Here is a 228427-nt window from a genome sequence, read left to right as displayed (position 1 = left end):
GCCGCGCAAATGCTTTGCCGCGATGATGTCCGGCCTCGATCTTCACTACGATCTTGGCGACGGCCATCCGCTGCTTGGACGCCGCATGCCCGATCTCGATCTGGTCACGGCCGACGGCCCGATGCAGGTCTTCGCGCTGCTGCACCGGGCGCGGCCGGTTCTGCTGAATTTCGGCGAGCCCGGCGGCATCGCCATCGCGGGATGGACCGACCGGGTTCAGCTGGTCGATGCCGAGTATCGCGGCGCATGGGAGCTTCCCGCGCACGGCAGGGTTTCGGCCCCGATCGCGGTGCTGGTGCGGCCCGATGGCTACGTGGCGTGGGTTGGCGAGCGAACGCAGGCCGGCCTAACCGAGGCGCTGACCAAATGGTTCGGCGCGTCCGCTGGTACGTAATGAGCGTAGCCCGGATGGAGCGCAGCGTAATCCGGGATCGGTCGATCCGCACAGAGAGTGGTCCCGGATTGCGCTGCGCTTCATCCGGGCTACGGATTTGCCGCCCCCTACCCCGCCGGCTGGAACGAATCCGCGCGCGCCATCGCCCAGGCGTCGCGGAAGCGGCGGTCCTGGGTGCCTTCGAGCAGCTCGCCGGGGCGCAGCGTCGGATAGAGCTCGGCGAAGGAAGAGACCTCGGTGGTCGAACTCCGCTGCGAGAAGTGGATCGGGCGCAGCTCCTTGGTGTGCTCGAGGCCGGCGGCGGCGAGCAGCTCGGTCAGCGCGTGCAGGGTCGAGTGGTGGTAGTTGTACACGCGGTCGATCTTGTCGGGCACATAGAGCGCGCGGTTGCGGATCGGGTCCTGCGAGGTGACGCCGGTCGGGCAGCGATCGGTGTGGCAGCTCAGGGACTGGATGCAGCCGAGCGCGAACATGAAGCCGCGCGCCGAATTGCACCAGTCGGCCCCGATCGCCATCGCGCGCGCCATGTCGAAGGCGGTCGCGATCTTGCCGGAGGCACCGATCTTGATGCGATCGCGCGCGCCGATGCCGACCAGCGCGTTGTGGACGAAATTGACGCCCTCGCGCATCGGCATGCCGAGATGGTCCATGAACTCGAGCGGCGCGGCGCCGGTGCCGCCTTCATTGCCGTCGACCACGATGAAGTCGGGATAGAGCCCGCTCTCGTGCATCGCCTTGCAGATCGCCAGGAATTCCCAGGGATGGCCGATGCACATCTTGAAGCCGGCCGGCTTGCCGCCGGACAGCTGGCGCATCCGGGCGACGAATTCCATCATCTGCAGCGGCGTCGAGAACGCCTTATGATAGGCCGGCGAGATGCAGTCCTCGCCCATCGGTACGCCCCGGATCTTGGAAATCTCCTCGGAAACCTTCGCCGCCGGCAGCACGCCGCCATGGCCGGGCTTGGCACCCTGGCTGATCTTGAGCTCGACCATCTTGATCTGGTCGTCACCCGCGACGCTTGCGAAGAGATCCGGATTGAAGGTGCCGTCGCGGTTGCGGCAGCCGAAATAGCCGGAGCCGATCTCCCAGATGATGTCGCCGCCCATCTCGCGGTGATAGGGGCTGACGCCGCCCTCACCGGTGTCGTGGGCGAAGCCGCCCTTCTTGGCGCCGGCATTGAGCGCCCGCACCGCGTTCGGGCTGAGCGCGCCAAAGCTCATCGCCGAGATATTGAAGACCGAGGCCGAATACGGCTTGGTGCAGTCGGGGCCGCCGATGGTGATGCGGAATTTCTGGTCGGCCCTCGGCTTCGGCGCCACCGAGTGGTGCATCCACTCATAGCCCTCGCGATAGACGTCCTCCTGGGTGCCGAACGGCCGCTTGTCGAGCACCATCTTGGCGCGCTGGTAAACCACCGCGCGGGTGTCGCGGGAGAACGGCATGCCGTCCTTCTCGCTCTCGAAGAAATATTGCCGCATCTCCGGGCGGATTTCCTCGAGCAGGAAGCGGACATGCGCCGAGATCGGGTAGTTGCGCAGCACCGCGTGGTTCTTCTGGGTGAGGTCGCGAATGCCGAGCAATGTCAGCGCGCCGAAGATGACCAGCGGGATCAGGACGATCCTGAAGACCTTGTGATCGAAAATTCCAACCAGCAGCAGGAGCGCGGTGACGACGGCGCAGATGGTCAGCACGATGAAGCGCGGCGAGAACGGAAGCAGCACTGTATCCATGAAATTCCTCCGGTCTGCCCAAATGACCTGTCGGCCGCGAGCCTAATCCAACTCGCGGAACAAGTGCACTACGGTTATACGGCCGAGCAGTCACAGATGTGACAACCGCCCGAATGGGCGGGTGCGGATACCGGTCAAACTAAAACGAAATCGACTTTTGCACTGCAACGAAGGGGAGCGCATGCGATAACCTGCCGTCGCAGGGCGCGCTGCCAAAATATCGAAAACAACCCCATGCAAAGGAGCCGGCGACGCCTGCGCTCGACCAGGCACCTTGACACGTCGGGCAAATCAGCGGCATTATTCTATTATCCCGAAATCGTGATGTGAATCTGCGGGCTCCTCCAACCCGTCATCCCTGCCTGGTGCGCAATTGCGCACGGGAGCAGGGACCCATACGCCGCGGCGGACCTTCATCGATCACGCCGATCGAGACACCTTCATCGCCAAATTCGTCCACGACTATAATCGAACCAGGCTCAAATGCCTCCGCTACCAGGCCCCAATGCGGGCCCTCGCCAATCATACGGGACCAAACACTTTCGCAGGGACGACGATGGGGATGGTTCTCGATTCGAGGCGTCGCACCACGCGGTGTCATCACCCGCGCATGTGAGTGCGCTCGCAGAGGAGATGAGGAGAGAGCACCGTTCGCCTAATGCTCGTGCGGCTGCAATTCGTGCGGGATGTGGCCCGGCTTCAGACCGTCGCCGTCGAGCCAGGCGTTGGTGGTGTCGAGCGCCCGCGTGATATGATCCGAGGTCCGGGAGAAATCGTAGGGCGAGCCGACCAGCGGGCAGAGCGGCGGCACCACGAAGTACTCGACATCGGGCCCGATGTTCTCAAGCTCGTTGACGAGCTGCCGCGCGATCAGGAGCGTCAGCGCGTGCAGGGCATTGGCGAGCGCGCCGACCGGCGGCGCCTGGTTGGCGCAGGCATGCCCGGTCGGCAGCACGATCAGGCGTTTGGCACCGTGCCTGACCGCAACGCGGACCGGCGTGTTGCTGGAGATCGCGCCATCGGCCAGGAAACGATCGCGGTAGTGCACCGGCGTGAACGCGCCCGGGATCGCGGTCGACGCGACGATCGCCTCCGCTGTCGAACCTTCCGACAGCACCACGCTGTCGCCGCTGATGATGTCTGTGGTGACGATGTGGATCGGGATCCGCGCGTCCTCGAGATTGCGGAACGGGATGTTATCGTCGATCAGCTTGCGGACGCCGTCATGCGGGATCAGGAAGTCACGCCGCCACAGGAAGCTCACCAGCGTCCGCCAGGTCACCGGAAACACGTCCTGACGGCTGAGGCCGCGCCAGATCTCGGCCAACCGCGCGACGCCCGAGACCGTCGGGTCGCCGGCGTAGAACGCGCCGTTCAGTGCGCCGACGCTGGAGCCGACCACCATGTCGGCAACCACGCCATGCGCGGCCAGCGCCTGCAGCATACCGACCTGGATCGCGCCAAAGCTGCCGCCGCCGGCAAACACAAAGGCGGTTTTCGGTGCATCCGGATCGGTGATGGACAAGGTTCTGCTCCCAAATCGCCGCGTTCGCGCAAAGGCCGCGCGGCGTTGGGGGCGTTATAGCAGCGTGGCAATGGTGCGCACTACAAACACCATCGTCGTCCTGGCCTAGTCTAGTGAGCAATTGCGCACGGGGCCGGGGCCCATAACCACAAATGCAAAAGGCTGAAGCCCGGTGGGGCCTCAGCCTTCGTCCAATCAGCAACGGTGGTTATGGGTCCCGGGTCGCGCTTCGCTTGCCCGGGACGACACCGGTTAGCGCTCGACGAACGCCTTCTCGATCACGAAGTGACCGGGAGTGTTGCCGCTGCCTTCCTTGAAGCCGCGCGTCTCGAACAGCTGCTTCAGCTCTTCCAGCATCGCCGGGCTGCCGCACATCATGATGCGATCGGTCTCGATGTCGAGCGGGCCCTGATGCAGGTCACTGAACAGCTGGTTGGAGGTGATCAGATCAGTGATGCGGCCGCGGTTGCGGAACGGCTCGCGCGTCACGGTCGGGTAGTACGAGAGCTTCTCGGACAGCAGCGGCCCGAACAGCTCGTCGTCGCGCAGCTTGGCGACCAGCTCCTCGCCATAGGCGAGCTCCGAGACCTGACGGCAGCCATGCACCAGCAGGATCTGATCGTAGCGATCATAGACCTCGGGGTCCTTGATCAGGCTGGCGAACGGGGCGAGGCCGGTGCCGGTCGACAGCAGCATCAGCCGCTTGCCGGGAATCAGGTTGTCGGTGATCAGCGTGCCGGTCGCCTTGCGGCCGACCAGAATGGTGTCGCCCTCGCGGATCTTCTGCAGCTTGGAGGTGAGCGGGCCGTCCTGCACCTTGATCGAGAAGAACTCGAGCTCTTCCTCGTGATTGGCGCTCGCCATCGAATAGGCGCGCAGCAGCGGCCTGCCGTCGACCTCAAGGCCGATCATGGCAAACTGCCCGTTCTGGAAGCGGAAACCGGAATCGCGGGTCGCCCGGAAGCTGAAAAGCGTATCGGTCCAGTGCTGAACGGAAAGAACTTTCTCTCGATAGAACGCGCTCATGGGTTTTCGTTTTCTCGACTGACCAGAATTAGAATGGTTTGATTTCTAGACGGCTCGCGACGGCGCGGAAGTGGCCGAAATCACTGAAGATCTCGCGTGTCCATTGCGCCAATGCAGGAGATAGTCAAGATCAACTGGCGTGCAATTGCGATCTCAGAATGGCAGTCGTTCGATTTCGCGCAGAGGTTCAACGAAGTCATCGTTAACACGTGGCGCTGTACGTAATTTACTTGCTGAGATCGGCATCGATCTGGCAATTAATTGCTACAAAAACCGCGGTGAAGGGAAAATGATCTCGTGGTCCTGATCAGCCAGCGAATCTTCCTGGAAACCATCAAAAAATATTGTTTGGCGCACGCGATTGCCGTCGAGGTGCGGTCCGGCGGCTGGCTGGTCACCATGACCAAGGGCAACGCGCGGCGGCTCGCGATCGGCTACGACGTCGGGCTGAACAGCGCGGTCGCGCATCAGGTCGCCAACGACAAATCGGCCTGCGCGGACGTGCTGGCATCGGCCGGCGTCCCCGTCATTCCGCATACGCTGTTTTTGGGCGCGAAGCTCAGCAAGCACATCCCGGGATCGGACTCGCTGGACGCGATGCAGCGTCTGCTCGAGCAGCATCCGCAGGGGCTCGTCATCAAACCCAATGAGGGGACCTCCGGCGAGCTCGTGTTCCGCGTGACGACGCGGGCGCAATTGGAGACCGCGGTCGCGCGCGTCCTTGCCGCACATCCAAGTCTCGCCATCTCGCCCTATGTCGAGATCGTGGACGAGGTGCGCGTCGTGCTGCTCGATGCGCGCGCGCTGACCGTCTACGGTAAGGCGCGCCCGTCGGTGACTGGCGACGGCATCCAGTCGCTGCGCGCGCTGGCGCAGGCGAGCGCGACGGCCGAGCAACTCAAGACCATCACCGAGGATTTCGATGCCGCCGCGCTCGACGCCGTTCCGCCCGCCGGCGAACGGCTTCTGCTGAACTGGCGGCACAACCTCGATGCCGGCGCGGAGCCCGTGCTGCTCGCCGATGACGCAATGCGCGAGGCCTGCGTCGCGCTCGCGGTCAAGGCCGCGCAAGCCGTCGGCATCCGCTTCGCCTCGATCGACGTCGTGCGCACGGACGGCGCGTGGAAAATCCTCGAGGTGAACACCGGGGTGAAGATGGAAGCGCTGGGGCGCCGGCATCCGGCGTTGGTCGAGGCGGCGTATTCGGCGGCGCTGGACGAAGTGTTCGCGTAGCATTTCCCTGCCCGACGACGCGGGCTCGCCGGCGCGATCCTGCACTGTGTGCGCCCGATCAGTCTTGCGGGTGCTCCTTTTCATAGGCGGCGACGATCAATTCCGATTGCTCGATCTGTGCCGTGAGACGATCGATCTCGGCTTGCGTCTCTGGAAACACGTCAGCCCCCGCCGTATTTCCGGATTGCAATTCCGCGATCAGTTCCCGGTTCTTCGCAATCTGCTCCCGGTGCCAATCGATTTCGGGATCGTCTTGCATGGGCCACCCGTCGGCGAGATCTACGACGCCAGCTCTCGCAGCAGCATGGGTGGATAAACCGGCTTCTCGAAAAACTTGACGCCCTCAGGCAGCGCGCTGTCCGGGGGCCGGCCCGAGATGACCATAACGCGCACGCCCGGGTCGCAATCGACGGCCAAGCGTGCAAGCTCGACGCCATCCATTTTGCCCATGAGCTTGATATCGGTAACCACCAGCGACGGATGACGCATCTTGATGGCCAGCGCTGCCGTCTCGGCGTCTTCGCACTGGATGACGTCGAAATGGCCTTCTTCCAACAACAGCGCAATCATGTCGCGCTGGATCGTGTCGTCTTCGACCACAATTGCTATTTGACGAATTGGTCTCGCGTAAGCCATGGCGACCTCCGAACGATCAACCAGAGTTAATGATCGAGGACGCTGATGGTTCTGGTTCCCGCTTCATGAGGGACTGTTCCGGCAGACCTTGCAGGTTCCGTGCGGAACAACTTTGCAGGTTTCAGCGTCATCGATGGGCGACAAGCCGGACGAGCCGAATGGTTCGGGCCTGAGCAAGGGAATTCTTGCGAGATAGTGCCAGGAGGCAGAGCTCATGAAGAACGTTGTGCAGTCGGATCAGGATCCTTGCGAATCCCACGGGACTAACGTGACGGCCGGCGCGACAGGCTATGCGTCCTCTCGACGATTGATCGAGGATCAGGCGCTTAAACGACCCGCGCTCGCCAAGCGGCCCAGGATGCAGCACGAGACGACCGATCCGCTCCGCGCTCGCCTGCCGCACGACGTCATTTCCGAAATGGAAGCAGAGCTGAAGCAACAGGTCGATCGAATCGTCGCCGAACGACATTAGCCGGTGAAGCGACGAGTTCGCAGACCGCAACAGCCGAATCTTGCCTGCCGATGATGCTCCAGAGATCGCGGCGCGTGGACACTCGAAGGAAGATCCCGCCGGATCGACGGAGCTTTGATGGGAGCGATTCTTGGGCGCGCGGTTTTCCAGGTCATGGTTGTTCTGGCGGCGGTCGGCATCGTTGCCCTCGCATGCATGGCGGTTCGCGGCGGCTGACGCGGGGGCGGCGGTACAGCCGGCACCGAAGTTCTGACCGTCATTTTGATCGATTCAGCGCCTTGCTCATCCTGCGCAAGGGAGTACGCTTCCGTGCATTGATTGATCCGGAAACAGATTATGCGCAAACTTCTTTTGAGCTTCGTCGCACTCGCGGCGTTCGCCGCCGCCTTCAATCCTCCGGCCGCCAACGCGGTGTTTTGGCGCGGCGTCACGGCGCCGACGAATATCGACATCCACGGCTACCCGATCATCAAGGAGCCGCCTCCGAGCACATGCCAGTTGATCCATGTGAACGGATACTGGGTCCGGCAGTGCCTGGATTTGTCGCGGCGTTATTGGCGGTGAACGGCGCGCACCGGGCTTTCCGACCTCTCCCGCAAGGGGAGAGGCCTAAATTCGCGGCTAGTTCGACCCGCCCGGCGAATCGTCGAGCGCCTTGAAGGCCTCTTCGAGCTGCGGTGACAGCGCGACGTTCAGCTTCTCGCCGGTCGGCAGCCGGGCGACGAACCATTTGTTGTAGAGCGGGACGATGTCGCGGTTCGAGGCCAGCCTGCGGAACGCGCGCTCGACCACGTCCTTCATCTGCGGCTCGCCCTTGCGGTACATGATGCCGTAGGGATCGTAGGACAGGTAGTCGCCGGTGACGCGGAATTTGTCCTGCGACTTGTGCCGCGCGATCAGGCCGTGGAGCAGGATGTCGTCGGTCGCGAACGCATCCGCCTTGCCGTCCACCAGCATCTGGTAGGACTGCTCGTGGTCGGGGGCGGTGACGATGTTGAGGCCGAGCTTTTGCTTGGCGTCGACATTGTGCATCGCCTGCTCGTTGGTGGTGCCCTTGGTCACCACCACCGTCTTGCCCTTCAGGTCGGCGACCTGGGTGACGCCGGAGGCCTTCGGCACCATCAGCTTGGTGCCGGCCACGAACATCAGCGGCGAGAATGCGACCTGCTTGCCGCGCTCGGCATTCGCCGTGGTCGATCCGCATTCAAGGTCGATCTTCTTGTCGACGACCGCCGGAATGCGGTCGTCGGAGGTGACCTTGACGTAGTCGACCTTGAGATTGGCGTCGTCGACCTCGGTCCCGATCTCCTCGACGATCGCATCGCACAGCTCGAGGCTGTAGCCGATCGGCCGGTTGGAGTGATCGAGGAACGAGAACGGCGGCGAGCTTTCGCGATAGCCGATCCGCACCGTGTGCGTGGCCTTGATGTTGGCGAGCGTGGGGCTGAGCCCCTCGACCGCCGGCTGTGCGGACGCCGGTGCGGCGAGCAGGCTTGCCGCCAGCAGACAAGCTGACAGCAGGCGTGTCGACAGGAGAGGCGCCTCAGCCCGTATCGGCCTCCAGCGGGCGCGGTGCATGCATGCCTCCCGTCAATGGCCGGCCATCACGGCGCCGGGCACCGCATCCTGCGGCACCGCGTCGTCGGGCCCGAGCTCGTGCTCGGGCTTCAACTCACCCTCCCACTTCGCGACCACGGCGGTCGCCAGCGAGTTGCCGATCACGTTGGTGGCGCTGCGGCCCATGTCGAGGAAGGTGTCGATGCCCATGATCATCAGCAGGCCCGCCTCGGGGATGTTGAACTGCGCCAGCGTCGAGGCGATCACCACCAGCGACGCGCGCGGCACGCCGGCGACGCCCTTGGAGGTGATCATCAGCGTCGCCAGCATCGCGAGCTGCGTGCCGAGCGACATCTCGATATGGTAGGTCTGCGCGATGAAGATGCTCGCGAAGGTGCAGTACATCATCGTGCCGTCGAGGTTGAAGGAATAGCCGAGCGGCAGCACGAAGGCCGAGATGCGCGAGGAGGCGCCGAACCTGTTCAGCCCCTCCAGCGTCTTCGGATAGGCCGCCTCCGATGAGGCGGTCGAGAACGCGATCATCAGCGGCTCGCGGATCAGCCGCAAAAGATGGCTGTAGCGCGGCCCGATCACGATGAACCCGACGACGACCAGGATGCCCCACAGGATCAGGAGCGAGAGATAGAATCCGCCCATGAAGACGATGAGCTTCCAAAGCACGCCGAGGCCGTTCTTCGAGACGGTCGCCATGATCGCGGCCCATACCGCGAGCGGCGCGAACAGCATCACATAGCCGGTGACCTTGAGCATGATGTGCGCGAGGTCGTCGATCAGGCTCATGATCGGCTTGGCCCGTTCAGGCATCGCACCGAGCGCGACCGCGAAGAACACCGCGAAAACGACGATCTGCAGAATCTCGTTCTGCGCCATCGCGTCCGCGATCGAGGTCGGGATCAGATGGGTGAGGAATTTTTCGATCGAGAACGCCGACACCGGCAGTCCGGTCGACTGCGCCTTGTCGGGCAGCGTGCCGGGGAAGTTGGCGCCGGGCTGCAGCAGGTTGACCATCACGAGGCCGAGCAGCAGCGAGACGAAGGAGGCGGAGACGAACCAGCCCATGGTCTTGGCAAAGATGCGGCCGAGCTTGGCGCCGCTTCCCATATGGGCGATGCCGCCGACGAGGGTTGCGAAAACCAGCGGCGCGATGATCATCTTGATCAGACGCAGGAACAGCATCGCGATCAGGTTGACGTCTGCTGCGATCTCGGCACGGCTGTCAGGAAAGTAGTTGAAGACAATCGTCCCCATCGCGATGCCAAGGACCATCGCAATCAGGATATACTGCGTAAACCTGCTGGACATTCTCTTACCCCCGTCAGTTCCCGGCGGAGGGCAAGTGTGGCAGATTTACGCAGCTACGCAACACGCTTCGCGTCCAGCGGGACTTTGCCGAAACGTTCCCGTTGTGGAATGCCAGCGCGCGGACTAGCGTTCATGCAGCGCACAATCTGTGCAAGGCGCTGCGCGCGTCGCGGTCAATTTGCATGCGAAACGACCAACGCCAAGGGAAGGCAAAGCGAAGGCAAAGGGGGAGACACCGCCAATGAACGACACCGTCAATCGCCAGATCCTGCTTGTCGAAAAGCCGACCGGCAAGCTTGGCCCCGAGCATTTTCGTCTGACCACGGGGACGATCCCCACGCCGAAGGACGGCGAGGCGCTGGTGCGGACGCGCTACATCTCGCTCGATGCCGCCAACCGCGCCTGGATGCACGGCGCCACTTACCGCGCTGCGGTGGAAGCCAACACCGTGATGGCCGGCGGCAGCATCGCCGAGGTGATCTCGTCGAAGGATTCTAGCCTGAAGCCCGGCGACATCGTGTTCGGCGACACCGGCTGGCAGGATTATGCCGCCGTGCCCGCCAAGCACCTGGCAAAGATGCCGAAGCTCGAGCCGATGACGCATCTGCTCAGCGTCTACGGCGTTGCCGGCCTGACCGCCTATTTCGGCCTGCTCCACGTCGGCAAGCCCAGGGAAGGCGAGACCGTGGTGGTGTCGGCGGCCGCGGGCTCGGTCGGCTCGATCGTCGGCCAGATCGCTGGGATCAAGGGCTGCCGCGTCGTCGGCATCGCCGGCGGCAAGGACAAGTGCCATTGGCTGACCAGCGAGCTCGGCTTCGACGCCGCGGTCGACTACAAGGACGGCGCGACCTACAAGGCGCTGCGCGCGGCGGCGCCCAAGGGCATCGACGTCTATTTCGACAATGTCGGCGGCGACATTCTGGAAGCCTGCCTGGCGCAGATGAACAATCGCGGCCGCATCGCCTGCTGCGGCGCGATCTCGCAATATGACGGCGTCCCCTCCGCGCACGGCCCGCGCGGCGTGCCCGGCCTGATCGTGGTGAAGCGGCTGATCATGCAGGGCTTCATCGTGATGGACTACATGGACCAGCGCGACGCCGCACTCGCCGACCTGCAGTCCTGGGTCGCCTCGGGCAAGCTCAAGGTGCAGGAGGACGTGATCGACGGCCTCGAGAACACGCCGCAGGCGCTGATCGGGCTCTTGGCCGGCGAAAATCGCGGCAAGCGCATGGTGAAGGTGTAGGCGGGGAACATCTCCGAACCCGTCATCCCCGCGCAAAGGCTTCGCCTTTGTCGCTGGAGGAGCGCGTAGCGCGTCTCGAAGGATGCACGGCCCGGCTGGTGGCCGTCGCCCCTTCGAGACGGCCGCTTCGCGGCCTCCTCAGGGTGACGGGGATGCAGCGCAATCTCTCCCCTCGTCGTCCCGGCGAAAGCCAGGACCCATAACCACAGGGTTGAGTCGTTAGAAAGCTGTGACCCCAGCGTCGTGCAACAATGACCTTCGGTGGCTATGGGTCCCGGCTCCCGTGCGCAATTGCGCACTAGGCCGGGACGACATCGAGTATGTTGCGTCATCGAGAGTCATCCATTCACGGCCTCTCAGGGGCACGGTGATAGGTTTGAATGCGCAGACCTAATGCGCCGTGCCCGACGCCTGTGGAGCGGCTTGCGGCGCCGTCTTGCCTTTCTTCGCCTTGCGCCAGTTCTCAAAACTCTGCACCACGACGAAGAACGCCGGCACGAACAGCACGGCGAGGCAGGTCGAGGCGATCATGCCGGAGAACACGGTGATGCCGATCGACTTGCGGGCGTTTGCGCCGGCGCCGGTCGCGATCACCAGCGGCAGCACGCCGAGGATGAAGGCGAACGACGTCATCAGGATCGGCCGGAATCTCGCGCGTGCCGCGTCGATCGCCGCATCCAGCACCGACCGTCCGTCGCGCAGATGACGTTCCAGCGCGACCTCGACGATCAGGATCGCGTTCTTGGCCGACAGCGCGATCAGCAAGATGGTGCCGATCTGGGTGTAGAGGTTGTTCTCGATATTCAGGCTCAGCAGCACCAGCGTCGGGCCGAGCAGCGACAGCGGTACGGCCAGGATCACCGAGATCGGCGCGTACCAGCTCTCATATTGCCCGGCGAGCACGAGATAGACCAGCAGCAGCGCCAGCGCGAACACGTAGTAGATCTGACTGCCGACCTCCTTCTCCTGGTACGACATCGCCGTCCACTCGAAGCCCGACCCGGGCGGCAGCGTCTTGGCCGCGATCTCCTCCATCAGCGCCATCGACTGGCCGGACGAGTAACCCTGCGCCGGCAGCCCGATGATGGAGGCGGACGGATAGAGGTTGTAGAGGCTGATCAGCGACGGTCCGATCGAGGGCGTGATCTTGGCGACCGTGCCGAGCGGGATCATGTCGCCGTTGCTGTTGCGCACCATCATGTTCTCGATGTCGCGCAGGCTCAGGCGGTACTGTGCCTCGGCCTGGGTATAGACCTGGAAGGTGCGGCCGAACTTGGTGAACTGGTTGACGTAGCTGGCGCCGAGATAGGACGACAGCGCCGCGAAGATCTGGTCGGGGGTGACGTGCAGGGTCTGCGTCTTGATGCGATCGACGTCGACGTCGAACTGCGGCACCATCGAGCGGAACGACGACTGGACCCGCTGCAGCGCGCTCTGGGTCTGTGCATTGGCCACGATCGCCCCCGTGACCGCCTGCAGCTTGCCGTAGTCGGCATTGCCGTCGCGCAGCTCGACCTGCATGGCAAAGCCGGCGGCGTTGCCGATGCCCTGGATCGGCGGCGGCGGGATCACCAGGATGCGCGCCTCCGGGATCACCGCGAGCTTGTCGTTGAGCCCGTAGACCAGCGAGCGCAGATCCTCGCCCGGCCCCCGCGCACTCCAGTCCTTCAGGATCAGATAGGCGACGCCGGCATTGGCGAGGCTCGAGGAATTGTCGAGCGCCGAGATGCCGGCGATCGAGACCACCTGGTCGACGCCCGGGGTCTTGCCGGCGATCCTGGTGACCTCGTCGAGCACGTGCTGGGTGCGGTCGAGGGCCGCGCCGTCGGGCAATTGCACCGCGGCGAGCAGATAGCCCTGGTCCTCGATCGGAATGAATCCGGTCGGCACCCGCGACAGGCCGTAGCCGGCAAGCCCGATGATGACAAGCGCAACAGCGACCGAGGTCTTGGCATGCCCGGCGATGCCGCTGACCAGCCGAGTGTAGCCGCGCTCGAGCCGATCATAGACCGCGTTGAAGCCGCGATAGAAGAAATTGCGCTGCTCGGGCGGCGCGGGGGGACGCAGCCATAGCGCGCATTGTGTCGGCTTCAGCGTCGCGGCGTTGACGGCGCTGAGCAGCGCGGTGGCGGCGATCACGAGCGCGAATTGCGCGTACATTCGCCCGGTCAGCCCGGGCAGGAACGCCGCCGGCAAAAACACCGAGATCAAGACCAGCGTGATGCCGACGATCGGCGCGAACAATTCGTCCATCGCCTTGATCGCGGCGTCGTGGCCCGACATGCCGCGCTCGATATTGTGCGCCGCGCCCTCGACCACGACGATGGCGTCGTCGACCACGATGCCGATCGCCAGCACGATCGCAAACAGCGTCGACAGGTTGATGGTGAAGCCGAGCGCCGCCATGGCCGCGAACGCGCCGATGATCGTGACCGGCACGGTGGTTGCCGGCACCAGCATCGCCCGCCAGTCCTGCAGGAAGACCAGGATCACGACCAGCACCAGCAGGCCGGCCTCGAACAGGGTCTTGTAGACCTCCTCGATCGAGGCGTTGACGAATTTGGTGGTGTCGAACGGCGTGTCGTATTTGATGTCCTGCGGGAACTGCCTGGCGAGCTCCGCCATCTTCTTCTCGACGGCCTTCTCGACCTGCAAGGCATTGGCGCCCGGCGACTGGAACACGCCGATGCCGGTCGCGGGCTTCTGGTTCAGCGAGAAGATCTGGCTGTAGGTCTGCGCGCCGAGCTCGACCCAGCCGACGTCGCGGACCCGGGTCACGTCGCCGACATTGCCTGTCTTGACGATGATGTCCTCGAACTGGCTCTTGTCGTCGAGCCGGCCGTTGACGTTCAGCGTGTACTGGAACGCCTGGCCCGCCGGCGTCGGCGGCGCGCCGACCTGGCCGGCGGTGACCTGCTGGCTCTGCTGCTGGATCGCCTGGATGACGTCCTGCGGCACCAGCCCGCGCACCTGCAGCTTGTTCGGATCGAGCCAGACCCGCATCGAATATTGCCCGGCGCCGAACACCGTGACGTTGCCGACGCCCGGAAGGCGCGACAGCTCGTCCCGGATGTTGATGGTGGCGTAGTTCGACAGGAACAGGCTGTCATAGGTCTTGTTCGGCGAGGTCAGCGTCACGAACAGCAGGATCGAGGTCGACCGCTTCTGGACCGTGACGCCCTGGTTCTGCACCGAGGTCGGCAGCTGCGACAACGCGCTGGAGACACGGTTCTGCACCAGCACCTGCGCGAAATTGAGGTCGGTGCCGATCTTGAAGGTCACCGTCAGCGTATAGGTGCCGTCGGCGCCGCTGTAGGACTGCATGTACAGCATGTCCTCGACGCCGTTGACCTGCTGCTCGATCGGCAGCGCCACGGTGTCGACCACCGTCTTGGCCGAGGCGCCGGGATAGCGCGTCGTCACCTGTACCGTCGGCGGCACCACGTCGGGATATTGCGCGACCGCGAGATTGTACAGCGCCACGCCGCCAATCAGGATCATCAGGATCGCGATGACGTTGGAAAGGACCGGGCGCTCGATGAAGAATTTCGAGATCATGGCGCGTGCGTCCTATTTGGCGGCTGTCGGCGCCGCGTCGGCCTTCTGCACCTGCGGATCGACCTTCTGCCCGGGGATCGCGCGCAGCAATCCGGCGGTCACGATGCGGTCATCCGGCTTCAGGCCACTCTCGATGACGCGCAGCCCCTCATCGAGCGGGCCGGTCGTCACCTTGCGCTGCTCGACCACATTCTCGGCATTGACGACCAGCACGTAGCGGCCGGCCTGGTCGCTGCCGATCGCGACGTCGGGCACCAGCAGCGCGTTGTCCTGCTTGTCGAACGGCACGCGAACGCGGACATAGAAGCCGGGCAGCAAGGTCCGGTCCGGATTTGCGAACACGCCGCGGACCGCGAGCGTGCCGGTCGACTGGTTGAGGGTCGGCGAGATGTAGTCAAGCTTGCCCTTGTGAGGAAAGCCGGTCTCGGTCTGCAGGCCGACCTCGACCGGCAACTGCCTGAGCTCGTTGACCGTCAGACCACGACGGCGCGCTTCATCCCGCACGCGCTGCACGTCCTGTTCGTTGACGTTGAAATTCACATAGATCGGATCGAGCTGCACGATGGTGGCAAGCTGCGTCGGCGACGTCACGCCGACCAGTTCGCCGACCGAGACCAGGTGATTGCTGACGATGCCGTCGAACGGCGCGGCCACGTTGGTGTAGCCGTAGTTGACCGCCGCGATCCTGGTGTTGACCTGGGCCTGCTGCAGGCTGGCCTGGGCGTTGTCCCGGGTGGAGGTCGAGGTATCAAGGGTCGCCTGCGAGACCGCCTGCCGCTGCACCAGATCGGTCTGCCGCTTGAAGTCGAGCTCGGCCTGCTTCAGCGTCGCCTGCGCGCCGACCTCTGCGGCCTGCGCCTGTTCCAGCTTCAGCTTGTAGGTCTCCGGCTCGATCGTGAACAGCGTGGTCCCCGCCTTCACGAAGGAGCCGTCCTGATAGTTGATCGCCTGCAGGAAGCCCTGCACGCGCGCGACCAGATCGACGGTCTGGATCGGCGCGGTGTTTCCGGTGGCGTCCAGATAACGTGTGATGGCGCGCTGCACCGGCGGCGCAACCTCGACCTTGGGCGGCGGCGGCGCAACAAAACTGTTTTGCTCGCAGGCACTTAAACTGACGAAGGCCGATACGACGAACGCGATGCGCGCAAGCGGTGCATTTCGCAGCCGCACAAAACTGCTCCGACCGAAATGTGCTGACGCGCGCGCATGCCTCATTTCCGAGCCTCGATTCAAATGACTAAATTTAAAGATCTCGTGACGGGCAAAAAATCCGCCTGCTTCATCCATAGCAACAATCCGCTTGCAGCGGAACTCGAAAGCGAAAATGATGCCGCTCGCCGAGGTTGCTACAACAAGACTTTTTCAGAACTCAGTTCAGTTGAGCCGGAGACATCCGGCGCGACCAGAGGATTAATTCAGATGATCAATGCGTTGACACGAGCAACGAAGCTGTCCGCATGTCTTGCGCTTGCAGCATCCATGAGCACCGCACCGGCCTTGTCGCAGGCGCCGACCCAGGCGCAGCGCGACGCCATCAAGTCGCAATGCCGCAACGACTACATCGCCCACTGCTCCAGCGTACCGCCGGGCGGCGAAGCCTCGCTGCAATGCCTGCAGAAGAACATGGCAAGCCTCGGCGCGGGCTGCGCCAGCGCGGTGAAGGCCGTCGAAGCGCCGGCCGCCGCACCGAAGGCAGACTCCGCGCCCGCGGCGGCCAAGACCGAAGCTGCTCCCGCGGCAGCGGCCAAGCCCGCCACCGAAGCCGCCGCACCGAAGGCGGCCGGGACGCCGTCCAACACGCAGATCTCCGCGATCCGCAGCGCATGCCGCTCCGATTATCCCAAGGTTTGCGCGGGCGTGCCGACCGGCGGCGCGGCGGCGCTGCAGTGTCTCGAAAAGAACAAGGGCAAGCTTTCGCCGGCCTGCGAGAAGGCCGTCGCCGCCGCTGGTGGCGGCGCCGCCGCGCCGGCCGCCGGCGCTGCAGCGACGACAGCACCAGCCGCGGCGCCGGCCGTGATCGCGTTGCGGCCGCTGCGACCGCGCGAAGAGCTGTTCGTGCTGCGCTCGGCCTGCGGCGCCGACGTCCGCTCGATCTGTGGCGGCGTCCAGCCGGGCGGCGGGCGGATCGTGCAGTGCCTTGCGACCAATGCCGGCTCGCTGTCGCCGGCGTGCCGCGATGTGTTGGCGCCGTTCGCAGCGCGGTAATCCTGTTGTCACGCTAGAAACCGGAGAAGGGAGCAAACAATGCTGCGTATCGTCCTGACCGCCGCGCTGCTTTGCGGCGCAACCGCTGTCTACGCGCAGGAACTGACCACCGCGCAACGCGACGCCTGCATGGGCGACTACGAGAAGTTCTGCAAAAGCGTGACGCCCGGCGGCGGCCGCATCATCGCCTGTCTCGCCAAGCAGAGCGACAAGCTGGCGCCCGCCTGCAAGAAGGTGCTGGCGGAAGCGGAAAAGAAATAGCCGCGCGGGCGGTGAGACGACATGTGCCCGGCGATTTGCCGGGCACGGAACCGCAGCACCTTGTTGCCACCTGCAGGCCAACCATGCCTCACCCGGGAGAGGGAATTTTCATGCGTTCAATATTGCTGATCGCCGCGGCCCTGCTGTCCTTTGCCGCGACCATGACCTTCGAGTCCTTCGGCGCCAATGCGGTCGTTTGCGCGCGCGGCGTCTACCGCGCCGGCTGCGCCGGTCCCAACGGTGCGGTCGTCGCCCGCAAACCCGTCGCCGCCGGCTGCCGCTGGGTATGGGTCGACGGGGTCAAGGCCCGCCGCTGCTACTGAACCCTTCGGCCCCACGCGGCTAGTCGCTGCACGCATTTTCCCTCTGGCGTTCCCGCCGGAGGGCGATTAGTCTGGAGCCAAATTGTAAGTACACTGTCAATCTGGGAGGCAGACGTTGCGGATCGCCGTGATCGGCGGAGGGCCCGGCGGGCTCTATTTCGCCTATCTGTGGAAGAAGCGTCATCCCGACGCCGAGATCGACCTGTTCGAGCAGAACGCGGCCGGCGCCACCTGGGGCTTCGGCGTGGTGTTCTCCGAACAGGCGCTGGACTTCCTGCGCGCCGACGACCCTGAGACGGTCGACGCCATCGCCCCGCTTATGGAGAGCTGGAAGAACATCACCCTCAATCTGCGCGGCAAGAGCGTCGAGATCGACGGCGTCGGGTTCTCCTCGATCGGCCGGCTGGCGCTGCTGACGATCCTGCAGGAGCGGGTCCGCAGCACGGGCGTCACGCCACGCTTCGACACCGTGGTGCAATCGGTCGACCAGCTCAGGGGTTACGACCTGATCGTTGCCGCCGACGGGCTGAACTCGATGGTTCGCCGCGGCTATGAGTCCGCCTTCGGCGCCTCGGTCTCGCATTCCACCAACAAATTCGCCTGGTACGGCACCACCAAGACCTTCGCGACGCTGTCGCAGACCTTCGTGGCGACCGAGCGCGGCAGCTTCAACGCCCATCACTATCGCTATGCGAAGGACATGAGCACCTTCCTGGTCGAATGCGACGCGGCGACCTGGGCGGCCTACGGCTTCGCCGACAAGAGCATCGAAGAGTCGCAGGCGATCTGCGAAGATATATTCGCCGCGGCGCTGGACGGCCACCGGCTGATCTCGAACAAATCGGTGTGGCGCAATTTCCCGTGGATCTGGAACGAGCGCTGGTCGCACGGCAACATGGTGCTGATCGGCGATGCGCTGCATTCGGCGCATTTCTCGATCGGCTCGGGCACGCGGCTCGCGATCGAGGATGCGATTGCGCTGACCAAGGCGCTGGAGACCGAGAGCGGCATTGGCGCCGCGCTTGCCCGCTACGAGAGCGAGCGCAAGCCAATCGTGAAGAAGCTCGTCACCGCGGCGCGGACCAGCGCCGACTGGTACGAGCACTTCCCCGCGCACATGACGCTCGACCTGATGGATTTCGCCTACAGCTACATCACCCGTTCCGGCCGGATCGACGACGCGCGGCTGCGCGCGATGTCGCCCGCCTTCATGGCCCGCTACGCAGCCGCAAAGGGACAATCATGACCGGGATCGCCGACCAGGTTCCGCTGGACAATCCCGGTGCGCGCGAGATCGGCTTTACGATCCCCGAGCGCTACAATGCGAGCTGCATCCTGTTCGACAATCTCGGCAACGGGAATGCCGAGCGCCTGGCGCTGACCGGCCCGGCCGGCACGCGGACCTATCGCGAGCTCTGCGCTGAGGCCGCACGCTGGGGCCACGCCTTCCGGTCGCTTGGACTGCAGCGCGGCGACCGCATCCTGCTGTTTCTCGACGACACCCCGGCCTATCCCGCGGCATTCTTCGGCGCGGTGCGTGCCGGCTTCGTGCCACTCTTGATCAACACGCTGACGACGCCCGAGCTGCTGCAATTCTACCTGTCCGACGCCGGCGCGCAGGTCGCCGTCACCGATGCGGAATTCTGTGCGCGCTTCAACGCGGAAGCCTGCAAGGACACGCCGCTGCGTACGCTGGTGGTGGTCAACGGCGCCGCCGGTGATCACGCGGCTGCCGAAACGCGCGAGGCCGCTGATTGGCTGCAAGCGTTTCCGACCGAGCTCGACGCGGCCGACACGCACCGCAACGAGATGGCATTCTGGATGTATTCGTCGGGCTCGACCGGCCGTCCCAAGGGCATCGTGCATCTGCAGCACGACATGGCCTATAGCGAGCGCGCCTTTGCCCGCAATGTGCTGAAGCTTTCGCCCGGCGACATCTGCTTCTCGGTGCCGAAGATCTTCTTCGCCTACGGTTTCGGCAACTCGATCACGTTTCCATTCTCCGTCGGCGCCGCGACGCTGCTGCTGCCGGGCCAGCCGAAACCGGCCGCGATCTTCGCGGCGATCGGGCAATATCGCCCGACCGTGTTCTTCGGCCTGCCGACGCTCTACATCTCCCTGACCAAGGCTGAAGGTGCCGACACCGCCGATTTCTCCTCGCTGCGGATGGCGGTCTCGGCCGCCGAAGTGCTGTCAGCCGACGTCTTCAACGGCTGGAAGCGGCTCACCGGGCTCGAGATCATCGAAGGCCTCGGCTCGACCGAAGTGCTGCACGTCTATCTCAGCAACCGCGCGGAACAAAAGAAGCTCGGCGCCGCCGGCCTGCGCGTGCCCGGCTACGAGATCATGCTGCGCGACAGCGATGACCGCGAGGTCGGCGACAATGAGGAAGGCATCCTGTGGGTGCGCGGCGATTCCGCGACCCCGCTGTACTGGAACCGGCCGGACAAGACCGCCGAGACCGTGCGCGAGGACGGCTGGATCTACACCGGCGACCGCTTCATGCGCGACAGCGACGGCTTCCACTTCTTCCGCGGCCGCGCCGACGATCTGATCAAGATCTCCGGCCAGTGGGTCTATCCGCTGGAGGTCGAGCTCTGCCTCGCCGATCACCCCGACGTCCGCGAATGCGCCGTCTACGCCGCCGAATTGCCGGACCGGCGCATGACGCTGCGCGCCGTGGTTGTCATGAACAAGGCCGGCTTCGACACAGCCGAAGCGACGCGGCGGCTGCAGGACTACGTCAAGACAAGGCTGTTGCCGTACAAATATCCGCGCGAGGTCAAATTCATCGACGAGCTGCCGAAGACCGGCACCGGCAAGATCGACCGGCAGGCGGTGATGCGGATGTAGGGCGTTGGTTGATGGACGCGGCCACCGCAAATTCAATGTCGTCCCGGCGAAAGCAGGGACCCATAACCACAAATGCTTGTGGCGCAAAGGCTGGGGCCCCAGCCTGCCATCACAACAGCCTTCGGTGGTTATGGGTCCCGGATCGCGCTTCGCTTGTCCGGGACGACGAGCATTAGCTGCCCCGCCATCCCGCCACACATTCGATGTCGTCCCGGCGAAGGCCGGGACCCATAACCACAAATATTTGCGGCGCAAAGGCTGGGGCCCCAGCCTGCCATCACAACAGCCTTCGGTGGTTATGGGTTCCGAATCGCGCTTCGCTTGTCCGGGACGACGAGTAATTAGCTGCCCAGCCCCGTCCCGCCATACAGCCAGGCGATGTCATCGCACCACTCGACCTGCGACTTCGCGCTCATGATCGCGTTGCGGATGCGGGCGTGCTCGCCTGCGGGATGGTAGACGTGTTCGCCGATCGCGCGTGACATCAGTTGCACGCGCGCGGTGCGCGGGAAGCGTTGCGCGCTGTAGACCTCCAGCGCCGCTGTCTGGTCATCGTGACTGGCCAGCATGTGCGACAGGCAGACCGCGTCCTCCATCGCCTGGCAGGCGCCCTGCGCGAAATATTGCAGCATCGGATGCGCGGCGTCGCCGAGCAGCACCACGCGGCCGTCGATCCACTGCTCGTTCGGATCGCGGTCGCACAACACCCAGAGCTTCCAGTTGGTGCCGTGGCGGATGATGTTCTGCGCCCGCTCATGGACGTGGGTAAAACCCTTCATCACCTCGGCCTCGGACACCGGCTTGCCTGCAACCGGCTCCGGCGCATTGTTGTGATAGGTGACGACGAGGTTGAACACCTTCCAGCCCGACAGCGGATAATGCACGATGTGGCATTTCGGGCCGGCCCACAGCGTCGCCGCATTCCAGCGCAAATCCTCCGGCATCTGCTCGGTCGGGATCACCGAGCGATAGGTGGTGTGGCCGGAGACGCGCGGCGGGCCGTCCGACGTCACCTGCTTGCGGATGTTCGACCACAAGCCATCGGCGCCGATCAGAAGCCGGCCGGTGATCCGCTCGCCATCGGCGAGCTTTGCCGTCACCGACGAACCATCCTGCTCGTAGCCTGCCACCTCGCTGGACACGCGCAGTTCGATCAGCTCGTGATTCTGGCACGCGCGCAGGAATACGCCATGCAGATCGCCGCGATGTACCACGGCATAGGGATTGCCAAACCGCGCGCGAAAGGCGTCGCCGAGATCGATATGGGTGATCTCGTCGGCGGTCAGCGCATCCATCAGCCGGAGCTGATCGATATAGACGGCCATGTTGCGCGCGGCCTCGCCGACACCGAGATAGTCGAAGGCGTGGAACGCGTTCGGGCCGAGTTGGATGCCGGCGCCGATCTCGCCGAGCGCGGCGGCCTTCTCCAGCAGGATCGAGCGGATGCCTTTTTGCGCGAGGCCCAGCGCCACGGCAAGGCCGCCAATGCCGCCACCCGCGATCAGGACAGGTCTCGTCTCCGCCATCAGCCCGACCTCCCGAGATGTTCGAGCGCGTCCTCGGCGCGCAGCGGCACCCGCGACGCTTCGTTGTTGAGGTCGACGAGCTGGGTCAACAGCGCCAGCAGCGTCTTGCGGTCGGCCGGCTTCAGCGGCTGCAGCATCCGCGCCTGCGCCTTGTCGACCGAGGGCATGATGTCGCTCAACACAGCCGCGCCGGCCTTGGTAAGATAGAGCAGCTTGACGCGCTTGTCCTCGGGCGCCGGCTTGCGCACGATGAACTCCTTGGCCTGCAGCCGTTCGATCACGTTGCCGAGCGTGGAACGGTCGAACGCGATCACCGCCGAGAGCCTCGTGGCGTCGATACCGGGATGGGTCGAGATCGTGACCAGCGCGGCGTATTGCACCGGCGTCAGGTCGAACGCCCTGCACTCCTCGATGAACAGCGCGACCGCGATCTGCTGCATCCGCCGGAACAGGTAGCCGGGCGCGGTATAGACCGCGTCCATGGTGACAGGCGCTGGTTTGTTATTCGGCATCGGGCTGCTTGTCCGGAGCGGCGTCGGCAAACGCCTTGATTTGCTTTGCCGCGGCCTCGGCCTTGAGCAGGCGCGGATAGGCCGAGACGTCGACACCGAAGCGCCGCGCATTGGCGAGCTGCGGCACCAGGCAGAGATCGGCCAGTGTCGGCGCATCGCCAAAGCAGAACGGGCCGGACTCCGCCGCGATCAGGGTCTCGCAGGCCGACAGTCCCTCGCGATTGGCCCAGGCCGCCCATTCCGTCACCTGCTCCTCGGGCAGGCCGAGCTGACGCAGCCGCGCCAGCACCTTCAAATTTTGCACCGGATGCGTATCGCAGGCGATCGCCTGCGCAAACGCCCGCACCTTGGCGCGCCGCAGCGGATCTTTCGGCAAGAGCGGCGGGTTGGGATTGGTCTCGTCGAGCCATTCGATGATCGCGAGCGACTGGGTGAGGATCGCGCCGGCGTCGCTCTCCAGCGTCGGTACCAGCCCCTGCGGATTGATCGCGAGATAGGCCGGCGCGCACTGCTCGCCCTTGCGCAGATGATGCGGCAGATGCTCTGAGGTGAGCCCCTTCAGGTTGAGGGCGATCCGGACCCGGTAGGACGCGCTGCTCCGGAAATAGCCATGCAGCTTCATCGGAACCTCCCTTGCATTATTCTGGTTTGGCGCGCTTTCTTTGCGCGAACCGGTATCCACTTCGCTCGAAAACGCTATGGCTTGCTTCATTGACGCTAGCCATATTGTCAGTATACTGTCAATTAAATTGCACCGACAAGAATGATGGGAGGCTTGCCATGGAAGCCGTGCAGAAGACCCCGGAGCGCGACGCATTCTACAAGAAGATCGACGGCCAGAACCTCTCGGCGCTGTGGAACGTGATGAACGATCTGATCACGCCGGAGCCGAAAAGCGCCTGCCGTCCGCACTTGTGGAAGTTCGACCAGATCCGCGACTACATGAACGAGGCCGGCAAGCTGATCACGGCCAAGGAAGCCGAGCGCCGCGTGCTGGTGCTGGAAAATCCCGGCCTGCGCGGCCAGTCCAAGATCACGACCTCGCTGTTCGCCGGCGTGCAGATGGTGGTGCCGGGCGACATCGCCCCCGCCCATCGCCATGCCCAATCGGCGCTGCGCTTCGTGCTCGAGGGCAAGGGCGCGTTCACCGCCGTCGACGGCGAGCGCACCGCGATGTCGCCGGGCGACTTCGTCATCACGCCGTCGATGACCTGGCACGATCATTCCAACGAAACCAATGAGCCGATGTTCTGGCTCGACGGGCTCGACATCCCGATGGTGCAGTTCTTCGACTGCTCGTTTGCCGAAGGCGCCAAGGAAGATCAGCAGTCGATCTCCAAGCCGGCCGGCGCCAGCTTCGCGCGCTACGGCCACAATCTGCTGCCGATCGACCAGAAGCGAACCTCGAAGACCTCGCCGATCTTCAACTATCCCTATGAATACACCCGCGAGGCGCTGGAGAAGGCCAAGGTCAGCGACGAGTGGGACGCCTGCCACGGGCTGAAGCTGAAATTCTCCAACCCCGAGACCGGCGATTTCGCGATGCCGACCATCGGCACCTTCATCCAGCTGCTGCCAAAGGGTTTCAAGACCGCGCGCTATCGCGCAACCGATGCGACCGTGTTCGCCGCGATCGAGGGCAAAGGCCGCACAAGGGTCGGTGACCAGACCTTCGAGTGGGGACCGCGCGATTTGTTCGTGGTACCGAGCTGGCACTGGGTCACCCACGAGGCCGATGCCGACTCCGTGCTGTTCTCGTTCTCCGACCGCCCGGTGCAGCAGAAGCTCGACCTGTTCCGCGAGGACAGGGGGAACGCGTAACGATCGTCTGCGCAAGGCACGCAGCGCCCACCTCACGTCGTCCCGGCGAAAGCCGGGACCCATAACCACCAATCTTGATTGGTTGAACGCGTTGGAGCCCCAGCCTTTTTCTAACAACCACGCCCTGTGGTTATGGGTCCCGGCCTTCGCCGGGACGACACTTTGTGTGTGGCGGCAGCGCCCCCCTTACCGCCAGTGCAGCAACCGCGTCTCCAGCAAATTGATCAGCTTCCCCACCGCAAGCCCGAACAGCGACAGGATCACGACGCCGGCGAGCAGCTGATCGGTCTGCATCAGATTGCCGGCCTGCAGGACGAAAGCGCCGATGCCGTATTGCGCGCCGATCATCTCGGCGCTGACGACGAGCAGCAGTGCCACCGACGCGGTGATGCGGAAGCCGGCGAGGATCGAGGGCAGCGCGCCCGGCCAGATCACGCGGCGGACAATGGCGTGGAACGGCACGTTGAAGCTTTGCGCCATCCGGATCAGATTGCGCGGCACCGCATCGACGCCGCTATAGACCGAGATCGCGGTCGAGAAGAACACGCCAAGCGCAATGGTCGCGATCTTCGGCTCCTCGCCGATCCCAAGCCATAGAATGAGCAACGGCAGCAGCGCGATCTTCGGAATCGGAAACAGCGCCGAGATGAAGGTGATGCCGACGCCGCGCGCCATCGTCGACAGCCCGATCGCGAAGCCGACCACGACGCCGGCGGCCGTGCCGATGATCCAGCCGGTACCGATCCGCATGATCGACCACGACAAGTGCTGCCACAGCGCACCCGACATCGCGAGCTTATAGATCGCGAACGCGATCGCCGACGGCGCCGGCAGGAACAGCGGATTGACCCAGCCTGCGCTGCCGGCGAGTTGCCAGACCGCGATCACGAGCGCGAGCGCGATCCAGCCGGCATGGCGGCTGCCGCCAGACGTGAAGCCGGCGCCGCGAAACGCGACCGGGCGCGTCGCCTCCGCCGACTGGTCTTTCGCTTCCTGCGGCGCGCGGTCAAGCATGCTGGACCTCGCGCTCGGCATCGATCGCCTCCTTCCGGATCAACGACCACAGCTCACCCTGTAGCGCGGCCATCGGCCCGCGCGCATCCGTCGTGCCGCGCTCGGCGCGCGTCATCGGGATGGTCACGATTTCCCGGATCCGGCCAGGGCGGCGCGACAGCACCACGACGCGGTCGGCGAGCCGCACCGCTTCCTCGAGATTATGCGTGACATAGACCGCGCCCATCGCGCCGTCGGCGAGCAGGCGCACGAAATCCTCCATCAGGAGCTCGCGGGTCTGCGAATCCAGCGCCGACAGCGGCTCGTCCATCAGCAGGATCGCGGGGCGAACCGCGAGTGCCCGCGCAATGCCGACGCGCTGGCGCATGCCGCCGGACAGTTGCTTCGGATAGGCGCTGCGGAAATCCGACAGCCCGGTGCGGCGCAGCGCATCGTCGATCACGGCGCTGCGCTCGCCGGCGCTCAAACCCGTATGCAACAACGGAAACGCGACGTTGTCCTCGACCGTGCTCCACGGCAGCAGCGCAAAATCCTGGAACACGAAGGTCAGCGGATTGAGGCTATCAGCCGGCGCCGCGCCGCGCAGCTCGGCGGCACCTTTGCTCGGCCGCAGCAGGCCGCCGAGGATCGACAGCAGCGTGCTCTTGCCGCAGCCGGACGGACCGACGATCGCAACAATCTCGCCCGCGCGGACCGTGAAGGAGACATCGTCGAGAACGTCGAGCGCGCCGAAGCGATGGCTGATATGGTCGGCGATCAGGTCCATCTACCGGCTCACTCTTTGACCCGTCATCCTGAGGAGCGCGCACTTGCGCGCGTCTCGAAGGATGGACGGCCGGTCACTATCGGGGCCGTCGATCCTTCGAGACGCCGCTTCGCGGCTCCTCAGGATGACGGGGATAGAGTGGTGTCTGCGGTCTAACATCAATCCGCCTTCACGTAATCCTTGGCGATGATCGCATTGGCATCGAAACCCTTGTCCACGAAACCCTGCCCCTGCAGCCATTTGATCTGGTTGTCGAGGTTCTTCACGTCGAGCTTGCCGTCGGGATCGATATAAGCGCAATTGCCGACCACCTGCGCGACCGGCAGGTTGGTGTATTTGGCGATGATCTCGAGCAGCGGCCTGGTCTTGTCGTTGATCGGCGCCACGCCGTCCTTGATCGCAGTCAGGATCACGTCGTGATATTCGTGGTCGGCACGGGTGAGCGCGGTGAGCAGCCTGGTCACCAGCGGTGCGTTGGTCAGCGCCTTCGGCGACGCGAAGATCGCCCCCAGCTGCCACGGCGTCTCGTCGCCGACCCAGCCGAGCAATTTCGCGCCGTTGGAATCCATCAGCGTCCGCGCGGTCGAGACCGGCAGCAGCGCGGCGTCGACGGTTTCGCCCTTCAGCGCCGCGGCCGCGTTCGACAGCGACTGCAGCGGCACTACCTTCACGTCGGACAGCTTGAAGCCGTATTTGTCGGCGAGCAGGCCGAGCGAATAATGGAAGCTGGAGCCGACCTGGGTCACCGCGACGCGCTTGCCCGCCAGATCCTTCGGCGTCTTGAGGCCGGCGGCATAGGCGTTGTTGCTGGCGAAATAGCCAATCAGGGGATAGCCGGCCTTCTCGCGGCTCATGCCGCCGATCACCTTCAGCGTGCCCTTGCCGGCGAGATTGTAGAGCCCCGCGGTGACGGCGGTGACGCCGAAATCGACATCGCCCGACGCGGTCGCGACCGCGATCGGCTGCGCCGCGTCGAAGAACTTGAGCTCGACGTCGAGTCCGGCGTCGCGGAGATAGCCCTTGTCCTGCGCGATGAACACCGGCGCCGAGGACGACAGCCGCAAGACGCCGATCTTCGCCTTCAGGAGATCGTCGGCCCGCGCGATGCCGCTCGCGGCCCACACCAGCATGCCCGCGACTGCGAGCCGCGCCCAACCCTTCATTCCGTCCTCCGCCTGGAGCCGCTTCCGTCCCGATTAAATCGGAACGGGGCTCCAGATTCCTGTTTTGACGCGTTTTCTTCACGCGAACCGGTATCCACTTCGCTTGAAAACGCTCTAGATTCCTTCGGGCACGGCCTGATCGCGGCCGATGAACGCGCCCTGTGTGCCGAGCTGTTGTTGCAACTTTTCGACGGAAATGTCGCGCGGAATCGTATTGCCCGACAGCGCGAGCGCGGCTGCGGTTCCCGCCGCCTCGCCCATCACAAAGCAGGCACCGGAGACGCGCGCCGCCGATTGCCCCTCATGGGTCATCGAGGCGCAGCGGCCGGCGACCAGGAGATTGTCGACGCCCTCCGGTACCAGCATGCGGTACGGCAACTCGTTATAGCCGCGGCTCTCCGGGATCGGCGGAAACTCGAAGATCACATCACCCGGCACATGGGATTCCTTCGGCCAACCATTGACGCCGATCGAATCCTCGAACGAGGCGCAGCCCAGCACGTCCTCGCCTGACAGCATGTAGCCGCCGATCACGCGCCGCGTCTCGCGGATGCCGAGCTGCGGCGGCAGATCGACGATGTAGGAATTCTCGAAGCCGGGCACCGTGCGCAGGAACCTGAACGCTTCGACCGCCTGGCGGCGGCCCTCGATCTCGCCGCGCGTCATGTCGTCAGGATCGATACCGGAAATGGCGCCGCCGTCGCTTCGCGTCACCTGGGTGAAATTCACCCGCCATTCGATCTGCGATTTCTGCGGCCGCACGATCGCCGACTTGCGCGGGAATGTGTGGGTGCCGGCGGCCTCGGCCTCAGCCATCAGCGCCGGGATGGTGCGCCAGGCATCGCCGGCCTTCGCTGGATCGATGCCGTTGAGGCGGAACATCATCGAGGGGTAGAGCATGCCGCCGGCATTATCGCCGACTTCATGGGGCGCACCGGCCCACACCGCGAGATCGCCGTCACCGGAGCAATCGATGAAGATGCTGGCGCGCACGGCCTGACGGCCGGCCTTGGTTTCCACCATCAGCGCACGGATATGCGAACCATCCATGACGACGCCGGCGCCGAGCGCGTGGAACAGAATGTCGACCTTGTGATGTGCGAGCAGATCGTCGGCCGCGATCTTGTAGGCCGCGGTGTCGTAGGCCTGCGCAAGGATCTTGCCGAGGATCAGATGTGGCGCGTTCAGCCCGCCGAGCCGGTCAATCCGCGCCAGGAGGTCGGAGGCGATGCCCTGCACCACGCGGTGCATCTCGCCGAAGATGTTGGCGTGCAGTCCGCAGAAGTTGGTCACGCCGGCCGCGGTGCCCATGCCGCCGAGAAATCCGTAACGCTCGATCAGGAGCGTCCGCCGTCCGGCACATGCCGCGCCGACCGCTGCCGCGATGCCGGCCGGTCCGCCGCCAAGCACCACCACGTCATATTCGCCATAGACCGGGACCTGCCGCGCAGGTTCTTCGATCGTGCTCGCTCGCATCATTTCCGCCCTGAACAAAGTTGATTGGGCCAACTATGAATTGATGCAGATTGCAGTACAATCCACCAAATTATGTAATCAGCTTTCGCGAATCGAGAAAGACGAGCAAGGCAGGTGGATACGCTGGTCAATCTCGAAGCCTTCCTTGCCACCGCCGATGCCGGCGGCTTTTCCGCCGCGGCGCGCAAGCTCAACGTCGCGACATCCGTCGTCGCCAAACGCGTCACCCAACTCGAGGAGCGGATCGGCACCGCGCTGTTCCACCGCTCGACCCGCCAGTTGCGGCTGACCGAGTCCGGGCAGCAATATGTGCACCGCGCCCGTGGCGTGGTTGCCGATGTCGGCGATCTCTTGTCGCGGATGGGCGAGAAGCAGCGCGACCTCTCCGATCATCTGCGCGTCAAGGCGCCGACTTCGCTGACGGTGGCGCGGCTCGCCGATGCCTTCACGATCTTCCAGAAACAGAACGGAAGCGTGAAGCTCGAGATCGTGATGATCGATCGTCCGGTCGATCCGGTAACCGAAGGTTTCGACCTCGCGATCGGCGCCTTCCCGCATTCCTTCGGCGGCGTGGTCGACGAGCCCTTGTGCCGGCTGCCGCGCCTCGTGTGCGCCTCACCGGCCTATCTGAAGAAGCACGGCATACCGAAGCATCCGCGCGACCTGGTCGATCATCGCTGCCTCAGCTTCCTGCCGACCGGACCGGAATGGCCGTTCGAGGGACCGCGCGGCCGCATCAATATCCAGGTCCGCCCGATTCTCTCTTCGAACGAAGGCCGCGTGCTGACGCAAAGCGCGATCGCCGGCAACGGCATTGCGCTGCTCTCGCATTATCTGGTCGCGGACGCGCTGCGCGACGGCGCGTTGCAGCCGGTACTCACCGACTTTCCTATTCCGGAATTGTGGGTCAAGGCCGCCGTTCCCGAGCGCCGCATCGATGCCGCCGCGGTGCAGGCGCTGCTGAAGACATTGAAGAAATCGCTGTCGCAGCCGCTGTGATGCGACGCCGGCGTTGCCGTTGGCATGCCGACCTGAGACAAGGACGCGAAAGGATCGCCCGCTTGAAACTCCTGATCTCAATGTCGTTTGGTCTCATCATCGTCGCTGGGCCCGCGGCCGCGATCGAGACCTGCCGCTTCATTGAGGCCAAGGCGGAGCGCGAGGCCTGCTACCATCGGCAAGAGCAGGAACTTGCGGCGAAGCGCAAGCCCGAGCCGCCGGTGACGCGGTCGAGCGAATCGAAGACGTTAGATCAGCTGCAGCAGATGCGCCGCGACGACGAAGAGGTCTATCGCAGCATGCGCGGCATCTGCCGCGGCTGCTGAGCTTACGCGCCGCCGCCCCACCGGCCCGCGCGCTTCTCGGCGAAGGATGCAAGCCCCTCGGCAGCTTCCGCGGTCTGCCGCTTGGCTGAATGCAGCTGGACGAGGCGCTTGTAGGCCGCATCGTCCACCGCCATGCCGCCGAACGAGCTTTCCATCGCGAGCTTCTTGGTCTCGGCCATCGCATCCGGGGCATTGCCGAGCAGCTGCTCGACGACCTTGGCGCCGGCGCTGTCGAGACCGGCCAGTGGCACCACCTCATGGACGAGGCCGATGCGGCGGGCATCCTCGGCGCCGAACCGTTCGCCGGTCAGCGCATAGCGGCGCACCTGGCGGACGCCGATCGCGTCGCAGAGCTGCGGAATGATGATCGCCGCGGTCAGGCCCCAGCGCACCTCGGTGATCGAGAACAGCGCATTGTCGGCCGCGATCACGATATCGCAGGCCGAGATCACGCCGGTGCCGCCGCCGAAGCAGCCGCCCTGCACCAGCGCGACGGTCGGGACCGGCAGCGTGTTGAGACGCTGCACCGCCTCGAAGGTGGCGCGCGACGCCGCCTCGTTCTCCTCGAACGATTTCGGCCGCACGCCGTTGATCCATTTCAGGTCGGCGCCGGCCTGGAAATGCTTGCCGTTGCCCTTCAGTACGACGACGCGCACCGGCCTGGTCGAGAGATCGTCGATCGCGGCCAGCACGCCTGCAATCAGCGCGCCGTCATAGGCATTGTTGACCTCGGGACGATTCAGCGTGACGGTCGCGACACCCCGCGCATCGAGGCTCCACAGGACTGGGCTGGCCGACATGACGTTGCTCCCTCGTTCGGCATTGCTGTTATCTTGTACTGGCCTTGCACTATGGCGAGAGCGGATGCCTTGATCCATCACTTTCGAGCGCGCGCGACCGCGCCACGCGCATGACGGGTTGCGCGATGCCCCGCGCTTGTGGAAACTGACCGGGCACGTTGCGGAGAATTGTTCCACTCATGCGTATTTGCATTTTCGGCGCGGGCGCCGTCGGCAGCCACTTCGCGATCCGGCTCGCACGTGCCGGCCATGATGTGGCCTGCGTGATGCGCGGGCCACATCTCGACGCGGTCAGGACCAACGGACTGACGCTGAAGGTCGGCGACACCAGCATCACCGCGAAGGTGAAGGCCTCAGCCGATCCTGCCGATTTGGGACCGCAAGACATCGTCATCAGCACACTGAAGGCGACCGGCATCGGCGCGCTCGCAGCCGGGCTCCCGCCGCTGCTTCAGCGCGACACATCAATCGTGTTCGCGCAGAACGGCATTCCCTGGTGGTACGATCTCGGCCTCCCGCCACAGCATCCCGCGATCCCCGATCTCGGCTTCCTCGATCCCGGCGGGCATTTGCGCAGCGCCGTCCCGAAGCAGCGGATCATTGGCGGCGTGATCTTTTCCTCCAACGAGGTGGTCGCGCCGGGTGTCGTCGCGAACCTGTCGCCGGACCGCAACCGCCTCTTGATCGGTGAATGCGACGATCGCCAGAGCGAGCGCATCGCCCGCCTGCGCGCGGCGCTCAACGACGCCGCGATCGAATCGCCCGAGGTCAAGCAGATCCGCGAGACGATCTGGTCGAAGCTGTTGACCAACATGTCGATGTCGGTGCTCTGCCTGTTGACCGGGCTGACTGCGCGCGGCGTCCGCGACGATCCTGACATGCAGGACGTGATCCCGCGCCTGCTCGACGAGGCCAATGCGGTGGCGACACACTATATTCCCGAGGTCAAGCGTGTCACCCGCTCAGGGCCGGCGCCGGACCACAAGCCGTCGATCCTGCAGGACTACGAACTCGGGCGCGCCATGGAGATCGATGTGCTGGTGCGCGCACCGGCGGCATTCGCCCGCGCGGCCGCCATTTCGACCCCGATGCTCGACCTGATGGCCGCGCTCGCGATCCAGAAGGCGCGTGACAAGGGCCTGTATCAGGGCTGACAATCCGACCCACCACGATAACAAGCAGGGACATCGAACCATGCAAGTCAAGGACAAGGTCTGCGTCGTCACCGGCGGCGCGAGCGGGATCGGCGAGTCGGTGGCGCGGGCCTATGCGGACGCCGGTGCACGCGGCGTCGTGGTCGCCGATCTCAAGACCTCGCGCGACAGGCTCGCGAGCGTCGCCGGCGATATCGACGGCCTCGCCGTCACCGCCGATGTCGGGCTCGAGGAGGACATCAAGGCGCTGATCGCCGCGGCCGAGGACAAATATGGTCCGGTCGACGTGTTCTTCTCCAATGCCGGGCTCTCGCGCAAGGGACAAGAGACCGCGTCCGATGCCGACTGGGACGTGAGTTGGCGCGTGCATGTGATGAGCCACGTGTACGCGGCGCGCGCGCTGGTGCCCGGCATGCTCGCGCGCGGCTCCGGCTATCTCATCAACACCGCATCCGCCGCGGGGCTATTAGCCTCGCTGAACTCGATGCCTTACGGCGTGACCAAGAATGCCGCGGTCGCGCTCGCCGAGCATCTCGCCATCCAGTATGGCGATCGCGGCATCCGCGTCTCCGTGCTCTGTCCGCAATCGGTGCAGACGGGCATGACGACGCCGGGTCCGAGTGCCGCGCGCGTCGACGGCGTGCTGCAGCCGGGCGAGGTTGCGCGCATGGTGATCGAGGCGATGGCGAAAGAACGTTTCCTGATTCTGTCGCATCCGCAGGTGCACGAATACATGCAGCGCAAGGCCACCAATCGCGAGCGCTGGCTGTCCGGCATGCGCCGCCTGCGCGACCGGATCTATCGCGGGGTGGCGTCATAAAAACTTCATCCGTCATTGCGAGGAGCGACAGCGACGAAGCAATCCATTCTCGGCATGCGACGCCATGGATTGCTTCGCTTCGCTCGCAATGACGAAGCTTAGTCTTCTGGAGCCGGCGCGAATCCTTCGAGCAAACCCGTGTATCTCTTCGCCCCAGGTGAGGCATAGGCACCGCGGCGCGACGTCGTCAGCTTGAGGCCGGCAAGCGCTTCCGCCTGCTTCACCGCGGCGGCCACGCCGTCGACCACGGGCACGCCGAATTTCACCGACAGCTCATGGGCAAGATCAGCCATGCCGGCGCAGCCGAGCACGATGGCGTCCGCGCCCTTGTCCAGCGCGCGGGCGATCTCGGCCTCCAGCTTCGGCCTCGCGCCCGAGCCCGGCTTCTCGAGATCGAGCACCGCGACATCGCAGGCAGTAACCACCGCGCGGTCGGCAAAGCCGTAGCGGCGGACCAGTTCCTCCAGCGGGACGATCGAGCGCGGCAGCGTGGTGACGATGCCGATGCGCTTGGCGATCTGCCCGGCGGTGACCAGCGCCGCCTCGCAGATGCCGACCACCGGATAGCGGGCCGCCGACCGCGCGGCATCGAGCCCGGTATCGTCGAAGCAGGCGATGATGCCGGCGTCGGCATCGGGCGTCTTCAGCAACGCCTCAATCAGCCCGGGAACGGCGAAGGCCTCGTCATAGAAGCCTTCGATCGAGGCCGGTCCCATCGCAGACGTGACGGCGACGATCTCGGTGCCCGGTGAGGCCACCGCCCGCGCGGCGGTCGCGATGGTTGCGGTCATCGACGCGGTGGTGTTGGGATTGACGATCAGGATCTTTGTCATGGGTGGAGAATAACATCCCTTTCGCGGCCAAGCGTAGCCCGGATGAGCCAACGGGTCGCGCGAACGCGCGCCCGATGACAGGCTCCGCGATATCCGGGACCGATCTCGCCCGCGGCATGCAGACCCCGGATGTCGCTTGGCTCATCCGGGCTACACACCTATGCATGCTCCGCCACCCAGCCCGCGAAGGCATCGAGCACCTCGGCCATCACCTCGTGGTCGTTGCGGCCGGAGCGCTTGAGGACATGGAAGGAGTGGTCGGCCTCCTGCACCAGATGCAGCGTCGCGCGATGACCCAGCCCCTTCACCACGGGCTCGAGCAGGTCGAGCTCGGCCAGCGCGTCGCGGGTGCCCTGCAGGAACAGCATCGGGACCTTGACCTCGGCGAGATGCCTGGCCCGCTCGCTCGATGGCTTGCCGGCGGGATGCAGCGGAAAGCCGAGAAACAGCAGCCCGCGCACGCCGGCGAGCGGCGCCTTGGCCTGTGCCTGCGAGGTCATGCGTCCGCCGAACGACTTGCCGCCGGCGAACAGCGGCAGTTCGCCGCAATGACGCGCAGCTTCCGCCACGGCGGCACGCACCGTTGCCTGCGCGACGGCGGGCGGATCGGGCCGCTTGCTGCCCTTCTCCATGTAGGGAAACTGATAGCGCAATGTCGCGATGCCGCGCTCCGCCAGGCCCTCCGCAATCGCGACCATCGAGGGATGCGTCATGCCGGCGCCGGCGCCATGGGCAAACACATAGGCGCTACGGGCCTGCGCCGGCCGCAGCAGCAGCGCGGACACCGTGCTGTCGTCCGAGACCGTGATCGTGAGCGGCTGCACGCCTGACGTGTTCAAGATGACATCTCGAAGAATTGTTGCGCCGTTGTTTCTAGCCGCAGGCCTCGATGCGCGCAAATGCCGCCGCGGAGGGAACGCCGCAAGTGAACTGGCTCACAGCCAATCAACATTTCCGTTGTTAGACCAAGCGCCGCGACTGTAGGATGGCGCACACCGCATCACACGCTTAACGCGAACTCGTTTTTCGGCGAATTTTAACATCTCATCCATATCACGCGCGGATACCGCGAATTGGGGGAACGGGGCATGCCTCGCAAGACGATATTCGTCATCGGACTGTTGATTGTCGCCGGCGTGCTCTATTTCAAGGACGATATCGAGACGGTGGCGAGCGGCTTCCGCGTCAAGGTCGTCGACTACCAGCCGCCGGCAAAGACGGTGTGGCTGGATCAGAATGTCAGCGCGGAGCGGCTGCGCTGGTTCTATCACGCCGACCAGGGCACACGGACCTTCGGCATTCCCCATGAATGGTTCATGGCGCTGGAGCAGCCGACGGTCTGGCCGCTGTTCACCGCGGCGCCGCGACTCAGCGAGACCAATTATCTCGGCCGCTTCGGCTTTATTCCCGACACGGTGATTCCGGGCAAACCCGATGCGCTGCCGATCGGCTTTTCGCAGGGCGGCCCGATGGCCGATGCCAACGGCGCGCCGTGGCGCAATCCGCACAGCAAGGCGGATATGACCGGCGTCGGCCTGACCTGCGCCGCCTGCCACACCGGCAGCTTCAGCTATCGCGGCACCGAGATCGTGATCGACGGTGGGCCGGCCAACACCAATCTGTTCGAATTCCAGAAGAGCGTCGGCGTCTCACTGCTGCTGACGCGGTTCTGGCCGGGGCGCTTCTCGCGCTTTGCCGACGAGATCCTCGGCAAGGATGCCAGCCTCGACGAACGCATGGCGCTGCGCGGCCAGCTCGACCTCGTGCTGAAGCAATACGCCAACATCAATTCGCTGGAGAACAAGGTCGCCGCCAACAGCGTCGAGGAAGGCTATGCGCGGCTCGACGCGCTGAACCGGATCGGCAACCAAGTGTTCTCGATCGACCTGAACAACCCGAACAACTACGCCTCGCATTCGGCGCCGGTGCATTTCCCGCGAATCTGGAACGCACCGTGGTTCAGCTGGGTGCAATATGACGGCTCGATCATGCAGCCGATGGTACGCAACGCCGGCGAGGCGCTCGGCGTCAGCGCCGAGCTCAACCTGCTCGACGAGTCCAAGGGGCTTTACAAATCGAGCGCGCGGATCGACGTGCTGCACGAGATGGAGCGGATGATCGCCGGCGAGCCGCCCAGCGAGGACAAGGGTTTTGGCGGACTTGCTTCGCCGAAATGGCCGGAGAACATCCTGCCGCCAATCAACATGGACCTCGCGAAGAAGGGCGGCGAGCTCTACAAGACGCATTGCCAGGGCTGTCACGGCCCGGCGATCGACAGCAAGGCGCTGCCCGCGAGCGAAGCCTTTGCGCTGTTCAAGGACAAGAGGCGCTGGACCAGGAACGAGGCCGGCCAGCCGCTGCTCGATGTCGAGATGATTCCGATCAGCCATATCGGTACCGACAGCGCGCAAGCCGAGGGCCTCGCGCACCGCACCGTCGAGACGCCGGCCAATCTGAACATCAAGGACAGCAGTTTCGGTCCTGCGCTCGGCGATCTCGTCGAGAAGACCGTCGACTATTGGTACGACCAGAACAAGACCCCGCCGGAAGATCGCAAGCGCATCAACGGCTACCGGCCGAACGAGATCCAGGCGCCGCTCGCCTACAAGGTCCGGCCGCTCAACGGCATCTGGGCGACCCCGCCGTATCTGCACAACGGCTCGGTCCCGACCATCTACGCACTGCTGTCGCCGGTGAAGGACCGTCCCGCGACCTTCTATCTCGGCGGCCGGGAGTATGATCCCAAGGATCTCGGCTACGTCTGGAAGGACAAGATCAGGAACGCCTTCATGCTCGACACCACCAAGCGCGGCAACGGCAATTCCGGACACGAATTCTCCAACGAGAAGCGCACCGGCGTGATCGGGCCGGAGCTGAAGGAAGACGAGCGCCGCGCCCTGATCGAGTTCATCAAGACGCTGTAGGCCCCCGAAGGGACTGCGCCCCCTCTCCCGCTTGCGGGGGAATCGCATATAGAAAAATCTGTCGGGCAGCGTCCTCGCGGCCATCCTTCGAGACGCCGCTGCGCGGCTCCTCAGGATGACGGGTCTTGTTTTGCGGCACTCATGGTGAGGAGCGCCGCTTGCGGCGCGTCTCGAACCACGAGGCCGGAGTTACCTCCGTAGCCGCTGAAGGTCATATGCGATTGCCCTACCCGCAAGCGGGAGAGGGAGCCGACTGCCGATGCAGCGGCTGTCCTTCAACTCCTCGGCACCGGCTGCCGGCGCGCCGGGCGGGTCATGGCCTCGAGCTCGAGGAGCTGGTTGAGCTGCGCTTCGGTCAGCAGTTTTTCCTCCAGCACGATGTCGGCGACCGAGCGGTTCTCCTTGAGCGCACGGCGCGCCACGCGCGATGAGGCCTCGTAGCCGAGCGACGGCGCCAGCGCCGTGATCAGACCGATCGAGCCCTGCACCAGGCTGCGGCAACGCTCGCGATCGGCCTCGATGCCGTCGACACAGCGCTTGGTCAGCGTATCGACCGCCGCCGTCAGCATGCGCAGCGAACTCAAGACGCAATAGCCGATGGTCGGCTCGAACGCGTTGAGTTGCAACTGGCCGCCTTCGGCGCACATCGTGACCGTGAGGTCGTGCCCGATCACCAGGAAAGCCACCTGGTTGACCACTTCGGGAATGACAGGATTGACCTTGCCGGGCATGATCGACGAGCCGGCCTGCACGGCGGGCAGGCGGATTTCGCCGATGCCGGTGCGCGGCCCCGACGACAGCAGCCGCAGGTCGTTGCAGATCTTGGACAGCTTGACCGCAACGCGCTTGAGCACGCCGGAGAACAGGACGAAGGCGCCGAGATCGGACGTCGCCTCGATCAGGTTGGAGGCAAGCACCATCGGCTGGCCGGACAGCCGCGACAATTCCTCGACCGCGAGCGCCGCATAGCGCGGATCGGCATTGATGCCGGTGCCGATCGCGGTGGCGCCGAGATTGACCTCGCGGAACAGCGCGGAAATCTCGTTCAGGCGCGCGACATCCTCCTTCACGGTCACGTGGAAGGCATCGAATTCCTGGCCGAGCGTCATCGGCACCGCATCCTGAAGCTGGGTGCGCCCCATCTTCAACACGTCGGCGAACTCCACCGCCTTGCCTTTGAGCGAGTAGGCGAGATCGTCCAGCGCGCGCACCAGCGGCTGGGTGGCGAAAATCACCGCGAGCCGCAGCGCGGTCGGATAGGCGTCGTTGGTCGACTGCGCCATGTTGACGTCGTCGTTCGGATGCAGCGCGTGATAGTCACCCGGCTTGCGCCCCATCAGCCGCAGCGCGACGTTGGCGATCACCTCATTGGCGTTCATGTTGGTCGACGTGCCGGCGCCGCCCTGGATCGCGTCGACGACGAAGGATTCGGCATAGACCTTGTCGGTCGCAATCTGGGTGCAGGCCGCTTCGATCGCATCCGCCTTCCCCGGTGCGAGATAGCCGAGCCGCTTGTTGGCGCGCGCGGCAGCCTGCTTCACCAGCGCCAGCGCGCGGACGAATTCCGGGAAGTGCCCGACCGGCACGCCGGTGATCGGAAAGTTCATCACCGCGCGCTTGGTGTGAATGCCCCACAGCGCATTGGCCGGGACGTCGTCCTCGCCGAGCAGATCGTGCTCGGTGCGGGACTGCGCCTGCTCGATCGGCACGGTGCGGACGGTCGCGACCGCGAGCTGGCTGGGGCCGCTGCCGCTCTCGCCGGAGGGGGACGCGGCAGCTGCAGCGTTGGCGGTCTCAACCTTCGATTCGGCCATGGTACCTCCGTTACCTCACGCGGATCGTGTCGTCAGCGACGCCATGATGCGCCCGGCGGGCGTCGAAAGCCAATGCCTATCGGCAGAGTCTTGCACACCGGTGAGCGGCAAGACGCGGAAAACCGGCATTGGCGCGCGCCGAACCGTGAGATTAAGGACTTTGCCTTATCCGTCATGATAACAACAACTTATAGCTCGATATCGCGGCTCGCTTCGCGACCGATGCGGCTGCTTTCTCCGCCCCGTCGTCGCGTGCTAGACGAGCATCGACTGGCGCAAGGGCGCCGCCGACACTGAACGAACCAAGGACCAAAGCCGTGTCCAACAATAACGAAGCGATCACCATCAAATTCCGCTGCCCCGCGGAGCTCGAGGGCAAGATTCCGCCGCCGATGCCTGCGTCGTTGGGGCTTCCCGGATGGCTCAAGGCGATGCCGACGCAGGCCTTCAATACGATGAGCAATCGCGAAGAGGATACCGTCAAGCGCTGCCCGCCATTCGTCGATGCGATGACATCGGGTTTCCTTTTGCCGCTGATCTGCGATCTCAAGGTCGAGAATGGCGCGATCACCTGGGACAACGACCTTCCCGCCGGCGGCGCGCTCGAATTCCCGCGCTCGCCGGTCGGCTTCCACGACGAAAGCCAGGTAGTCGGCTCGCCGCTGTTCGAGCCCGACCGCTTCGTCATCAAGTTCGTCAATCTGTGGACCATCGAGGCGCCGCCCGGCTACTCGCTGTTCTTCACGCATCCGGTCAACCGGTTCGACCTGCCGTTCACCACGCTGACCGGCATGGTCGATTGCGATCTGTTTCACGACAGCTGGGTTCATTTCCCGGCACGCTGGCACGACACCAGTTTCAACGGCGTATTGCCCAAGGGCACGCCGGTTGCGCAGTGCTTCCCGGTGAAGCGCGAAAACTGGGTCGCGCAGACCGCCGCGATGACGCCGGATGAAACATCGCGCGCCCAGGAACTGACCAACAGGATGGCCCGCGAGTCCGGACTCTATCGGCGGCAGTTTCGGACGTAGAGCGGGCGCGCGAAGCTCCGCTGCGGCCTCCTCCGTCATTGCGAACTACCCGATGGGAGGCTCGGCATCCACCGCCGTCGTCCTGGCGAAAGCCAGGACCCTTAGCCACCGTCTTCGGTGATGAGCGGGATCGCGGCCCGGTAGCGCTCAACAATTGAGATTTGGGTAATGGGTCCTGGCTTTCGCCAGGACGACACCGACTATGGGGCGCGATCCTGAGCCAGTTCGGTGTCTTCACCCGGATGCGGGCGATCCAGCATTCCAGAGGCGCTTGTGCTTGAGCGCAGAGGCCGCGGCTTATCCCCGCCGCTCTAGATTCTAGTTTTGACGCGTTAGCGCGAGCCGGTGTCCGCTTCGCTCGAAAACGCCCTAGCTCAGAAATTCCGCAAAGGCGCTGCGACGGAAGAAGAAGCGGCCGTGCGATGACATGATCAGCGCGGCGGTCGTGCGGCCGATCATTTGCGGCCGGCCGCGCAACGCGAGACGCAGATTGGCCTCGCCGGCCGCGCGGTCGCCCATTTCCAGAAGACTGGCGGAGAAGCTGAGACGCGTCAGCGGGTCGTCGGGGCGCTGCGCCACCACCTGGCGGTAGAGATCCGCCGCGGCAGCATATTCGCCATCGAGCAGCAGCACACGCGCGAGCGCGGCCAGAACATCGGGATGTCCCGGCGCCGCATTGCGCAGCTTCTCCAGAATCTCGCGCGCCCGGCCACGCTCATTGCGCTGGGGCAGCAGCTGCGCCAGCAGCAGCTGAAACTCGAGGCTCTCCGGCGCGAGAACGAGCGCGCTCTCGATGACGGCAACCGCCTCGTCGATGCGACCGGCCGAGTGCAATTGCCCTGCCAGCGCCTGGAATGCGGGCAGGTACGGCGGCCGCCGCGCGGTGGTTCGCCGCAGCACATCGATCGCCTCGCTGCCGCGACCAGCGCCGCCGAGCGCTGCGCCAAGCAGGGTCTCGAGGCCGGGATCCTCGACGCGGCGTACGGCTCGCTCGAGCGGTGCGATCGCTTCCTCGTTGCGGTTCTGGATCATCAGCGCCCGTGCCAGGATCGAGGCCGCGCCGACATCGGTCCGGTTTGCCTTCAAGACCTCCGCCGCCAGCCGCTCGGCTTCGACGACCTGTCCCATCTGCAATGCGACCACGGCGCGTTGCAGTACCGGGGATGGGCTGGGCCCGCGATTGGAAAAAGGCGGCGGTTTCGGCATGCGGTCCGTCGTGAGATGGTTCTTGTCAGCCGTTATCACTGCCGCCGACGGAGCGTCCAGCGAAAGTCGCATCCGGACACCGAGATACCGTCCGGTTCCAGCCTCCACCGACCGATTTCATGCATCCCTGCGGCTGTCAGGCCACAGGGGATCCACCCTCTCCCTGCAATTTTTCGACTGCTTAACCTATTCAATCTAGCTTGGGTTGCCATAACAGGGCCCGGCCTGATGCTCGCAACAACGCTCGAAACAATTCAGTCGACGGACTCGAAGCGCGCCAACTACACACGCGGAATCCTCGTGATGCTGGTCGCCGCCCTCCTGTTCAAGGTTGTGTGGTTCTCCCAGCTGGGGCTGGGGCACGGCCGCGAACTGGTCGACTTCGCCGCCTTCTACATCACCGCAAAGCTGGTGTGGCTCGGCGACCTCGACCAGGCCTATCAATTCGCGAAGCTCGCCATCATCGAGAAGCAGGCGTCGGGCGGGCACGACGGCTTCATGCCATGGACCTATCCGCCGCAATTCAACCTGCTGCTGGCTCCGTTCGCGCTGGTCCCGTTCGGGATGGCCTATCTGTTGTTCATGGCCTCGACGCTGGCTCTTTATCTCGCGGTGCTGCGGCGTCTTGCCGGAAACCGGTTCGTGCTTGTGCTGATCGTTTTCTTTCCGACGATCGGGGTCACGCTGGCATGCGGTCAGAACAGCTTCCTTACCGCCGCACTGATCGGGCTGGTGTGCCTGTACTTCGAAGAGCGGCCGATGCTCGCGGGCGTGGCCCTTGGTCTCATGATCATCAAGCCGCATTTCGCCGTTGCTTTCGCACTCTACGCCATCCTGCGGCGCTCGTGGATCGTCGTGATGACGGCGGGCGCCGTCGTGCTGATCAGCTCGGCGATCTGCACGGTGCTGTTCGGCATGCAGATCTGGACCGTGATGCTGCAGAGCGTGCACGATTCATCGGTATTCCTGCGGGAAGCCTATTATCCGCTGTACCGAATGGTCTCGACCTATGCCGCGCTGCGAACCACGGGGTTCTCCGCGTCGGCAGCGTTTATCGGCCAGGGCATCGTCGCCGTCCTTGCGCTCGGCATCGTGCTGGTCGCGGTCTACCGCAAGATGCCGGTGCGCGAGAGTCTCGGCCTGACCGCGATCGTATCGGTCTGCATCAGCCCCTATGCGTATGATTATGACTTCCTGATCTTCAGTGTCGGAATGGCGCTGCTGTTGCCGGCGCTTCAGGCCAAGGCCCGCGAGTGGGAACGTGCGATCATCTATGCCGCGCCGATACCGATCGGAGCCTTCGGCTACATGCACACGGTCCATAACAACACGCCGCGCACGGACGTCCATTGGGTCGACGTGCTTTCGATCGGAGGCTTCGGGATCGCCGCGCTGATCACGCTGATCGTCGCAATCCTGCTGCTGCGCGAGTCAAGCAGGGGCTCTCCCGTTCCGGCGCAGGGGCCTCTTGCGAGGATTTGAGCACCCGGCGCGACACGCCCCGCGATCACGCAACACTCACGGCGCCACCATTTCGAGACGATCGCGCGCCGGCAGGGTCGACGCGAAGGCCTTCAGCGCGCCGGCGACGAGTTCTGGCTCCGCGGCCGGCGTGACGTAGAAGCTTACGTCACCCCGCGCGCCGGTCACCGGAATCGTGTGCAGGATCGCGACCTTCCTCCAGCTCGCCGGCACGCCCTGCGCAAACCAGCTGTCGTAGATCATGGCGACGCCGACATGATACTCGTCGGCGAGCGCGGCCATCTCGGCCGGGCCGTAGCGGCCGGCCCGCTTCGCCTTGCGCACGCGCTCCGAACCGAGCCCCCACAGATCCAGGACGAAGTTCGCATTTCCCCAGGCGACGAGTCCAAGATCGTTCACGGCAACCGGCCGCCGGTATAGCTGCTGGGCGAAGCGGCCCAACTGATAATGCTGCTCGTAGACGCCGCGCGAGGCAAACGGCGTCTCCAGGGCGGCGCTGACATAGCCCACGCTGGCAAAACCGGCCAGCCCGACGCTGGCGAGCGTCGCGGCGGTCCATTGCGGGACGCTCAAGACCGCTCGCGCGCGTGCAACCGCGTAGAGCAGCGCCAGCACCGCAAGCGCAACGATGTAAACCTCATACCGGTGGAACCAGCCATATTGGCCAAAGCCGAGATGCGCAGCGATCGCGGCGAGCACCGTCGCACAGACGATCAGGGCGCCGCGGTCGGAGCGGAGCAGCGCCATCACGGCGGCGAGCGCAAGACCGAGCAGCATCAGCCTGAAGCCGGCGGGATCAGCGAAGCTGTCGCCGAGATTGCGGAGGATGGAGGCGATGACGCCGGTCCCTTCATAGCCGGATTCGGCGATGCGCGATTTGAGCAATACCGAACTCGGCAAAAGCGGGAGACCGAGCGAGGCCATTCGCGCGAAATACGCGGCGAACGCGCAGAGCGTGACGGCAGCGGCCGCGGCGGCAAAACGGCGCTGGCCGAGCAGGGCAAACCCCATCATCGCCGCGATGGCGAACGCGATTCCCTCGAAGCGAATCAGCGGCAGCAGCACCAGCGCCGCGAAATGCATGGCGGTCGGCGACCGTCCGCGCGCGGCTTCGGTCAGGCCGCCGAAAGTCGCGACCGTGGCCCAAACGTGAAGACTGTGCTCCATGCCGGTCATCGGCAGGGCGATCGCGCTTGACGAAAAAATGGCGAGCAACGCGACGAAAAGCAGCAGCGGCTTCTCCCGGCCGGGGTCGAGCAGTTCAGCCGATTCAAGGATGCGCAGGAAAGCCACGACGGTCGCTGCCGCTGCCGCGGCATTGATCAGGAGCGGACCGAATGCGCCAAGACGCAGCGTCTCCGTCACGGCCAGCAGATAGGGCCAGATGATCGACGAGCTTGGCGACGAGACCTCGGACGCATTGACGCCGTAGCCGCCGGACCGGATGTGATCGGCGACGGCGAGGTGGATGTAGGGATCGTCGAGGGTGAAGATCAGCCTGCCGTCGCAGAGCATGACGCTGAAGATCAGCGTCGCCGCGAACAGCGCGAGCCACAGCGATGCCGTCACGAGCGGGACGCTCGGCCGGATCGCGCTGGATCGCGGGAACGACGCGTGGTTGGCGGCGACGCCGGGCATCAGATACGCATCCGTTTGAAGATCGTCTCCGGCAGCGCGCAGATGATCGCCATCACCAGCCGGAAGCGGCGCGCCACATAGATCACGTCACGCGGCCTCGTCACATCGGCCCGGAAGATATCCTCCGCGACCCGATCCGGCTGCACCGTCAGGGGAGCCGGCAGCTTCATATGCGCCGTCATCCTGGTCCGCACGAATCCCGGCTTGACGGTGACGACACGGACCTTACCCGCAAGCGCCAGACGATTGCGCAAGCCGGACAGGAATTGCGAGAAGCCGGCCTTGGCCGCGCCGTAATAATAGTTCGAGGCCCGCCCGCGATCGCCGGCGACCGAGCTCACGCCGACGATGGTTCCCGAGCCGCGCGTCGCGAAGGCTTGCGCGAACAGTTCGAGCAGCAGGCTGGGCGCCTCGAAATTGGTGCGCATGATCTTCGTCGCAAGCTCGGGATCGGTCTCGGCACGCTGCTGATCGCCGAGCTCCCCGACAACGCATACGACGGTGTCGGGAAGTGGGGAAAGACCGGCGACGAAGCCGGCAAGCTGCCCGGTCTGCAGCACGTCGAGCGCGACAACCGAGATTTCGGTACCGCTTCGCGTCTTGATGTCGTCCGCATTGCGCTGTGCCGCGGCGATATCGCGGGCGGCGAGCATCACGCGCCATCCGTCCCTCGCATAGCGCAGCGCGGTCGCGTGCCCGATGTCCGAACTGCCGCCAATCACCAGAATTGATTTTGTGCCGGTCATCAAATTCCAAGCCGTGCTGAAAGATGGGACACGAGGCGACTGTTCGCCCCGATCTGCTGGCGGATGTCGCGCAAGGCCGCAAGGCCGGGATATCCGGATTCGAATGTCGCGCGGGACTGCCGCGCATCCTTGGCGAGATAGAGCCGGCCGCCGGCATCGACCACCAGCGCGTCGAGCTGGTCAAGAAACCCGAACAGCGCGTCGGTGACCGGAAAGTCCATCGTCAGCGTGTAGCCGCGGAGCGGAAACGACATCGGCCCGCTGCCTTCGCCGAGCTGCTTGAGCACCGCGAGAAACGACGCATCGCCGCGCCGCGACACACGATCGAGAATTTCGGCGAGAACGCGGCGCGCGCGGCTAGCCGGGATCACGCATTGATATTGCACGAAGCCGCGCCAGCCGTAGATCCTGTTCCAGTCGGCGATCGCATCGAGCGGAAAGAAATACGGGTCCCAATGGACCAGCCGTGGCTTGCCCGGATGCGCGGCGCCGCGGCGGAAGTACAGCTCGTTGAACACCCGCATCGATGCGCGATTGAGCAGCCATCCCGGAAACAGCTCCGGGACCGCGAGCCGCGACGCGCGAAGCCTGGGAAACGTCTCGAGGCCGGGCCCAAGCATATCCTTGTCGCGCCGCGTGGCGTGCTCGGCCAGATAGACCAGCGACCGGCCGAGCGCCGCGCCGCGCGCAAGGCAGTCGATCCAGGCCACCGAATAGGTGGTCGATGCGCTGCTTTCCAGCTGATCGATCGCCGCGTCGAGATTGCCGGCGACGCGGGTGTCCTGACGTAGCCAGGCGGTCTCGATCGGCAGCAGCCGCAGCGTCGCGTCGAGGATCATGCCCGTCAGGCCCATGCCTCCCAACGTCGCCGCGAACAGCGCGGCGTTTTCCGATCGCGAGCAGGTGACGATCTCGCCGCCAGGCAGCGCAATGCGGAACGAATCGACGACGGTGCCGAAGCCGCCATCGCGATGATGGTTCTTGCCGTGAACGTCGGCCGCGATCGCGCCCCCGACCGTCACGAATTTCGTGCCGGGCACGACTTTGAGGAAGAAGCCGCCGCGGCTCGAAAACGGCAAGGATGTCGGCGATGGTTACGCCGGCTTCGACCGTCAATCGCGCGGTTGCGGCATCGAAGCTCCGCATCCGGTTCAGGCCGCGCGACGAAATCGTGGATTGCGTTCCGATCGCGGCATCGCCATAGGCCCGCCCGGCCCCGCGCGCGACGACGCCGGACCGCGCAAGCAGGTGGTCCCGCGCGCCTGCGGGCGTCTGCGGCGCCAGCAGTTCGGACGACGCCCTGGGATAGTTGCCCCAGCCGGACAGGCCAATGCCGCCCGGACTGGAGGTCGACATCACAGCTCCTGGTAACGCAGCCGCCGGCATCGCTAGATGGCGGCGAGCATGATGGCGCCGATCGCGCCGAGCGCGACCCAGCTGACGCGATCCCTCAGCGCAAAGATGACCGGATCGTCGTCGATCAATCCGCGCTGCGCGAACAACATCACGCGGCCGATCCAGTACATCAAGATCGGACAACCGACCCAGAGCAGTTGCGGATGGCTGTAAAGCGCGCGCACCGTATCGGACGAGATGTAGAGCGTGAAGATCACGACGGCGTTGAAGCCTGACGCGGCGGCGAGGATCGCGATCATCGATTTGTCTTCGACCTGGTAGCCGCGCGCCGCCAGCACGGCGCCGTCCGGCTGGCCGGCGAGCTCGATATAGCGCTTCACCAGCGCCAGCGACATGAAGATGAACAGCGAGAACGCGAGCAGCCATTCCGACATCGGCACGCTGATCGCGACGGCGCCGCCGATCACGCGGACGGTGTAAAGCGTGGCGAGCACGACGACGTCGACGGTCGCGATGCGCTTGAGCCAGAACGAATAGGAGGTGGTCAGCGCGAAATAGCCGAGCAGGACGCCGCCGAACTCGATCGATATCGACATTGCGATCGCGAATGCGGCGACCAGCGCCAGGGCCATCGCGCCGACGGCCCGCGATGCCGGGATGGCGCCGCTTGCGATCGGGCGGTTGCGCTTGGTCGGATGCGCGCGGTCGGCCTCGACGTCGAGAAGGTCGTTCAGGATGTAGGCGCCCGACGCGCAGAGCGAGAATGCGATCACCGCAAGCAGCGACGTCGCCGCCGATCCCAATGCGAATTTGTGTGCGGTCAGCAGCGGCACCAGCACGAGGGCGTTCTTGGCGTATTGATGCACCCTGAACAGCTTCAGCCAGCTGCGCATACTGACGCGCATACTGACCCGCGCGGGCGCGGACGGCTCGGATCGAGCGGAGCGCGCGAGGCGCGATGCGGAATCGGGCAACGCGACCGCCGCGCTGCCGATATAGTCAAAGCCCTGCCGAAGCACGGGCGGCAGCTCTTCGCGCTGCGCCGGCGGCAATCGACGTTCCGGCGCGGCAGCCCAGGCGGTGAAGACGCCAAGATGCTCGGCGACCGCGCTGACGAACGGCTCGGGATGGGTTTCCGAGCAAAGGTAGACCGGGCGGCCTTCGCCCAGCACCTGCAGCAGGAACCTCACCGCGTCGGGGTCAAATTGCGCCCGGGATGGATCGAACCCCGATCGAGCTACACCATGAGTCGATCGCGCTTGCGCTCCAAGGGAAGCGGTGATCGCCGCGGCGAAAGCGCGAAGGCGGCGGATCAGATCGGATGCGATATCGGCCGGGACGGAGCTTCCCCGCACCATGACCTCGTCGACATCGACGACGAGCGGCCGGCCCTTCGAACGCAGCGGATCGCGAAGGGCATCGCCGCCCCCCTGCTCAACCCGTTCTGGAACGCTAGCTCGCATACGTGCGGTCTTCCGGTGCCCCCTCCCCATTGTCCCGGGCTTTCCCTAATTTGGGGTGAACTTGATCTCGGGTGAACTTGGGGGGAGCGAACGCCGGGCAGATGGCGCCGAAATGCGTGGTGAAAAGCCTCACCGACAGCGCGCGGCGAGCGAAAAATGGCGATCCCGGGAAGACTCGAACTTCCGACCTACGGTTTAGGAAACCGTCGCTCTATCCGGCTGAGCTACGGGACCGCACGGCCCGCAGCGAAAGCATGCGGGCGTCGCCATCCCATAGCAGAGCTGCCGGGTGATCGCCAGCCCGCGCCACATCGGGCGCGCGCGAAGTTGCATGGCGTTTGGCGCGTCGCGCGTTACGCCACCTGGCGTGCCGGATTCGAGGCGGCATCCGCGCTGGCCTGACGCGCCGGGAGAAACTCGATGGCTTCATCCTTCAGCGAGCCGAAGCGCAGCGTCATGATATCGAGAGCATAATTCTGGTAGAGCCGCCACGGCCGGCGCGAGCCCTGCTTGGGGAACCTGGCGGCGGCGCGCTGGATATAGCCCGATGAGAAATCCACCCAGGGCAGTTCGGCGACATCAGGGTCGTTCCGCCGCGGCGTGACCTGCGCGTAGCCGTTCGCCTTCATGTGGTTGAGCATGCGGCAAACATATTCGCAGGTCAGGTCGCATTTCAGCGTCCAGGACGCATTGGTGTAGCCGAAGGCGGCGGCGAGGTTCGGCACGCCCGAGTACATCAGCCCCTTGTAGTTCATGGTCTTCGACAGATCGACGCGCGCGCCGTCGACATTGATCTCGAGTCCGCCGAGCACCTGCAGATCGAGGCCGGTCGCGGTCACCACGATGTCGGCGTCGAGCACATTGCCGCTCTTGAGCTTGATGCCCCCACGCGTGAAGGTCTCGATCTGATCGGTGACGACGGACGATCTGCCGTTGCGCAGCGATTCGAAGAGATCGCCGTTCGGCACCAGACAAAGCCGCTGGTCCCACGGATTGTAGCGCGGCGTGAAATGGGTGGCGACGTCGTAGTCCGGACCGAGTGCATGCCGCACGCCGCCGAGGATCAGCTTCTTGACGCGCTCCGGATCGCGCTTGCAGAGCCGGTAGAAATACATACCGAACAGCACGTTCTTCCAGCGCGTGAGGCCGTAGGCGAGTTTCGCGGGCAGCCGCGCGCGCAGCCAGTTGGCGACTTTGTCCTCGTCGGGCCGCGCCACGACATAGGTCGGCGAGCGCTGCAGCATCGTGACATGGGCGGCGGTCTTGGCCATTTCCGGCACCAGCGTCACCGCGGTCGCGCCGCTGCCGATCACCACCACCTTCTTGGCGGCATAGTCGATGTCGTCGATCCATTTCTGCGGATGGACGACACGGCCGGCGAAATCGGCGATGCCGGGGAAGTCGGGCGTGTAGCCGTGTTCATATTTGTAGTAGCCGCTGCACATGAACAGGAAGCTGCAGGTGAAGCGCTCGATCGTCTTCTCCGGCCCGCGCTCGACCTCGACCGTCCATTGCGAGTCCGCCGACGACCAGTCGGCGCGCACGACGCGATGGTTGAAGCGGATGTTCTTGTCGATGCCGTAGGCGCGCGCGGTCTCGCGCACATAGTTCAGGATCGACGGGCCATCCGCGATCGCCTTCGGCTCGGTCCACGGCCGGAACGAATAGCCAAGCGTGTACATGTCGGAGTCGGAGCGGATGCCGGGATAGCGGAACAGGTCCCAGGTGCCGCCAATGCAGTCGCGGCCTTCAAGAATGGCGTAGCTGCGGTCAGGGCAGTTGGCCTGCAAATGATAGCCGGCGCCGATGCCCGACAGTCCCGCGCCCACGATCAACACGTCGAAATGAACGGACACGCCTTGACCCTCCCGTGGCAGTATTGACAATACATATTGTCAGATAACTTGACATCTGACAATGCCTCGTGTCAATACACTTTCATGGCAAGCAGCCGGAAAGCCCGCCTCTATGGCGGTATGGACGCCGAGGAACGCCGCGCCGAGCGGCGGCTCAAGCTGATCGACGCGGCGATCGAGGTCTATGGCGAGGTCGGCTATCGCGGCGCCACCGTGAAGGCGATCTGCGAGGCGGCCGAGCTGACCGAGCGCTATTTCTACGAGTCCTTTACGAACAGCGAGGCTCTGCTGATCGCCGCTTACGGCCATGTCGTCGGCCACCTGCACGAGGAAATGACCGCGGCCGCTGCAGCCGCAGGCGACGATGCCGAGATGAGGCTGCACGCGGCGCTGACGCTCTATTTCACGCGGCTGAAGCAGCACCCGAAGCCCGCCCGGGTCTTTCTGCTGGAAATTTCAGGCATCAGTCCGGCGGTCGATGCCGTCAAGCTCGACGCCTTGCGCGTCTTCAGCGACATCCTGGTGCCGCCGGCGCTCGACCCGAAGCGCAGCGGCAAGGGCGCGGCCGCCTCGCTGCTCTCGGTCGGCATGGTGGGCGCCGTCATCTCGATCGCGCTGCGCTGGGTGTCGAAGCAATATCCGCAGGCCGTGGAAGAGGTCGTCGCGATCGCCGCCAGCTTCTGCCGCGTGGCGCTGACCGAGGCCGGCCACCGTGAGGATGGTCACTTATCGTAGCGGCCGGATCGCACCGGCCAGCGGGACCCGCCGATTTTCGATCATGTTTCGCCAGCGCTTGCGGACCCGGCCCCTAGCCTGTCGCTGATTTAACTTGCATATCGGGCCCCTGGGTTTTCTTATGCCCGGTACCGGGCGCAACGAGGTGCAGCCTGTTTCGCCTGACAAAACAACGCTGTTTGCATCGGCGGAGCTGAATTTTGGTCGATCTGCACAGGCTTGACGATGTGACCGCGCGCCTCGGCGATGTGGTTCTCGATCCCTCGACCTGGCCGTCCTTCATGGACGAGGTCTGCGCCGCCGTCGGCGCGACCGGCGCTGCGATGCTTCAGAGCGATATCCGCACTGAAGACATTCCGCGCACGGACTCGATCACCGAGTATTTCACCAAGACCTACTTCCCGCACAATCTTCACCTCACCGACATCCGCGCGGCCCGCGGCGTGCCGCTGATGCATGCCGGCGTCGATGTCATCACCGATGCGGATCTGTTCGAATCCGAAACCGAGATGCTGCGCGATCCGCTCTACGCCACGCTCGGCGAGTTCGGACTGAAATGGTTCGCGGCGATCGGCTTCCACTCCGGCCCGGCGTTATGGGCACTGACGATCCAGCGTTCGCCCAGGGAAGGCTTGTTCGACGCCGACGAGATCAAGGCGCTGCAAAGGGTGTCGGCGCCGCTCACGGAAGCCGCGACGCTCTCCGCCGTCGTCGGCCGCTCCGCACTCTCGGGCATCACCGGCGCGCTCGATCTGATCCAGGTCGCTGCGATTGCCGTCGGCCGCTTCGGCACCATCATCGGCATGAACAGCCAGGCGGAACGCTGCCTCGGCTACGACCTTGCGATCCGCAACAATCGCCTCACCCTGCTCGACCGACAGGCCAATGCCGATCTGACCAGGCTGATCGATCAGTTGGCCCACAGTTCGGACCTGCACCCATTGCCGTCGTCGCCGATCGTGGTGCGCAGGATCGACAAGCGGCCGATCGTGATCCAGATCCAACCGGTGCCTCCGGCGGCGCGCTCGCCGTTCCTCGGGGCGCGCGCGATCCTGTTGATCCGCGATCTCGAAGGCAGCGCCGCGTTCGATCAGGCGCTGCTGGCGGCGACGTTCGAGCTGACGCCGGCGCAGGCACGCCTCGCCGCGCGGCTTGCGCGCGGCGATTCGGTCGAAGCGGCCGCTCAGGCGGCCGGCGTTGCCCTTGCCACCGCGCGCAATCAGCTCAAGACGATCTTCCAGAAGACCGGCACCCACCGGCAGGCGGAACTGGTTGCGTTGCTGCACAGGGTGAAGTGAACGATTAAAGGCGAATTGTTCTGATCTCCGGCCCGTTCCGACGAGATTCTTCAATTATTCCAATCGCGAAGGCTGTGTTCCATCAGCCGCGGCAACATTCCACAGGTCAGGAAAATCGTCGGGTTCCCGGGTGACAAGTGTCACTAAAATGGCGACAATCTGCTCACTCTGTGTCGTTCGGGTTTGGTCTCAATGTCCGTGATGCCGTCACGATCATCGACGTTGGCTGTTGCCGCTTTCGCCGTCGCTTGCGTGCTGGCGCCGATGAGCGCGCACGCGCAATGGTGGCGCGGCGGCCCGAAAGACTTCGAGGACTGCGCCGACCTCGCCGAGAAGGCGAAGACCAGGGAAGACAAAACCGCGCAACTCGCCGATTGCAACGCCAAGTTCGCCGGCCGTCGCAAGCCTGGCGGTGGCTACACCTATTACGACTTCATGCAGGACCGCAGCTTCGACATCGCGGGTCCCAATCCGACGCCGGACGAGCAGAAGAAGATCGACCAGGAATATACCGGCTATCTCGAGCAACAGCGCCGCTCGCGTATCGTCGCGGCGTTCAATGCGAAGCAGCTCGAGCGGCAGGAGACACAGCCGGTGCGGCCGCCGCAGATCCAGCAGGCGTCATTGCACAATGAACCGGCGCGCAGTGAGATTGCGAAAGTCCCCGTCCCCGCCGCAAGGCCGGTCAAGCCGCGGGTCGCGGCCGTCCCTATTCCCGAACCGCGGCCGCGGGCAAGCAACTGCATGAAGGGTACGTTCTCCTGCGAATGGCCGCGGCTTTCCGAGGGATTGGACGGCCTGAAGAAGCTGTTCACGCCGACACCGCCGCCACCGACCAAGGTTGCGAAGCGAAACTGACGGTTCGCTTGGTCATTCCGGGGCTCGCGCAAGCGAGAACCCGGAATCTCTCTGCCATTTCCGTCGAGATTCCGGGTTCGTCGCTTCGCTCCGCCCCGGAATGACACCGCAGGCTCAATCGGTAATCACCATCGCCCAAAACCTGCGGTACGGCGACTTCGGATTGTCGACGAAGGCGACGCCGACGCGCTTGGCGCCCGGCATCAGCAGGTTCTCGCGATGGCCCGGCGAATTCTCCCACTGCTTCAGCATCTCGGCGAAGGCGATGAAGCCGGCGCCGATATTCTCGGCGGCGCGCTGCTTCTTGAGCGGCGCGATGCGCGTGAAGAAGCTGCCGCCCGCGGAGTGGCTGACCGATCCGGTCGCCGACATCGCCTGGGCCTGCTTCAGCGCCATCGCGTTCAGCTTCGCGTCGAGCTTCACCGCGGGCATGCGGTTGGCGCGCCGGTAGGCACTGATCGAGCCGGCATAGTCGGCGGCACCTGAGGCCGTGGTGAAGCCAAACACGAAGGTGAGCGCGAGGAACAGCAGCTTCATCTGAAGTCGTCTCTGTAATGGATCAGTGCGCGCGGGTGCGCTTGTGGTGTCGGGGCGCGACCGATTTGTGCGCAGGCGTGGCCGCTCGGCTGGCTGCCGCAGCCGCCGCGCGCTGCTCCTGCAAGCGCGCATCATAGCCAGGCGACGGTGTCACGGTCGGCGGCGCCGCACGGACCGGGCCGGCCGCGAGCGCAACAAGCGTGAACAGCATGATGCTGGACCATTTCATGATGTCATCTCCTCTGTTGTTCGATCGACGTGGCGGACGATCATCGGCGTTCATGGTCACTGCCATCGCGGATCTGTTCGGGCGTTAGCCCCGGCGAGCCCTTGCCGTCCGCCTCCGCCTTCCGGATCAGCGCGATGACGCGGCGCGACAATGGCGCCTCGAGCCCGCGGCGATCCGCGATCGCGGTAATCACGCCCTGCAAATAGTCGATCTCGGTGCGGCGGCCGCGCTGCAGATCCTCCCACATCGAGGAGCGCGCCTCGGGATCGATCTTCATGGTGCGGCCGAGCAGCATGTCGAACAGCGCATCGGGCAGCCGCAGCAAAGGCGGCATCCAGTTCGACGGCAGCGGCGTCGGCGACACCGGCGCAATGCCTTCGGCGCGCACCGCGGCCAGGCCCTCGGCCATCTGATCGGCAAGCAGTCGTCGCCAGCCGCGCTGCGCGAGCTGTTGCCGCAGCGGAATATTGGACAGCGCATTGAGCGCATTGTTGAGATTGACGACCAGTTTGCCCCACTGCACGCCGTCGATATTGCCAGTGGACTTGATCGCAAGACCCGGCACCGACAGCCGCGCCGCGGTGCCTGCGTCATCCTGCGCGATGACGATGTCGCCGGAGGTCGAGCGATGGAAGCGGCCGTCGCCGAGCGCGACCACGTTGAACGGCACCATGCCGCCGAGCACCCTGCGGCCCGGCAGAAGGTCGCGCAGCAGCGGCACATTGCCGACGCCATTCTGCAGGCTGATCACCGCGGCATCGCCAGGCGCGTGGCGCGCGATCGCATCGGCCATCGCAGCGGTATCGGCGCTCTTCACCGTCACCAGCACGGTCTGAACGTCGGACAAGATCGACGGATCGTCGGACACAATGAGCCGGTCCGCGGATACCGTCCGCTCGGAGCCGTCAAAGCTGCTGACCCGCAAGCCGTTGCCTGCGATCTCCTGGATCAGCCGCGGCCGCGCCAGCAGCACGACACGGCGCCCCGCAGCCGCGAGCGTGCCGCCGACGAAGCAGCCGATGCTTCCCGCGCCCGCAATGCCAATCGGCCGGTCCTGGTTCATCTGGCCAAACGTCCATTCATCATTGGCTCGATAGCAGACCTTGGGTTGCCTGCCTATTTCGACGCACCGCGGTCCGGGTGGCCCGCCTTGTAACCGTCATGGGCGGAAGCTATGTTTCCCGCTCGGGGCACGGTTGCGGCAGGAGACGATCATGGGTTTACTCGACGTACTCAATGGCATGCAGAACGGCCCGCGCGGTCCGAGCGCGCCAAGCACCTCATCCGACAGTTCGAGCGGCGGCGGAATGTCGCCGATGACGATGGCTATCCTCGCGCTGCTCGCCTGGAAGGCGGTCAAGCATTTCTCCGGCGGCCAGGCGGACGCGAGCGCCCCTGAGCCGAAGCCGGCGCAGGCGCCGCCGCTTCCTCCCGGCAACGTCACCGCAGGCCTGCCTGGCGGCGCCGGCAGCGGCGGGCTCGGCGATCTGCTGAAGGGCGGCCTTGGTGGCCTGCTCGCCGGCGGCGCAGCCGGCACCGTGCTCAGCGGCGGCCTCGGCGATCTGCTCAACCAGCTGCAGCAGAAGGGCCATGGCGACGCGGCCAATTCCTGGGTCAGCAACGGTCCCAACAAGCAGATCGCGCCCGGCGATCTCGCCAACGCGCTCGGCGCCGACCAGATCAACTCGCTGGCATCGCAGAGTGGCCTCTCGCGCGACGAACTGCTGCAGGGCCTCAGCCAATATCTGCCCGACGCGATCAATCACCTGACGCCGGACGGCCGGCTGCCAAGCGGCGACGAGTTGCACCGCAGGCTCTGACGGTAGCGTTGATTCCATCTGAGGAGGACGACAGTCATGGGCGGCATCATCTGGGTCATCATCGTCGGCTTTGTCGCGGGGATCATCGCGCGATTCCTGTCGCCGGGACCGAACAATCCAAGCGGCTTTATTCTCACCACCGTGCTCGGCATCGCCGGCGCGTTTCTTGCGACTTTCATCGGCCAGGCGATCGGCCATTACGGTCCCGAACAAGGTGCCGGCTTCATCACCGCCACGATCGGCGCTCTGGTGGTGCTGTTCATCTGGAATCGGCTGGTCGCGGCGCGCGTGATCCCGGATATCGGAAACAGGTGACGCCGTAGGCGTCATCCCGGAGCGATGCGAAGCATCGAATCCGGGATCTCGAGATTCCGGGTTCGATGCTAACGCATCGCCCCGGAATGACGGAACAACGACAGGTTCAAAATCAAAATGCCCGGGCCAGGCCCGGGCATTTTTCATTTGTGCAACGGCGCTCCGTCACTGAATCAGATGCATGCCGGCGTCCATGCGGACGAACTCACCGGTCATGTTGCTCGACGCCGGGCTCGCCAGGAAGCAGACCAGGTTGGCAATGTCTTCGGCCGTCGAGGCGACCTTCAGCGGCACGCGCGCCACCACGGCATCGCGCACCTGCTTGGCGCCGGCCTCGCCGCGGCCCTTGGTGAACCAGGGCGTATCTATATAGCCCGGACACACCGTGTTGACGCGGATCAACGGTGCCAACGCGCGCGCCAGCGACTGCGTCATGGTGTTGAGCGCGCCCTTGCTCGCGGCATAGGCGACCGACGAACCACCGCCGGAAATGCCTGCAACCGAGGAGACGTTGACCACAGCCGACGGACGGCTAGATGCCTTCGCGCCGGCTTCGAGCAGCGCGCGCGCGGCACGAACCATCTGGAACGGGCCGATGGTGTTGACGGCGTAGATGCGCTGGAAATCTTCCGCGGTCAGGCCGTCGAGATCGTGATGCGGCACGTGCTTGGTGGTGCCCGCATTGTTGACGAGCACGTCGAGGCGGCCCCAGCCCTGCGCGGCGGCTGCGATCTTCTTGCAGTCCTCATCGCGCGAGACGTCGCCCTGCACCACCAGCACCTCGGCGCCCTGCTTGCGGCAGACTTCCGCGGTCGCCTCGGCTTCCGCCTTGCTGTTGGAATAATTGATGATGAGGCGCGCGCCCTGCGTGGCGAGGATTTGCGCGGTGGCGGCGCCGAGTCCCGATGCCGATCCCGTCACGATCGCGCACAAACCATCCTTGGACATCTGCATTTTCCTTGTTGTTGTGAGCCAGATGAACTCCGGCGGCGGCACACCATATCGCGTGGAACGACATCTGCAAGCCGCGCCCAAAATCCTCACGTGTACGCGTTCAGGCCCTTTTGCAGGCTGGCCCACTGCGCTTCGTCATGGCCGCAGATGATCTTGACGCCGGACGCCTCGAGCCTGGCGATCTCGTCGAGCGACTTCAGGAACTGGCCGACGTCAAGGCTGTTCCTCGGCGAGGTCCGCTGGTCGAGATTGGCGCGCACACTGAGCGCGTCGGAGGCGAGCAGGAATTCGCCGCTGTTGTCGAGCTTGACCAGCGCGCCGGTCGTTCCCTTCGAGTGTCCGGGCAGCGGGACCAGCGTCAGCTTGCCGTCGCCGAACACATCCATCTGCTTGTCGAAGATCTCCATCTTCAGCGGATGATCCCAATCCGCCTTGATGTATCCGCGATCGAACGCGTTATCGGCATTCGCGGCCTCGATCTCGAGCGCGTGGACGAAGATCGTCGCCTTCTTGAAGAAGGCGTTGCAGCCGCAATGGTCGGTGTGCAGGTGGGAGCAGATCACCACGTCGATGTCATCAGCGCCAAGGCCAACGGCCTTCAGGCTCGTCAGCACATGATCATCCGCCGGCATGATCGGGCGCATGTATTTGGCGAGCGTGCCGAGCCGCCCTTCAGGATCGGTCGCGACATCGGGATGGCATCCGGTGTCGAACAGCACATTGCCCTGCGCATGCCGCAACAGCACGCAGGCGACCGGAAGCTCAATCATCTCGCCGCGCGCCGCATCGGGCAGATAGGTCCGCTTCGACATCTGGAGACGGCCGCCCGACAACATATGCATCTTCATCTCGTTACCTCCGCTTTTGGCTTCAAACTACATATGAGTTTTATGGAAACTCATAATGGATTTGACAGCATATTATTCGTCCTTATAGCTTCCGCGCAACGTCGCGATCGCATGACAAATGCGCTCAACGAAGCACCCGGGCTCCTTCGGATCGGCATCGTTGGCATCGATCAGCGGCCGTCGAAGGGAAGTTTCGCCACGATGTACACCGTGTTCAGCACGTTCGCTGCGACATCCGATGCGGCAGCGTTCAAACCCTTTCTCTGCATTCCCGCGCGTGCCGACCGCGCATACTTTCCCGACGGCGTCGAACTGTCCTATGGCGGCATCGCGCGGCAGGTCTGCGCGTTGCGCGATCAGTACCGTGCAGCAGGCTTCGGCCACGGCCACCGCGCCTGCCTGCTGCTGGAGAATCGCCCCGATTTCATCGTGCACTGGCTGGCGCTCAACGGCATCGGCGTTTCGATCGTTCCGATCAACCCGGCCTATCGCGCAGCGGAAATCGAATACCTGATCGCGCATGCCGAACCCGACCTGATCGTCACGCTGGCCGATCAGAAGGAATTGCAGAAGGCGCTGACCGGCGACGTTCCGCTGCTCACCGTCTCCGGTGACGATCTCGGCGCCAGCGTCGAGACAGTCCCGCACGCCCAGCGACCGCCACCGCGCGCCGACGAGCCGGGAAGCGAGACCGAGGCTGCGCTGCTGTACACGTCAGGCACGACGGCGCGTCCGAAGGGATGCATCCTGACCAATGAATACGTGGTCTCGACCGGCCGCTGGTACGTCAGCCACGGCGGCGAGGCGACGTATCATGCCGGAATGGAGCGCCTCTACAGCCCGCTGCCGCTGTTCCACATGGCCGGCCTGACGCTGACCCCGATCGCGATGATCTTGACCGGCGGCTGCCTGATCCTGCCGGAACGCTTCAACGCAAAGTTTGCCTGGCACGACATCGTCGCATGCCGCGCCAGCGTGCTGCATTATCTCGGCGTGATCGTCGCGGCCCTGCTGGCGCAGCCGGAGACGCCGGACGAGAAGGCCCATGCGCTGCGCTTCTCGATGGGCGTCGGCGCCAATCCCGAGCAGCGCGCGCGAGCCCGCGAGCGCTTCGGCATCCCCTTCGTCGAAGGCTGGGGCATGACGGAGACCGGGCGCAGTCCGTTCAACACGGTCGAGCCGCGCCATCTCGAGACCAACACCATCGGCCGCAGCGTACCGGGGCTCGAAATGACGATCCTCGATGCCGACGGCAATACGCTGCCGGCTGGCGCAGTCGGTGAACTCTGCGTGCGCCATTCGGAAGCGACGCCGCGGCGCGGCTTGTTCTCCGGCTATCTGAAGGACCCCGAGGCCACCGAGCAGGCCTGGCGCGGCGGCTGGTTTCACACCGGCGACAGCGCCTGGCAGCACGAGGACGGCGCCTTCGTGTTCGTCGACCGGCTGAAGCATCTGGTCCGGCGCGCCGGCGAGAACATCTCGGCGGCGGAGGTCGAGGCCGTGCTGACGACGTCGCCTCAGGTCAAGCAGGCCGCAGTCATCGCCGCGCGCGATCCGATCCGCGACGAGGAAGTTGCGGCCTTCATCGTGAGCAACGACGGCGCCGATGCTTCACGCGAGCTCGCGCAGGACATCTTCCGCTTCTGCCGCGAACGCCTGGCGGCGTTCAAGCTGCCGGCGTGGATCGCTTTCGTCGCCGAGTTGCCGCTGACCTCGACCAACAAGATCCAGAAGCACGTGCTGCTCGGCGCGGACAGGGATCCGCAGTCGCATCCGGGCATGATCGACCTGCGGCAAGACAAGACCAACGCCATAAGGCAATCGAACTAGAGGAAACCAGGGACAATGACATCGAGATACGGATGGATCGCCGCGAGCGCTGCAATCCTCTCAGTCGCCTTCGCCGCCGCGCCATCCCACGCGCAGATTTCCGACGACGCGGTGAAGATCGGCGTGCTGACCGATCAGGCCGGCCTCTACGCCGACGCCGCCGGCCCCGGAGCGGTCGAAGCGGTCCGGATGGCGATCGCGGATTTCGGCGGCAAGGTGCTGGGCAAGCCGATCGCGATGGTCGATGCCGACCATCAGAACAAGGCAGACATCGGCGCCGGCATCGCGCGGCGCTGGTATGAGCAGGAGAATGTCGACGTCATCGTCGATTTCGCCAATTCCGCCGTCGCCTTCGCCGTGCTCGAGCTCACCAAGCAGAAGAACAAGGCGATGCTGGTGTCGTCGGCCGGCTCCTCCGATCTGACCGGAAAGGGCTGCTCGGCGAATTCGGTGCAGTGGACCTACAACACCTATGCGCTCGCCAACAGCACGGTGCGGGCGCTGGCCAAGGAAGGCGCGAAGAGCTGGTACTTCGTCACGGTCGACTACGCCTTCGGCCACGCCCTGCGCAACGACGCGGCCAGGACCGTGGAGAAGGTCGGCGGCAGCATCGCCGGCGAGGTGCGGCATCCGCTCAACAGCATGGATTTCTCGTCCTATCTGCTGCAGGCCCAGAGCTCGAAGGCTGAGGTGATCGCCTTTGCCAACACCGGCGGCGACCTCGCCAACTCGATCCGGCAGGCGCAGGAATTCGGGATGGCGCATACGCAGAAGCTCGCGGCCTTCCTGATGCAGACCAGCGACATCCACGCGATCGGCTTGCAGGCCGCCCAGGGGCTGCAGCTCGCGACCGCCTTTTATTGGGATCTCGACGACAAGACCCGCGACTTTGCCGCGCGCTTCATGGCCAGGACCAAGAAGCGGCCGACCATGGTGCAGGCCGGCCTCTACTCCGCGGTGATGAACTATCTCAAGGCGGTCGAGAAGTCCGGCACCGACGACGGCCCCAAGGTGATCGCGCAGATGAAGGACATGCCGATCGACGATTTCTTTGCCCGCAACGCATTCCTGCGCGAGGACGGCCAGCTCATTCACGACATGTATCTCGTGCAGGTGAAATCGCCGGCCGAATCGAAGGGCGCCTGGGATTACGAGAAGCTGGTTCAGGTGATTCCGGGCAAGGAGGCGTTTGCGACGCCGGAGGAGAGCGCCTGTCCGCTGCTGAAGAAATGACTGCGCGCACGAATCCACGCACCACAGGCAAGAAACCACAGGCAAGGCTGGACATCCCATGACTGAGCTGCCGCTGCTGTTCACCCCGCTGCAACTGCGCGACCTCGAACTGAAAAACCGGATCATGGTCTCGCCGATGGCGACCTATTCGGCGCAGGAGGGGCGCGCCACCGATTGGCACACCGCGCATATCGGCAAGCTCGCCGCCGGCGGCGCCGGCCTCGTGTTCGTCGAGCAGAGCTCGGTGAACACCCAGGGGCGCATCACCCATGGATGCCTCGGCATCTGGGACGATGCGCACATCGCGGACCACGCCGCCCTCGCCGCGCTGATCCACAGCTTCAACGCCAAGGCCGCGATCCAGATCGCACATGGCGGCCGGAAAGGCTCCTCGCAGCGGCCGTGGGAAGGCGGCAACCCGCTCGGCGAAGCTGACATCAAGGCACGCGGCGAAGGCCCATGGCAGATCGCGGCCTCGAGCGGCATTCCCTTCGATGACGGCTGGCCGGCACCGCAGATGATGACTTCAGAGCAGATCGATGCCCTGGTGGACGACTATCGCCAGGCATTTCGTCGCGCCAGGGCGGCCGGCTATGACGTCATCGAGCTGCACTGCGCGCACGGCTATCTGATGCACTCGTTCCTGTCGCCGCTGGCGAACAACCGCAACGACGAGTATGGCGGGTCGCGCGAGAACCGCATGCGCCTGCCGCTGCGGATCGCGGCGATCATGCGCGAGGAGTGGCCCAGCCATCTGCCGGCCTTCGTCCGCATCTCGTCGGTCGACGGCGTCGACATCGGCTGGTCGATCGAGGACTCGATCGCGTTTGCGGCGGAGCTGAAGGCGATCGGGATCGACATGGTGGACTGCTCGTCGGGCGGCATGAAGCTACCGCGCGGCAATTCGCTGGTGTCGCGCACCCCGGGCTTCCAGGTGCCGTTCGCCGAGCGCATCCAGAAGGAAGTCGGCATGCCGACGGTGGCGGTCGGGCTGATCCGCGAACCGGACTACGCCGAAGCCATTTTGCGGGACGGCAAGGCGACGCTTATTGCGCTCGGCCGCGAACTGCTGTGGAATCCGAACTGGCCCGCGCAGACGGCGCTTGCGCTCGGATGCGATCCGGAGTGGACGAGTTGGCCGGAGCAATATGGCTGGTGGCTGAAGCGGCGGGTGGCGCAGCAGGGACGATAGCGATGCCGGTGGCGAAGAAGGATGTAGCGAAGGCCGGCGCGGCTGCCGGCGCGCGGTCTTTCGACGGCCCCGATTTCCCCGGCGACACCTCGCGCGACCTGCCGAAGATGGACAATGCAGTCAAGTCGGCGCGGCGCGTGTTCGACGTGCTCGAATTCTTCGAGGAGCACCAGCGCGCCGCCTCCGCGATCGAAGTCGCGGCCGCGCTCAAGTTCCCGCAATCCAGCACCTCGGCGTTGATGCGGACGATGACGGCGTTCGGCTATCTCCACTATGACACCAGCCGCCGCACCTATATCCCGACGCCGCGGATCTCGATGCTGGGGCACTGGCTGAGCCCGGCGTTGTTCACGAAGGGACGCCTGGTCAATCTGATGGAAGAGCTCTCCGCGCGGACCGGAGAGACCATCATGCTCGCGGTGCGCAACGGGCTCAGCGCGCAGTATGTCCATATCATTCAGGCCAAGCTGCCGATGCGGCTGTATGTCAAGGCCGGAACGCTGCGGCCGCTGGCGCGATCCGCGTCGGGTTACGCGCTGCTGTCGGCCTATCCGGACAAGGAGGTGCGCCGCCTGGTGCGCCTGATCAACGCCAACGAGAGCCGGCCCGATCGTCAGGTCGACATCAAGGCGCTGCTGCTTGAGCTGAAGAAGGTCCGCGCCAAGGGGCACGCTTTCTCGCTCGGCCTGGTCACGCCGGGCGCGGGCGCCGTCGCCATGAACCTGCCGCCGATTGCGGAATCGAACGAACCGCTGGTGCTGTGCGTGGCCGGATTGAACGACGCACTGGTCACCCAGGAGACCGAGTTCGCCGACCTGATGCGGAAGGCAATCGAGTTTCATCTGGCGGACTGAACTTATGTCGGCGGCCGGTTTGCGCGTGTGCGTGGCATACAAACGGGGACAATCGAAAGTTCACTATGCGGAATTCATGCGCCAAGTCCGGCTTCATGCCATCCGCGCAAGTGGCCCTGCGGGCAGCGCTTGTCACGGCTATGGCTTTTCCGCATCATTGAGCGCAAGACAACATCGCGAGCAGGGCATGGCCGAACAGCCAGCCCGAGCCAATCAACACGAGGAACGCTGTGGCGGAGAGTGAAAACATCGTCGCCGAGACCGCGGAAAAGATTTTCGCCGATCTCGCGGATGCCCAAACCATCAATCACGACAAGCAGGGCGCATGGAAGGCGCCGCTGTGGCAGGCGCTGACCGAAGCCGGCCTGCCGCTGTCCTGGGTGCCCGACGATCTCGGCGGTTCCGGCGCCAGCCTCGCCGAAGGATTCAGCGTCCTCAACGTCGCTGGGCGGCATGCGATCGCTGTTCCGCTGGCCGAAACAATGCTGGCCGGCTGGCTGCTGACGCAAGCCAGGATCGCCTCTCCCGAAGGCGAGATGACCGTGCTGCCGGCAAGCCCGAAGGACCGCGTGACGCTCAACGCCGACGGCTCGCTCTCCGGCCGCGCCCGCGGCGTGCCGTTCGCCAAGGACGCAAAACATTTCGCGGTGCTGGCTGAAGGCAATGGCGGCGTGTCGATCGCGCTGATCGATGCAGCGAAGTGCCGGATCGAATCCGGCATCGGGCTCGGCGGCGATCATAACGACATTGTCACGCTCGATAAGGTGCAGCCGGTCACGACCAGGCCGGCGCCGAAGGGTTTTGACCAGTCCACGCTGATGCTGATGGGCGGCGTGGTGCGCAGCCTGCAGATCGCCGGCGCGCTGGAAGCGATGCTCGACATTTCCGTGCGCTATTCCAATGAGCGCATCGCCTTCGAGAAGAAAATCTCGAAATTCCAGGCGGTGCAGCACAACCTCGCCCGGCTCGCCGGCGAAAACGCCGCGGCACTCGCTGCCGCAACCTCCGCGGCGGACACGATCGTGAATGCCAAGTCGCTGGACACTGATGCGGTGTTCCTGGAGGCCGCAGCGGCCAAGGTCCGCTGCTCGGAAGCGGCGGAGAAGGGCAGCGGCATCGCGCATCAGGTGCATGGCGCGATCGGCTTCACCATCGAGCACATCCTGCACCGCTATTCGCTGCGGGCGCTGGCCTGGCGCGACGATTTCGGCTCGGAGAGCTACTGGGCGGTCGAGCTCGGCAAGCTCGTCGCGAATCGTGGCGCCGATGAATTGTGGCCGCTGGTGGCTTCGCGCTGAGATCAGGCAGAAAGATCAGGACTGGACATCATGACTGCAGCCCTTCGTTTCGATCCGATCCGCCTGCCGGAAAAATGCGAGCAGCTCCGCAAGGAGGTGCGCGCCTTCCTCGCCGAGGAAATCGCCGCCGGCACCTTCGATCCCCACGCGCCGAACCGCGAGGACAATGACGCGCCGGAATTCTCCCGTCGCGTCGGCGCCAAGGGCTGGCTCGGCATGACCTGGCCGAAGAAATATGGCGGCCAGGAGCGCTCGTTCCTCGAGCGCTACGTGGTCACCGAGGAGATGCGGGTGGCGAACGCGCCGACCCGGCGCTTCTTCGTCGCCGACCGCCAGAGCGGGCCGGTGCTGCTGAAATACGCGCCCGAGCACATCAAGATGGACATCCTGCCGCGCATCTGCCGCGGCGAGGTCTGTTTCGCCATCGGCATGAGCGAGCCGAACTCCGGCTCTGACCTGTTCGCGGCGAAGACCCGCGCCACCAAGACCGACGGCGGCTATCTGATCAACGGCACCAAGATCTGGACCTCGTCGGCGCACATCGCCGACTACATGATCGCGATCTTCCGTACCTCGCCGCCGACCAAGGAAAACCGCCGCCACGGCCTGACCCAGTTCCTCGTCAAGATGAAGCAGCCGGGCATCCAGGTGAATCCGATCGGCCAGATCACCGGCCAGTTCGAGTTCAACGAGGTCGTGTTCACCGACTACTTCGTGCCCGACGATCACGTGCTGGGCGAGGTCGATGGCGCCTGGAAGCAGGCGACGTCGGAGCTCGCCTATGAGCGAAGTGGTCCCGAGCGCTTCCTCGAGACCTATTACGTGCTCACCGAGCTCGTGCGCGCGGTCGGCAAGAACCCGGACACCCGCAGCGCCGAGGGCATCGGACGCCTGGTGGCGCAGGTGCACACAATGCGCCGCATGTCGGTGTCGGTCGCCGGCATGCTGCAGGCCGGCAAGGAGCCGGTGGTGGAGGCCTCGATCGTCAAGGACATCGGCACGGTGTGGGAGCAGCAGCTGCCGCATCGCGTCCGCGATCTCGCCGCCTTCGTCGAGGAGACCGCGACCAACCGCGAGACGCTGGAAAAGCAGCTCGATTTCGCCATCAAGACCGCGCCCAAGCTGACGATCCAGGGCGGCACCACCGAAGTGCTGCGCGGCATCATCGCCCGCGGACTTGGCCTGCGCTAGCCGCGCGGGCTCGCCTGCGCTAATTCAACGAGGACAGATCATGACCAAGTACACTGATATCGGCGTCGAAACCCACGGCCATGTCGGCCTGATCGAAATCCGGAAACCCCCGCTGAACTTCTTCGACGTCGCGCTAATCAACCAGATCGCCGACGCGCTGGAGGAGTTCGACAACAATATCGAGATCCGCGCCTCGGTGCTGGCGGCGCAAGGCAAGGCGTTCTGCGCCGGTGCCAATTTCGGCGATCCGGCCCGCCAGGAGCAGGAGGAGCGCGCCAAGAGCGATCCGGCTTCCAACCTGCCGATCAACCATCTCTACGTTCAGGCGGTGCGCATCTTCCGCAACAAGAAGCCGATCGTCGCGGCGATCCATGGCGCCGCGATCGGCGGCGGCCTCGGCCTTGCCGTCTCCGCCGACTTCCGCGTCGCCTGCCCCGAGGCACGCTTTTCGGCCAACTTCACCAAGCTCGGCTTCCATCCGGGCTTCGGCCTGACCGCAACGCTGCCGGAACTGATCGGCAAGAACAATGCCGAGCTGATGTTCTACACCAGCCGCCGCGTCACCGGCGAAGAGGCCTATCGCTGGGGCCTCGCCAATGTGCTGGTGCCGCAGGATCAGGTGCGGGCGGAAGCGATGAAGCTCGCGCAGGAGATCGCCGAATGCTCGCCGCTCGGCCTGGTCTCGACCCGCGCCACCATGCGCGCCGGCCTCGCCGACCGCGTGCTCGCCGCAACCAACCATGAGCTCGCCGAGCAGACCAAGCTGCGCGCGACCGAAGACTTCAAGGAAGGCGTCAAGGCCACCGCCGAGCGTCGCGTCGCCAACTTCAAGGGGCGGTAGCCGCAAGCGCCGCTCTCTCCACGGGTCGTCCCGGCCTAGTGCGCAATTGCGCACGGGAGCCGGGACCCATACGCCGCGGCCCGCGGAAGGGGCACAAGCGCCGTCGGCTTCTCTTACAACTCACTTCGGTGGTTATGGGTCCCGGCGCAGGCCCATAGGCGCTAAGATAGTTTGATCATAGTCTGATAGTGGCGCTTATGTCTGGGTGGCTCGCGTAGATGTCGCCGGAGAGCGTGACTGGCTCTGCAGAGTAGAGCGATTGCGGGCTGTGGAATGATCGCTTGCCGTAGCGAAGCGACGAGCTGGCGCAGCAGACGCCACGTCACTGGGTGGGTCAGGCGGCGTCGGCCAAGCGGGGAGAGTCTTCGAGTTCGTCGACGAGCGGCTCGAGCAATAGAATGATCAGCAGATGAGCGAGGATATGGGGTCTGGCGGACCGCTCGTCGGTTCCGGGAGGTCCCTTCAGGCCAATCAGGCTTTTCAGCCGCTTGAAGCCGAGCTCAATGCGCCATCGCAGCCGATAGAGGGCGAGGATATCTGCAGTCGTGAAGTCCTCTGGCCTGAGTGAGGTCACCAGGATCACCCAATCTGCGGCGTCAAGTGTTTGCCTGGAGAGCTGATGACCTCCCTTTTGTGCAGTCCGGCGCGCCTTGCGTCGCGCAGCCGCAGCAGCTTGCGCCGGCTTCTTCGCGGCAACCAGACGCACTGCGAGCGGCGGCGCACCTGACTTGCGCTTTATCCAAATCGGCCGATCGATCAGGCCACGCGCCGAGGCGTTGCGCAGTTCGGCAGTGAGGTCAACAAGATTACCTTCGGCATCGAGCCAGCGCGCGCTCTTCCAGCCGGCCCGGATCACGAAGTCCGCATCGGCATCGACGAGATGCGCCATGCGCTCCGGTTGCAGATAGGCGCGATCGGCAAGACGGATCTCACCGGCAACCGCCGGTATCCGATCCAGCGTCTCGCCCGCTCGCTGATCGGTCAGTTCGAAGTGACCAAAGCGCTCCTGCGGAAGATCGAACGCGCTATGGATACGCCACACTGCGTTCTTGTTCCTGCCGCTCGTCCCAGCCTTGGGGACCGTCGTGGCGTCAACAATACGGATCAGACGACCGCGGCTCGCCTTCGGCGCCGCGGCGGCAAGCGCCTGCTCGACCAAGATTGCCAGCCAATCTCCGCACTGACGTAAGCGATACAACAGAGCCACGTTGGAGATATCGACAAGCCCAACCGACGTGGCCCATGCCGCCGTCAACCGCAGCCCTTTCTCACCAAGGCAATAAGCCAAGATCAGGCGCAGCAAGTCGACCGCATTGCTGATCTCCCGCGGACGGACAAACGCCTTCGTCTTGCGCGCGCTAATGTTCAGAGCCTCGGCTCCGCCAAGTCGGGCGACAACGCGCGCCCAATCTTTGTTCACAAGCGATTCGTGTGCCATTCCATCTTGGAATCACAAGCGAATCCAAGGCGCAAATCCTATTTTAGCGCCTTTGGGCGAACGCCGGGACGACACCGGGGAGATATCTAGCTAACCCCTCGGCACCACCAGCGCATCGACGATCGTCACGCCCTGCCCCTCCGGGTGCACCAGCACCGGATTGACCTCGATCTCGGCTATCTCGTTCGCATGCTGCGCCGCCAGCACTGAAATCTGCGAGATCAAACGCGCCAGTGCCGTGACATCGGCCTTCGGCGCGCCGCGGAAGCCGCGCAGCAGCGGCGCGGCCTTCAGCGTCTCCAGCATCGTGCTCGCTTCAGCCGGGCTCACCGGCGCGGGGCGATAGACCACGTCCTTGAACAGTTCGGTGGTGATGCCGCCGAGCCCCACCATCACCATCGGCCCGAAGGTCGCGTCCGTCATGGTGCCGACGATGATCTCGACGCCCTTCCTGGCCATCGGCCCGACCAGCACGCCCTGGATTTCAGCGCCCGGCCGCTGCTTCTGCACCGTCTCCAGCATGTCGCGATAGGCCGTGAATGCCGCGCCCTTGGCGGCGATGTTGACGCGGACGCCGCCAACCTCGCTCTTATGCGCGATCGCGGGCGACTGGATCTTCATGACCAGTGGAAATCCGGCGCGCTCGATCGCAGCGTCGAGCCCGTCGCGGTCGGTCACCAGCACCTCATCCGGCAGCGCAATGCCGGCCGCGCGCAGCAGCGATTTGCTGTCATATTCCGACAACGTCTTCGACGTGAGATGCATGGAGAGATCGTGCGCCGGCGACGCTGATGCCGAGATCTCCGGCGCGGGCTTGAAGCCGGCATAGTCCGCCAGCCGCCGCATTGCGACGCCGACATGGGTCAGTCCCGAGAGCACCACCACGCCCGACTTCGCCAGCTCCTGCCGCGCGAATTGCGACGGCAGCGTGTAGGAATAGAACACCACCGGCTTGTTCTGCGCCGCGATCACCGGCTTCAGCTCGGCTTCCTTGAACGGCATCCGCGTCTCGCTCGACAGCGACAGCACCACCAGCGTCGCGTCCACTTCATCAGACGTGTCGAACAGCTCGATGCTCTTCTGCAGTCCGCCGGATGACACGCCCTGCGCGGTCACGTCGACCGGATTGCCCGCCGCGCCGTAGGACGGCATCCATTGCTTGATCTGGCTCTGGATCGCGGCTGAAAGCTCCGGCACGCGCAGGCCCTGCATCGAGACGGTATCGGCGCCCCAGATGCCGGCGCCACCGGACACTGTCAGCACCGCGACGCGATCGCCCTTCGGCAGCGGATTGGTGGTCAGAACCGCGGCAATGGTCACGGCCTCGTCGAGGTCGTTGGAGACGATGAAGCCGTATTTCGCGAACACCGCATCATAGGCCGCCGACCAACCCGCCATGCTCGCGGTGTGCGAGGCCGCCGCGCGCTCGCCGGCGCCGGAGCGCCCGACCTTGGTGACGATCACGGGCTTTTTGAGCTCTGCCGCGCGCTTCGCCGCCGCCAAAAACTTGTCGACGTCGCGGATACCCTCGATGAACAGCAGGATCACGTCGGTCGAGGCATCCTGCACCATGTAGTCGAGGAACTCGCCGGCGCCGAGATCGCTCTCATTGCCGGCGCTGACGACATAGCTCAGCGCGACGCCGAGCGCCTTGGCGCGATGATAGATCGCAAAGCCGATGCCGCCGCTCTGCGCGACGATGCCGATCCGCCGCTTGCTGGCGACCAGATCGGGCGCATCCGGCTTGACGTCGACGGTCGGGCTGAAGGTCGCGGCGACCTTCTGCGCCTGGCTGTAAAACCCTTCGGCGTTAGGGCCACTGATCCGCATCCCGGTCCGCTTCGCCAGCGCGACGATCGCATCCTGCATGTCAGCGCTGTCGCCACCTTCCTCGGCAAAGCCGGACGAGATGATGACCGCGTTCTTCACGCCCGCGGCGGCGCATTGCTCCAGCGCCGGCAGCACTGCACGGGCGGGAATGACGATAACGGCAAGATCGATCGGCGCGCCGATCTCGGCGACCGACTTGAAGCATTTCAGCCCGTCGATCTCGTCATAGTTCGGATTGATCGGATAGAGCGCGCCGGGATAGCCGTTCTTGCGCAGCATCGCGAGCAGCCGCCCGGGAATCTTCTCATGATCGCGCGAGGCGCCGATCAGCGCGATGCTTTTTGGGGCGAAGAAGGTATCGAGCGGATGCGGCATGGGGAGCGTGTTCCCGATTGTTGTTGTTGCTCTTGACGATATTGGATCGCTACAGCGAGCTCAACCGCTCTCCCCGCAAGCGCCAATCGTTCACCGTCACCCTGAGGTGCGATCGAAGAGAGCCTCGAAGGGTGCATGGCCACCAGCCGGGCCGTGCATCCTTCGAAACGCCGCTTCGCGGCTCCTCAGGATGACGGGAGAAAGATGCGTAGCCCGGATGGAGCGGAGCGCAATCCGGGGGCCGGTCTATCCGCGAAGAGCGCGGCCCCGGATTTCGCTTCGCTGGATCCGGGCTACGACGTCACGCCGTCAGCTTGAACGTCACGCCGCAGAGCAGGAACCCGTCGCCCTTCACCGCACAGCCTCTGGCTTTCGCGGCCTCCAGCACCTTCGCCTTGTCGGCGACCTTGAACGTCAAGCCGCTCATGATCTCGCTGTCGCCCTTGACGAAGCGGAAGGTGCTGTTCGGCAGCTTCACCACGGCACCATCGGCGGGAATGCCGATGATCCTGCCCCAATGCGTCGCCAACGCCTCAGGCTCGGGGCTCTGCATCTCGACCGTGGTCAGCGCCAAAGTCGTGTCCTTGCGGATCGACTTCTGCCAGTCGGGGCCGGCCGGCGGGTACGGCCCCAGCACGTCGTCGCTGCCGTCGGTGTGGTTGAACTCGATGAAGGCGGCTCGGCAGTCGCGCGGATGCAGCTGCACGCCGTGATACGGCGCGTGCGTGATCACGTTGGCGGTGCGCACGCCCATCGCGTTGGCCTTGGCGCCACGCGCGTCGGGATCCTCACAAACGAAGATCGCCATATAGCCGCCGCGGCCGCCGGTCTTCTCGATGAAGCGGCCGGCCGCCGTGCCCGGCCCCGGCTGGAACGGCGCGACGACTTCGAGCAGGATGGTATCGACCGGCAGCAGCGCATTCTCGAGGCCGTATTTCGCGACGTTGCCGTCGCGATAGCAGACGTCGAGGCCCATGATCGCGGAGATGTCCGCGATCACGGGCGCAAGCTGCGGCGCCACCAGGCAGATCTGCCGCAGCCGCATGTACTCGGCCATGGTCTACTGCCCCTGGAAGGTGGGCTTGCGCTTCTCGACGAAGGCTTTTGCCGCTTCCTTGTGGTCCGTGGTCTCGCCGGCACGCGTGTGGTGGATCGCCTCGCCGTCGAAGCAGGCTTCGAGGGTCATGGTCTCGGCATTGTTGATGTTGCGCTTGATGTAGCCGAGCGCCACTGACGGGCCCTGCGCCAGCGACCGCGCCAGCTCCAACGTCTCGGCCTCGACGTCGGCATCAGGCACCACCTTGGAGACCATGCCGAGATTGTATGCTTCCTGCGCCGACAGCACCGGCGACATCATGTAGAGCTCGCGCGCTTTCGCGCTGCCGAGCATCTTGGTCAGGAAGTAGGTGCCGCCGTAGTCGCCGGAGAAGCCGACCTTGGCGAAGGCGGTGGTGATCTTGCAGGAGGCGCCGGCAACGCGGAGATCGCAGGACAGCGCGATCGAAAGCCCGGCGCCGGCCGCGGCGCCGTCGAGCTGCGCCACCACCGGCTTCGGCATCTGGTGCAGGATGCGCGAGACCTCCATGCCGCGGCGCAGGTTGGCCATCTTGGCCTCGAACGGCAGCGGGGCGCGGCCTTCCGCCATCGACTTGACGTCGCCGCCGACGCAGAAGGTGCCGCCGGCGCCCCGGATCAGCACGGCGCGCACCTCGGTATCGTCCTGCGCCCGCCGCGCCGCCTCGACGAGGCCGCGCGTCATGTCGGGATTGAGCGCGTTGCGCCGATCGGGGCGGTTCATGGTGATGGTGAGCAGGCCCTTGTCGAGGGATTGGAGGACCATCTGATTATCGCTCATGGCGTTTTGCCTTTCGTTGTTATTTTGAATCCGTCATTCCGGGATGGTGCGTAAGCACCAGACCCGGAACCTCGAGATCCCGGGTTCGTGCTTCGCACGCCCCGGGATGACTGTGTGACTTCGTCACTTCGTCACTTCTTCACCAGCGGGCAGCGCGACTCCGACAGCGGCTGGAAGGCCTGGTCGCCCGGCACGGTCGCCACCAGCTTGTAGTCGTCCCAGCGGCCCTTCGATTCCGACGGCTTCTTGACCTCGAACAAATACATGTCGTGCACCATACGGCCGTCCTCGCGGATCTTGCCGTTCTTGGTGAACATGTCGTTGATCGAGCTCTCCTTCATCACCTTCATGACGGCGGCCGCATCGGTGGTGCCGGCGGCCTTCACCGCCTTGAGATAGTGCGTCACCGAGGAATAGACCCCGGCCTGTGCCGAGGTCGGCACCCGCTTGGTGCGCTCCATGAAGCGCTTCGTGAAGGCGCGGCTGTCGTCGTTGAGATCCCAGTAGAAGGCTTCCGCCAGCAACAGGCCCTGCGCGGTATCGAGCCCGACGCTGTCGATGTCGGTGACGAAGGCCAATAGCGGCGACAGTTTCTGGCCGCTCTTGGTGAGGCCGAATTCGGCTGCCTGCTTGATCGCGTTGATGGTGTCGCCGCCGGCATTGGCAAGGCCGATCACCTTGGCCTTCGACGCCTGCGCCTGCAGCAGGAAGGACGAGAAATCCGAGGTGTTGATCGGATGCCGCACGCTGCCGAGCACCTTGCCGCCCGACTTCACCACGACGTTGCTGGTGTCCTTTTCCAGGTCCTGACCGAACGCGTAGTCCGCGGTAAGGAAGAACCAGGTATCGAGACCGGATTTCACCGCGGCAAGGCCGGTCACATTGGCCTGCGCGAAGGTGTCGAACACGTAGTGCACGGTATAGGGGCCGCAGGCCTCGTTGGAGAGGCGGATCGAACCCGGACCGTTGAACATGATGATCTTGTTGCGCGCCTTGGCGATTTCGGCAGCGGCGAGCGCGGTCGCGGAGGCCGCGACGTCGAAGATCATCTCGACGCCCTGGTTATCGATCATGTCGCGGGCGATGTTGGCGGAGAGGTCAGCCTTGTTGAGATGGTCGCCGACCACGATCTCGACCTTGCGGCCGAGCACCTCGCCGCCGAAATCCTCCACCGCCATCTTGGCAGCGGTTTCGCTGCCCGAACCGGTGATGTCGGCATAGAGGCTCGACATATCGAGGATGCCGCCGAGCTTCAGCGGAGGCTTGTCCTGCGCCAGCGACGCATTCGCCGAGATCGCAAACGCACAGGCCAAAACGCCGGCCAAAACTCGTCTCATTCCAATCCTCCCTTGCAGCGCGGACCTCGTTCCATCAGGTCCGTTTCGAGGGCCGGATCATGCCGCATGGCCTGCACTGCAGCAAGCCGCAGCGGCAGCAATCTGTTTTCCACTAAGCGGAATGAAGCGCCGCGCCGGAGCTTGCGGCGGCGCTGCGATCAGAGATGAAAGTCGGGAACGGTCTGATGGGGCGTTCCCGCCGGCAGGCCGAGGAACAGGTACTGCATGCCATAATGTCCGGCGAATGCCGATGCCGTTGCATCCATGATGATGCGACCGCCCAGATCCAGATGCAATTCCGGCCGGGTAATAGCCCCGAGTGTGTAGGCCGGCACGATGGTCTCGTTGATATGCAGGGCGTCGAACACGGCGGACACCGCCGAAAGCGAGGCCGCATTACCGGGCAGGTCGACGACATCGGCGCCATCGGCGGCGAAGCCGGTCACCGCCAGCGATCCGGCCCGATCCGTCGATGACACGATGTGATCGAATACCAGCTTCGAGGAATCGCCGAGCAGCGCCGTCGCCGCGGCGTCGTAGATTGCGGTGCCGCCATCGTTCAGCGTCAGGCTCGGCGTGCCGCCATTGACATGCACCGCCTCGTTGAAGCCGACCGTCAGTTGCACCAGCGAACCCGGCGCCGCGACGCCGCCGGAGGGCGTCGCCGTGATCCCGGCGAGATGGGGCGCCGTGGTGTCGAGGGTGAACGTCAGGCTCGACGACGCGCTGACATTGCCGGCGGCGTCGACCTCCTGCACCGTGACGGAGTGCATACCATCAGCCGTAAAGACCGGCGCCGCCGTGGAGAAGCCCGAGGCGCCGTCGGCCTTGTAGCGCAGCGTGTCGGCCGCATCGAACTTGGTGTAATCGATCAGCGGATTGCTGGTGATGTGGTCGGCGCTGGAGACGCCGGTGTCGCGGTGCAGCGCCAGCGTCGGCGCCGATGGCGCCTTGGTGTCGCCGGTGAAGCTGACCGCGTTGCTCGCTCCGCCGGCGTTGCCGGCGATGTCGGTGTAGCTCGCCCCGGCAACCGAAAGATCGGCCGACAGATCGTCGGTGACATCGGCGGTGAAGGTCGCTGTGTAGATATCGTGGCCCGCGCCATTGATGCCGACATGGACGAGGCTGCCCAGCAGTCCGCCATGGACCGTGACATCGCCGAGTCCGAAACCTGCGACCGCCTCGGAGAAGGTGAACGTCATCAACGCGGCGTCGCCGGCGTGCAGCAGGGTGTGATCGGCCGCCACCGATACCGTCGGCGGATGCGTGTCGCCACCGATCGTCGCGGTATTGCTCGCCGCGCCGGCATTGCCTGATACGTCGGCATAGCTTGCGGCGGTGACCCGGATCGAGCCCGCCACGACGTCGTTGATATCGGGCGTGAAGGTCGCGGTGTAGACGTCCTGCCCCGACACGTTGAGCCCGACATGGACCAGATTGGTCACCGTGCCGCCGGCGACGACGGTATCGCTGAGCGCAAAGCCCGCGACCTGCTCGGAGAAGGTGAAGGTGACAACCGAAGTCTGGCCCGAAAGCACCGTGCTCGGGCTCGCGGCAACCGACACCGTCGGCGCCCTGGTATCGCCAGTGAAGCTGATGGTGCCGCTCGCCGCACCGGTATTGCCGCCAACATCCGTATAGCTCGCGGCGGTGACCTGCACCGAGCCCGCTTCAGTGTTGCTTTCGTCCGGCGTGAAAATTGCCGTGTAGACGTCCTGGCCCGATGCGTTGACGCCGACATGGAGCAGATTGCCCAACGCCCCGCCATGCACCGTGACGTCACCGAGCGCGAAGCTCGCGATTTGTTCGGAAAAAGTGAACGTCACCAGCGCGGTCTGGCCCGCCAGCAGCGCGTGACGGTCAGCCGCGATCGACACCGTCGGCGCCAGCGTATCGCCGCCGATCGTCGCGGTGTTGCTTGCCGCGCCGGCATTGCCGGCCACATCGCCGTAACCGGACGCATTCACCTTCACCGAGCCGGTCTCGGTGTCGCTGACATCGGGCGTGAAGGTCGCGGTGTAGACGTCCTGCCCAGCGCCGTTGAGCCCGACATGCACGAGATTGCTCAGCGCGCCGCCATGGACGGTGATGTCGCCAAGGGCGAAGCCCGACACCGCCTCCGAAAAGGTGAAAGTCGCGACCGAGAGGTCGCCGGCCAGCACCGTGTCGGGATTGAGCGTGACGGAGACCGTCGGCGCCAGCGTGTCACCGGTGAAGTTGATGGCGTTGCTGGCAGCGCCGGCGTTGCCGGCCGTATCGCTATAGCTCGATGCATTGACCTGCACCGAGCCAGCCTCGGCGTTGGTGACGTCGGGCGTGAAGGTCGCGGTGTAGATGTCCTGGCCGGCGCCGTTGACGCCGACATGGACAAGGCTGCCCAACGCGCCGCCGCTGACGCTGATGTCGCCGAGCGCGAAGCCCGCGACGGCCTCGGAGAAGGTGAAGGTCACGACCGCGGTCTGGCCGGCAAGCAGCGTACCATGGTCAGCTGAAACCGACACGGTCGGCGTTTTGGTGTCGCCGCTGAAGTTGATCGTGTTGCTCGACGCGCCGGAATTGCCGGCAACGTCGCTATAGCTTGACGCATTGACCTGCACCGAACCTGCCTCGGTGTTGGTCACATCGGGCGTGAAGGTCGCGGTGTAGACGTCGTGGCCGGAGCCATCGACGCCGATATGGGTGAGATTGCCCAGCGTACCGCCCTGGACGGTGACATCACCCAATCCAAAGCCGCCGACGGCCTCGGAGAAGGTGAACGTGACAACCGCGCTATCGCCGGCAACCAGCGTGGTGTGATCGGCTGCAACCGCCACCGTCGGCGCCTTGGTATCGCCGGTGAAGCTGATCGCGCTGCTTGCCGCGCCGGCGTTTCCGGCGCTGTCGGTATAGCTTGACGCGTTGACCTGCACCGAGCCCGCCTCGGCGTTGGTCACGTCGGGTGTGAAGGTTGCCGTGTAGATGTCCTGGTGCGCGGCGTTGACGCCGACATGCACGAGGTTGCTCAGCGCGCCGCCGCTCACCGTCGTGTCCGTCAGCGCAAAGCCGGTGACCGCCTCGGAGAAGGTGAAGGTGACAATCGAGGTCTGCCCGGCCAGCAGTGCGGTCGAGCTCGCCGCAACCGACACGGTCGGCGCGATCGCGTCGATCACGAGATGCAGGTCGGTCGCCGCATGGGTCACGTCGGCGTCCTGGCCGCCGGGATCCCTGATCGTGCCGCCGTTGAGCGAGAGGCTCTGCACCTGAAGATCGGACGTGCTGTCGCCGTCCTGCACCGTGTAGCTGAACACCAGCGCCTGCGAGCCGCTGCCGCTCAGATAGGTCGCGGCCTTGCCGTCGTTGAGCAGCAACTCCGGCGCGCCGGTCACGTTCACCGTGTTGCTGAAGTTGACGGTGATGGTCACTACCTTGCCGGCGTTCAGGATCGTGAGATGATCGGTGGTGTCAGAAGTGACCGAGGCGATGCTCGCCTGTGACCGGATCTCGAGATGCGGAGAGGCCGAGCCGTCGGACGCCAGCATCAGCGAGCCGGCCGAGGCGCCAGCGCCAAAACTCAGGTTCAGTGATGCGAGCGTCGTGCCGCTGCCGCTTTTCACCAGCAACACGCCGTTCGCATAGGACAGCGTCGTCGTGGCATCATAGGCGATGTTGCCGAAGTCGATGGTGTCGCCGCCGGCAAAGCCGGTGATCGACGTGCTGAAGGAGGCGCCGGAGAATGCCGCGGCATCGAGCACGAGTTTTTCGGTACTGCCGTCGGTGAAGGCGATCGCGCCGGTCCCTGCCGCGCCGTTCGCCGCCAGCTCCAGGATGGAGCCCTTGATGACGGTGCCGCCCGAATAGGTGTTGTGCGCGGACAGCACCAACCGGCCGCCACCGGTCACCTCGACATCACCAGGCGTCGTGCCATCGGAAATGACGCCGCTCTGGGTAACGGTCTCGCCGGCGGCGACGTTGAAGACCGGATCGCCCGCGACGGTGATGTTGCGGGTCTGCGTGAAGCCGTCGGTGAAGCTGATACCGGTGCCGTCGCCAAGCTTCAGCACATTGGTCACCGCGCCGAGATTCACGTTGGCGGAGATCGACACCCGGGTGTCGGCGCCGCTGACCGTGGTATTGCCGGTGTAGGTGTTGTTGCCGCCGAGGATGACGGTACCGCCGCCGCTGATAACGAGACCGCCGACGCCCGCATTGGCACCGGTGCCGCCATTGCCGCTCTGGTCCGCGATGTCGTTGACGACCGTCAGCGTCTGGCCGCTGGCCGGCGTGAAGCTGAGATTGTTGTTGCCCTGGATGAAGATGCCGGAGCCGAAACCCGAGCCGCTGGCCTGGCCGATGCCATTGGTGCCGCCCTTGACGGCGCTGAAGCCGGAATCGTTCGACAGCGAGCCGCCCTTGACGGTCAGCGAGCCGCCTTGCTGAACGAAGATGGTGCCACCAGCGCCGAGGCCGCCACCCCCACCCGCCGTGCCATCACCGCCGCCGAAGCCGCCGAGCCCGCTGACGCCGCCACCGCCGCCGAAGCCGCCACCGCCGCCATAGCCGCCGCCGCCACCGAAGCCACCATTGCCGAACGCCCCGCCGCCACCGCCGTAGCCACCATTGCCGCCGTCGATTGCGTTGCCGCCGCCGACGCCACCGCCGGTACCGTGCGCGCGGTTGTTGTTGCCGAAGAAGCCACCCGCGCCGCCGCCGCCGCCATTGGCGCCGCCCGTTCCGCCATACCAGTAAAGCATGGTCCCGCCTCCGAACGGGATCAGGTAGCCGTCGACGCCTTTGCCGCCCCCCGCGGCGCCGGGAACGATGCCAGCGGCCCCGTTCTGAAATGCGGCAGAGTTCGCACCCTGTGCGTGAAGGCCGATGCCGCCACCGCTGCTGTTTCCGCCTTGGCCCCCCATGCCGCCACCACCGCCGAAGCCGTCGATGTTGGCGTTGCTCGCGGTACTGCCGGTTCCGCCATTGCCGCCGATCGCGGCACTGTTGTGAAATACGACATTGTCGATCGTGGCGCTGCCGTTCGCCGAGACGAACAGGGCGCCGCCGAGCCCGGCGCCACCGCCGCCGCCGCCCTGGATGATGCCGCCGCCGGCCGCCACCGTGTTCTGGATGGTCAGGTTCTCGAGATTGACGTTGCCCGCATAGACGAAGAACCCACGCTGGGCGTTGAGGCCGTCGATCGTGTGCGTGCCGCCGTGGCCGTCGCTGCCGTTGATGGTGACGCTCGATCCGCTCAAGAGATTGAGCGCGTACAGCTCCGACGAGAGGCTGAAGCTGGCGGTGATGTTGATGGTGTAGTTGGCATTCGGCGCGGCGTTCTGGCCGCCGGAATCCATCTGCAGGATGGCCGCATTGAGCTCGGTGACGTTTGAGACATTGAAGACGCGGGTCGACACAAGCTGCACGACCGTGCCGCCATTCGCATCCTGCGAAAGCTGGAAGCGGGCGCCGCCGTCGAGCCCGTTCACCGTCAGCGTATCCGTCACTGTGCCGTTCGAGATCGAGAGCGTGTTGCCGGAAAGACTGACCGTGTTGAGCGAGGTATTCTGGGTGTTGTAGTGCAGCCCGGTCAGGTCGATGGACTGGCCGGGATTGAAGTTGGAGATGCTGTTGGTGAGCGCGTTGCCGGTCAGCGCGGCGTCGTCGATCTTCAGCGTGCCGGGAAGGCCGGTCGTGAAGGAGATGTTGCCGGTGCCGGCTGCGCCGGCCGTCGCAAGCCACACTGTGCCGGAATAGATCGTCGTGCTGCCATAAGTGTTGGCATGGCCGAGCACGAAGGTGCCGCCGCCGTCGATGCCGAGATTGCCGCCGCCACTGATCAGGGCGGTATCGGTGACGGTTGCGCCGTTCGCGATCTTCAGGAGCGAGCTGCCGCCGACCGAAATTGAGTCGTCGAACGTGCCGCCCGTCGTCAGCGAAAGATGCGCGCTGCTCAGGTTGAGCGTCCCGGTCAACCCCGCGAGCTGACCGAGCCCGAGCTGCAACGTGCCGGCGCCCGACAGCGTGAACGTACCGGAGCCGCTGATCGCGCCGGTGTCGGCAATCGTGCCGGACGAGATGTCGAAGGTGCCGCCAGCGGCGGTGACCTGGATGTTGTGGGTGAAGGTGTAGCCGCCGGTCGTGGTCAGCGTGCCGCCGTTGAGGATCAGCGCACCGGCCGAACCGCCGATGTTGTTGTCGGCCGTGATCGAGAGAGTGTTGCCGGCATCGATCTGCGTGCCGCCGACATAGGTGCTCGCACCCGTCAACGTCAGCGTACCGCCGCCGGAGACGACCAGCTTGCCAGTGGTGCCGCTGCCGCTGATACCCCGCTCATCGGCGATGCTGTCGCCGATCGTCAGCGTGGTGACGGTCTGCAATCCCTCGAAGACCGTGGAAACGGTGTGCGTCGGCGTGACGACCATCGTGCCCTGGATGAAGATGTCACCATAGGCGGAGCCGTTGCCCGCACCATTGGCACCGGTGCCGCCGGTCTCGGTCGCATCCATCAAGGTGCCGCCGATGACGGTCAGCGTGCCGCCTTGTTGAACGAAGATGTCGCCGCCGGCGCCAAGGCCGCCGCCACCGCCGCCGGCGAGCGAGCCGCTGCCGGCGCCGAATCCGCCGGTGCCGGGCGTGCCGTTCGAACCGCCGCCTCCGCCGCCGAAACCGCCATTGCCGCCGGTATGCGCGTATCCGCTGCCGTTACCGGAGCCGCCGCCTCCGCCGGCGAAACCACCATTGCCGCCGCCATAAATGCCGCCGCCGCCACCGCCGCCCATGCCGCCGGCGCCGCCGAAGCCGATCAGGGTGCCCGAGGGGCCGCCGCCCACCGAGTTGGCGCCGCCGATGCCGCCGCCGCCGCCACCGACACCGCCGCCACCACCGCCGCCACTCGCGCCACCGCCGGCATGTGCTCCGTAGCCTGAGCCGCCGTAATTGTCGGCGCCCTGTCCGCCGCCCGCCGCACCTTCGATCGTCGCCGGTGTGCCGCCCGCGGTCTGCGCCCCGGTCGAGGGATGCTGGCTGTCGGAGCCCGCCTCGCTGTAACCGCTGCCGCCATTGCCGTGATAGCCGTAATAGTCTTGGCCGCCGAAGCCGCCGCCACCACCACCGCCGCCATTGCCGCTGCCGCCATCGGCACCGATGCCGCCGCCACCGCCGCCGCCGCCGGCCGGATCGACCACGCCGCCATCGCCGCCCTTGGCCGTGTTGCTGCCGAAATTGACGTTGTTCAGCGTGACGTTGGCGTTCTGTCCGACGAACAGGCCGCCGCCGAGGCCCGCGCCGCCGCCGCCACCGCCGACCCCGCCATTGCCGCCGCTCGCAACCGCGTTGACGATCGTGAGGTTCTTGAACGTCACCGTGCCTGATGTGACGACGAAGCCTTGATAGCCGCGCGCATCGACGATGTCGCTATAGTCCTGTCCGCCGAGTTGATTGTTGTAGTCGGAGTTGCCGTCGAAGGTCAGCGTTGAGCCGTTCATCAGATTGATGGCCGGCAGATCGTCCAGCAATTGCAGCGTGCGCGCGCCGGACGAGAGCGAGAAGTTGATGACGTAATCGGTGTTGGCCGCAGCCAGACCACCACCGACGCTGATCGCCGAGATCGCGTTGTAGAGCTGGAGATAATCGTGCAGCGGATCGCTGGTCGTCAGCGTCAGAACAACGGGATTCGACACAAGGACCTCGGCAATATGCGTGAGCGACCGCAATCGGTCGCCTTTCAAAAAATTGCCGAATAGTTACCTTGCGCCGCAAGTCATTGGCAACAATAACGAATTCTCATTCCGCGCACGGAGTTGCAATCATGAATGGGTAAGGTTGACGCGTGTGAGGGCCGCTCGACGCACGATCGGACGGCAATTTTCGTCACGACAAGGGGTGCTGAAGACGAGTTCGTCCCGCGACAGGCACGCATTGATGTGAAACACCAATTTCGCCTGTGCACGCGATGAGAAGCGCCGCAGAAAAATTGACCACCGAATCAACGATGGCATCCCTCGATGCGATTTCGCTTCGCTTGTGGTGGCTCTGAAGCGATCTTTCCGTCAGACTGTCCTTGTTGGCGACCACGCTCCGAGCGGAGCGCGCCGAAGTGACGAGTGCCGCATGACGCCTCCACGCGATAGTGCATGGCGTCGCCGTCCGTGGGCGGTGATGATGACAGCATGCGTCCTCGCGATCGGCGCGTGCAGCGGACGCGCCGAAGCGGCTGGATGCAATTTCGAGATTCAGGGCGAGGGTCGCGTCGCCGCCATCGTCGATGCGCGCAGCCTGCGGCTCGACGACGCCCGTGAGGTCAAGCTCGCCGGTATCGAGGTGGCCGACAAGGCGAAGACCATCGCTGCACTGACGGCGCTGCTGGTCGGCCGCGAGGTGACGCTGCGCGGACAGGACGACACGCCGGACCGCTATGGCCGGCAGCTGGCCTACGCATTCCTCGAAGGCAGTGAGAAGCCCGTGCAAAGCGAGTTGCTGCGCCAGGGCCTCGCTGTGGCGTCATCCGAGGTCGCCGACAAGGACTGTGCGGCGGCGCTGATGGCGGCCGAGGCCGAGGCCAGGGCCGCCCGATCGGGAACCTGGGCCGAGGCCACCGTCATAAAAAACGCCGAAAGTTCCGCCGATATTTTGACCGGGATCGGGCGTTTTACAGTGGTCGAGGGCAGGGTTTTGTCCGTGCGTCAGGCGGGCGCGACGACCTACCTGAATTTCGGTCGAAACTGGACTCAGGACTTTGCTGCGACTATTTCAAGGCGCATAGTCCCTGCGTTCGAGGCGGCCGGGCTTGCGCCCAAGTCTCTGGAAAATCGTAAGATTCGTGTACGAGGCTGGGTGGAAGCACGACGTGGCCGCGAATCGAACTGCTCCGGGTGGGGCAGCTTGAAGTGCTCGGCGGGAACTAGAGGCCCAAGGGACTCAAGAGACCCAGGGGCCATGCCCCGGTCTTTTTACGGGACAATTTGTGAGTTTTTGACGTGATTGAGCGCGCAGGACGGCGTGAAGAGGGGACTGGCCGCCGCCTTTTGGCTGCGCCGGCGCTCGTCTGCGCCGCCCTGACGCTGTCGGCCTGCGGCAATGTCGGCCGGTTCGAGCAGGCCGCGCCCACGGCAGCAGCGGCGCCGGTAAAGCCGAACCGCGTGGTACAGCAGACGCCCACGAGCGAACGCGAGCATGAGCGCATCCTGTCGTCCTATGGCGGCGCCTACGACGACCCGAAGCTCGAGGCCCTGATCAGCAAGACCGTCGAGCGGCTGGTCGCCGCCTCCGAACGGCCCGACCAGGCCTACAAGGTCACGATCCTCAATTCCGGCGCGGTCAACGCCTTCGCGCTGCCGACCGGCCAGCTCTATGTCACGCGCGGCCTGATTGCGCTCGCCAGCGACACCTCCGAGCTCTCCTCGGTGCTGAGCCACGAGATGGCGCATGTGCTGGCCAAGCACGCGGCGATGCGCGAGGACCAGGCCCGCCAGGCGGCTGTGGTGACGCGCGTCGTCACCGACATGAGCACCGATCCCGATCTCACCGCGCTGGCGCTCGCCAAGACCAAGCTGACGATGGCGAGCTTCTCGCGCCAGCAGGAGTTCGAGGCCGACGGCATCGGCGTCGGGATCGCCGCTCGCGCGCATTTCGATCCCTACGGCGCGGCGCGCTTCCTGACCGCGATGGAGCGCAATGCCGCGCTCAAGATCGGCAAGACCGCGCTCGATCCGCGCGCGCAGGACTTCACCTCGTCGCATCCGGCGACGCCCGAGCGCATCAACAACGCGCAGACCACCGCACGGCAATACTCATCGCCCGAGAGCAACGAGCGCGATCGCGAGACCTATCTCGCCGCGATCGACAACATCGTCTATGGCGAGGATCCCAGCGAAGGGTTCGTGCGCGGCCGCCGCTTCCTGCATCCCAAGCTCGGCTTCACCTTCACCGCGCCCGATAATTTCACGCTCGACAACACCGCGCAGGCGGTGATCGGCGTGCGCGAGGGCGGCAGCCAGGCGATGCGCTTCGACGTGGTGCGGGTCCCGGCCGAGCAGTCGCTCGGCGACTACCTGAATTCGGGCTGGATGGAAGGCGTCGAGAAGTCCTCGACCGAGGACCTCAACATCAACGGCTTTCCGGCGGCGTCGGCCACCGCCCATGGCGACCAGTGGCAGTTCAAGGTCTATGCGCTGCGCTTCGGCAGCGACGTCTACCGCTTCATCTTCGCCGCCAAGCAGAAGTCCACCGAGAGCGAGCGTAACGCGCGCGAGACCGTCAATTCGTTCCGCCGCCTGACGCTCGACGAGATCCAGGCCGCGCGCCCGCTGCGCATCAAGGTCATTAACGTGCAGCCCGGCGACACCGTGGAATCGCTGTCGCACCGCATGTCCGGCGTCGATCACCCGGCCGAGCGCTTCCGCGTGCTCAACGGCCTCGACGCCCATGCCCAGGTCAAGCCGCGCGACCGCGTCAAGATCGTGGTGGATTGAGGCCGCGAGGCGTCGTGCTCGCGCCTCACCACCGCTGTCGTCCCGGCGAAGGCCGGGACGACAGGCTACATTCTACTTCGCCTTCTCCTTGAGGAAGGCAATGATGTCGGCCCGATCCTTCGGGTCCTGAACCTCGTAGAACATCTTGGTGCCCGGAACCATCGTGTCCGGACCGGTGAGCCATTTGTCGAGATTCTCCTCGGTCCACACGATCTTCGAGTTCTTCAGCGCCGGCGAGTAGTCGTAGCCTGCGACGGAGCCGGCTAGGCGGCCGACGACACCCTTGTGCATCGGGCCGACGTCGTTCTTGTCGATCGAGTGGCAATCGCCGCAGCCCTGGTACAGCGTGGCGCCGCGCGCCGCATCTCCCGCGGCACGGGCGCTGTTCAGGGCGAGCAGAATCGCGATGGCCGCCATCGCGGCAATTTTGGCTTGCCGCGGCGCCAGCACGCCTGCGATCGAACGAATGCTCATTCCCGGGGCTCTCCTGTTTGCCACCACAACAGGAGCAGCCATGCCGCGATTCTATTCCCTGGAATGCCGCGCGCTCGCGCGACCGGCGACTGACGAAGATTTTTGAGCCAACCGGGAATTTCCCCGCGCGCCGCCGATCTCTATCGAAAGCTGCCACCTCCGCAGCGGCGCCGGGCTATTGGAGCATCCCCAGTGTTTCAGAATCGGTTCGGCGCCGTCGCTCGACTTGCCGAACTCGGGTGCGTGCTTGCTGCGCTCACACTCGCAGCAGCCACCGCCGCGCGCGCGGACGGCTGTCCCAAGCCGGGCGACGAAATCGCGACCGACCGGCCCGACGTCACCAATTCGAGTATCGTCGTGCCGGTCGGGAGCCTGCAGAACGAGAACGGCATCAACCTGACCGGCCGGAGCAGTGGCCGCAGCATCGACGGCAGCAACAGCCGCTGGCGGCTCGGGATTGCGCCCTGCCTCGAGGTGCTGATCGACCTACCGAGCTATGTCGGCACCGTGAAATCGCCCGGCGCGTCGGGCTTTTCCGACGTCGCGCCTGCCATCAAATGGCAGATCAGTCCGCTGCCGGGGAAGATCGACCTCTCGATCACGGCCGGCGTCGCGCTGCCGACGGGCGCTGCCGAAATCGCCGGTCGCGGCGCGCAGCCCTACATCCAGTTGCCGTGGTCATGGGAGTTGCATGACGGCTGGGGCGTCAGCGGCATGTTCACGGAATTCTTCCGCCCTGCCGAGCTGACCGGCCGGCACATGTCGGAAGCGACCTTCGTGATCGAGAAGAAGCTGACCGAGCGGATCAGTGTGTTCACCGAATATGTCGGCGACTATCCCGACGGTGCGCGGCCGACCCAGCTCATCAACTCCGGCGGCCTGTACCAGATCACGCCGACCCAGCAGGTCGACTTCCATGTCGCGTTCGGACTCAGCCGCAACTCGCCGAACTACATCGTCGGCCTGGGGTACTCGTTCCGCGTCGACGGATTGTTCCGCTAGCCCACCTCCCCTTGAAAAGGGGAGGTCGCTTTGCTCGCCAGAGCAAAGCGGGTGGGGAAACCTTCCCCCTTTCAGGGGGAAGGAGAAGAGTTCAACCCTCGGCTTCGCGCAATCCGCTCAGCCACAGCGCCAGCAGCGTCCACACCGCGCCCGACAACAGGTACGCACCGGCCGAGATCAAGCCGAAATGCGTCGCCAGCAGCAGCGCCGCGAGCGGCGCAAAGCCGGCACCGAACAGCCAGGCTAAATCCGAGGTCAGTGCCGAGGCCGTGTAGCGATAGTTGCGCGCGAAGCTCGAGGCGATCGCGCCCGACGACTGGCCGAACGACAGGCCGAGCAGCACGAAGCCGAGCACCATGTACACCGTTTCGCCAAACGCGCCGGCATCGAGCAGCTGCGGGGCAAAGCCGCTATAGACCGCGATCGCGACCGCAGACCCGAGCAGCAGCGGCTTGCGCCCGACGCGGTCGGCGATCATGCCGGAGGCGATGATCGCGACGACGCCGACCATGGCGCCGATCATCTCGATGATCAGGAAGCGCACCGGGCTTTCCTTGGTGAACAGGAACACCCAGGACAGCGGAAACACCGTGACCATGTGGAACAGCGCAAAGCTCGCCAGCGGCGCAAAGGCGCCGAGCAGGATGTTGCGGCCCTCCTGCGCGATGGTCTCGCCGACCCGCGCCGGCTCGAGATCGCGGCTTTCGAACAGCTCGGAATATTCATCCGTCGCCACCATGCGCAGCCGCGCGAACAGCGCCACCACGTTGATCGCGAACGCGACGAAGAACGGATAGCGCCAGCCCCAGTCGAAGAAATCATCCGCCGAGAGGTTGCCGGCGAAGAAGGCGAACAGCGCGCTGGCCACGATCAGCCCGAGCGGCGCGCCGAGCTGCGGCACCATCGCGTACCAGCCGCGGCGATGCGCCGGCGAATTCATCGCCAGCAGCGAGGCAAGGCCGTCCCAGGCGCCGCCCCAGGCGATACCCTGCAGCACGCGCGCGGCGGCCAACAGCCAGATCGCCGCGACGCCGATCGTGTCGTAGCCGGGCAGAAACGCGAGCGCCACCGTGGCGGTGCCGAGCAGGAACAGCGCGATGACGAGCTTGGCGCCCTTGCCGTGGCGGCGGTCGACCGCCATGAAGATGACGGTGCCGAGTGGCCGCGCGGCGAAGGCCAGCGCGAAGATGCCGAATGAATAGAGCGTGCCGGTCAGTTCATTGACGAACGGGAACACCAGCTTCGGGAACACGATGACCGAGGCGATCGCATAGACGAAGAAATCGAAGAATTCCGACGTGCGTCCGATGATGACGCCGATGGCGATTTCGCCGGGTTTCGCCTGCCCGTGACCTGATGCGGTCGGGGTGCCGTGAGCCATTGCTGGGGCTTGTGCCATCGCCGGAAAACCGTCCTTTGGAGCACGATCAAACCGGTTTTCCGAACAGACCGTGCTCAAACAAGAAGTGAGGCCACGGGCAGATTGCCACGCGGTCCACCTCACCTTCTGACCCTCCATCCCGCAGTGCAACATTGGACAAATTGTCCAATGTGAACTTTGCTGCATCGCAGCTACCCCTTGGCGGAACTCATAAAATTCAAGTGGGGTGAGCCGTGCGCGCCTTGAAATTATTGGCCTTATTGCCGTTCGCGGCGCTCCTTGGCGGGTGCGATTTCGTCGTCCTGGCGCCTGCCGGCGACATCGCCGTCCAGCAGCGCGACCTCGTCGTCATCTCGACCGTGCTGATGCTCATCATCGTGCTTCCGGTGATGGCGCTGACCGTGTTCTTCGCCTGGCGCTACCGCCAGTCCAACGCCGCGGCCCCCTATGAGCCGGAGTGGGATCACTCCACCCAGCTCGAGCTCGTGATCTGGTCGGCGCCGCTGCTGATCATCATTTGCCTCGGCGCGCTGACCTGGATGGGCACCCATCTGCTCGATCCCTACCGCTCGCTCGGCCGCATCGCCGCCGACAAGCCGATCGAGAGCAAGGACGCCCCGCTCAATGTCGAGGTCGTCGCGCTCGACTGGAAGTGGCTGTTCATCTACCCGGACTACGGCGTCGCCGCCGTCAACGAGCTCGCAGCTCCGGTCGACCGCCCGATCCGCTTCCGCATCACGGCGTCCTCCGTGATGAACTCGTTCTATATCCCCGCGCTTGCCGGCCAGATCTACGCCATGCCCGGCATGGAGACCAAGCTGCACGCGGTCGCCAACAAGGAAGGCACCTATCGCGGCTTCTCCGCCAACTACAGCGGCGCCGGCTTCTCCGGCATGCACTTCGACTTCAAGAGCCTGTCTGGCGCCGATTTCGACAAGTGGATCGCCACCGCCAAGACCAGCGCCAATATGCTCGGCCGCACCGACTATCTGCAGCTCGAGCGTCCGAGCCAGAACGATCCGGTCCGGCTCTACCGCTCGGTCGACCGCGATCTCTACAAGGCGGTCCTCAACATGTGCGTCGAACCCGGCAAGATGTGCATGAGCGAGATGATGGCGATCGACGCCAAGGGCGGCCTCGGCCGCGAAGGCTTCAACAACACGCTGCCGCTGACCTACGACAAATACGCCCGCCGCGGCGCGCCGCTCGGCTCCGAGCCGACCTTCGTCGCCGGCATCTGTTCGATGGACGAGATCAAGGACGCGCCGTCGCACGAGATCACCGCGCCGCTCGACCTGACGCCGCTGCGCGGCTTCGGGCTGAAGCGCCCGCCGTTCTCGCCCGCGCACCCCTCGTCGACATCCTTGCTGCTCGGTCAGCGTCCGAAATCAGAGTCCTGAGGAGGACCGCATGAATCCCGATCTCGTCAAGATGATCTTCGGCCGCCTCAATCTGGAGGCGCTGCCGATCCACGAGCCGATTCTGGTCGGCACCTTCGCGGTGGTGGCGACCGGCGGCCTCGCGCTGTTTGCGATCGTCACCTATTTCCGGCTCTGGACCTATCTGTGGCGCGAGTGGTTCACCACCGTGGACCACAAGCGCATCGGCATCATGTACATGATCCTCGGCATCGTGATGCTGCTGCGCGGCTTCGCGGACGCGCTGATGATGCGGCTGCAGCAGGCGATCGCCTTTGGCGGCTCCGACGGTTACCTCCCGGCCCATCACTACGACCAGATCTTCACCGCACACGGCGTGATCATGATCTTCTTCGTGGCGATGCCGCTGGTCACCGGCCTGATGAACTATGTGGTGCCGCTGCAGATCGGTGCTCGCGACGTCTCCTTCCCGTTCCTCAACAATTTCAGCTTCTGGATGACGGTCGGCGGCGCCGTGCTGGTGATGATGTCGCTGTTCGTCGGCGAATTCGCCCGCACCGGCTGGCTCGCCTACCCGCCGCTGTCGAACATCGGCTACAGTCCCGATGTCGGCGTCGACTATTACATATGGGGACTACAGGTCGCCGGCGTCGGCACGACGCTATCGGGCATCAACCTGATCTGCACCATCGTCAAGCTGCGCGCGCCGGGCATGACGATGATGAAGATGCCGGTGTTCACCTGGACCTCGCTCTGCACCAACGTCCTGATCGTCGCCTCCTTCCCGGTGCTGACGGCGGTGCTGGCGCTGCTGTCGCTCGACCGTTACGTCGGCACCAACTTCTTCACGAACGACTTCGGCGGCAACCCGATGATGTACGTGAACCTGATCTGGATCTGGGGCCACCCCGAGGTCTACATCCTGGTGCTGCCGGCGTTCGGTATCTTCTCCGAGGTGACCGCGACATTCTCCGGCAAGCGGCTGTTCGGCTACACCTCGATGGTCTACGCCACCGTCGTCATCACCATCCTGTCCTACCTGGTCTGGCTGCACCACTTCTTCACGATGGGCTCCGGCGCCAGCGTGAACTCGTTCTTCGGCATCACCACCATGATCATCTCGATCCCGACGGGCGCGAAGATGTTCAACTGGCTGTTCACGATGTATCGCGGCCGCATCCGCTTCGAGCTGCCGATGATGTGGACGGTGGCATTCATGCTGACCTTCGTGATCGGCGGCATGACCGGCGTGCTGCTGGCGGTGCCGCCGGCCGATTTCGTGCTGCATAACAGCCTGTTCCTGATCGCGCATTTCCACAACGTGATCATCGGCGGCGTGCTGTTCGGCCTGTTCGCCGGCATCAACTACTGGTTCCCGAAGGCGTTCGGCTTCAGGCTCGATCCGTTCTGGGGCAAGCTGTCGTTCTGGTTCTGGGTCTCGGGCTTCTACTTCGCCTTCATGCCGCTCTATGTGCTCGGCCTGATGGGCGTGACCCGAAGGCTCCGCGTGTTCGACGACCCCTCCTTGCAGATCTGGTTCATCATCGCGGGCTTCGGCGCGTTCCTGATCCTGCTCGGCATCGTCGCGATGCTGGTGCAGTTCGCGGTCAGCATTCTGCGCCGCGAGCAGCTGAAGGACACCACCGGCGATCCCTGGAACGCGCGGACGCTGGAATGGGCGACCTCGTCGCCGCCGCCGGACTACAACTTCGCCTTCACGCCCGTGGTCTACGACAACGACGCCTGGTGGGACATGAAGCGCCGCGGCTACAGGCGCCCGCTGACCGGCTTCAAGCCGATCCACATGCCCTCCAACACCGGCACCGGCATCATCCTCGCCGGACTTGCGACGGTGATGGGGTTCGGCCTGATCTGGTACATCTGGTGGCTCGCCGCCGTCAGCTTCGTTGCGCTGCTCGCGGTCGCGATCGGCCACACCTTCAACTATCACCGCGACTTCCACATCCAGGCGGATGAGGTGGTGCGGACTGAAGACGCGCGGACACGCGTGCTCGCCGCGGGAGCCCAGACATGAGCGTAGCAACAACCGTCTCCACCCAGGACTCCGAGCCGATCTTTCACGTTGTGGACGAGCACGATCATCCGGAAGGCGCCAGCACCATGCTGGGCTTCTGGATCTACCTGATGAGCGATTGCCTCATCTTCGCGATGCTGTTTGCGACCTATGGCGTGCTCGGCGGCAACTATGCCGCTGGCCCATCGCCGAAGGACCTGTTCGACCTCAAGCTGGTCGCGCTCAACACCACGATGCTGCTGCTCTCCTCGATCACCTATGGCTTCGCCATGCTGACGATGGAGAAATCGAGGATCGGCGCGACGCAAGCCTGGCTCGCCATCACCGGGCTGTTCGGCCTCGCCTTCCTCGGCATCGAGCTCACCGAGTTCGCGCATATGATCCACGAGGGCGCGACGCCCCAGCGCAGCGCCTTCCTGTCGTCATTCTTCACCCTGGTCGGCACCCACGGCCTGCACGTCACCTTCGGCCTCGTCTGGCTGGTGACGCTGATGGTGCAGACCGCGCGCTTCGGCCTCATCGAAGCCAACCGGCGCCGGCTGATGTGCCTCTCGATGTTCTGGCACTTCCTCGACGTGGTCTGGATCGGCGTCTTCACTTTCGTCTATCTCCTGGGAATGCTGCGATGACAACAAAAGCTCACGCCAAAGCTCATACGCTCGAAGCCAATGCCAGCCACGGACATGGCGATCACGGCGGCGCGGCTCACGGCTCGCTGCAGAGCTATCTGATCGGCTTCGGTCTCTCCGTCGTCCTTACTGCGGTGCCGTTCTGGCTGGTGATGACCGGCGCCATCGCCGACAAGCAGGTCACCGCGCTGATCGTGCTGGTGCTCGCCGCGGTGCAAATCGTCGTGCACATGGTGTACTTCCTGCACATGAACACGCGGTCCGAGAACGGCTGGACCATGATGGCGATGATCTTCACCGTCGTCATGGTGGTGATCGCGCTGACCGGCTCGCTGTGGGTCATGCATCATCTCAACATCAACATGATGCCGCTGCACGACATGAGCCAGATGCCGTGACGATGCGGTCTGCCAGACCCTCGCTGTTGCTGCTCACGCTCGGCATGCTGGGCGTGGTGCTGCTGAGCGCGCTCGGTATCTGGCAGATCGAACGCCGGACCTGGAAGCTGGCGCTGATCGAGCGGGTCGAGCAGCGCATGCATGCCGCGCCGGTCGCGCCGCCGCCCCCATCGTCATGGCCGGCGGTCACGGCCGCGAGCGATGAATACCGCCGCGTCACCCTACGCGGCACGTTCCTCAACGCCGACGAAACGCTGGTGCAGGCCGTCACGGCCGAAGGTCCCGGCTTCTGGGTACTGACCCCGCTGCAAGCCGCCGACGGAACCACCGTGCTGGTCAACCGCGGCTTTGTTCCCGCTGATAAGCGCGATCCCGCGACACGGCGCGATGGCGAGCCGCAGGGCGCCGTCAGCGTCACCGGACTGCTGCGGATGTCGGAGCCGAAGGGCGGCTTCCTGCGCAGCAACGATGCTTCGGCCGGCCGCTGGTATTCCCGCGACGTTGCCGCCATCGCCGCCGCGCACGGACTGTCGCATGTAGCCCCCTTCTTCATCGACGCCGATGCGACGCCAAATCCGGGCGGCTACCCAATCGGCGGGCTCACTATCGTGCGGTTTCCGAACAACCACCTGATTTACGCGCTGACATGGTTCGCACTGGCCCTTATGCTGGCGGGCGCGCTCCTGCGCGTCATCAGCGGCAGGAGCCGCGCCGGCGCCTCCGATCCAAGGTGGGGTTCACGGCGCGCCGCCGTGCGCCGCTTGATCGGCGCAGCCCGCAATCTGTCTCGCGACACAGGCCCAGATGCTCGAGCGCACATCGGATCTGCATGACGACAAGGCCGCGACCGGCGCGGCGGCAACGCCGTCCGCCGCGGGCGCGGCCGCCGGCATGCCGTTCGACCTCGCAGCGCCCGCCGACATCGCGACCAATCGCAAGAACATGGCCCTCCTGGTCCAGCTGCGCTGGATCGCCGTGATCGGCCAGATCGCCACCATCGGCTTCGTGCAGTTCTGGATGGGCGTCGCGCTGCCGCTGCTGCCCTTGGCGGCCGTGATCTCCGGGCTGGTGGCGCTCAATGTCGTCAGCCTGCTGTGGCTGCGCTACCGCGCCGACATCAACAACCGCGAGCTGCTGGTCGCGCTGGCGCTCGACGTCGCGGCGCTGACCGCCCTGCTCTATCTCAGCGGCGGCGCCACCAACCCGTTCACCTCGCTCTATCTGCTGCAGGTGACGCTTGGCGCGGTGCTGCTCGATGCGCCCTCGACCTGGTCGCTGGTGGCGCTGGTCTGCATGAACTTCGCCTGGCTGACCAGCTATTACCGGCCGCTGGAGCTGCCGCAGCAAGGCTTCGCCGATGCCTTCAACCTCTATATCGCCGGCACCTTCATCGGCCTCGTGCTCGACGCCGTGCTGCTCGTGGTGTTCATGACCCGGATCAACCGCAATCTGCGCGATCGCGACCTGCGCCTCGCGGCGCTGCGCCAGCACGCCGCCGAGCAGGATCACATCGTCCGGATCGGCCTCCTGGCCTCCGGCGCCGCGCATGAGCTCGGCACGCCGCTCGCCTCGCTCTCGGTCATCCTGGGCGACTGGCGCCGGATGCCCGCGCTCGCCTCCGACCCTGAAATGTCGCAGGACCTCGGCGAGATGGAGATCTCGGTGCAGCGCTGCAAGTCGATCGTGACGGGCATCCTGCTCTCGGCGGGCGAAGCCCGCGGCGAAGGCTCCTCGCCGACCACGGTCACGGCGTTCCTGACGGCATTGGTGGAGGAATGGCGGACGACGCGGCCGTCGGCCACGCTGTATTTCCGCAATGCCTGCGGCGCTGATCTCGCGATCGTATCCGACATCGCGCTCAAGCAGGCGATCTTCAACGTGCTCGACAACGCCGCCGAGGTGTCGCGCGACTGGATCGAGCTGACCGCCGAGCGCAATGCCGACACGCTGGTGCTGTCGGTGACCGATCGCGGCCCGGGCTTCTCGCGCGAGATGCTGGCGCATATCGGCAAGCCGTATCAATCGACCAAGGGCAGCCCCGGCAGCGGCCTCGGCCTGTTCCTCGTGGTCAACGTGGTGCGCAAGCTGGGCGGCGTGGTGACGGCGCGCAACCGGCCGGACATCGGCGCCGCGGTCAGGCTCGAGCTGCCGCTCTCGACGCTCGCGATCGGAGACCATCTTGACGGATGAACGCCAGCTCCTGATCGTCGAGGACGATGCGGGTTTCGCCCGCACGTTGAAGCGCTCGTTCGAGCGCCGCGGCTATGATGTGGCGGTGTCGGCCTCGCTCGACGAGGTCCGCCAGCTGCTCGAGCAGCAATCGCCCGGCTATGCGGTGGTCGACCTGAAGCTCGCCGGCGGTGCATCGGGCCTTGCCTGCGTCGAGGCGTTGCACACGCATGATCCTGAGATGCTGATCGTCGTGCTGACCGGCTTTGCCAGCATCGCGACGGCGGTCGAGGCGATCAAGCTCGGCGCCTGCCACTATCTGGCCAAGCCGTCAAACACCGACGACATCGAGGCCGCGTTCCTTAAAGCGCAGGGCAATGCCGCCATCGAGGTCGGTGCGCGGCCGACGTCGATCAAGACGCTGGAATGGGAGCGCATCCACCAGACCCTGATGGAGACCGACTTCAACATCTCGGAAGCCGCCCGCCGACTCGGCATGCACCGCCGGACATTGGCGCGCAAGCTCGAGAAGCAGCGGGTGAAGTAGGCGATAGAGGCGGATGACGCCGACGACATCCGCGCATGCGCGCCTGCCTCTTGCTTTGTCACGACATCGCGGCAACATCCGCCGCAGTGTCAATGTACTCCTGAAAGCGGACCGCCTTCCCGTCACGGTACTTGAAAACGTGGGCCCATTCGTTCGTTACAGTCTTGCCTGTTTTCTTTGCCCGCGCCGTGAGTGTACCCAGGACCACGACGGTGTCGCCCTGCTCAATCATCTCACGCGGCGCGAACTCGCTGAATTCCAGATTCTCGCCAACCTGGACGAAGAAGTTTGCAATCTGCTGCTTTCCCTTGAAGGTCCCGGCCCAAGGCAGTTTGTCCTGGGGACCCGGGGTTATCCACGTGCAGTCGTCATCGATCAGATCCCTCATGAGCGTCGGAATGTCACCACGTTGAAAGGCCTCATAACCCTTCCTGGTTGCCTCAACATTGGATGTCATCGAATTTCTCCTCGCTGCAAATTGATGGGGTCAGTTTAATGTCGATCAAATAACGGCAGGGCGGTCAGCATAGCACGCCGCGCTCCGGTTGCCGTCGTCATCCATGAAGCAAGACAAGACGATACTGGTCAGGATCGTTTACGTAGCTTCGAGCGTCATTGCGGCTCGCTTCGCTGCCAGTGTAGAGCGACGGCATGAGTAATGCCGACAAGCTCTTCCAACCCGACCCTGACAATGCCGACCATGCGGCCATGATCGCGGCGGCGATCCGCTGCATCGACGATTTCACCGACCGCTTCAACGCTCGCGATCTCGCCGGCATGGACGCGCTGCTGCACTTCCCGCACGTCATCCTATCCGGCGAGCAGCTCGTGATCTGGGATGGCCCGGGCCAGCTGCCGCCGTCGTTCTTCAACGATCTGGCGCGCACCACGGGATGGACGAAGAGCACCTATCAGCGCAAGGAGCCGGTGCTGGTCGGGCCGCGCAAGGTGCATCTGCTGGTCGAATACAGCCGCGACCGCGCCGACGGATCGATTGCCAGCCGTCACCGCAATCTATGGATCGTGACCTCCGAGAACCGCCGCTGGGGCATCAAGCAGCGCTCGTATTGAGCACGCGGCGCGGCAGCATCAACGGCGTAGCCGACGGGCTACCGCCGAGCCAGGAAGACCCCCAGCAAGAATGCAACGGCAAGCGATTGAAGCGGAGCCGCCCTGGTCGCTTCACTCAAGTGATGCAGCCACCGATCTTGTTGCGGCAAAGGTTCGAATACGCCGCGCTCAGCCATCTGACGGATCGCCTCTGACGCCTGCTCTATGCGTTGTTCAGGACTGGCAGTTGAAGCAATGGAGTTTTCGTTAGCCATCAGACGAACGGGCCTTCTGTATCAGCACTGACGTCCCTCGATTGCGGACTGTTCCTCGGCTCCTTCACTAAAGCGATGCGCTCAGTCATTCCTGAAGAAATTCGCGAACGGACGCGGCGGGGAGTCATCGTCTTCAGACGCCATGATCGGCACTTCGTGGCGTCGCGCCTGCTCCAAGAGCACCGGAGCTTCGCGGCGTTGCTCGCCTTGTTCGATGCGCCGCTGTTGACGCCTCGCCTGCTCGGTCGCGACGCGCTTCGCCTTGCGTTCGGCGTAGCGCTTACGCCGCTCCTTTTCTGCAATGTCAGATTTTCTCGTGTCCACCACGTCCGCCTGCTGCTCGACAGGCGCTTGTACGTCCTTGACCGGCTCCAGTGGCGGCTGCGGCGGTGAGGCTGCGTCTGGCGTGGCGGGCTCTCGTTGGGTGGCAGGCTGCGGTGGCTGCGCAGCTTCTGCCGTGGATGGCAGGATAACGCGCGCTGGTTCCGCGGGCGCTGGCGAAGAGACACGCGCGGGGGCGCCGGCAGAATCCTTAAGCGCCGAATTCGCCATGAACAGTCCACCACCGAACCCAGCGCCTAGGATAATAAAAGTTGTTCCAACGCCTGCGAAAAAAATGCCTGCCTTTGATGTCATGGTCCGCTCTCCTCACTGGCGAGCGAACGCGCGAAAGTTACCGGCGTTCCGTTTCGGGATAAGTCGGCAACGTGTGCCGCTGGTCCAAGAGTCCAGCGGCGCGGACAGTTTGGAATATCGATCTGCCCGGGCGAAGATCGCGGTCGAGGGGCTGCAACTTGCGGAGAGCCTGCACCCTCACCCGGATTGCATTTGCCATGCAATCCGACCTCTCCCACAAGGGGAGAGGTAAGCGTGCCCCACGGACACGCCGCCAAAGCAAAAAGCCCGGTCTTGCGACCGGGCTTTTGTTTTCAATCCGTCGAACCCTTTCAGGCGGCTTCGTCCTCGACGGCGGTATCGTCGCCATCGGTATCGGCATCCTCGCCGTCGGCATCACCCTCGCCTTCACCCTCGGCTTCTGCCTTGGCGCCGCGGCGCGGGCTCTTGGCGAGCTGGCCTTCGATCTCCTTGATCGCCTCGGTCTCGGTCGAGTGCTGCACGACCGCGATCTCGCGCGACAGGCGGTCGAGCGCCGCTTCATAGAGCTGGCGTTCGCTATAGGACTGCTCGGGCTGCGATTCCGAACGATAGAGGTCGCGGACCACCTCGGCGATCGCGACGATGTCGCCCGAGTTGATCTTCGCTTCGTATTCCTGGGCGCGGCGCGACCACATGGTGCGCTTGACGCGGGCACGGCCCTTCAGCGTCTCCAGCGCCTTCTTGACCAGCGCCGGCTCCGACAGCTTGCGCATGCCGACATTGGCGACCTTCGCCGTCGGGACGCGCAGCGTCATCTTGTCCTTCATGAAATTGATCACGAACAACTCGAGCTTGGCGCCCGCGATCTCCTGCTCCTCGATCGCCAGGATCTGGCCGACGCCGTGAGCGGGATAGACCACGAATTCATTGGCCTTGAAGCCCTGACGCTGCGTCACGACCTTCTTCGGCTCCTCGATGCGCGGCGCGGCGGCCGGCTTGGCGGCAGCCTTCGGAGCAGCGGCGGGGACGGCAGCCTTCGGGGCGGCCGGCTTCGGCGCAGCAGCCGTCTTGGTCGCGGCAGGCTTGGGGGCGGCCTTGGCAGCAGCGGGCTTCGCAGCTGCCGCTTTCGCGGCAGTCTTGGCAGTCTTTTCTGGCATCACGCTTCTTTTGTTCTTTGAGGACTTTGCAGCCGCCGCCTTCTTGGCCCCCTTCACGGACGCCTTGGCACGGCCCTTGGTTGCGCTGCGAGCAACGACAGCGGCTTTTTTCGTCGTCTTTGAAGCACTCTTTTTACGCGTTTTCTGTGACACAGCCTGCGCGCGGAAACTGCCACGCCCCTGTTCGAGTTTGCGGGAACCTCGAAGCCACAAGGTACGCATGGCAGGGGGTTCTTGGCCTGTAATGTGTCAGATATAGCACATTTTCCGCAAAAATCAATGGTTTACGCCCGATTCCGGGCATAACAGGGGCCGTTCAGGTCATATGTCCGTCATTAGGGTTAAATCGGCGGCCGAACGGAGGGCCGCGGCGGACCAGAGTCCGACCTTACCACGGTATTCCCTGGCGAATCAGTCGCCGCTGCCGGGATTCGGAGAAAAATATTTATCGAACTTGCCTTCCTTGCCTTCCCACTCCTTGGCGTCTTCCGGCGAGTCCTTCTTCTGGGTGATGTTCGGCCAGCTCTTGGCGTAGTCGCGGTTGACCTCGAGCCACTTTTCCAGGCCCGGCTCGGTGTCCGGCTTGATGGCGTCCGCCGGGCATTCCGGCTCGCACACGCCGCAATCGATGCATTCGTCGGGATGGATGACCAGCATGTTCTCGCCCTCGTAGAAGCAATCGACGGGGCAGACCTCGACGCAGTCGGTATATTTGCACTTGATGCAGGCTTCAGTGACGACGTAGGTCATCCAAAACTCCGGAACGATCGATTTTTCTGGGGTTGCGTAGCGCAGGAATACCGGGGCCGCAAGGGAAGCGGCCCTCGAAAAACGCCCGTATTCTCACGCTCCTGCCACCCAAATTGAGATAGCAAGCGCTAGATAACTACTCCTTACCGGCCTGCAAATTGCCAGCCTGCAAATCCTCGTACAGCACCCGCGCCGAGCTGGCATCGCCGCGCCGCTCGGCAAAGCCGATCACCTTGAGCACGCGGACGCTGTTGTCGAGCGCGACGGTGACGACGTCGCCCGCCTTCACCGCATGGCCCGGCGATTTCTCACGCGCGCCGTTGATCCGGACATGCCCCGATACGACGAGTTCAGCGGCACTGGTGCGGGCCTTCACCAGGCGCGCATGCCACAGCCATTTGTCGAGGCGCTGTCGATCCAAACTAGACCAAGCGTTAAACCAAGGGTTGGACTATTCCTTCCGGCCTGCGAGCTGCTCTTTCAGGGCAGCGAGCTTGGCGAATGGCGAATTCGGATCGATCGGCCGGTCGCGCTCGCGCGGCGCGCTCGAGGCGTAGGGCCGATGCGACGGGCCGCCCTCGCGCTTGTCGCGGCCGCCCTTGCCGAAATCGCGGCCGCCGCGGTCACGATCGCCGCGCTCGCCCTTGCGGTCGCCGCCAAACTTGTTGTCGCGGCGACGCTCATTGTCGCGATCGCGACCCTTGCCTTCGAAGCGTTCGCGGCGCTGGCCCTTGTCGTCCCTGTTGTCGCGGGCCTGCGCGCCCTCGGCGGGCGCCGCAGCCGGATCCGCGGGCGCGCCTGGACGCGGCGCGCGGAAATCCTGGTGACGGCGCGGACGGCGATGCTGTTCGCGCTTGCTGTCGCCCTCGCCGCCGCCTTCAGCGGCCTGCGCGCCCTCGGCGGGCTTGCCCTGGTGACGGCCGCGGTTGCGATCGTGGCCGCGATGATGCGGACGGCGCTCGTCGGAGCGGCCGCCGGGACGCCAGACTTCGACCAGCTGCGGCTCGGCCGGCGTCTCCGCGGCGGCGGCTTCAGCCGGTGCTGCCTCGGCACTCGCGGTCTCCGCGGCCGCCTCAGTGGCGGTCTCGGAGGGTGTCTCTGCAGTGGCTTCCACGGCAGGCGCGGGCTCGGATACTTCCGAAGCGGGCGCCTCAGCAGCGGGCTCTTCGGCGACCGCGGCGGGCTCCGCGGCAACTTCTGCCACGGGCTCGGGCTTGGTCTCGACGACGACCGGCGTAGCCTCGCTGGACACCACCTCGGCAAAGCCGACATCGGGCAGCAGCGCGGCCGACGGTGCGGGATCGCCCGACACCGGCTGATCCGGGGCAGCCTCGGGCGCTTCGGCCACAACCTCGGCGGTGGCACCGACCGGCGCATCCACGGCGGCCTCGACCGTCGGCGTCTCGGCGGCGACCGTCTCGGTGGTCCCGGCCACGGTCTCCGTGGTCTCGGCGACGGCCTCGGTGGCCTCGGCCGGCGCGGCCTCGACGGGCTTCGGCAGCAGCGGCGGACGGCGGTCCATGCGGTAGCCGAGCGCGCGCAGGATCGAGGCAAAATCCTCGCCTGCGGAGCCGGTCAGCGAGGTCATCGCCTGCGTCACGACAAAGCCGCGGCCGTCGAACGCACCCGCAGGCTTCTCGCCCGGCGAGGTCTCGCGCCAGGCCAAAGCGGGGCGGATCAGGTCGGCGAGCCGCTCCAGGATGTCGACGCGCACCGCGCGCTCGCCGCACTGGCGATAGCCGAGTACGCGATAGGCATCGCGCGGCAACGCCTTGTCGACCGGGAACGAGGTGCGGCCGCTGGAGGCGAGATGCTGCACATTCGACAATGCCGCCATGTCGGCATTGCTCTGCTTCTCGGCCCACAGCAGCGAGGCCAGCGAGCGCGCCGCGGGCTTCAAGAGCTGCGGGAAATAGATGTGGTAGGCGCCGAACCGCACGCCGTATTTGCGCAGGGCCGCGCGCGAGGGCTGGTCGAGATCCTTCATCTCGGCCGCGATCTTCGCGCGTTCGAGCACGCCGAGCGCCTCGACCAGCTGGAAGGCGATGCCGCGGGCGATACCCTGCAGGTCCTCGGCCTTGGACAGTTCGAACAGCGGCCCGAGCAGCTTTTCAATATGCGTCTTGAGCCAGAGGTCGAGCCGGGTCTGCACCGCTTCGCGCGAGGCGCCGGTCAGCCGCTCGTCGGAGATGATGCGCAGCCGCGGATGCAGCGCGTCCTCGGCGGCCACCAGCTTGGCGACCGCATCGCCGGTCCAGCGGATGGTGCCGTCGGAGGTCAGCACGAACTGCTCGTCGGGGGCGGCGCCCAGCTTCTCGGCGCGCGCATCGATCTCGCGCGCCAGCACCTGCTGGGCGGCGGCTTGCAGCGCCTTGGCGTCGCTGCCGGCCTCGGCCGCATCAGGTGCGAAGGTGAAACCATCGAGCCGGCCGATCACGTGGCCTTCCACGATCACTTCACCGGTCTTGCCAATTTCCGTATTCAAAACTGAGTTCTCCCGCAGGCGGCGCATCAATACACTGGTCCGCCTGTCAACGAAACGCTCCGTGAGCCGTTCATGCAGCGCATCGGATAATTTATTTTCGAGCTCGCGCGTGATCCCCTGCCAGTGGTCCGGGTCGTAGAGCCAGTCCGGCCGGTTGGCAACAAAGGTCCAGGTCCTGATCTGCGCGATCCGGCCCGATAGCGTGTCGATATCGCCGTCGGTCCGGTTGGCCTGGTCGACCTGGGCGGCAAACCATGCGTCAGGGATACGCCCCTTTTGCATCAGGAAGCCATACAGCGTGGTCACGAGTTCGGCATGGGCGGCCGGCGACAGCTTCCGGTAGTCCGGAACCTGGCAGGCCTCCCACAGCCGCTCCACCGCGGCCGCCCCATGCGCGAGATTGCGCACCTCGGCGTCGCGCGCAACATGCTCGAGCACGCGCAGGTCCTCGGCCACCGGGGCCCGCGTCAGTGCCTCATGATTGGGCGACAGCGCCAGCGACACCTGCAACGCGCCGAGCGAGGCGAAGTCCAACTTCGCGTTGCGCCATTGCAGCACCTTGACGGCATCGAAGGTGTGGTTCTGCAGCGCGTTGACGAGCTCCGGCTCGAACGGCGCGCAGCGGCCGGTGGTGCCGAAGGTGCCGTTGCGCGTCGCGCGGCCGGCGCGGCCCGCGATCTGCGCGAATTCGGCCGGCGTCAGGCGGCGGAACTGGTAGCCGTCATACTTGCGGTCGGAAGCGAAGGCGACGTGATCGACGTCGAGATTGAGCCCCATGCCGACCGCGTCGGTGGCGACGAGATAATCGACGTCGCCGTTCTGGAACATCGCGACCTGGGCATTGCGCGTGCGTGGTGAGAGCGAGCCCAGCACCACGGCCGCGCCGCCATGCTGGCGGCGGATCAATTCGGCGATCGCGTAGACTTCGTCGGCGGAGAACGCGACGATTGCCGTTCTGCGCGGCTGCCGCGTGATCTTGCGGTCGCCGGCGAATTCGAGCTGCGACAAACGGGGCCGCGTGACGATGGAAGCGCCCGGCAGCAGCCGCTCGATCATCGGCCGCATTGTCGCAGCGCCCAGCAGCAGCGTCTCGTCGCGGCCGCGGCGATTGAGGATGCGATCGGTGAACACATGCCCACGCTCGAGATCGGCTGCGATCTGGATCTCGTCGACCGCGAGGAACGAGACATCGAGATCGCGCGGCATCGCTTCCACGGTCGAGACCCAGAAGCGCGGCGCCTTCGGCTTGATCTTCTCCTCGCCGGTGACCAGCGCGACGTTGTCGACGCCGGCGCGATCGACGATCTTGTTGTAGACCTCGCGCGCCAGCAGCCGCAGCGGCAGCCCGATCAGGCCCGACGAATGCGCCAGCATGCGCTCGATGGCCAGATGCGTCTTGCCGGTGTTGGTCGGCCCGAGCACCGCGGTGACGCCTGCACCGGGCACGCGGTCATTTCCGAACGAAGTTGAGAAAACCATATTTTGCAGGTGTTTCTTGAATTGTTGGGGCGCTCTCTGATCCGTCATCCCCGGTACGACGGCAAATTCGCCGTTGTACCTATGAGCAGCGCGTCAGCGCGTCTCGAAGGATGCACGGCCGAGATCGACCCGTTTGCGGCGATCTTGATGAGACAGCAGGGCCGTCGCCCTTCGAGAGGGCCGCTGCACGGCCTCCTCAGGGTGACGGTGAGGGATTGACGCTCTGGTCTTCACTCCTTCACGCGTCCTTTTCACAAAATCTGTCTCACAATGCGACGCTTTCCGCGCCTACCTTAAGCTCTGGAACGACTCTAGAACGAATCGCGGCCGAATCGCTGACTCGATTCCGGGCTCGAAACGTTCACCGCAACATCTCGGGCAGGCTGACGGCGGCGGCACTAGATCAAGTTTGAAGGGGCTCCACAAGCACAGGATATGCGGACTGAATTCCTTAAGTTCCAGGGGTGGCCGAGTCGAATCAGAAGCGGACAAGAGTCAACTGGATTCCGGTGACATTTGTTGTTGGTCCGCGCCTACCTCTGTCTGTCATTCCGGGGCGCGCGTAGCACGAACCCGGAATCTCGAGATTCCGGGTCGCGCTACGCGCGCCCCGGAATGACGGTGCGACTTACTGCGTCTTCGCCACGCGCGGCGGCGCGGCTGTGGTGACGAACGAGGTGGCTTCCAGCATGGCCTGGCCGAGCGGGGTCGGGATCGTCATGCGGAACGGCACCAGCAGGCGGGTGCCGGCGATCGGCACGAAGGCGATCTCGATGTTGCGCTGGGCGGCGAGATATTTGATCACCGGGCGATCCGGGATGTAGCCCGAGATCGGCACGAAATAGAGCGCGCAGACCAGCGCCGGGCCATGATAGCCGCGCTCGGCCTTGACGATCTCGACCCGCTTGAAATCGAGCTTGAGGTCGTAGCGCATGCGGCCGTCGAAGATGCCGGCGCCGCTGCGGCAGATATCCGGGCTCATCAATTCGGCATTGCCGGGCGCGCGCAGGAACGAGCCGGTCATCGGATCGAACACGTTCTTCTTCTGCGCATCGGTCACCGGCAGGCGGTCGGGATCGACCGGCGGCTCCGGCTCGATCGCGGATTCCTTGATGCCGCCATTGGCCAGCACCATCCGGATCGTCTCCGACTTCTTCGAGGTGGTGGTGGTCGCGGTGTAGGAGGTGGCGGCCAGCGCGCCGTTGACGACGCGGCCCTGCGAGGCGCCCGCGCCAGAGCCGCCGGAAAACGCTTTCAGAAGGCCCGCGGTGCCGCCCTGGGCCGAGGCCGAGAAGCTGTCGTCGCCGACTTCGATGGTCCAGCTGCCCTTGCCGACCGGGATACCGGCCAGGGTCGCCTCATACTGGGCGTCGAGCCGCCCCTGCGCGCTGGCGCGCTCGGCGCAGAACAGCAGCAATGCGCCCGCGCACAGGCCGAGCAGCCGGCCGAGCGGGGGCAAAATGGCAATGGCGGTGGTCACTTAACCTACCTGACGTCCTGCTATCGGCGCTCTATCCATTGTCCATTTCGGCGTTCAATTCGGCCGGACAACAAGGCGCATCTTGTATGGAACCTAGACTTGCAGCCGAATACGCCCTTTATATGGTTGCCATATCCGCCGTTAAGTGGCTGGAAGACCTTATGAACCGGCAATTCCGGTGCCCCGCATGCGGCGATATAATCTTGACGCCCGGGTATTCTCCCCCTATACACCCGCGGTTCCTGGAAAATGGACGCGAATTCAAAACCCCCGCGCGGGCCGTGTGATTGCACGCCCTTCGAGCGGCGGGGATGCAATAAGGATTTTGTAAGATGTCCCGGCGCTGCGAACTGACGGCCAAGGGCCCCCAGACGGGCCACAAGGTGAGCCACTCGAACATCAAGACCAAGCGGCGCTTCCTGCCGAACCTGGCCAACATCACCTTCATCTCCGAAGCGCTCGGCCGCAACGTGCGCCTGCGCGTCTCGACCAACGCGCTGAAGAGCGTCGACCACAATGGCGGCCTCGACGCCTATCTGCTCAAGGCCAAGGCCGACGTGCTCTCGCCCCGCGCCCTCGACCTGAAGCGCGCGATCGAGAAGAAGGTCGGCAAGCCGGCACCGGTGAAGAAGGCGAGCTGAGCGAGACTGCGGGAGCGGAATTCGCGGGAAGAGAGATTTGAACGGCCGGGTCGGATGACCCGGCCGTTTTTGCTTGGCCAACAAACTGGCTACCGAGATGGTCGCTCTGGTTGCATGCGTCGCACATTCATGCGTGAACGCTGGACCAATTTCGGAAGGGGACACGCGGGCTCTCGTGTCAAGCGACGCATCAGTGCATTTCGTCGACTTGGTATCAAAGCAATAGAATTGAAATGAGACCGCGATCGAGGCCCGACGGCGAAGTGGAATCTTCTTTGCGCAATGACGACCGAAGTAAAATCATCCATTGCTCTGCGTAAGGAGAGATGGATTGCTTCGTCGCTTCGCCAAGGCTTCGGCGGACAAGTCGTCGCTTCGCTTCTCGCAATGACGGCGTCACCATGGGTTGCGACAGTTCGCTGACAGCTGCTGCCAATGACAGCGGTGTCATCTCCTCCATCACGCGCACATCACACGAATCTTCTGCTTGATCCATCGAGAGCGCGTGAAGAAACGCTTAACGCGCGCGCCCCGACCCACAAAGAAAGCCTATAAATAAAGGCAAAAGCGGCTTCTCGCGTGGGCTTGTCGCGCCGCAGCCTTGGCGAAGGCGGACGTTAATCACAACCTCACGCGATCAATCACGAGCGCATGAGGCGCATGCAAAACGCCACGATCTCTTCCAGATATTAGTGTGCAAACAAGCCGTCCGACACGAATGCGATTCGACGCGGTACGCCGCATCGTCTCGAAGACCGTGAGAGACATCACGGCCAGCACAACTGATTGTGAGGCATGTGCGCCGCACTCTTGGGAAGAAGCCTGGCCGTTCCTATGTCACGTCCAAAGAACGACCCCGATAAAGGAATTGCTCGATGCAAGTTCGCGCAGCCGATCCGCGCGGAAGACTGGTGCCTGCGATTGCAACCGCCGCCGTGGCGGTGCTCGCCACGGCCGCCCTCGTCATCCTCGAATTCAACCCGCCCCGCAATGTGCAGGCCGCGGCCGAGCCCGGCATGATCACCTCTGCCGCCGCCAGCAGAGCCGGCGCCACCGTGCTGCCGACCGATCCGGTCACGACCGGCAGCGTGCGGGTGCGCTGAGGCGCGACTCTCTCATCATCGTCGTCCCGGCCGAGTGCGCAATTGCGCACGGGGGCCAGGACCCATTATCACTAAAGTTTGCCGTTACGCGGAATGTTGCCCCAGCGTCGCTCCAAATAAGCAGTTGGGGTAATGGGTCCGGGCCTTCGCCGCGACGACGCAGGTGGTTACACCGTGCCGCTATAGCACCAGCCGCATTTTCGCATCCCTGCCCCGGCGTCTCACCACAAGCCCAACGTGCGGCCGCTCACGTAAGCTCTCCCTCGCGAACAAAACAAAAAGCCACAGGGAGGCTCACGATGATCTGGAAGGCCGTCACGGCAGCCGTCGCGCTTGCGCTCGCGACGCAGGTACACGCCGCCGAGAAGAAATATGGCACGGGCGCCAGCGACACCGAGATCAAGCTCGGACAGACCTCGCCATTCTCCGGCGCGGCATCGGCCTACAGCGTGATCGCGAAGACGCAGGCCGCCTACTTCAGGATGATCAACGACCAGGGCGGCGTGAACGGGCGCAAGATCAACCTGATCACGCTCGACGACGGCTACTCGCCGCCGAAGACGGTGGAGCAGACCCGCAAGCTCGTCGAGCAGGAGGAGGTCGCCGCGATCCTCAATCCGCTGGGCACGCCGACCGGCCTGGCCGTGCGCAAATATCTCAACGACAAGAAGGTGCCGCAGCTGTTCGTCGGCGCCGGCGCCACGTTGTGGGGCGACTACGCGCATTATCCGTGGACGATCGGCTTCCAGCCGTCGTACCAGGCCGAGACCGCGGTCTACGCCAAGTATGTCCTGACCAACAAGCCGGACGCCAAGATCGCGCTGTTCTACCAGAACGACGACGCCGGCAAGGACTACGGCAACGGCTTCAAGAAGGGGCTCGGGCCGGAGAACACCGCGAAGATGGTGGTGGCGGAAACGACCTATGAATCGACCGATCCGACGGTCGACAGCCAGATCGTGAAGCTGAAATCATCCGGCGCCAACGTGCTGTTCATGCACGCGATCCCCAAGCAGGCGGCGCAGGCGATCAAGAAGATCGGCGAGATCGGCTGGAAGCCCGACCTGTTCTTCCTCGCGGCGACCTCGACCTCGGTGTCCTCGGTGCTGAAGCCGGCCGGCTTCGAATATTCCAGGGACATCATCTCGTCCTACTCGCTGAAGGATCCGAACGATCCGCAGTGGAAGTCGGATCCGGACGTGATCGCGTGGCAGGACTTCATGAAGAAGTATTTTCCGGACGGCAATCTGCAGGACCAGCTGATCGTCTACGGCTATGTGGTGGCGGAGGCGACGGTGCAGGTGCTGAAGCAGTGCGGCGACGACCTCACCCATGAGAACATCATGAAGCAGGCCGCCAATCTCGACGTCGCGCTGCCGATGTTCCTGCCCGGCATCAAGGTGAAGACCTCGCCGACCGACTACTTCCCGGTCGAAGCGATGCGGCTGCAGAAGTTCAACGGCGAGACCTGGCAGTTGTTCGGCGACACGATCGGGAATGATTGAGGGGTTGTTGAACGCAAATCCATCCACGTCGTCGTCCCGGCGAAGGCCGGGACCCATTACCCCGACTGGATGGAGTGGCACGACGTTGGGGCCGCAGCCCGCCGCAACAACAGGCTGCGGTGGTTATGGGTCCCGGCTCGCGCTTCGCTTGGCCGGGACGACGGGAGGTTAGACCGCCCTACAAAGGCCGGGACGACGGGAGCTTAGACGCCCCGCTCCAGCAACGCCCGAAAATCCGCCCGCGCGCGCTGCGCCTCGGCGCGTGCGGCCTCCGACGCGTCGCCGAGACCAAAATAGCCGTGAATCAGCCCCTCGCCGGAATGATAGGTCACCGGCACGCCGGCCGCCTGCAACGCCTCGGCGTAGGCATGGCCCTCGTCGCGCAGCGGGTCGAACCAGGCTGTGGTGACCACCGCCGGTGCCACACCCGCAAGGCTCTTCGCGCGCAGCGGCGAGACGCGCCAGTCGGCGCCCTCAGCCTTGTCGGCGAGATAGTGCCCGCAGAACCACTGCATCGTCGCCCGCGTCAGGAAGTAGCCGTCCGCATTCTCGGCGCGTGACGGAAACTTGGCGTTCTCGGCCGCGTCGGCAAAATTGCCGACCACGTCGGTGACGGGATAGACCAACAATTGCCCGGCGAGCCTGATCCCGGCGTCGCGGCAGGCCAGCGCGGTGGCGGCGGCGAGATTGCCGCCGGCGGAATCGCCGGCGACGCCGACGCGGGCGAGATCGCCGCCGAATTCATCGATCCGCGCGACCACGTCGCGGATCGCGGCGAACGCATCCTCGAACGCGCCGGGAAAGCGGGTTTCCGGCGGGCGGCGGTAATCGACCGAGATCACGACAGCGCCGGTGTCGATCACGAGGTTGCGGGCCTGGCGATCATGCGTCTCAAGATCGCCGGCGACCCAGCCGCCGCCGTGGAAGAAGATCACGGTCGGCGCCGTGCCGCGGCCGTTGCGATAGAGCCGCGCGCCGAGCTTGCCGGCGGCGCCAGCGACCTCGATATCGCGTGCCACGTCGACCGGCGGCGGCGGCACCGCCTTGCGCGCTTCCGCCAACGCCCGGAGCGAATCGCGACAGCTCTGCGGCGTCATGGTTTCGGGATCGCGCAGCGGCAGCAGCGGGATGATCTTCTCAATGACGGGATCGAGCGGAAGCGGCATGGGAGTCCTTCAGTGCGAGTGCGCGGAGTTCAGGTGAGTTGCTTGGAAAGCGTGCCGGCCTCGATCGCTGCGATCTGCAGCGCGATGAAGCGGCTGTAGATGCGGGCCTGCGAGAACGCGCCGCCGGCGAACCAAAGGCCGGGCTGCGGCGTGCGTGTCCACATGTTGCGCAGCTCTTGCGTCGCATCGTCAAAGCCCCAGACCCGGCCGACGCGCTCGGCGACGTCCTCGCCGAACAATCTGCCGACCAGATGGTCCGGGCCCTTGTAGCCGGTAGCGAGCACGAACAGCTCGGCGCCGAGCGATGTGCCGTCCTTCAGCGCAAGACCGGTGGCGGTGATATCAGCGATGTCGGCGGCCTGGATCAGGCGAATCTTGCCGTCGGCGATCAGCTCGGAGCAGCCGACATTGAAGTAATAGCCGCCGCCGCGGGAGCGGAACTTCAGCGGCCAGCCGGTGCCGTCCTCGCCGAACTCGAGCTGGAAGCCGGCGCGCTCCAGCCGCGACAGCAACGACGCATCGAGCCGCTTGACCTCGTCGGTGATGATCCTGTGCGCGATCTTCATCACCGGCAGCGGCACGCCGGAATTGAGGATGTCGCGCACCTCGATCGCCGGTCCGTCGCCGAGATAGGTCTTGTCGTAGAGCTGCGCGGGCTCGACATTGACTACCATGGTCGGGCTGCGCTGCACCATGGTGACGTCGGCGCCGGCGGCGTGCAGCTCCTGGCAGATGTCATGCGCGCTGGTGCCGGTGCCAAACACGACGACCGAACGCCCCGCCCATTCGCGCCCGGCCGCGAAGGCGCTGGAGTGCAGCACCTTCCCCTCGAAATTCCCGATGCCGTCGATCCTGGGAATGTTCGGCGTGCCGCTGACGCTGGTCGCGAGCACGATGTGCTTCGGATGCAGCGTGCGCGGGCCGCTGGTCCCTTGCAGCGTCACGGTCCAGCGCTGCGTCGTATCGTCATAGCGCGCGCCCTCGAACGAGGTCTCGGTCCAGAAGTCGAGCTCCATGATGTCGACATAGCTCTCCAGCCAGTTCGCGATCTTGTCCTTCGGGATGTAGTCCGGAAAGCTCGGCGGGAACGGGAGGTAGCGAAACAGATTGACCGGCGTCTTGTTGTGCAGCTTGAGCCCGCGATAGCGCAGCCGCCAATTGTCGCCGATGCGCCGCTCGCGATCGACGATCAGGGCATCGAGCCCGATCCGCTTGCACTCGACCGCGGCCGCGATGCCGGCATGGCCGCCGCCGACGATCAGCACATCGGGCTCGCGGTCGGCATAGGCGCGCGAGGCCTGCCGCTGCTCCAGCCAGTCGGGTGCGGCGAAATCGCGCGCATGGGATTGCTCGGCGGCGCCATCGGCGCGCGCCTCGCAGATGCGGTTGAAGTCGAGCATCGTGGAGAACGTCCACGCCACGGAATTTCCGCCCCTCTCATGCAGCAGGCGGACCGCACCGGTGCCGGGACCATTCGACGTGTCGAAGGTGAAGACCGCCTCGATCGTCTCGCGTCCGGCCACCACGGCCCGCCGCGGTATCAAGGCACGGTCATCGAGACGAAATCCGCTCGCGCCGACCGCTTCAGCGCGCGTCAGCAGTTCGGCAACGACGCGCTGCCGCCCGCTGAAGGTCGCAAATTGCCAGGAGATGCCGAAGATATTGCGCCAGTGGCTCTCCGGCGCAAGCAATGCGGATAGAGCCTCCATGGAGCGGCTCGCGAGCGCCGCATCCAGCGCGCCGATCCATCGCTCGGCGGCAAGTTCAGGCGCATCCTCCGTAGCCGGGTTCAGTTTGTCCAGCATGATCGTGCTTTCTCGGGAGCAGTTGCCGTCTATCTGACAACATGCTCCCGAAAAGCACAACCATCATGCCAAGCCTCATGCAACGTGTTGCGCCAGCTGCGCGGGCTCGGCCTCGCCCTCATCGCCGGCGGGCTCGGCCTGCGGCGCGGGCGCCGCGGCGAGTTCCGCTGCTATTTCCTTGGCCAATGCAGTGGCACCGACATAGTCGGTCTTGCCGGTGCCGAGCAGCGGCACCTTGTCGATGACGCGGATATCGGCCGGCACCGCGAGCTCGGAGGCGCCGACGCTCTTGGCCTGGCGCTGCATCGCGGCGCGGTCGGCGTCCTTCTGCGTAGTGAGCAGCACGATGCGTTCGCCCTTGCGCTGATCGGGCAGCGTGACCGCAACCGACATGGCCTGCGGCCAGATCGCGGCCGCGATCGCCTCCACCGCGGACAATGAGACCATCTCGCCGGCGATCTTGGCGAAGCGCTTGGCACGACCCTTGATCGCGATGAAGCCCTGCGCGTCGACCGAGACGATGTCGCCGGTGTCGTGCCAGCCTTCGGGCAGCGGCTCGAGCACGCCGGGATTCTCGGCACGGAGATAGCCGAGCATCACGTTCGGGCCCTTCACCGACAGGCGGCCGCCTTCCTCGATGCCGGGGACCGGATCGAGACGGTACTGCATCAGCGGCGAGATGCGGCCGACGGTGCCCTGGCGATTGGCCATCGGCGTGTTCATCGCCAGCACCGGCGCGGTCTCGGTGACGCCATAGCCCTCGAGGATGCGGATGCCGTAGCGCTCCATGTAGATCTGCCGCGTGCGCTCCTTCACCGCCTCCGCACCGGCGATGACGAGCCGCAGCGTGCGGAAGTCATAGGCATGCGCCGAGCGGGCGTAGCCGGTGAGGAAGGTGTCGGTGCCGAACAGGATCGTCGCGCCGGTTTGGTAGATCAGCTCGGGCACGATCCGGTAATGCAGCGGCGACGGATACATGAAGATCGGGATGCCGCCGAGGATCGGCATCATCATGCCGCCGGTCAAACCGAACGAGTGGAACACCGGCAGCACGTTGAACACCTTGTCGTTGGCATTGGCATCGACCCGCGCCAGCGCCTGTGCCGCGTTGGCGAGGATGTTGCGATGGGACAGCACGACGCCCTTCGGCGTGCCTTCCGAACCCGAGGTAAACAGGATGACCGCGGGATCGTTGGCCTTGCGGGCGACGCGCGGCGCGATGCCGGCGCGGAAGCCCGCGACCTTGTCGGCGAGGCCGATGCCGGCCCTGACATCCTCGAGATAGACGACGCGCGCCTGGCCGGCGAGCGCCGCGATCAGCTTGTCGAGCTTGCCCTTCTCGATGAAGGCCTGCGAGGTCAGCACGGTCTTCACCTGCGCCGCCTTCATCGCCGCCAGCACATTGACTGGACCTGCCGAGAAGTTGAGCATCGCCGGCACGCGGCCGATGGTCTGCAGCGCCATGAACACGACGGCAACGCCGGCCGAGTTCGGCAGCAGCACCCCGACATTCTCGCCGACCGCGGTGCCCTGCTCGAGCTTGCGGCTCAGCACCTGGGCGCCGAGGATCAGCTTGCGATAGGTCAGCTTGGTGCCGAGCGCGTCCTCGATGATCGGCTTGCCGGTATCGCGGTCGCGATAGGCGTGGCCGAGGCCCTCGAACAGCGTGTGGTCGAGCATCGCGTTCTGGACCATGGCGTTGATCATCACGTCCTGCAGCGCGGCACCGGCGGCATTGCGGCGCGCCTTGCCCTTCAGCGACTGGTCGACCGGCAGCTTCACCGGCGGCAGGATCGAGATCGTCACCTTGGGGAACCAGGAGCGCTTGATCTCGCCATTCTTGAGATAGCTGAGATGCGAACGCTGCGCGCCCTCGATGCGGACCGGGACGACGACCGCATCGGCCTTGTCGGCGATCATTGCGGTGCCATCATAGACCTTCATCAACGAACCCGAGACCGTGATGCGCCCTTCCGGGAAGATCACCACCGGCTCGCCGGCGGCGACCAGCTTGATCAGGTCGCGCGCGGCCAGCGGCTTGGACGGGTCCATCGTGTAGTGCTTGATCATCTTCAGGAACGGCTTGGCCCACCACGCCTTGGAGATGCCGGTGTCGACCGCGAAGCTCGCATCGATCGGCAAGGTGGCGTGCAGCAGCGGGCCATCGACCAGGCTGACATGGTTGGGCGCGATCAGCATCCGCGTGCCCGATGGCGGCAGGTTCTCCATGCCACGCACCTCGACACGGAACAGCGCCCGGAACAGCAGCGCGCCGAAGTCGCGCACGCCCTCCTTGCCCCACTTGCTCAGCACGAACCAGACGGTGCCGAAGCTCGCGACGGCGAGGCCGAAGAAAATCCAGGCGATCGGCAGGCCGATATATTGCAGGGCGCCGACGAACACCGCGCCGGCGACCATGAAGCCGGCCTGCAAAATGTTGCCTGCGGCGATGATGCGGGCGCGCTCGGACGGCGCGGTCCAGGCCTGCACGGCAGCGAACGACGGCACCACGAACAGGCCGCCGCCGAAGGCGAACAGGAAGAAGTCGGCCAGCATGCGGAAGCCGCCGAACGAGGTCGCGAACGCAACCGCGGTGACATCCTTGCCGAGCGAGGTGGTGGCGATCGCCCAGGCGAGGTCGAGGCCGACCACGCCCATCACGATGGCGCCGATCGGCACCAGCGCGAGGTTCGGGCGGACATGGCTCAGCTGCGCGGCGAACAGCGAGCCGGCGGCGATGCCGATCGCGAACACGGCGAGGCACAGCGTGACCACGCCCTCGGTACCGCCGACGCCTTCCTTGATCAGCGCAGGCAGCAGCGACAGCACGATCGCACCGACCATCCAGAACCAGGACACGATCACCATGCCGTCCCACAGCCGCGGCTCGGCATAGAGCGACTTCAACAGGCGCACGGTCGAGGTCCAGGGATTTTTTGTGATCGGCAGATCGGGCGCCGACGGCTGCGTCACCGGGATGCGCGATGCAAACGCCCAGGACAGCACCGACAGGCCGACCACGGCGGCGCAGATCCAGCCCATGTGGCTGGCGCCGGCGACGAACATGCCACCCGCAATGGTGCCGATCAGGATCGCCATGAAGGTTGCGCCCTCGACCAGCGCGTTGCCGGTCGCGAGTTCAGACACCGACAGCTGGTCGGGCAGAACGGCATATTTCACCGGACCGAACAGCGCCGCGACGATGCCGAACAGCGCCAGCGCGATGAACAGCAGCGGGATCGAATGGGTGAAGAAGCCGGCGGCGGCAAAGGCCGCGGCGAAGATCTCGAAGAACTTCAGCCGGCGGGCGACGACGGACTTGATGTAGCGGTCGGCGAGCTCGCCGCCGAGCGCCGAGAGCACGAAGAACGGAGCGATGAACACCGCCCCCGCGAGCTGGACCAGCGCCGGCCCCTGCTCGTTGGCGACGCCATACAGCAGCATGATGACGAGCGCGTTCTTCAGCACGTTGTCGTTCAACGCCGAGCAAAACTGCGACCAGAACAGCGGCGCGAAGCGGCGGGACGTCATCAATTCCTTGATCATGACCGGTTCCTTGGGTTAGCGCGCACGGCGCTGGCAGGTCTGCGAATTCGGGTGGCGGAGAATGGTGAGCATGGAGAAAATGACGGGGATGCCGCAGCCTTTAGTCTTTTCCGCAACGTATCGGTTCGAAGGCGCGCAAAATCGGGCGAACCGGGACGTCGCGACATTGCCCGCCAGAGATGTACGAGACCTTATCCAGACCTGGGGCTGATCGACGCCGGATAGGCTCGCAGGGGACATGGTGAGCGCTTTGTTGAGGTTTCGCCGACAATTGCGGGCCGCGTGCTTCAGGTCAGTTCACTCAAGCCGCCGAACGGTGACCATCGGCAGTTGCGCGGCTTGCAGCGGCCTCCGCTCGCAGCCGCCTGGCGCGGCGCGCGCCGATCCGCGCGCCGCTGCTCCAGGACGCCTGCGACGTCGCAGGCGCGGGCGATCCGCTCGATCGGCGCGGTCGCCAGCGTGAGGACGGCGCGGCCGAAGCCCTTCACGAGCTCGATCGCGTCATCGACAAGGGTGGCGGTCAATTGAAGTGCTAGGGTCTGCATCTGAGTGGCCTCCTATGCCAACTTGAGCAACGCTCAAATTAGTAGTATGAAAATGAACATTGTTCAAGAAGAATCGCGACGAGACCGAAAAAAACTTCAGCGGCGGGCCCTGCTGATCGAGATCGCGCGCCGGTCAATCGCCACTAAGGGATTGAGATCACTCAAGGTTCGCGATGTCGCCGAGGCCGCCGGCTGCTCCATCGGCAGTGTCTATAATGAGTTCGGCGACTTCGACGGGTTGATCCTGACCGTGAACCGGGAGACCGTTCACGCCCTGACCACACGCCTCAAGGCGGTCCCGGCCGACGATCCCCTGCGCCAGCTGCACGGACTTGCCGACGCCTATCTCGGCTTCGCCACCGAGCACGCCAATCTGCTGCGCTCGCTGTTCGAGCACCGGATGGAGGACGACCGGCCGTTTCCGGAAGACATCCTCACGATGGTGATGGAGGCGTTCGCGCTGATGCATGCGCCGCTGCTCCGGCTGCTGCCCGATCGCGATCCCGACGATGTCGCGTTGCTGTCGCGGACGATGTTCTCCGCGGTCCACGGCATCATCTCGCTCGGCCTCGAAGAGCGCATGGTCGCGGTCCCGCCTGAGATGCTGCGCGAGCGCCTCGCGCAGTTCGTCGACACGCATCTGGCGGGGCTCGGTGTTTCGCGGCGCGCGTAATCACACCGGGTGCGCTTCGATCAGGTTTGACTGCGTGCAATGGGGCCTGGGTGGGCAAGGGTCCAGAGCGGTTCGAGGAACACGACACCGGTACCTCCCTCACGGAAGACGAGCTTGAACTCGATCCGCCCATCCGCGGTGATGGAGGCGGAATGCAGTCCGGTATTGCCGTCATAGCGCAAGACGTCGTCGAGGACATATCCGGTGAAGCCACCGGAAAAGCCGGGCCCGGGTACACGGCTGTGCGGCATCGCCGGGCCGTTCACGAGATAGCCGGTCGCGACACAATCCCGATCGACATTGGTGACGATCATCATGAATTGGCGGTGCGAATTGATCCAACCCTCGGCGCTCACCCACACGCCGAGAAAGCGGCGGACATTGTCCGGCACGTCGCTTGCCGGCGCGCGAACGCGATAGGCGGGAAGCGGCAGCTGCTTCTCGGCGGCCAGCGCGGTGATCCGCTCGACATCCTGCTTCGGCACGATGCCGTGATCCTGCGGCACAAGCCAGTGCGCCAATTCGGCCAGAGGATGCCACATCCCGTTGGCCAGCGGCGGCACGGATGCGAATGATGCGAAGGCGATCACCGACAGGCCGGCGATCAGCAACCATCGGGGAAGCGCGGCCAAGCGTGCCGCGATACCGCGGGGAGCGGACGTTCGGCGCGAGACGTTCTGCGATCCATGATCGTGCGGCGGCGGCAGCGGCCTGGCATCGAGGCGATAGCCGCGGCGAGACACCGTCTTGATGATGCGGTGGTCATCATCGCGCAGCTTCAGGCGCAACTCGCGGACGCATTGGACGAGCGAGTCGTCGGAAACCGCGACGTTGCCCCAGACCGCCTCGTGCAGATCCTGCTTGGATGCCAGCCGCCCGGCATTGCTGGCGAGATAGCCGAGCACCGCGAATGATTTCGGCCTGAGATCGAGATCGACGCCATCCACGCGGGCTACGCCGCGGGCGAGATCAAGCTCAAAGGAATCAAATATCAAAACGGAATCAGTCGCCGGGTCCATAGAGGTCACTCCATGCCCACAGACGGCACCAATCGGGAAAATTTAGCAGGAAATTCGGCGTTCTGTCACTTCTTCATCAGGACTTCCCTGGCGCGAAGCCGATAGTCGCGAACCGGCCCGGCATCATCTCCGGGCTCGCGGGAGGTTGGCCATGTCGAGTACCCGGTTTGCCATGTTGGTCGGGGCCGTTCTGGCGCTTGCGGCGGTGCGACCGGGACCCACCCAGGCGCAGGACGTCGTAAGGGTCGGGCTGGTGATGCCATTGACCGGCGTCCTGGGGCCGGTCGGCAAGCAGGCGGTCGCCGGGGCGCGGCTCTACATGGCGCAGCACGGCGACATGGTCGCCGGCCGCAAGGTCGAATTGATCGTCCGGGACGATGCCAGCGTGCCCGACAATGCCAAGCGCATTGCGCAGGAGCTGATCGTCAACGACGGGGTGGCAATCCTCGGCGGCGGGTTGACGCCGAGCGTGCTGGCGCTCGCGCCGCTGGCCAATGAGAGCAAGACGGCAACCGTCGTGATGGTATCGGGCACTTCGATCGTGACCGAACGGTCGCCTTACTTCGTGCGCACCAGCTGGACGCACGCGCAGCAGGCCAGCGTGCTGGCGGATTGGGCGGCGAGAAACGGATCGAAACGGGCCACCATCATCGCATCCGACTGGGCACCCGGGCGCGAAGCCGCCGGCGTATTTTCGGCGAGCTTCACCGCGGCAGGTGGAACGATCGTCGAAGCGCTGAAAGTGCCGCTGGCCAACCCCGATTTCGCGCCGTTCCTGCAGCGCGCGCGGGATGGCAATCCCGACACTCTGTTCATTTTTGTCCCGACAAGCCAGGCCGGTATCCTGGCCAAGCAGTTCGTCGAGCGCGGGCTCGACAAGAGCGGGATCAAGCTGATCGGCCCCGGCGACATCGCCGACGACGAGGACCTGCCGGGCATGAGCGATGCGATGATCGGCATGATCACGGCGGGGTTCTACTCCGCCGCGCATCCATCCGAGCTGAACCGCGACTATGTCGCGGCGTTTCGCAAGGCCAACGCGAATGTTCGACCGAACTTCATCAGCGTCAGCGCCTATGACGGCATGCATCTGATTTACGAGGCGCTGAAGGTGACCGGCGGCAAGACCAATGGCGATGCGCTGGTCGAAGCCATGAAGGGCATGGCCTGGGAAAGCCCGCGTGGCCCGATGTCGATCGACCCGAAGACGCGCGAAGTCGTCCACGACATCTACATTCGCAGGGTCGAGAAGGTCGGCGGCGAGCTCTACAGCGTCGAGCAGGAGACGTTCAAGGCGGTCAAGGACCCCGCCAAGGTCGCGAACCGATGAGGGAGGCGCAGTAGCAGCTGATCCGGCTCGGCGTAGGCCTTTGCGGTGTCCCGGCGTAGCGGTGACGGCCGACACAGGACTTGCGTTCAGACCATCCCCCCTGCAACACGACCGATCCCGAGCCAGCAAACCAGCCTCGTCCAACGCCACTCCGACGCTTCACGCGCGCGCCCGCGCGATCGTGCCGCCGACGATCTGCATGGCAACGCCGAGCACCCAGCCCGCCATGATGGCCGCGGTCCAGCCGATGTCCGGCTCGCTGCGCAGCACGACGACGCCAACCGAGAAGAACGCAACCATTGTCGCGAGGAAGGTCCCGATCGCGCCGAGCAGCTCCGCCGCGTCGATCTTGCGCATCGAGGCCGAATCCTTCGGATGGAACAGCTTGGGCGGCGTATCGATGCCGAGATAGAAGCCGATCGCTCCGCCCAGCATCATGACGAGCAGGAACGCCTGCGAGGTCAGCGCCGAGACGCTCGAGCCGACATGGATGGCGACAAACAGACCGCTTGCGGCTCCCGCCAAAGCAAGGCCGAAGCGCTCAAGGACGTGGGCAAATTTTCTGACGTGGCTGCGCATGGCTGTGCCTCATCAATGAATTGCGCCGCTATTAGGCTAGGCCTTTTCGCAGCAACGCGAAAGCGGTCACCTCTCACATGGCCGCGACCACGTGACGCTTTGTGCGCTAGTTCACACCTATCGCGGCATGGAATGATTAAAGAGCGATCAAAGGTAGCAAACGATCCGGTCCCTGCTACGCTGCGCCATCCGCTTCATTCGTTTCAGCGAGCGTCTTTCAATGCCGAGTCCGAAGATCATTATTCTGTCCGATGGCACCGGCAACGCCGCTTCCAGCGTCTGGCGCACCAATGTCTGGCGGATCTTCCAGTCGCTCGATTTGCAGGGCGATACGCAGGCCGCCAAGTATGATGACGGCGTCGGCACGTCGAAATTCATTCCGCTGGCAATCCTCGGCGGCGCCTTCGGCTACGGTCTCAAGCGCAATATCCTCGACGCCTACAAGTTCATCTGCCGGAACTACGACCACGCGAACGATTCGAAGGTCTACCTGTTCGGATTCAGCCGCGGCGCGTTCACCGTGCGCACGCTCGCCGCACTCATCCTCGATCAGGGCCTGATCGTCGCGGACACCGAATCCGAGCTGCACGACGGCGCGGTGAAGGCCTATCGCGCATACCGGGCCGAGGGCTACCACTCGATCTGGCGCATCGAGGTGCTGTTCCGCGCGCTGCGCGACTATGTTCTTGTGCCGCTGTGGGATCGCCTTCGAGGCAACAAGCCGTATGCAAGGATCGCGCGGAAGCCGGTGCCGGCGATCGAGTTCATCGGCATCTGGGATACCGTCGCGGCCTATGGCCTGCCGATCGACGAGATGACGCGCGGCATCTCCAACTGGGTGTGGCCGCTCGAACTACCGAACCGGATTCTCAGCCCGAAGGTCAAGTGCGCGCGACACGCGCTGGCGCTCGACGACGAGCGCACGACCTTTCATCCGGTGCTCTGGACCGAGCAAGAGCCGGGGCAGCCCGCACCGGCCGTGCCGACCAGCATCGATGGCGAGCGCCTCGTCCAGGTCTGGTTCGTCGGCATGCACGCCAATGTCGGCGGCGGCTATCCGGACGACGCCGTCGCCTTCGTGCCGCTGGCCTGGCTGGTCGACGAAGCCGTCAAGCGCGGCCTCGCATTCAAGAGCGCACCGATCGCCGACCCTGACGCGATCAAGTCAATCAAGTCCTCCGAGGACAAGGATGGCCGCCTCTACGATTCGCGGGTGGGCCTCGGCGCGTACTACCGGTACGGTCCGCGCAAGGTCGCCGACCTCTGCAACGATCCCTATGCCGGCGTCAGCGTGCCGATGCCGAAGATCCACGAGAGCGTGTTCGAGCGGATCAACAGCGGCGCCAATGCCTATGCCCCGATCGGACTTCCGCCGAACTACGTGGTCGTCTCGCGCAGCGGCCAGGTCACCCCGCTCGGCGCCAATACGTTTGAGACGCCCGCGGGCGCACCGGCGCGCTATGCCGCGCAGGAGAAGCTGTGGAACTACGTCTGGCTGCGGCGGATCGCCTACTTCGCCACTCTGGCGGCGTCGCTGCATCTGGCCGCGTTCTGGCTGTTCCACAACCAGCATAAGGAGCACGAATTCAGCTCCTATGTCAGGATGATTTCGGAGCTGGTGCGCTTCGTTCAATCATTCCTGCCCGATTCCTTTCATTGGTGGACCGATTGGTACGCCGGCAATCCGGAATGGTTCGCCGGCGGCATCCTTGCTGTCATCGTGCTGATGGGTGCCGGCAGTTCGCTCAGCGCGACGATCAGCGACAGGATGCGGATCATCTGGCGTGACCGCGCGAAGCCGACGCCACTCTCCGGGTTCTTGCACGATGCGATCTATCGATTCCGTACCAGCGCGGTCTATCAGTGGATTCTCAATGTCGGAAAGCGGCATGTCGTCCCTTTCCTGCTCACGGCCCTGCTGGTCTGGTTCAGCGCGACGCTGGCCAGCCACTTCCTGTTCAATCTCGCCGATTCGACGGGGGCATTCTGCAAGGGCACTGCAACGGACAAGCTTGTCGCCGTCGACAAGGGCATCCCGCAGGATGCCGCCGACTTCGACACCGGCGCCATCTGTGCGCCGACCGGCCTCAAGGTCCGCACCGGGTTCAAATACGAGATCGCGATCACGATGTCGGAGCCATGGGAGGACGCCGGCCGCGCGGTGACGCCGATCGGATACCGGACCTCGACCATCGAAGGCACAAAGCAGTTGCGCGGCTATTTCGCGATCTTCCTGCGGCGGATCCTGTTCCGGCCATGGTTCAGGCTGATCGCACGGGTCGGAGAGACCGGCGTCGACGAGTATTTTCTCGACCCCCTGCCGATGTCGAACACCGACCCGCAGGTCTACAAGGCGCGTTTCACCGCCGATCGCAGCGGCGAGATCTTCCTCTACGTCAACCAGGCCGTCATCAGCCTGCCCTGGGTCTGCGGATGGTTCTACGGCGACCATAAGGGCAAGGCGAAGGTCACGGTGCGGTTGCTGTAGGAAGCCGCGATCGGGCCCACAGCATCGCGGCCCAACGGGTGCGCACGACGTGACCGATCTGTGATCCTGCCGACAGACCAGGTTGTAGATTGTCTGGCATACTCTCCTTGCTAGATCAGCTGCCCCGACGCCCGGAACGATCCGACGCGACTTCAGGGATCGCCGGGCGACGTTGACGCGCCAGGTTCATGTCGACCGGATATTTCTCAGCCGCGATTTGGAGGCATCACCATGATTTCCACAATTCAGGCGTTCCCGACCACCGACGGCATCTTCGTGGTCTGGGAGGTCGCGGCAATGATCCCGGACTGCCTCGGCTTTGCGCTGTATCGTCAGCAGCAGGGCAAAAGTGCAACCGTGGTCGACACCTGGGTCGGGTTCGAGGACCAGGCGCAGGATCACAAGCCGGGCGAACATCGGCCGAGCACCGAATGGCCGGTGCAGAAGACCAACTGGACCGATTTCCTGGCGCCAACCGACGCGCCGGTCCGCTATGGCGTCGTTCCGGTTCTCAAGGACGGCGCCACCAAGGTGAAGCCCGCCTACAGTGCGCCAGCGACATGGACCGAATACGTCTCCGCAATGCCGTCGGGCCTGCTCAAGCCATGGTTCAACCGCGGCACGATCTCGGCGCAATGGCTGTCGCGCGCGATCGGCAAGGACAAAAAGCCGGCGCAAACCCTGGAGAAGGCGATCTCGACCAAGGGCAACAAGATCCGTGACTTCCTCAAGGGCCAGCTCGGCGCCCGCCTGCTGGCGCTGTTGGCTGAAGCCAAGAAGAGCAAGCGCGACGTCTATCTCGCGCTCTACGAGCTCAACGACCCTGAGCTGATCGCCGCGCTGACCGCGATGAAGGGCAAGGCGCACGTCGTGCTCGGCAACAGCACAGGCAAGTCCGACGCCACCGCCAAGGACACCGAGAAGAACGCCGGCGTGCTGAAGAAGGCCGGCGTCGACATCGTTCGCCGCAAGATCGCGCCGAGCCGTTACGCCCACAACAAGTTCGCGGTGTTCTGCGACGGCGCGCAGAAGCCGAAGGTGGTCTGGACCGGCAGCACCAACTGGACCCGGTCCGGACTGTGCACCCAGAACAACAACGGGCTCGAGATCACCGACGACAAGGTCGCGGCGGCCTATCATGACCATTGGAAAGCGATCTACGCCGACGGCAGCAAGTCGCCGAAGGCGCTGGCCGTGGCCGGCGATCACGAATGGCCCTTCACCATCGGCAAGTCGAAGCTCAGCGTCTGGTTCACGCCCACCACCAGGAGCGGCGACCTCAAGGAAGCCACCAGGATGATCGAGGACACCGAGCATGGCGCGGCGTGCCTGATGCTCAATCCCGGCAACAAGGGCCTGCTCGGCCCGATCCTGGAGAAGGCGCAGGACAAGAAGCTTTATGTGCGCGGGGTGCTCAACAATTTCCCGGCGCAGGGCAAGGACAGCCCGAAGGATCAGCTGCAGCTCCTGGCCGGCGACGGACAGCAGCAGGTCTTCAAGGGCAAGCAGATCGCCGACGTGATCCGGCCCGCCGGCATCGACAAGACCGCGGACTGGTGGGAGCACGAGATCAAGAACACCGGCAAATTCATGATCGCCGTGCACAGCAAGGTGATCGTGCTGGATCCGGCCGGCAAGAACGCGGTGGTCATGACCGGCTCGCACAATTTCTCCGACCGCGCCAGCACCAAGAACGACGACAACCTCGTCATCATCAGGGGCGATTCGCAGCTGGCGCTGACCTATGCCGCGCGCATCGTCAGCATCTACGGCCAGTATCGCTGGCAGGCCTGGCGCAACACGCCGGAGGGCCAGAAGGACAAGGGTCTGAAGCGCAGCGACACCTGGCTGAGCAACCGCATCGGCAAGGGCTGGGCGGAAACCGAAACGCGGTTCTGGCTCGGCACCACCTGACGCCGGCGATCCGTCGTGAACAAGGGGCAGCGTTACCGCTGCCCCTTGTTATCCTCTCCGCCAAACCTACGCCGCGCGGCCGACCGAGGCGTCGAGATGCTTCAGCCGCGGCAGCACCTCCTGCTTCAGGAGCCGCAGCGAATTGTGCCAGGCTTCCGGCTTGTGCTTGTAGTCGAAGCCGAACACCAGGAGCACGCCGAAGCCGCCGACCTCCTGGTAGATCTGCTCGATCTTCTCGGTGACGGTCGCGGGCGAGCCGACGATCCAGTTGTTGCGCGCGCAATATTCGACCGTGACGTCGCTGTCCGGCACGTCGGGCGAGGCCTTCAAGTAATCCTTGAAACCAAAGTGGCCGAGCAGCGGCAGGAAGTACTCGCCCATCATCCGGCCCATCATGTCGCCGGTCGACAGCTTCCATGCTTCTTGATCGGTGTCGGCGACGAATACCTCGCGCACCATTCGCCAATCCTTGCGGCTCGGCGTGCGGCCGGTCTTGGCCGCGCCCGCCTCCACCGAGTCCCAGTGGCTGCCGACATAGGCCGGGTTGAGGTTGAGGCTCATCGGAATGAAGCCGCGCTCGCCGGCGAGCTTCAGCGTGTCCGAATTCTTGGAGAGCCCCGCGACGCCGATCGGCGGATGCGGCGCTTGCTGAGGCTTGATATGCGGCTTGAGGAAATCGAACATCGTGTCCGGCTTGGTCACGGTCCAGAACTTGCCCTTGTGGGTCCAGGGCGCCGGCTCGGTCCACATCTTCAAAATGATCTCGAGCGCCTCGCGGGTCATGTCGCGGTTCTGTCCTGACATGCCGTCGACATTGAACATCGCCCAGTCGCTCGGCAGCCCGGAGGCCGCGACGCCGAAGTTGAGCCGCCCGTTCGAGAGATGATCGAGCATCGCGACGCGGTTGGCGAGCTCTGCCGGGTGATGATACGGCAGCAGGAAGCCGCCGGGTCCGATGCGGATGTTCTTGGTCTGCAGCAGCGCCTGCGCCACCAGCAGGTCGGGCGACGGGTGCGGCTCCCAGGGTGCGGTGTGGTGCTCGCCGATCCAGGCTTCCTGATAGCCGAGTTCGTCGAGCCAGCGCAGCACCTGCAGGTCCCAGTCGTGGCCCTCCTTCAATCCGCACTCCGGCGGATGCGACGGCATCGCGAAGTATCCGAGTTCCATGGGTTTCCTCTCTTTGTTCGATGCGTGTCTTCCGCACGCGCTTCGAGAGTAGCTGCCCCGGCTACGGCAGAACAATGGCCTTGTCGCATCCGGCTCGGCCGGGATTCATGCGTAGGGCGTATCCTTCAGCATGATCGCGATACCGGAAAAGCTTCGCTCCATGATCCGCAGAAAGGTCTCGCGTGACGATGCAGCCGACCTGCGGGCCTTGTGCTCGCGAAGCCCTTCCGCATAGGCGACGGTCAGCGCCGTGACCACCATCGACGCGGCGAGCCGGGCATCGGCATCGGCGAGCGGGCGCTTGATGGCTGCCGCCAGCACGCTCGCGAGATCATCGATCAGTTCGTCACGCATCTCGCGCGCCCGCGCCGAGAGCACCGGGCTCTCGGCGACGGTGCGCCAGAATTTCGCCGTTGCGTCGGTGAATTTCGCGAACGGATGCACGCGATCCGCCAGGCTGTGCACCAGCTTGCGGAGCGTCGCGATCGGCGCCTCGCCGGCCGGACGCTCGGCAAAGGCAGTCCGCAGCAACTGACGGCTTTCCTCTTCACGGTCGAAGAACAGGTCTTCCTTGCGTGGAAAGTAATTGAACACCGTCATCCGGGAGACCTCGGCTGCCTCGGCGACTTCGGCCACCGAAACATTGTCGAAGCCCCGTTCCAGGAACAGCTCGGTGGCGACATCCGAGATCGCCTGGCGCGTCGCCTCCTTCTTCCGCTCCCGCAACCCGCCCTGATTTGACATGCGGGAATTTGTACCATAATAAATATTATACTTAGTATAATTTTATGGTGACGGCGTGACGCGTGAACGAACCGATGTGGTTGTGGTCGGTGCCGGGCCGACCGGACTGCTGCTGGCGATCGAACTGACCCTGGGCGGCGCCGACGTGATCGTCATCGAGCGGCTGGCCGAGCCCGACCAGACCATCAAGGCCGGCGCGATCGGCGCGCTGGCAGGCGAGGCCCTCGAGCGCCGCGGCCTCGGCGATGCGATGAATGCGGTCGAACGCAGCATGGCGGACAGCATGTCCAGGCTCATGAAGGGCTCGGGCGATGCGAACGACCTGCCGTTCAAGAAATTCGGCGGTCACTTCTCGGGCATTTTCCTGATCGACCAGACGCGTCAGCGCGAGCCGGACCGGCGGTTGCGCGGGGTGAACCAGCAAGCCCTGGAAAGCATGCTTGCCGAGCGCGCCCACGCGCTCGGCATCGAGATCAGGCGCGGCTGCGAGTTGATCGATTTCGAGGATAGCGGCGACGGCGTCGTGGCGCAAACTAAGGACGCGTCCGGCGATGCCACGCTGCACGCGGCCTATCTCGTCGGCTGCGACGGCGGACGCAGCGCCGTGCGCAAGCGCGCAGGCTTCGCATTCCCCGGCACCGAACCGACCCTCACCGGACACCAGGCCATCGTCGATCTCGATCATCCGGATCGACTTCTGCCGGTCGGCTGGCGGCGAACGCCGGTCGGCATGATGGCCTATGGACCGATTCCTGGCCGGGTGTTCCTGGCCGAGTTCGACGGACCGCCGGCCGATCGCAGCGCGCCGGTCACGCGCGAGGAGATCGAGACCACCCTGCGCCGGATCAGCGGCGTCGACGTTCGCGTCACCGCTGTCAAGACCGCGACGCGCTTCACCGACAATGCGCGACAGGCCGACAGCTATCGCAGGGGCCGCGTCCTCTTGGCGGGCGATGCGGCGCATGTGCACTCGCCATTCGGCGGACAAGGCCTCAATCTCGGCCTGCTCGATGCGGTCAATCTCGGCTGGAAGCTTGCGGCGGTCGTGTGCGATCGCATGCCCGACAGCCTGCTCGACAGCTACACCGAGGAGCGGCACCCGATCGCGGCAAGGGTGCTGGCCAACACCCGCGCCCAGGTCGCCTTGATGCGGCCTGATGTGTTGACGGACGCCCTGCGCGACATCGTCGCTGATCTGATGAGCCTTGACGAGGGCACCCGCTATTTCGGCGAAATGATCAGCGGCGTCAGGATCCGTTACGATCTCGGCAGCGACCATCCATCGGTCGGCCGGCTCTCCGGCAATTTCGCTCTCGGCGACGGCGACGCGGAAACAACCCTGTTCGATCAGATGGAGGACGGCAGGGCCGTGCTGATCGATGCGACTGATGGAGCCGCGTCAGCGATCGCGGCACGCTGGGATATCTTCGTGCGATGCGTGCCGCGACGTAGCGGCGCTTCGCTGCTGATCCGCCCGGATGCCTGCATCGCCTGGGCGGCCGACGACGCCGACACGACGGGCCTCGACGCCGCGCTGACGCGCTGGTTCGGGCCCGCCATGCCGTGACCTCGCACGAGGTGCGCTGTCAGCGCGTCCCGAACGTGGTCTTGCCGAACAGCGCCTTCTGCGTCGAGGGCTGCGAGCGCCAGTATTGCGGCGGTGCGCTCACCTCGCCGCCGAGCTCGGCGGCAGCGTGCCAGCCCCAGCGCGGGTCGTAGAGCATGCCGCGGGCGAGCGCGACCATATCGGCCTTGCCGGACGAGACGATCTCCTCCGCCTGCTTCGCTTCCGTGATCAGGCCGACCGCCATCGTGGTAACGCCGGTCGCCTCCTTGACCGCCAGCGCCGCCGGCACCTGGTAGCCCGGCCCGAGCGGGATCTTCTGCAACGGCGAGACACCGCCGGAGGAGACATCCATCCAGTCGACGCCGCGCTTCTTCAGCTCCCTGGCAAACTCGATGGTCTGCGCAAGGTCCCAGGCGCCCTCGACCCAGTCGGTCGCCGACACCCGCATGCCGATCGGCTTGTGATCCGGGAATACGGCGCGCACGGCGTCGAACACTTCCAGCGGGAAGCGCATGCGGTTTTCGAGCGAGCCGCCATAGCGGTCGGTCCGCTTGTTGGCGATCGGCGACAGGAACTGGTGCAGCAGATAGCCGTGCGCGCCGTGCAGCTCGAGCGCATCGATGCCGAGTCGGTCGGCGCGCTTCGCCGACGCGACAAAGGCCTCGCGGATGCGCGTCAGGCCGGCGTCGTCGAGCGCCACCGGCGCGGCCTCGCCTTCCTTGTGCGGGACGTCAGATGGTCCGACCGTCTGCCAGCCGCCTTCGGCAATCGGGATCAACTGCCCGCCCTCCCAGGGGCGCTGGCTCGACGCCTTGCGGCCGGCATGGGCGAGTTGCATGGCGACCGCCGCTTTCGAATGCTTGCGCACCGAGGCCAGGATCGGCTTCAGCGCCGCCTCGTTGGCGTCGTTGTAAAGACCGAGGCAGCCCGGCGTGATCCGCCCGATATCCTCGACATGGGTGGCCTCGATGCAGAACATCGCCGCGCCCGACAGGGCCAGCATGTTGATGTGGGTGAAGTGCCAGTCGTTGGCGGAGCCGTCGACGGCCGAATACTGGCACATCGGCGAGACCATGACGCGATTGGAGAGTCTCAGGTCGCGCAGTTCGATCGGGGAGAACAGGGTGCTCATGCGGCGGATATCCGGGATCGGGGAGAGGGCCCGGTTAAGATAGAGGCACCACGGCCGATCACCAACCGTCCGGATGGCCGCGCAGGCCGGGGCGCAGATCAGCAATGTCCTGACGGGGTCCCTCCGGGCCGGCGCCCTCAGTCCACCAGCGTGAACTGCAGCAGCAGGTTGCGCTGGATCAGGGAGAAATTGTCGTCGGAGACCATGGTCAGCACGGTCTCGCCCTCCTCCGTGACATGGGCGTCGATGCCTTCCATATTGTCGATCTCGTTGCCGAGATCGGCATTGAAGATCGCGGGGCCGTCGACCACGGCGCCGGGCGCGATATCGGACAGCGCGAGACGGCGGATGCGGATGCCGACGCCGCCGAACCAGGAGAATTTCCGCTCCAGAATCAACAGACCGCCCGACGGCAGCAGGACCGCGTCGCTGATATCGAAATTCTCGCTGCGACGGACGCTAAACTGGCCCGGCGTCTTGCCGCCGACCAGGAAGGCGACCAAATTGCCGCTCGCATCGAGCCCGCGTTCCGAGAATGCGATCAGCGTACCGGCAAGCGGCTGGCCTTTCGGCACGAAGACGAGCCCCTCCAGCCCCTTGTTGTTGGGAAGCTTGCGTGCCGCCGGCGGCAGCGCAATCACCTCGCCGCGCGAGCGGGTAAAGCCCTTGGCGAAATCGAAGCGCAGCACCTGGTTGACCCGCTCGAGACCGACATAGGCGAACGAGCCGTCGAGCGCGAGCGATTCCGAATCATACCAGCCGCGGGTCGCGGTGATCGGCCTGCCGTCGGCGCCGAGCAGCGGCGCCGCTTCGACATCCTCGAGCCCGACCATCTCCCGGCCGCGATAGACGATGCGGCCGGTGAACCAGCTGCCCTGGTCGCTGACCGCGATGAAGCGTTCGCCCTTGGCATCGAGCCGTAGCGCGGAGAGGCCGCCGAAGCCGGAGAACGACGAGGTCAGGATCAGGCCGCTGCGATATTCCAGCGCGCCGAACCGCGTGCGCGCGCGGTCGCGGATATCGAACGACGGCATCGGCCGCGCGTTGACGTCGATCGAAACCGGTTCGTTGACCCGGTAGGGGCTCGGCCTCGCAGCCGGCCTCGACGTTGCCGGCGGCTGGGTCGCGCTCTGCGCCTGCGCAAGACGCGGCAATGCGGCGACCGACAGCCCCGCCGCCATACCCTGGAGGAAACGGCGGCGGCTAGGGGATGAGCGCATGTCTCACGAGTGGAGGCGGCGCCGGACGCCCGGCGCGGGCGCCGAGCCGTGAGTCTCGCTGAACAGCTCGGCGAGCTTTTCGGTAATGGCGCCGCCGAGCTCTTCGGCGTCCACGATGGTCACGGCGCGGCGATAGTAGCGCGTCACGTCGTGACCGATGCCGATCGCGATCAGCTCGACCGGGGAGCGGGTCTCGATCTCGTCGATGATGTGTCGCAGATGCCGCTCGAGATAGTTGCCGGGATTGACCGACAGCGTGGAGTCGTCGACCGGCGCGCCGTCGGAGATCATCATCAGGATGCGGCGCTGCTCGGGGCGCGCGAGCAGGCGCTTGTGCGCCCAGTCGAGCGCCTCGCCGTCGATGTTCTCCTTGAGCAGGCCTTCGCGCATCATCAGCCCGAGGTTTTTCCGCGCGCGACGCCAGGGTGCGTCAGCCGACTTGTAGATGATGTGCCTGAGATCGTTGAGGCGGCCCGGATTGGCCGGCTTGCCGGCCGCGAGCCACGCTTCGCGCGACTGCCCGCCCTTCCAGGCGCGCGTGGTGAAGCCGAGGATCTCGACCTTGACGCCGCACCGCTCCAGCGTGCGCGCCAGAATGTCGGCGCAGGTGGCGGCGACCGTGATCGGGCGGCCGCGCATCGAGCCGGAGTTATCCAGCAGCAGCGTCACCACGGTGTCGCGGAAGGTCGCCTCCTTCTCATGCATGAAGGACAGCGGATGATAGGGATCGGTGACGACGCGCGACAGCCGCGCCGGATCGAGGATGCCCTCCTCGAGATCGAAATCCCAGGCGCGGTTCTGCTGCGCCATCAGCCGACGCTGCAAGCGGTTGGCGAGCCGCGCCACGATGCCCTGCAGATGCGCGAGCTGCTTGTCGAGATAGGAGCGCAGCCGCTCGAGCTCGTCGTGATCGCAAAGGTCTTCGGCGGCGATCACCTCGTCGAACTTCGGCGCGAAGGCGTGATATTCCGGACCGCGCGGCTCGTTCTGTCCGCGCGCATTCGGCCGCGTCGCCTCGCCCGGCGTCTCGTCGTCGCCGAGCTCGCCGTCGTCGAACGTATCAGACGTGGAGGCCTGCGCGCTCTCCATCGCGCTTTCGCTCATCTCTTCCGCTGACGTCTGCGCCTGGTCGGCGCTCATCTCCTGCGCGGCATCGGAGTCGGGCGAGCCCTCGGCGCCGGACTGATCGCTCTCGCCGTCCTGGTTCTCGTCCTGGTCGTCGTCATCGTCCGAATCCATGTTGCGGTCGTCGCCGAGATCGAGCGCCGACAGCAGATCATGGACGAGGTCGCCGAACCTCGCCTGGTCCTCGGTGAAACGGCTGAGCTTGTCGAGCCGCGAGCCGATCTTGTCCTCCAGGGTCGGACGCCAGAGATCGACCATCTTCTTGGCGGCCGCGGGCGGGGCCATGCCGGTGAGACGCTCGCGCACCAGCATCGCCAGCGCATCCGACAGCGGCGCGTCGGCGCGATCAGTGATCTCGTCATACTTGCCGCGATGGAAATGATCGTCGAGCATCGCGGTGAGGTTCTTCGCAACGCCCGCCATCCGCCGCGAGCCGATCGCCTCGACGCGCGCCTGCTCGACCGCCTCGAACACGCCGCGCGCCTGCGGATTACCCGGCATCAGCTTGCGATGCACCTTGGGATCGTGACAGGCGATCTTGAGCGCGATCGAATCGGCGTGGCCGCGCACGATCGCCGCATCACGCTTGGTCATCTTGCGCGCCGGCTCCGGCAGCCGCGCCTTGCCGGGCGCGAGCCCCGGGCGCTCGGCGGCGAAGGAGACCTCGAGCTCCGGCTTCTTGGCGATCGCCTTCAGGCACGCCGATACCGAGCGCTTGAACGGCTCGGTCGGCGCTTCCTTGGATCCGGGACGGAATTTGATGTTGGAGGTTGTCATAGCGATTTCGTAAACCAATGGCGCGTTACGCCGCCGGGATACCCCTCAATCGAACCGAACTCTTTATATCCGTTGGCGCGGTAGAAGCCCGGCGCCTGGAAGCTCATCGTATCCAGATAGGATCGCGTCGCTCCGAAGCGCCGCGCCTCGTCCTCGATCGCCTTGATCAGCTTCGCGCCAAAGCCCTTGTTGCGAAACTTCTGCTCCATCCAGAACAACTGGATGAACAACACCGCGGTCCAGACCTCGCCGACGATGCCGCCGACAATCTTGTCGCCTTGCCGCAGCGAGATGGCGAAGCGCTTGTACTTCTGCTTCCCCATCTTCTCGTTGTTGTAGTGGAGCAATCCGCCGAGCACCGCTTTCTTCGTCTGTGTGACTGTGCGCTCGACGGAGATTTTCGGCATGGACTAGCTGAGCGCCACGTTGACCGAGGATTCCGGCAGCTCGACGTTGAAGCAGCGCTGGTAGAACTCGGCGACCAGCGGCCGTTCCAGCTCGTCACACTTGTTGAGGAAGGTGACGCGGAACGCGAAGCCGATATCGCTGAAGATGTCGGCGTTCTCGGCCCAGGTGATCACCGTGCGCGGGCTCATCACCGTCGACAGGTCGCCATTGGCGAACGCGTTGCGGGTGAGATCCGCCAGCCGCACCATCTTGTTGACGATGTCGCGGCCTTCCTGGGTGCGATAGTGCTTCGCCTTCGCCAGCACGATCTCCACTTCCTCGTCATGGGCGAGGTAGTTCAGCGTGGTGACGATCGACCAGCGGTCCATCTGGCCCTGGTTGATCTGCTGGGTGCCGTGATAGAGGCCCGAGGTGTCGCCGAGGCCGACCGTGTTGGCGGTCGAGAACAGGCGGAACGCCGGATGCGGCTTGATCACCTTGTTCTGGTCGAGCAGCGTCAGGCGGCCGGAGACTTCCAGCACGCGCTGAATCACGAACATCACGTCCGGGCGGCCGGCGTCGTATTCGTCGAACACCAGCGCGATATTGTGCTGCAGCGCCCAGGGCAGGATGCCGTCGCGGAATTCGGTGACCTGCTTGCCTTCCTTGACCACGATCGCGTCCTTGCCGACGAGGTCGATACGGCTGATGTGGCTGTCGAGGTTGACGCGCACGCAGGGCCAGTTGAGGCGGGCCGCAACCTGCTCGATGTGGGTGGACTTGCCGGTGCCGTGATAGCCGGTGACCATCACGCGGCGGTTCTTGGCAAAGCCGGCGAGGATCGCGAGCGTGGTGGCGCGGTCGAAGCGGTAGTCGCTGTCGACCTCCGGCACATGCGGATCGACTTCGGAATAGGCGGGAACTTCCAGGTCGCTATCGATCCCGAAGACCTGCCGGACCGACACCTTCATGTCGGGCAAGCCGACGGGTTCCTGAGCTTTGGTCTGGACGGCGGTCGTCATTCATCCTCCGAGGTCCCGGGCGTTCCCGAAACCAGATTAATCGTTTGGCTGCGGATGGGGTGCTACGCATAAGCCTAGCAGAGAGCAACGGTTGGCAGAAGCCCGCGAGCAAATCAAAGTTCCGTTGTTCTATCATAAAGATAGGAGCGAAACTCGGTTTTTGGAAGGCTGCCCTGCAAATCCCGCCGTACTTTCGCCGCAGCACCACGACGGCCGGCCCGGGCCGGGCACTTTTCAGCCCGGCGGGGAGTTGTTAGCTCTCAAATCGATAACACCGCCACATGGGAATTTTGTGACTTCATTCCTTGACCCTTTGATCGCGTTCGTTTCGGCCCACGCCTGGCTTGCCTATCTGACCCTGTTTCTGGCCGCCCTGCTGGAGGCGGTGCCGGTGGTCGGCTCCCTGGTGCCGGGGTCGACCATCATCCTGGCGTTGAGCGCGCTGGTGCCGGGCGGCGAATTGAAGCTGTTGCCGGTGCTCGCCGCGGCGGCCGCCGGCGCGATGCTCGGCGACGGCACCGCCTACCTGATCGGCCACCGCAGCCAGCGCGAGATACTGTCGGCCTGGCCGCTTTCCAACTACCCGCGCGTGGTGGCGCAGAGCGAGGCCTTCTTCAACCGCTGGGGCGTGCTCGCGGTGTTCTTCGCCCGCTTCGTGCCGCCGATCCGCGCCTTCGTGCCGATCACGGCCGGCGCGCTCGGCATGCCGCCGGCGCGCTTCTACGCGGTCAACATCCCCGCGATCCTGCTCTGGGCGCCGGCGCATGTGCTGCCCGGCGTGCTCGCCGTCACCGCGCTGCATGACTATGCCGGCCTGCCGCATCATGGCCATGTCGGCAAGCATCTCTGGATGTTTGCGGTCGCGGGCGGCGCCGTGATCCTGGCGCTGGCCGTCTGGACCATCCGCCGCCGGCATGGCGGCAGCCTGATCGAACCGGCCAAGCCGGCGAAATAATTCCTTTCACTTGCGCATGATCTTCTCGGAAAACCGGTCTCCACTTTTCCGGATCATGCGCTAGATGCTGTTGGTCGTTCCCGCCCGCCCGGGTGCCGGACCGACATAGCGCGCGCGAGGCCTGATCAACTTGCCGAGCTGAAGCTGCTCGCTGGCATGCGCGATCCAGCCGACGCTGCGCGCCATCGCGAACAGCGCAAGCTCGCTGCCCGCGGGCATCCGCAGCGCATGCACCAGCACCGCCAGCGCGTAATCGATGTTGACGAATTCGCCCGTTGCCTCCGCGATCCGCTCCGGCACTTCCCTGGTGAATTTGCGCGGCGCGCCGGCCCGCGTCAGCGCTTCGAGCAGCGAGATCGCACGCGGATCGCCCTTCTTGTAGACGCCGTGCCCAAAGCCGGCGAAACGCTCGCCAAGCGCGACCCGCTCACGAACCACCGGCGCAACGTCATTGTCGAGCATCGTCTTGACGAGGCGCGAGGCGAGCACGCCGGCACCGCCATGCATCGGTCCCTTCAACGCGACGAGACCCGCGATCACGGCGTCGTACAGATTGAGCCCGGTCGATGCCGCGCAGCGTGCGGTGAAGGTCGACGCATTCAGTTCGTGATCGGCGAGCAGCACCAGCGCGCGGCGGATCAGGTCGGGCGCGTGCTTGTTGCCTGGCGTCCAAACCTGCGCCACCTGCTCGTGCAGCGGCTCGTTCGATGGCGCAGCGTTCAGCATGGTCGCGACCAGCAGCCGCAGGATGCGGCCGCCGACCATGGCGCGGCCGTCGGGCGCGCGCGTGAAGGCGCCGGGATCGGCACTTGCCGCCAGCGCCAGCACCGCCACCGTGCGGTCGATCGGCTGGGCGCGGCGCGCGGCCTCAGCGATCGCGCGCATTTCGTCCGAGAGGTGCGGGCAATTGTCCGGCGCGAACGGATCGACGCCGGTGACATCCCACAGCAGCGTCGCGGTGTGCTCCAGCGTGTCGCGCTCGGCGAGCTCGACGCAGTTGACGCCGCGATAGATCGGGCCTTGCTCGGTGATGGTTGCGATCGCCGAATCCATCACCGGCAGGTCGGCGTCGAAATTACGGAAGCCCCGCGGCTCCGGCGACGGCACGCGGCGCTCCTTCAACCCCCTGATGTCCTCGGCGCGGTAGCGGTGGCTGCGCGAATCCGGCGACGGCTCTGAGCGGATTAGCCCGCGGCTGACATAAGCGTAGAGGGTCGCCGGCGAGATCGCGAGCTCGGCGGCGGCTTCGCGAGCGGAGAGGTAAAGCTCGGCGGATTTTTTCATATTGATTTATATAATCAAGATTGATCAACTCGTCGAGAGGCCTGACCTTGAAGGGGTGAAGCAAGGAGATCAGGCCATGAATATGCACCTCACCAAGAGCCAGATCGGTCTGGACGGCGTTCCTGCCGCCGAGACCGTGTTGAGCCATGTCGACGGCGAGCGCGGCGAATTGATCATCGCCGGCGAGCACGTCGCCGACCTCGCGGGCAAGTCGAGCTTCGAGGGCGTCACGGCGCGGCTGTGGAACGGCGCCACCGGCAAGTCGCTGAGTGAAGCCAATGTCCGCGCCAGCCTCGGCGCCGCCCGCGAACGCGCCTTCGCCCGCCTGCCGGACCTGCTGCCGGCGACGCGCGGCATGTCGATCGTCGACGGCTTCCGGGCCGCGATCGCAGGCCTCCGCGGCGAGAGCGGGCTGGAGCACGAGGCGACCATCGTCGGCGCCTTCCCGGTGATCGCCGGCGCGCTGGTCCAACACGCCAAGGGACACGACCCGATCGCGCCGGACCCGAATGCCGGCCACGCCGCCGACACGCTGCGGATGCTGCTGGGCCGCAAGGTCGAGCCGCGCGAGGTGGCGGCGCTCGACGCCTATCTCGTCACCGTCTGCGACCACGGCATGAATGCGTCGACCTTCACCACGCGGGTGATCGCCTCGACGCAGGCCGACCTGTTCGCGGCGATCACCGGCGGCTATTGCGCGCTGACCGGCCCGCTGCACGGCGGCGCACCTGAGCCGGTGCTCGAAATGCTGGACGCGATCGGGACGCGCGAGCGCATCAAGCCCTGGGTCGACGGCGCGCTGGCGCACGGCGAACGGCTGATGGGGTTCGGTCACCGCGTCTATCGCGTGCGCGACCCGCGCGCCGACGTGCTGAAGATCGCGATCGAGCGCCTCGAGGCCAGTGGCGCCGACCTGCCGTTTGCCGGCGAGGTCGAGGCCTACATCCGCGAGGCGCTGCGGAAAAAGAATCCGGAGCGGCCGCTCGAGACCAATGTCGAGTTCTTCACCGCGATCCTGCTCGACGGGCTGGAAATCCCGCGGCAGGCGTTCACGCCGATCTTTGCCACCGCGCGCGCCGCCGGCTGGACCGCGCACGCCCTGGAGCAGCGGCGCACCGGGCGCCTGATCCGGCCGAGCTCGTCCTATGTCGGGACGGTGCCGAAGGGGTGAGAACTAAGCCGCATCAACGTTTACGATGGCGGAGCCACACACTCCGCCGTCGTCCCGGCGAAGGCCGAGACCCACACGCCGCGGCCCATCGATGGGGCAATCGGGCAGACATCTTGTGCAAACGATAACGGCCGGTGGTTATGGGCCCCAGCTCCGTGCGCAACTGCGCACTAGGCAGGGGCGACGAGGACGAGAGACTTCAGGCCTCGCGCACCACGGTCTTCAGATAATTGTACGCCTTGATGATCTCGATCAGGCGATCCTCGGTGGAGCGGTCGCCGCCATTGGCGTCGGGGTGGTGCTGCTTGACCAGCGCCTTGTACTTCGACTTGACGTCTTCGAGCGTCGCCTCGGCCCCGAGCCCCATCACCTGCAGCGCCTTGCGCTCGGCGTTCATCACCTTGCGGGTCTCGGGCTTGGGCTCCGCGCCACCGGGTCCGGGGCGCCAGCGGCCGCGGCCGTTGAGCTCGGAGAATACGTGGAACGGATCGGAGGCGGCATCGAGACCGCTCTCGCCCTTCTTGCCGTTGTTGGCGCCCATCTTCCAGGTCGGACGGTGGCCGGTCAGCGCGTCCTTCTGGTAGCGCGCGACGTCGTCAGGGTTCATACCCTGGAAGAAATTGTAGGACTGGTTGTATTCACGGACGTGGTCGAGACAGAAGTGCCAATACTCGCGTGAATTCTCGCGGCCTTTCGGGGCGCGATGCGCGCCCTTGTTCTGGCAACCCGCCCACTCGCAGGTCACGGCCTGCTCGCCGGCCTGCGCCTGGCGCTTCGCACTGACCTTGGTCGGCTTGATGCGAATGGAGTCGAAGAATTTTGATGAATCGATCGGCATGTTCTCTTTGACTACGCAATGCACAAATCTTCAAGTCTTGACATTGCGCGGACCTCGTTTCCCGCTTGCACCATTGACGAAAAGCTGTCGCGAACCTAACTCCGCCGCCATGAGCACCAAAGACGCTATCATAAACAAGTTGCGTGAAGCTTTCTTGCCGGAAAGCCTCGACGTCGTCGACGAGTCACATCTGCATGAGGGCCACGCCGGCCACAGGCCAGGCGGGGAGACGCACTTTCGGGTATATATTGTGTCTCCGGCCTTCGAAGGGAAGAGCCGGATCGAACGCCATCGCATGATAAATGCGACGCTGGCGCAGGAACTCGCCGGCTCGGTGCATGCGCTGGCGATCCACGCCCACGGCCCCGGGGAAAAGCCGCGCTAGTTCGCGCTTGCCTCAAGACGAAGCGGTGGTTTTCCTCTATGAGAACAGGATGGACCTGCTCCATAGGTGAGCAGGTGAAACTACGGATTGCACCGCCACGCATGATATGGGGCCATTGATGATCCGTTGCTGGCCACGTTTCCGGTCGATCGTCACCGCCGGCCTGCTCCTGATCTGCGCGATGCGCCCGGCCTCCGCGCTGGACATGCCGAGCCCGTTCGTCCAGGAGGTGCTGATCAAGAGCATCCTGGTGTCGCTCAACGATGCGGTGGCCGCGAACAATTTCACCGTGTTCCACGCCAAGATCTCAAAGCCGTTCCGCGACCAGTTTCCACCCGACAAGCTCAAGACCATCTTCAAGGATCTGGTCGACAAGCATGCGGTGTTCGACGCCGTGGTTGCCAAGCCGATCGTTCTCGACGAGGACGCCAGGATCGACGACAAGGGCGTGCTGCGACTGAAGGGACATTTCGACACCACGCCCAAGCAGGTGAAGTATCAGCTCGGCTTCATCCCCTCCGACGGCGCCTGGAAGCTGTCGGGTATCTCGATCGATATCGAGTAGCACTGGGGCAGTCGCCAAACCGTCATCCTGAGGTGCGAGCGGAGCGAGCCTCGAAGGATGCACGGCCCGGCTGGTGGCCGTCGACCCTTCGAGACGCGCGCGATGCGCGCTCCTCAGGGTGACGGTACCGGCAGCCTAGCCAACTCGAACTAGAACGCCGTCCCCGCCCGCTTCGGCTTCTTCTCCTCCAGCTCGGTCTCGCGCGGGACGGCGACGATGCGCAGCGCGGTGATGCGGTTGCGCTCGCGGCGGAGCACGCGGAAGCGGAAGCCGTGGAAGGTGAAGCTCTGGCCGCGCTCCGGGATCGAGCGCGCCTCGTGGATCACGAGGCCGGCGACGGTGGTCGCCTCCTCGTCCGGCAGGCGCCAGTCCATCGCGCGGTTGAGATCGCGGATCGGCACCGAGCCGTCGACCACGACCGAGCCGTCCGGCTGCGCCCGCACGCCGGCAACGACGACGTCATGCTCGTCGGAGATGTCGCCGACGATCTCCTCCAGAATGTCCTCCAGCGTCACCATGCCTTCGACCTCGCCATACTCGTCGACCACGAGGGCGAAGTGGGTCTTGCGGCGACGGAACGCCTTCAGCTGTTCGGAGACCGGACGCATCTCCGGCACGAACCAGGGCGGCAGCGCGATCGCGGAGGCATCGATCGCCGACATGTCACCCTCGTTGGCGCGCATCGCGCGCAGCAGGTCCTTGGCGTGGAGCACGCCGACGATGTTCTCCGGCTTCTCCCGCCACAGCGGGATGCGGGTGTATTCGCTCGCCAGCACCTCGCGCACCAGTTCCTCGGGCGGCAGGTCGGCGTTGACCATCGTCATCTCGGTGCGATGGACCATGACGTCGGAGACCTGCAGCTCGCTGAGATCCAGCAAGCCGCCGAGCATGTCGCGATCCTGCTTCTCGACCTTGCCCTCGTGATGCAACAGATCGACCGCACCGCGCAGACGTTCGGTCGGCGACAGCACCGCCTGATGCGCCCCGACCTTGATGCCGAGCAGCTTCATCAGCGCCAGCACGATGGTCTCGATGATGGTGAGCAGCGGCCCCAGCACGAAGATCGTCAGCCGCATCGGCCGCGCGACCAAAAGCGAGATGCGGTCGGGCGCGTTGATCGCGATGGTCTTGGGCAGCACCTCTGCAAACACCACGACCATCACGGTCATGACAGCGGTGGCATAGAGCACGCCGACGTCGCCAAACCAGGCGGTGAACACGCCGGTCGCCAGCGCCGAGGCGCCGATATTGGCGATGTTGTTGCCGAGCAGCAGCGCGCCGATCATGCGCTCGCGCATGTTGACCAGCTTGGAGACCACACCGGCATCGGTGTTGCCCTGCTTCGACAGCCGCAGCATGCTGGCGCGCGAGGCGCCGGTCAGCGCCGTCTCACTCGCCGCGAAAAACGCCGAGATGAACAGGCAGAGCAGCACGATCGAGAAGGTGAACCATCCCACTGAACTGATCCGTGGCTAGAGCATGATCCGGAAAAGTGTGTAGCGGTTTTCCGAAAGGATCATGCTCAAATCAAAAAGATAGAGCGGGATGACGATCCGAAGGAGAGGCATCCCGGTCTAGGCCTTCAGCTTGGCTTGCAGGAAGTCGCGCACCGGCTGCGGCTCGACATTGTTGGCGATCACGGCGCGGCCGACGGCCTCCAGCAGGATGAAGGTGAGCTTGCCGCGCTTGACCTTCTTGTCCTGCGCCATCAGCGCCAGCAGCGCGTCGGCGTCGGCAAGGCCTTCCTGCGCGAAGCCTGCGATATCCTGCAGGCGCGTCGGCAATCCGACCGCGGACAGATGACGCGCGATGCGCCCCGCATCGTCGGACGAAATCATGCCGAGTTGCGCCGAGAATTCCGCCGCCAGCACCATGCCGACCGCGACGCCCTCGCCGTGGAACAGCCGGTCGGAGAAGCCGGTTGCGGCTTCCAGCGCATGGCCGAAGGTATGGCCGAGATTGAGCAGCGCCCGCTCGCCGGTCTCTCGCTCGTCGCGCGAGACGACGCCCGCCTTGGCGCGGCAGGAGGTTGCGATCGCGTGCTCGCGCCCGGCGCCGCCGGCGAAGATGTCGGTGTGGTTCTTCTCGAGCCAGGCGAAGAAGGCTTCGTCGCCGAGGATGCCGTATTTCGCGACCTCGGCGTAGCCGGCGCGGAACTGGCGCGGCGACAGCGTGTCGAGCACCGAGGTGTCGGCGATGACCAGCACCGGCTGGTGGAATGCGCCGATCAGGTTCTTGCCCTGCGGCGAGTTGATGCCGGTCTTGCCGCCGACGGAGGAATCGACCTGCGCCAGCAGCGAGGTCGGCACCTGCACGAAATCGACGCCGCGGCGCAGGATCGCGGCCGCGAAGCCGGCGAGATCGCCGACCACGCCGCCGCCGAGCGCGATCACGAGGTCATTGCGCTCGATCTTCGCCGCGATCAGCGCCTCGCTGACCTCGGTCAGCGTGGCATAGCTCTTCGAGCCCTCGCCCTCCTCGACGACGATCCGCGACGTCGGCACCCCCGCGGCGGCGAGCGACGCCTCGGTCGGCTCCAGCCAGTGCTTGGCGACGGTGCGGTCGGTGACGATGGCGGTACGCACGCCGGGCCGCAGCGCCGCGACACGCTCGCCGAGTGACTGCAGCACGTCGCGGCCGATCACGATGTCATAGGCGCGGTCGCCGAGCGCGACGTCGACGGTAACTGAGGCGGAATGTTTCAAGGGCGCAGTCATGAGGTCGCGTTCAATCCATCACAGGTGGTTGCTCGTCGGCCGGACGCGCACCGCACAGATGCGCATGCAGGGCCTCGAGGCATTCGTCGACGATGCGGTCGTGCGGCACGTCGCGCGAGGCAATCGTCAAATCGGCGGTGCCGTAGACCGGCTCGCGCTCGCTGAGCAGGCGGTTGACGGTCGCTTCGGGGTCAGGGGTGTGCAACAGCGGACGATCGGCGCGGCGGCGCACCCGGCGCATGATGATATCACTGTCGGCCTTGAGCCAGATCGAGATCGCGCGGTCGCGGATCCGGTTGCGGGTCTCCTCGCGCATGAAGGCGCCGCCGCCGGTCGCCAGCACGACCGGGCCATTGCCGAGGATGCGGGCGATCACCCGCGCCTCACCGTCGCGGAAATACGGCTCGCCCTTGCTCTCGAAGATCTCCGGGATAGTCATGTCCGCCGCCGCCTCGATCTCGGTGTCGGCATCGGTGAACGGCAGCTTGAGTCGCGCCGCCACCCTCCGGCCGATGGTCGACTTGCCGGCCCCCATCATGCCGACCAGCACGATCGACCTCGTCCCCAGCGCGGCCGCGATGTCGGCCTCCAGGGTCGGGTGGGTAGGCGCCGGTACGGCTGCGTCGGACATCAAAAAGCTCGGATATTGGGACGAATTGTTCAGAATTCGAGCCACCTATACTACCCCCGGCGACACCCTTACCAGCGACTCTTGCAACCGCGCGGGGAACATGTTGGATGATTTCATTGGTTAATTCGCCGCCCGAGTCGCCTCCATGCCCAGCCTGTTCCGCTTCCTGACGGTCGTCGCCGTGATTTTCGGGATCGGCTACGGCATCGTCTTCGCGCTGGCTAATTTCGTGCACCCGAAACCGCGGGAAATGACGGTGACCATCCCACCGGATAAGTTCCTCAAGAAATAGACGCTATGATTCCGGCATGCCCGCTGCTGCCAAAAATCCCGCCAAGACCCTCGCCAAGTCCTCCGACGCCAGACTGACCGCGTTGTTCCTCGACATGCTCGCCGCGGAACAGGGCGCCGGCGCCAACACGCTCGACGCCTACCGGCGCGACCTCACCGATTTCTCCGACTACCTCGCCCATGCCGGCGCCGATTTCACCAGCGCCGACACCGAGACGCTGCGTGGCTACCTCGCCGACCTCGATGTCAGAGGCTTCAAGTCGACCAGCGTGGCGCGGCGGCTGTCGGCGATGCGGCATCTCTACCGTTTCCTGCTCAATGAGCGGGTCCGCACCGACGATCCGGCCGCGATCCTGTCCGGCCCGAAGCGCGGCCGCGGCCTGCCCAAGGTGCTGTCGATCGCCGACGTCGACCGCATGCTGACCCGCGCCAAGGAACTGACCCAGACCGACGTCTCGCCGGCGCAGCGGCTGCGCGCGCTGCGGCTGTATTGCCTGCTCGAGGTGCTCTACGCCACCGGCCTGCGCGTCTCCGAGCTGGTGTCGCTGCCGGTCTCGGCGGCGCGGCGCGACGCGCGGATGATCGTGGTGCGCGGCAAGGGCAACAAGGAGCGGCTGGTGCCGCTGAACGACGCCTCGCGCCAGGCGATGGCGGACTATCTCGCCGCGCTGGAAGTGATGCAGCCGAAGGCGAAGAAGGCCGCGCCGGCGAAATGGCTGTTTCCGTCCTCCGGCGAGAGCGGCCATCTGACCCGGCAGCATTTCGCCCGCGATCTGAAGGAGCTCGCGAGCGCCTCCGGCCTTGCGCCGCGGCTGGTCTCCCCGCACGTGCTGCGTCATGCGTTTGCCAGCCATCTGCTGCACAATGGCGCGGACCTGCGCATCGTGCAGACCCTGCTCGGCCACACCGACATCTCGACCACCCAGATCTACACCCATGTGGTCGAGGAGCGGCTGAAGAGCCTGGTCCGCGACCTGCACCCGTTGGCGGAGAAGTCCTAGGGATCCGTAGATGGGGTAACGGGCCGGCCGCCCGCTCGCTACGGCGCAATTTGGAAGCGCGCTCGCGAGCGGCCTGTTGGTTGGAAGGCGGTCGTCCCTCAAACTGATGGTGTTCAACGGAGTCGGGCAAGCCCGCTCCAAGCATCATTAAGGGACGACCATGTACCACTATGCAGGAATTGACGTGTCTTTGGAATGCTCGAGCGTTTGCCTTGTCGATGGGACAGGCAAGATTTTGCGCGAGACGAAGGTTGCGAGCGAGCCGGCGGCGCTGATCGCCTGGTTCCGGTCGCTGGGTCTGGTACTGGAACGGATCGGGCTGGAGGCAGGCCCCTTGTCGCAATGGCTGTATGCGGGTCTGCGAGACGCAGGGCTTGCGGTCGAGCTGCTGGAAACGCGGCACGTTCGCGAAGCCTTCAAGTCGATGCCGGTGAAGACGGACCGCAACGATGCCCGCCGGATCGCGCAGTTGATGCGGCTCGGCTGGTTCCGGCCGGTGCACTGCAAGTCGGTCGCGGCGCAGGAGACCCGCGCCATCCTGACGGCGCGCAAGCTGCTGCAATCCAAGCTTCGCGATGTCGAGAACAGCCTGCGCGGCATACTTCGCGGTTTTGGCCTGAAGGTCGGTGCGACCACCGAGCGCACGTTCGCCGGACGCATCCGCGAGCTCGTGACCGGCCATCCCGGACTGGAGTTGGTCGCGGCGGCGCTGCTCCAAGCCCATGCGGTGCTGCTGCGGGAGTTCAAGAGCCTGGACAAGCACACCCAGAAGCTCGCCAGGACGCATCCATCCGCCAAGCTCCTGATGACAACGCCGTCCGTTGGTCCGATCGTGGCGCTCACCTATGCCGCGGCGATCGACGACCCGAAGCGCTTCCGCTCCTCGAAGGCCACGGGAGCCCACTTTGGGCTCACCCCGAAGAAGTACCAGTCCGGTGAGACCGACTACACCGGCCGCATCAGCAAGATCGGGGATGCCTCCGTGCGCGAGGCACTCTACCAGGCAGCTCACGTCATGCTGACCAAGCCGGTCAAGAATTGCTCGGCATTGAAGAGCTGGGCGATGCGGATCGCCCGGCGCGCAGGCATGCGCAAGGCCAAGGTAGCGCTGGCTCGCAAGCTCGCCGTGATCCTGCATCGCATGCTCGCCGACACCAAACCGTTCAACCCGATGACCAAGGCCATCTAGCCAGGAGCAGCAATCGGTTCCGGGCGGGCCACGACACCAGGCTCTCCCCGAGCGAAGTCCCTCCGCTGGGACGATGGATCCGGTCAGGCCGCCATCCGGGAAGTGGCTCACGACCACGCAATCCGTAGATTGGCCGGCCGGCTCCTCAATGCACCCCATCAGGCGACGGCCTTCGCGCCGATCCCGTACAGAAGCAAGTGCCCGGCGAGTGGATGACGCGAAAAGGGATTGACTAACCAAGGCCCGTTACAGAAGCCCGGATGAAGCGCAAGCGAAATCCGGGAATGGAATATCGGTCGATATAGCTCCCCGGATTGCGCTTCGCTCCATCCGGGCTACGAGCAATCCGCCTTGACTTCCGCTTCGTCTCCGCAGAAAGAGCGTCACCTGCTTGCGATCCCGAAGCGTGCATTCCACCCGGATGCGCGTTAACCGTTTGAAGTTACAAAGCTTCTCTTTCCGACGCCGAAACCGCTTCGCCCCTCGCACCGTTCCTCCCTATATTGAGTTGATGCCCGACCCGATGCGCAGCTATCTCGACTTCGAAAAACCCGTCGCCGAGCTTGAATCCAAGATCGACGAGTTGCGTGCGCTTGCCGCGAGCGGCAGCGACATCGGCGACGAGGTCGCGCGGATCGAGGACAAGGCGGCGCAGGCGCTCACCGAGCTCTATTCCAATCTGACGCCGTGGCAGAAGACGCTGGTGGCGCGGCATCCGCAGCGGCCGCACTTCACCGATTTCATCGGCGGCCTGATCACCGAATTCACCCCGATGGCCGGCGACCGCAAATTCGCCGACGACGAGGCCCTGGTCGGCGGCTTCGGCCGCTTCCGCGGCGAGAGCATCTGCGTGGTCGGCCAGGAGAAGGGCGCCACCACCGAGAGCCGCATCAAGCACAATTTCGGCATGGCGCGGCCCGAAGGCTACCGCAAGGCGGTGCGGCTGATGGAGATGGCCGACCGGTTCGGCATTCCGGTGCTGTCGATCGTTGATTCCGCCGGCGCCTATCCCGGCATCGGCGCCGAGGAACGCGGCCAGGCCGAGGCGATCGCCCGCTCGACCGACGCCTGCCTGTCGCTCGGCGTGCCCAATGTCGCGATCGTCACCGGCGAAGGCATGTCCGGCGGCGCCATCGCCATCACTACCGCCAACCGCGTCCTGATGATGGAGCACGCGATCTACAGCGTGATCTCGCCGGAGGCGGCATCCTCGATCCTGTGGCGCGACGGCACCAAGGCGCAGGAAGCCGCCAACAGCATGAAGATCACCGCCCAGGACATGCTGCGCTTCGGGGTGATCGACCAGATCCTGAAGGAGCCCTCGGGCGGCGCTCATCGCGACCCGGGCGCGATGATCGCGACCACCGGCGATGCCGTCGCCCAGGCGCTCAACGACCTACGAAATCTTGATCCGGACGCGATTCGCAAACAGCGGCGCCAGAAATTCCTCGATATCGGCCGCAAGCTCGGCTGAGGCGCCCAAACCGCCCGATTTTTCGTCCAAATCGACCAATTTTGCCGTAATTGGGCCCCGAGCCGGGTCTTTAACATTCCTTGAACCATGCCTGCTACCGTGAGGGCTGTCCGCCCCGGTTCAGGTTGCGAGCAGGGGTCGTCGAAGGCTAATATTTTACACAATGGCTTCAGGGCATATTCGCCGTGTTGGGGTCGCGAAAATCGCCCGGTGGGTGTGGAGCTCGGACTTGACTCATCGCACGCTCGTACGCGCGCTTCTGACCTCGGCGGTCCTCGCCGCAGGCGTCATGCTCGCCGGTTGTGACAGCGACCAGATCTCGCTCGCGCAGAACGCCAAGGCCAACCAGCCGGTCCCGCCAAAGCTCGTCGCTGCCATGACCGAAAAGGACATGGACATGCAGTCGCCGATCCTGGTGCGGCTGTTCAAGCAGGAGGCCGAGCTCGAGGTCTGGAAGCAGAACCGCTCCGGCCAGTTCGCGCTGCTCAAGACCTATCCAATCTGCCGCTGGTCGGGCGACCTCGGTCCGAAGGTCCGCGAAGGCGACCGCCAGGCGCCCGAAGGGTTCTACTCGATCAACCCGAGCCAGATGAACCCGCAGTCGGCCTATTACCTGTCGTTCAACACCGGCTATCCCAACGCCTTCGACAAGGCGCTCGGCCGCACCGGCTCGCAGCTGATGGTGCACGGCGATTGCTCTTCGCGCGGCTGCTACGCGATGACCGACGAGCAGATCGCAGAGATTTACTCGCTCGGCCGCGAATCCTTCTTCGGCGGCCAGAAGGCGTTCCAGCTGCAGGCCTACCCGTTCCGGATGACGCCGGTGAACATGGCCAAGCACCGCAACAATCCGAACATGCCGTTCTGGAAGATGATCAAGGAAGGCTACGATCATTTCGAGGTGACGAAGCAGGAGCCGAAGGTCGACTTCTGCGAGAAGAAGTATGTGTTCGACGCGGTGAAGGCGCCGGGCGCGACACGCGATCCGGTGTTCGACGCCTCCGCGAAGTGCCCGGCCTATGTGATCCCCGAGGAGATCGCGAGCGCCGTGCACGAGAAGGAGCAGAAGGACGCCGCCGAGACCGCCAAGCTGGTATCCAAGGGCACGCCCGTTGCGCGCCTCAACACCGGCATCGACGGCGGCATGAACGCGATCTTCGCCTCGAAGATTCCGGAAGGAAACACCGGCCTCTCCGAAGGCGGCGACAGCCAGGCGCTGGCCTCGATGTCGCTGGCGCGCGCGCCCGGCACGATCCCCGGTACGGTCAATCCGCCGAAGCCCAATCTCGCGGTCCAGCAGGAAGAGCCGGTCGTGGCGACAACGTCGTCCACCGCATCGTCGGCCAGCACCCGCGTCGCCTCGGCGAACGCGTCCGACAAATCCGCCTCTGACAAATCCGCCTCTGACAAATCCACCTCTGACAAATCCGAAGGCTTCTTCTCCAGTTTTGCCCGCAAGGTCGGGATCGGCGGCACCGCCGACGCCAGCAAGACGACCGCGCCGGCTCCGGCCGCTGCCGCACCAGCCAAGCCGAAGGTCGCCGAGGCCAAGCCGCAATCGGTGGTTCGCGTCGCCCCCAAGGCTGAGCCGAAGCAGGCCGCCAAGCCCGCGCCGAAGCCGGCAGTGACCACGGCCGCAGCCGCCGCACCGGCCCCGTCGTCGTCGACCCAACTCGCCGGCTCCGCGCCTGTGGTGCAGACCAACTCGTTCGACACCCGCTTCTCGGCGGTGAAGTAGGCGGGGCGCGTCTGCGCGAAGACAGCTCGCTGCCGCTTGTCGCAATGCTGCTGTAGCGCAAACTATTTCCAGCCGTCGTCCCTGCGAAAGCAGGGACCCATAACCACCGAACTTGATCGTGAATGGGATCGTTGGCCCCAGCGTCGCGCAACAACTCTCATTTGGGGTAATGGGTCCTGGCTTTCGCCAGGACGACATTGAGTGTGTGGCGCGGTCTGTGAGTCACACCACAACGTTCTCGCGACATGATTTGTCCGAGCTTTGCTCTTCGTTCCGCTCTCTCCGTTGGCAGAGCGCGCAGGGAGGCCGGGCGCCGATCGCACTCAAGGCGCCGCACCGCCAGCTCGCGGCTTCAAACGCCACGCTCCGTCACGTCGCATGCGCGTTGGCAGGCGACGGGTTACATTCCGTGGCTTTCGAAAACCTTCTTGCAGCTTCGGCTCAGGCTGGCCCGCTTCATCTGAAGACAGTTCTGCACGGCACCGTCATTGCCGAGGTCCTTCCGGCAGAAGCGCTGTGCATCGCGCGTGCACGCGCTCTGTTCCGATGGCGTACCGGAATGCTGCGCCAACGCGGCACCGCTGCTCATCACGGCAGCAGCAACAAGAGCTGCAATCGAAATATAGCGCATTGTGACTTCCTCCCGCGGCCTAACGGGCAGCGGGGGCCCATCGTTCCTTTGGGAACCCGGATTCCATCCTACTTCGGCCGCGGGTCCTCAAGCCCCTTGCCGGGATCTTCCAGATGCCCGGTGCGCGCGAGGTCGACGGCGGCGCCGAGCGCCTGCGCGACATTGCGCACCTGTTCCTGGAAGGCCTTGTCTTCGTCGAGATCGCGATGCGACGTCGCATAGGGCTTCATGTAGCCGACATAGCCATCGATCTCGGCCCTGCCGCCGGCCGAGATCAACTCCATGTCGGTGAGCCAGTCCGCAAGAAAGCGGCGGCATGTTTCCGCACCGACGCTGTCGCCGTGGACCACGATGCCGAAATGCCGGCCGCGCAAATGCTTGGGGTATGGCCAGCCCTTGAGTTCGAGCGCCTTGGCTTCGCTCGCGGTCTTACCGTGGGTCGAGGTCGGATCGAGATTGCCGCCATCGGCGCAGACCAGGCGATCGATCATCGCCTTGAGTCCGGTCGGCGTCTGGTACCAGTTGACGGGCGAGATGATCATGATGCCGTGCGCGCGCACCCACAGCGGATAGATCTCGTTCATCCAGTCGTCGGTTTGCCCGAGCGAGTAGTTCGGATAGCAGCTGCACGGCCAGTGGCAGAGTGCCATCGAGGTGGAGACGCAGGACTTGCAGGGGTGAATCTCCCTGCCGAACTCGGACGTCAGCCGCGACAGATCGAGCACATCGACCGCGAGGCCCATCTCGCGGAAGGCGGCCTCGGCGATCTCGACCATGCGCCAGCTTTTGGACATCTCGCCGGGACACGTGTGCTCGCTGCGCGAGGAGCCGTTGATCAGCAGGATATGCGGCGCTTCGTTTGGATCGTCGTGCCTGCGTTGCGCTTCATCGATGGCATCGCGCGCGGACAGCCAATCGACCGCGAGATCATAGTCGGGATCGGCAAAACCGGGGCCGGCCTTGCGGGTAACCGGCGCCTTGCGCGAATGACGATAGGCGTCCCAGGCGCCGGCGATGATCGTCGCAAGCTCCGTCTGCATGGATTGAAAGACCGGATCGGCAAATCGCTTGCGGTAGCGCCGTTCGAATTCATCGCGCGAAAGCTTGACCGGCGGCATCCCCTTGCGAACGTCCGGCTCCGTCATCGACACCTCTCCCTGCCTACAATCCATCGCCCGCCGTGCATCCCGGTTGGCGCGCGAAACCTCGGGATGAGACCTTGGGATCAAGTCGAGACGGGCAGAGGCTAAAGACCATCGATCTGCATTTGGTTCCTCCGGGCGATGCCTCGCACGCCGGTTAGGACCCATGCCGCGGCTGGCGCGTTGGATGGGAACCTGATCATGCATACGACAGCCCGAGTTCGCGCACGCCGCCAGCGAGGCGCCCCCTTCCCGATCACCATTCGCCCGACCGCGGCGGACGCCATGATCGCGCGTGCGATCGCCCGCAACACCGCACCTGCGCCGGAAGAGATCGCCCGCACACTGACCTGGGGCGCTGACGAAAAGGTCCTGCTTGCGCTCGCCGCCGCAGGCTGGCTCGCCTCGCGCGGGCGCGGCGCCTCGCTCGAGCGCGCCGGCAATCACGCGCTGCTGGTGACGGTCGCAGCATCGCTGCTGCCGCATGGCCTGAAGTTGCTGTTCAACCAGACTCGCCCGGATCGCCTGACCGTGGCCGGCCATGCCAACGGCATCCCGATCTCTGGCAAGCGCGACGACGCCTTCCCATCCGGCCACGCGCTGCATATGGGCGCGCTGGCGTCGGCGGCAGCGACATTGCCCGCCGGCGCGCGCCGCCCAATCCAGGCACTCGCGGTCGGCCTCTCGCTGACGCGCGTTATGGTTCTCGCACACTGGACGAGCGACGTGATCGCGGGATTCGGGCTCGGAGCACTTCTCGAGCGGCTGCTGCGATTGTGGACCGGCTATCCCGGTGACGATCCACCGCGGGGCAAGGCGCGATGAGCGAATATGTCATCCGCTTTCTCGTGGGCGGGGCCGTGGTGTCGGCCTTCGCGATGCTGGGTGACGTGCTGCGTCCGAAGAGCTTCGCCGGGCTGTTCGGCGCGGCGCCGTCGGTTGCGCTCGCCACCCTCGGCATCGCCGTGTACCAGCACGGCACCGACTATGCCGGCCTGCAGAGCCGCGCGATGATGGCTGGCGCCGTTGCGCTGGCCATCTATAGCTTCGTGGTCTGCCAATTGCTGATTCGCGCGAGGCTCCGCGCTGCCCCCGCCACCTTGCTGGCGCTTGTCGTCTGGCTCGCGATCGTCTTCGGCTTGCTGGGCGTTGCCGGAGGACAGGCATGACACCGGTCCGCGTCTCACTGTCCTCGCTCAGGGAAAGCCGGTGGACCGAATATCTGATCCGCTTCGTGCTCGGTGGCGGCGCCACCGTCCTGACCGGACTGATCAGCAGCACGTGCGGCGCCTATGTCGGCGGCGCCTTTCTTGCACTCCCCGCCATCTTCTGCGCCAGCGCCACCCTCATCGAGAAGCATGAAATCCGCCGCAAGCGGAACGCCGGCCTCGACGGCACGTGGCGCGGGCAGCAGGCCGCGGCGCTCGATGCGGCGGGCGCAGCGCTCGGCGCGGTCGGCATGCTGGCATTCGCCATCGTCTTCGCGCTGACGGTGGGCCGCAGCGTCCCGGCCGCCTTCATCGCGGCATCGCTGGCCTGGCTGATCTGCTCGGTCGCGGCCTGGTATGTGCGTCGCGAGATACGATCGGCACGGCGGACGCGGACGCCGGGAGACGGCGTGATCGGCCGCAAGGCCGACCGCCTGCCGCATTGAAGCCTGCTACGGCGCCAGATAGCGCAGCAGTTCCGGATCGCTCCGCACCTCGCTGGCGCCGCCCTGCAGCGCGACGCGGCCGCGGTCCAGCACATAGGCATAGTCGGCGACGCGCAGCGCGAGGTCGAGATGCTGCTCGACGATCACGACCGAGATGCTTTTGGCGAGCTCGATCAGCCGTTCGGTGATCTCCTCGATCACGCCGATCCAGACGCCTTCGGTCGGCTCGTCCAGCAGCAGCAACTTTGGATTGCCGAGCATGGCGCGGCCGATCGCCAGCATCTTGCGCTCGCCGCCGGACAGCGTGCCGGCCGGCTGGTCGAGCCGCTGGCCGAGTTTCGGAAAGATGGCCAGCACGCGATCGACGGCGCTGGCATCGGAATTGAACAGCGAGCCGACGGCGAGGTTGTCGCGCACCGACAGGCGGGCGAACACCGAATGCTCCTGCGGCACATAGCCGATGCCGGAGCGCACCCGCTCCTCGGTGCGGCGGCGGGTGATGTCGCGGCCGTCGAAGAACAACTCGCCCTGCGAGCTTGCGAGCTCGCCGACGATGGTCTTCATCAGCGTGGTCTTGCCGGCGCCGTTGCGGCCGAGCACGGCGACGCCGCCGCGCCAGGGAATGCCGATGTTGACATCGAACAGGACCTGGCTGCGGCCATAACCGGCGTCGAGATGCCGGATATCGAGGAAGGTTTGCTCAGGCACGGCGAAGATAGATCTCCTGGACGCTTTTGTTGGCCTGGATTTCCGCGACCGTTCCCGAGGCCAGCACCTTGCCCTGGTCGAGCACGGTGAGGCGGTCGCAGATGTCGCGGATGAAATCGAGGTCGTGTTCGACGATGACGAGCGAGCAATGCTGCTTGATCGGCTGCAACAGCTCGCCGGTGACGCGGCGCTCCTCGAGGCTCATGCCGCCGGTCGGCTCGTCCAGCAGCAACAGCCGCGGCTTGCCGGCGAGCGCCATCGCGATCTCGAGCCATTGCTGCTGGCCGTGCGACAGCGCCGCGGCGGCATCATGCGCGCGATCGGCGAGCCGGAACTGGGTCAGCATCGTCATCACCTGATCGTGCAGCTTCTTGCGGGTGCGCGACAGCACCAGGTCGAACAGCGAGCAGTGCGCCTGCAGCGCCAGCAGGATGTTGTCGTACAGCGTCAGCGTCGGCAGCACCGAGGTGATCTGGAACTTCAGGCTCATGCCGGCGCGGGCGCGCTCGGTCGGCGTGAACGCCGTGATGTCGGTGTTGATGAAGCTGACCTTGCCGGTGGTCGGCACCTCGGCGCCGGCGACGCATTTCATCAGCGTGCTCTTGCCCGAGCCGTTCGGGCCGATCAGGCCGTGGAACTCGTTCTCGCCGACGGTCAGCGCTGCACCGTCGAGCGCGGTCAGCTTGCCGAACACTTTGCTGATCCCTTGCGCCTCAAGGAGCGGCATTGCCGGTCTCCTTCGGGGCTTTGCCGAAACTGCCGACCCGCTCGCGCTCGCCGAGCACGAAGGAGATCAGCCCGAGCGGCCGGAACATGATGACGAGCAGCAGCAGCACGCCGAGGATGATCGGCCAGACGTCGCGGTAATTGTCGGACAGCCAGAAGCTGACGCCCTCGATGATCACGGTGCCGATCACGGCGCCGATCAGCGTGCCGGAGCCGCCGAACAAGACGTAGAGCACGACCTGGGTCGAGAACACGACGCCCAGCATGTTGGGCCAGACGAAGCCCTCGTGGAAGGCATAGAGGCTGCCGGCAAGACCGGCGATGGTGCCGCCGACTGCAAAGATGATCGCCTTCAGATGCTGCGCCTTGTAGCCGAAGAAGGCGATGCGCTGCTCGTTCTCGCGCAGGCCGGCGAGCGCGAGGCCGAATTGCGAGCGGACCAGGAAGCGGCAGAGCAGATAGACGACCACGAGGATGCCGAGCACCATGTAGTAGTAGATCGGCCCCTCCTCGAACTCGTAGCTGCCGAGGGTGAGCGGCGGGATCGACGGGATGCCGTTCTGGCCGCCGAGATAGTACCAGCCGCGCGCCAGCCGGTCCGCGGCATAGGAGCCGGTGAGGGTGCCGAGCGAGACGAAGATCACGCTCGAGGGATAACGCCCGAGCAGCAGGAAGCCGCCGAGCAGCAGCGACGCGGTGAGCCCGATCAGCGTTCCGGCAGGCAGGATCAGGAGGATCGAGGTGACGTTGAGATCGCGCGCCAAGAGCGCCACGCCGTAGCCGGCGGCGCCGAAGAACAGCGCCTGGCCGAAGCTCATGATGCCCGCATAGCCCCACACCAGGTCGAACGACAGGGCGAACAACGCGAGGATCACCACGCGGGTGGCGAACACCGTCAGATAGTCCTGCAGCACCCATGGCAGGACCAGTGCGATCAGCAGCACCAGCCCTTCCACGATCGGCAGGACCTTCCATCCTGCCGATACCCGTCCCGCCGGCGCGCTTGCGGCCGGTGCACCCTCGCCCGTCACGACATCTGGTTCCTCACCGACGCGTGCGACAGCCTCTCTTGCTCCAACCATGGTCGCTCAGCATTCCTTGGGATCAACGAGACCGTCGCTGCGCGCGACGATCTCATAGTTCCCGCCTTTGGCAACAGCGGTGTACATCTTCATCTTGCAGTGACGCTTGCCCGGCACCATCTCCGCCGGTCCGCCCGGCCCTTCGGCGATCTTGGCGTGGTCGAGCGCGGCCGCAACGGAGTCGCGGTCGACCTTGCCGGCCTCCTTGACCGCCGCCTCCCACAGCTTGAGGCCGCGATAGGTTCCGGTGGCGGCGCTGCCGGCCGCGAACAGGAAGTTGCCGGGGAAATCCTTCTCATAGGCTGCCTGGAGCTTGGCGTCGAACGGATCCTCCTTGGTCAGCACCTTGAAATAGTCGAGGCAGCTCGCAAGGCCCTCGATCTCGTTGGCCTGATTGATGTTGAGCGTGTTCTCGTCATAGTAGACGCAGGCGAGCCGCCCGCCGTTCTTGAGGAAGCCGGCTTCATAGAGCTGCTTGAAGAACGGGCCGACGCCGGGCGGGATCACGGTGTTGAAGACGACGTCGACCTTGTTGGAGATGACGCGGTTGACGGTGGCCGAGAAGTCGACCTGGTCGAGCGGGTAGTATTCCTCGAACACCACCTCGCCGCCGTTCGATTCGATCACCTTGCGGGCGTAGACGTTGAGCGTGTGCGGCCAGACATAGTTGGCGCTCGGCAGCGCGAATTTCTTGCCGCCGTTCTTGATCAGCCAGGGAATGAAGGTGTCGCATTGCTGCGCCGGGGTCGGTCCGGTGCAGAACAGATAGGGCGTGCACTCCTTGCCCTCGTAGAGCTGCGGATAGATGTAGAGCGTCTTGCCGCGCGCCACGATCGGATCCTTGATCGCATTGCGCATCGACGAGGTGATTCCGCCGAGCACCATGTCGACCTTGTCGCGCTGGATCAGCTTGCGGACATTGCCGACCGCGACCGATTCGTTCGAGGCAGTGTCCTCGATATAGAGCTCGAGCGGCCGGCCGAGCAGGCCGCCGCCGGCGTTGATCTCCTTGATCACCATCTTGGCGACGTTGGCGTCGGCGTTGCCGGCATAGGCGATCGGGCCGGTCAGGTCGGTCGCGATGCCGACCTTGATCGGTCCCTCCGCTGCGTTGGCCCAGTCGGGCCTGACCACCCAGCTGCCGACCCCGGTCGCGAGCGCGCCGGTCGCGAACGCGAAATTGCTCATGAAGCGGCGGCGCGTGAGATTGGTGCGATCGAACATCTGACTAAACCCCTTTTCCCGATATGAGGCCCTGTGGGCGGAATTTGATGAAGGCAATGGCGAGCACGAAGACCAGGACGTCGGCGACGACAGGAGACATCACCCAAGGCAGCGCCGCGCTGAGCGTGCCGATCACACCGGCGCCGGCGACCGGACCGATGAAGGAGCCGACCCCGCCGACCATCACGGCGACGAAGCCCTGGATCAGGAAGCGGATGCCGAGATCGGCGAACAGGCTGAACACCGGCACGATCAGCGCGCCGGCAAGTCCGGCCAGCGCCGCGCCGAACGCGAACGTCGCCCCGTAGATCAGGGGCGTCGAGATGCCCGACGCGCGCGCCAGCGCCGGATTCTCCAGCGTGGCGCGGACCCGAAGCCCGAACGAGGTGCGCGCCAGCAAGAGATAGCAGCCACCCATCACCAACAGCGTGATCACGATGATGGTGAAGCGCCAGGCCGAGATGTGGACCGAACCGAGGTCGATCGAGCCGCCGATCGGCTCCGGCACCGTGAGATAGAAGCCGCCGATCAGGCCGCGCACGCTTTCGCGGATGATCAGGCCGAGCGCATAGGTGCCGAGCATCGCCACGATCGGCGCGGCGTAGAAGCGCCGGATTATGAGCGCCTCGAGCACGAAGCCGATCGCGCCGACCACGAAGGGCGCCGCGACCATGCCGGCCCAGACCGGTGCGCCATGGGCGTAGGCCAGATAGGTGACATAGGCCCCGAGCAGGACGAACTCGCCCTGCGCGAAGTTAAAGATGCCCATCATGCTGGCGATGATGCCGAGCCCGAGCACCACCAGCACGATGATCGCGCCGAAGCTCACGATCTCGAACGCCGCGGCAAAAGTGCTAGCCATGTCGTTCGATCCGGCGTTCGATCCATCCAGCCTGCGTCTGCAACAAGCGGCGCCTCACATCTTCTTCCAGTCGCCGGCCTGCTCGAAGGCGTGCGCGGCGCGGTAGATGGTGGATTCCTCGAACATCCGGCCGACCAGCATCAACCCGACCGGCAGGCCGTCGACCATGCCGCAGGGCAGCGACATCGCCGGGTGGTGGGTGATGTCGAACGGCGCGGTGTTGGTGATCATCTCGAGCGCACGGGCGACATAGTCCTCGCGGCTGGCATTGGCCGCCGGCAGCGCCGGCGCCTTCATCGGCGTGGTCGGCAGCAGCAGCAAGTCGTAATCCTTGAACGCCTTGTCATAGGCCGCGGTGAGGCGGCGGGAGATGTTGAGCGCCTTGCCGTAGAAGCGCGGACCGAAATTGTTGTTGATGTAGGTGCCGAGCATCATGAACAGCTTGGTGGTCTCCGACAGCGAGTCCGCCTGGCGGCGCCAGCCGCGATGGAAGTCCATCAGCGAGGTCGAATAGAGGTCGGGCCGGCTGAGGCCGTAGCCGTCGCCGAACATCATGGTCTGGGTCAGGCCTTCGGTGCCGATCGGGGTCCAGATCGCGGGGCCGACCATGTGCATCGGGATCGACACGGTGTCGACCGACGCGCCGAGATCCTTGAAGCGCTTGGCCGCCTCGCGCACGCTTTCATTGACCGCGGCTTCCGCGGTCGGCTGCTCGAAGCCTTCCTTGAGGATGCCGATCTTCATGCCCTTGACGCCCTTGCCCAGCGCCTTGGTGTAATCCTCGACCTTGGGCGCCTTGATGCGCGGATCGTAGCCGTCGTCGCCGGCGATCACCTCGAGCAGCAGCGCGTTGTCCTCCACCGTTGCGGTCATCGGTCCTGTGTGGTCGACGAAGATCTCGATCGGCATGATGCCGGTATAGGGCACGAGGCCCCAGGTCGGCTTCATGCCGTAGGTGCCGCAGAACGAGGACGGCATGCGGATCGAGCCGCCCTGGTCGCCGCCGATCGCCATGTCGACCTCGCCGAGCGCGACCACGACGCCGGAGCCCGACGACGAGCCGCCGGCCGAATAGCCCATCTTGTGCGGATTGTGCACCGCTCCGTAAGAGTTGGTGTGGCTGCCGCCGGACAGGCAGAAGTGCTCGCAATGGGTCTTGCCGGCGATCTCGGCGCCGGCATCGAGCATCCGCGTGACGATGGTGGCGTCGAAATCGGGGATATAGCCTTCCAGCGTCGACGAGCCGTTCGTCATCGGCACGCCGGCCAGCATGATGTTGTCCTTCAGCGCCACCGTCTTGCCCTTGAGCTTGCCGGACGCCGCGCCCTTCACGGTCGACTTGTAGTACCAGGCGTTGCGCGGGTTCTCCTCTGGCGCCGGGCGATAGCCGGGCGTGCGCGGATATTTCACCGCAGGCAGTTCGTCCGGCATCGCGGCGATCACGTTGTAGGCGTCGATCGAGCCCTGCATCAGGCCCCGGAACGAGGCCACATCCTCATCGGTCAGTGACAGGCCGCACTGCTCGGCGACGGCACGAAGTTGCGTTGGCGTGGGAAGGACGACGGTCACGGCGCTCTCCTGATAGCTTTTGATCTTTGGATTTGATCCCTCGACGCAGGTGCAGCGGCGCGCTGCCCGCGCGAACCGCTCACCCCGTTGCTGTATTGAAAACGGAAATATTTTCCTTTTCAAGTATTATTTCGCAAAACCTTCCGGCGACGCTGTCGCACTGCTCAGATCGGCTTGATCACCCTGAAGTCGAGACCGTCGGCTTCGGCAAGATACATCGGCATCCTGGCATGGCCGCTGCGCACCGTGACCGGACCGCGCGGGCCGCGATAGACGAGGTTGTCCGCCGCCGCGAGCAGCGGCCGCATGTCCAGCGTGCCGGCGCGCTTGGCGGCGGCCTCGAGCAGGCAGAACCCTTCATAGGCGGACTCGCTGCACGAGCCGACCGGCGGCGCGAACGCACCGAACATCGCGCGATAGCGGTCCCTGAAATCGTCGCCTTCGCGTGAGCCGACGGAGGGGAAATAGCCGGAGGCGCAGTAAAGGTTCTCGGTCTTGTCGGCGCCGATGCCGAGCAGCGCCGTCTCGTCGAAACAGCCGGCAAAGCGCAGCGTGGTGGCGGCAAGGCCGGCATCGGCGAAGGCGCGGTTGAAGGTCACGCTATCGGTGCCGATCAGCGAGATCAGCACGACATCGGGTTTCGCGGCGCGGATGCGTTCCAGCTGCGCCTCGTGATTATCCTCGCCGACCGGCACGAACTCCTCGCCGACCACGAGCCCGCCGGTCTCCTTGATGTAACGCTTCACCGCGCGGTGCGACTGCCATGGCCAGACATAGTCGCTGCCGATCAGGTACCAGCGCGAGGCGCGCTTCGCCTCGGCCAGCCAGTGGATCGACGGCCGGTTCTGCCAGCGCGGCGTCTCGCCGATCGCGATGACGCCGGGCGTCCGCTCGCCGCCCTCATAGACCGGCGTGTAGATGTAGGGGATCTTGCTGCGGGTGATCAGGCCACGCAACGCGACGCGCACCGCGCTCGTGTGCATGCCCATGATGAGATCGACGTCGTCGGACGCGATCGCCTGCTCGGCGCGGTCGAGTACGTCCTCGATCGGTCCGCCGGCGTCATAGACCGAGAACTCGACCTCGCGGCCGAGGATGCCGCCGCGCCGGTTGATGTCGGCGACGGCGAGCTGTGCGCTCGAGGTCGCGGCCGGTCCCCACATCCCGGGCGAACCGGTGCAGCAGACGAAGCCGGCGATCCGAAGCCGGCTGCGCGCACCGCGCGGACCGAAACCGTCCCGATCCATCGGAGAAAACACCCGATCGGACCGCGCCGACGTCAGGTTCCGGAACAGCAGGGAAGGCGGGCATGGAAGGCCGCCATACCTGTTGCTCAAGGTTCGGGCCATGACGTAGGGCGTCGAATGCACACCTGCTCCTGTCTGGCACCGGCAAGCCGCGCGGCGAGCGCGGCATCGCCCGGTCCATCTAGATCGTCCTGATCACATTGAAGTCGAGACCGTCGGCCTCGGCAAGATAGATCGGCATCTCAGCGCGGCCGTCGCGAAGGGTGACGGTGCCGCGGGCGCCGCTGTAGACGAGGTTGTGCGCTGCGGCGGACAGCGGTCCGATCGACAGCGAGCGCGCCTGGTTGGCCGCCGCTTCGAGAAAGCGCATCCCCTCATAGTTCGACTGCCCGACCGAGCCGATCGGCGGCGCATGCGCCCCGAACATCGCGCGGTAGCTGGTCCGGAAGTCGTCATTGGCGCGCGAATCGATGCAGCCGAAATAGCCGGAGGCGCAGAACAGGTTTTGGGTCGAGTCCGGGCCGATGCCGAGCATCACGGTCTCGTCCATCGCGCCGGCGTAACGTAGCGTGGTCGCGGCAAGCCCGGCCTCGGCGAAGGCGCGGTTGAAGGTGATGCTGTCGGTGCCGATCAGGGTGATCAGCACGACATCGGGCCGTGCTGCGCGAATCCGCGCCAGATGCGGCTCGTGATTGTCCTCGCCGAGCGGGACGAATTCCTCGCCGACGACGTGGCCGCCGGCCTCCTTGATGTAGCGCTTCACCGCGCGATGCGACTGCCAGGGCCAGACATAATCGCTGCCGATCAGGTACCAGCGCTGCGCCTTCTTGACCTCGGTGAGCCAGTGGATCGCCGGCCGGCTTTCCGCGCGCGGCGTCTCGCCGATCGCCATCACCCCCGGCGTCCGCTCGCCGCCCTCATAGACCGGCGTGTAGACATAGGGGATGCGGCCGGCCGTGACCTTGCGCAGCGCGAGGCGCACCGCCGAGATATGCGAGCCCATGATCACGTCGATCTCGTCGAACGCGATCGCCCGCTCGGCGCGGCGCACCACCTCCTCGATCGGGCCGCCGGCGTCGTACATCGACAATTCGACCTCGCGGCCGCGGATGCCGCCGCGGCGGTTGATCTCGGCGACCGCGAGCATGACGCTGTTGGCGGAGATCGGCCCCCAGATCCCGGGCGCGCCCGAGAAGGTGATGAAATTGCCGATTCTAAGCTTGCTGTCGGTGCCGCCGCGGCGCGAGGACCCCGGCTTGACGGTCAAAGCGAGATCGGCCGCGCAGGACGACGGATTTCGAAACAGCAGCGGCGGCGCGACGGGCATGCCGCCATACGCCTGGAAAGAGACCGTCGAGAGCACGCCAACTCCTGTCTGGGAAGCAGTACGCAACGCAGCCAGCGGGCGGTCGCGGCATCCGCCCCTTGGTTGGGGGAATATCCTAGGTGAAAATATTGAATATTCAACAATTGAAGTGCATATAGAAACGGCATGAGTTGCCGGACATTCATTCACCGGGTCAGGAACCAGGTCTCACGCCGTGGCTAAACCGCCGAAAGAAAATTCCCCGATCACCGAACATCTCGCCTACCTGCTGGCGCAAGCCAACCGGGAGATCAACCGGCAGTTGGAGACGCGGCTCGCCAAGGAAGGCGTGCCGGTCGAGCAGTGGCGCATCCTGAAAGTGCTGTCCGACGGCAACGGCCACTCGATGGGCGAGCTTGCGGATGCTGTGCTGCTCAACCATCCGACGCTGACCAAGATGATCGACCGCATGGTGTCGGACGCGCTGGTCTATCGCGTCCAGGATCCCAAGGATCGCCGCAAGGTGCTGATGTTCGTCTCCGACCGCGGCAAGGCGCTGTGCCGGCGGCTCAACTCGCTCGCGGTGAGCCAGGAGGAGCACATCGTCGAGAGCTATGGCGACAAGTCGACCACCGAGCTCAAGCGCCTGCTGGAAAGCCTGATCGGCAGCGCCAATTAAGGCCGCGCCGGCCCGGCGCGCTCCTGCCGAAACCATCGAAAAAAGACCGGCAGGAAATGTCGGGATGCAGCGGTTTGGTGCGTCCTTGGGGCGCGCCCTGCGGCGCAGCCTTCGCGCGCCGTCGCGCAGGCTTCCCCGATCGACAATTAGCGAGGACTTCCCGTCATGACTTCGATCACGCCGTTCCTCTGGCTCGACAACAACGTCCGCGATGCCGTCGCCTTCTACCAATCGGTGTTTCCGAACGCGGAGATCGAGACCGTCAGCGATTTCATGGCGACCTTCGAGCTCGAGGGGCAGCGGTTCCACGCGCTCAATGGCGGGCCGCAGCACAAGTTCAACGAGGCGGTGTCGTTCTTCCTGAGCGTCGAGACCCAGGAGCAGGTGGACTACTTCTGGGAGAAGCTCACCGACGGCGGCCAGGAATCGCGCTGCGGCTGGCTCAAAGACCGCTTCGGCCTGTCCTGGCAGGTGATCCCGACCGCGCTCGGCCGCTATCTCGGCGCCCCCGATCGCAAGGCAGCCGACCGCGCGATGCAGGCGATGCTGAAGATGCAGAAGATCGTGATCGCCGATCTCGACAAGGCCTTCGCCGGCTGAAGGCGCTGCGGCTCGACGGGCGGGCCAGTCGCCCGCGGCGTCGGCGCGCGTGGCGGCTTAAGCGTACCGGCCGTGGCAGTGCTTGTACTTCTTGCCAGACCCGCAGGGGCAGTCCTCGTTGCGGCCGACCTTGCCCCAGCTCGCCGGATCGTTCGGATCGCGGTCGGTGGCAATCATCCCCGGCGCCAGCGAGGCCTGGGCGTAGGTCGCTTCGGTCAGGCGGGCCTGCGCGAACTCGTCCTCGCCGGTGTTGGGATCGAGCTTGTGCGCTTCCATCAGCGGCAGCGGCTGCGGCGGCTCCTCCGGCGGCACGATCTCGACCCGCATCAGCTGCGCGGTGACGGCCTCGCGCAGATGCGCGCTCATCTCCTGGAACAGGTTGAAGGCCTCGGTCTTGTACTCCTGCAACGGATCGCGCTGGCCATAGCCGCGCAGGCCGATCACCTGTCGCAGATGGTCGAGCATGATCAGGTGCTCGCGCCAGAGATGGTCCAGCGTCTGCAGCAGGATGGTCTTCTCGACGTAACGCATCACGTCGGGACCCCATTGCGCGACCTTGGCGGCCATGCGCTCGTCGACATGGGTCTCGATGCGCGTCAGCAGCTCCTCGTCGGCGATGCCCTCTTCCTTGGCCCATTCATCGACCGGCAGATCGACATCGAGCACACGCTTCAGCTCGTCCTTGAGGCCGGCGGTGTCCCACTGCTCGGCATAGGCGTGCTCGGGAATGTATTTGGCGACCACGTCCTCGACGAAGGCATGGCGCATGTCGGTCACGGTCTCGACGACGCTGTCGTCCTTCATCAGGTCGACGCGCTGGTCGAAGATCACCTTGCGCTGGTCGTTCTGGACGTTGTCGAACTTCAAGAGGTTCTTGCGGATGTCGAAGTTGCGCGCCTCGACCTTCTGCTGCGCCTTCTCGAGCGCCTTGTTGATCCAGGGATGGATGATCGCTTCGCCTTCCTGCAGGCCGAGCCGCTGCAGCATGCTGTCGAGCCGGTCGGAGCCGAAGATGCGCATCAGGTCGTCTTCCAGCGACAGGAAGAACTTCGAGCGGCCGGGATCGCCCTGACGGCCGGAACGGCCGCGCAGCTGGTTGTCGATGCGGCGGGATTCGTGACGCTCTGAGCCGATGATGTAGAGGCCGCCCGGCTTCTTCACGGTTTTCGCGGGCTTGTTGCCCTTGGCGGGCTCGACCTCGAAATCCTCTTCCGCCTTCAGCACGATCTCGCGGAAGCGCTCGATGTCGGCCTTGATCTGCTCGATCTTCTTGGCCTTCTCGGCCTCATCGGTGATCCCGGCGGTCTCCTGCTGGATCCGCATCTCGAGCGAGCCGCCGAGCTTGATGTCGGTGCCGCGGCCGGCCATGTTGGTCGCGATCGTGATCGCGCCCGGCACGCCGGCTTCCGCGACGATATAAGCTTCCTGCTCGTGGAAGCGCGCGTTCAGCACCGCGAACAGCTTTGCCGGCTTGCCGGCGCGCGCGGCGGCATAGAGCTTCTCCATGCCGGATTCGGACGTGAAGTCGATCTGCCTGTAGCCGTGCTTCTTCAAGTACTCGGCCAGCACTTCCGACTTCTCGATCGACGCCGTGCCGACCAGCACCGGCTGCAGCCGCTTGTTGGCGCGCTCGATCTCGGCAAGGATCGCGGCGTATTTCTCGTTCTGGGTGCGGTAGACCTCGTCGTCCTCGTCAAGGCGCGCCACCGGCAGGTTGGTCGGGATCTCAACGACCTCGAGCTTGTAGATGTCGAACAGTTCGTCGGCTTCGGTCAGCGCCGTGCCGGTCATGCCGGACAGCTTCTGGTACATCCGGAAATAGTTCTGGAAGGTGATCGAGGCCAGCGTCTGGTTCTCGGGCTGGACCGTGACGTGCTCCTTGGCTTCCAGCGCCTGGTGCAGGCCTTCCGAATAGCGCCGGCCCTGCATCATGCGGCCGGTGAACTCGTCGATGATGACGACCTCGTCGTCGCGGACGATGTAGTCCTTGTCGCGCGTGAACAGCGTGTGCGCGCGCAGCGCCTGGTTGACGTGATGCACGACGGAGACGTTCTCGACGTCGTACAGCGAGTCGCCCTTGAGCTGGCCGGCGTCGCGGAGCAGGTTCTCCAGCTTCTCCATGCCGGCTTCGGTCAGCGTCACCGTGCGCTGCTTCTCGTCGACCTCGTAGTCGTCCTTCTTGGCGAGATTCGGCATGAAGGTGTCGATGGTGTTGTAGAAATCCGAGCGGTCGTCGAGCGGGCCGGAGATGATCAGCGGCGTGCGCGCCTCGTCGATCAGGATCGAGTCCACTTCGTCGACGATCGCGTAATAGTGCTCGCGCTGGACCATGTCCTCCAGGCGGTACTTCATGTTGTCGCGCAGATAGTCGAAGCCGTATTCGTTGTTGGTGCCGTAGGTGATGTCGCAGGCATAAGCGGCCTTGCGCTCGGCGTCGTCGAGGCCGTGCACGATCACGCCGGTGGTCAGCCCCAGGAAGGCGTAGATCTGGCCCATCCAGCCGGAGTCGCGGCGGGCGAGGTAGTCGTTGACGGTGACGACGTGGACGCCCTTGCCGGCGAGCGCGTTCAGGTAGACCGCGAGCGTCGCGACCAGCGTCTTGCCTTCGCCGGTTTTCATCTCGGCGATGTCGCCCTCGTGCAGCACCATGCCGCCGATCAGCTGAACGTCGAAATGGCGCTGGCCGAGCGTCCGCTTGGCGGCCTCGCGTACGGTGGCGAAGGCCGGAACCAGGATGTCGTCCAGCGTCTTGCCGCTGGCGAGCTGCTGCTTGAACTCGGCGGTGCGGGCCTTGAGCTGTTCGTCCGTCAGTTTGACGAGCTCGGGCTCCAGCGCATTGATGGCGTTGACGCGGGATTGATACCCCTTGACCCGACGGTCGTTGGCGGAGCCGAAAAACTTGCGGGCGAGCGCGCCGATCATGCGAAATTCCTGTTCTTCGGTCTCGAGTTCGGTCTTCGTTCAGTGTTGGAATTCAATTTGGAATTCAGTCTTGGATTACAGCCTGAGATGGTCCGCCGGATCGCCTATCAACTCAACGTGACGCGCTACGGTTCGAGCCCCGGCCCGGGGGCTCCTCCGCCAATTGAGTGGGAAACAGGCCATCCTGGGTTCAACGGCGAAAAACGCAGCAAAATAAGCGCTCTCGCCGCTGACGCGGTTGGCCAGAGATATGGCCCGGTCGGGGGGTTGTCAACGCTGGCAAGATGTCAAGGAATTCATCATTTTGACAAGACTTTCGCGTTGCCAATGTAACACGATTGGGCGAGTGTCCGCCCCGCTCGAGCTTCCCCCCTTTGAGACAAGGATTTTGCATGACCACCTCGCCCCCGGAAACCAAAACCGGCCTGCGCCTCGGCCTCGCCACCCTGGCCGCGACGGGCTGTCTTGTCGCAGTGCTGGCTGCCGGCCTCCCGGTCCGGGCCGCGGAATCCGACCCGGTGCTGGCGAAGGTCAACGGCTCGGAGATCCACGCCAGCGACGTGGCGCTCGCCGAGGAGGAACTCGGCCAGAGCCTGCAGCAGATGGACCCCTCGACCCGCAAGGACAACGTGCTGTCCTTCCTGATCGACATGAAGATCGTGTCCAAGGCCGCCGAGGACAAGAAGATCGAGAACAATGACGACTTCAAGAAGCGGCTCGCCTTCACCCGCAACCGCCTGTTGATGGACAGCCTGCTTGCCAGCGAGGGCAAGGCCGCGACCACCGACGACGCCATGAAGAAGGTCTATGAGGAGGCCGCCAAGCAGATCACAGGCGAGCAGGAGGTGCACGCCCGCCACATCCTGGTCGAGACCGAGGACGAGGCCAAGGCGATCAAGGCCGAGCTCGACAAGGGCGCCGATTTCGGCGAGCTCGCCAAGAAGAAGTCCAAGGACCCCGGCGCCTCCGACGGCGGCGACCTCGGCTTCTTCACCAAGGAGCAAATGGTGCCGGAATTCTCCGCGGTCGCCTTCTCGCTCGAGCCGGGCAAGATCTCCGATCCGGTCAAGTCGCAGTTCGGCTGGCACATCATCAAGGTCGAGGAAAAGCGCAACCGCAAGGCGCCCGACTTCGAGCAGGTGAAGGCCCAGATCGAGACCTATGTGACCCGCAAGGCCCAGGCCGACTATGTCGCCAAGCTGCGCGAGGCCGCCAAGGTCGAGCGCATGGACAAGCCGGCCGATGCGGCCGCGCCGGCGGATGCCGCCAAGGACGCGCCGAAGCCGGCCGACAACAAGATGGCGCCGGCGAAGAAGTAAGCTTTGCGACGTCGATAGCTTCAATGCGCGATGGCCGGGCTCGTCCCGGCCATTTTGCTTTTTTAGCCCGTCCTCGTAGCCCGGATGAAGCGCAGCGAAATCCGGGGTCTGTTGCCGCGGAGGGACTCGTCCCGGATTGCGCTTCGCTCCATCCGGGCTACACATTCGTCGCGCTACCGCTTCCTTGAACGATTCATGACAGCGCGTTCGCATCGCAGCCCTCTCCCGCTTCTTGCGGCGAGATGTTATGGAGCGCTTCCCTCCCCGTAGCCGGAAGCTTGCCGATGTCCACCGCCGTCTCCCCCCTCGCCCCGCCCGACTTTCCCGAGATGCCCGTGATCGCGGGTGTGCGGCTTGCGACCGCTGCCGCCGGCATCCGCTACAAGGGGCGCACCGACGTGCTGCTCGCGCTGCTCGACAAGGGCACCGCGGTGGCCGGCGTCTTCACCAAGTCGAAGTGCCCGTCGGCGCCGGTCGAATGGTGCCGCGCCAAGCTGCAGGGCGGCGCTGCGCGCGCGCTGGTGGTCAATTCCGGCAACGCCAACGCCTTCACCGGCAAGACCGGCAAGGCGTCGACCGCGCTGACCGCGCAGATCGCGGCGAAGGCGGTCGGCTGCTCGACATCGGACGTGTTCCTCGCCTCCACCGGCGTGATCGGCGAGCCGCTCGACGCCACCAAGTTCGACGGCGTGCTGGCGCAGCTCGCGGAGACCGCGACCCCCGATCGCTGGATGGACGCAGCGAAGGCAATCATGACCACCGACACCTTTCCGAAGGTCGCCACCGCGACCGTCAAGCTCGGCAAGGCCAAGGTGACGATCAACGGCATGGCCAAGGGTGCCGGGATGATCATGCCCGACATGGCGACCATGCTGTCGTTCATCTTCACCGACGCGCCGCTGTCGGCCTCGGTGCTGCAATCCCTGCTCAAGGCCGGCGTCGAGGACACCTTCAATGCGCTGACCATCGACGGCGACACCTCGACCTCGGACACGCTGCTCGCCTTCGCGACCGGCGCCGCCGCTGCCAACGGCGCGCCGAAGATCTCGCGCGCCGGCGACCCGCGGCTGAAGGCCTTCACCAAGGCGTTCCAGCAGATCCTCGCTGATCTGTCCGAGCAGGTGGCGCGCGACGGCGAAGGCGCCCGCAAGCTGGTCGAGGTCGTGGTCGAGGGCGCCACCACCAAACCGTCGGCACGCAGAATCGCGATGTCGATCGCCAATTCGCCGCTGGTGAAGACTGCGATCGCCGGCGAGGACGCCAATTGGGGCCGCGTGGTGATGGCGGTCGGCAAGGCCGGCGAGCCCGCCAACCGCGACAAGCTCTCGATCTCCTTCAACGGCATCCGCGTCGCCAAGAGCGGCGCGCGCGACCCCTCCTACAACGAGAAAGAGGTGTCGGAGGCGATGAAGGCGCCGAAGGTCCAGATCAAGGTCGCGCTTGGCCTCGGCAAGGCCAAAGACCGCGTGCTGACCTGCGACCTCACCAAGGAATACGTCGCGATCAACGGAGATTACCGGTCTTAATCGCACACCTTCCTACCCGTCATCCTGAGGAGCGCGTAGCGCGTCTCGAAGGATGCACGGCCACGAGAGCGCCGCATAGAGAAACCCTGGCCGTCGACCCTTCGAGACGGCCGCTTTGCGGCCTCCTCAGGGTGACGGTGATAGAGCGTGTGCGCTTCGCTAGCTGCTGATCCGCGCGTCGGCGACGGCCTTCTTGAACAGCGCGTTCATCGCGTCGGCGATGCCTTGCGTCGGGCTGACCTCGAAATAGAAGCCCGGCGACGCGCAGGCCTGCATGTTCTGCGCGATCTGGCTGTTCGGCGACGGGCCGAACGGGCCCTGGTTGAACGGATCGATCCAGGTCATGTACCAGCCGTTGGTCGGCAGCTGCAGGTAAGTCGTGTAGAGCACCGCGATCTTGATGCCGCGGTTCTTGATCGCCGTGCACAGCGCCGGATTGATCGGCGACTGGCAGCGATTGCCGCCGCTGATCGGCTTCAGGCAGCTTGAATTCGGCTCGTCGGCCACGCCGTCGGATACGAAGAACAGGTATTTCATCGGCGCTGCCGCCGTGCCCGGGCCCGGCGCGCTGATCGCGTTGCTGATGGCCGGAAGCACCGTCGAGAACTGGCTGTCCTTGTCGGCGGTGTAGGTATCGTTGTTGCCGTAGACGCCCATCAGGTCGATGTTGCCGGCCGCGGACTTGGCGCTCGACAGGCTGGTCGACAGCGAGAACAGTGCGCGCAGGCCGATCGTCTTCGACGAGGCGCCGAAATCGTAGATCGCCATCCGGTACTGGCTGGCATAGGTCGCGGTGTTCGCGGCCGTGTCCATCAATTGCTGGGTCGCGCTGCGCAGCACGTCGATCCGCGTCGTCACGCCGAGCGTCTTGGCGAGATTGTAGTAGTTGTTGGCGTCGTTGTAGTCGTGACAGGCGAAGGCGCACTTGTCGGACGTGTTGTTGACCATCTTGGTCAGGTCGGCCGGCGTCGCCGCAACCCCCATCGACGGCGAGTTGTCGAGCAGGAGATAGAAGTCGATATAGAGTGGCATGTTCGCGGTCGAGGTCGACGCGCCGGTCACCGTCATCTTGCTTTGTCCGATCACGCCGAGGAACATGGTCGGGACATCGGCGGTGAACTTGACCGTCGAGGTGATGACGCCGCCGGTCTTGGTCATGGTCGGCGTCACGCTGGTCAGCGTGAAGCCGTTCTGGTTGAAGATGTTGCCGTTGAAGATCTTGGCCGCATCGGCTTCGCCCGCCTGGATCTCACCGTCCGAGGTCATGGCGCCGGCGGCGATGAAGCCGGGCGACGCCTTGGCGATCGATCCGACGCTCGCGGCGTCGGCGGCCGATATCAGCTTGCTGCGGATCTGGTTGGCGCGGGAATAGTCGACCGCGCATCCGACCGCGACGACGAGCGGCAGCACAGCGAGGCCAAAGGTCATTGCGATGTTGCCGGAGCGATCGCGACGGAAACGGCTGATGGTCCGGATCAAGGTGCTCATGGGTTATGTCGGCAAAGAATATGATGGGCAGATAAATGAGAACCTTCACCCTGCCGGATACGAATTAAGGCCGGCTTATCGCGATCGCGGAAAGCCGCGCGGGCATAAATCGTTTGGCTGACAGCGCGTTGCTGGTTAATGAAAGCTTGCAGACTGGAAGGAATCCCCCGCCGCATGGCTGACATCAAGCTGACCCTCGTCGTCGCGTGCGCGCTTGTCGATGCCGACAAGCGCGTGCTGCTGGCGCAGCGCCCCGAGGGCAAGGCGCTGGCCGGCCTGTGGGAATTCCCCGGCGGCAAGGTCGAGCCCGGCGAGCGGCCGGAGCAGACCCTGATCCGCGAGCTGCATGAGGAGATCGGCATCACCGTGAGCGAGCCGTGCCTCGCGCCGCTGACCTTCGCCAGCCATGCCTACGAGACCTTCCATCTGCTGATGCCGCTCTACATCTGCCGGCGCTGGGAGGGCATCGCGGCGGCGCGCGAGGGCCAGAACCTCGCCTGGGTCCGCGCAAGCAAGCTGCGCGACTACCCGATGCCGCCCGCAGACATCCCGCTGCTGCCGCATCTGATCGATCTGTTGCTGTGATCCTCTTCGCCTCTTCCGCTTGCGAGGGAGGCGCGCTGCCAAAATATCGAAAACAACCCCATGCAAAGCAGGTGGCGGTGGCAGGCGTTCGACCAGGCGACTTGACACGTCGGGCAACTCACCGGCATAATTCCATTATTCCGAAATCGTGCAAGCTCCCCTCGCCTTTTCCCGCAAGGACAGGGCAATCGCATATGGCCGTTTGAGGCGATCGGAGTTCCCACAAACTCATCATGCCCGGGCTTGTCCCGGGCATCCACGTCTTCGTTTCCACGCGGAGATAAAGACGTGGATGGCCGGGACAAGCCCGGCCATGACGGCGCGGAAGAATCGGTTCATTCCATATGCAATTGCCCTCCTCCGCAAGCGGGAGAGGGAGCCCTTGCGTCGTGCGTCCCTAACGCTTCATCCCCTTCACCGCCGCCTCAAGGCTCGCCTTCGCCGACCCTGGCTTGAGCGGCTTCGGCTGGCTTTCATGCGGCGCCCAGCCGGACAGCCAGACGATGTCGAAGGTGGCGCGGATGCGGCCGTCGGGATCGGCGAAGCGTTCGCCGTAGATCTGCGCCATCCGCAGCATGGTGGCGCGGCGGGTCAAGGTATGGCGGCGCTCGCGCAGCACATTGGTCGCACCCATGCGTCGCAGGTCAGCCATCAGCGCGAACGCGCTTGAATAGCGCACCACGACGCGGTCGACGTCGGTGACCGGCAGCGCGAAGCCGGCCCGCTGCAACAGCGCGCCGATATCGCGCAGATCGGCGAACGGTGCGACGCGCGGCGACGCCCCGCCCTCGCATTCCGCCTCCGCCGCGGCAAAGCTTTGCCGCAGCTCGGTCAGCGTATCGCCGCCGAGCATCGAAGCGAGCAGCAGCCCGTCCGGCTTCAACGCCCGGCGGAGCTGCGCCAGCACGCCCGGCAGATCATTGACGAACTGGAAGGCCAGCGCGGAGACCACAAGATCGAGCGACTCCGGCGCCAGACCGAGCGCTTCCGCCTCGCTGAAACCGATCGCATCGACCGCGGCGACACGCCCGCACAGGACGTCCGCGAGCCCGACACCCGGCGTCCAGACATCGGCCGCCGCCGAAAAGCTGCGCGATACCGCCTGCAAGCGGTCCGCCATGTCTTCGCTGGCACGCTCGAGCAGGAATGTCGCCGCGCCCTCGCGCCGCGCGCGCGCCAGCCGCGCGCCGAGCAAGGCGCGGTCGAACAGGATGGGGGCTGAGGGCGGGTTCGGTGTCATGCCGCTGGTTACGCCGGACCGCCGCCGCAGGCAATGCGCCTTGAGCCGGCGTTGCTCAAACGCTAGCCTCGCCCGCCATGGACGCCGAGGCATCACCGACACGCTCCATTACCGGTCACGTCCAGCGCGCGCTTGGCGCGATCGGGGGCGCGTGGCTGCGCACGGCGCGGCTGGCGCTCGATATCGCGCTGCCGACGCTATGCGTTTCGTGCCGCGAGCCGGTCGATGGCGAGGGGGTGTGCGCGGCCTGCTGGGCCAGATTGTCGTTCATCGCGCCGCCGTTCTGCCCGCGGCTTGGGATTCCCTTCGTCTACGATCCCGGGCCCGGGTTGCTGTCGATGGAGGCGATCGCCAATCCGCCGGCCTACAGCAGAGCCCGCGCCGCGGTGCGCTATGACGATGTCGCGCGCACGCTGGTGCACGCATTGAAATACCAGGATCGCACCGATCTGGCGCCAACAATGGGTCGCTGGATGGCGCGGGCGGGGAAGGAATTGCTCGCCGACGCCGATCTGCTGGTTCCGGTTCCTCTGCATTGGCGGCGCGGCTGGAGCCGGCGCTACAACCAGTCCGGGGCGCTCGCCAAGGTGATCGCGCTCCAGAGCGGCGTCAAAATGGCTGCCGAAGCGCTGCGGCGCATCCGCGCCACCGAGCAGCAGATCGGGCTGTCACGCAAGGATCGCGCCAGCAATGTGCAGGGCGCATTCGGGGTCGCCGATGAACGCAAGGCTGACGTCCAGGGCCGCCGCGTGATCCTGATCGACGACGTCCTGACCTCGGGCGCGACAGTGGACGCCTGCGCACGGGCGCTGCTCCGCGCCAAAGCCGCGCAGGTCGACGTGCTGGTGTTTGCCCGGGTTGTCGATACCCACCGCGCTCCCATATAATCTGACATTCTGGTTCAACCGAGCGCACCATGACCGCTGCCATTGAAATCTACACCCGCCCGGGCTGCGGTTATTGCAGCGCGGCCAAATCGCTTTTGACGCGCAAGAACGCCGCGTTCACCGAATTGAGCGTCGCCAGCAACCCGGCCTATCGCGACGAGATGTATGGCCGCGCCGGTGCCGGCTCGACCTTCCCGCAGATCTTCATCGGCAAGACCCATGTCGGCGGCTGCGACGAGCTCTACGCGCTCGACCGCGAGGGCAAGCTCGACGGCCTGCTCAGCAACGGAGGCGGCGCCTGATGACGGAGAACATTTTCACCGCCGCCATGGTGCAGATGCGCACCGGATTGCTGCCGGAGCCGAGCCTCGAGCAGGGCACGCGGCTGATCCGCGAGGCGGCGGCGCAGGGTGCCAAGTACGTGCTGACCCCTGAGGTCAGCAACATGATGCAGCTCAACCGCAAGGCGCTGTTCGAGCATTTGGCGAGCGAAGAGGACGACCAGTCGCTCAAGGCGTATCGCGCGCTGGCCGCCGAGCTGAAGATCCACCTGCATATCGGCTCGCTGGCGCTGCGCTACTCGCCGGAGAAGGCGGTCAACCGCTCGTTCCTGATCGGGCCCGAGGGCAATCTGCTCGCGAGCTACGACAAGATCCATATGTTCGATATCGATTTGCCCGGCGGCGAAAGCTACCGCGAATCGGCCAATTATCAGCCCGGCGAGACTGCCGTGATCTCCGACCTGCCCTGGGGCCGGATCGGACTGACTATCTGCTACGACGTGCGCTTCCCGGCGCTGTACCGTGCGCTGGCCGAAGCCGGCGCATCGTTCCTCACCGTGCCGTCCGCCTTCACCCGCAAGACCGGCGAAGCGCATTGGCACACGCTGCTGCGCGCCCGCGCCATCGAGACCGGCTGCTTCGTGTTCGCGGCAGCGCAGGCCGGCCTGCATGAGAACAAGCGCGAGACCTTCGGCCATTCGCTGATCATCGACCCCTGGGGCGAGATCCTCGCCGAGGGCGGCGTCGAGCCGGGCGTGTTCCTGGCCGAGATCGACCCCGCCAAGGTCGAGACCGCGCGCAAGACCATTCCCTCGCTGCAGCATGGCAGGCGTTTCGGCATCGCCGACCCCAAGGCCGGCCCGGAACATCTGCACCTCGTCCGGGGTTCGGCATGATCCGCTACACGCTGCGCTGCGAGCGCGGCCACCAGTTCGAGAGCTGGTTCCAGAGCTCCTCGGCCTATGAATCGCAGGAGCGGCGTCACCTGATCGATTGCCCGTCCTGCGGCTCAAGCAAGATCGAGCGCGCCATCATGGCGCCGCAGGTCGTCAGCAAGAAGGGCCGCGAACCGGCCCAGCCGGCGCCGGCCGCGCCCGTCGAGGCAGCGGCGAGCGAGTCGACATCGCTGATGATGGCGCAGGAGCGCGAGCTGCGCAGCAAGCTGAAGGAGCTGCGCGACCACATCGTGAAGAACGCCGACAATGTCGGCGACCGCTTCCCCAACGAAGCACGCAAGATGCATTACGGCGATATCGAGCACCGGCCGATCTACGGCGAGGCCTCGCCCGAAGAGGCCCGCGCGCTGATCGACGAAGGCGTCGAGGTCTCGCCGCTGCCGACGCTGCCGGAAGACCGGAATTGACGCGCAGCGTCATTCCGGGGCACGCGACGCGTGAACCCGGAATCTCGCGCCGCAACCTCGAGATTCCGGGTTCGGTGCTGCGCACGCCCCGGAATGACAATCTGGGAAGAGCATGACTCCCGACTCATTCTCCTCCTGGCAGGTCTGGGCGTTCCTTTCCGCCGTCTTCGCCGCGCTGACCGCGATCTTCGCCAAGGTCGGCGTCGAGGGCATCAACTCCGATCTCGCCACCCTGATCCGCACTGTGGTCGTGCTGATCACGCTGTCGGCCATCCTGTTCGCGACCGGACAGTTCACCCAGTCCGGGCCGATCTCGGCGAAGAGCTGGCTGTTCCTGCTGCTGTCCGGGCTCGGCACCGGCGCGTCGTGGATCTGCTATTTCCGCGCGCTCAAGCTTGGACCTGCGACGCTGGTCGCGCCGATCGACAAGCTCAGCGTCGTGCTGGTGGCGCTGTTCGGCGCTACCTTCCTCGGCGAACGCCCCTCGGCCTATGGCTGGATCGGGATCGCGCTGATCTCCGCGGGCGCGGTGCTGATCGCGGTGAAAGGGTAATTACGCGGCGATCAAGAGCGCGACGCCGATCACGATCAGGACGATGCCGAACACCTCGCGCAGCGAGAACGGCTGCTTGAGCGAGAAATACGCCACGCCCTGCGCGAACAGCACCTCGATCAGCGCCAGCGTGCGCACATTGGCGGCGGCGGTGAGCGCGAACGCCAGGAACCAGAATTGCGATGAGAATGCGCCCATGAAGCCCGCGAACATCGAGGGCCGCCACAGCTTGAGGATCGACCTCAGCACGTCGGGCGCGCGCAACAACAGATAGACCGACAGGATCAGCGTCTGCACGAGGAGGCTCCACATCAGCGTGTAGGAGGCCGCCGTGACAAATGAGACTGAGGGCACCGCGATGATCGCGCCGCGAAAGCTCACCGCCGAGATCGCGAACACTGCGGCGGCGCCGAGGCCGAGCACGGTCGGGCGCAGGTCGGCGAAGCTCTTCTGCCCGCCGGGCCGCAGCGCGGTGATGACGACGCCGATGGTCGCGATCACGATCGCGATCACCTTGGTCGTCGTTAGATGGTCGCCGAGGAAGATGAAGCCGAAGATCGCGGTCTGGATCGCCTCGGTCTTCATGTAGGCCGTGGTGACGACGAAAGAGCGGTCGTTCATCGCCAGCAGCATGAAGCCGGTGCCGACGATCTGGCTGAGCGCGCCGGTCACCAGCCACGGCCAGAACGACGATGACGGCCACGGCACGCGATCGCCGGTCAGCAGCACCGCCAGCGCGAAGAACACCACCGAGAACGGCAGGCCGAACAGGAAGCGGATATTGGTCGCGCCCCAGGTCCCGAGCGGCCCGGTCAGATGCCGCTGCATCGCATTGCGCGCCACCTGCCCGAACGCAGCGACGATGGTGAAGGGGATCCAGAGCGAGGCGATCGTGAACATGGGGGATAAGGAAAGCATGCCGGCGGGAGTACAGGCCCAGCGTGCCGATTGCCGCTGACGCGGTCAACCGAGTGGGCGCATGACAGGCCTGCGCGATGTCCACAAACTTCCGTAGCCCGGATGAAGCGAAGCGCAATCCGGGGCCAGCTCATCCGCGGACGAAGCAGTCCCGGATTACGCTACGCTCCATCCGGGCTACGCATTCTGTGGTCGCAGGGACGACACCTGTTGTGTGGCCGAGACCGTGGTATCTAACTCACACCTCTTCCGCCACCACCATGTAGTTCACGTCCATGTCGGTCGACACGGTCCATTTGTCGGCGAGCGGGTTGTAGACCACGCCGGCCTGCTCGGTGACGGTGAGGTTGACGTCGCCGAGATAGCGCTCGAGCTCGGCGGGGGTGACGAACTTGCTCCACTCGTGGGTGCCGCGCGGCAGCCAGCGCAGCACGTATTCGGCGCCGACGATCGCCAGCGCAAAACTCTTCAAGTTGCGGTTCAGGGTCGAGACCACCATCAGCCCGCCGGGCTTGAGCATGACAGCGCAGCGCTTGATGAAGGCGCCGACGTCATTGACGTGCTCGACCACCTCCATCGCCAGCACGATGTCGAAGCGCTCGCGGGCGTCCATCTCCTCCACCGTGGTGCAGCGGTAGTCGATCGACAGATGGCCCTTGTCGGCGTGCAGCTTCGCGGCAGCGATGTTGGTGGCGGACGGATCGATCCCGATCACCTGGGCCCCTAACCGCGTGAACGGCTCGCACAACAGGCCGGCGCCGCAGCCGATGTCGAGCAGGCGCAGGCCGGACAGGCAGCTGAGGCTCTTGGCGTTGCGCTCGAACTTGCGGCAGGCCGCGTCGCGGATATAGGTCAGGCGCAGCGGGTTGATCTTGTGCAGCGGCGCCATCTTGCCGCGCGGATCCCACCATTCATCGGACAGTTTCGAGAATTTCGCGACCTCGGCCGGATCGACCGAGCTGGCGGAGGCATTGGCGGAGGAACTGGCGGAGAAACCGGAAAGAGTTGATTGCGTGGCCATGATTGCGCGCGCCCCTATCGCGCGGTGATCGAATTGCGGAACGACAGCGGCGCGGCGATGGTCCTGATGGTCTCGATGCCCTCGCCGACGCCGCGGATGGTGACGTCGCCATAGTTGAGCAGGCGCCCCATGATGCTCTGGTTGACGTCGACGCTTTCGACCTTGTCGAGGCTCATCTCGAAGGTGCGCCGCTTGATGAAGCCGCTCTTGTGCACCACGCGGAAATTAGTGACGTCGGTTTCGGTGGTCCAGCGGTGGAACCAGGCCGCGGCGGTCCAGTACAGCGCCGCGACCGCGACCACGGCGGCGGCCGCAAAGCAGGCCATCACGAGGCCGTCGACCGTCGTCATCCGCGACAGGATCAAGAGCGCCAGCACCACGATCCAGGCCCCGATCGCCGGCAGATAGAACATCCAGTGCGCATTGGTGGAATACAGCACCTTCTCGCCAGGCTGCAGGATCTCATCGATATAACGTCCCATCCAATCCGCCTTCGAGTTGCCCCGTGTTACCCGTGCGCCACAACCCGCCCGCAACCGGTCAAAACACCCCCAAAAGACACTCGAGGGCCCCCTACCTACCGGCTTGCCCCCGGGCGCGGCGCTATGTATACGCGCGTTTCGGTCCCCGCGCTTGCGGTTTTCGGCGTGGGTTAACCTACTTATCCTCTTAAAGGAATAGACGCGTCGTCATGGGCCGCCTCGTGATGAAATTCGGCGGTACATCCGTCGCCAATATCGATCGTATCCGCAACGTCGCGCAGCATGTGAAGCGCGAGGTCGACGCGGGCCACGAGGTCGCCGTCGTCGTCTCCGCGATGTCCGGCAAGACCAATGAGCTGGTGGCCTGGTGCACCGATGCCTCGCCGATGCACGACGCGCGCGAATATGACGCGGTGGTCGCCTCCGGCGAACAGGTCACTTCGGGCCTGCTCGCGATCGTGCTGCAGGGCATCGGCATCCAGGCGCGCTCCTGGCAGGGCTGGCAGATCCCGATCAAGACCTCGGAGGCGCATGCCTCGGCGCGCATCCTCGATATCGACGGCACCGAGATCATCACCCGCTTCAAGGAGCGCAAGGAAGTCGCCGTGATCGCCGGCTTCCAGGGCATCAATCCCGACACCGGCCGCATCACCACGCTCGGCCGCGGCGGCTCGGACACCTCGGCGGTGGCGATCGCCGCCGCGCTGCGCGCCGACCGCTGCGACATCTACACCGACGTCGACGGCGTCTACACCACCGATCCCCGCGTGGTGCCGAAGGCGCGCCGGCTCGACAAGATCGCCTTCGAGGACATGCTGGAACTGGCCTCGCAGGGCGCCAAGGTGCTGCAGGTTCGCTCGGTGGAACTCGGCATGGTGCACAACATGCCGATTTTCGTGCGCTCCAGCTTCGACAAGCCAGAGGATATCGACCCGCACGCCAACCAGCCGCCGGGCACGCTGATCTGCAGCGAGGAGGAAATCATGGAAATGCACGTCGTCACCGGCATCGCCTTCTCCAAGGACGAAGCCCAGATTTCCGTGCGCCAGATCGAGGACAAGCCTGGCGTCGCCGCCGCGATCTTCGGGCCGCTCGCGGATGCCAATATCAATGTCGACATGATCGTGCAGAACGTGTCCGAGGACGGCAAGACCACCGACCTCACCTTCACCGTTCCGGCCGGCGACTATAACCGCGCCAAGGACACGATTACCGCCGCCAAGGCCAAGATCGGCTACGCTCGCGTCGATACCGCGACCGACGTCGCCAAGGTCTCGGTGATCGGCAGCGGCATGCGCAGCCATGCCGGCGTCGCGGCCAAGGCGTTCAAGGCGCTGGCCGACCGCAACATCAACATCCGCGCCATCACCACCTCCGAGATCAAGTTCTCGGTCCTGATCGACGCCGCCTACACCGAGCTCGCGGTCCGCACGCTGCACACGCTGTACGGCCTCGACCAGGCGTAGGCGCGACCGGCAGGGGCAGGGCTCGCTCCGCTGTCATTCCGGGGCGATGCGACAGCATCGAATCCGGAATCTCGAGGTTCCGGGTTCGCCGCTTCGCGACGCCCCCGGAACGACGAGACCGAGCACTGGCCGTGCTCCCCAGCCGCGCCCCGGAGTTAGAATTTCTCTTAGCGGGCGCAGCATTGGGCTGACGCAGACGTTATTTGCTACTGGCAGGCGTTTTGCTTGGCAAAGCAAGCCTCGATTGGCTATACGGCCAGTCAGGTAGGCTGTCGCAAACTGTGGCACAGTTTAGTGATCCCGAATCGGCGGGAACTGGCGAGCGGCGACGCCGAATGATTAAAATTGTTGTTTTTGACGAGTTTTGCGCCAACGGCCGGCCGCACCGGTGCGCTGGCTACGTGGGGAGGGACTGAAACATATGCGGAGCGCGTCGGGAGGCCCCCGCATCCTGTTGAGACGGCTCCGCGAGACCATGGCGGAGCAAGTCTCCGCCCAGGAGCGGCTCGACAAGATCGTGGTGCTGATCGCGGCCAACATGGTGGCCGAGGTCTGCTCCTGCTACGTGCTGCGCATCGACAACACCCTCGAACTCTATGCCACCGAAGGTCTGAACCGCGACGCCGTCCACCGCACGGTGATGAGCGCGCATGAAGGCCTGGTCGGCCTCGTCGCCAGCGAGGCGACGCCGCTCAACCTGTCCGACGCGCAAAGCCATCCCGCCTTCGCCTACCGCCCGGAGACCGGCGAAGAGGCCTACCACTCGTTCCTCGGCGTGCCGATCCTGCGCGCCGGCAACACGCTCGGCGTGCTCGTGGTGCAGAACCGCGCCAAGCGCACCTATGTCGAGGAAGAAGTCGAGGCGCTGCAGACCACCGCCATGGTGCTGGCGGAGATGATCGCCTCCGGCGAGCTTGCCGCGCTGGCGCAGCCCGGCGCCGAGCCCGCCGCGCGGCACTCGCTGCACAAGACCGGCGCGGTGCTCTCCGACGGCATCGCGCTCGGCCACGTCGTGCTGCACGAGCCGCGCGTCGTCATCACCAACTACATCGCCGAGGATCTGCCGAAGGAGATCAAGCGGCTCGACACTGCGCTCGCCAATCTGCGCGCCGATCTCGACCGCATGCTGGAGCGCGGCGACGTCGCCGACGGCGGCGAGCACCGCGAGGTGCTGGAAGCCTACCGCATGTTCGCCAACGACCAGGGCTGGTCGCACAAGCTGCACGAGGCGGTCGCCACCGGCCTCACCGCGGAAGCCGCCGTCGAACGCGTGCAGTCCGACACCCGCGCGCGCATGCTGCGCTCGACCGATCCCTATCTGCGCGACCGCCTGCACGACCTCGAGGATCTCGGCCATCGCCTGATGCGGCAGCTGGTCGGCCAGGACCATGCGCCGTCGCGCGAGCAGCTGCCCGACAACGCCATCCTGATCGCCCGCGCGATGGGCCCGGCGGCGCTGCTCGACTATGACCGCAAGCGGCTGCGCGGCCTGGTGCTGGAGGAAGGCACCGCGAATTCCCACGTCTCGATCGTGGCGCGCGCGCTCGGCATTCCCGCGGTCGGCGAGGTGCCGAACGCGCCCGGCATCGCCGACCCGGGCGATGCCATCATCGTCGACGGCATTTCCGGCGAGATCTATGTCCGCCCCTCGACCGAGATCGAATCCGCCTATGCCGAGCGTGTCCGGTTCCGGGCGCGGCGGCAGGCGCAATATTCGGCGCTGCGCGACAAGGCCTGCGTGACCAAGGACGGCCAGCCGATCGAGCTTCTGATCAATGCCGGCCTGACCATCGACCTGCCGCATATCGACGACACCGGCAGCGCCGGCATCGGCCTGTTCCGCACCGAATTGCAGTTCATGGTGAGCCCGAACCTGCCGCGCTCGAGCGACCAGCTCGCGCTGTACCGCACCGTGCTCGACGCCGCAGGCAGCAAGCCCGTCACCTTCCGCACGCTCGACATCGGCGGCGACAAGGCGCTGCCCTATATGGAGACCGTGATCGAGGAAAATCCCGCGCTCGGCTGGCGCGCGATCCGGCTCGGCCTCGACCGTCCGGGCCTTTTGCGCGGCCAGATCCGCGCGCTGCTGCGTGCCGGCGGCGGCCGCGCGCTGAAGATCATGTTCCCGATGATCTCGGACATCGCCGAGTTCGACCAGGCCAAGGCGATCGTCGAGCGCGAGTTGACCTATCTGCGCCAGCACGGCCATTCGCTGCCCGAGCGGATCGATATCGGCACCATGGTCGAGGTGCCGGCGCTGCTCTACCAGCTCGACGAGCTCCTGAAGAAGGTCGACTTCGTCTCGGTCGGCTCCAACGATCTGTTCCAGTTCCTGTTTGCTGTCGACCGCGGCAATGCCAAGGTCTCCGAACGCTTCGACATCCTCTCGGCGCCGATCCTGCGCGCGCTGCGCGACATCGTGCGCAAGGCCAAGGCGGCGAAGAAGGCCGCCTCGCTGTGCGGCGAGATGGCGTCGAAACCGATCGGCGCGCTGGCGCTGATCGCAATCGGCTACCGTTCTCTTTCATTGTCGGCAACTGCGCACGGCCCGGTCAAGGCGTTGATCCTCGACCTCGATGCCAAGAAGGCCGAGGCGATGATCAATCCGCTGCTGGACGCGCCGGTCGGCAGCGTCTCGATCCGCGCGGCGCTGACGAAGTTTGCGGAAACCGAGGGGCTGGCCTTGTAGCGACGCTGCCGTCGCCGCTGCCGCCCTTCCGTACCTTCCGCAATTCGAGATACCGCCATGCTACCCGAAGCCAAACTCGACGTCCTGCTCGCCCATCATGCCTCGCTCGAGGCCGAGCTGCTCGGCGAGGTCAAGTCCGAGCGCTATGTGCAGATCACGCGCGAGCTCGCCGAGCTCAACCCGTTGATCGACGCGGTGAAGCTCTACCGTTCTGCGCGCAGCGAACTCGCCGATACCGAGGCGATGCTGGCGGATGCGGAGACCGACGCCGAAATGCGCAGCATGGCGGAAGCCGAGCTGGAAACGCTGCAGGCGCGGCTCGGCGAGCTCGAGCAGCAGATCCGGATCGCGCTGTTGCCGAAGGACGCGATGGACGACCGCAACGTGATGCTGGAAATCCGTGCCGGCACCGGCGGCGACGAGGCCTCGCTGTTCGCCGGCGACCTGTTCCGGATGTATGAGCGCTTCGCGTCCTTGCAGGGCTGGAAGGTCGAGGTGATTTCGGCGAGCGAAGGCACCGTCGGCGGCTACAAGGAAATCATCGCCGAGGTGCAGGGCCGCGGCGCGTTCGCCAAGCTGAAATTCGAATCCGGCGTGCACCGCGTGCAGCGTGTGCCCGACACCGAGACACAGGGCCGCATCCACACCTCGGCCGCCACGGTCGCCGTACTGCCCGAGGTCGAGGACGTCGACGTCGATATCAAGGACACGGACTTGAGGATCGAGACCATGCGCGCGGGCGGCGCCGGCGGTCAGCATGTCAACAAGACCGAATCGGCGATCCGCATCACCCATCTGCCGACCGGCATCGTCGTGATGATGCAGGACAGCCGCTCGCAGCACAAGAACCGGGCGTCGGCGATGAACATCCTGCGCTCGCGCATCTACGATGCCGAGCGCCAGCGCGTCGAGGCGGCGCGCTCCGCCGACCGCAAGGAGAAGGTCGGCTCCGGCGACCGCTCCGAGCGCATCCGCACCTATAATTTCCCGCAAGGACGCGTCACCGACCACCGCATCAACCTGACGCTCTACAAGCTGCCGCAGGTGATCGCGGGCGAAGCGCTCGGCGAATTGATCGACGCGCTGACCACCGAGCACCAGGCGGCACAGCTCGCCGCGCAGGGCGCAGCGGCCTGACGCGCGCCGCCGCTTGCGCCGGCGGATGCTGCACTCAGTCCTCTTCGGAAGACGGCGAAGACTTCAGCAAGCGGCGCAACGCCGGGCTCGCGACGCGGCGCAGTTCCTCGATGTTCTTCTTCGAGACCGCCTGGAGCTTCTGCTCACCCTTTGCCGTCAGCTTGAGCTGAACCCGCCGCGCGTCATCCGGATCGGCAAGGCGGCTGACCAGCCCGAGCTTTGCCATGCGGTTCATCAGTTCGACGGCGGAGTGATGCCGGATCAGCAGGAACCGGGCGATGTCGCCGACGGTCGGCGGACCGGGATCGACGAAACCCTTGATGCCGAGCAGCGCCTGATGCTGCCGCGGCGTCATTCCGGCCTTCCGGGCGCCCTCCTCGCTGAATGCGAGAAACCTGCGCAACTCGTAGCGAAACTGCGCCAGCGCCCGGTAGTCCACCGTCGCGGCCACGGCCTTGCGTTTGGTTGCGCCGGCGAGCGCTCGTCGTTGCTTTGGTTGCGGCATTCGATCGTCCTGCTGCTGGCTCGCTCCGCCGGACGGCAGACGCCGTGCAACGCTATCAAGCCCGCGCCGGACGCACCATACTACCGGCCGCCCTTCCACTTATGTTTTCAACGGTTTGACGATCGAGCGGCGGGGCCGCGCAAGCTCAGGGCTGCGGCCAGTGATCGTAGGTCGAGCTCAATATTTTCAGCAGCACGATCTGGAACGCGACCGGAATCCGCGGGCTCCTGCGGCGAATGGATTTCTCCAGCGCCTCGGTGATCTCGCTCTTGGTGAGATGCCCGGCCGAGGCACGCGCGACCAGATCGCCCCAGACCTCCGTCAACGACTTGCCGGTGTGATGCGGAGACGGGATCGTTATCCCGCGCGTCTCGGCCCAAGCGATGATCTCGCGCATGGTTTGCCGTCCGCAATTTCGCGCCGTCGCGAGGTGGCGCGCGGTGAGCAGCCGCAGCAGATCGTCCGGCGGCGCCCAGCCCACCTTCGGCGGCACTTCGTCGAGCAGCTCGACCGCCAGTTCCTTCAGGACGTTGATCGCGCGGATGCTCAGGCTGCCCGATTGCCCGGCGGCACCGTGCTCGGACACGGCGTGCTCTCCGGCATTTCCGGTGCGACTTGAAGGCTCCTGGATCATCGCTCCCTCACTTACAGGACCCGCACCCGGTCGGTAAACCTCGATACATCGTAGAACGATATTATTTCTATCGTAGGCCGATATGATTCGACGAAAGGTGACATTGACTAAATATGCCGGTGGGGAATTGTAGCTGTGACAGGCTGCTCGATTGCAGCCGGCGCATCGTGCCGCCGATCGATCCGATCAGGCGACGAGTGAGCATGCGCGCCAACAATCAATATAATTGGAGGATACTGAGCGATGAGCACCAAGGATTTTCGGCCGGGCAGTGCCCCGAACGTTTCGCGCCGCACTTTGCTGCAAGCCGGCGCGGGCCTGATCGGCGGCAGCGTGCTGCCGGCCTCGATCGCATCGCGGGCCTTCGCCGAGGACCACCCGGCGATCGGAACCTATCCCGCGGGCTCGTCGGGCTCTTCGGCGTTCATCGGCATCTCGGTCCCGCGCACCGGCACCTATGCGGTGCAGGGCGAGGATGAGCTCAAGGGCTATCAGCTCGCGATCGAGCACATCAACAGCGGCCACGAGCTGATCAAGAAGATCTCGCCGAAGACCAGCAAGGGCGTGCTCGGCAAGGAGCTGAAGTTCGGCGTCGCGGATTCCGCGGCGAAGCCGAACGAGGCCGTGCAGGCGCAGCAGCGCTTCATCTCCGAGAACAAGGCGGTGATGATCACCGGCGGCACGTCGAGCGCGGTCGCGGTGGCGCTGAACAAGCTGGCGCAGCGCGAGAAGGTGATCTTCGTCTGCGGCATTTCCGGCTCCAACGACACCACCGGCAAGGATTGCGTGCGCTACGGCTTCCGCCAGAACTTCTTCGGCCAGACCGCCGCGGCGGCGATCGCGCCGGTGCTGATCAAGCAGTTCGGCAAGAACAAGAAGGCCGCCTACCTGACGCCCGACTACACCTACGGCCACACCGTCACCAAGTCGATGCAGGACTACCTCGCCCAGGCGGGCTGGACCACCGTCACCAACCAGGTCTCGCCGCTCGGCGCGCCGGACTATTCGTCCTATCTGCTCAACGTCGCGAACTCCGGCGCCGACGTGCTGATCAACGTCAACTGGGGTCACGATGCCGTGCTGTCGACGCAGCAGGCCAAGCAGTTCGGCGTGCTCGACAAGATGAAGCTCGTGGTGCCCTACCAGGTGCCGTTCATCGCCCGCGAGACCGGCGGCCTGATGCAGGGCGTCTACGCCGCGACCGACTATTGGTGGACCATCGAGGACAAATATCCGCTGGCCAAGATGTTCAACGAGGCCTTCGAGAAGAAGTACGGATACAAGCCGGAATGGGGCGCCGAGAATGCCTATGTCAGCTTCGCGCACTGGGCCCGCATGGTCGAGGAGGCCGGCAGCTTCTATCCGCCCGACGTCATCAAGGCCTATGAGAAGGGCGAGACGCTGCCTTCGCTTGTCGGCGACGTCCACTATCGCCCCGAGGATCATCAGTGCGTCCGCCCCGTCGTCATCGTCCGCGGCAAGATGGAAAAGGAGATGAAGAACAAGGAGGACTATTACGAGGTGATCGAGATCGTCCCCGGCGACGGTCTGATGCAGAAGCCGGATGCGTTCGGCTGCCATCTCGGCGACTACACCTGATTAACGTGGGAAGACTCGGCGCCGTGGGCGGGGCGACCCGGCCCGCGGCGCCGCTTTTCTCGGAACGCATCCTCCACTGACCGGGCCAGGTATACGGCTAAGTGAACGCGCGTCATGATCAACTGGCCAAATTTCGTCTCGCAACTTTTCAACGGACTGGCGCTCGGCGCGCTGCTCGCGCTGATCAGCTCCGGATTGACGATCATCTACGGCACACTCGGGGTGCTCAACCTCGCCCACGGCGCCATGTTCATGATCGGCGGCTACGCCGGATACGTGACCTATTCCTACACCGGCTCGTTCATTCTCGCCGTGATCGCAGGCTCGCTGTTCGTGATGGTGCTCGGGATTGCGATGGAGCGGATCATCATCCGCCACTTCTACCACCGCCCGCATGAGGACCAGCTGCTGGTCACGTTCGGCCTCGGCATCTGCTTCGTCGAGATCGTGCGGCTGATCTTCACCAGCCAGTCGCAGGTGGTGCCGCCGCCGGCGCTGCTGCAGGGCATCACCTCGCTCGGCTTCCTGTTCTACCCGACCTACCGGCTTGCGGTCGTCGGCATCGTCGCGGTCGCGCTGGGCGCGCTGTTCCTGATCCTGTACCGCACCCGGCTCGGCATGATCGTGCGCGCCGGCATCGAGGATTCGGTGATGGTCGATTCGCTCGGCATCAACGTCTACCGCGTCTTCATGATCGTGTTCGGCATCGGCGCGATGGCCGCGGGCTTCGCCGGCATCATCAATGCACCGGTGGTGTCGCTGACGCCGGGTGTCGGCGACGACATCCTGGTCGAGACCTTCGTGGTGGTGGTGATCGGCGGCGTCGGCTCGTTTCCCGGCGCCATCCTCGGCGGGCTGATCGCCGGCGAGATCATCAGCATCACCTCGATGTTCAACCCCGGTTACGCCTACGTCATGCTGTTCGCGGCGATGACGCTCGTGCTGGTGCTCAGACCGCATGGCCTGCTCGGCACGCAGGGCCGCGAATGACGACGGATATCTAGATGCTTAAACAGCGCCCATACCTGATCGAACTCCTGACCGCCGCCGGCCTGATCGTCGCGCCCTTCGTGCTGCCGTGGCTCGGCTTCGCGCCCAACACGGTGAACCGGATCCTGGTCTGGGGTCTGTTCGGCCTCGGCTTCGACATCCTGTTCGGCTTCACCGGCCTGCTGTCGTTCGGCCAGTCGGCCTTTTACGGCACCGGCGGCTTCGTCGCGGCCTATCTGCTGACGCGCGCCGGTTTTCCATACGTCGTGCTCGCGCTCGTCATCGGCATGATCGCGGCCGCCGCCACCGGCTATCTGATCGGCCTGATCGCGCTGCGTCGCACCGGCATCTACTTCGCGATGATCACGGTGGCGATCGCCGAGGTGTTCTTCTTCGTCGAGTTCAATCCGCTGTCGGACTTCACCGGCGGCGAGAACGGGCTGCCGGGCGTGCCGACCCCGAGCTTCAATCTCGGCTTCACCACGCTGCACTTCACCACCGGCTGGTCGCTCTATCAGTTCCTGGCGCTGTGCTACTTCATCGGCGTCGTGATTGCGCTGCGCATCGTGCGCTCGCCGGTCGGTGCCGTGTTCAGCGCGATCCGCGACAACCCGCTGCGCGCGACCGCGGTCGGCCACAACATCCACGGCTACAAGCTCACCGCCTTCGTGATCGCCGCCGCCTATGCCGGCTTTGCCGGCGGGCTGCTCGGCGTGCTGCAGGCCTTCATGCCGCCTGACGCGTTCACCTTCGACACGTCGGGGCAGCTCGTGATGCAAACCGCGATCGGCGGCCGCGGCACGCTGTTCGGGCCGCTGGTCGGCGCCGCGGTGTGGCTGTCGCTGCAGGACTTCCTGCAGGCGGCGCTCGGGCTCGGCGCGGCCTGGAAGCTCGTGCTCGGCATCGTGTTCGTGCTGCTGGTGTGCTTCCTGCGCCGCGGCATCATCGGTGGCCTCGCCGATCTTTACCGCCTCCTGACCGGACAGCGCGGCGCCAAGGAGCCGGAGGAGAGCGCACCCGAGGTCGTCGCCGTGGCAAGCGAGCGGCACGCCGCAGCGCCCGCCGCGCCGAAGCCGGTGGCGGCTCGTGCTGGCGGCAATCCGTCCGGCCCGATCCTCCAGGCTAGGGGCCTGACCAAGCGCTATGGCGGCCTGCTCGCCAACAGCGACATCGACTTCACCGTCAATCACGGTGAGCTGCGCGGCATCATCGGCCCGAACGGCGCCGGCAAGTCGACCTTCTTCAAGATGCTGACCTGCGAGGTGCATCCGACCTCGGGCACCATCCTGTTCGAGGGCCGCGACATCACCGGCATGAACGTCACCGACGTCTGTCAGCTCGGCCTGACCAAGAGCTACCAGGTCAACCAGCTGTTCACCGGGCTGACGGTGCGCGAGAATTTGGTGATCGCGGCGCTGTCGGCGCTGCGCGGCAAGTTCAAGCTCGACCTGTTCCGCAGCATCGACAGCATCCCCGGCCTGTCCGAGCGCGTGCAGCAGACGCTCGAGCTGGTCAATCTGACCTCGAGGCCGGACACGCCCGTGTCCGAGCTTGCCTATGGCGAGAAGCGGCGGCTGGAGATCGGGCTGGCGCTGGCAACGTCGCCGAGCCTGTTGCTGCTCGACGAGCCGCTGGCCGGCATGAGCCCGCGCGAGCGCGTCGAGACCGTCAAGCTGCTGAAGTCGATCAGCCAGGGCCGCACCATGATCATCATCGATCACGACATGGATGCGCTGTTCGAGCTCGCCGAGCGCGTCACCGTGCTGCAGGAGGGCCGCGTGCTGGTCGAGGGAACGCCGGAAGAGATCAAGACCAATTCGACCGTCCAGGAGGCCTATCTTGGCGGCGTGCATGGAGTGCTCGCCGCATGAGCCTGCTCGAGGTCAACGGACTGAACAGCTATTACGGGGATTCCCACATCCTGTTCGACGTCTCGATGCACGTCGAGCGCAACGAGGTGGTGGCGCTGCTCGGACGTAACGGCGCCGGCAAGAGCACGACGCTGAAGAGCCTGATGGGCGTCGTCACCCCGCGCCGCGGCTCGGTGATGTTCGACGGCGTCGAGATCTCCGGCCGGAAGAGCCACAAGATCGCGCAAGCCGGCATGCAGCTGGTCCATGAGGAGCGCCGTATCTTCGGCAGCCTGAGCGTCGAGGAGAACCTCGTGATCGCCGGCCTGACCGCCTCGCAGCGCTGGCCGCTCGACCGCATCTACGAGATGTTCCCGCGGCTGCGCGAGCGGCGCGGCAACCGCGGCACCGACCTGTCGGGCGGCGAGCAGCAGATGCTGGCGATCGCGCGCGCCTTGGTACGCGATCCCAAGATCATCCTGCTCGACGAGCCGTTCGAGGGCCTGGCGCCGGTGATCGTGCGCGACCTGATGAAGGCGTGCCGCGATCTCGCCGAGGCCGGACAGACCATCGTGCTGGTGGAGCAAAACCTCGCCGCGACGCTCGCGCTGGCGCAGCGCATCTACATCATCAACAACGGGCACATCGTCCATGAAGGGCCGGCGCAGGAGATCAAGGCGCAGCCCGATGTCCTGCAGCGCTATCTCGGGGTTTAGGGCGCGTCACTTTCTCCGCCGTCATTGCGAGCCAACGGGTCGCGCGAACGCACGCCCGATGACAGGCTCCGCGAAGCAATCCATCGGTCCGCATGCGCGGATGGATGGATTGCTTCGTCGCTACAGCGCAAAATTGCTTTACAAATTTTGTCGCGAGCTCCTCGCAATGACGAACTCGATATTGCGCATGGCCTCTCGGGATAGGGATTACGGCATTCCCGCGTCGGACCGGGCCACCCGCTCACCCACCCAGCGCCGCGATCATCCGCCTGGCGTGATCGGCGAGCACATCCATCTCCGCCTTGACGGTCTGCGCCGGCAGCAGTGCGACGCCGGCCTTCACTGGCATCACATGCATGTGCAGGTGAAACACCACCTGACCGCTGGCGGGCTCGCTGAACTGCTGGATGATGATGCCGTCGGCCGCGAACGCCTTCATCGCGGCGATGGCGATGCGCTTGGCCGACCGCGCCACCGCGGCGAGGTCGTCTTCCGCGATGTCGAGGATGCCGCGCGCGGGCGCCTTCGGAATCACCAGGGTATGTCCCGGCGATCGCGGCATGATGTCGAGAAAGGCAAAGGTCCGGTCGGTCTCGTAGACCTTGAAGCTCGGGACCTCGCCGCGCAGGATCCTGGCGAAGATGTTCTGGTCGTCATAGCCCGTCATGGTCGCGCGTTCCGGATCGCTAGGTTCAGATTCTGACCGTGCGCGCCGGCCGCACGGGGCGCAAGTGATATCGACGCCGCATCGACCATCGGCTAACAACGCGCGATGAGCGAACCCGCAGGACATGGCCAGACCGTCGAGAGCATCAGGCGCAGCCTCACCGCCCGCCTCAAGGCGGCCGGCCACGACGCCGCCGAGCTCGATGCGCGACTGCTGGTCGGCGCCGTGCTGGGGCTCGATCTGACCGGCATGATCACGGGCGCGAAGCGCGCGCTGACGAGGGACGAAGCCGATCGCCTCGAGCACCTCGCGCAGCGCCGCCTCGCCGGCGAACCGATCGCGCGCATCCTCGGCGTCAAGGAGTTCTGGGGACTGCCGCTGCACCTGTCCGCCGCGACGCTGGTGCCGCGCCCGGACACCGAGACGGTGGTCGAGCGCGCACTCGAACTGCTGCGCGCCGACGGGGTGGCCGAGCGCGCGTTGCGGATCGCCGATCTCGGCACCGGTTCTGGCGCGATCCTGCTGGCGCTGCTCTCGGAACTGCCGAACGCGCATGGCTTCGCCACCGACATCTCGACGGAGGCGCTGCAGACCGCGAGCCGCAACGCCACCGCGCTCGGATTCGCCGATCGCACGACATGGATCGAGTGCGACTACGGCCGCGGGCTCGTCGGCGCGTTCGAGCTGATCGTGTCCAATCCGCCGTACATCCCCTCGGCCGACGTCGCCGGACTCGACATCGAGGTGCGCGCGCATGATCCGCGCGCGGCGCTCGACGGCGGTGCCGACGGGCTCGACGCCTACCGCGCGCTGATTTCGCAATCTGCGGGTCTTTTGACCTCAGGAGGATTTCTGGTTGTGGAAGTCGGACAGGGTCAGAGCGGCGACGTTGAAGCGCTGATGACGGCATCCGGGTTATTCCCAACGGGGCCGCCAAAGGCCGATCTGGGGGGCATCCCGAGGGCCGTTTCCGCCCGCCGGCTGCCCCGATAAAGTCCTATTGGAACGAAAAAAAACCTCTTGGATTATCTCCCGGGAACGACTACGTTCCGGGCACAACATCGGTGCTGGCCCCGTAATCCGTTACGGGTGATGACCAGGGTTCAGCAGAGCCCGCCGATCGAAAGGTTCCAGGAACGCAGGTCATATAGAGCGCAATAGCCGAAGCTGTGCTGCTCTCGACCGCCAAGCGAACGAAAGCCTGTTATTGCGCTTGAAGACTTACGCACGAGAACTGAGCCTGTCTCAACGGGCGGAATGATTTGGTCGCTGGCGCGATTGCCGGCGGTTGGGGAACGCGTCTTTGCTGCACGCGACTTTGCTGAACGAGATGGTCGGCGACATCGAAACCACTTCGAACGGTATTGCGATTCCGTGTGCCTAGGCGCGCGCCGAATCGGACTCTGGGAATCGGACTTCTGAGAAATCGGACTGTGGACTGCAATAACTTCAGGGCTGGAATAAAAGGCGACAGATGAGAAACGGTCAGAACAACAAGCGGATGCGCAACCGGAATAACAACAACAATAACAACAACAATAACCGGCGCGGCCAGAATCCCCTGACACGGGTGTACGAATCGAACGGACCTGACATCAAGATCCGCGGCACGGCCTCCCACGTGGCCGAGAAATACGTTCAGCTTGCGCGCGATGCGCGCTCCTCCGGCGATCCGGTGGCAGCTGAGAACTACTACCAGCACGCTGAGCACTACTACCGGATCATCGCGGCCGCACAGGAGCAGTTCCGGCAGAATCAGCAGCCGCCGCGCCCCGACGCCGAGGTCACCCCGACCGAAGACGGCGACGACGACAGCGACGGCTATTCGAGCTTCGGCCAGGAGCCGGGCTTCGTGCCGCAGCAGCAGCAACCTTTCATGCGCGACAACGGCCAGCAGCCGTACCAGCGCGAGCAGCAGCAGCCGCGCGAGCATCGCGAGCGCGACCAGCAGCCGCGTGAGCACCGCGAGCGCGAGCATCGTCCGCAGCCGCAATATCAGCCGCAACCGCAGAACCAGCCGCAGCCCGCGATGGCCGATGCCGGCGGCGTCGATCGCCTGCCCTCGTTCATCACCGGCGGCGCGCAGCCACAGGTCAACGGCGCCTATGAAGGCAATAATGGCGGCGCAGAACGCGGCGAACGGAGCGAGCGCTTTCCGCGCCGCCGCCGCCGTCCGCACGGCCCGCGCCCCGACATGGCGACGCAGCCCGCACCGAGCGACGACTTCAATCCGGGCAACGAGTAATCCTGAAAATCTGTCACCCTCCCTTCACGGGGAGGGTGAATTGTCCGCGTCACGCCTCGGGTCGTGTTACGACTCTGCGTGAGTCGATTTGCGCGTCGCCGTCGAGGACGGCACCAGCACCGGACGCAATGACGGGATCAGCTGCGTGCGCTCGCGACGCGCGGGAATCGCCCGATAGACCTGCTTGGTCGCCTCCACGATATGCACGCCGGCGAACGGCATCGACAGCGCCGCGCCGACCCGCTCCCACGCCATCGCCGAGCGCAGGAACCAGCTGCCCTGCACCGGCGGCATGAACAACGCCTCGCCCCACGACGACGGCGTGAACCAGGTCTGCCGCAACAGCTGCGTGATCTGCGCCCGCGAATAGGGCCGGCCATGGCCGAACGGCGTGGCGTCGGTGCGCGTCCAGACGCCGCGGCGGTTCGGGATGATCGCGATCAGCCGCCCCGACGGCGAGAGCACCCGCCACACCTCGCGCAGCAACCGCTCCGGGTCATCGGACATCTCCAGCGCGTGCACCAGCAGCACGCGGTCGACCGCGGCATCCGGCAGCGGCATCGAGAATTCGTCGATCAAGGTGGCCAGCGCCGGCCGGCCGGTCGGCCATTTCAGCACGCCCTGGGCCGCCGGCATGAAGGCAATGCAGCGCTCGCAGGACTCACGGAACAGGCCGAGATAGGGGGTCGGATAGCCGAGGCCGAGCACGCGCTGGCCTTCCGCGTTCGGCCACCGCGCGCGGATACCCCGGTTGATCAGCTGCCGCGCCACGATGCCGAGGCGCTGCGAATAGAAGTCGCGCAGGTCGATGACGTCCATGGTGTTTAGCCTAACACGCCCCCTGCTGCCCGGGTGCGCCGAAAATTGCATTGCCGCCGGAGCGTTAACGCCATATTTCACCCCTATATTGGGCGCGTTAAAAGCATGACCCGGGAAAGTCGATACCGGTCTTTCGAATACATCATGCTTTGAAAATGTCCGTCCCGTTTGTTCGTGGAGATATCATGACCGCCGAAATTCGCACCTTCAGCTGCCTCACCGACAATTTCGGGTATTTGATCCACGATCCCGCGACCAAGGCGACCGCGTCGATCGACGCGCCGGAAGCCGGCCCGATCATCAAGGCGCTGGAGCGCGAGGGCTGGACGCTGACCGATATCCTGATCACCCATCACCATGGCGACCATGTCGGCGGCGTCGCCGAGCTGAAGCAGAAATATGGCTGCCGCGTCGTCGCCCCGCACGACCAGTCGGCCAAGATCGCCAATGTCGATCTGCGCGCCGCCAATGCCGATGTCATCAAGGTCGGCAGCCTGCTCGCGCGCGTCGTCGAGACGCCCGGCCATACGCTCGACCATATCTCCTACGTGTTCGACGGCGAGAAGGCGGTGTTCGCCGCCGACACGCTGTTCTCGATCGGCTGCGGCCGGGTGTTCGAAGGCACCTACCCCATGATGTGGGATTCGCTTTTGAAGCTGCGCTCGCTGCCGGACGATTTCCGTCTCTATTGCGGCCATGAATACACCGCCTCCAACGTGAAATTCGCGCTCACCATCGAGCCCGACAATGCGGCCCTGCAGGCGCGCGCAGCAGAGGTCACAAAACTGCGCGCCGAGAACAAGCCGACGATCCCGGTGCTGCTCGGCGACGAGAAGAAGGCCAACGTGTTCCTGCGCGCCGACGAGCCGGCGGTGGCGGCAAAGCTGCACATGAAGGGCGCCGACCCGGCGCTGGTGTTCGGCGAGCTCCGCGAGCGCAAGAACAAGTCGTGATGGCCGACCTCTCGGCGGCCGACATCATCGCGCGGCTCGCGCTGCAGCCGCATCCCGAAGGCGGGCACTATCGCGAGACGTTTCGCGACGCGCGCTGCGACGCCAATGGCCGTGCGCATTCGACCGCGATCTACTTCCTGCTGGCGCGCGGCGAGCGCTCGCATTGGCACCGCATCGACGCCGTCGAGATGTGGCACTATTACGCCGGCGCGCCGCTGACATTGCGGATCGCGCAGGACGGCGGCCCACATTCGATCACGCTCGGGCCGGATGTGGCGCGCGGCGAGCAGCCACAGGCAATCGTGCCGGCGGACACATGGCAGGCCGCCGAAAGCAGCGGCGACTGGACGCTGGTCGGCTGCACCGTCGCGCCGGGATTCGAGTTCGCGAAGTTCGAGCTGGCGCCGAAGGGCTGGGAGCCCGCTTCGTAAGAGCTTTTTCCCGTCATCCCCGCGCAAAGGCTTTGCCTTTGTCGCTGCAGGTGCGAGCCTTGCGGCGCAATTGCGCCGCTGGGCGAGCCTCGAAGGATGAATCGGCCACAGACGGGGCCGTCGCCCCTTCGAGACGGCCGCGCTGCGGCCTCCTCAGGGTGACGGTGAAACAGTAGCAACAACCCTCTTCGTAGGATGGGTAGAGCGCAGCGAAACCCATCAATTCCTATCTACTCTGCGGGATGATGGGTTTCGCTTCGCTCTACCCATCCTACGTTCTTTTTCTCAGCACCATGTCCTTTGCCGCGATCAGCCCGCCGCCGGCGATCAGGATCGCGGCGATCGCGATATTGGCGCTGGGCTTGGCGAAGCCCGCTGCGATCAGGAACGCGGTCGAGAGCAGCGGCGTGGCATAGGAGGCGGCACCGAGCACGCGGATGTCGCCGCGCTTCATGCCGATATCCCAGGCGAAGAACGCGGCCCCCACCGGACCGATGCCGAGCGCGACGACGGCAAGCCACTGCAGCGGCGTCGCGGGCCACACCGTCGTCTCCACCATCATGTGCACGAGCGCCGCAAGCACGGCGGTCGCGAGGCAGAAGCCTGCCACCGCATCGGTCGGCACCGCCTTGAGCCGGCGCGACATCACCGAATAGGACGCCCAGACGAACGCCGCGACGAAGGCGGCCGCGAAGCCTGGAATCTGCTCTTTTGTGAAGGCGCCGGTGTTGCCGGCGAACAGCAGCACGGTGCCGGCGAGGCCGAGCAGCGCGCCGACGATGTGATGCACCGCAAGCCGCTCGCCCGGCAGCAGCGACGAGAACAGCACGATCAACAGCGGCCAGAGATAATTGAGCAGCCCGGCCTCGGCCGGCGGGGCGAAGCGCAGCGCCAGGAAATACAGCGCGTGATAGCCGAACAGCCCGCCGACGCCGACGACCCAGGCGACAAGCGGTTGCTTCAACGCGCCGAAGGCTGATGGACGCAACAGGAAGCTCGCGAACGCCACCGCGGCGCCGATCGCAAAGGTCATGGCCGCGAGCTGGAACGCCGGGATCGTCCCGGTCGCGACCGTCATGACCGACAGCAGCGACCACATCAGGATGGCGGTCAGTCCGACAAGGGTGGCAGTTCGGGTCGTCATCTCAATTCAATCCGTCGTGGCCGGGCATGACTATCCAAAGGATGGCGGTCTGAAGCCGCTCGCCGATGTCCCGGCCGGCCACGTCTTCCTTCGCGTGTGGCGCGTTGTAAAGACGAAAATGCCCGGCACAAGGCCGGGCATTCGCTACTTGATTGTGCGCGCCTGCGACGCGACGACGCTACTCGCGTCAGGCGTGATACTGGCCGCCGTTCACCGTCAGCGTCGAGCCGGTGATGAAACCGGCATCGTCGGCGGCGAGGAACACCACGGCCCGCGCGATCTCTTCGGGTTCGCCGAGCCGGGCGACCGGAATCTGCGGGATCACGTTCTTCTCGAGCACGTCCTTCGGCACCGCCTGCACCATCTCGGTGTTGATATAGCCGGGGCAGATCACGTTCACGGTGATGCCGCCCTTGGCGTTCTCCAGCGCCAGCGCCTTGGTGAAGCCGATGTCGCCGGCCTTGGCCGCCGAGTAGTTGACCTGGCCGAACTGGCCCTTCTGGCCGTTGATGGAGGAGATCGAGATGACACGGCCGAACTTGCGGGCGCGCATGCCCTCGATCACCTGGCGCGTCATGTTGAACAGCGAGCCGAGGTTGGTGTTGATCACGGCATTCCACTGCTCGACCGTCATCTTGTGGAACGCGGTATCCTTGGTGATGCCGGCATTGTTGACGAGCACGTCGACCGAGCCGAGATCGGCCTCGACCTGCTTGACGCCAGCCGCGCAGGCGTCGAACGAGGCGACGTCCCACTTGTAGACCGGAATCCCGCTCTCCGCCTTGAACTTCTCCGCCGCGGCGTCATTGCCGGCGTAGCTCGCCGCCACCTTGTAGCCCGCCGCTTTCAGCGCCTTGCTGATCGCAGCTCCAATACCGCGCGTTCCGCCCGTCACCAATGCAACACGTGCCATGTCCGTTTCCTCCTTGGCCGTCTTTCATAACCGGATAACTCCGGCCTACGCACTCACTCAACAAAGCGCGATGAGATCAGGTTGAATTGTCATCGCGCTTTGGCTCCCTTTTTTGAGCATGGTCTTCTCGGAAAACCGCTTCACACTTTTCCGGATCATGCTGTCGAAACAAAAATGCCCGGCGCAAAGCCGGGCATCTTATTTATCAGCTCGCTTCGCGGTTGACAGATGATCTTTTCATCACCTAACCGGCCTCGCTGCCTTTTGTTCAGTCGCGTGCAACGCACATAGCGATGCCCATGCCGCCGCCGATGCACAGCGTCGCGAGGCCCTTCTTGGCATCGCGCTTCTGCATCTCGTGCAGCAGCGTCACCAGCACGCGCGCACCCGACGCGCCGACCGGATGGCCGATCGCGATCGCGCCGCCATTGACGTTGACCTTGGCCGGATCCCAGCCGAGGTCCTTGTTCACCGCGCAGGCCTGCGCGGCGAACGCCTCGTTGGCCTCGATCAGGTCGAGGTCGGCGATGTTCCAGCCGGCCTTCTTCAGCGCGGCGCGCGAAGCGGGGATCGGGCCGGTGCCCATGATCTTGGGGTCGACGCCGGCCTGGCCCCATGACACGATGCGGGCCAGCACCTTCTTGCCCTGCTTGGCGGCTTCCTTGGCGGTCATCAGCACGACGGCGGCGGCGCCGTCATTGATGCCCGAGGCGTTGCCCGCGGTCACGGTGCCGTCCTTCTCGAAGGCCGCGCGGAGCTTGGCCATCGCGTCGAGCGTGGCGCCGTGGCGCGGATACTCGTCGGTGTCGACCACGATATCGCCCTTGCGGGACTTGATGGTGACCGGGACGATCTCGTCCTTGAACTTGCCGGCCTTCTGCGCCGCCTCGGCCTTGTTCTGCGAACCGACCGCGAACTCGTCCTGCTGCGACCGGGTGATCTGGTATTGCTTGGCGACGTTCTCGGCGGTGTTGCCCATGTGGTAGCCGTTGAAGGCATCCCACAGCCCGTCCTTGATCATGGTGTCGATCAGCTCGAGCCCGCCCATCTTGACGCCGCCACGCAGATATTGCGCGTGCGGGGCCATGCTCATGGATTCCTGGCCGCCGGCGACGACGATCGAGGAATCGCCGTTGAGCAGCGCCTGGTAGCCGAGCGCCACCGTGCGCAGGCCCGAGCCGCAGAGCTGGTTGACGCCCCAGGCCGGGCTTTCCACCGGGATGCCGGCCGCGATCGAGGCCTGGCGGGCCGGGTTCTGGCCCTGCGCGGCGGTGAGGATCTGGCCCATGATGACTTCGGAGACCTGACCGCCCTCGACGCCGGCACGCTCCAGCGCCGCCTTGATGGCGATGGCCCCGAGGTCATGGGCCGGCGTGGTGGCGAAAGCGCCGTTGAAGCTACCGACGGGGGTGCGGGCGGCGCTGACGATGACGACATCGTCTGACATGGACATCTCCTATTGGTTGTAGCTGGGTTTCTCGACGGCGGGCGGCCGATTTGGCGGGCCTGTCTCTTGACGGCTATCCTGTAAACCTCGTTGAGACATGTCAATCGCACTGTCGGGCAAATCGCGCCGCGACGCACTCAAAATGACGCCCTTGGCACTTTCCTGAGCAAATCCTATGCTTTGGAATTAACCGCACAGCACAAAACTGTAGCCGAACCGCTTTGAAAATGCTTACCTTTGCTGCGATGCGTTGCATTTTGCCCTGCGGCGATGCCGTAGGGTTCCAGGTTCTTCGGTGTTGAAGTGAGAGCCCATGGCAAAATCTGAACAACCGACCACGATCAAGAAATACGCGAACCGGCGGCTCTATAATACCGGGACGAGCACCTATGTCACGCTCGAGGATCTCGCGGCGATGGTGAAGGAAGGCGAAGATTTCCTCGTCTATGACGCCAAGACCGGCGACGACATTACCCGCTCCGTGCTCGCGCAAATCATCTTCGAGCAGGAAAACAAGGCCGGGCAGAACCTGCTGCCGACCACTTTCCTGCGCCAGCTGATCCGCTTCTACGGCGACAGCATGCAGATGGTGGTGCCGAAATATCTCGAACAGTCGATCGAGACGCTGACCAAGGAACAGGAAAAATTCCGCAAGCAGATCGCGGGCGCGCTGAGCGGGACACCGTTTGCGCCGCTGGAAGAACAGGTCCGCCGCAACATGGAGCTGTTCCAGCAGACCTTCTCGATGTTCAAGCCATTCGTGCCGCAACGCGGTGGCGGCGAGGCCGACAAGGCGCCGGAGCCCACGCCCGATGACGGCAACATCGACGATCTTCGCCGCCAGATGAAGGACATGCAGGAACGCCTCGAGCGCATGTCGCAGCCGACGAAGAAGGACGAGTAGGTCTCGTTCAGGTCCGCTGCCGGCCCGGCCGGACCTCCGGCCGCCATCACTTCTGAAGTCCTGACGGCGGCTCTCGCCGACGTCGGGCGGTCTCCGTCTGGTCGAGCATACCCTCGCGGGCGCGTCTATGCAGGCCGGCGGCAGACGAGATCGATTTCGATCAACGCATCATAGGCGAGACCGGTGACGCCGACGCAGGTGCGGGCCGGCAGGCGGTCGGACGGGAAATAGCGGCGATAGGTCTCGTTCATCGCCGCATAATCTTCCTTGAAGCGCGTCAGATAGATGCGCGACATCACGATATGCTCGAGGCCGAGATCGAGGCCCGCAAGCACCACGCGCAGATTCTCCATCACCGCGCGGGTCTGCGCCACGATGCCCTCGGGCAATAGGCCGGGTGCGGCCGGCGTATCCGGCATCTGGCCGGTGACGAAAACGAAACCATCCGTCTCGACCGCGTGGCTGAACGGCGCGACCGGCTTCGGGCCGCCGGATATCATGTGAAATTGCAACGACGTCTCCTCGCCTGCTCTCTGATGGATCATGATGCGTTTCTACGGAATCGCATCATGATCTCATGTCTTTGTTCGAGCACGATCTTTCATGCTCTAGTGTCCCGAATCCGAAGTTCGCATCATTTGCCGCACCTTCGGAGCGAACTTCGGATTCGATAAGGACACTAGCAAACTTATGATTCTAGTGTGCTTTATCAATGCGAAGTTCGTGAAAGTGGCTGCCGCGAAATCGCACGAACTTCGCATTCAGCACACTAGTTTTGCGGCGCGTGATCGAAGACGCGCTTGCTGAGAATGGCATGGACGCCCCAATTGCCGTCCACCACCTGCGTCACGCCGAAATCCACCGCCACCGACATCAGCGCGATCGCCTCGTCCTCGGTAAGGCCTTTGATGTTCATCAGGAAGCGGCGCATCTTGCGGAACGCATCCTTCATCGCGAGATCGAGCGACGAGGTCGCGTAGACCTCGCTCTGCCCCTTGGCGCCGAATTCGGCGAGATAGTTGGGATGACTGAAGCCCATCAGCACCCAGTCGGCTTCGGTCTCGATCAACGGATAGGTAAGATCGGCGAAGGGCTGATTGGTAAGCTCGTTCTTCTTGTGCAGGATGACCTGGAACGTGCCGGTCATCGAACATTCGATGGCGGTGCCGCCGAGTTCGCCGTCACCCTGCGCAGCATGGGGATCGCCGACTGACAATAGCGCGCCCGGCACCGACACCGGCAAATAGACCGTCGAGCCCTTGCCGAGCCGCCAATTGTCGAGATTGCCGCCGAAATATGCGGGCGGGACGGAATCGACAAGCTCGGCCTCGCGCGGCGCAAGCGCGATGACTCCGAAATGCGGGCGCAGCGGAATGCGGATGCCGTCGAGCACGTCGTGGCGGCGCCGCACCGATGACGGCGGGATCGGGATGCCCGGATAGTCGTAAGTCTTGTGCAGCGTCCCGAACGGATCGGTCTGCGGCTCCCAGCGATAGGAATACAGCGCACGGGCATGCGGCGCGTCATCGTCGTCGACGATCTCGTAGATCGTCACCGCCTCATGGGCGTTCTGCTCGGCAAGGAACTCCTTGTAGTGATAGCCCCACCAGGCCGCGACGCTGCTGCCGAACACGCGGCCCTCGAAGTCCGGATTGCGGCTCGCGCGCGGCGCGATGTCGAGGATGCGGATTTCCAGTACGTCCCCTGGCTCCGCATCCTTCACGGCCACCGGCCCGGTGCAAATGTGAACGCCGAATCCCTCACCGGCGCCGCGGCCGTAGATCGAGGCATCGAGCGGGCCGGCGCCGCGGCGATCGACGTTCTTCCGATCGCGCGTCCAGTGGAACACGCTCTCCGCGCCTGGATCACCCTTGATCATGCGCTCGGGATCGTCGGAGGCGTGCTGGGTCAGCGTCTCAATGGTGATGGTGTCGCCGGAGCCGATCTCGACCTGCGGCGGCAACGAATGGCTGAAATAGCCCCAATGCACGCGCGAGGCATCCGCGGCGAGATGGTGATGGCGCGGCGCGTCCGCGATCTCCACGTCATGGGCGTTGAACGGCGCAGCCGTCCTGCGCACCAGCGCTGCGCGCCGGCTGCACATTTGCGCCAGCGCCTGTTGAGGCCAGCCGCGTTGCACCGTGGCCGCGGATGCGGTCTGCCGCTCGGCTTCATGATGGCGGAATTCGCGCGGCGACAGACCGAAGCGCTGGCGAAACGCGCGGCTGAAATGGGCAAAGTCGTTGAAGCCGACGCGGAACGCGATCTCGGAAATCGAACGATGCGCCTCGGCGGGATTCGACAGATCGGCCCAGGTGCGCTGCAGCCGACGTTCGCGCAGGTAATGCGTGAAACTGGTGCCGGCCCCCTCGAACAGCTTTTGCAGATAGCGTTCAGAAATGCCCTCGGCACTGGCGATTTTGACCGGCGTCAGATCGGGTTCCTCGAGGCTGCGTTCGACGGTCTGGCACAGGCGATGCAGCGTCGCTGCCTTGGAAGCGCCGCCGCCGCGATCGCCCGCCGTCTCGCCGTGCTGACGCATGAAGGTCGGCAGCAGATCGGCGAGACTTCGCGCCAGCGCCGTCCATTCGACATCGGACAGCGCGTCGAGATCGCGCGCGGCGAGCTCCATCATCTGCGCGAATACGCTGCCAAAGCCGCCGGGCTGGAGCACCCGCACCTCGCCGCCTTGCAACGTGGCGCGATGGCGATGTGCCGGTTCGGACGTCACCGACAGCACTACCGCGCGCATCTCGCGCTGGAACGACACGCTCCAGTCCCCTGCGCGTGGCAGCAAGAGAAGATGCCGCGCAGCAACGATCTGATAACCGGTGGTCGTCTTCAGCGCCACCCCGTCTTCGAGCGGCAGCAGCACCAGCGGATGATCGGCCACAGCATCCGTGCGCGGCGACACCGATTGTTGCCCTGCCGAAAGCCTGGCCAGCGTCACGCCCTGAAAGCTGCGCCGCACCGCGATGGCATGGCCGGCATGGGTGCTCGTGGCGACCGTGGGCTGCAAGCCGACCGACGCCAGGACGTCCCGCCACGCCTCGGGGCGGTCGCCTTCGGAATAGGATTCACTAGTGAACGGACGCAACCTCATGCATCGACCTTTATGGCCGAAGCGAAGCAATCTCCGTGCCATCCTCAAGGATGACACGTCCTGCTCAGCGGCCGGCGCGTGATCAGTCACACCGGAACACGTTCTTGCGGATGGTCCCGTGCACGCCCCAATTGGCGTCGACCACCTGCGTCACGCCAAAATCTGCCCCCACCGACATCAGCGAGATCGCCTCGTCCTCGCTGAGCTTGTGCACCGTCATCAGGAAGCGCCGCATCTTGCGAAAGGCGTCGCGCATGGCGCGGTCGAGGCTGGAGTGATTGGCGATTTCGAGCTGCGCATTGGCGCCGAGCTCGGCAAGATAGTTCGGGTAGGTGAAGCCGTAGACCGACCAGGCGTCGGGGGTTTCCAGCATCGGATGCGTCAGTCCTTCGAGCTGTGTGCCGCCGAGATCGCGATGCTTGTGCAGGATGAATTCGAAATCGCCGGTGAGCGAGGTCTCGATCGCAGTGCCGCCGAGCTCGCTGTCGCCTTGCGCGGCATGCGGATCACCGACCGAAAAGAACGCACCGGGCACCGCAACCGGATAGAACATCTTGGCACCCTTGCCGACGCGCCAGTCGTCGATGTTGCCGCCGGTATAGCTCGGCGGGATCGAGGAGACGAAATCCTGCTCAGACGGCGCGAGGCCCATGGTGCCAAAATGCAGCCGCGCGGGCACACGGACATTGCTCAGAACATTCTCACGCTTGACGACGGTGGCGTGATCGACGCGGACGCCGGGATAATCGATGGTCGGGTGCACGATGCCATCAGGATCGGTCTGCGGCGTCCAGACATAGTTGTAGACCGCTTTGGCGAAAGGCTCACCCGACGCGTCGAGCTCGAAGATCGTCACCACTTCGCGCGGCTTCGGCTCTTCGATCAGGTCGTGATAGTGAAAGCCCCAATTGGCCGCGACGTTGGAGCCGAAGCATTTGCCGGCATGGCAGGCCTTGCAGGCCGGCCTCGGTCGCACGTCGAGAATGCGAACCTCCAGCACGTCGCCCGGCTCGGCGCCTTCGATCGCCACCGGACCGGTGAGCAGGTGCACGCCGACGCCTTCGCCGGAGCCGCGGATGAACGGCCCTTCGATGGGCCCCGAACCGCGCCGCACCACCGCCTTGTGCTCGCGCGTCCATTTGAACACGCTCTCGGCACCCGGATCGCCCTCGATCATGCGCTCGTAATCGTCATTGGCGTGATGCGTCAGCGTCTCGATGGTCGCGCGGTCGCCGGACTTCAGCTTCAATGCCGGCGCCACGACCTTGCTGAAATAGCCCCAATGCACAGTCTTCGCAGATACCGGCAGCAGATGATGTTTCACGCAGGGGTCCTCACGCGGATGGAAACGGAACGGGTTCTATTCATGCGACCTCGGCCTCCATGGCATTGAGGAAACGCTGCGCGACCGGATTGCGCGGATTGCTCAGCACCTCGTCGGCCGGGCCTTCCTCGACGATCGCGCCATCCGCCAGCAGCACCACGCGATCAGCGACTTCACTGGCGAAGCGCAGTTGATGGGTTGAGATGATCATGGTGAGGCCGTCTTCCACCGCGAGGCGACGGATCACTTCAAGGACCTCATTGACGAGTTCGGGATCGAGCGCGGAGGTCGGCTCATCCAGCAACAGCACGCTGGGATTCGGCGCGATCGCACGGGCGATGGCGACGCGCTGCTGCTGGCCACCGGAGAGATGCCGCGGCAACGCATCGGCGCGGTGGCTGAGGCCGACGCGCCCGAGCAGTTCGGTCGCCCGGCGATCCGCATCGATGCGCGACACACCATGCACCCAGCGCAGCGGCCCGGCGATGTTCTCCTTCGCGGTGAGGTGACCGAACAGGTTGAACTGCTGGAACACCATACCGACACCGACCTCGGCGCGCGCCTGCGCCAACAGTCGCGGCGACAGCGCCTTGCCGCTATCGCTGAAGCCGAGCCGGCGACCGCCGACCTTGATGCTGCCGTCGTTCCAGAGTTCGAGATTGTTGATACAGCGGAGCAGCGTGCTCTTGCCGGAGCCGGACGGCCCGAGCAGGGCGACCACCTCGCCGATCCGCACCGTGAGATCGACGCCGGCGAGCACCATTTGCTTGTCATAGCTTTTGCGCAATGCGGCAACATCGACCGCCACATTGTTCCGCTTAAGGATCTCGTTGCGTTTGGCGCGATCGACACGCTCGGTCTGCGCCCGCGGCGGCGGCAATTCGGCGACACCGGCATCGGGCAAGATCTCGGGCGGCGCGTCCTCGGCCGCAATCAACGGATCATCGAGTCCCTGCGCGCGATACCCCGGCATCATCCGCATCAGCTTGATCTGCTTCGATGCGCGGTCGAGATCGAACAGCCATTCGAGGAACAGCTGGATGCCGGCGATCGCCGCGGTAAGGAACAGATAGATCAGGCCCGAGGCGAAGAAGATCGAGAAGAAATCGAAAGTTGCCGACGCCATCTGGGTCGAACGCAACGTCAGCTCCTGCACGGCGATCACCGACGCCAGCGAGGAATTCTTCAGCGCGCTGACGGTCTCGTTGCCGAAGGCGGGGATCATCGAGCGGATCGCCTGCGGGGCGATGATCCGGCGCATCAGGACGCCGGGCGTCATGCCGAGCGCCTGCCCGGCCAGCACCTGGCCGCGATCGACGCCGAGCACGCCGGAGCGCAGCATCTCGGCGATGAACGGAGCTTCGTTGCAGGCCAGCGCGAGGCCGGCGGCGAGAATGGCCGGTAGCTTGATGCCGATCTGCGGCAGGGCATTATAGGCGAACACCATCTGCAGGATCAGCGGCGTGCCGCGAAAGATCACGGTGTAGACCCGGGCGAAGGACGCCAGCGCCCTGAAGCGGCTGAGTTGCATCCACGCCAGGATCACACCGAGGATCAGGCCGCCGAGCAGACCGAGGGCGGTGACCTGCAAGGTCGCCTGAATGCCCTCGATCATATACGGCATGGTCAAATAGTGGAGGAACAGCTCCATGGAGCATGTCGTCCTTTTGCCGGTGCTGGGGCCTACTTGACCGTCAGCAGACCGGGCTCGATCAGGTTCTCCGGATCGAGATTCCACTTCTTCAGCAACGCGAGCTGATCGCCCGATTTGTAGATCTCGGTCAGCGCCGCCTTCACGGCATCGCGGAAGGCCGGTTTGTCCTTGGGCACGCCGATGCCGACCTTGTACGGGATCGTCACCGCGATAGCTTTTTCGAGCTTGTCCGGATAGGCCTTCACCGCATTGTCGACGGTGTTGACGTCGTTGACATAGGTGTCGGCGCGTCCGGCCAGAATCGCCTGGATGCAGTTGGCGTTGTTGTCGTAGAGCTGAATGGTCGGCTCAGGCTTGCCCTCCTTCTTGCACTCCGGCACGAGCGCCTGGATCAGCGGAACTTCAACGTAGCCTGTGTTCTCGGCCGCTGCCGCACCGCACATCGAGGTGTTGATGCCGGAGATCTTCTTCGGATTGCCCTTGGCGACCAATACGCCGTCGAACACCTTCGAATAGGTGATGAAGTCGGCCGCCTTGGCACGCTCTTCCGTGGCGTAGATGTCGGAGATCACAATGTCGGCCTGACCACTGGACAGCGTGGTCAGGAGTGCGGCGAAGGTCACCGCCTTGTAGGTCAGCTTGAAGCCGAGGCATTCGCCGATCTGCTCGCCGAGATCGATATCGAAGCCGACATATTTGCTCGGATCCTTCGGATCGATCGACTCGTAGCCCGGCGTATGCGGATTGATTGCGTTGACGAGGGTCTTGCCCTTCCAGTCCGGATACTTTGCCTGCAGCTCCGCACAGGCGGCCGGCGCAGCTGCCCTGGCGTCGGTTGGAGCACCGACGCCCACAACGAGCAATGCCCCTAACGCTGCGATGTGCATGAGTTTGTACGCGCGCGGAAAAGATAACGTGACCATTCGATCCTCTTTCGACGTTGTCATGGCGCAAGCCACGGTCCAAACCTCGAAGAAGTAAACGGCGGTCTCCGGCGGAAAACTTGTCTGGGGACGCACAATTAATTGGATGAACTCCCGCCAAACCTTGGGCAGGACGCGCTCATATTTTGAGCAATCCCTTTCGCGGGTATCACGACCGATATTGTGAAACGGCCTATGGCCGCTTCAGCCCGTGGCGGGCACGGGCTTCTCCGCCGACGCGTTCCACGGGCGGTCCGGCGAGGCGAGGCCGATCAGGCGGCCCTGGATGAAGTCGCAGCCCCATTCGCGCAGCATCACGGCGGCTTCCTCGTCCTGCACCCATTCGGCGACCGTCTTGATCTCGAGGCGGCGGGCGAGATCGATCAGCGTCTGCACGAAAGCGCGGTCGTCGGCCGAACGCACGATGTTCTGCACGAAGGCGCCGTCGATCTTCACGATGTCGACGCCGAGCTTGCGCAAGTTGCGGAACGAGGTGTAGCCGGCGCCGAAATCGTCGATCGCGATCCGGCTGCCGAAGTTCTTCAGGCGCGTGACAAAGCCGCGGACGTCGTCGATATCCTGGATCGCCACCGTCTCGGTGATCTCGACGATCAGCCGCTCGCCGACGCCGGGATGCGCGCGCATCAAAGATTCGATGGTGGCCCACCAGTCCGGATCCATCGTGGTGTCGGGCGAGATGTTGAGGCTGAGCTGTACGCCGGGAGCGGCAGCGAGCTCGGCGATGGCGAGCTCCAGCACACGGTGATCGACCAGCCGGATCAGGCCGAGCCGCTCGGCGACCGGCACGATATCGGGCGCGAGCAGCGCGCGGCCGTCGTCCTGCTCCATCCGGACCAGGCACTCGTAGAACGCGGGCTGCCGCAGGCGCGCATCGACCACGGGCTCGAAGCCGATCACGATGCGGCGCTCGTTCAGCGCGGTGACGATCTCGTCGGTGACGCGGATGTTGACGCGGCGCTGGGCGTCGCGCTCGACATTCGGCTTCCACAGCGCGAACGATCCGGCGCGGCGGCTCTTGGCCGCATCCAGCGTCTCCTGGGCGCGATTGACCGCCTCCTCCGCCGACCTCGCATGGCGCGGAATGGTGACGGCGCCGATCGACACCGTCACCGACACCGGGCCGGACTTGGTCGGCACCACCTCGTCGCGCACCGCGGCGAGGAAGCGCTCGGCCGCGACATTGGTATCGTCGACGGTGCAGTTGCGCAGGATCAGGCCGAACTTGTTGCCGGAGAAGCGGCCGAGCATGTCGCCGCTGCGCAGCCGCGCACGAATCCGCTTCGCGACCTCGGCGATGACGGCGTCGGCGACATCGAAGCCGAAGGCATCGTTGACCCGCGCGAGGTGATCGATGCCGATCAGCATGAAGGCGCAGGAGGAGCGGAAGCGCGCGCACTCCTCCATCGTCTCGGCGAGCGAGGCGATCAGATGGGTGCGGTTGAGCTCGTTGGTCAGCGGATCGTGCCGCGACAGCTTCAGCAGCTGCTCGTCGCGGGCGTGCCGTTCATTGTTGATGCGGACGACACCCTGCACGCGCGCCGGCCTGCCGTCGGCGCCGGCAAACCAGCAGCCGGTCTCCTCGATCCAGATCACCGGCGCCGAGGTGACGGCCCGCACGCCATATTCGATCCGGTAGGGAACGCCCTCCCCGCCGCGTACCGGCGCCGGCGCGGACTGGCCCAGCGCATCAGTACGAACCGAGCGCGATGGCTCGATCAGCTTTGCAAGCTCGGCACCGCTCGCCAGCGCCGCGACCGGGATATCCGGGAAGACCGCCGCCACATTGTCGCTCCAGGCGATCGCATCGCTCGCGAGGTCCCAGGCGAATGTCGCTTGGCCGAGCGAGGCGAGGATGCTGGCAGCTGGCGGGACAGGGAGCATCGAACATGTCTCGATTTGGGACGGCGCCCGGTGATTCTACACGCTCTCAAGATAGTGGTTCCGGCGAATCCAACGCTAGGTGAAGTTGATAAATAATCTGGAAACCACGTTTTCGACTGTCCGGGAACGAACTGGGGACGGCGGGCATGACCCTTGCCACAGGGGTGTTGCGGAGGGCCGCAACGTCCCAAACTATGACGCTCCAACGGGTCGCAGACGATGCCGGATATCGATCAATCGGAAATCCTCGACGGCGATGCTGCGGCGGCCAGCACGGCGCTGGTGCCGCTGGCCGCGACCACCCATTGGGCGCCCAAGATCCCGCTGCCGCATGCCGATCCGTCGTTTGTGGCTCACCTGATCGCGACCGCCGCACACGAGCCGCAGACGCGCGGGCAGCGGCGTGGGTCATTGGCCGACGCGCAGAGCGCTTACGGCCCGCATGTCGACGAACGCCGCAGCGTGGCGCGGCGGACCCGGCAGATCATCTAGGAAAATATCAGCGCTGCGGCGTGTCCGACGGCGGATGGCCGCCCGGCTGCAAATCCGGCGAGGTCACCGTCGGCTTTGGCGCGGACTGATCGAGCAGCACGGATTCCGCAACCGACGTCGCCGAGGGGACCGGTGCGGCCGGTGGCGGCGCGGCAGGCGTCGGTGCTGCGACAGGCGCGGGCTCAGGCCGGGGTGCCGGCTCCGCTACGGGTGCAGGTTGCGGTGCCTCAGCTGCCGCAGGGTGCGCCCTGCCGGCGCTGGGCGCCGGTGCGACCACCGCACGGCGGCGGGTGCGCAGCGCAATTCCGGAAATGAAATCGACCAGCGCCAGCAGCGTGAGCAGGCCATAGGTCGAGTTGCCGAATTTCGGCCAGAGCACGAATTCGGCAGCGGCGGCGCCGAACACGATCAGCGACAGCAGATGGTCGGTGAGATATTTCGCGCCGGGGCGCGCGCCCTTGATGACCTCGAGCAGCAACAGCAGTACGGCGGCGGCGAGCAGCATGTCGCTGAGCGTGATCTGCCACTGCTCGCCCGACAGCAATGTCAGCCTGATCAGCGGGTCGGTGAACGACACGCCGGGCATCAGGAAAGCGATGATGTTGTAGACCGCGAGCGGAACGAGCAGCAGCGGAAAACCGACCATCGGGGCTTGCGCCTTATTCAGGGAGAACCAGCAATGCGGCGATGCTCATTGGCCTCGCCGCGGACGCGCCCGTCTTGGCCGCACTCGTTGACCGAATTCAGGCGCCGCGCCGCATGGCTGCGGCGCGTAGGCCGAATGTCCGATCAGGACTCTTTCTTGGCCTTCAGGACCTGGCGGCCCTTGTACATGCCGGTCTTCAGGTCGAGGTGGTGCGGACGGCGCAGTTCGCCGGAGTCCTTGTCCTCGACATAGGTCGGGGTCTTGATCGCATCGGCCGAACGGCGCATGCCACGGCGCGACGGCGAGGTTTTTCTTCTGGGAACGGCCATGACGGTGTCCTCTAGGGGTGTTGCGGAGGCATCGTCCGAAATGGGGACGAGCGCACAGCGCTTCAAAGCGCCAGCTGCGATGCCGGTAAGGCCGCGCTTATAGAGGAAGGCACTGCGTAAAGCTAGGGCCGGAGACAGCAAAAAGCGTCCGAAATCGGCCTCAGGAGCCGCGATTTTCGCGCCAGCAGCGCGTCACGGAGTTGGCCCGGACCATATAGGTGGCGGACAGCCTGCGGACCCCCGGGCCGGGGTTCCGGGCGCTCCTCTTGACCGGATTCGGCAGGATCGCGGCCAAAAGCGCGGCCTCGCGGGCTGACAGCCCAGCGGCGGACCGGCCGAAGGCATATTGGGCGCCGGCTTCGGCGCCGAACTGGCCGGACGGGCCCATTTCCGCGATATTGAGGTAGATTTCCAGGATCCGCTGCTTGGGCAGCACGAGATCGATCCAGAGCGCCAGCGGCAGTTCCAGCCCCTTGCGGATCACGCTGCGGCCGGACCACAGGAACAGGTTCTTGGCGACCTGCTGGGTGATGGTCGAGCCGCCGCGGGCCACCTCGCCATCCTCGGCGTCGTCGAGCACCTCGCGCAGCGCGCCCCAGTCGATGCCCCGATGCTTGCAGAAATGAGCATCCTCCGAGCCGACCACGGACCGCACCAGATAAGGCGACATCGCGCCGAAATCGATCCAGTGCCGCGTCACCGGGGCCCCGCGCAGGGTCCGCCACGCCATCAGCGCCGAAACCGGATGGCCGGTGCGATAGAACGGCGCCACCAGATACGGCAGCAACAGCAGCGCCAGCAAAAGCAGCAATAAAATTCGGACGATGCGCAAAACAGGGGTTTCCGGGGAGGACCATTCCAGGAAGGATTTGGGACCCGCCCGCCAGAACACGGCCGGCGCCGTCGACGTCTGCGGGATAATTCACGGTTTTTCCAGCACTTTTAAGGCGCATTCCGTCGCAGGGCGGGAATTGACGAAGCCGATGCCATCAACGATTGTCCGGCCGAAAATCGATCTGGAGCAATTCTTCTGGAGCAATTCTTAATGACGACCGGTACTGCAGAGTTTTCCAAGCGGCTGGACCAGACCGCGGAGGATACCGAAGCCCTGCTCGCCAAACTGCTGTCCGACGCGACCGAAAGCGATGAGATCGTGCGCCCGAAGCGGCTGATCGAGGCCATGCGCTATTCGAGCCTCGGCGGCGGCAAGCGGCTGCGGCCGTTCCTCGCGGTCGAGAGCGCGGCGGTGTTCGGCATCCCACGCGAATCCGCGCTGCTGGTCGGCGCCGCGCTGGAATGCATCCACTGCTACTCGCTGATCCACGACGATCTGCCGGCGATGGACAATTCCGATCTGCGCCGCGGCCGCCCGACCCTGCACAAGGCCTATGACGACGCCACCGCAATCCTCGCCGGCGACGCGCTGCTCACCATCGCCTTCGACATCATCACCCGTGATGCGATCCACAAGGACGCCCAGGTCCGCCTGCTGTTGACCCGCGCGCTGGCGCGCGCCTCCGGCGTCGGCGGCATGGCCGGCGGCCAGATCCTCGACCTCGCCGGCGAAGGCCGCTTCGGCGACCGCGAGCCGGTCGATGTCGCGCGCCTGCAGCAGATGAAGACCGGCGCGCTGCTCCGCTTCGGCTGCATCGCCGGCGCGATCCTCGGCCAGTCCTCGCAAAAGGAGTACCAGGCGCTCGACGATTACGGCAAAGCGCTCGGTGAAGCCTTCCAGATCGCCGACGATTTGCTCGACGTCGAGGGCGACGCCGCCGCGCTCGGCAAGCCGGCCGGCGCTGACGCCGCGCTCGGCAAGACCACGTTCGTCACCCAGCTCGGCATCGATGGCGCCAAGCAGCGCGTCCGCGATCTCCTCGCGCGTGCCGACGCCGCGCTGTCGGTGTTCGGCGACCGAGGCGACGTGCTGCGCGCGGCCGCCCGCTTCGTCGCCGAGCGCAAGAACTAGCCGAGAGCACAGCGCGAAATGAACAAGGAGATCGACGACCGCCTTGTTCGCTTCCGCAAGCTGCCGCTGCCGGTCCGCGTCGTCGTGGGCCGGCCGCGCACCTTCGGCTCGATCGCTTTCGGTATCCTGGCTGCGCTGCTGGTGCCGGGAGCACCGCGCATCGTCACGCGCCTGCTCGCGGGCTGGGATGCCTTCGCCGCGCTGTATCTCGTGCTGGCCTATGTGATGATGCTGCGCTGTGGCGTCGCCCATATCAAGCGAAGCGCCATCCTGCAGGACGACGGCCGTTTCCTGATCCTGCTGCTGACCGCGTTCGGCGCGCTGGCGAGCCTCGCCGCCATCGTGTTCGAGCTCGGCGCATCAAAGGGCAGCCCGGCCGGACTGGCGCTGGCAATCGTCACCATCACGCTGTCATGGGCCTTGGTGCACACCGCGTTCGCGCTGCACTACGCCCATGAGTATTACCGAGGCAAGACGCCCGGCGGATTGCAGTTTCCGAGCGGCGACGAACATGCCGACGCCGATTACTGGGACTTCGTCTATTTCTCGTTCGTGATCGGCATGACGGCGCAGGTCTCAGACGTCGGCATCACCGACAAGATCATCCGCCGCACCGCGACCGTGCACGGCATCATCTCGTTCGTGTTCAACACCGCGCTGCTCGCCCTGATGGTAAACATCGCCGCGAGCGCGATCTAGTCGCGCCGCCTGATGAGATGCCGTGCGCAGGGCGGTCGGCAAGGGCTACAAGCAGCACGCCGATGACGTCGTGCGAATTTATTCCCCGCCTTGCGTCACGTGCTCCTGATATTGCGGCAGATCGTCCGATATCGCGTACCACGGCGCCTTGGAGCCGACGAAGATATGGGCGGTCGGCCGGATCGCCGGCGCATCGCGCAGCGTACCCATCGCGACATGGACATAGGCGCCGCCGCGGACCTGCGAATAGAGCAGCGAGCCGCAGCGGCCGCAATGCGCGTCGTGGGTGAGCTCATCGCCATAGATCAGGAGCCCATCAGCGCCGCCGACCACGGTGAATTTGTCGCGCGCGATTCCCGCGAACGGCTTGAACGCCGATCCCGTGGTGCGCCGGCAGTTCGAGCAGTGACAATTGAGCGCATAGGCAAACGCGTCGGCCACCTCGTAGCGCACGTCGCGGCAGAAGCATTCGCCGGTCAGGATATGTTCGTTCGAATTTGCAGATGCGGTCACAACTCGTCCCTCACGCAGAATTTTGTCGCCGGCCATGGCGCAATCTAGCGGTTCATGGCTAAATCCTAGCATTGTGTCTCTGACAGTCCATTCCGTCATTCCGGGGCGCGACGAAGTCGCGAACCCGGAATCCAGAGGTTGTGGATCGAGATTCCGGGTTCTCGCTTCGCGAGCCCCGGAATGACACTGAGTGAATCACGCGTCAGAGACGCAACACTAACAGATCAAACCCTGCCGGGAGGACCAACCAATGAGCCAAGATCGATCCAGCGTCGAAAGCGTCGTGCAAACCTATTTCGACGGTCTCTACGAGAGCAATGCCGACAAGCTCGCCGAGGCTTTTCATCCGAGCGCCGATTTGCGCTGGGTGGAGAAGGGCGAGCTGAAGGTCCTGACCGTGCCGGACTGGCTTGCCCTGGTGCGCAAGCGCACCTCGGCGAAGGCCGAAGGCAAGCCGCGCGAGGATTTTATCGTCACCATCGACCGCTCCGACGACAACACCGCCTTCATCAAGGTGCGCTGCCAGCTGCCGCCGCGCTATTTCACCGACTATCTGGTGGCGATGAAGCTCGCCGACGGCTGGCAGATCGTCTCGAAGTCCTACCGCTACGACCTCAGGGATTGATCGATCGGGCGCAGCGCGCCCGCGAAGGCTTTGTGACACACCCTCCGCGGTCCGGCTCCGGCCGGACCGCATTGACTGGCACCGGTTTCCGGGCGAATTGAGCCCGTTATGGAAGCCAAATTTCAGATTTTTCTCACTTTGCTCGGCGTGCTGGCGGGAACCGCCCTGGTGGCGCGGCGGACCGATATCGCGCCCGCGATCCTGCTGCTGCTGGTCGGCATCGTGCTCGCCTTCGTGCCGGGCATGCCGTCGCTGGAACTGCCGCCCGAGCTGGTGCTGCTGGTGGTGCTGCCGCCGCTGATCTATTCGGCGAGCGTCGCGATGAGCTGGCGCGAGTTCAAGGCCAACCTGCGGCCGATCATCCTGCTGTCGGTCGGCTGCGTGATCTTCACCGCCTTCATGGTCGCGACCGCGACCCATTATCTGATCGGCCTGCCCTGGAGCATCGGCTTCCTGCTCGGCGCTATCGTCGCGCCGCCGGACGTGGTCGCCCCGCTGGCGATCGCCCGCAGGCTCGGCATGCCCCGCCGCATCCTGGTGGTGCTCGAGGGCGAAGGGCTCGCCAATGACGCGACCGCGCTGATCCTCTACCGCTTCGCGCTCGCCGCGATCACCACCGGGCTGTTCTCGCTGCCGAAGGCGACCGGCACCTTCCTCGTCATCGTCGCCGGCGAGATCGCGTTCGGCACCGCGGTCGGCTGGCTCAGCCTGCGCGCCCGCCGCCGCGCCAGGGATCCGCAGGTCGAGATCACGCTGTCGCTGATCACGCCCTACCTCGCCTACTGGATCCCCGAGCATTTCGGCGGCAGCGGCGTGATCGCGACCGTCGCCTGCGGCCTCTACATGAGCTGGAACGGACCGCTGTTGATCTCGGCCGCGACGCGCCTGCAGGGCATCTTCTTCTGGGACTTGATCATCTATCTGATCGAGGGCCTGCTGTTCCTCTTGACCGGCTTCCAGATGCGGTCGCTGTACGAGAAGTCGAAGTCGTTCCCGCTGCACGACATCCTCACCGCGACCGTGCTTGTCGCCGTCATCGTGATCGTGGCGCGCTTCGTCTGGGTGTTTCCCGGCACCTATCTGCCGCGCTGGATCAGCCGACGCGTGAGCGAGCGCGATCCGCTGCCGTCGTGGCGGGCGGTGTTCGTGGTCGCCTTCACCGGCGTGCGCGGCGCGGTCTCGCTCGCCGCGGCGCTAGCGCTGCCGCTGACATTGCCGAGCGGAGACGCCTTCCCGTATCGCGACCTGATCCTGTTCGTCGCCTTCGGCGTGATCTTCGTGACGCTGGTCGGGCTCGGCCTCACTCTGCCACCGGTGGTGCGCTGGCTCGGCCTCGCCAGGGACGGGCGCAGCGAGCACATCGCCGAGCACGAGCAGGAGATCGCGGCGCGGCGCGAGGCGCTGAACGCCGCGCTGAAGTCGCTCGATGCCATCACCGACGACCGCGAGCTTTCCGACGAGGTGATCAAGCTTTTGCGCTCACGGCACGAGATCCGGATCAACCAGCTGCCCGACTCGCTCAATCCCGACACGCACGACGTTTCCGCCACCGGCACCGAGCTGACGCGGGAGCTGATCGCCTCCGAGCGCAAGTTCATCCACATGCTGCTGCGCGACGGCAAGATCACCGACGAGACAAGGCGCCGGATCGAGCGCGACCTCGACCTCGAGGAAGCGAGCCTCGCCAACCGCGAGTATCGCAGGATTCCGTTGTAGCGCGTGTAGCGCGCGGTATCCCTCCCCACGTCGTCCCGGCGCAGGCCGGGACCCATAACCACCGTCGCTGGCTTGGCGAAGGTTCGGGCCACAGCGCATCTCAACAATATCCAACGGTGGTTATGGGTCCCTGCTTTCGCAGGGACGACAGCAGAGATTACTCCGCCGCGGCGTTCTGGCCGGGACCGCCGACGAAGCCGGCGGGATCGCCGAACCGCTCGATCATGACGGCGGTGAGGTCCTTGGTCTTGCTGGTGACGCAGGCGCCGGAGCGCACGGTGTAACGGTCCTGATGCTGAGCATGCGGCGGCGCCTCGCCCTTTTGCAGCGCGCGGGCCGCCTCCATGACCAGCTTGCGGAAATGCATGATGCCGAGATCGGTCGGGCCGAGATGCTCGCGGGTACGGTCGGCGATCGGGCCCTGGCTGTCCTGCACCGCGGCGTCCTGCTCGGAGACGCCCTTGATGCCGGTGTAGCTTTTGGTCCGCTGCAGCTTGCGGTCGATCAGATAGTCGTTGGCCTTGTTGCGCAGCGGCACGTAGTTCTCGTCGACGACAGCCATCACGCCGTTGCCGTTGGCGTAGCCTTCGCGCTCGGCATCGGTCAGCGGCCGGTGGGGATTCCACGCATAGGTGTAGATCCAGCAATTGGTGTCGGTGACCGGCACGAAGGTCTGGCCGAACATGTTCTCGCCCGGCATCGAGCTCGGCGCGTAGCTGTGGAACGGCATCAGGAACTGGGCGATGCGCCAGTAGATGTTGTCGCTGCCGGTGAGCCGTCCGCCCGCCACCGTGAGGCCGGCCTCATGCGGATTGATCTTGATCACCGGGCGCGGGTCCTCGGCGATCCAGCGCATGTGATCGGTCGCGACCCGGGTCAGCGGGTTCACGAAATGCTTCTTGATGTCGAGGATCTCGTTCTCCTCCTTCTCGAAGGAGAGATGCGCGAAGGTGAAATGCGCGGTGTCGATCGAGCCTTCCACCGCCTGCACCCAGTTGCAGTCCTGCCACTTCTTGGTGACGAAGCGGTGCGAGGCCGGCAGCAGCGCCATCTCCAGCGCCGGCAGTTCTGGCATCTGATCGGCCGGGCCCATATAGGCCCAGATCATGTCGCCCCATTCGCGCACCGGATAGGACTTGATCCGGATCAGGTCCTTTGCGTTGAGGTCGGGATACGAGGTCGGCATATCGACGCAGCGGCCGTCGGTATCGAACTTCCAGCCGTGATAGACGCAGCGGATGCCGCATTCCTCGTTGCGGCCGAGCCAAAGATTGGCGCCGCGATGCGGGCAGTACTGGTCGATGACGCCGACCACGCCTCTGGTGTCGCGGAAGGCGAGCAGCTCCTCGCCCATGACAACGATCTTCTTCGGGTCGCTGTCCGGCTCCGGCAGTTCCTCGGACAGCAGCACCGGAATCCAGAACCGCCGCAGCAATTCGCCCATGCCGGTCCTCTCACCGGATTCGGTGAGGAATTTGTTGTCCTCGGCGCGAAGCATGGGCGGTCTCCCGATGGCATTTTTTCAGTTCGTAGTCCGTAGGATGGGTGGAACCAACGCAGCACGCAATTCCTCACACCGGCCGCTCTCCCTTCACGGTCACGCGGGTGCCGGAGCGGGTGTGCGGCCAGTAATCCCACATCGCGCGGTGCTGGGCGCAGCGGTTGTCCCAGAACGCGATCGCGTTCTCGGTCCAGCGGAAGCGGCACTGGAACAGCGGGTTCTCGGCGTGCTGGTAGAGATAGGCCAGCATGGCGTCGCTCTCGTCGCGCGGAATGCCGACGATAAAGCGGGTGAAGCCGCGATTGACGTAGAGCGATTTCTTGCCGGTCACCGGGTGGGTGCGGACCACCGGATGCTCGGCGCGAGGATATTCCCGCTTGTCGGCGACGCCGTAGTTCGCATACAGGCCACGATAGGTCTGCTCGCCGTCATGCAGCGCGGTCAGCCCGTCGAGATAGGCCTTCATGCGGTCCGACAGCGCCTCATAGGCGGCGTACATGTTGGCGAACAGGGTGTCGCCGCCGCGCGGCGGGCACTGCTTGATGTAGAGGATCGAACCCATCGGCGGCTCGAGATCGCAGGACACGTCGGTGTGCCAGCCCTCGCCATTCGCGCGTGGCGAATCCTTGTCGGCATAAATCTTCATCAGCGCCGGATCGCCCTCGTTGGGCGCGGCCGGATGCACATGCAGCTCACCGAACTTGCGGCCGAAGGCGAGATGCTGGTCGGGACTGATGTGCTGGTCGCGGAAGAAGATGACGAGGTTTTCGGCGAGCGCGCGATGGATCTCGTCCATCTGGCGGTTGGAGCGCGCATCGTCGCCGACCAGCTTGCCGATATCGACGCCGGAGATCTCCGCGCCGATGATCGGCGTCAGCTTCTCGACGCCGATGGTCTCATAGGGCTCGGATTGGTCGGCGAGGTGGCGGTAGCGTGGACCCTGCTTGCCGGACAGCGAGCTCATGGGCGTTCTCCCAATCATTCTTGATTGGGAGCATCGTAGCGCGCATCGACGGAAGCGCAATCTGCGCCTCAAACATATCTGTCGTCCCGGACAAGCGCAGCGAAGCGGAGCGCAGATCCGGGACCCATAACCACAGGATCGGGTTTTGCGGAGGCTGGTAACCCGCATCTCGCGCCACAACCACGTCCTGTGGTTATGGGTCCCGGCCTTCGCCGGGACGACGGTTGAGTGTGGGTCACGCGCGGAGTGAAACTACTCCGCGGCGCCGGCATGCTCCGGCAGCTTGGCGCCGTTGCCGTAGCGCTGGTCGATATAGTCGATCACCAATGCCTTGAAGTCGGCGGCGATGCCCGGACCGCGCAGGGTGCGGAACTTCTTGCCGTCGACGAAGACAGGCGCGGCCGGCGCTTCGCCGGTACCGGGCAGCGAGATGCCGATATTGGCATGCTTGGATTCGCCCGGGCCGTTGACGATGCAGCCCATCACCGCGACGTTGAGCTGCTCGACGCCCGGATACTTGGTCTTCCAGGCCGGCATCTCGTCGCGGATGAAATCCTGGATCGAGCGCGCCAGCTCCTGGAACGTGGTCGAGGTGGTGCGGCCGCAGCCCGGGCAGGCCGCAACCAGCGGCACGAAGGTACGGAAGCCCATGGTCTGCAGCAATTCCTGCGCGACCTGCACTTCCAGCGTGCGATCGCCGCCGGGCTCCGGCGTCAGCGAGATGCGGATGGTGTCGCCGATGCCCTGCTGCAGCAGGATGCCGAGCGCGGCCGAGGAGGCCACGATGCCCTTCGAGCCCATGCCGGCCTCGGTGAGGCCGAGATGGATCGCATAATCCGAGCGGCGCACGACTTCCTGATAGACCGCGATCAGGTCCTGCACGGCCGACACTTTGGCCGACAGGATGATCTTGTTCTTCGGCATGCCGAGCTCTTGCGCACGCGCGGCCGACAGCAGCGCCGACTGCACCATCGCCTCGCGGGTCACCGCGCGGGCATCGCGCGGATTCGCAGACGCCGTGTTCTCGTCCATCAGCTTGGTGAGCAGCTCCTGGTCGAGCGAGCCCCAATTGGCGCCGATGCGCACCGGCTTGTTGTTCTTGTTGGCGATCTCGATGATGTCGGCGAACTGCGTATCGCGCTTGTTCTTGAAGCCGACATTGCCGGGATTGATGCGGTACTTGTCGAGCGCCTCCGCGCAGGCCGGATATTCGGCGAGCAGCTTGTGCCCAATATAGTGGAAGTCGCCGATCAGGGGCGTGGTGATGCCGCGCTTGCGCAGGCCGTCACGGATGTGCGGCACGGCAGCGGCGGCTTCCTCGCGGTCGACGGTGATGCGGACCATCTCGGAGCCGGCGCGGGACAGCGCGGCAACCTGGGCGATGGTGCCGTCGACATCGGCGGTGTCGGTGTTGGTCATCGACTGCACGACGATCGGCGCGCCGCCGCCGACGGCGACGTTGCCGACCATGACCTGCGTGGTTTGGTGCCGCGGCGCGGGGCCGGCGACGTCGTCTTGCGGCAAAATCTCGGGCTTGTTCATGGCGTCTCGAATATCAGGTTTTGGTGACATTCACCAAGGGGGCGATGGGCCTCGCGCGCGGCGGGCCAAACGATCATGTTTCGGAGTGAATTCAGTAGCTTATGGCGCCGATTGAGGCCAAACGCAAGCCATGCAGCGGCGTCCTGCATGCCCAGCTATATTGGACCGGATTGGGGTGAATCAAAGGGCAAAGTGACAGCTTTTCATGTGATCTGGCGCATCTTAGCATCCCGTTAAACACACACCGGGAGGACGCAAAATGGCCGGCAACAGCGAGCTGATCACCACGGCGGAACTTGCCGAGATCCTGACCCGGCCGGATCTTCGCCTGTTCGACTGCACGACCTATCTGGAGCCGGCCCCCGCCGGCAGCAACGCTCCCTATATGGTCGTCTCGGGCCGCCAGACCTTCGAGGCCGGCCACATCCCGGGCGCCAATTTCCTCGATTTGCAGGCCGAATTCTCGGATGCCCATACCCATCTGCGCTTCATGATGCCGCCGACAGCGCAGCTCGAAGCCGCGTTCGGCCGCCACGGCATCTCGGCGGGCAGCCGCGTCGTGCTCTATTCGATCGGCACCGCAATGTGGGCGACGCGGTTCTGGTGGATGCTGCGCTCGCTCGGCTTCGAGGGTGCCGCCGTGCTCGACGGCGGCATCGACAAATGGACTGCCGAAGGACGCGACATCGAGACCGGACTTGCCGGCGGCTATCCGCCGGCGACGTTTCCGGCGCGGCCGAAGGACGGCATGTTCGTCGACAAGCATGACGTGCTCGCCGCGACCACGGAGGGCGACACCGTCATCGTCAACGCGCTCGGCCCGCAATTCTACAAGGGGCTGGAGCCGAGCCGTTACGGCCGACCCGGCCGCATCCCCGGCAGCGTCAGCGTGCCGGCGGCGACCTTGATCGATCCCAAGGCCAAGACGTTCGTGCCGCTTGAGGAGGCCGAAGCAATCTTCGCAGCGCAAGGCATCACCAGGGACAAGCGCGTCGTCGCCTATTGCGGCGGCGGCATCTCCGCGACCATCGACCTGTTCCAGCTGCATCGGCTCGGCTACGACAATCTCACGCTCTATGACGGCTCGATGGGCGAATGGGCGAAGGATGAGTCCCTGCCAATCGAGAGGGGTTAGTGGGGAAGCGCGATGTCTCCTCCGTCGTCCTGGCGAAGGCCAGGACCCATAACCACCGCGTTTGGTGATGAACGGGATTGTGGCCCCAGCGGCGCGCAACAATTGAGATTTGGGGTAATGGGTCCCGGCCTGCGCCGGGACGACACTGAATTTGTTGCGCCGCTCGTGAGTCATACATCCGCATTCTCGCGACATGAATCGTCGGAGTCTTGAGGCGATCAAGCCGGCTTCTTGACGATCTCAAGGCCGCGGGCCGCCAACTCCTTCAAAATGCTCCGTGCCAGATGGGAGCACTCATCCGGCTTGATCCAGCACGCGCTCCGCCAGTCCGGATCATCCTCCTTGGAGTATGCGGTGAACGCGGAGCGAATACCGGCTTCAATTGCATCGATGGCATCGATTGGCATCAGCGCGCCTCCAACGGCATCCCTCGCATGGGAGCCTTCGTGGAGGCGATGTTGACGTAAATCGATACCGTCCGCAATTGCGCCTGAAGGCCACAATTGTCCGCTCAGCAATAGGGAAACGTAAATCTTCGCCGCTAGAGTGCCGCCGTCTGCCGGAGATGGTCGTGCATCCCACCGCGTCGATCGCCACCTGTTTCAGGAAGTTCGCTGATTTCACCGGACGGGCTTCGCGTGCCGAGTTCTGGTGGTTCTTCGGCTTTTGTCTGCTGCTCCTGCTCGCAGCCCATCAGCTCGACAAGACGGTCTACGCCGCCGTCGCAATAGCGCTGCCGCTGTTTGCCGTGACGGCCCGGCGCTTCCACGACAGTGGCCTGACCACCGGCCTTGCGGTGTTCTTCGCCGTTGCGCCGTTTGTCATCTTCTACTTCTTTTCCGCTGTCCAGGATCGCATCGAGGCATGGTTTGGCGTGCACGTGCCGTATGGATTGATCGCCGCGATCCCGGCGATCTGCGCCTTTGCTTTCTCTGCCTTCTGCTTCCTCGCCGCACTCGGCCGCCGAAGCCTGCAGACCGCTTCGACGGCACGGGCGAGGTCCGGCGTCGATTCATCGGAAGCAAATCCGGCCGTGCTCGCCAGGCAAGAGGCGGAACGCAAGGTCTCCGGTTTTTCCAAAGCCGTCATGGCCGTATTCGCGATCCCGGCGGATGGCGGGGCGTCGGCCGGCGCCGACAAGACCGACCCCGGCGTCACCGCCGCGTGCGGGATGGTCGTCGATCTCTGCGCGCGTTACGGACACGGCATCACCTCACCGCCATTCAACGCGCTGTTTTCCGGATCAGGGGCGCGACTTGAGGCCGCCGGCTGGCACGCCCTACCGGACGGCGGCGCGGAGATCGACCTGAACCATCGCGCAAGCACCAGCATCGTGCGCAATTGCGCAGTTGAACTGCGCAAGGACGCGGGACAGACCGACATTGCCGGCCTGCTGCGCAAGGAGAAAGAGCAGTTGCAGGCGGCCGAGACGGCGACGCCGGAACAGGATCGGACGACGGCCTATTACGCGCTCGACGGAGCGGGCGCAGCCGGATTCATTGCGATCGAGAAGCTGCGTCAAAGCTACAACACCTATTTCCGAATCCGCATCTGCCTTGCCGAAGGGGATGGGCGCGCCGCGATGGAGACCCTGCGATCGTCGACGCTCTACCAGGCATTCCGCCACGCGTTCTCCGATGGCGCGCCGCCCTATCCCGCGTTCGGCCAGAGAATCATCAAGGGCTATCAGCCGATCCTCTACCGGGACGGGCTCGGCATCTCACTCGAGGTCACCGATCTCGGAGCCGGGAGCACAAAAATGCTTGCCGGCCGCGGGCTGCATCTTCCGCCGGTCTACGTCGATTTCGAGATGCATGAGCGGATGATGTAACGGGATTGCGCTCCGGTTGTCTGCGGCATTCCGCTCCTCTTTGCTCGTCATCCTGAGGCGCGAGCTCTTGCGAGCCTCAAAGGATGAACGGCCCGGGTGCCGGCTGGGCCGTCGTGCTTCGAGACGCGCGTTCCGCGCTCCTCAGCATGACGGGGAGAGAGTTGAGCGCACGGCACCCAGGATAACCTCACGCCGGCACGTTGGGATCCGGCGTCACCTTCGGGTCGGGCTTGTTGACGAGATAGAGCCCGGCGATCACCAGCAGCGCGGCGACGCCGAACACCGCCGTCAACGTGTCGTGCATGATGAAATAGGCCGCGACGACGCCGAACAGCGGCGTGACGAAGGTGAAGGCCGACAGCTTGCTCGCGGAGTAGGTTTTCACCATCGCAAACCAGATGACGAACGTGCAGCCCACCACCCAGACCGCCTGATAGGCGAGCAGCGAGATCGACAGCGCGCTCGGCACATGCTCGATGCGCTCGCCCGCGATCCAGGCGGCGAGGCCAAGGATCGGAATCGAGATCGCGACCTGGTAGCCGAGCGCCTTTTCCGGCGCCGCCTTGCGCAAGCCTGTGCCCTTGGCGACCAGCGTGGTCGCCGCCCACAGCGCGCCGCCGCCGACCACCATGAGGTCGCCGAGCAGCACCTTGGCATCGACGTTCGGCTGCGGCACGCCGATCGCGAGCGCGACGCCGGCAAAGCTCAGCGCAAGCCCGCTCCACTGCACGGTCGAGAGACGCTCGCCGAGGAACTGGTGCGAGCCGAGCGCAACGAAGAACGGCGCGGTGTAGAGGAACACCGAGGCGCGCGAGGCCGAGGTGAAGACGAGGCCGGTGAAGATCAGCACGAACTCGCAGCCGAACATCAGCCCGGCGATGATGCCGGGGACGAGGGTGCCGTCGCGCTCGAAGAATTTGACGCCGCGCAGGTGGCCGACGATCAGCATCACCGGCAGCGCGCCGGCGGAGCGGATCATCGCCTGCAGCATCGGCGGCACGTCGGGCAGCGCAAGCTTGACCGCGAGCTGGTTGAAGCCCCAGCTCACGCACAGCATCAGCATCACGGCGATGGCGCCGGGCGGCAGCCCGTGTCCGACGCTGACGGGCCTTGTGACGCTGGCGGAGATCGCTTGGGTCGACATGTTTCCTCGCGGGCCGGCTTGGTGCCGTGTTGTTAATTGCCGGTTGGGCTCCCTCGCCCCGCTCTTGCGGGGAGAGGGTTGGGGTGAGGGGCCGTCGCCGCAAATTCGATAGAGGCGAGCGTGCGGAGAGTCCCCCTCACCCGAAATTCGCTACCGCGAATTTCGACCTCTCCCCGCAAGCGGGGCGAGGTAGCTCGAAAGCAGTGCGAGTTAGCTGAAACCATCGCGCCATCTACGTCTTCTGGCAATGCGCGCAGGTGCCGGCGATCTCGACGACGGAGAGTTTCGGGATGAACCCCGAGGCCCGCGCCGCCGCGGTCAGGCTTTGCGCGACGGGGGCGGCCGGGATCTCGCCGACCGAGCCGCAATGGTCGCAGATCAAAAACGCCACCATCGAGGTCTCGTCATGGTCATGCGCGCAGGCGAGGAAGGCGTTGCGGCTCTCGATGCGGTGGACGAGGCCGTTCTCCATCAGGAAGTCGAGCGCGCGGTAGACGGTAATCGGTGCCGGCCGCGGCATCGTCTTGGCCAGCTCGTCGATCACCTCATAGGCGCCGAGCGGGCGATGGCTCGACAGCAGCGCCTGCAGCACCTGACGGCGGATCGGGGTGAATTTCTGGCCGCGGCGCGCACAAACCTGCTCGGCATGCGCCATCGCGTCCGCGGCGCAGCGGCCGTGATCGTGGTCGGGGGCAGGAAATGTCGGCTTTGCCAGGCTCATTGCCTCGATATGTAGCATTTGCGCGGCCGTTCCCAAAGCCCGGCTCCAAACCCCGGTCCGTCGCCGCGTTGCAGCCATGCCCGCAATGCGGGGCAGCCTCGCATTAACCCGGCATGCAGAAATCATAAGCAAGCTTATTATATCCCAAGCTTATGGAGGCAGGATCGATGCGCGGTTCGGTGGACACCGACTTCTTGTTTACGCTGGGCGAAGTGTTCCGGTTGATCCGGGTCTATGCCGACAAGGAGGCCGCACGCTACGGCATCACCCGCGCGCAATGGGCCGTGCTGTCCAAGGTGGAACGCCAGGAAGGGTTGAAACAGACCGAGCTCGCCGAGCTGCTCGAGGTGCAGCCGATCACGCTGACGCGGCTGATCGACAAGCTCTGCGACAATGGCTGGATCGAGCGCCGCAGCGACGAGAACGATCGCCGCGTCAACCGCCTCTATCTGAAGAAGGCCGCGCGCCCGCTGCTCGGCAAGCTCGCCGGCCTCCGCTCCGAACTCACCGCGACCGCGCTCGAGGGCATCAGCCCCGCTGACGCGTATCGCCTGCTCACCCAATTGGAATCGATCAAGGAAAACGTTCGCAATGCCGTCCAGACCCCAGCCGGCGAGCCCTCCCGAAAGGAACAGCGCTATGGCTGAACCCGTCCTCAAACTGGCCCCCGAGCAGAAGAGCAATCCGGGCGAGCCTGCGCCGTCGGGCAAGGCCAGCCGCGCGCCGCGCCGTCGCCTGATGGCCGGTCTGCGGCGCTATCGCCGCACGCTGCTGCTGGTCGTGCTGCCGACGCTCGCTGCGATCGGCGGCATCGTGTTCTATCTCAATGGCGGCCGCTATGTCGGCACCGACGACGCCTATGTCGGCGCGCAGAAGGTGCTGATCACGCCGGAAATCTCCGGCAAGATCGACAAGATCGTCGTGAAGGAAGGCCAGCACGTCAGGAAGGGCGACGAACTGTTCGAGATCGACCCCGTGCCGTTCCGCCTCGCGGTGGCGCAGGCCAAGGCTGCGCTCGACCAGACCAGGACCACCTATGACAACCTGGTCGACAACATCAAGATCAACGGCAGGATGCTGGAATTCGCCCAGCAGAGCATCGAATTGAAGAAGCGCGACGTCGAACGCAAGTCGACGCTGGCCAAGCAGAATTTCGGCTCGCAGCTCGACCTCGACAACGCGGCGAATGCGCAAGTGACGGCCGAGAGCCTGGCGCAATACATCAGGCAGCAGATCTCCAAGGACAAGACGCAGCTGCTCGGCGATATCGACCTGCCGATCGAACAGTTCCCGCCCTACGCCCAGGCCAAGGCCAAGCTCGACGACGCCCAGCGCAATCTCGACCACACCGTGCTGCGCGCGCCGATGGACGGCGTCGCGACCCAGGTCGACCAGATCCAGCTCGGCCGCTTCGTCGCCGCCGGCTCGCCGGTGTTCTCGATCATCGACGTCGACCATCCCTGGGTCGACGCCAATCCGAAGGAAAGCGACTTCACCTATGTCGCGGTCGGCCAGCCGGTTGAGCTCGACGTCGACGCGTTCCCCAACCATCGGTTCAAGGGCAAGGTCGGCTCGCTGTCGCCCGGCACCGGCGCACAGTTCGCGATCCTGCCGCCGCAGAACGCGACCGGCAACTTCGTCAAGGTGGTGCAGCGCGTGCCGGTGCGGATCTATCTCGACGAGAACGATCCGTTCGTGAAGAAGCTGAAAGCCGGCATGAGCGTCTACGCGACGATCGACACCAACCACCGCCGCACGCTGGCCGGCCTGCTCGGGCTGGCGCCGGCCTCGGCGCACCCGGACCACGAGTAGAGAGAAGAAGCGGTCGATCATCGACCGCAGAGACAGTGCGCCCCCTCTCCCGCTTGCGGGGGAGCGGGTTTCCAACGCTCGAACAGGACCGACCTGAATGAATGCACCGTCACCATCCGCCGTACCCGGCATGCGCCGGAACATGGTGACGATCTGCGCGATGACCGCGACGATCATGCAGGCGCTCGACACCACGATCGCCAACGTCGCGCTGCCCTATATGCAGGGCTCGCTGTCGGCCTCGCAGGACCAGATCAACTGGGTGCTGACCTCCTACATCGTCGCGGCCGCGATCATGACCGCGCCGGTGGGCTGGATCGCCAACCGCTATGGCCGCAAGCGCATCTTCATCATCTGCTCGGCCGGCTTCACCGTCGCCTCGGTGTTCTGCGGCCTGGCGCAGGACATCAACCAGATGGTGCTGTTCCGCCTGCTGCAGGGCGTGTTCGGCGCGGCGCTGGTGCCGCTGTCGCAGGCCGTGATGCTCGACTCTTACGCGCTGCATGAGCGCGCGAAAGCGATGTCGATCTGGGGCATGGGCGTGATGATGGGCCCGATCATGGGGCCCTCGCTCGGCGCCTGGCTGACCGAGACCTATTCCTGGCACTGGGTGTTCTTCGTCAACCTGCCATTCGGCGCCATCACCGTGCTCGGCCTTGCCGTCTTCATGGACGAGACCAAGCAAGACCTCAATCTGCGCTTCGACTGGTTCGGGTTCGGCGCGCTCGCGGTCGCGATCGGTTCGCTGCAGCTCGCGCTCGACCGCGGCGAGCAGCTCGGCTGGCTGGAATCCAACGAGATCATGATCGAATTCGTCGTCTCCGCGATCGGCTTCTACTATTTCTTCGCCCATTCGCTGACGACCAGCCGGCCCTTCATCCAGTTCGCGCTGTTCAAGGACAAGAACTTCCTCGGCGGCTGCGTGTTCATGACTGTCATGGGCCTCGTGCTGTATTCGACCATGGCGCTGTCCTCGCCCTATCTGCAGAACGTGGTCGGCTACCCGATCATAACCGCGGGCCTGTTGTTGGCGACCCGCGGCGCCGGCACCTTCGTCGCGATGATGCTGGTCGGCCGCATGATGCGCTACATCGAGGCGCGCACGCTGATCATCTCCGGCCTGGCGCTGACCGCGGCCTCGCTGTTCCAGATGACCGGCTGGACCGACATGACGCAGGCCAACGAGATCATCGTCGTCAGCGTGATCCAGGGCTTCGGCTTCGGCCTCGTGTTCGTGCCGCTGTCGACGGTGGCGTTCATGTCGCTGCCCAACCATCTGCGCACCGACGGCACCTCGATGCTGACGCTGTTGCGCAACGTCGCAAGCTCGATCGGCATCTCGATCGTGATCGCGCAGCTGACGGAAGGCGGACGGCGGATCTACGCAAAGCTGTCGGAGCAGATCAATCCGTTCAACCACGCGCTGCAGATGCCCGACGTATCGGGCATGATCAACCTCAACACCGATGCCGGCCGCGCGATGGCCGACAAGATGGTGGCGGCGCAGTCGCAGATCATCGCGTTCTCGCACGACTACCAGCTGGTGATGCTGTTCATCCTGGTCTCGATCCCGCTCGCGCTGATGATCGGCTCGACCAAGGCCACGCTGCGCGCGCAGTCGGCGCCATCGGATCATGCCGCGGTGATGGAGTAGGTTTTCGCCCTACGTTCTCCGAGTGTCGGGGCGATTGGTCACACCGTCATCCTGAGGCGCGAGCACTTGCGAGCCTCGAAGGATGCACGGCCCCGTTGGTGGCCGTCGACCCTTCGAGACGCGCTACGCGCTCCTCAGGGTGACGGTGAAAGAGTGAGGACGCCCCCTCCGAAAGCGCAAGACGCCGCAGCCGCAAGCCGCGTTGACTTTCCGACCTTGCCTCCCAATACTCCGCGAAAACAAGCAGACCCGTCATGCAACTGACGATTTCAGGGGAGGACGCGATGCCGACTTCACGCAGGACGCTGCTGAAGACTTCAGCGGCTGCCGCCGCTGCTTTCAGCTTGGATTGGACACGGGCGCAGGCGCAGGCCGAAACGGTCCGGATCGGTGTGATCTACGACCTGACCGGCCCGTTCGCCGCCGGCGGCTCGGTCGCCTCCTCGATCGGCACCCAGATCGCGATCGACCTCGTCAACGCGAAGGGCGGCATCGGTGGCAAGTACAAGATCGCGCCGGTCAACGTCGATTCCCAGAGCAAGCCTGATGTCGCGATCAACGAGGCCAATCGCCTGATCGACCAGGAGAAGGTCGACATCCTCAACGGCGTGTTCGCAAGCTCCCACGCGGTGCCGCTCGCCGCCAAGGTCGAGCAGCAGAAGCGGATCCTGTGGATCACGACCGCAGTCTCGACCGCCGTGTTCAAGGACAAGAACCTGCAATACGTATTCCGCGCGCAGATCCATTCCGACCAGTACGGCCAGGCGTTCGCGAGCTTCATCAACGAGCACGCCAAGGCCAAGCTCGGCATGGAGCCGAAGGACGTTAAGGTGGCGCTGATCCATGAGGACGGACCCTATGGCGTCGGCGTCGCCGCCGCGGACGAAGCCTTCGCCAAGGAGGTCGGGCTCCAGGTCGCGCTGAAGGAGGGCTATTCCGCCTCCGCGCCCGATCTCTCGGTGCTGGTCACCAAGCTGAAGCGCGCCAAGGCCGACGTGATCTCGCATGCCGGCTACAATCCCGACATCACGCTGTTCCTGCGCCAGGCACGCGAGAGCGGGCTGAAGTTCAAGATGCTGTTCGGCGCCGGCGCGGGCTACAGCCAGCTCGACAAGCTGCGCGCGACCTTCGGCGCCGACATCGACAATTTCTGCAACATCGATCCGGTGCCGGCGCAGCTGCTCGATCCCGCCAAGCTCACGTCGGGAATCGGCGACCTCACCAAGACCATGGTCGCGCGCTACCGCGAGAAGACCAATGCGACCGAAGTGCCGCCGCACTGCTCGATGGGCTTCAACCAGACCTGGATCCTGCTCAACAATGTGCTGCCGGTCGCCAAGGAGAAGTACGGCGGCTTCGATCCCGAGGCGATCCGCAAGGCGGCGCTCGACGTCGACATCCCCGCAGGGGGCACCATCCAGGGCTATGGCGTGAAGTTCTATCCGCCGGGCACGCCGCTGTCCGGCCAGAACGAGCGCTCGACGCCGGTCGTGATGCAGAACGCCGGCGAGCGCATCACCGTGGTGTGGCCGACCAATATCCGCACGCAGGATCCGGTATTCCCGCTGCCGAAGGGATCGGTCTACGCGGCGTAGCGTGGCGACGAGGCGAGACTGCCGCCGCATCGGGGCTGCGCTCCCTCGCCCCGCTGTTGCGGGGAGAGGGTTGGGGTGAGGGGCTTCTCTCCGCGAATGCGATCGCGATGAGACCTGTACCCCCTCACCCGGATTGCATCTGGCGATGCAATCCGACCTCTCCCCGCAAGCGGGGCGAGGTGAGGTGAGATGTCGCCTCGCCGCTCGAGCGAATGACGCGGTGACAACCTCTCATCCGGCGCGCTGTGCGCGCCACCTTCTCCCACAAGGGGAGAAGGGAAGAGCAGCCGCGGGGTAACCAAAAGGAGTGCGACGACGTACCAGACTCACATGCTGCTCTCGACTCCGTCATCCTGAGGTGCGAGCGGAGCGAGCCTCGAAGGATGGACGGCCCGGCATACGCACTATGGGACGAGAGCAATCACGCTGCTCCTCCCGCGCCGTTACAACACCACCCGCCTGCCCTCATCCGCCGCCCAGTAGCCGGCGTAATTTACCCTGGTCGTCTCATACGCCAGCGCGAGGTCCGCGAGGGGCTGCCGCCCGGTCGCGACGCATTCCATGAAATCCTGGATCTCCTGCAGGTAGCCGCGGGTCCATTCCTCCTCGAGGCAGACATATTGCCAGCCGGTTTTGCGATCGACCTTTTCGGTGATGTAGACCGAGGCGAGCTTCTCCTCGCTCGTCTGGTAGCTGGTCAGATGCGTGTTCGGGGTGATGTTGGCAAACAGTGAGCCGCCGCTCGTATAGGTCTCGATCAAATTGCGCACGCCGCCCATGATCATGTCGCCGGAGAACACCGTTGCCTTGGTGCCGTCGGAGAAGGTTGCGGTCAGCGTGCCCCAATCCTCGACATCGACAGGATTGGCCTTGATGTAGGCGCGCTCCTCGGATTTAAGGCCGGCGGTGACATTGCCGACGTCGCAGGTGACGCTGGCGACCGTGATGGTCTCGCCGCGCGCTTTGGCCTCGACCTGCTTGAGATAGAGCACCGCCGACAGGGGATGACAGCCCATCCGGATCAGCGAGCCGCCGCCGGTCATCGCCCACTCGGCGGCATGCGCCGCATGCGAGCCGGAATGGCTCTCCTCGCCCTTCATGAACAGGATCTTGTCGCCTGTCGCGCGGATGATCTCCGCGGTCTTGGTCACCGCCGGTGCGTAGATCCAGTCCTCCGCATACATGAAGAGTTGTCCGCTTCGCTCGATCGCGGCGCGGGTCACCTCCATCTCCTCCATCACCCGCTGGTACATCAGCGCTTTCGGCACATGCCTGCCGATCGGCGCCTTGTCGCCGTCGCGGCCAAAATAGCCGCTGAACGGCTTCTCGCAGATCACGTGCTTGCCGGCCTGCATTGCCTCGACGATCATCGCGGCGTGAAGGTTCGGCGGCGTGCAAATGTCGATCACGTCAAGCTCGCGGTCGGCGATCAGCTCGGCGAAGCTGCGATAGGCGTTCGGGATTGCGTGCTTGCGGGCGAACGCATTGACATGATCGCCGCGCGCCGCGACCGCCCTCACCTCGACGTCGACGCCATAGACGCGCCGGTAGGCAACCATATGCAGCTCCGACACGAAGCCGCAGCCGGCCAGCCCGATCCTGATTTTTGTCATTTTGTGTCTCCGCCCCTCAGGCGGGCGCAGAGTAGCGTGCGGCCATCACCGCGTCGAACGCATTTGCCATGACGTCCGTCGAAGGCATCATTGTCGTGAACAATTCGAACGCGTCCGCTGCTGCGTAGATCGCAAGATCGCGCCCGGTCAGAACTTTGGCGCCCTTGGCCTTGGCCGCCAACAGCAGCGGCGTCCACAGCGGCGTGTAGACGGCGTCGGCGACCCACATCGACGGATGCAACAAGCCGTCCGGCACAGGACTGTCGCGGCTCGGCAGCATGCCGACCGGCGTTGCGTTGACGACGCCGGTCGCGCCATCGACCGCGCCCTCGACGCTGGCGACACCACGAACCGCATGACGGCTGGCCAACTGACCGGCCAGCCGCGCGACCTTCGCGGCATCGGCATCGAAGATGCGGAACTCACCAACGCCGAGGATGGCGAGCGCGAAGGCGATCGCCTTGCCGACGCCGCCGGTACCGATCAGCGCGATCGGGCCGCGCGGCGCTGACGCAAGCAGCGGCGCGATTGCGCGCGCAAAGCCGGTCGCGTCGGTGTTGTGTCCGACCAGCCGCGTGCGATCGACGACGATGGTGTTGACCGCGCCGATCGCACGCGCATCGGGTGCGAGGTCGTCGAGCAGCTCGACCACCGCCTCCTTGTAGGGAAAGGTGACATTGACGCCGGCAAAGCCGAGCCGCCGGATGCCGTCGAGCATCGCGCGCAGCTCGTCGCGGCCGGCGCCGTTGACCTCGATGAGCTGGTAGTGGACGCGAACGCCGAGCGCTGCTGCGGCCGCTTCGTGCATGGCAGGCGCCGCCGAATCATCGGATAGCCAATCAGCCCCGTCAGGAAACGGTCGCGCATTGTCCCTCACGTCAGTCGCGTTCAGCTCATGCGGTCGAGCCGAGCATAGCTGTCTTCCATGCCGTGCTCCATGCCGGTCGCGAGCATCGCTGCGCGCGTTTCGGCATCCGGCAAGGTCATCCGCATCGTCATCAAGGTGCCGTCGCCGTCGGGCGCAAAGCGCGTCTCGACATGATTGTCCGGCGTCGGATCCGGCAGATGCATGCGCTCGACATGCACGATGCGGCTGAACGGTTCGAGCGCGAGATATTCGCCGGTCAAATGAAAGCCGCCGCCCTTCCCGTCGGTCCATTCGTAGCGGATCCTGCCGCCGGGCTTCGCCTCGCTGATGCAGACCGGCATGGTCCAGCCGTCGGGACCGAGCAGCCATTTCTGCAACAGCTCCGGCTCGGTATGCGCCCGATACACCGCCTCCGGCGGCGCGACGAAGCGCCTGGTCACGACGACATAGCGGTCGCCTTCGGTCTTCAGCGTCAACTTGCTCATGGGGATACCCTTCACTGCTCAGGCTTCATTGTGGCCAGCACACCGTCCAGCCGGTCGTAATTGGTTTCCAGCGCACGGCGCAGCATGCCGAGCCATTGATCGATCTCGGTAACCGCTGATGGCGCCAGCCGGCACGGTCGCTTGGTGCCCTCGATCCGCCGCACGATCAGGCCGGCGCCCTCGAGCACCTTGAGATGGCGGGAGATCGCGGGCTGGGTCATGTCAAACGGCTCGACTAGCTCCATCACAGTCGCCTCGCCCAGCGCGAGGCGCGCCAGGATCGCCCGGCGGGTCGGGTCGGCGAGCGCGGAAAAGGCGGCGTCGAGGTTGGCCATGCTTTATCTCTCATCGGTTATATAATAACCTTATTATATAACCGATGCCGCATGTTCAAGCCAAATCCGCTGCGGCGAACGCGCGCAGCGGATTTTTCGGCCGTCCCCCAAAGTTGGATTGGCGCGCCGCTGGCGGCGCGCAGCTAGACGTCGAAGAACACGGTCTCGTTGTCGCCCTGCAGATGGATGTCGAAGGTGTAGACGCTGCCCGCGCCGGCCTTGCGCCTGGCTATCAGCGTCGCGCGGCGCTCCGCCGGCACCAGCGCGAGCGTAGAATCAGCGGCGTTGCTGGCCTCGTCGTCGAAATAGATCCTTGTGTAGAGATGCAGCAGCATGCCGCGCGCGAACACCGCGAGCCCGATATGCGGCGCCTGCGGCTTGCCGTCGGCATCCGGCACCAAGCCCGGCTTGATGGTGTCGAAGGCGTAGCCACCACTCTTGTCGGTGCCGCAGCGGCCAAAGCCCTTGAAGCTCGAATTGGGCAGCGCGCGCGCATCCTGCGGATCGGAGAAGCGGCCCTGGCTATCGGCCTGCCAGATCTCCAGCATGCAGTCCGGGATCACGGCGCCGTCGCCGTCATAGACCTTGCCCTCGACGCGGATGCGCTCACCCGAGACGTCAGGCGTCAGAAGGTTGTTGGTAAAAGCGTCGTTCCATTCATATTCGCCGTTCGGCGTCAGGCCGTACTTGAAATAGGGGCCGACGGTCTGCGAAGGCGTGATTCCATCAGGACGCGGGTTCGACACGTTACTTGGTCTCCATCGGCGTGGCACTCTGCCCGCGCAGCACGATATCGAAGCGGTAGCACAGCGCCCATTCCGGCTTGGTGTTCTCGAGATCGAACGACGAGATCATCCGCGCCCGCGCCTTCTCGTCCGTCACCGAGTTGAAGATCGGATCGAACGGGAACAGCGGATCGCCCGGGAAGTACATCTGGGTCACCAGCCGCGAGACGAACGAGTGGCCGAACACCGAGAAGTGGATATGCGCGGGCCGCCACGCGTTGTGGTGATTGCCCCAGGGATAGGCGCCGGGCTTGATGGTGATGAACTTGTAATAGCCCTTGGCATCGGATTGCGTCCGGCCGGCGCCGGTGAAGTTGGGATCGAGCGGCGCCGGATGCTGGTCGACGACATGGATGTAGCGGCCGCAGGCATTGGCCTGCCACAGCTCGACCAGGGTGTTGGGCACGCCGCGGCCGTCCTCGTCGAGCACATGGCCGTGCACAATGATGCGCTCGCCGAGCGGCTCGCCTTTCGCCTGGATGGTGAGGTCGTTGTCGTGCGCGCGCACGGTCTCATGACCATAGACCGGGCCGGTCAGCTCCGAGAGCGTATGTCGCATCGGGACCAGCGGCTTTGAGGGTACGCGCTTGATCGCGCTGCGGTACGCAGGCGACAGGCGCGCGGGATGGACGCTGTTCGAAGCGACCGGGTAGATCAACGTCATGCGCTTTCTCCAGACCGGATTGCCGCCCGCGCCGGATATCAGGCCGGCGCCTTGAAATCGTAGGAGATGCGCCCGGCCGGCAGAAAGAACAGCGCGATGACCGCGCCACCCCTGACCTCCGGATAGTGCCGGCTGCCGGGATCCGGCGCGGTCCAGCCCGGCCCCTGCCAGCCCTGCAGCCCCTTCAACTGCGCGCCCTTGTCGAGGGGAACGACGAGGTTGAGCTCGCCATAGGGGTGACCATGATATTGCCCGCGCAGCACGTCGTGATCGTCCTCGTCCTTGATGCGGCGCGGATCGGTGCTGTTCATGTAGACCGCGGTGATGCTGAACTGGAACGTCTCGGGGACCGGCTCGAGGATGCGGCTGCGCCGATAGTTCGGACCTTCCACCTCCTGGTTCGCCGCCCAGCCCTCCTCGACTCCCATTTTGATGAGGCGGGCGAGATCCTGGTACAGCGCGCTGTCCTCTCCATAGGTCTCGTTGAGCCATCGCTCCATCGCCGCGCTCGGCGTCATGTCCTTGACCTCGCGCAGAAACGGAATGCTGCGTTCGATAAGCTGTTCCCGGCTTCCCATGACTCTCTCCTGTCTAATCCTCGAAACCCTTGAAGGAGGCGAATGCCTCCAGTTCCGCGCGCGGCATCAGCCGCGTGCGCGACCGCTCCCTGGGGTGGCCCATCGAGATCCCGCAGGCCACCATCTGCTCGGCGGGCATCGACAGCAGCGGACGCAAGATCCGATGGAATCTGGCGAAGGTCTCCTGCGGACAGGATTGCAGCCCGCGTCCGACCGCCGCCAGCATCACGTTCTGGATGAACATGCCGAGATCGAGCCAGCTTCCCATCGCGAGACGCCGATCGATGGTGACGATCAACCCAACCGGCGCGCCGAAGAACATGAAGTTCTTTGCGGTCTGCCGGCTCCTCGCCGCAGCGTCGCTTTGCGCGATCCCGAGCGAGTCATAGAACAATCGCCCGAACTCCTGACGACGGCCGAGATACGGCTCGGGGAAAGCGCTGGCGTAGTATTGATATTCGGAGACGTGCTCGTTCGGCTCGTTCTCATACGCATCCAGCAGCGCAGCCGACACCTCGGTCTTGGCGGCGCCGGCGAGCACGTAGACGTGCCAGGGCTGGATGTTCGCGCCGCTCGGCGCGAACCGCGCCACGCGCAGGATCTGCTCGATGGTCGATCGGGAGACCGGACTGCCGGAGAACTCGCGGCACGACAGCCGGCCGGCGATCACCTCGTCGATTGGATTGCGTGCGGCTCCGCACGCCACATCCCGGTCGATCACGACTTCTTCACGAGCGAGCATCCGCCGTCCTCCATCGGTCTGAAGGCCTCTTCACCCGGGATGGTGGCCAGCAGCTGGTAGTAGTCGAACTGGTATTTCGACTC

The 228427-nt window shown here is 65.1% G+C and carries 204 protein-coding genes, 1 tRNA gene and 4 pseudogenes (2 of these 209 cut by a window edge); 94 read left to right on the top strand and 115 right to left on the bottom strand.

The features are described from left to right. A protein-coding gene (locus tag ACVMB1_RS36450; protein ID WP_076832712.1) for an FAD-dependent monooxygenase crosses the window boundary here: on the top strand, positions 1-394 show its end. The gene continues 1079 nt to the left of window position 1, outside the view; the window shows 394 of its 1473 coding nt (coding positions 1080-1473); its start codon lies beyond the left edge, outside the window; its stop codon occupies positions 392-394. A 107-nt stretch (positions 395-501) separates the two neighbouring features. Here the strand turns inward: ACVMB1_RS36450 and ACVMB1_RS36445 are convergent, their stop codons facing one another. From ACVMB1_RS36445 to ACVMB1_RS36435, 3 genes are all read right to left on the bottom strand, one after another. Beyond that, positions 502-2127, bottom strand: a complete 1626-nt coding sequence (locus ACVMB1_RS36445; protein ID WP_076832715.1) for an FMN-binding glutamate synthase family protein — start codon at positions 2125-2127, stop codon at positions 502-504. Positions 2128-2782: 655 nt separating this feature from the next. Then, the gene (locus tag ACVMB1_RS36440; RefSeq protein ID WP_083715165.1) at positions 2783-3652 is read right to left on the bottom strand and encodes a patatin-like phospholipase family protein; all 870 of its coding nucleotides are present in this window, start codon (positions 3650-3652) and stop codon (positions 2783-2785) included. 252 nt (positions 3653-3904) lie between these two features. After that, the gene (locus tag ACVMB1_RS36435) at positions 3905-4678 is read right to left on the bottom strand and encodes a ferredoxin--NADP reductase (RefSeq protein ID WP_076832718.1); all 774 of its coding nucleotides are present in this window, start codon (positions 4676-4678) and stop codon (positions 3905-3907) included. Positions 4679-4975: 297 nt separating this feature from the next. On the opposite strand from ACVMB1_RS36435, the gene ACVMB1_RS36430 reads away from it, so the two are divergent. Continuing rightward, positions 4976-5911, top strand: a complete 936-nt coding sequence (locus ACVMB1_RS36430) for an ATP-grasp domain-containing protein (RefSeq protein ID WP_076832721.1) — start codon at positions 4976-4978, stop codon at positions 5909-5911. A gap of 58 nt (positions 5912-5969) precedes the next feature. On the opposite strand, the gene ACVMB1_RS36425 is transcribed toward ACVMB1_RS36430, so the two are convergent. Then, a complete protein-coding gene (locus ACVMB1_RS36425; RefSeq protein WP_076832724.1) occupies positions 5970-6170 on the bottom strand; it encodes a hypothetical protein in 201 nt (66 codons plus the stop codon). 20 nt (positions 6171-6190) lie between these two features. Then, on the bottom strand, positions 6191-6547 hold the full coding sequence (locus ACVMB1_RS36420) for a response regulator (RefSeq protein WP_076832727.1): 357 nt from the start codon (positions 6545-6547) through the stop codon (positions 6191-6193). A gap of 214 nt (positions 6548-6761) precedes the next feature. Here ACVMB1_RS36420 and ACVMB1_RS36415 point away from each other — a divergent pair, with 214 nt between their 5' ends. Both ACVMB1_RS36415 and ACVMB1_RS36410 read left to right on the top strand, forming a co-directional pair. Further along, on the top strand, positions 6762-7019 hold the full coding sequence (locus ACVMB1_RS36415; RefSeq protein WP_158074232.1) for a hypothetical protein: 258 nt from the start codon (positions 6762-6764) through the stop codon (positions 7017-7019). Between the two features lie 336 nt (positions 7020-7355). Continuing rightward, complete coding sequence (locus ACVMB1_RS36410; RefSeq protein ID WP_028337614.1) at positions 7356-7583, top strand: hypothetical protein; 228 nt, start codon at positions 7356-7358, stop codon at positions 7581-7583. Positions 7584-7640: 57 nt separating this feature from the next. Here the strand turns inward: ACVMB1_RS36410 and ACVMB1_RS36405 are convergent, their stop codons facing one another. Together ACVMB1_RS36405 and ACVMB1_RS36400 are read right to left on the bottom strand one after the other, a co-directional pair. Beyond that, the gene (locus tag ACVMB1_RS36405; RefSeq protein WP_076832732.1) at positions 7641-8597 is read right to left on the bottom strand and encodes an amino acid ABC transporter substrate-binding protein; all 957 of its coding nucleotides are present in this window, start codon (positions 8595-8597) and stop codon (positions 7641-7643) included. A 12-nt stretch (positions 8598-8609) separates the two neighbouring features. Beyond that, positions 8610-9899, bottom strand: coding sequence for a dicarboxylate/amino acid:cation symporter (locus tag ACVMB1_RS36400; RefSeq protein WP_057020131.1), 1290 nt, complete (start codon positions 9897-9899; stop codon positions 8610-8612). Positions 9900-10140: 241 nt separating this feature from the next. On the opposite strand from ACVMB1_RS36400, the gene ACVMB1_RS36395 reads away from it, so the two are divergent. Next, positions 10141-11142, top strand: coding sequence for an NADP-dependent oxidoreductase (locus tag ACVMB1_RS36395; RefSeq protein ID WP_057020132.1), 1002 nt, complete (start codon positions 10141-10143; stop codon positions 11140-11142). 390 nt (positions 11143-11532) lie between these two features. Here ACVMB1_RS36395 and ACVMB1_RS36390 read toward each other — a convergent pair whose 3' ends face one another. Further along, positions 11533-14700, bottom strand: coding sequence for an efflux RND transporter permease subunit (locus ACVMB1_RS36390; RefSeq protein ID WP_076832735.1), 3168 nt, complete (start codon positions 14698-14700; stop codon positions 11533-11535). 12 nt (positions 14701-14712) lie between these two features. Continuing rightward, positions 14713-15870: an efflux RND transporter periplasmic adaptor subunit gene (locus tag ACVMB1_RS36385; RefSeq protein ID WP_057020182.1), complete on the bottom strand. Its 1158-nt coding sequence runs from the start codon at positions 15868-15870 to the stop codon at positions 14713-14715. Between the two features lie 249 nt (positions 15871-16119). Here ACVMB1_RS36385 and ACVMB1_RS36380 point away from each other — a divergent pair, with 249 nt between their 5' ends. From ACVMB1_RS36380 to ACVMB1_RS36360, 5 genes are all read left to right on the top strand, one after another. Further along, entirely contained in the window at positions 16120-16905 is a 786-nt protein-coding gene (locus tag ACVMB1_RS36380; protein WP_076832738.1) for a cysteine rich repeat-containing protein, read from the top strand. Between the two features lie 39 nt (positions 16906-16944). Continuing rightward, positions 16945-17166: a cysteine rich repeat-containing protein gene (locus ACVMB1_RS36375; RefSeq protein WP_028336261.1), complete on the top strand. Its 222-nt coding sequence runs from the start codon at positions 16945-16947 to the stop codon at positions 17164-17166. A gap of 110 nt (positions 17167-17276) precedes the next feature. Then, a complete protein-coding gene (locus ACVMB1_RS36370; protein ID WP_076832741.1) occupies positions 17277-17489 on the top strand; it encodes a hypothetical protein in 213 nt (70 codons plus the stop codon). Between the two features lie 115 nt (positions 17490-17604). Continuing rightward, complete coding sequence (locus ACVMB1_RS36365; RefSeq protein WP_076832743.1) at positions 17605-18735, top strand: FAD-dependent monooxygenase; 1131 nt, start codon at positions 17605-17607, stop codon at positions 18733-18735. Then, positions 18732-20342, top strand: coding sequence for a benzoate-CoA ligase family protein (locus ACVMB1_RS36360; protein WP_076832746.1), 1611 nt, complete (start codon positions 18732-18734; stop codon positions 20340-20342). The genes ACVMB1_RS36365 and ACVMB1_RS36360 overlap by 4 nt, the downstream gene beginning before the upstream one ends. Positions 20343-20683: 341 nt before the next feature. Here the strand turns inward: ACVMB1_RS36360 and ACVMB1_RS36355 are convergent, their stop codons facing one another. Genes ACVMB1_RS36355 through maiA form a run of 3 tightly spaced genes read right to left on the bottom strand, consistent with a single transcriptional unit; the run spans position 20684 to position 23002 of the window. Next, positions 20684-21868, bottom strand: coding sequence for a 3-hydroxybenzoate 6-monooxygenase (locus ACVMB1_RS36355; protein ID WP_076832749.1), 1185 nt, complete (start codon positions 21866-21868; stop codon positions 20684-20686). Continuing rightward, positions 21868-22380, bottom strand: coding sequence for a MarR family winged helix-turn-helix transcriptional regulator (locus ACVMB1_RS36350; protein ID WP_057020139.1), 513 nt, complete (start codon positions 22378-22380; stop codon positions 21868-21870). Before ACVMB1_RS36350 ends, ACVMB1_RS36355 begins: the two co-directional genes overlap by 1 nt. Next, complete coding sequence (gene maiA, locus ACVMB1_RS36345) at positions 22370-23002, bottom strand: maleylacetoacetate isomerase (protein WP_076832895.1); 633 nt, start codon at positions 23000-23002, stop codon at positions 22370-22372. The genes ACVMB1_RS36350 and maiA overlap by 11 nt, the downstream gene beginning before the upstream one ends. 158 nt (positions 23003-23160) lie before the next feature. Here maiA and gtdA point away from each other — a divergent pair, with 158 nt between their 5' ends. Next, positions 23161-24201, top strand: a complete 1041-nt coding sequence (gene gtdA / locus ACVMB1_RS36340; protein WP_076832754.1) for a gentisate 1,2-dioxygenase — start codon at positions 23161-23163, stop codon at positions 24199-24201. A gap of 186 nt (positions 24202-24387) precedes the next feature. Here the strand turns inward: gtdA and ACVMB1_RS36335 are convergent, their stop codons facing one another. The 4 genes from ACVMB1_RS36335 to ACVMB1_RS36320 all read right to left on the bottom strand — a co-directional run bounded on the left by ACVMB1_RS36335 (position 24388) and on the right by ACVMB1_RS36320 (position 28620). Next, complete coding sequence (locus ACVMB1_RS36335; RefSeq protein WP_076832755.1) at positions 24388-25215, bottom strand: ABC transporter permease; 828 nt, start codon at positions 25213-25215, stop codon at positions 24388-24390. Beyond that, the gene (locus ACVMB1_RS36330) at positions 25208-25981 is read right to left on the bottom strand and encodes an ABC transporter ATP-binding protein (RefSeq protein WP_076832758.1); all 774 of its coding nucleotides are present in this window, start codon (positions 25979-25981) and stop codon (positions 25208-25210) included. The genes ACVMB1_RS36335 and ACVMB1_RS36330 overlap by 8 nt, the downstream gene beginning before the upstream one ends. 158 nt (positions 25982-26139) lie before the next feature. Further along, positions 26140-27144: an ABC transporter substrate-binding protein gene (locus tag ACVMB1_RS36325; RefSeq protein WP_076832761.1), complete on the bottom strand. Its 1005-nt coding sequence runs from the start codon at positions 27142-27144 to the stop codon at positions 26140-26142. 114 nt (positions 27145-27258) lie between these two features. Beyond that, positions 27259-28620 carry an FAD-dependent oxidoreductase gene (locus ACVMB1_RS36320; RefSeq protein ID WP_076832897.1) on the bottom strand — a complete coding sequence of 454 codons (1362 nt, stop codon included), beginning with the start codon at positions 28618-28620 and terminating at the stop codon, positions 27259-27261. A 114-nt stretch (positions 28621-28734) separates the two neighbouring features. Between ACVMB1_RS36320 and ACVMB1_RS36315 the strand changes: the two genes are divergently transcribed. Next, positions 28735-29619: a LysR family transcriptional regulator gene (locus tag ACVMB1_RS36315; RefSeq protein WP_057020144.1), complete on the top strand. Its 885-nt coding sequence runs from the start codon at positions 28735-28737 to the stop codon at positions 29617-29619. 62 nt (positions 29620-29681) lie between these two features. Continuing rightward, complete coding sequence (locus ACVMB1_RS36310; RefSeq protein WP_063790168.1) at positions 29682-29945, top strand: hypothetical protein; 264 nt, start codon at positions 29682-29684, stop codon at positions 29943-29945. A 2-nt stretch (positions 29946-29947) separates the two neighbouring features. Here the strand turns inward: ACVMB1_RS36310 and ACVMB1_RS36305 are convergent, their stop codons facing one another. After that, entirely contained in the window at positions 29948-30745 is a 798-nt protein-coding gene (locus ACVMB1_RS36305; protein ID WP_076832765.1) for an enoyl-CoA hydratase-related protein, read from the bottom strand. Positions 30746-30924: 179 nt separating this feature from the next. Here ACVMB1_RS36305 and ACVMB1_RS36300 point away from each other — a divergent pair, with 179 nt between their 5' ends. Both ACVMB1_RS36300 and ACVMB1_RS36295 read left to right on the top strand, forming a co-directional pair. Further along, positions 30925-31899: a ketopantoate reductase family protein gene (locus ACVMB1_RS36300; RefSeq protein WP_076832768.1), complete on the top strand. Its 975-nt coding sequence runs from the start codon at positions 30925-30927 to the stop codon at positions 31897-31899. 40 nt (positions 31900-31939) lie between these two features. Further along, positions 31940-32719, top strand: a complete 780-nt coding sequence (locus ACVMB1_RS36295) for an SDR family oxidoreductase (protein WP_076832771.1) — start codon at positions 31940-31942, stop codon at positions 32717-32719. A gap of 98 nt (positions 32720-32817) precedes the next feature. Here ACVMB1_RS36295 and ACVMB1_RS36290 read toward each other — a convergent pair whose 3' ends face one another. After that, positions 32818-33552, bottom strand: coding sequence for an aspartate/glutamate racemase family protein (locus ACVMB1_RS36290; RefSeq protein WP_076832774.1), 735 nt, complete (start codon positions 33550-33552; stop codon positions 32818-32820). A gap of 158 nt (positions 33553-33710) precedes the next feature. Beyond that, the gene (locus ACVMB1_RS36285) at positions 33711-34391 is read right to left on the bottom strand and encodes an alpha/beta hydrolase family protein (RefSeq protein ID WP_076832777.1); all 681 of its coding nucleotides are present in this window, start codon (positions 34389-34391) and stop codon (positions 33711-33713) included. A gap of 249 nt (positions 34392-34640) precedes the next feature. On the opposite strand from ACVMB1_RS36285, the gene ACVMB1_RS36280 reads away from it, so the two are divergent. Beyond that, entirely contained in the window at positions 34641-36476 is a 1836-nt protein-coding gene (locus ACVMB1_RS36280; RefSeq protein ID WP_076832780.1) for a c-type cytochrome, read from the top strand. A gap of 275 nt (positions 36477-36751) precedes the next feature. Here ACVMB1_RS36280 and ACVMB1_RS36275 read toward each other — a convergent pair whose 3' ends face one another. Then, positions 36752-38290, bottom strand: a complete 1539-nt coding sequence (locus ACVMB1_RS36275; protein WP_076832783.1) for an aspartate ammonia-lyase — start codon at positions 38288-38290, stop codon at positions 36752-36754. 317 nt (positions 38291-38607) lie between these two features. On the opposite strand from ACVMB1_RS36275, the gene ACVMB1_RS36270 reads away from it, so the two are divergent. Further along, positions 38608-39321 (top strand): hypothetical protein, encoded by a 714-nt coding sequence (locus ACVMB1_RS36270; RefSeq protein WP_028336241.1) that lies wholly within the window; start codon positions 38608-38610, stop codon positions 39319-39321. 369 nt (positions 39322-39690) lie between these two features. On the opposite strand, the gene ACVMB1_RS36265 is transcribed toward ACVMB1_RS36270, so the two are convergent. Continuing rightward, positions 39691-40464 carry a tetratricopeptide repeat protein gene (locus ACVMB1_RS36265; RefSeq protein WP_283805980.1) on the bottom strand — a complete coding sequence of 258 codons (774 nt, stop codon included), beginning with the start codon at positions 40462-40464 and terminating at the stop codon, positions 39691-39693. 291 nt (positions 40465-40755) lie between these two features. Between ACVMB1_RS36265 and ACVMB1_RS36260 the strand changes: the two genes are divergently transcribed. After that, positions 40756-42009, top strand: coding sequence for a glycosyltransferase family 87 protein (locus tag ACVMB1_RS36260; protein WP_076832788.1), 1254 nt, complete (start codon positions 40756-40758; stop codon positions 42007-42009). 36 nt (positions 42010-42045) lie between these two features. Here the strand turns inward: ACVMB1_RS36260 and ACVMB1_RS36255 are convergent, their stop codons facing one another. From ACVMB1_RS36255 to ACVMB1_RS36230, 6 genes and pseudogenes are all read right to left on the bottom strand, one after another. Beyond that, a complete protein-coding gene (locus tag ACVMB1_RS36255) occupies positions 42046-43647 on the bottom strand; it encodes a hypothetical protein (RefSeq protein ID WP_076832791.1) in 1602 nt (533 codons plus the stop codon). Then, on the bottom strand, positions 43647-44393 hold the full coding sequence (locus ACVMB1_RS36250) for an SDR family oxidoreductase (protein WP_057020153.1): 747 nt from the start codon (positions 44391-44393) through the stop codon (positions 43647-43649). Before ACVMB1_RS36250 ends, ACVMB1_RS36255 begins: the two co-directional genes overlap by 1 nt. Continuing rightward, positions 44393-45779 (bottom strand): annotated as a pseudogene (locus ACVMB1_RS36245) (FAD-binding protein). Before ACVMB1_RS36245 ends, ACVMB1_RS36250 begins: the two are co-directional and overlap by 1 nt. 2 nt (positions 45780-45781) lie before the next feature. Next, positions 45782-47212, bottom strand: a complete 1431-nt coding sequence (locus ACVMB1_RS36240) for a UbiA family prenyltransferase (protein WP_076832794.1) — start codon at positions 47210-47212, stop codon at positions 45782-45784. A 157-nt stretch (positions 47213-47369) separates the two neighbouring features. Beyond that, positions 47370-47446, bottom strand: a tRNA-Arg gene (locus tag ACVMB1_RS36235). A gap of 119 nt (positions 47447-47565) precedes the next feature. Further along, positions 47566-49068 (bottom strand): flavin-containing monooxygenase, encoded by a 1503-nt coding sequence (locus tag ACVMB1_RS36230; protein WP_083715167.1) that lies wholly within the window; start codon positions 49066-49068, stop codon positions 47566-47568. A gap of 84 nt (positions 49069-49152) precedes the next feature. Between ACVMB1_RS36230 and ACVMB1_RS36225 the strand changes: the two genes are divergently transcribed. The 3 genes from ACVMB1_RS36225 to ACVMB1_RS36215 all read left to right on the top strand — a co-directional run bounded on the left by ACVMB1_RS36225 (position 49153) and on the right by ACVMB1_RS36215 (position 51959). Continuing rightward, positions 49153-49803, top strand: coding sequence for a TetR/AcrR family transcriptional regulator (locus tag ACVMB1_RS36225; protein ID WP_076832797.1), 651 nt, complete (start codon positions 49153-49155; stop codon positions 49801-49803). 200 nt (positions 49804-50003) lie between these two features. Continuing rightward, positions 50004-51101, top strand: a complete 1098-nt coding sequence (locus ACVMB1_RS36220) for a helix-turn-helix transcriptional regulator (RefSeq protein WP_057020156.1) — start codon at positions 50004-50006, stop codon at positions 51099-51101. Between the two features lie 192 nt (positions 51102-51293). Next, positions 51294-51959 (top strand): hypothetical protein, encoded by a 666-nt coding sequence (locus tag ACVMB1_RS36215; RefSeq protein ID WP_076832800.1) that lies wholly within the window; start codon positions 51294-51296, stop codon positions 51957-51959. 114 nt (positions 51960-52073) lie between these two features. On the opposite strand, the gene ACVMB1_RS36210 is transcribed toward ACVMB1_RS36215, so the two are convergent. The 3 genes from ACVMB1_RS36210 to ACVMB1_RS36200 are packed head-to-tail and all read right to left on the bottom strand — an operon-like array spanning position 52074 to position 53788. Beyond that, on the bottom strand, positions 52074-52496 hold the full coding sequence (locus tag ACVMB1_RS36210) for a CAP domain-containing protein (RefSeq protein WP_057020158.1): 423 nt from the start codon (positions 52494-52496) through the stop codon (positions 52074-52076). 22 nt (positions 52497-52518) lie between these two features. Further along, positions 52519-52725, bottom strand: a complete 207-nt coding sequence (locus tag ACVMB1_RS36205; protein WP_057020159.1) for a hypothetical protein — start codon at positions 52723-52725, stop codon at positions 52519-52521. 40 nt (positions 52726-52765) lie between these two features. Further along, the gene (locus ACVMB1_RS36200) at positions 52766-53788 is read right to left on the bottom strand and encodes a 2-dehydropantoate 2-reductase (RefSeq protein ID WP_076832803.1); all 1023 of its coding nucleotides are present in this window, start codon (positions 53786-53788) and stop codon (positions 52766-52768) included. 151 nt (positions 53789-53939) lie between these two features. On the opposite strand from ACVMB1_RS36200, the gene ACVMB1_RS36195 reads away from it, so the two are divergent. Both ACVMB1_RS36195 and ACVMB1_RS36190 read left to right on the top strand, forming a co-directional pair. Continuing rightward, positions 53940-54545, top strand: coding sequence for a YidB family protein (locus tag ACVMB1_RS36195; RefSeq protein WP_076832806.1), 606 nt, complete (start codon positions 53940-53942; stop codon positions 54543-54545). A 36-nt stretch (positions 54546-54581) separates the two neighbouring features. Further along, on the top strand, positions 54582-54860 hold the full coding sequence (locus ACVMB1_RS36190; protein ID WP_024582682.1) for a GlsB/YeaQ/YmgE family stress response membrane protein: 279 nt from the start codon (positions 54582-54584) through the stop codon (positions 54858-54860). Positions 54861-55025: 165 nt separating this feature from the next. On the opposite strand, the gene ACVMB1_RS36185 is transcribed toward ACVMB1_RS36190, so the two are convergent. Both ACVMB1_RS36185 and ACVMB1_RS36180 read right to left on the bottom strand, forming a co-directional pair. After that, positions 55026-55808 carry an SDR family NAD(P)-dependent oxidoreductase gene (locus ACVMB1_RS36185; RefSeq protein ID WP_076832902.1) on the bottom strand — a complete coding sequence of 261 codons (783 nt, stop codon included), beginning with the start codon at positions 55806-55808 and terminating at the stop codon, positions 55026-55028. A gap of 92 nt (positions 55809-55900) precedes the next feature. Next, positions 55901-56662 carry an N-acyl homoserine lactonase family protein gene (locus tag ACVMB1_RS36180; RefSeq protein WP_076832809.1) on the bottom strand — a complete coding sequence of 254 codons (762 nt, stop codon included), beginning with the start codon at positions 56660-56662 and terminating at the stop codon, positions 55901-55903. Between ACVMB1_RS36180 and ACVMB1_RS36175 the strand changes: the two genes are divergently transcribed. From ACVMB1_RS36175 to ACVMB1_RS36145, 7 genes are all read left to right on the top strand, one after another. Then, positions 56651-58492 (top strand): AMP-binding protein, encoded by a 1842-nt coding sequence (locus tag ACVMB1_RS36175; RefSeq protein ID WP_246786753.1) that lies wholly within the window; start codon positions 56651-56653, stop codon positions 58490-58492. The genes ACVMB1_RS36180 and ACVMB1_RS36175 overlap by 12 nt on opposite strands. A 15-nt stretch (positions 58493-58507) precedes the next feature. Further along, the gene (locus ACVMB1_RS36170; RefSeq protein ID WP_076832812.1) at positions 58508-59725 is read left to right on the top strand and encodes an ABC transporter substrate-binding protein; all 1218 of its coding nucleotides are present in this window, start codon (positions 58508-58510) and stop codon (positions 59723-59725) included. Positions 59726-59783: 58 nt separating this feature from the next. Further along, positions 59784-60917 carry an NADH:flavin oxidoreductase/NADH oxidase gene (locus tag ACVMB1_RS36165; RefSeq protein WP_076832814.1) on the top strand — a complete coding sequence of 378 codons (1134 nt, stop codon included), beginning with the start codon at positions 59784-59786 and terminating at the stop codon, positions 60915-60917. A 2-nt stretch (positions 60918-60919) separates the two neighbouring features. Next, positions 60920-61771: an IclR family transcriptional regulator gene (locus ACVMB1_RS36160; RefSeq protein WP_057020165.1), complete on the top strand. Its 852-nt coding sequence runs from the start codon at positions 60920-60922 to the stop codon at positions 61769-61771. Between the two features lie 230 nt (positions 61772-62001). After that, positions 62002-63069: an acyl-CoA dehydrogenase family protein gene (locus tag ACVMB1_RS36155; RefSeq protein ID WP_057020166.1), complete on the top strand. Its 1068-nt coding sequence runs from the start codon at positions 62002-62004 to the stop codon at positions 63067-63069. A 30-nt stretch (positions 63070-63099) separates the two neighbouring features. Then, positions 63100-64260, top strand: coding sequence for an acyl-CoA dehydrogenase family protein (locus ACVMB1_RS36150; RefSeq protein ID WP_018269158.1), 1161 nt, complete (start codon positions 63100-63102; stop codon positions 64258-64260). Between the two features lie 40 nt (positions 64261-64300). Then, on the top strand, positions 64301-65101 hold the full coding sequence (locus ACVMB1_RS36145; RefSeq protein WP_028341859.1) for an enoyl-CoA hydratase/isomerase family protein: 801 nt from the start codon (positions 64301-64303) through the stop codon (positions 65099-65101). A gap of 334 nt (positions 65102-65435) precedes the next feature. On the opposite strand, the gene ACVMB1_RS36140 is transcribed toward ACVMB1_RS36145, so the two are convergent. From ACVMB1_RS36140 to ACVMB1_RS36115, 6 genes are all read right to left on the bottom strand, one after another. Beyond that, positions 65436-66539 carry an IS4 family transposase gene (locus ACVMB1_RS36140; protein WP_076824845.1) on the bottom strand — a complete coding sequence of 368 codons (1104 nt, stop codon included), beginning with the start codon at positions 66537-66539 and terminating at the stop codon, positions 65436-65438. 90 nt (positions 66540-66629) lie between these two features. After that, complete coding sequence (locus ACVMB1_RS36135) at positions 66630-68744, bottom strand: acetate--CoA ligase family protein (RefSeq protein WP_076832817.1); 2115 nt, start codon at positions 68742-68744, stop codon at positions 66630-66632. A gap of 301 nt (positions 68745-69045) precedes the next feature. Continuing rightward, the gene (locus tag ACVMB1_RS36130; protein WP_076832819.1) at positions 69046-69801 is read right to left on the bottom strand and encodes a VOC family protein; all 756 of its coding nucleotides are present in this window, start codon (positions 69799-69801) and stop codon (positions 69046-69048) included. A 3-nt stretch (positions 69802-69804) separates the two neighbouring features. After that, positions 69805-70599 (bottom strand): enoyl-CoA hydratase, encoded by a 795-nt coding sequence (locus ACVMB1_RS36125; RefSeq protein ID WP_076832822.1) that lies wholly within the window; start codon positions 70597-70599, stop codon positions 69805-69807. Positions 70600-70730: 131 nt separating this feature from the next. Continuing rightward, entirely contained in the window at positions 70731-71936 is a 1206-nt protein-coding gene (locus ACVMB1_RS36120) for an ABC transporter substrate-binding protein (protein WP_076832824.1), read from the bottom strand. Between the two features lie 158 nt (positions 71937-72094). Continuing rightward, complete coding sequence (locus ACVMB1_RS36115) at positions 72095-79588, bottom strand: Ig-like domain-containing protein (protein WP_456813658.1); 7494 nt, start codon at positions 79586-79588, stop codon at positions 72095-72097. Positions 79589-80066: 478 nt separating this feature from the next. Between ACVMB1_RS36115 and ACVMB1_RS36110 the strand changes: the two are divergent. Together ACVMB1_RS36110 and ACVMB1_RS36105 are read left to right on the top strand one after the other, a co-directional pair. Then, a pseudogene (locus ACVMB1_RS36110) lies at positions 80067-80812 on the top strand (thermonuclease family protein). Positions 80813-80884: 72 nt separating this feature from the next. Beyond that, positions 80885-82378, top strand: a complete 1494-nt coding sequence (locus ACVMB1_RS36105; RefSeq protein WP_076824772.1) for a M48 family metalloprotease — start codon at positions 80885-80887, stop codon at positions 82376-82378. A 72-nt stretch (positions 82379-82450) separates the two neighbouring features. Here the strand turns inward: ACVMB1_RS36105 and ACVMB1_RS36100 are convergent, their stop codons facing one another. Next, on the bottom strand, positions 82451-82852 hold the full coding sequence (locus ACVMB1_RS36100; RefSeq protein ID WP_057015128.1) for a c-type cytochrome: 402 nt from the start codon (positions 82850-82852) through the stop codon (positions 82451-82453). 192 nt (positions 82853-83044) lie between these two features. Between ACVMB1_RS36100 and ACVMB1_RS36095 the strand changes: the two genes are divergently transcribed. Next, positions 83045-83854 carry a transporter gene (locus ACVMB1_RS36095; protein ID WP_076824774.1) on the top strand — a complete coding sequence of 270 codons (810 nt, stop codon included), beginning with the start codon at positions 83045-83047 and terminating at the stop codon, positions 83852-83854. A gap of 91 nt (positions 83855-83945) precedes the next feature. On the opposite strand, the gene ACVMB1_RS36090 is transcribed toward ACVMB1_RS36095, so the two are convergent. Further along, positions 83946-85235, bottom strand: coding sequence for an MFS transporter (locus ACVMB1_RS36090; RefSeq protein WP_057015508.1), 1290 nt, complete (start codon positions 85233-85235; stop codon positions 83946-83948). A 233-nt stretch (positions 85236-85468) separates the two neighbouring features. Here ACVMB1_RS36090 and cyoA point away from each other — a divergent pair, with 233 nt between their 5' ends. From cyoA to ACVMB1_RS36055, 7 genes are read left to right on the top strand one after another with little or no spacing between them, the layout of a single operon-like run. Then, on the top strand, positions 85469-86635 hold the full coding sequence (gene cyoA, locus ACVMB1_RS36085) for a ubiquinol oxidase subunit II (RefSeq protein ID WP_076824776.1): 1167 nt from the start codon (positions 85469-85471) through the stop codon (positions 86633-86635). A 10-nt stretch (positions 86636-86645) separates the two neighbouring features. Continuing rightward, a complete protein-coding gene (gene cyoB / locus ACVMB1_RS36080) occupies positions 86646-88649 on the top strand; it encodes a cytochrome o ubiquinol oxidase subunit I (RefSeq protein ID WP_057015510.1) in 2004 nt (667 codons plus the stop codon). Continuing rightward, positions 88646-89278: a cytochrome o ubiquinol oxidase subunit III gene (gene cyoC / locus ACVMB1_RS36075; RefSeq protein WP_057015511.1), complete on the top strand. Its 633-nt coding sequence runs from the start codon at positions 88646-88648 to the stop codon at positions 89276-89278. Before cyoB ends, cyoC begins: the two co-directional genes overlap by 4 nt. After that, positions 89275-89676, top strand: a complete 402-nt coding sequence (cyoD, locus tag ACVMB1_RS36070) for a cytochrome o ubiquinol oxidase subunit IV (protein ID WP_076824778.1) — start codon at positions 89275-89277, stop codon at positions 89674-89676. Before cyoC ends, cyoD begins: the two co-directional genes overlap by 4 nt. Positions 89677-89702: 26 nt before the next feature. After that, a complete protein-coding gene (locus ACVMB1_RS36065; RefSeq protein WP_076824829.1) occupies positions 89703-90509 on the top strand; it encodes an SURF1 family protein in 807 nt (268 codons plus the stop codon). Continuing rightward, positions 90481-91866, top strand: a complete 1386-nt coding sequence (locus tag ACVMB1_RS36060; protein ID WP_076824780.1) for an ATP-binding protein — start codon at positions 90481-90483, stop codon at positions 91864-91866. The genes ACVMB1_RS36065 and ACVMB1_RS36060 overlap by 29 nt, the downstream gene beginning before the upstream one ends. After that, complete coding sequence (locus tag ACVMB1_RS36055; protein WP_057015515.1) at positions 91856-92392, top strand: response regulator transcription factor; 537 nt, start codon at positions 91856-91858, stop codon at positions 92390-92392. Before ACVMB1_RS36060 ends, ACVMB1_RS36055 begins: the two co-directional genes overlap by 11 nt. Positions 92393-92450: 58 nt before the next feature. On the opposite strand, the gene ACVMB1_RS36050 is transcribed toward ACVMB1_RS36055, so the two are convergent. Further along, the gene (locus tag ACVMB1_RS36050) at positions 92451-92849 is read right to left on the bottom strand and encodes a nuclear transport factor 2 family protein (protein WP_057015516.1); all 399 of its coding nucleotides are present in this window, start codon (positions 92847-92849) and stop codon (positions 92451-92453) included. 194 nt (positions 92850-93043) lie between these two features. Here ACVMB1_RS36050 and ACVMB1_RS36045 point away from each other — a divergent pair, with 194 nt between their 5' ends. Then, positions 93044-93463: a hypothetical protein gene (locus tag ACVMB1_RS36045; protein WP_057015517.1), complete on the top strand. Its 420-nt coding sequence runs from the start codon at positions 93044-93046 to the stop codon at positions 93461-93463. A 335-nt stretch (positions 93464-93798) separates the two neighbouring features. Here ACVMB1_RS36045 and ACVMB1_RS36040 read toward each other — a convergent pair whose 3' ends face one another. The 6 genes from ACVMB1_RS36040 to ACVMB1_RS36015 form a co-directional block, all read right to left on the bottom strand. After that, positions 93799-94353 carry a hypothetical protein gene (locus ACVMB1_RS36040; RefSeq protein ID WP_141341017.1) on the bottom strand — a complete coding sequence of 185 codons (555 nt, stop codon included), beginning with the start codon at positions 94351-94353 and terminating at the stop codon, positions 93799-93801. A 311-nt stretch (positions 94354-94664) separates the two neighbouring features. Continuing rightward, entirely contained in the window at positions 94665-95471 is an 807-nt protein-coding gene (locus ACVMB1_RS36035; RefSeq protein WP_076824782.1) for a CarD family transcriptional regulator, read from the bottom strand. Positions 95472-95882: 411 nt separating this feature from the next. After that, positions 95883-96221, bottom strand: coding sequence for a ferredoxin FdxA (gene fdxA / locus ACVMB1_RS36030; protein ID WP_057015519.1), 339 nt, complete (start codon positions 96219-96221; stop codon positions 95883-95885). 136 nt (positions 96222-96357) lie between these two features. Further along, positions 96358-96642 carry an RNA-binding S4 domain-containing protein gene (locus ACVMB1_RS36025; protein WP_076824784.1) on the bottom strand — a complete coding sequence of 95 codons (285 nt, stop codon included), beginning with the start codon at positions 96640-96642 and terminating at the stop codon, positions 96358-96360. A 30-nt stretch (positions 96643-96672) separates the two neighbouring features. Next, positions 96673-100185 carry a helicase-related protein gene (locus ACVMB1_RS36020; RefSeq protein WP_076824786.1) on the bottom strand — a complete coding sequence of 1171 codons (3513 nt, stop codon included), beginning with the start codon at positions 100183-100185 and terminating at the stop codon, positions 96673-96675. Positions 100186-100813: 628 nt separating this feature from the next. Then, positions 100814-101644 (bottom strand): DUF3108 domain-containing protein, encoded by an 831-nt coding sequence (locus ACVMB1_RS36015; RefSeq protein ID WP_076824790.1) that lies wholly within the window; start codon positions 101642-101644, stop codon positions 100814-100816. A 353-nt stretch (positions 101645-101997) separates the two neighbouring features. Between ACVMB1_RS36015 and rpmB the strand changes: the two genes are divergently transcribed. Then, the gene (gene rpmB / locus ACVMB1_RS36010) at positions 101998-102306 is read left to right on the top strand and encodes a 50S ribosomal protein L28 (protein ID WP_028341882.1); all 309 of its coding nucleotides are present in this window, start codon (positions 101998-102000) and stop codon (positions 102304-102306) included. A gap of 214 nt (positions 102307-102520) precedes the next feature. Here the strand turns inward: rpmB and ACVMB1_RS36005 are convergent, their stop codons facing one another. Continuing rightward, on the bottom strand, positions 102521-102802 hold the full coding sequence (locus ACVMB1_RS36005; protein ID WP_141341019.1) for a hypothetical protein: 282 nt from the start codon (positions 102800-102802) through the stop codon (positions 102521-102523). Positions 102803-103181: 379 nt separating this feature from the next. Here ACVMB1_RS36005 and ACVMB1_RS36000 point away from each other — a divergent pair, with 379 nt between their 5' ends. After that, entirely contained in the window at positions 103182-103409 is a 228-nt protein-coding gene (locus tag ACVMB1_RS36000; protein WP_028336196.1) for a hypothetical protein, read from the top strand. Between the two features lie 299 nt (positions 103410-103708). Continuing rightward, positions 103709-104914: an ABC transporter substrate-binding protein gene (locus ACVMB1_RS35995; protein WP_076824792.1), complete on the top strand. Its 1206-nt coding sequence runs from the start codon at positions 103709-103711 to the stop codon at positions 104912-104914. A gap of 203 nt (positions 104915-105117) precedes the next feature. Here the strand turns inward: ACVMB1_RS35995 and ACVMB1_RS35990 are convergent, their stop codons facing one another. The 4 genes from ACVMB1_RS35990 to ACVMB1_RS35975 form a co-directional block, all read right to left on the bottom strand. After that, the gene (locus tag ACVMB1_RS35990; RefSeq protein ID WP_076824794.1) at positions 105118-106080 is read right to left on the bottom strand and encodes an alpha/beta hydrolase; all 963 of its coding nucleotides are present in this window, start codon (positions 106078-106080) and stop codon (positions 105118-105120) included. 29 nt (positions 106081-106109) lie between these two features. Further along, entirely contained in the window at positions 106110-107885 is a 1776-nt protein-coding gene (locus tag ACVMB1_RS35985; RefSeq protein ID WP_076824796.1) for an NAD(P)-binding domain-containing protein, read from the bottom strand. Positions 107886-107960: 75 nt separating this feature from the next. Beyond that, positions 107961-111431 (bottom strand): acyl-[ACP]--phospholipid O-acyltransferase, encoded by a 3471-nt coding sequence (locus ACVMB1_RS35980; protein WP_076824798.1) that lies wholly within the window; start codon positions 111429-111431, stop codon positions 107961-107963. Between the two features lie 287 nt (positions 111432-111718). Continuing rightward, on the bottom strand, positions 111719-111976 hold the full coding sequence (locus ACVMB1_RS35975) for a hypothetical protein (RefSeq protein ID WP_057015528.1): 258 nt from the start codon (positions 111974-111976) through the stop codon (positions 111719-111721). A 52-nt stretch (positions 111977-112028) separates the two neighbouring features. Between ACVMB1_RS35975 and ACVMB1_RS35970 the strand changes: the two genes are divergently transcribed. Next, on the top strand, positions 112029-112649 hold the full coding sequence (locus ACVMB1_RS35970; RefSeq protein ID WP_194295307.1) for a TetR/AcrR family transcriptional regulator: 621 nt from the start codon (positions 112029-112031) through the stop codon (positions 112647-112649). Positions 112650-112669: 20 nt separating this feature from the next. Here the strand turns inward: ACVMB1_RS35970 and ACVMB1_RS35965 are convergent, their stop codons facing one another. Next, positions 112670-113668, bottom strand: a complete 999-nt coding sequence (locus ACVMB1_RS35965; protein ID WP_076824800.1) for a winged helix-turn-helix domain-containing protein — start codon at positions 113666-113668, stop codon at positions 112670-112672. A gap of 151 nt (positions 113669-113819) precedes the next feature. Between ACVMB1_RS35965 and ACVMB1_RS35960 the strand changes: the two genes are divergently transcribed. Next, positions 113820-114998 carry an ABC transporter substrate-binding protein gene (locus ACVMB1_RS35960; RefSeq protein WP_076824802.1) on the top strand — a complete coding sequence of 393 codons (1179 nt, stop codon included), beginning with the start codon at positions 113820-113822 and terminating at the stop codon, positions 114996-114998. A gap of 159 nt (positions 114999-115157) precedes the next feature. On the opposite strand, the gene ACVMB1_RS35955 is transcribed toward ACVMB1_RS35960, so the two are convergent. Then, complete coding sequence (locus ACVMB1_RS35955; RefSeq protein WP_028336188.1) at positions 115158-115577, bottom strand: hypothetical protein; 420 nt, start codon at positions 115575-115577, stop codon at positions 115158-115160. Between the two features lie 220 nt (positions 115578-115797). Between ACVMB1_RS35955 and ACVMB1_RS35950 the strand changes: the two genes are divergently transcribed. Together ACVMB1_RS35950 and ACVMB1_RS35945 are read left to right on the top strand one after the other, a co-directional pair. After that, positions 115798-118065, top strand: a complete 2268-nt coding sequence (locus tag ACVMB1_RS35950; RefSeq protein ID WP_076824804.1) for a DUF2235 domain-containing protein — start codon at positions 115798-115800, stop codon at positions 118063-118065. A 231-nt stretch (positions 118066-118296) separates the two neighbouring features. After that, a complete protein-coding gene (locus tag ACVMB1_RS35945; RefSeq protein ID WP_076824806.1) occupies positions 118297-119979 on the top strand; it encodes a phospholipase D-like domain-containing protein in 1683 nt (560 codons plus the stop codon). Between the two features lie 66 nt (positions 119980-120045). On the opposite strand, the gene ACVMB1_RS35940 is transcribed toward ACVMB1_RS35945, so the two are convergent. Together ACVMB1_RS35940 and ACVMB1_RS35935 are read right to left on the bottom strand one after the other, a co-directional pair. After that, positions 120046-121146, bottom strand: coding sequence for an LLM class flavin-dependent oxidoreductase (locus ACVMB1_RS35940; protein ID WP_076824808.1), 1101 nt, complete (start codon positions 121144-121146; stop codon positions 120046-120048). Positions 121147-121251: 105 nt separating this feature from the next. Further along, positions 121252-121890 carry a TetR/AcrR family transcriptional regulator gene (locus tag ACVMB1_RS35935; protein ID WP_076824810.1) on the bottom strand — a complete coding sequence of 213 codons (639 nt, stop codon included), beginning with the start codon at positions 121888-121890 and terminating at the stop codon, positions 121252-121254. Between the two features lie 55 nt (positions 121891-121945). Between ACVMB1_RS35935 and ACVMB1_RS35930 the strand changes: the two genes are divergently transcribed. Beyond that, positions 121946-123457, top strand: a complete 1512-nt coding sequence (locus ACVMB1_RS35930) for an FAD-dependent monooxygenase (RefSeq protein WP_200844625.1) — start codon at positions 121946-121948, stop codon at positions 123455-123457. 19 nt (positions 123458-123476) lie between these two features. On the opposite strand, the gene ACVMB1_RS35925 is transcribed toward ACVMB1_RS35930, so the two are convergent. The 5 genes from ACVMB1_RS35925 to cobS all read right to left on the bottom strand — a co-directional run bounded on the left by ACVMB1_RS35925 (position 123477) and on the right by cobS (position 129120). Then, positions 123477-124589 carry an NADH:flavin oxidoreductase/NADH oxidase gene (locus ACVMB1_RS35925; protein ID WP_057015537.1) on the bottom strand — a complete coding sequence of 371 codons (1113 nt, stop codon included), beginning with the start codon at positions 124587-124589 and terminating at the stop codon, positions 123477-123479. A 137-nt stretch (positions 124590-124726) separates the two neighbouring features. Then, the gene (locus ACVMB1_RS35920; RefSeq protein ID WP_200844626.1) at positions 124727-125809 is read right to left on the bottom strand and encodes an esterase-like activity of phytase family protein; all 1083 of its coding nucleotides are present in this window, start codon (positions 125807-125809) and stop codon (positions 124727-124729) included. A 3-nt stretch (positions 125810-125812) separates the two neighbouring features. Next, a complete protein-coding gene (gene cobT / locus ACVMB1_RS35915) occupies positions 125813-127711 on the bottom strand; it encodes a cobaltochelatase subunit CobT (protein WP_076824816.1) in 1899 nt (632 codons plus the stop codon). Continuing rightward, entirely contained in the window at positions 127708-128118 is a 411-nt protein-coding gene (locus tag ACVMB1_RS35910) for a GNAT family N-acetyltransferase (RefSeq protein WP_076824818.1), read from the bottom strand. Before ACVMB1_RS35910 ends, cobT begins: the two co-directional genes overlap by 4 nt. Positions 128119-128121: 3 nt before the next feature. Beyond that, positions 128122-129120 (bottom strand): cobaltochelatase subunit CobS, encoded by a 999-nt coding sequence (gene cobS, locus ACVMB1_RS35905; RefSeq protein ID WP_057015539.1) that lies wholly within the window; start codon positions 129118-129120, stop codon positions 128122-128124. A gap of 292 nt (positions 129121-129412) precedes the next feature. On the opposite strand from cobS, the gene ACVMB1_RS35900 reads away from it, so the two are divergent. Further along, complete coding sequence (locus ACVMB1_RS35900; protein ID WP_057015540.1) at positions 129413-130075, top strand: DedA family protein; 663 nt, start codon at positions 129413-129415, stop codon at positions 130073-130075. A 60-nt stretch (positions 130076-130135) separates the two neighbouring features. Here the strand turns inward: ACVMB1_RS35900 and ACVMB1_RS35895 are convergent, their stop codons facing one another. Next, a complete protein-coding gene (locus ACVMB1_RS35895; protein WP_057015541.1) occupies positions 130136-131359 on the bottom strand; it encodes a citrate/2-methylcitrate synthase in 1224 nt (407 codons plus the stop codon). Between the two features lie 76 nt (positions 131360-131435). Here ACVMB1_RS35895 and ACVMB1_RS35890 point away from each other — a divergent pair, with 76 nt between their 5' ends. Next, on the top strand, positions 131436-132530 hold the full coding sequence (locus ACVMB1_RS35890) for a citrate synthase/methylcitrate synthase (RefSeq protein ID WP_076824820.1): 1095 nt from the start codon (positions 131436-131438) through the stop codon (positions 132528-132530). 199 nt (positions 132531-132729) lie between these two features. Here ACVMB1_RS35890 and ACVMB1_RS35885 read toward each other — a convergent pair whose 3' ends face one another. Further along, positions 132730-133368 carry a J domain-containing protein gene (locus tag ACVMB1_RS35885; RefSeq protein WP_028338207.1) on the bottom strand — a complete coding sequence of 213 codons (639 nt, stop codon included), beginning with the start codon at positions 133366-133368 and terminating at the stop codon, positions 132730-132732. 109 nt (positions 133369-133477) lie between these two features. On the opposite strand from ACVMB1_RS35885, the gene ACVMB1_RS35880 reads away from it, so the two are divergent. Both ACVMB1_RS35880 and ACVMB1_RS35875 read left to right on the top strand, forming a co-directional pair. Continuing rightward, on the top strand, positions 133478-133753 hold the full coding sequence (locus ACVMB1_RS35880; RefSeq protein WP_028338206.1) for a BolA family protein: 276 nt from the start codon (positions 133478-133480) through the stop codon (positions 133751-133753). A 118-nt stretch (positions 133754-133871) separates the two neighbouring features. Further along, positions 133872-134318 (top strand): hypothetical protein, encoded by a 447-nt coding sequence (locus ACVMB1_RS35875; protein ID WP_076824822.1) that lies wholly within the window; start codon positions 133872-133874, stop codon positions 134316-134318. Between the two features lie 149 nt (positions 134319-134467). Here the strand turns inward: ACVMB1_RS35875 and ACVMB1_RS35870 are convergent, their stop codons facing one another. The 3 genes from ACVMB1_RS35870 to ACVMB1_RS35860 all read right to left on the bottom strand — a co-directional run bounded on the left by ACVMB1_RS35870 (position 134468) and on the right by ACVMB1_RS35860 (position 137666). Then, on the bottom strand, positions 134468-135775 hold the full coding sequence (locus ACVMB1_RS35870) for an HlyC/CorC family transporter (RefSeq protein ID WP_076824825.1): 1308 nt from the start codon (positions 135773-135775) through the stop codon (positions 134468-134470). A 117-nt stretch (positions 135776-135892) separates the two neighbouring features. Next, a complete protein-coding gene (aroB, locus tag ACVMB1_RS35865) occupies positions 135893-137035 on the bottom strand; it encodes a 3-dehydroquinate synthase (protein WP_057015544.1) in 1143 nt (380 codons plus the stop codon). A gap of 10 nt (positions 137036-137045) precedes the next feature. After that, positions 137046-137666, bottom strand: coding sequence for a shikimate kinase (locus tag ACVMB1_RS35860; protein ID WP_076824827.1), 621 nt, complete (start codon positions 137664-137666; stop codon positions 137046-137048). 145 nt (positions 137667-137811) lie between these two features. Between ACVMB1_RS35860 and ACVMB1_RS35855 the strand changes: the two genes are divergently transcribed. The 5 genes and pseudogenes from ACVMB1_RS35855 to ACVMB1_RS35835 all read left to right on the top strand — a co-directional run. Next, positions 137812-137958, top strand: a complete 147-nt coding sequence (locus ACVMB1_RS35855; protein ID WP_016843561.1) for a hypothetical protein — start codon at positions 137812-137814, stop codon at positions 137956-137958. 16 nt (positions 137959-137974) lie between these two features. After that, positions 137975-138958, top strand: coding sequence for a site-specific tyrosine recombinase XerD (xerD, locus tag ACVMB1_RS35850; RefSeq protein WP_057015546.1), 984 nt, complete (start codon positions 137975-137977; stop codon positions 138956-138958). 160 nt (positions 138959-139118) lie between these two features. Further along, entirely contained in the window at positions 139119-140147 is a 1029-nt protein-coding gene (locus tag ACVMB1_RS35845; protein ID WP_057016162.1) for an IS110 family RNA-guided transposase, read from the top strand. A 511-nt stretch (positions 140148-140658) separates the two neighbouring features. Continuing rightward, the gene (locus ACVMB1_RS35840; protein WP_076824843.1) at positions 140659-141621 is read left to right on the top strand and encodes an acetyl-CoA carboxylase carboxyltransferase subunit alpha; all 963 of its coding nucleotides are present in this window, start codon (positions 140659-140661) and stop codon (positions 141619-141621) included. Positions 141622-141784: 163 nt separating this feature from the next. After that, positions 141785-142360 (top strand): annotated as a pseudogene (locus tag ACVMB1_RS35835) (L,D-transpeptidase family protein); the annotation flags it as partial. Positions 142361-142638: 278 nt separating this feature from the next. Here the strand turns inward: ACVMB1_RS35835 and ACVMB1_RS35830 are convergent. From ACVMB1_RS35830 to ACVMB1_RS35820, 3 genes are all read right to left on the bottom strand, one after another. Next, entirely contained in the window at positions 142639-143037 is a 399-nt protein-coding gene (locus ACVMB1_RS35830) for a hypothetical protein (RefSeq protein ID WP_371852085.1), read from the bottom strand. Positions 143038-143759: 722 nt separating this feature from the next. Then, positions 143760-143990, bottom strand: a complete 231-nt coding sequence (locus tag ACVMB1_RS35825) for a hypothetical protein (RefSeq protein ID WP_028337297.1) — start codon at positions 143988-143990, stop codon at positions 143760-143762. A gap of 68 nt (positions 143991-144058) precedes the next feature. Continuing rightward, positions 144059-145135: a flavodoxin family protein gene (locus ACVMB1_RS35820; RefSeq protein WP_076824839.1), complete on the bottom strand. Its 1077-nt coding sequence runs from the start codon at positions 145133-145135 to the stop codon at positions 144059-144061. 198 nt (positions 145136-145333) lie between these two features. Between ACVMB1_RS35820 and ACVMB1_RS35815 the strand changes: the two genes are divergently transcribed. The 3 genes from ACVMB1_RS35815 to ACVMB1_RS35805 are packed head-to-tail and all read left to right on the top strand — an operon-like array spanning position 145334 to position 146786. Beyond that, complete coding sequence (locus ACVMB1_RS35815) at positions 145334-145957, top strand: phosphatase PAP2 family protein (protein ID WP_076824837.1); 624 nt, start codon at positions 145334-145336, stop codon at positions 145955-145957. Then, on the top strand, positions 145954-146301 hold the full coding sequence (locus ACVMB1_RS35810; protein ID WP_057015633.1) for a DUF3147 family protein: 348 nt from the start codon (positions 145954-145956) through the stop codon (positions 146299-146301). The genes ACVMB1_RS35815 and ACVMB1_RS35810 overlap by 4 nt, the downstream gene beginning before the upstream one ends. After that, the gene (locus tag ACVMB1_RS35805) at positions 146298-146786 is read left to right on the top strand and encodes a DUF3147 family protein (protein WP_076824835.1); all 489 of its coding nucleotides are present in this window, start codon (positions 146298-146300) and stop codon (positions 146784-146786) included. Before ACVMB1_RS35810 ends, ACVMB1_RS35805 begins: the two co-directional genes overlap by 4 nt. A 6-nt stretch (positions 146787-146792) precedes the next feature. Here ACVMB1_RS35805 and ACVMB1_RS35800 read toward each other — a convergent pair whose 3' ends face one another. The 8 genes from ACVMB1_RS35800 to ACVMB1_RS35765 all read right to left on the bottom strand — a co-directional run bounded on the left by ACVMB1_RS35800 (position 146793) and on the right by ACVMB1_RS35765 (position 155567). Beyond that, entirely contained in the window at positions 146793-147494 is a 702-nt protein-coding gene (locus tag ACVMB1_RS35800) for a branched-chain amino acid ABC transporter ATP-binding protein (RefSeq protein WP_057015632.1), read from the bottom strand. Further along, complete coding sequence (locus ACVMB1_RS35795; protein ID WP_028343255.1) at positions 147487-148221, bottom strand: ABC transporter ATP-binding protein; 735 nt, start codon at positions 148219-148221, stop codon at positions 147487-147489. Before ACVMB1_RS35795 ends, ACVMB1_RS35800 begins: the two co-directional genes overlap by 8 nt. Continuing rightward, positions 148208-149302 carry a branched-chain amino acid ABC transporter permease gene (locus ACVMB1_RS35790; protein ID WP_253588262.1) on the bottom strand — a complete coding sequence of 365 codons (1095 nt, stop codon included), beginning with the start codon at positions 149300-149302 and terminating at the stop codon, positions 148208-148210. The genes ACVMB1_RS35795 and ACVMB1_RS35790 overlap by 14 nt, the downstream gene beginning before the upstream one ends. Positions 149303-149308: 6 nt before the next feature. Next, positions 149309-150526, bottom strand: coding sequence for a substrate-binding protein (locus tag ACVMB1_RS35785; protein ID WP_028337305.1), 1218 nt, complete (start codon positions 150524-150526; stop codon positions 149309-149311). A 4-nt stretch (positions 150527-150530) separates the two neighbouring features. Continuing rightward, positions 150531-151388 (bottom strand): branched-chain amino acid ABC transporter permease, encoded by an 858-nt coding sequence (locus ACVMB1_RS35780; protein WP_028337306.1) that lies wholly within the window; start codon positions 151386-151388, stop codon positions 150531-150533. A 54-nt stretch (positions 151389-151442) separates the two neighbouring features. After that, complete coding sequence (locus ACVMB1_RS35775; RefSeq protein ID WP_057015636.1) at positions 151443-152957, bottom strand: amidase; 1515 nt, start codon at positions 152955-152957, stop codon at positions 151443-151445. A 164-nt stretch (positions 152958-153121) separates the two neighbouring features. Then, positions 153122-154306: a substrate-binding domain-containing protein gene (locus ACVMB1_RS35770; protein ID WP_057015628.1), complete on the bottom strand. Its 1185-nt coding sequence runs from the start codon at positions 154304-154306 to the stop codon at positions 153122-153124. Between the two features lie 79 nt (positions 154307-154385). After that, on the bottom strand, positions 154386-155567 hold the full coding sequence (locus ACVMB1_RS35765; protein ID WP_076824739.1) for a substrate-binding domain-containing protein: 1182 nt from the start codon (positions 155565-155567) through the stop codon (positions 154386-154388). A 178-nt stretch (positions 155568-155745) separates the two neighbouring features. On the opposite strand from ACVMB1_RS35765, the gene ACVMB1_RS35760 reads away from it, so the two are divergent. Both ACVMB1_RS35760 and ACVMB1_RS35755 read left to right on the top strand, forming a co-directional pair. Further along, complete coding sequence (locus ACVMB1_RS35760; RefSeq protein ID WP_016847408.1) at positions 155746-156189, top strand: MarR family winged helix-turn-helix transcriptional regulator; 444 nt, start codon at positions 155746-155748, stop codon at positions 156187-156189. Between the two features lie 165 nt (positions 156190-156354). Further along, positions 156355-156789 carry a VOC family protein gene (locus tag ACVMB1_RS35755; RefSeq protein WP_076824737.1) on the top strand — a complete coding sequence of 145 codons (435 nt, stop codon included), beginning with the start codon at positions 156355-156357 and terminating at the stop codon, positions 156787-156789. A gap of 57 nt (positions 156790-156846) precedes the next feature. On the opposite strand, the gene secA is transcribed toward ACVMB1_RS35755, so the two are convergent. Beyond that, on the bottom strand, positions 156847-159711 hold the full coding sequence (gene secA / locus ACVMB1_RS35750) for a preprotein translocase subunit SecA (RefSeq protein ID WP_456849699.1): 2865 nt from the start codon (positions 159709-159711) through the stop codon (positions 156847-156849). A gap of 392 nt (positions 159712-160103) precedes the next feature. Here secA and ACVMB1_RS35745 point away from each other — a divergent pair, with 392 nt between their 5' ends. Together ACVMB1_RS35745 and argJ are read left to right on the top strand one after the other, a co-directional pair. Next, positions 160104-161030, top strand: a complete 927-nt coding sequence (locus ACVMB1_RS35745) for a peptidylprolyl isomerase (RefSeq protein WP_076824733.1) — start codon at positions 160104-160106, stop codon at positions 161028-161030. A 284-nt stretch (positions 161031-161314) separates the two neighbouring features. Further along, positions 161315-162556 (top strand): bifunctional glutamate N-acetyltransferase/amino-acid acetyltransferase ArgJ, encoded by a 1242-nt coding sequence (gene argJ, locus ACVMB1_RS35740; protein WP_076824764.1) that lies wholly within the window; start codon positions 161315-161317, stop codon positions 162554-162556. A 159-nt stretch (positions 162557-162715) separates the two neighbouring features. Here argJ and ACVMB1_RS35735 read toward each other — a convergent pair whose 3' ends face one another. Beyond that, positions 162716-164044 (bottom strand): TadE/TadG family type IV pilus assembly protein, encoded by a 1329-nt coding sequence (locus ACVMB1_RS35735; RefSeq protein ID WP_076824731.1) that lies wholly within the window; start codon positions 164042-164044, stop codon positions 162716-162718. Between the two features lie 174 nt (positions 164045-164218). Between ACVMB1_RS35735 and ACVMB1_RS35730 the strand changes: the two genes are divergently transcribed. After that, positions 164219-164629, top strand: coding sequence for a (deoxy)nucleoside triphosphate pyrophosphohydrolase (locus ACVMB1_RS35730; protein WP_076824729.1), 411 nt, complete (start codon positions 164219-164221; stop codon positions 164627-164629). Positions 164630-165026: 397 nt separating this feature from the next. On the opposite strand, the gene ACVMB1_RS35725 is transcribed toward ACVMB1_RS35730, so the two are convergent. Continuing rightward, positions 165027-165869 (bottom strand): methyltransferase domain-containing protein, encoded by an 843-nt coding sequence (locus ACVMB1_RS35725; protein ID WP_076824727.1) that lies wholly within the window; start codon positions 165867-165869, stop codon positions 165027-165029. A gap of 77 nt (positions 165870-165946) precedes the next feature. On the opposite strand from ACVMB1_RS35725, the gene ACVMB1_RS35720 reads away from it, so the two are divergent. From ACVMB1_RS35720 to ACVMB1_RS35700, 5 genes are all read left to right on the top strand, one after another. Next, entirely contained in the window at positions 165947-166756 is an 810-nt protein-coding gene (locus tag ACVMB1_RS35720) for a ComF family protein (protein WP_141340583.1), read from the top strand. Between the two features lie 29 nt (positions 166757-166785). After that, positions 166786-167058 (top strand): glutaredoxin 3, encoded by a 273-nt coding sequence (grxC, locus tag ACVMB1_RS35715; RefSeq protein ID WP_057015554.1) that lies wholly within the window; start codon positions 166786-166788, stop codon positions 167056-167058. Then, entirely contained in the window at positions 167058-167933 is an 876-nt protein-coding gene (locus ACVMB1_RS35710) for a carbon-nitrogen hydrolase family protein (protein WP_057015555.1), read from the top strand. Before grxC ends, ACVMB1_RS35710 begins: the two co-directional genes overlap by 1 nt. After that, positions 167930-168400, top strand: coding sequence for a DUF1178 family protein (locus ACVMB1_RS35705; RefSeq protein ID WP_057015556.1), 471 nt, complete (start codon positions 167930-167932; stop codon positions 168398-168400). The genes ACVMB1_RS35710 and ACVMB1_RS35705 overlap by 4 nt, the downstream gene beginning before the upstream one ends. Positions 168401-168512: 112 nt before the next feature. Then, on the top strand, positions 168513-168953 hold the full coding sequence (locus tag ACVMB1_RS35700) for an EamA family transporter (RefSeq protein WP_076824724.1): 441 nt from the start codon (positions 168513-168515) through the stop codon (positions 168951-168953). Here the strand turns inward: ACVMB1_RS35700 and ACVMB1_RS35695 are convergent, their stop codons facing one another. From ACVMB1_RS35695 to ACVMB1_RS35685, 3 genes are all read right to left on the bottom strand, one after another. Further along, positions 168954-169853 carry a DMT family transporter gene (locus ACVMB1_RS35695; protein ID WP_076824722.1) on the bottom strand — a complete coding sequence of 300 codons (900 nt, stop codon included), beginning with the start codon at positions 169851-169853 and terminating at the stop codon, positions 168954-168956. It abuts the gene before it with no gap. Positions 169854-170109: 256 nt separating this feature from the next. Then, complete coding sequence (ubiG, locus tag ACVMB1_RS35690) at positions 170110-170892, bottom strand: bifunctional 2-polyprenyl-6-hydroxyphenol methylase/3-demethylubiquinol 3-O-methyltransferase UbiG (protein ID WP_076824719.1); 783 nt, start codon at positions 170890-170892, stop codon at positions 170110-170112. Between the two features lie 14 nt (positions 170893-170906). Then, complete coding sequence (locus ACVMB1_RS35685) at positions 170907-171374, bottom strand: PH domain-containing protein (protein WP_057015559.1); 468 nt, start codon at positions 171372-171374, stop codon at positions 170907-170909. Positions 171375-171583: 209 nt separating this feature from the next. Between ACVMB1_RS35685 and ACVMB1_RS35680 the strand changes: the two genes are divergently transcribed. The 3 genes from ACVMB1_RS35680 to prfA all read left to right on the top strand — a co-directional run bounded on the left by ACVMB1_RS35680 (position 171584) and on the right by prfA (position 176666). After that, positions 171584-172840, top strand: coding sequence for an aspartate kinase (locus ACVMB1_RS35680; RefSeq protein WP_057015560.1), 1257 nt, complete (start codon positions 171584-171586; stop codon positions 172838-172840). Between the two features lie 421 nt (positions 172841-173261). Continuing rightward, on the top strand, positions 173262-175529 hold the full coding sequence (ptsP, locus tag ACVMB1_RS35675; protein ID WP_028343590.1) for a phosphoenolpyruvate--protein phosphotransferase: 2268 nt from the start codon (positions 173262-173264) through the stop codon (positions 175527-175529). Between the two features lie 57 nt (positions 175530-175586). Beyond that, positions 175587-176666 (top strand): peptide chain release factor 1, encoded by a 1080-nt coding sequence (gene prfA / locus ACVMB1_RS35670; RefSeq protein ID WP_076824716.1) that lies wholly within the window; start codon positions 175587-175589, stop codon positions 176664-176666. 34 nt (positions 176667-176700) lie between these two features. On the opposite strand, the gene ACVMB1_RS35665 is transcribed toward prfA, so the two are convergent. Both ACVMB1_RS35665 and ACVMB1_RS35660 read right to left on the bottom strand, forming a co-directional pair. Further along, on the bottom strand, positions 176701-177171 hold the full coding sequence (locus ACVMB1_RS35665; RefSeq protein WP_057015561.1) for a MarR family winged helix-turn-helix transcriptional regulator: 471 nt from the start codon (positions 177169-177171) through the stop codon (positions 176701-176703). Between the two features lie 145 nt (positions 177172-177316). Then, positions 177317-177757: a hypothetical protein gene (locus tag ACVMB1_RS35660; protein WP_244558659.1), complete on the bottom strand. Its 441-nt coding sequence runs from the start codon at positions 177755-177757 to the stop codon at positions 177317-177319. 291 nt (positions 177758-178048) lie between these two features. Between ACVMB1_RS35660 and ACVMB1_RS35655 the strand changes: the two genes are divergently transcribed. From ACVMB1_RS35655 to ACVMB1_RS35640, 4 genes are all read left to right on the top strand, one after another. After that, a complete protein-coding gene (locus ACVMB1_RS35655; RefSeq protein WP_076824712.1) occupies positions 178049-179404 on the top strand; it encodes a substrate-binding protein in 1356 nt (451 codons plus the stop codon). Positions 179405-179518: 114 nt separating this feature from the next. After that, entirely contained in the window at positions 179519-180394 is an 876-nt protein-coding gene (locus ACVMB1_RS35650) for a branched-chain amino acid ABC transporter permease (protein WP_076824710.1), read from the top strand. A 14-nt stretch (positions 180395-180408) separates the two neighbouring features. Then, positions 180409-182265 carry a branched-chain amino acid ABC transporter ATP-binding protein/permease gene (locus tag ACVMB1_RS35645; protein WP_057015565.1) on the top strand — a complete coding sequence of 619 codons (1857 nt, stop codon included), beginning with the start codon at positions 180409-180411 and terminating at the stop codon, positions 182263-182265. Then, a complete protein-coding gene (locus ACVMB1_RS35640; RefSeq protein WP_076824708.1) occupies positions 182262-182960 on the top strand; it encodes an ABC transporter ATP-binding protein in 699 nt (232 codons plus the stop codon). The genes ACVMB1_RS35645 and ACVMB1_RS35640 overlap by 4 nt, the downstream gene beginning before the upstream one ends. A gap of 241 nt (positions 182961-183201) precedes the next feature. Here ACVMB1_RS35640 and ACVMB1_RS35635 read toward each other — a convergent pair whose 3' ends face one another. Then, positions 183202-183627 carry an HIT domain-containing protein gene (locus ACVMB1_RS35635; protein WP_057015567.1) on the bottom strand — a complete coding sequence of 142 codons (426 nt, stop codon included), beginning with the start codon at positions 183625-183627 and terminating at the stop codon, positions 183202-183204. Positions 183628-183732: 105 nt separating this feature from the next. On the opposite strand from ACVMB1_RS35635, the gene prmC reads away from it, so the two are divergent. Together prmC and ACVMB1_RS35625 are read left to right on the top strand one after the other, a co-directional pair. After that, entirely contained in the window at positions 183733-184620 is an 888-nt protein-coding gene (prmC, locus tag ACVMB1_RS35630) for a peptide chain release factor N(5)-glutamine methyltransferase (RefSeq protein WP_076824707.1), read from the top strand. A gap of 481 nt (positions 184621-185101) precedes the next feature. Further along, a complete protein-coding gene (locus ACVMB1_RS35625) occupies positions 185102-185872 on the top strand; it encodes a DUF4167 domain-containing protein (protein WP_076824705.1) in 771 nt (256 codons plus the stop codon). A 66-nt stretch (positions 185873-185938) separates the two neighbouring features. On the opposite strand, the gene ACVMB1_RS35620 is transcribed toward ACVMB1_RS35625, so the two are convergent. Next, entirely contained in the window at positions 185939-186691 is a 753-nt protein-coding gene (locus ACVMB1_RS35620) for a class I SAM-dependent methyltransferase (RefSeq protein ID WP_028343579.1), read from the bottom strand. 185 nt (positions 186692-186876) lie between these two features. Between ACVMB1_RS35620 and gloB the strand changes: the two genes are divergently transcribed. Together gloB and ACVMB1_RS35610 are read left to right on the top strand one after the other, a co-directional pair. Further along, positions 186877-187644, top strand: a complete 768-nt coding sequence (gloB, locus tag ACVMB1_RS35615; RefSeq protein WP_076824703.1) for a hydroxyacylglutathione hydrolase — start codon at positions 186877-186879, stop codon at positions 187642-187644. Then, a complete protein-coding gene (locus ACVMB1_RS35610) occupies positions 187644-188075 on the top strand; it encodes a cupin domain-containing protein (RefSeq protein WP_076824702.1) in 432 nt (143 codons plus the stop codon). The genes gloB and ACVMB1_RS35610 overlap by 1 nt, the downstream gene beginning before the upstream one ends. Before the next feature lie 271 nt (positions 188076-188346). On the opposite strand, the gene yddG is transcribed toward ACVMB1_RS35610, so the two are convergent. The 3 genes from yddG to ACVMB1_RS35595 all read right to left on the bottom strand — a co-directional run bounded on the left by yddG (position 188347) and on the right by ACVMB1_RS35595 (position 191579). Then, positions 188347-189219 carry an aromatic amino acid exporter YddG gene (yddG, locus tag ACVMB1_RS35605; RefSeq protein ID WP_057015572.1) on the bottom strand — a complete coding sequence of 291 codons (873 nt, stop codon included), beginning with the start codon at positions 189217-189219 and terminating at the stop codon, positions 188347-188349. Between the two features lie 187 nt (positions 189220-189406). Next, complete coding sequence (gene phbB / locus ACVMB1_RS35600; RefSeq protein WP_076824700.1) at positions 189407-190132, bottom strand: acetoacetyl-CoA reductase; 726 nt, start codon at positions 190130-190132, stop codon at positions 189407-189409. A 268-nt stretch (positions 190133-190400) separates the two neighbouring features. Next, positions 190401-191579: an acetyl-CoA C-acetyltransferase gene (locus ACVMB1_RS35595; RefSeq protein WP_076824763.1), complete on the bottom strand. Its 1179-nt coding sequence runs from the start codon at positions 191577-191579 to the stop codon at positions 190401-190403. Positions 191580-191892: 313 nt separating this feature from the next. Here ACVMB1_RS35595 and phaR point away from each other — a divergent pair, with 313 nt between their 5' ends. Then, entirely contained in the window at positions 191893-192483 is a 591-nt protein-coding gene (phaR, locus tag ACVMB1_RS35590; protein WP_057015574.1) for a polyhydroxyalkanoate synthesis repressor PhaR, read from the top strand. Between the two features lie 125 nt (positions 192484-192608). Here the strand turns inward: phaR and ACVMB1_RS35585 are convergent, their stop codons facing one another. The 6 genes from ACVMB1_RS35585 to ACVMB1_RS35560 all read right to left on the bottom strand — a co-directional run bounded on the left by ACVMB1_RS35585 (position 192609) and on the right by ACVMB1_RS35560 (position 201389). Beyond that, complete coding sequence (locus ACVMB1_RS35585) at positions 192609-192995, bottom strand: RidA family protein (RefSeq protein ID WP_076824761.1); 387 nt, start codon at positions 192993-192995, stop codon at positions 192609-192611. 257 nt (positions 192996-193252) lie between these two features. Then, the gene (locus ACVMB1_RS35580; RefSeq protein ID WP_456849697.1) at positions 193253-195586 is read right to left on the bottom strand and encodes an acetamidase/formamidase family protein; all 2334 of its coding nucleotides are present in this window, start codon (positions 195584-195586) and stop codon (positions 193253-193255) included. 82 nt (positions 195587-195668) lie between these two features. Next, positions 195669-196910, bottom strand: coding sequence for an acetamidase/formamidase family protein (locus tag ACVMB1_RS35575; protein ID WP_076824697.1), 1242 nt, complete (start codon positions 196908-196910; stop codon positions 195669-195671). Between the two features lie 40 nt (positions 196911-196950). After that, a complete protein-coding gene (locus ACVMB1_RS35570) occupies positions 196951-198561 on the bottom strand; it encodes an amino acid ABC transporter permease/ATP-binding protein (RefSeq protein WP_057015577.1) in 1611 nt (536 codons plus the stop codon). Between the two features lie 32 nt (positions 198562-198593). Next, positions 198594-199487 (bottom strand): ABC transporter substrate-binding protein, encoded by an 894-nt coding sequence (locus ACVMB1_RS35565; protein ID WP_076824695.1) that lies wholly within the window; start codon positions 199485-199487, stop codon positions 198594-198596. 204 nt (positions 199488-199691) lie between these two features. Then, complete coding sequence (locus tag ACVMB1_RS35560) at positions 199692-201389, bottom strand: putative bifunctional diguanylate cyclase/phosphodiesterase (protein WP_076824693.1); 1698 nt, start codon at positions 201387-201389, stop codon at positions 199692-199694. 219 nt (positions 201390-201608) lie between these two features. On the opposite strand from ACVMB1_RS35560, the gene ACVMB1_RS35555 reads away from it, so the two are divergent. Then, positions 201609-201881, top strand: a complete 273-nt coding sequence (locus ACVMB1_RS35555; RefSeq protein WP_076824691.1) for a hypothetical protein — start codon at positions 201609-201611, stop codon at positions 201879-201881. Positions 201882-201888: 7 nt separating this feature from the next. On the opposite strand, the gene ACVMB1_RS35550 is transcribed toward ACVMB1_RS35555, so the two are convergent. From ACVMB1_RS35550 to mtgA, 3 genes are all read right to left on the bottom strand, one after another. Continuing rightward, on the bottom strand, positions 201889-202527 hold the full coding sequence (locus ACVMB1_RS35550; protein ID WP_076824689.1) for a hypothetical protein: 639 nt from the start codon (positions 202525-202527) through the stop codon (positions 201889-201891). Positions 202528-202670: 143 nt separating this feature from the next. Continuing rightward, the gene (rpmF, locus tag ACVMB1_RS35545) at positions 202671-202856 is read right to left on the bottom strand and encodes a 50S ribosomal protein L32 (protein WP_021077536.1); all 186 of its coding nucleotides are present in this window, start codon (positions 202854-202856) and stop codon (positions 202671-202673) included. Between the two features lie 160 nt (positions 202857-203016). After that, positions 203017-203688: a monofunctional biosynthetic peptidoglycan transglycosylase gene (mtgA, locus tag ACVMB1_RS35540; protein ID WP_028337347.1), complete on the bottom strand. Its 672-nt coding sequence runs from the start codon at positions 203686-203688 to the stop codon at positions 203017-203019. A gap of 213 nt (positions 203689-203901) precedes the next feature. Between mtgA and ACVMB1_RS35535 the strand changes: the two genes are divergently transcribed. After that, a complete protein-coding gene (locus tag ACVMB1_RS35535; RefSeq protein ID WP_076824685.1) occupies positions 203902-204822 on the top strand; it encodes a polyprenyl synthetase family protein in 921 nt (306 codons plus the stop codon). A gap of 18 nt (positions 204823-204840) precedes the next feature. Beyond that, positions 204841-205521 carry a DUF1345 domain-containing protein gene (locus tag ACVMB1_RS35530; RefSeq protein ID WP_076824683.1) on the top strand — a complete coding sequence of 227 codons (681 nt, stop codon included), beginning with the start codon at positions 204841-204843 and terminating at the stop codon, positions 205519-205521. A gap of 78 nt (positions 205522-205599) precedes the next feature. On the opposite strand, the gene ACVMB1_RS35525 is transcribed toward ACVMB1_RS35530, so the two are convergent. After that, positions 205600-206034, bottom strand: a complete 435-nt coding sequence (locus ACVMB1_RS35525; RefSeq protein WP_076824759.1) for a GFA family protein — start codon at positions 206032-206034, stop codon at positions 205600-205602. A gap of 250 nt (positions 206035-206284) precedes the next feature. Between ACVMB1_RS35525 and ACVMB1_RS35520 the strand changes: the two genes are divergently transcribed. Continuing rightward, on the top strand, positions 206285-206659 hold the full coding sequence (locus tag ACVMB1_RS35520) for a nuclear transport factor 2 family protein (RefSeq protein WP_016847513.1): 375 nt from the start codon (positions 206285-206287) through the stop codon (positions 206657-206659). A 108-nt stretch (positions 206660-206767) separates the two neighbouring features. After that, positions 206768-208375, top strand: a complete 1608-nt coding sequence (locus ACVMB1_RS35515) for a Na+/H+ antiporter (RefSeq protein ID WP_076824681.1) — start codon at positions 206768-206770, stop codon at positions 208373-208375. A 157-nt stretch (positions 208376-208532) separates the two neighbouring features. Here ACVMB1_RS35515 and ACVMB1_RS35510 read toward each other — a convergent pair whose 3' ends face one another. The 3 genes from ACVMB1_RS35510 to ispG all read right to left on the bottom strand — a co-directional run bounded on the left by ACVMB1_RS35510 (position 208533) and on the right by ispG (position 212382). Next, on the bottom strand, positions 208533-209873 hold the full coding sequence (locus ACVMB1_RS35510) for a Rieske 2Fe-2S domain-containing protein (RefSeq protein ID WP_057015585.1): 1341 nt from the start codon (positions 209871-209873) through the stop codon (positions 208533-208535). A 73-nt stretch (positions 209874-209946) separates the two neighbouring features. Continuing rightward, positions 209947-210840, bottom strand: a complete 894-nt coding sequence (locus ACVMB1_RS35505) for a TauD/TfdA dioxygenase family protein (RefSeq protein ID WP_028343560.1) — start codon at positions 210838-210840, stop codon at positions 209947-209949. A 252-nt stretch (positions 210841-211092) separates the two neighbouring features. Then, positions 211093-212382, bottom strand: coding sequence for a flavodoxin-dependent (E)-4-hydroxy-3-methylbut-2-enyl-diphosphate synthase (ispG, locus tag ACVMB1_RS35500; protein ID WP_076824679.1), 1290 nt, complete (start codon positions 212380-212382; stop codon positions 211093-211095). Between the two features lie 259 nt (positions 212383-212641). Here ispG and ACVMB1_RS35495 point away from each other — a divergent pair, with 259 nt between their 5' ends. Further along, positions 212642-213517, top strand: coding sequence for a sulfurtransferase (locus tag ACVMB1_RS35495; protein ID WP_057016781.1), 876 nt, complete (start codon positions 212642-212644; stop codon positions 213515-213517). 218 nt (positions 213518-213735) lie between these two features. On the opposite strand, the gene ACVMB1_RS35490 is transcribed toward ACVMB1_RS35495, so the two are convergent. Continuing rightward, positions 213736-213924, bottom strand: a complete 189-nt coding sequence (locus ACVMB1_RS35490; protein WP_076824677.1) for a hypothetical protein — start codon at positions 213922-213924, stop codon at positions 213736-213738. A gap of 164 nt (positions 213925-214088) precedes the next feature. Between ACVMB1_RS35490 and ACVMB1_RS35485 the strand changes: the two genes are divergently transcribed. Further along, positions 214089-215348: a DUF805 domain-containing protein gene (locus ACVMB1_RS35485; protein WP_158074159.1), complete on the top strand. Its 1260-nt coding sequence runs from the start codon at positions 214089-214091 to the stop codon at positions 215346-215348. A gap of 187 nt (positions 215349-215535) precedes the next feature. Here ACVMB1_RS35485 and ACVMB1_RS35480 read toward each other — a convergent pair whose 3' ends face one another. Next, positions 215536-216492 (bottom strand): DMT family transporter, encoded by a 957-nt coding sequence (locus ACVMB1_RS35480; RefSeq protein WP_028343556.1) that lies wholly within the window; start codon positions 216490-216492, stop codon positions 215536-215538. Positions 216493-216724: 232 nt separating this feature from the next. Next, the gene (locus tag ACVMB1_RS35475) at positions 216725-217213 is read right to left on the bottom strand and encodes a Fur family transcriptional regulator (RefSeq protein WP_026191999.1); all 489 of its coding nucleotides are present in this window, start codon (positions 217211-217213) and stop codon (positions 216725-216727) included. 167 nt (positions 217214-217380) lie between these two features. Here ACVMB1_RS35475 and ACVMB1_RS35470 point away from each other — a divergent pair, with 167 nt between their 5' ends. The 4 genes from ACVMB1_RS35470 (at position 217381) to ACVMB1_RS35455 (ending at position 222274) form a co-directional block, all read left to right on the top strand. Beyond that, on the top strand, positions 217381-217860 hold the full coding sequence (locus ACVMB1_RS35470; RefSeq protein ID WP_085970781.1) for a MarR family winged helix-turn-helix transcriptional regulator: 480 nt from the start codon (positions 217381-217383) through the stop codon (positions 217858-217860). Then, positions 217853-219025 carry an HlyD family secretion protein gene (locus tag ACVMB1_RS35465; RefSeq protein WP_076824671.1) on the top strand — a complete coding sequence of 391 codons (1173 nt, stop codon included), beginning with the start codon at positions 217853-217855 and terminating at the stop codon, positions 219023-219025. The genes ACVMB1_RS35470 and ACVMB1_RS35465 overlap by 8 nt, the downstream gene beginning before the upstream one ends. Positions 219026-219122: 97 nt before the next feature. Further along, positions 219123-220679, top strand: coding sequence for an MDR family MFS transporter (locus tag ACVMB1_RS35460; RefSeq protein WP_141340582.1), 1557 nt, complete (start codon positions 219123-219125; stop codon positions 220677-220679). 284 nt (positions 220680-220963) lie between these two features. Further along, positions 220964-222274: an ABC transporter substrate-binding protein gene (locus ACVMB1_RS35455; RefSeq protein ID WP_076824669.1), complete on the top strand. Its 1311-nt coding sequence runs from the start codon at positions 220964-220966 to the stop codon at positions 222272-222274. 443 nt (positions 222275-222717) lie between these two features. On the opposite strand, the gene ACVMB1_RS35450 is transcribed toward ACVMB1_RS35455, so the two are convergent. The 9 genes and pseudogenes from ACVMB1_RS35450 to ACVMB1_RS35410 all read right to left on the bottom strand — a co-directional run. Beyond that, positions 222718-223887, bottom strand: a complete 1170-nt coding sequence (locus ACVMB1_RS35450) for a Gfo/Idh/MocA family protein (RefSeq protein ID WP_057015446.1) — start codon at positions 223885-223887, stop codon at positions 222718-222720. 16 nt (positions 223888-223903) lie between these two features. Further along, positions 223904-224754: pseudogene (locus ACVMB1_RS35445) on the bottom strand (shikimate dehydrogenase). A gap of 21 nt (positions 224755-224775) precedes the next feature. Next, entirely contained in the window at positions 224776-225240 is a 465-nt protein-coding gene (locus ACVMB1_RS35440; RefSeq protein ID WP_028344907.1) for an SRPBCC domain-containing protein, read from the bottom strand. An 11-nt stretch (positions 225241-225251) separates the two neighbouring features. After that, positions 225252-225575: an ArsR/SmtB family transcription factor gene (locus ACVMB1_RS35435; protein WP_057015449.1), complete on the bottom strand. Its 324-nt coding sequence runs from the start codon at positions 225573-225575 to the stop codon at positions 225252-225254. Positions 225576-225718: 143 nt separating this feature from the next. After that, positions 225719-226321, bottom strand: a complete 603-nt coding sequence (gene pcaG / locus ACVMB1_RS35430) for a protocatechuate 3,4-dioxygenase subunit alpha (protein WP_456849695.1) — start codon at positions 226319-226321, stop codon at positions 225719-225721. A 1-nt stretch (position 226322) separates the two neighbouring features. Continuing rightward, positions 226323-227024 (bottom strand): protocatechuate 3,4-dioxygenase subunit beta, encoded by a 702-nt coding sequence (gene pcaH, locus ACVMB1_RS35425; RefSeq protein ID WP_076824666.1) that lies wholly within the window; start codon positions 227022-227024, stop codon positions 226323-226325. A gap of 38 nt (positions 227025-227062) precedes the next feature. Then, on the bottom strand, positions 227063-227602 hold the full coding sequence (locus ACVMB1_RS35420) for a 4-hydroxylaminobenzoate lyase (protein WP_076824664.1): 540 nt from the start codon (positions 227600-227602) through the stop codon (positions 227063-227065). Positions 227603-227615: 13 nt separating this feature from the next. Then, the gene (locus ACVMB1_RS35415; protein ID WP_082653659.1) at positions 227616-228344 is read right to left on the bottom strand and encodes a nitroreductase; all 729 of its coding nucleotides are present in this window, start codon (positions 228342-228344) and stop codon (positions 227616-227618) included. Further along, positions 228320-228427 carry the 3' portion of an ABC transporter substrate-binding protein gene (locus tag ACVMB1_RS35410; RefSeq protein ID WP_083714869.1) on the bottom strand. It continues 1122 nt past the right edge of the window, so the window shows 108 of its 1230 coding nt (coding positions 1123-1230); the start codon falls outside the window, past its right edge; the stop codon is at positions 228320-228322. The genes ACVMB1_RS35415 and ACVMB1_RS35410 overlap by 25 nt, the downstream gene beginning before the upstream one ends.

It is taken from the genome of Bradyrhizobium sp. USDA 4504 (genome assembly GCF_054063995.1).
This window is presented reverse-complemented; position numbering and strand designations above follow the sequence as displayed.

Bases quoted from the DNA above. Each gene is read 5' to 3' on its own strand.
- ACVMB1_RS36445 (WP_076832715.1), bottom strand. From the start codon at position 2,127: ATGGATACAGTGCTGCTTCCGTTCTCGCCGCGCTTCATCGTGCTGACC.
- ACVMB1_RS36435 (WP_076832718.1), bottom strand. From the start codon at position 4,678: ATGAGCGCGTTCTATCGAGAGAAAGTTCTTTCCGTTCAGCACTGGACC.
- ACVMB1_RS36425 (WP_076832724.1), bottom strand. From the start codon at position 6,170: ATGCAAGACGATCCCGAAATCGATTGGCACCGGGAGCAGATTGCGAAG.
- ACVMB1_RS36420 (WP_076832727.1), bottom strand. From the start codon at position 6,547: ATGGCTTACGCGAGACCAATTCGTCAAATAGCAATTGTGGTCGAAGAC.
- ACVMB1_RS36415 (WP_158074232.1), top strand. From the start codon at position 6,762: ATGAAGAACGTTGTGCAGTCGGATCAGGATCCTTGCGAATCCCACGGG.
- ACVMB1_RS36410 (WP_028337614.1), top strand. From the start codon at position 7,356: ATGCGCAAACTTCTTTTGAGCTTCGTCGCACTCGCGGCGTTCGCCGCC.
- ACVMB1_RS36405 (WP_076832732.1), bottom strand. From the start codon at position 8,597: ATGCACCGCGCCCGCTGGAGGCCGATACGGGCTGAGGCGCCTCTCCTG.
- ACVMB1_RS36400 (WP_057020131.1), bottom strand. From the start codon at position 9,899: ATGTCCAGCAGGTTTACGCAGTATATCCTGATTGCGATGGTCCTTGGC.
- ACVMB1_RS36395 (WP_057020132.1), top strand. From the start codon at position 10,141: ATGAACGACACCGTCAATCGCCAGATCCTGCTTGTCGAAAAGCCGACC.
- ACVMB1_RS36390 (WP_076832735.1), bottom strand. From the start codon at position 14,700: ATGATCTCGAAATTCTTCATCGAGCGCCCGGTCCTTTCCAACGTCATC.
- ACVMB1_RS36380 (WP_076832738.1), top strand. From the start codon at position 16,120: ATGATCAATGCGTTGACACGAGCAACGAAGCTGTCCGCATGTCTTGCG.
- ACVMB1_RS36375 (WP_028336261.1), top strand. From the start codon at position 16,945: ATGCTGCGTATCGTCCTGACCGCCGCGCTGCTTTGCGGCGCAACCGCT.
- ACVMB1_RS36370 (WP_076832741.1), top strand. From the start codon at position 17,277: ATGCGTTCAATATTGCTGATCGCCGCGGCCCTGCTGTCCTTTGCCGCG.
- ACVMB1_RS36360 (WP_076832746.1), top strand. From the start codon at position 18,732: ATGACCGGGATCGCCGACCAGGTTCCGCTGGACAATCCCGGTGCGCGC.
- ACVMB1_RS36355 (WP_076832749.1), bottom strand. From the start codon at position 21,868: ATGGCGGAGACGAGACCTGTCCTGATCGCGGGTGGCGGCATTGGCGGC.
- ACVMB1_RS36350 (WP_057020139.1), bottom strand. From the start codon at position 22,380: ATGCCGAATAACAAACCAGCGCCTGTCACCATGGACGCGGTCTATACC.
- maiA (WP_076832895.1), bottom strand. From the start codon at position 23,002: ATGAAGCTGCATGGCTATTTCCGGAGCAGCGCGTCCTACCGGGTCCGG.
- gtdA (WP_076832754.1), top strand. From the start codon at position 23,161: ATGGAAGCCGTGCAGAAGACCCCGGAGCGCGACGCATTCTACAAGAAG.
- ACVMB1_RS36335 (WP_076832755.1), bottom strand. From the start codon at position 25,215: ATGCTTGACCGCGCGCCGCAGGAAGCGAAAGACCAGTCGGCGGAGGCG.
- ACVMB1_RS36330 (WP_076832758.1), bottom strand. From the start codon at position 25,981: ATGGACCTGATCGCCGACCATATCAGCCATCGCTTCGGCGCGCTCGAC.
- ACVMB1_RS36325 (WP_076832761.1), bottom strand. From the start codon at position 27,144: ATGAAGGGTTGGGCGCGGCTCGCAGTCGCGGGCATGCTGGTGTGGGCC.
- ACVMB1_RS36320 (WP_076832897.1), bottom strand. From the start codon at position 28,620: ATGCGAGCGAGCACGATCGAAGAACCTGCGCGGCAGGTCCCGGTCTAT.
- ACVMB1_RS36305 (WP_076832765.1), bottom strand. From the start codon at position 30,745: ATGTCGGCCAGCCCAGTCCTGTGGAGCCTCGATGCGCGGGGTGTCGCG.
- ACVMB1_RS36300 (WP_076832768.1), top strand. From the start codon at position 30,925: ATGCGTATTTGCATTTTCGGCGCGGGCGCCGTCGGCAGCCACTTCGCG.
- ACVMB1_RS36295 (WP_076832771.1), top strand. From the start codon at position 31,940: ATGCAAGTCAAGGACAAGGTCTGCGTCGTCACCGGCGGCGCGAGCGGG.
- ACVMB1_RS36290 (WP_076832774.1), bottom strand. From the start codon at position 33,552: ATGACAAAGATCCTGATCGTCAATCCCAACACCACCGCGTCGATGACC.
- ACVMB1_RS36280 (WP_076832780.1), top strand. From the start codon at position 34,641: ATGCCTCGCAAGACGATATTCGTCATCGGACTGTTGATTGTCGCCGGC.
- ACVMB1_RS36275 (WP_076832783.1), bottom strand. From the start codon at position 38,290: ATGGCCGAATCGAAGGTTGAGACCGCCAACGCTGCAGCTGCCGCGTCC.
- ACVMB1_RS36260 (WP_076832788.1), top strand. From the start codon at position 40,756: ATGCTCGCAACAACGCTCGAAACAATTCAGTCGACGGACTCGAAGCGC.
- ACVMB1_RS36255 (WP_076832791.1), bottom strand. From the start codon at position 43,647: ATGCCCGGCGTCGCCGCCAACCACGCGTCGTTCCCGCGATCCAGCGCG.
- ACVMB1_RS36250 (WP_057020153.1), bottom strand. From the start codon at position 44,393: ATGACCGGCACAAAATCAATTCTGGTGATTGGCGGCAGTTCGGACATC.
- ACVMB1_RS36240 (WP_076832794.1), bottom strand. From the start codon at position 47,212: ATGCGAGCTAGCGTTCCAGAACGGGTTGAGCAGGGGGGCGGCGATGCC.
- ACVMB1_RS36225 (WP_076832797.1), top strand. From the start codon at position 49,153: ATGGCAAGCAGCCGGAAAGCCCGCCTCTATGGCGGTATGGACGCCGAG.
- ACVMB1_RS36215 (WP_076832800.1), top strand. From the start codon at position 51,294: ATGTCCGTGATGCCGTCACGATCATCGACGTTGGCTGTTGCCGCTTTC.
- ACVMB1_RS36210 (WP_057020158.1), bottom strand. From the start codon at position 52,496: ATGAAGCTGCTGTTCCTCGCGCTCACCTTCGTGTTTGGCTTCACCACG.
- ACVMB1_RS36205 (WP_057020159.1), bottom strand. From the start codon at position 52,725: ATGAAATGGTCCAGCATCATGCTGTTCACGCTTGTTGCGCTCGCGGCC.
- ACVMB1_RS36200 (WP_076832803.1), bottom strand. From the start codon at position 53,788: ATGAACCAGGACCGGCCGATTGGCATTGCGGGCGCGGGAAGCATCGGC.
- ACVMB1_RS36195 (WP_076832806.1), top strand. From the start codon at position 53,940: ATGGGTTTACTCGACGTACTCAATGGCATGCAGAACGGCCCGCGCGGT.
- ACVMB1_RS36190 (WP_024582682.1), top strand. From the start codon at position 54,582: ATGGGCGGCATCATCTGGGTCATCATCGTCGGCTTTGTCGCGGGGATC.
- ACVMB1_RS36185 (WP_076832902.1), bottom strand. From the start codon at position 55,808: ATGTCCAAGGATGGTTTGTGCGCGATCGTGACGGGATCGGCATCGGGA.
- ACVMB1_RS36175 (WP_246786753.1), top strand. From the start codon at position 56,651: ATGCATCTTCATCTCGTTACCTCCGCTTTTGGCTTCAAACTACATATG.
- ACVMB1_RS36180 (WP_076832809.1), bottom strand. From the start codon at position 56,662: ATGAAGATGCATATGTTGTCGGGCGGCCGTCTCCAGATGTCGAAGCGG.
- ACVMB1_RS36170 (WP_076832812.1), top strand. From the start codon at position 58,508: ATGACATCGAGATACGGATGGATCGCCGCGAGCGCTGCAATCCTCTCA.
- ACVMB1_RS36165 (WP_076832814.1), top strand. From the start codon at position 59,784: ATGACTGAGCTGCCGCTGCTGTTCACCCCGCTGCAACTGCGCGACCTC.
- ACVMB1_RS36160 (WP_057020165.1), top strand. From the start codon at position 60,920: ATGCCGGTGGCGAAGAAGGATGTAGCGAAGGCCGGCGCGGCTGCCGGC.
- ACVMB1_RS36150 (WP_018269158.1), top strand. From the start codon at position 63,100: ATGACTGCAGCCCTTCGTTTCGATCCGATCCGCCTGCCGGAAAAATGC.
- ACVMB1_RS36145 (WP_028341859.1), top strand. From the start codon at position 64,301: ATGACCAAGTACACTGATATCGGCGTCGAAACCCACGGCCATGTCGGC.
- ACVMB1_RS36140 (WP_076824845.1), bottom strand. From the start codon at position 66,539: ATGGCACACGAATCGCTTGTGAACAAAGATTGGGCGCGCGTTGTCGCC.
- ACVMB1_RS36135 (WP_076832817.1), bottom strand. From the start codon at position 68,744: ATGCCGCATCCGCTCGATACCTTCTTCGCCCCAAAAAGCATCGCGCTG.
- ACVMB1_RS36130 (WP_076832819.1), bottom strand. From the start codon at position 69,801: ATGGCCGAGTACATGCGGCTGCGGCAGATCTGCCTGGTGGCGCCGCAG.
- ACVMB1_RS36125 (WP_076832822.1), bottom strand. From the start codon at position 70,599: ATGAGCGATAATCAGATGGTCCTCCAATCCCTCGACAAGGGCCTGCTC.
- ACVMB1_RS36120 (WP_076832824.1), bottom strand. From the start codon at position 71,936: ATGAGACGAGTTTTGGCCGGCGTTTTGGCCTGTGCGTTTGCGATCTCG.
- ACVMB1_RS36100 (WP_057015128.1), bottom strand. From the start codon at position 82,852: ATGAGCATTCGTTCGATCGCAGGCGTGCTGGCGCCGCGGCAAGCCAAA.
- ACVMB1_RS36090 (WP_057015508.1), bottom strand. From the start codon at position 85,235: ATGGCTCACGGCACCCCGACCGCATCAGGTCACGGGCAGGCGAAACCC.
- cyoB (WP_057015510.1), top strand. From the start codon at position 86,646: ATGAATCCCGATCTCGTCAAGATGATCTTCGGCCGCCTCAATCTGGAG.
- cyoC (WP_057015511.1), top strand. From the start codon at position 88,646: ATGAGCGTAGCAACAACCGTCTCCACCCAGGACTCCGAGCCGATCTTT.
- cyoD (WP_076824778.1), top strand. From the start codon at position 89,275: ATGACAACAAAAGCTCACGCCAAAGCTCATACGCTCGAAGCCAATGCC.
- ACVMB1_RS36060 (WP_076824780.1), top strand. From the start codon at position 90,481: ATGCTCGAGCGCACATCGGATCTGCATGACGACAAGGCCGCGACCGGC.
- ACVMB1_RS36050 (WP_057015516.1), bottom strand. From the start codon at position 92,849: ATGACATCCAATGTTGAGGCAACCAGGAAGGGTTATGAGGCCTTTCAA.
- ACVMB1_RS36045 (WP_057015517.1), top strand. From the start codon at position 93,044: ATGAGTAATGCCGACAAGCTCTTCCAACCCGACCCTGACAATGCCGAC.
- ACVMB1_RS36040 (WP_141341017.1), bottom strand. From the start codon at position 94,353: ATGACATCAAAGGCAGGCATTTTTTTCGCAGGCGTTGGAACAACTTTT.
- ACVMB1_RS36035 (WP_076824782.1), bottom strand. From the start codon at position 95,471: ATGCCAGAAAAGACTGCCAAGACTGCCGCGAAAGCGGCAGCTGCGAAG.
- fdxA (WP_057015519.1), bottom strand. From the start codon at position 96,221: ATGACCTACGTCGTCACTGAAGCCTGCATCAAGTGCAAATATACCGAC.
- ACVMB1_RS36020 (WP_076824786.1), bottom strand. From the start codon at position 100,185: ATGGTTTTCTCAACTTCGTTCGGAAATGACCGCGTGCCCGGTGCAGGC.
- rpmB (WP_028341882.1), top strand. From the start codon at position 101,998: ATGTCCCGGCGCTGCGAACTGACGGCCAAGGGCCCCCAGACGGGCCAC.
- ACVMB1_RS36005 (WP_141341019.1), bottom strand. From the start codon at position 102,802: ATGGATCAAGCAGAAGATTCGTGTGATGTGCGCGTGATGGAGGAGATG.
- ACVMB1_RS36000 (WP_028336196.1), top strand. From the start codon at position 103,182: ATGCAAGTTCGCGCAGCCGATCCGCGCGGAAGACTGGTGCCTGCGATT.
- ACVMB1_RS35995 (WP_076824792.1), top strand. From the start codon at position 103,709: ATGATCTGGAAGGCCGTCACGGCAGCCGTCGCGCTTGCGCTCGCGACG.
- ACVMB1_RS35990 (WP_076824794.1), bottom strand. From the start codon at position 106,080: ATGCCGCTTCCGCTCGATCCCGTCATTGAGAAGATCATCCCGCTGCTG.
- ACVMB1_RS35985 (WP_076824796.1), bottom strand. From the start codon at position 107,885: ATGCTGGACAAACTGAACCCGGCTACGGAGGATGCGCCTGAACTTGCC.
- ACVMB1_RS35980 (WP_076824798.1), bottom strand. From the start codon at position 111,431: ATGATCAAGGAATTGATGACGTCCCGCCGCTTCGCGCCGCTGTTCTGG.
- ACVMB1_RS35975 (WP_057015528.1), bottom strand. From the start codon at position 111,976: ATGCAGACCCTAGCACTTCAATTGACCGCCACCCTTGTCGATGACGCG.
- ACVMB1_RS35970 (WP_194295307.1), top strand. From the start codon at position 112,029: ATGAACATTGTTCAAGAAGAATCGCGACGAGACCGAAAAAAACTTCAG.
- ACVMB1_RS35965 (WP_076824800.1), bottom strand. From the start codon at position 113,668: ATGGACCCGGCGACTGATTCCGTTTTGATATTTGATTCCTTTGAGCTT.
- ACVMB1_RS35960 (WP_076824802.1), top strand. From the start codon at position 113,820: ATGTCGAGTACCCGGTTTGCCATGTTGGTCGGGGCCGTTCTGGCGCTT.
- ACVMB1_RS35955 (WP_028336188.1), bottom strand. From the start codon at position 115,577: ATGCGCAGCCACGTCAGAAAATTTGCCCACGTCCTTGAGCGCTTCGGC.
- ACVMB1_RS35950 (WP_076824804.1), top strand. From the start codon at position 115,798: ATGCCGAGTCCGAAGATCATTATTCTGTCCGATGGCACCGGCAACGCC.
- ACVMB1_RS35945 (WP_076824806.1), top strand. From the start codon at position 118,297: ATGATTTCCACAATTCAGGCGTTCCCGACCACCGACGGCATCTTCGTG.
- ACVMB1_RS35940 (WP_076824808.1), bottom strand. From the start codon at position 121,146: ATGGAACTCGGATACTTCGCGATGCCGTCGCATCCGCCGGAGTGCGGA.
- ACVMB1_RS35935 (WP_076824810.1), bottom strand. From the start codon at position 121,890: ATGTCAAATCAGGGCGGGTTGCGGGAGCGGAAGAAGGAGGCGACGCGC.
- ACVMB1_RS35925 (WP_057015537.1), bottom strand. From the start codon at position 124,589: ATGAGCACCCTGTTCTCCCCGATCGAACTGCGCGACCTGAGACTCTCC.
- ACVMB1_RS35920 (WP_200844626.1), bottom strand. From the start codon at position 125,809: ATGCGCTCATCCCCTAGCCGCCGCCGTTTCCTCCAGGGTATGGCGGCG.
- cobT (WP_076824816.1), bottom strand. From the start codon at position 127,711: ATGACAACCTCCAACATCAAATTCCGTCCCGGATCCAAGGAAGCGCCG.
- ACVMB1_RS35910 (WP_076824818.1), bottom strand. From the start codon at position 128,118: ATGCCGAAAATCTCCGTCGAGCGCACAGTCACACAGACGAAGAAAGCG.
- cobS (WP_057015539.1), bottom strand. From the start codon at position 129,120: ATGACGACCGCCGTCCAGACCAAAGCTCAGGAACCCGTCGGCTTGCCC.
- ACVMB1_RS35895 (WP_057015541.1), bottom strand. From the start codon at position 131,359: ATGAAAAAATCCGCCGAGCTTTACCTCTCCGCTCGCGAAGCCGCCGCC.
- ACVMB1_RS35890 (WP_076824820.1), top strand. From the start codon at position 131,436: ATGAATATGCACCTCACCAAGAGCCAGATCGGTCTGGACGGCGTTCCT.
- ACVMB1_RS35885 (WP_028338207.1), bottom strand. From the start codon at position 133,368: ATGCCGATCGATTCATCAAAATTCTTCGACTCCATTCGCATCAAGCCG.
- ACVMB1_RS35880 (WP_028338206.1), top strand. From the start codon at position 133,478: ATGAGCACCAAAGACGCTATCATAAACAAGTTGCGTGAAGCTTTCTTG.
- ACVMB1_RS35875 (WP_076824822.1), top strand. From the start codon at position 133,872: ATGATCCGTTGCTGGCCACGTTTCCGGTCGATCGTCACCGCCGGCCTG.
- aroB (WP_057015544.1), bottom strand. From the start codon at position 137,035: ATGACTGCGCCCTTGAAACATTCCGCCTCAGTTACCGTCGACGTCGCG.
- ACVMB1_RS35860 (WP_076824827.1), bottom strand. From the start codon at position 137,666: ATGTCCGACGCAGCCGTACCGGCGCCTACCCACCCGACCCTGGAGGCC.
- ACVMB1_RS35855 (WP_016843561.1), top strand. From the start codon at position 137,812: ATGCCCAGCCTGTTCCGCTTCCTGACGGTCGTCGCCGTGATTTTCGGG.
- xerD (WP_057015546.1), top strand. From the start codon at position 137,975: ATGCCCGCTGCTGCCAAAAATCCCGCCAAGACCCTCGCCAAGTCCTCC.
- ACVMB1_RS35845 (WP_057016162.1), top strand. From the start codon at position 139,119: ATGTACCACTATGCAGGAATTGACGTGTCTTTGGAATGCTCGAGCGTT.
- ACVMB1_RS35840 (WP_076824843.1), top strand. From the start codon at position 140,659: ATGCCCGACCCGATGCGCAGCTATCTCGACTTCGAAAAACCCGTCGCC.
- ACVMB1_RS35825 (WP_028337297.1), bottom strand. From the start codon at position 143,990: ATGCGCTATATTTCGATTGCAGCTCTTGTTGCTGCTGCCGTGATGAGC.
- ACVMB1_RS35820 (WP_076824839.1), bottom strand. From the start codon at position 145,135: ATGACGGAGCCGGACGTTCGCAAGGGGATGCCGCCGGTCAAGCTTTCG.
- ACVMB1_RS35815 (WP_076824837.1), top strand. From the start codon at position 145,334: ATGCATACGACAGCCCGAGTTCGCGCACGCCGCCAGCGAGGCGCCCCC.
- ACVMB1_RS35810 (WP_057015633.1), top strand. From the start codon at position 145,954: ATGAGCGAATATGTCATCCGCTTTCTCGTGGGCGGGGCCGTGGTGTCG.
- ACVMB1_RS35805 (WP_076824835.1), top strand. From the start codon at position 146,298: ATGACACCGGTCCGCGTCTCACTGTCCTCGCTCAGGGAAAGCCGGTGG.
- ACVMB1_RS35795 (WP_028343255.1), bottom strand. From the start codon at position 148,221: ATGCCGCTCCTTGAGGCGCAAGGGATCAGCAAAGTGTTCGGCAAGCTG.
- ACVMB1_RS35790 (WP_253588262.1), bottom strand. From the start codon at position 149,302: ATGGTTGGAGCAAGAGAGGCTGTCGCACGCGTCGGTGAGGAACCAGAT.
- ACVMB1_RS35785 (WP_028337305.1), bottom strand. From the start codon at position 150,526: ATGTTCGATCGCACCAATCTCACGCGCCGCCGCTTCATGAGCAATTTC.
- ACVMB1_RS35780 (WP_028337306.1), bottom strand. From the start codon at position 151,388: ATGGCTAGCACTTTTGCCGCGGCGTTCGAGATCGTGAGCTTCGGCGCG.
- ACVMB1_RS35770 (WP_057015628.1), bottom strand. From the start codon at position 154,306: ATGGCCCGAACCTTGAGCAACAGGTATGGCGGCCTTCCATGCCCGCCT.
- ACVMB1_RS35755 (WP_076824737.1), top strand. From the start codon at position 156,355: ATGACTTCGATCACGCCGTTCCTCTGGCTCGACAACAACGTCCGCGAT.
- secA (WP_456849699.1), bottom strand. From the start codon at position 159,711: ATGATCGGCGCGCTCGCCCGCAAGTTTTTCGGCTCCGCCAACGACCGT.
- ACVMB1_RS35745 (WP_076824733.1), top strand. From the start codon at position 160,104: ATGACCACCTCGCCCCCGGAAACCAAAACCGGCCTGCGCCTCGGCCTC.
- argJ (WP_076824764.1), top strand. From the start codon at position 161,315: ATGTCCACCGCCGTCTCCCCCCTCGCCCCGCCCGACTTTCCCGAGATG.
- ACVMB1_RS35735 (WP_076824731.1), bottom strand. From the start codon at position 164,044: ATGAGCACCTTGATCCGGACCATCAGCCGTTTCCGTCGCGATCGCTCC.
- ACVMB1_RS35730 (WP_076824729.1), top strand. From the start codon at position 164,219: ATGGCTGACATCAAGCTGACCCTCGTCGTCGCGTGCGCGCTTGTCGAT.
- ACVMB1_RS35725 (WP_076824727.1), bottom strand. From the start codon at position 165,869: ATGACACCGAACCCGCCCTCAGCCCCCATCCTGTTCGACCGCGCCTTG.
- ACVMB1_RS35720 (WP_141340583.1), top strand. From the start codon at position 165,947: ATGGACGCCGAGGCATCACCGACACGCTCCATTACCGGTCACGTCCAG.
- grxC (WP_057015554.1), top strand. From the start codon at position 166,786: ATGACCGCTGCCATTGAAATCTACACCCGCCCGGGCTGCGGTTATTGC.
- ACVMB1_RS35710 (WP_057015555.1), top strand. From the start codon at position 167,058: ATGACGGAGAACATTTTCACCGCCGCCATGGTGCAGATGCGCACCGGA.
- ACVMB1_RS35705 (WP_057015556.1), top strand. From the start codon at position 167,930: ATGATCCGCTACACGCTGCGCTGCGAGCGCGGCCACCAGTTCGAGAGC.
- ACVMB1_RS35700 (WP_076824724.1), top strand. From the start codon at position 168,513: ATGACTCCCGACTCATTCTCCTCCTGGCAGGTCTGGGCGTTCCTTTCC.
- ACVMB1_RS35695 (WP_076824722.1), bottom strand. From the start codon at position 169,853: ATGTTCACGATCGCCTCGCTCTGGATCCCCTTCACCATCGTCGCTGCG.
- ubiG (WP_076824719.1), bottom strand. From the start codon at position 170,892: ATGGCCACGCAATCAACTCTTTCCGGTTTCTCCGCCAGTTCCTCCGCC.
- ACVMB1_RS35685 (WP_057015559.1), bottom strand. From the start codon at position 171,374: ATGGGACGTTATATCGATGAGATCCTGCAGCCTGGCGAGAAGGTGCTG.
- ACVMB1_RS35680 (WP_057015560.1), top strand. From the start codon at position 171,584: ATGGGCCGCCTCGTGATGAAATTCGGCGGTACATCCGTCGCCAATATC.
- ptsP (WP_028343590.1), top strand. From the start codon at position 173,262: ATGCGGAGCGCGTCGGGAGGCCCCCGCATCCTGTTGAGACGGCTCCGC.
- prfA (WP_076824716.1), top strand. From the start codon at position 175,587: ATGCTACCCGAAGCCAAACTCGACGTCCTGCTCGCCCATCATGCCTCG.
- ACVMB1_RS35665 (WP_057015561.1), bottom strand. From the start codon at position 177,171: ATGCCGCAACCAAAGCAACGACGAGCGCTCGCCGGCGCAACCAAACGC.
- ACVMB1_RS35655 (WP_076824712.1), top strand. From the start codon at position 178,049: ATGAGCACCAAGGATTTTCGGCCGGGCAGTGCCCCGAACGTTTCGCGC.
- ACVMB1_RS35650 (WP_076824710.1), top strand. From the start codon at position 179,519: ATGATCAACTGGCCAAATTTCGTCTCGCAACTTTTCAACGGACTGGCG.
- ACVMB1_RS35645 (WP_057015565.1), top strand. From the start codon at position 180,409: ATGCTTAAACAGCGCCCATACCTGATCGAACTCCTGACCGCCGCCGGC.
- ACVMB1_RS35640 (WP_076824708.1), top strand. From the start codon at position 182,262: ATGAGCCTGCTCGAGGTCAACGGACTGAACAGCTATTACGGGGATTCC.
- ACVMB1_RS35635 (WP_057015567.1), bottom strand. From the start codon at position 183,627: ATGACGGGCTATGACGACCAGAACATCTTCGCCAGGATCCTGCGCGGC.
- prmC (WP_076824707.1), top strand. From the start codon at position 183,733: ATGAGCGAACCCGCAGGACATGGCCAGACCGTCGAGAGCATCAGGCGC.
- ACVMB1_RS35625 (WP_076824705.1), top strand. From the start codon at position 185,102: ATGAGAAACGGTCAGAACAACAAGCGGATGCGCAACCGGAATAACAAC.
- ACVMB1_RS35620 (WP_028343579.1), bottom strand. From the start codon at position 186,691: ATGGACGTCATCGACCTGCGCGACTTCTATTCGCAGCGCCTCGGCATC.
- gloB (WP_076824703.1), top strand. From the start codon at position 186,877: ATGACCGCCGAAATTCGCACCTTCAGCTGCCTCACCGACAATTTCGGG.
- ACVMB1_RS35610 (WP_076824702.1), top strand. From the start codon at position 187,644: ATGGCCGACCTCTCGGCGGCCGACATCATCGCGCGGCTCGCGCTGCAG.
- yddG (WP_057015572.1), bottom strand. From the start codon at position 189,219: ATGACGACCCGAACTGCCACCCTTGTCGGACTGACCGCCATCCTGATG.
- phbB (WP_076824700.1), bottom strand. From the start codon at position 190,132: ATGGCACGTGTTGCATTGGTGACGGGCGGAACGCGCGGTATTGGAGCT.
- ACVMB1_RS35595 (WP_076824763.1), bottom strand. From the start codon at position 191,579: ATGTCAGACGATGTCGTCATCGTCAGCGCCGCCCGCACCCCCGTCGGT.
- phaR (WP_057015574.1), top strand. From the start codon at position 191,893: ATGGCAAAATCTGAACAACCGACCACGATCAAGAAATACGCGAACCGG.
- ACVMB1_RS35580 (WP_456849697.1), bottom strand. From the start codon at position 195,586: ATGAGGTTGCGTCCGTTCACTAGTGAATCCTATTCCGAAGGCGACCGC.
- ACVMB1_RS35570 (WP_057015577.1), bottom strand. From the start codon at position 198,561: ATGGAGCTGTTCCTCCACTATTTGACCATGCCGTATATGATCGAGGGC.
- ACVMB1_RS35565 (WP_076824695.1), bottom strand. From the start codon at position 199,487: ATGGTCACGTTATCTTTTCCGCGCGCGTACAAACTCATGCACATCGCA.
- ACVMB1_RS35560 (WP_076824693.1), bottom strand. From the start codon at position 201,389: ATGCTCCCTGTCCCGCCAGCTGCCAGCATCCTCGCCTCGCTCGGCCAA.
- ACVMB1_RS35555 (WP_076824691.1), top strand. From the start codon at position 201,609: ATGCCGGATATCGATCAATCGGAAATCCTCGACGGCGATGCTGCGGCG.
- ACVMB1_RS35550 (WP_076824689.1), bottom strand. From the start codon at position 202,527: ATGGTCGGTTTTCCGCTGCTGCTCGTTCCGCTCGCGGTCTACAACATC.
- rpmF (WP_021077536.1), bottom strand. From the start codon at position 202,856: ATGGCCGTTCCCAGAAGAAAAACCTCGCCGTCGCGCCGTGGCATGCGC.
- ACVMB1_RS35535 (WP_076824685.1), top strand. From the start codon at position 203,902: ATGACGACCGGTACTGCAGAGTTTTCCAAGCGGCTGGACCAGACCGCG.
- ACVMB1_RS35530 (WP_076824683.1), top strand. From the start codon at position 204,841: ATGAACAAGGAGATCGACGACCGCCTTGTTCGCTTCCGCAAGCTGCCG.
- ACVMB1_RS35520 (WP_016847513.1), top strand. From the start codon at position 206,285: ATGAGCCAAGATCGATCCAGCGTCGAAAGCGTCGTGCAAACCTATTTC.
- ACVMB1_RS35515 (WP_076824681.1), top strand. From the start codon at position 206,768: ATGGAAGCCAAATTTCAGATTTTTCTCACTTTGCTCGGCGTGCTGGCG.
- ACVMB1_RS35510 (WP_057015585.1), bottom strand. From the start codon at position 209,873: ATGCTTCGCGCCGAGGACAACAAATTCCTCACCGAATCCGGTGAGAGG.
- ACVMB1_RS35505 (WP_028343560.1), bottom strand. From the start codon at position 210,840: ATGAGCTCGCTGTCCGGCAAGCAGGGTCCACGCTACCGCCACCTCGCC.
- ispG (WP_076824679.1), bottom strand. From the start codon at position 212,382: ATGAACAAGCCCGAGATTTTGCCGCAAGACGACGTCGCCGGCCCCGCG.
- ACVMB1_RS35495 (WP_057016781.1), top strand. From the start codon at position 212,642: ATGGCCGGCAACAGCGAGCTGATCACCACGGCGGAACTTGCCGAGATC.
- ACVMB1_RS35490 (WP_076824677.1), bottom strand. From the start codon at position 213,924: ATGCCAATCGATGCCATCGATGCAATTGAAGCCGGTATTCGCTCCGCG.
- ACVMB1_RS35480 (WP_028343556.1), bottom strand. From the start codon at position 216,492: ATGTCGACCCAAGCGATCTCCGCCAGCGTCACAAGGCCCGTCAGCGTC.
- ACVMB1_RS35475 (WP_026191999.1), bottom strand. From the start codon at position 217,213: ATGAGCCTGGCAAAGCCGACATTTCCTGCCCCCGACCACGATCACGGC.
- ACVMB1_RS35470 (WP_085970781.1), top strand. From the start codon at position 217,381: ATGCGCGGTTCGGTGGACACCGACTTCTTGTTTACGCTGGGCGAAGTG.
- ACVMB1_RS35465 (WP_076824671.1), top strand. From the start codon at position 217,853: ATGGCTGAACCCGTCCTCAAACTGGCCCCCGAGCAGAAGAGCAATCCG.
- ACVMB1_RS35460 (WP_141340582.1), top strand. From the start codon at position 219,123: ATGAATGCACCGTCACCATCCGCCGTACCCGGCATGCGCCGGAACATG.
- ACVMB1_RS35455 (WP_076824669.1), top strand. From the start codon at position 220,964: ATGCCGACTTCACGCAGGACGCTGCTGAAGACTTCAGCGGCTGCCGCC.
- ACVMB1_RS35450 (WP_057015446.1), bottom strand. From the start codon at position 223,887: ATGACAAAAATCAGGATCGGGCTGGCCGGCTGCGGCTTCGTGTCGGAG.
- ACVMB1_RS35440 (WP_028344907.1), bottom strand. From the start codon at position 225,240: ATGAGCAAGTTGACGCTGAAGACCGAAGGCGACCGCTATGTCGTCGTG.
- ACVMB1_RS35435 (WP_057015449.1), bottom strand. From the start codon at position 225,575: ATGGCCAACCTCGACGCCGCCTTTTCCGCGCTCGCCGACCCGACCCGC.
- pcaH (WP_076824666.1), bottom strand. From the start codon at position 227,024: ATGACGTTGATCTACCCGGTCGCTTCGAACAGCGTCCATCCCGCGCGC.
- ACVMB1_RS35420 (WP_076824664.1), bottom strand. From the start codon at position 227,602: ATGGGAAGCCGGGAACAGCTTATCGAACGCAGCATTCCGTTTCTGCGC.
- ACVMB1_RS35415 (WP_082653659.1), bottom strand. From the start codon at position 228,344: ATGCTCGCTCGTGAAGAAGTCGTGATCGACCGGGATGTGGCGTGCGGA.